At 49.4% G+C, this 230,686-nt stretch carries 188 protein-coding genes, 3 tRNA genes and 10 pseudogenes (2 of these 201 cut by a window edge); 101 read left to right on the top strand and 100 right to left on the bottom strand.

Annotated elements, in window-relative coordinates:
- Positions 1-9 (bottom strand): annotated as a pseudogene (locus tag J5A66_RS04305) (toprim domain-containing protein); it reaches 934 nt to the left of the window's first position.
- Between the two features lie 694 nt (positions 10-703).
- Between J5A66_RS04305 and J5A66_RS04310 the strand changes: the two are divergent.
- The 7 genes and pseudogenes from J5A66_RS04310 to J5A66_RS04335 all read left to right on the top strand — a co-directional run bounded on the left by J5A66_RS04310 (position 704) and on the right by J5A66_RS04335 (position 3,694).
- Positions 704-976 carry a helix-turn-helix domain-containing protein gene (locus J5A66_RS04310; protein WP_211791251.1) on the top strand — a complete coding sequence of 91 codons (273 nt, stop codon included), beginning with the start codon at positions 704-706 and terminating at the stop codon, positions 974-976.
- 8 nt (positions 977-984) lie between these two features.
- Positions 985-1,265: pseudogene (locus tag J5A66_RS04315) on the top strand (helix-turn-helix domain-containing protein).
- Positions 1,266-1,355: 90 nt separating this feature from the next.
- Positions 1,356-1,775: a VOC family protein gene (locus J5A66_RS04320; RefSeq protein WP_211791252.1), complete on the top strand. Its 420-nt coding sequence runs from the start codon at positions 1,356-1,358 to the stop codon at positions 1,773-1,775.
- Between the two features lie 13 nt (positions 1,776-1,788).
- Positions 1,789-2,058 (top strand): annotated as a pseudogene (locus J5A66_RS04325) (helix-hairpin-helix domain-containing protein).
- A 121-nt stretch (positions 2,059-2,179) separates the two neighbouring features.
- Positions 2,180-2,773 carry a type 1 glutamine amidotransferase family protein gene (locus J5A66_RS04330; protein ID WP_371742875.1) on the top strand — a complete coding sequence of 198 codons (594 nt, stop codon included), beginning with the start codon at positions 2,180-2,182 and terminating at the stop codon, positions 2,771-2,773.
- A 20-nt stretch (positions 2,774-2,793) separates the two neighbouring features.
- Positions 2,794-3,195 carry a polyketide cyclase gene (locus J5A66_RS10255; RefSeq protein WP_371742871.1) on the top strand — a complete coding sequence of 134 codons (402 nt, stop codon included), beginning with the start codon at positions 2,794-2,796 and terminating at the stop codon, positions 3,193-3,195.
- Between the two features lie 31 nt (positions 3,196-3,226).
- A complete protein-coding gene (locus J5A66_RS04335; RefSeq protein ID WP_211791254.1) occupies positions 3,227-3,694 on the top strand; it encodes a hypothetical protein in 468 nt (155 codons plus the stop codon).
- A 51-nt stretch (positions 3,695-3,745) separates the two neighbouring features.
- Here J5A66_RS04335 and J5A66_RS04340 read toward each other — a convergent pair whose 3' ends face one another.
- Positions 3,746-4,924: a site-specific integrase gene (locus J5A66_RS04340; RefSeq protein WP_211791255.1), complete on the bottom strand. Its 1,179-nt coding sequence runs from the start codon at positions 4,922-4,924 to the stop codon at positions 3,746-3,748.
- Between the two features lie 4 nt (positions 4,925-4,928).
- On the bottom strand, positions 4,929-6,158 hold the full coding sequence (locus tag J5A66_RS04345) for a site-specific integrase (RefSeq protein WP_211791256.1): 1,230 nt from the start codon (positions 6,156-6,158) through the stop codon (positions 4,929-4,931).
- Positions 6,159-6,479: 321 nt separating this feature from the next.
- Between J5A66_RS04345 and J5A66_RS04350 the strand changes: the two are divergent.
- Together J5A66_RS04350 and J5A66_RS10165 are read left to right on the top strand one after the other, a co-directional pair.
- Positions 6,480-6,626: pseudogene (locus J5A66_RS04350) on the top strand (Arm DNA-binding domain-containing protein); the annotation flags it as partial.
- Complete coding sequence (locus J5A66_RS10165) at positions 6,625-6,972, top strand: hypothetical protein (RefSeq protein ID WP_371742876.1); 348 nt, start codon at positions 6,625-6,627, stop codon at positions 6,970-6,972. The pseudogene J5A66_RS04350 and the gene J5A66_RS10165, both read left to right, overlap by 2 nt.
- Positions 6,973-6,998: 26 nt before the next feature.
- Here J5A66_RS10165 and J5A66_RS04355 read toward each other — a convergent pair whose 3' ends face one another.
- Positions 6,999-7,427, bottom strand: coding sequence for a nuclear transport factor 2 family protein (locus J5A66_RS04355; RefSeq protein ID WP_249110028.1), 429 nt, complete (start codon positions 7,425-7,427; stop codon positions 6,999-7,001).
- Positions 7,428-7,686: 259 nt separating this feature from the next.
- Positions 7,687-8,646: pseudogene (gene mobV / locus J5A66_RS04360) on the bottom strand (MobV family relaxase); the annotation flags it as partial.
- Positions 8,647-8,686: 40 nt separating this feature from the next.
- Between mobV and J5A66_RS04365 the strand changes: the two are divergent.
- Both J5A66_RS04365 and J5A66_RS04370 read left to right on the top strand, forming a co-directional pair.
- On the top strand, positions 8,687-8,887 hold the full coding sequence (locus tag J5A66_RS04365; RefSeq protein WP_211791257.1) for a MarR family winged helix-turn-helix transcriptional regulator: 201 nt from the start codon (positions 8,687-8,689) through the stop codon (positions 8,885-8,887).
- Positions 8,888-8,910: 23 nt separating this feature from the next.
- Complete coding sequence (locus tag J5A66_RS04370) at positions 8,911-9,357, top strand: bacterioferritin (protein ID WP_211791258.1); 447 nt, start codon at positions 8,911-8,913, stop codon at positions 9,355-9,357.
- An 82-nt stretch (positions 9,358-9,439) separates the two neighbouring features.
- Here the strand turns inward: J5A66_RS04370 and J5A66_RS04375 are convergent, their stop codons facing one another.
- Both J5A66_RS04375 and J5A66_RS04380 read right to left on the bottom strand, forming a co-directional pair.
- Positions 9,440-10,606: a site-specific integrase gene (locus J5A66_RS04375; protein ID WP_211791259.1), complete on the bottom strand. Its 1,167-nt coding sequence runs from the start codon at positions 10,604-10,606 to the stop codon at positions 9,440-9,442.
- A gap of 4 nt (positions 10,607-10,610) precedes the next feature.
- Positions 10,611-11,840, bottom strand: a pseudogene (locus J5A66_RS04380) (tyrosine-type recombinase/integrase).
- Between the two features lie 451 nt (positions 11,841-12,291).
- Here J5A66_RS04380 and J5A66_RS10225 point away from each other — a divergent pair.
- From J5A66_RS10225 to J5A66_RS04400, 4 genes and pseudogenes are all read left to right on the top strand, one after another.
- A pseudogene (locus tag J5A66_RS10225) lies at positions 12,292-12,605 on the top strand (winged helix-turn-helix transcriptional regulator).
- A 13-nt stretch (positions 12,606-12,618) separates the two neighbouring features.
- Positions 12,619-16,392 carry a hypothetical protein gene (locus J5A66_RS04390; protein ID WP_211791260.1) on the top strand — a complete coding sequence of 1,258 codons (3,774 nt, stop codon included), beginning with the start codon at positions 12,619-12,621 and terminating at the stop codon, positions 16,390-16,392.
- A 663-nt stretch (positions 16,393-17,055) separates the two neighbouring features.
- The gene (locus tag J5A66_RS04395) at positions 17,056-17,265 is read left to right on the top strand and encodes a hypothetical protein (RefSeq protein WP_211791261.1); all 210 of its coding nucleotides are present in this window, start codon (positions 17,056-17,058) and stop codon (positions 17,263-17,265) included.
- Between the two features lie 12 nt (positions 17,266-17,277).
- Complete coding sequence (locus tag J5A66_RS04400; protein WP_211791262.1) at positions 17,278-17,496, top strand: hypothetical protein; 219 nt, start codon at positions 17,278-17,280, stop codon at positions 17,494-17,496.
- Positions 17,497-17,630: 134 nt separating this feature from the next.
- On the opposite strand, the pseudogene J5A66_RS04405 reads toward J5A66_RS04400, so the two are convergent.
- The 3 genes and pseudogenes from J5A66_RS04405 to J5A66_RS10170 all read right to left on the bottom strand — a co-directional run.
- A pseudogene (locus J5A66_RS04405) lies at positions 17,631-18,283 on the bottom strand (ATP-binding protein).
- A 7-nt stretch (positions 18,284-18,290) separates the two neighbouring features.
- Entirely contained in the window at positions 18,291-19,589 is a 1,299-nt protein-coding gene (gene istA, locus J5A66_RS04410; RefSeq protein WP_249110031.1) for an IS21 family transposase, read from the bottom strand.
- Between the two features lie 176 nt (positions 19,590-19,765).
- A pseudogene (locus J5A66_RS10170) lies at positions 19,766-19,912 on the bottom strand (DUF1896 family protein); the annotation flags it as partial.
- A gap of 218 nt (positions 19,913-20,130) precedes the next feature.
- On the opposite strand from J5A66_RS10170, the gene J5A66_RS10175 reads away from it, so the two are divergent.
- From J5A66_RS10175 to J5A66_RS04430, 3 genes are all read left to right on the top strand, one after another.
- A complete protein-coding gene (locus J5A66_RS10175; protein WP_249110032.1) occupies positions 20,131-20,334 on the top strand; it encodes a hypothetical protein in 204 nt (67 codons plus the stop codon).
- An 8-nt stretch (positions 20,335-20,342) separates the two neighbouring features.
- Positions 20,343-21,176, top strand: a complete 834-nt coding sequence (locus J5A66_RS04425) for an IS3 family transposase (RefSeq protein WP_211791265.1) — start codon at positions 20,343-20,345, stop codon at positions 21,174-21,176.
- Between the two features lie 502 nt (positions 21,177-21,678).
- Positions 21,679-22,383 carry a hypothetical protein gene (locus J5A66_RS04430; RefSeq protein ID WP_211791266.1) on the top strand — a complete coding sequence of 235 codons (705 nt, stop codon included), beginning with the start codon at positions 21,679-21,681 and terminating at the stop codon, positions 22,381-22,383.
- 258 nt (positions 22,384-22,641) lie between these two features.
- On the opposite strand, the gene J5A66_RS04435 is transcribed toward J5A66_RS04430, so the two are convergent.
- The 6 genes from J5A66_RS04435 to J5A66_RS04460 form a co-directional block, all read right to left on the bottom strand.
- Positions 22,642-23,220, bottom strand: coding sequence for a hypothetical protein (locus J5A66_RS04435; RefSeq protein WP_371742877.1), 579 nt, complete (start codon positions 23,218-23,220; stop codon positions 22,642-22,644).
- Positions 23,221-23,324: 104 nt separating this feature from the next.
- Positions 23,325-24,251 carry a relaxase/mobilization nuclease domain-containing protein gene (locus J5A66_RS04440; protein WP_211791267.1) on the bottom strand — a complete coding sequence of 309 codons (927 nt, stop codon included), beginning with the start codon at positions 24,249-24,251 and terminating at the stop codon, positions 23,325-23,327.
- Complete coding sequence (gene mobC / locus J5A66_RS04445; protein ID WP_211791268.1) at positions 24,248-24,595, bottom strand: plasmid mobilization relaxosome protein MobC; 348 nt, start codon at positions 24,593-24,595, stop codon at positions 24,248-24,250. Before mobC ends, J5A66_RS04440 begins: the two co-directional genes overlap by 4 nt.
- A 102-nt stretch (positions 24,596-24,697) precedes the next feature.
- Complete coding sequence (locus J5A66_RS04450) at positions 24,698-25,588, bottom strand: CHC2 zinc finger domain-containing protein (RefSeq protein WP_211791269.1); 891 nt, start codon at positions 25,586-25,588, stop codon at positions 24,698-24,700.
- Positions 25,589-25,770: 182 nt separating this feature from the next.
- Positions 25,771-26,823, bottom strand: a complete 1,053-nt coding sequence (locus J5A66_RS04455) for an AAA family ATPase (protein ID WP_211791270.1) — start codon at positions 26,821-26,823, stop codon at positions 25,771-25,773.
- Positions 26,820-27,128: a DUF3853 family protein gene (locus tag J5A66_RS04460; protein WP_211791271.1), complete on the bottom strand. Its 309-nt coding sequence runs from the start codon at positions 27,126-27,128 to the stop codon at positions 26,820-26,822. Before J5A66_RS04460 ends, J5A66_RS04455 begins: the two co-directional genes overlap by 4 nt.
- 340 nt (positions 27,129-27,468) lie before the next feature.
- Between J5A66_RS04460 and J5A66_RS04465 the strand changes: the two genes are divergently transcribed.
- Together J5A66_RS04465 and J5A66_RS04470 are read left to right on the top strand one after the other, a co-directional pair.
- Positions 27,469-28,719, top strand: coding sequence for a DUF262 domain-containing protein (locus tag J5A66_RS04465; RefSeq protein WP_211791272.1), 1,251 nt, complete (start codon positions 27,469-27,471; stop codon positions 28,717-28,719).
- Entirely contained in the window at positions 28,709-29,473 is a 765-nt protein-coding gene (locus tag J5A66_RS04470; protein WP_211791273.1) for a hypothetical protein, read from the top strand. Before J5A66_RS04465 ends, J5A66_RS04470 begins: the two co-directional genes overlap by 11 nt.
- Before the next feature lie 139 nt (positions 29,474-29,612).
- Here the strand turns inward: J5A66_RS04470 and J5A66_RS04475 are convergent.
- Positions 29,613-29,697: transfer RNA gene (locus J5A66_RS04475), tRNA-Ser, on the bottom strand.
- Between the two features lie 605 nt (positions 29,698-30,302).
- Positions 30,303-30,452, bottom strand: coding sequence for a hypothetical protein (locus J5A66_RS04480; RefSeq protein ID WP_211791274.1), 150 nt, complete (start codon positions 30,450-30,452; stop codon positions 30,303-30,305).
- Between the two features lie 99 nt (positions 30,453-30,551).
- Between J5A66_RS04480 and J5A66_RS04485 the strand changes: the two genes are divergently transcribed.
- A complete protein-coding gene (locus J5A66_RS04485) occupies positions 30,552-30,743 on the top strand; it encodes a hypothetical protein (protein ID WP_211791275.1) in 192 nt (63 codons plus the stop codon).
- A 124-nt stretch (positions 30,744-30,867) separates the two neighbouring features.
- Here the strand turns inward: J5A66_RS04485 and J5A66_RS04490 are convergent, their stop codons facing one another.
- Positions 30,868-32,235, bottom strand: a complete 1,368-nt coding sequence (locus J5A66_RS04490) for a lipoprotein 17-related variable surface protein (RefSeq protein ID WP_211791276.1) — start codon at positions 32,233-32,235, stop codon at positions 30,868-30,870.
- Positions 32,236-32,533: 298 nt separating this feature from the next.
- Positions 32,534-32,621: transfer RNA gene (locus tag J5A66_RS04495), tRNA-Ser, on the bottom strand.
- Between the two features lie 275 nt (positions 32,622-32,896).
- Here J5A66_RS04495 and J5A66_RS04500 point away from each other — a divergent pair.
- On the top strand, positions 32,897-34,354 hold the full coding sequence (locus J5A66_RS04500; RefSeq protein WP_211791277.1) for a Do family serine endopeptidase: 1,458 nt from the start codon (positions 32,897-32,899) through the stop codon (positions 34,352-34,354).
- 197 nt (positions 34,355-34,551) lie between these two features.
- On the opposite strand, the gene J5A66_RS04505 is transcribed toward J5A66_RS04500, so the two are convergent.
- The 12 genes from J5A66_RS04505 to J5A66_RS04560 form a co-directional block, all read right to left on the bottom strand.
- Entirely contained in the window at positions 34,552-36,249 is a 1,698-nt protein-coding gene (locus tag J5A66_RS04505; protein WP_211791278.1) for a putative transporter, read from the bottom strand.
- 766 nt (positions 36,250-37,015) lie between these two features.
- Positions 37,016-38,485, bottom strand: coding sequence for an NADH-quinone oxidoreductase subunit N (locus J5A66_RS04510; RefSeq protein ID WP_211791279.1), 1,470 nt, complete (start codon positions 38,483-38,485; stop codon positions 37,016-37,018).
- Positions 38,486-38,497: 12 nt separating this feature from the next.
- Complete coding sequence (locus J5A66_RS04515; RefSeq protein ID WP_211791280.1) at positions 38,498-40,003, bottom strand: NuoM family protein; 1,506 nt, start codon at positions 40,001-40,003, stop codon at positions 38,498-38,500.
- A gap of 34 nt (positions 40,004-40,037) precedes the next feature.
- A complete protein-coding gene (locus J5A66_RS04520; protein ID WP_211791281.1) occupies positions 40,038-41,996 on the bottom strand; it encodes an NADH-quinone oxidoreductase subunit L in 1,959 nt (652 codons plus the stop codon).
- Between the two features lie 6 nt (positions 41,997-42,002).
- Positions 42,003-42,311 (bottom strand): NADH-quinone oxidoreductase subunit NuoK, encoded by a 309-nt coding sequence (gene nuoK / locus J5A66_RS04525; protein ID WP_009162889.1) that lies wholly within the window; start codon positions 42,309-42,311, stop codon positions 42,003-42,005.
- Positions 42,308-42,829, bottom strand: coding sequence for an NADH-quinone oxidoreductase subunit J (locus tag J5A66_RS04530; RefSeq protein ID WP_009235977.1), 522 nt, complete (start codon positions 42,827-42,829; stop codon positions 42,308-42,310). Before J5A66_RS04530 ends, nuoK begins: the two co-directional genes overlap by 4 nt.
- Positions 42,830-42,846: 17 nt before the next feature.
- Positions 42,847-43,377 carry an NADH-quinone oxidoreductase subunit I gene (locus J5A66_RS04535; protein ID WP_009230145.1) on the bottom strand — a complete coding sequence of 177 codons (531 nt, stop codon included), beginning with the start codon at positions 43,375-43,377 and terminating at the stop codon, positions 42,847-42,849.
- A gap of 10 nt (positions 43,378-43,387) precedes the next feature.
- Positions 43,388-44,476, bottom strand: a complete 1,089-nt coding sequence (gene nuoH, locus J5A66_RS04540; protein ID WP_211791282.1) for an NADH-quinone oxidoreductase subunit NuoH — start codon at positions 44,474-44,476, stop codon at positions 43,388-43,390.
- A gap of 2 nt (positions 44,477-44,478) precedes the next feature.
- Positions 44,479-46,047, bottom strand: a complete 1,569-nt coding sequence (locus J5A66_RS04545) for an NADH-quinone oxidoreductase subunit D (RefSeq protein ID WP_211791283.1) — start codon at positions 46,045-46,047, stop codon at positions 44,479-44,481.
- Between the two features lie 9 nt (positions 46,048-46,056).
- A complete protein-coding gene (locus J5A66_RS04550; RefSeq protein WP_009235973.1) occupies positions 46,057-46,680 on the bottom strand; it encodes an NADH-quinone oxidoreductase subunit B in 624 nt (207 codons plus the stop codon).
- Positions 46,671-47,021 carry an NADH-quinone oxidoreductase subunit A gene (locus J5A66_RS04555; protein WP_009230141.1) on the bottom strand — a complete coding sequence of 117 codons (351 nt, stop codon included), beginning with the start codon at positions 47,019-47,021 and terminating at the stop codon, positions 46,671-46,673. Before J5A66_RS04555 ends, J5A66_RS04550 begins: the two co-directional genes overlap by 10 nt.
- A gap of 215 nt (positions 47,022-47,236) precedes the next feature.
- The gene (locus J5A66_RS04560; RefSeq protein WP_211791284.1) at positions 47,237-49,117 is read right to left on the bottom strand and encodes a beta-galactosidase; all 1,881 of its coding nucleotides are present in this window, start codon (positions 49,115-49,117) and stop codon (positions 47,237-47,239) included.
- Between the two features lie 461 nt (positions 49,118-49,578).
- Between J5A66_RS04560 and proS the strand changes: the two genes are divergently transcribed.
- From proS to J5A66_RS04590, 6 genes are all read left to right on the top strand, one after another.
- Positions 49,579-51,060 carry a proline--tRNA ligase gene (proS, locus tag J5A66_RS04565; protein ID WP_211791285.1) on the top strand — a complete coding sequence of 494 codons (1,482 nt, stop codon included), beginning with the start codon at positions 49,579-49,581 and terminating at the stop codon, positions 51,058-51,060.
- A gap of 195 nt (positions 51,061-51,255) precedes the next feature.
- The gene (locus tag J5A66_RS04570) at positions 51,256-52,338 is read left to right on the top strand and encodes an SPOR domain-containing protein (protein WP_249110033.1); all 1,083 of its coding nucleotides are present in this window, start codon (positions 51,256-51,258) and stop codon (positions 52,336-52,338) included.
- Between the two features lie 32 nt (positions 52,339-52,370).
- On the top strand, positions 52,371-52,895 hold the full coding sequence (locus J5A66_RS04575; protein ID WP_211791286.1) for an FHA domain-containing protein: 525 nt from the start codon (positions 52,371-52,373) through the stop codon (positions 52,893-52,895).
- A gap of 459 nt (positions 52,896-53,354) precedes the next feature.
- Positions 53,355-54,935 (top strand): leucine-rich repeat domain-containing protein, encoded by a 1,581-nt coding sequence (locus J5A66_RS04580; RefSeq protein WP_211791287.1) that lies wholly within the window; start codon positions 53,355-53,357, stop codon positions 54,933-54,935.
- Between the two features lie 8 nt (positions 54,936-54,943).
- The gene (locus J5A66_RS04585) at positions 54,944-55,171 is read left to right on the top strand and encodes a hypothetical protein (RefSeq protein WP_249110034.1); all 228 of its coding nucleotides are present in this window, start codon (positions 54,944-54,946) and stop codon (positions 55,169-55,171) included.
- Positions 55,172-55,536: 365 nt separating this feature from the next.
- On the top strand, positions 55,537-55,989 hold the full coding sequence (locus J5A66_RS04590; protein ID WP_211791288.1) for an HU family DNA-binding protein: 453 nt from the start codon (positions 55,537-55,539) through the stop codon (positions 55,987-55,989).
- A 115-nt stretch (positions 55,990-56,104) separates the two neighbouring features.
- Here J5A66_RS04590 and J5A66_RS04595 read toward each other — a convergent pair whose 3' ends face one another.
- Both J5A66_RS04595 and J5A66_RS04600 read right to left on the bottom strand, forming a co-directional pair.
- Positions 56,105-56,596, bottom strand: a complete 492-nt coding sequence (locus J5A66_RS04595; RefSeq protein WP_211791289.1) for a pyridoxamine 5'-phosphate oxidase family protein — start codon at positions 56,594-56,596, stop codon at positions 56,105-56,107.
- Positions 56,597-56,685: 89 nt separating this feature from the next.
- A complete protein-coding gene (locus J5A66_RS04600) occupies positions 56,686-57,177 on the bottom strand; it encodes a 3'-5' exonuclease (RefSeq protein WP_211791290.1) in 492 nt (163 codons plus the stop codon).
- Between the two features lie 519 nt (positions 57,178-57,696).
- Here J5A66_RS04600 and J5A66_RS04605 point away from each other — a divergent pair.
- From J5A66_RS04605 to J5A66_RS04635, 7 genes are all read left to right on the top strand, one after another.
- A complete protein-coding gene (locus tag J5A66_RS04605) occupies positions 57,697-58,959 on the top strand; it encodes a nucleoside permease (protein WP_211791291.1) in 1,263 nt (420 codons plus the stop codon).
- A 2-nt stretch (positions 58,960-58,961) separates the two neighbouring features.
- Positions 58,962-59,681 (top strand): 16S rRNA (uracil(1498)-N(3))-methyltransferase, encoded by a 720-nt coding sequence (locus tag J5A66_RS04610; protein WP_211791292.1) that lies wholly within the window; start codon positions 58,962-58,964, stop codon positions 59,679-59,681.
- Between the two features lie 246 nt (positions 59,682-59,927).
- On the top strand, positions 59,928-61,100 hold the full coding sequence (locus tag J5A66_RS04615; RefSeq protein WP_211791293.1) for a DUF4836 family protein: 1,173 nt from the start codon (positions 59,928-59,930) through the stop codon (positions 61,098-61,100).
- Positions 61,101-61,102: 2 nt separating this feature from the next.
- Positions 61,103-61,747 carry an ATP-binding cassette domain-containing protein gene (locus tag J5A66_RS04620; protein WP_211791294.1) on the top strand — a complete coding sequence of 215 codons (645 nt, stop codon included), beginning with the start codon at positions 61,103-61,105 and terminating at the stop codon, positions 61,745-61,747.
- Complete coding sequence (locus tag J5A66_RS04625; RefSeq protein WP_211791295.1) at positions 61,744-62,940, top strand: ABC transporter permease; 1,197 nt, start codon at positions 61,744-61,746, stop codon at positions 62,938-62,940. Before J5A66_RS04620 ends, J5A66_RS04625 begins: the two co-directional genes overlap by 4 nt.
- A gap of 356 nt (positions 62,941-63,296) precedes the next feature.
- Positions 63,297-65,045 (top strand): single-stranded-DNA-specific exonuclease RecJ, encoded by a 1,749-nt coding sequence (gene recJ / locus J5A66_RS04630; RefSeq protein ID WP_211791296.1) that lies wholly within the window; start codon positions 63,297-63,299, stop codon positions 65,043-65,045.
- Positions 65,046-65,071: 26 nt separating this feature from the next.
- A complete protein-coding gene (locus tag J5A66_RS04635; RefSeq protein ID WP_211791297.1) occupies positions 65,072-66,976 on the top strand; it encodes an ATP-dependent DNA helicase RecQ in 1,905 nt (634 codons plus the stop codon).
- Between the two features lie 597 nt (positions 66,977-67,573).
- On the opposite strand, the gene J5A66_RS04640 is transcribed toward J5A66_RS04635, so the two are convergent.
- Together J5A66_RS04640 and tsaA are read right to left on the bottom strand one after the other, a co-directional pair.
- Positions 67,574-68,368 (bottom strand): GEVED domain-containing protein, encoded by a 795-nt coding sequence (locus tag J5A66_RS04640; protein WP_211791298.1) that lies wholly within the window; start codon positions 68,366-68,368, stop codon positions 67,574-67,576.
- Positions 68,369-68,542: 174 nt separating this feature from the next.
- Positions 68,543-69,220: a tRNA (N6-threonylcarbamoyladenosine(37)-N6)-methyltransferase TrmO gene (gene tsaA, locus J5A66_RS04645; RefSeq protein ID WP_211791299.1), complete on the bottom strand. Its 678-nt coding sequence runs from the start codon at positions 69,218-69,220 to the stop codon at positions 68,543-68,545.
- 247 nt (positions 69,221-69,467) lie between these two features.
- On the opposite strand from tsaA, the gene J5A66_RS04650 reads away from it, so the two are divergent.
- The 5 genes from J5A66_RS04650 (at position 69,468) to carB (ending at position 76,957) form a co-directional block, all read left to right on the top strand.
- Positions 69,468-70,262 carry a polysaccharide biosynthesis/export family protein gene (locus J5A66_RS04650; protein ID WP_211791300.1) on the top strand — a complete coding sequence of 265 codons (795 nt, stop codon included), beginning with the start codon at positions 69,468-69,470 and terminating at the stop codon, positions 70,260-70,262.
- A 106-nt stretch (positions 70,263-70,368) separates the two neighbouring features.
- A complete protein-coding gene (locus J5A66_RS04655) occupies positions 70,369-72,252 on the top strand; it encodes an amidophosphoribosyltransferase (protein WP_211791301.1) in 1,884 nt (627 codons plus the stop codon).
- A 100-nt stretch (positions 72,253-72,352) separates the two neighbouring features.
- Positions 72,353-72,496, top strand: a complete 144-nt coding sequence (locus tag J5A66_RS04660) for a hypothetical protein (RefSeq protein ID WP_211791302.1) — start codon at positions 72,353-72,355, stop codon at positions 72,494-72,496.
- A 136-nt stretch (positions 72,497-72,632) separates the two neighbouring features.
- Positions 72,633-73,712, top strand: a complete 1,080-nt coding sequence (gene carA / locus J5A66_RS04665) for a glutamine-hydrolyzing carbamoyl-phosphate synthase small subunit (protein WP_211791303.1) — start codon at positions 72,633-72,635, stop codon at positions 73,710-73,712.
- 14 nt (positions 73,713-73,726) lie between these two features.
- Complete coding sequence (gene carB / locus J5A66_RS04670; protein ID WP_211791304.1) at positions 73,727-76,957, top strand: carbamoyl-phosphate synthase (glutamine-hydrolyzing) large subunit; 3,231 nt, start codon at positions 73,727-73,729, stop codon at positions 76,955-76,957.
- Between the two features lie 756 nt (positions 76,958-77,713).
- On the opposite strand, the gene J5A66_RS04675 is transcribed toward carB, so the two are convergent.
- The 3 genes from J5A66_RS04675 to J5A66_RS04685 all read right to left on the bottom strand — a co-directional run bounded on the left by J5A66_RS04675 (position 77,714) and on the right by J5A66_RS04685 (position 80,953).
- On the bottom strand, positions 77,714-77,884 hold the full coding sequence (locus J5A66_RS04675; RefSeq protein WP_211791305.1) for a hypothetical protein: 171 nt from the start codon (positions 77,882-77,884) through the stop codon (positions 77,714-77,716).
- Positions 77,885-78,285: 401 nt separating this feature from the next.
- Positions 78,286-79,752, bottom strand: coding sequence for a glycoside hydrolase family 125 protein (locus tag J5A66_RS04680; protein ID WP_211791306.1), 1,467 nt, complete (start codon positions 79,750-79,752; stop codon positions 78,286-78,288).
- 226 nt (positions 79,753-79,978) lie between these two features.
- On the bottom strand, positions 79,979-80,953 hold the full coding sequence (locus J5A66_RS04685) for an ROK family protein (RefSeq protein WP_211791307.1): 975 nt from the start codon (positions 80,951-80,953) through the stop codon (positions 79,979-79,981).
- A gap of 218 nt (positions 80,954-81,171) precedes the next feature.
- Between J5A66_RS04685 and J5A66_RS04690 the strand changes: the two genes are divergently transcribed.
- From J5A66_RS04690 to J5A66_RS04730, 9 genes are all read left to right on the top strand, one after another.
- Complete coding sequence (locus J5A66_RS04690; RefSeq protein ID WP_211791308.1) at positions 81,172-81,840, top strand: LysE family translocator; 669 nt, start codon at positions 81,172-81,174, stop codon at positions 81,838-81,840.
- Positions 81,841-81,914: 74 nt separating this feature from the next.
- Entirely contained in the window at positions 81,915-82,463 is a 549-nt protein-coding gene (locus tag J5A66_RS04695) for a DUF4924 family protein (protein ID WP_211791309.1), read from the top strand.
- 95 nt (positions 82,464-82,558) lie between these two features.
- Positions 82,559-83,407, top strand: a complete 849-nt coding sequence (gene rfbD, locus J5A66_RS04700) for a dTDP-4-dehydrorhamnose reductase (RefSeq protein ID WP_211791310.1) — start codon at positions 82,559-82,561, stop codon at positions 83,405-83,407.
- 87 nt (positions 83,408-83,494) lie between these two features.
- Positions 83,495-85,060, top strand: coding sequence for a peptide chain release factor 3 (locus J5A66_RS04705; protein WP_211791432.1), 1,566 nt, complete (start codon positions 83,495-83,497; stop codon positions 85,058-85,060).
- 104 nt (positions 85,061-85,164) lie between these two features.
- Positions 85,165-87,186 carry a transketolase gene (locus J5A66_RS04710; protein WP_211791311.1) on the top strand — a complete coding sequence of 674 codons (2,022 nt, stop codon included), beginning with the start codon at positions 85,165-85,167 and terminating at the stop codon, positions 87,184-87,186.
- Positions 87,187-87,222: 36 nt separating this feature from the next.
- Positions 87,223-87,663: a ribose 5-phosphate isomerase B gene (gene rpiB / locus J5A66_RS04715; protein ID WP_211791312.1), complete on the top strand. Its 441-nt coding sequence runs from the start codon at positions 87,223-87,225 to the stop codon at positions 87,661-87,663.
- A 552-nt stretch (positions 87,664-88,215) separates the two neighbouring features.
- The gene (locus tag J5A66_RS04720) at positions 88,216-88,455 is read left to right on the top strand and encodes a hypothetical protein (protein ID WP_211791516.1); all 240 of its coding nucleotides are present in this window, start codon (positions 88,216-88,218) and stop codon (positions 88,453-88,455) included.
- 18 nt (positions 88,456-88,473) lie between these two features.
- Positions 88,474-90,228 carry a hypothetical protein gene (locus J5A66_RS04725; protein ID WP_211791313.1) on the top strand — a complete coding sequence of 585 codons (1,755 nt, stop codon included), beginning with the start codon at positions 88,474-88,476 and terminating at the stop codon, positions 90,226-90,228.
- A 358-nt stretch (positions 90,229-90,586) separates the two neighbouring features.
- Positions 90,587-91,702 carry a DUF6261 family protein gene (locus J5A66_RS04730; RefSeq protein WP_211791314.1) on the top strand — a complete coding sequence of 372 codons (1,116 nt, stop codon included), beginning with the start codon at positions 90,587-90,589 and terminating at the stop codon, positions 91,700-91,702.
- Positions 91,703-91,882: 180 nt separating this feature from the next.
- Here J5A66_RS04730 and J5A66_RS04735 read toward each other — a convergent pair whose 3' ends face one another.
- The 4 genes from J5A66_RS04735 to J5A66_RS04750 are packed head-to-tail and all read right to left on the bottom strand — an operon-like array spanning position 91,883 to position 94,987.
- Positions 91,883-93,790, bottom strand: coding sequence for a YgiQ family radical SAM protein (locus J5A66_RS04735; protein WP_211791315.1), 1,908 nt, complete (start codon positions 93,788-93,790; stop codon positions 91,883-91,885).
- Between the two features lie 27 nt (positions 93,791-93,817).
- Positions 93,818-94,129 (bottom strand): hypothetical protein, encoded by a 312-nt coding sequence (locus tag J5A66_RS04740; RefSeq protein ID WP_211791316.1) that lies wholly within the window; start codon positions 94,127-94,129, stop codon positions 93,818-93,820.
- An 18-nt stretch (positions 94,130-94,147) separates the two neighbouring features.
- Positions 94,148-94,702: a 1-acyl-sn-glycerol-3-phosphate acyltransferase gene (locus J5A66_RS04745; RefSeq protein WP_211791317.1), complete on the bottom strand. Its 555-nt coding sequence runs from the start codon at positions 94,700-94,702 to the stop codon at positions 94,148-94,150.
- Between the two features lie 15 nt (positions 94,703-94,717).
- Positions 94,718-94,987: a hypothetical protein gene (locus J5A66_RS04750; protein WP_211791318.1), complete on the bottom strand. Its 270-nt coding sequence runs from the start codon at positions 94,985-94,987 to the stop codon at positions 94,718-94,720.
- A 312-nt stretch (positions 94,988-95,299) separates the two neighbouring features.
- Between J5A66_RS04750 and J5A66_RS04755 the strand changes: the two genes are divergently transcribed.
- Both J5A66_RS04755 and J5A66_RS04760 read left to right on the top strand, forming a co-directional pair.
- Entirely contained in the window at positions 95,300-96,940 is a 1,641-nt protein-coding gene (locus J5A66_RS04755; protein WP_211791319.1) for a diphosphate--fructose-6-phosphate 1-phosphotransferase, read from the top strand.
- Positions 96,941-97,085: 145 nt separating this feature from the next.
- Entirely contained in the window at positions 97,086-97,973 is an 888-nt protein-coding gene (locus tag J5A66_RS04760; protein ID WP_211791320.1) for a glycoside hydrolase family 25 protein, read from the top strand.
- A gap of 895 nt (positions 97,974-98,868) precedes the next feature.
- On the opposite strand, the gene ccsA is transcribed toward J5A66_RS04760, so the two are convergent.
- The 4 genes from ccsA to J5A66_RS04780 form a co-directional block, all read right to left on the bottom strand.
- Positions 98,869-101,097 (bottom strand): cytochrome c biogenesis protein CcsA, encoded by a 2,229-nt coding sequence (ccsA, locus tag J5A66_RS04765; RefSeq protein ID WP_211791321.1) that lies wholly within the window; start codon positions 101,095-101,097, stop codon positions 98,869-98,871.
- A 57-nt stretch (positions 101,098-101,154) separates the two neighbouring features.
- Positions 101,155-102,864 carry a di-heme oxidoredictase family protein gene (locus J5A66_RS04770; protein WP_211791322.1) on the bottom strand — a complete coding sequence of 570 codons (1,710 nt, stop codon included), beginning with the start codon at positions 102,862-102,864 and terminating at the stop codon, positions 101,155-101,157.
- Positions 102,865-102,962: 98 nt separating this feature from the next.
- The gene (locus tag J5A66_RS04775; RefSeq protein WP_211791323.1) at positions 102,963-104,264 is read right to left on the bottom strand and encodes an imelysin family protein; all 1,302 of its coding nucleotides are present in this window, start codon (positions 104,262-104,264) and stop codon (positions 102,963-102,965) included.
- A 57-nt stretch (positions 104,265-104,321) separates the two neighbouring features.
- On the bottom strand, positions 104,322-105,626 hold the full coding sequence (locus tag J5A66_RS04780) for a hypothetical protein (protein WP_211791324.1): 1,305 nt from the start codon (positions 105,624-105,626) through the stop codon (positions 104,322-104,324).
- A 639-nt stretch (positions 105,627-106,265) separates the two neighbouring features.
- Between J5A66_RS04780 and J5A66_RS04785 the strand changes: the two genes are divergently transcribed.
- Positions 106,266-107,222 (top strand): helix-turn-helix transcriptional regulator, encoded by a 957-nt coding sequence (locus J5A66_RS04785; RefSeq protein WP_211791325.1) that lies wholly within the window; start codon positions 106,266-106,268, stop codon positions 107,220-107,222.
- Between the two features lie 32 nt (positions 107,223-107,254).
- A complete protein-coding gene (locus tag J5A66_RS04790; RefSeq protein ID WP_211791326.1) occupies positions 107,255-107,848 on the top strand; it encodes a response regulator transcription factor in 594 nt (197 codons plus the stop codon).
- Between the two features lie 163 nt (positions 107,849-108,011).
- On the opposite strand, the gene J5A66_RS04795 is transcribed toward J5A66_RS04790, so the two are convergent.
- From J5A66_RS04795 to kdsA, 3 genes are read right to left on the bottom strand one after another with little or no spacing between them, the layout of a single operon-like run.
- On the bottom strand, positions 108,012-109,289 hold the full coding sequence (locus J5A66_RS04795) for a phosphatidylserine/phosphatidylglycerophosphate/cardiolipin synthase family protein (protein WP_211791327.1): 1,278 nt from the start codon (positions 109,287-109,289) through the stop codon (positions 108,012-108,014).
- A gap of 12 nt (positions 109,290-109,301) precedes the next feature.
- The gene (locus J5A66_RS04800) at positions 109,302-110,273 is read right to left on the bottom strand and encodes an SIS domain-containing protein (protein WP_211791328.1); all 972 of its coding nucleotides are present in this window, start codon (positions 110,271-110,273) and stop codon (positions 109,302-109,304) included.
- A gap of 22 nt (positions 110,274-110,295) precedes the next feature.
- Positions 110,296-111,066 (bottom strand): 3-deoxy-8-phosphooctulonate synthase, encoded by a 771-nt coding sequence (kdsA, locus tag J5A66_RS04805; protein ID WP_211791329.1) that lies wholly within the window; start codon positions 111,064-111,066, stop codon positions 110,296-110,298.
- A 309-nt stretch (positions 111,067-111,375) separates the two neighbouring features.
- Between kdsA and J5A66_RS04810 the strand changes: the two genes are divergently transcribed.
- From J5A66_RS04810 to J5A66_RS04825, 4 genes are all read left to right on the top strand, one after another.
- On the top strand, positions 111,376-112,359 hold the full coding sequence (locus J5A66_RS04810) for a Gfo/Idh/MocA family protein (protein ID WP_211791330.1): 984 nt from the start codon (positions 111,376-111,378) through the stop codon (positions 112,357-112,359).
- 5 nt (positions 112,360-112,364) lie between these two features.
- Positions 112,365-113,513: a DUF4421 domain-containing protein gene (locus J5A66_RS04815; RefSeq protein WP_211791331.1), complete on the top strand. Its 1,149-nt coding sequence runs from the start codon at positions 112,365-112,367 to the stop codon at positions 113,511-113,513.
- Positions 113,514-113,588: 75 nt separating this feature from the next.
- Positions 113,589-114,452 carry an N-acetylmuramoyl-L-alanine amidase-like domain-containing protein gene (locus J5A66_RS04820; protein ID WP_211791433.1) on the top strand — a complete coding sequence of 288 codons (864 nt, stop codon included), beginning with the start codon at positions 113,589-113,591 and terminating at the stop codon, positions 114,450-114,452.
- Positions 114,453-114,758 (top strand): hypothetical protein, encoded by a 306-nt coding sequence (locus J5A66_RS04825; protein WP_211791332.1) that lies wholly within the window; start codon positions 114,453-114,455, stop codon positions 114,756-114,758.
- An 18-nt stretch (positions 114,759-114,776) separates the two neighbouring features.
- Here the strand turns inward: J5A66_RS04825 and J5A66_RS04830 are convergent, their stop codons facing one another.
- From J5A66_RS04830 to J5A66_RS04850, 5 genes are all read right to left on the bottom strand, one after another.
- Complete coding sequence (locus J5A66_RS04830; protein ID WP_249110046.1) at positions 114,777-117,350, bottom strand: DUF5686 and carboxypeptidase-like regulatory domain-containing protein; 2,574 nt, start codon at positions 117,348-117,350, stop codon at positions 114,777-114,779.
- Between the two features lie 396 nt (positions 117,351-117,746).
- Entirely contained in the window at positions 117,747-118,529 is a 783-nt protein-coding gene (locus J5A66_RS04835) for an HAD family hydrolase (protein ID WP_211791334.1), read from the bottom strand.
- Between the two features lie 120 nt (positions 118,530-118,649).
- Positions 118,650-119,588 (bottom strand): CDP-alcohol phosphatidyltransferase family protein, encoded by a 939-nt coding sequence (locus tag J5A66_RS04840; protein ID WP_211791335.1) that lies wholly within the window; start codon positions 119,586-119,588, stop codon positions 118,650-118,652.
- Positions 119,585-120,400, bottom strand: coding sequence for a hypothetical protein (locus tag J5A66_RS04845; RefSeq protein WP_211791336.1), 816 nt, complete (start codon positions 120,398-120,400; stop codon positions 119,585-119,587). The genes J5A66_RS04840 and J5A66_RS04845 overlap by 4 nt, the downstream gene beginning before the upstream one ends.
- On the bottom strand, positions 120,378-121,115 hold the full coding sequence (locus J5A66_RS04850; protein ID WP_211791337.1) for an NTP transferase domain-containing protein: 738 nt from the start codon (positions 121,113-121,115) through the stop codon (positions 120,378-120,380). The genes J5A66_RS04845 and J5A66_RS04850 overlap by 23 nt, the downstream gene beginning before the upstream one ends.
- Positions 121,116-121,864: 749 nt before the next feature.
- Between J5A66_RS04850 and J5A66_RS04855 the strand changes: the two genes are divergently transcribed.
- The 7 genes from J5A66_RS04855 (at position 121,865) to J5A66_RS04885 (ending at position 126,636) form a co-directional block, all read left to right on the top strand.
- Complete coding sequence (locus tag J5A66_RS04855; RefSeq protein ID WP_211791338.1) at positions 121,865-122,728, top strand: MotA/TolQ/ExbB proton channel family protein; 864 nt, start codon at positions 121,865-121,867, stop codon at positions 122,726-122,728.
- 7 nt (positions 122,729-122,735) lie between these two features.
- Positions 122,736-123,230, top strand: coding sequence for a hypothetical protein (locus tag J5A66_RS04860; protein WP_211791339.1), 495 nt, complete (start codon positions 122,736-122,738; stop codon positions 123,228-123,230).
- Positions 123,231-123,303: 73 nt separating this feature from the next.
- Positions 123,304-123,843 carry a biopolymer transporter ExbD gene (locus J5A66_RS04865; RefSeq protein WP_211791340.1) on the top strand — a complete coding sequence of 180 codons (540 nt, stop codon included), beginning with the start codon at positions 123,304-123,306 and terminating at the stop codon, positions 123,841-123,843.
- Entirely contained in the window at positions 123,824-124,324 is a 501-nt protein-coding gene (locus J5A66_RS04870; protein ID WP_211791434.1) for a biopolymer transporter ExbD, read from the top strand. Before J5A66_RS04865 ends, J5A66_RS04870 begins: the two co-directional genes overlap by 20 nt.
- A gap of 102 nt (positions 124,325-124,426) precedes the next feature.
- Positions 124,427-125,992 (top strand): acyl-CoA carboxylase subunit beta, encoded by a 1,566-nt coding sequence (locus J5A66_RS04875; protein ID WP_211791341.1) that lies wholly within the window; start codon positions 124,427-124,429, stop codon positions 125,990-125,992.
- Positions 125,993-126,040: 48 nt separating this feature from the next.
- Positions 126,041-126,208: a hypothetical protein gene (locus J5A66_RS04880; protein ID WP_211791342.1), complete on the top strand. Its 168-nt coding sequence runs from the start codon at positions 126,041-126,043 to the stop codon at positions 126,206-126,208.
- A complete protein-coding gene (locus J5A66_RS04885) occupies positions 126,205-126,636 on the top strand; it encodes a biotin/lipoyl-containing protein (protein ID WP_211791343.1) in 432 nt (143 codons plus the stop codon). The genes J5A66_RS04880 and J5A66_RS04885 overlap by 4 nt, the downstream gene beginning before the upstream one ends.
- Before the next feature lie 242 nt (positions 126,637-126,878).
- Here the strand turns inward: J5A66_RS04885 and J5A66_RS04890 are convergent, their stop codons facing one another.
- The 4 genes from J5A66_RS04890 to J5A66_RS04905 all read right to left on the bottom strand — a co-directional run bounded on the left by J5A66_RS04890 (position 126,879) and on the right by J5A66_RS04905 (position 132,892).
- The gene (locus J5A66_RS04890; protein WP_211791344.1) at positions 126,879-127,580 is read right to left on the bottom strand and encodes a DUF2461 domain-containing protein; all 702 of its coding nucleotides are present in this window, start codon (positions 127,578-127,580) and stop codon (positions 126,879-126,881) included.
- Positions 127,581-127,648: 68 nt separating this feature from the next.
- Positions 127,649-128,299 carry an endonuclease III gene (nth, locus tag J5A66_RS04895; RefSeq protein ID WP_211791345.1) on the bottom strand — a complete coding sequence of 217 codons (651 nt, stop codon included), beginning with the start codon at positions 128,297-128,299 and terminating at the stop codon, positions 127,649-127,651.
- An 11-nt stretch (positions 128,300-128,310) separates the two neighbouring features.
- On the bottom strand, positions 128,311-130,560 hold the full coding sequence (locus tag J5A66_RS04900; RefSeq protein WP_211791346.1) for a BamA/TamA family outer membrane protein: 2,250 nt from the start codon (positions 130,558-130,560) through the stop codon (positions 128,311-128,313).
- A 586-nt stretch (positions 130,561-131,146) separates the two neighbouring features.
- Positions 131,147-132,892, bottom strand: coding sequence for a phospho-sugar mutase (locus J5A66_RS04905; protein WP_211791347.1), 1,746 nt, complete (start codon positions 132,890-132,892; stop codon positions 131,147-131,149).
- Between the two features lie 244 nt (positions 132,893-133,136).
- On the opposite strand from J5A66_RS04905, the gene J5A66_RS04910 reads away from it, so the two are divergent.
- Positions 133,137-133,466 (top strand): DUF4491 family protein, encoded by a 330-nt coding sequence (locus J5A66_RS04910; RefSeq protein WP_211791348.1) that lies wholly within the window; start codon positions 133,137-133,139, stop codon positions 133,464-133,466.
- Positions 133,463-133,936, top strand: a complete 474-nt coding sequence (gene rlmH, locus J5A66_RS04915) for a 23S rRNA (pseudouridine(1915)-N(3))-methyltransferase RlmH (protein WP_211791349.1) — start codon at positions 133,463-133,465, stop codon at positions 133,934-133,936. Before J5A66_RS04910 ends, rlmH begins: the two co-directional genes overlap by 4 nt.
- Before the next feature lie 111 nt (positions 133,937-134,047).
- Here rlmH and J5A66_RS04920 read toward each other — a convergent pair.
- From J5A66_RS04920 to J5A66_RS04945, 6 genes are all read right to left on the bottom strand, one after another.
- Positions 134,048-134,121 (bottom strand) — tRNA-His (locus J5A66_RS04920).
- Between the two features lie 103 nt (positions 134,122-134,224).
- Positions 134,225-134,695, bottom strand: coding sequence for a hypothetical protein (locus J5A66_RS04925; protein WP_211791350.1), 471 nt, complete (start codon positions 134,693-134,695; stop codon positions 134,225-134,227).
- Between the two features lie 25 nt (positions 134,696-134,720).
- A complete protein-coding gene (ruvC, locus tag J5A66_RS04930) occupies positions 134,721-135,293 on the bottom strand; it encodes a crossover junction endodeoxyribonuclease RuvC (RefSeq protein WP_211791351.1) in 573 nt (190 codons plus the stop codon).
- Positions 135,294-135,390: 97 nt separating this feature from the next.
- Positions 135,391-136,035 (bottom strand): MBL fold metallo-hydrolase, encoded by a 645-nt coding sequence (locus tag J5A66_RS04935; RefSeq protein WP_211791352.1) that lies wholly within the window; start codon positions 136,033-136,035, stop codon positions 135,391-135,393.
- An 8-nt stretch (positions 136,036-136,043) separates the two neighbouring features.
- A complete protein-coding gene (gene rsmG, locus J5A66_RS04940; RefSeq protein ID WP_211791353.1) occupies positions 136,044-136,673 on the bottom strand; it encodes a 16S rRNA (guanine(527)-N(7))-methyltransferase RsmG in 630 nt (209 codons plus the stop codon).
- 13 nt (positions 136,674-136,686) lie between these two features.
- Positions 136,687-137,484 (bottom strand): RsiV family protein, encoded by a 798-nt coding sequence (locus J5A66_RS04945; protein ID WP_211791354.1) that lies wholly within the window; start codon positions 137,482-137,484, stop codon positions 136,687-136,689.
- 353 nt (positions 137,485-137,837) lie between these two features.
- Here J5A66_RS04945 and J5A66_RS04950 point away from each other — a divergent pair, with 353 nt between their 5' ends.
- From J5A66_RS04950 to cdd, 5 genes are all read left to right on the top strand, one after another.
- A complete protein-coding gene (locus J5A66_RS04950; RefSeq protein ID WP_211791355.1) occupies positions 137,838-138,491 on the top strand; it encodes an HAD family phosphatase in 654 nt (217 codons plus the stop codon).
- A gap of 62 nt (positions 138,492-138,553) precedes the next feature.
- On the top strand, positions 138,554-139,375 hold the full coding sequence (gene panB, locus J5A66_RS04955; RefSeq protein WP_211791356.1) for a 3-methyl-2-oxobutanoate hydroxymethyltransferase: 822 nt from the start codon (positions 138,554-138,556) through the stop codon (positions 139,373-139,375).
- Positions 139,376-139,383: 8 nt separating this feature from the next.
- Positions 139,384-140,559 carry an MFS transporter gene (locus J5A66_RS04960; RefSeq protein WP_211791357.1) on the top strand — a complete coding sequence of 392 codons (1,176 nt, stop codon included), beginning with the start codon at positions 139,384-139,386 and terminating at the stop codon, positions 140,557-140,559.
- Positions 140,560-140,660: 101 nt separating this feature from the next.
- Positions 140,661-142,082, top strand: coding sequence for a right-handed parallel beta-helix repeat-containing protein (locus J5A66_RS04965; protein WP_211791358.1), 1,422 nt, complete (start codon positions 140,661-140,663; stop codon positions 142,080-142,082).
- Positions 142,083-142,216: 134 nt separating this feature from the next.
- Positions 142,217-142,696, top strand: coding sequence for a cytidine deaminase (gene cdd, locus J5A66_RS04970; protein WP_211791359.1), 480 nt, complete (start codon positions 142,217-142,219; stop codon positions 142,694-142,696).
- Positions 142,697-142,768: 72 nt separating this feature from the next.
- On the opposite strand, the gene uvrA is transcribed toward cdd, so the two are convergent.
- From uvrA to J5A66_RS04995, 5 genes are all read right to left on the bottom strand, one after another.
- Positions 142,769-145,603 (bottom strand): excinuclease ABC subunit UvrA, encoded by a 2,835-nt coding sequence (gene uvrA, locus J5A66_RS04975; RefSeq protein WP_211791360.1) that lies wholly within the window; start codon positions 145,601-145,603, stop codon positions 142,769-142,771.
- Positions 145,604-145,642: 39 nt separating this feature from the next.
- Complete coding sequence (locus tag J5A66_RS04980; RefSeq protein ID WP_211791361.1) at positions 145,643-146,335, bottom strand: gliding motility-associated C-terminal domain-containing protein; 693 nt, start codon at positions 146,333-146,335, stop codon at positions 145,643-145,645.
- A gap of 561 nt (positions 146,336-146,896) precedes the next feature.
- Positions 146,897-148,552 carry a dipeptidase gene (locus tag J5A66_RS04985; RefSeq protein WP_211791362.1) on the bottom strand — a complete coding sequence of 552 codons (1,656 nt, stop codon included), beginning with the start codon at positions 148,550-148,552 and terminating at the stop codon, positions 146,897-146,899.
- A gap of 20 nt (positions 148,553-148,572) precedes the next feature.
- Positions 148,573-150,222, bottom strand: coding sequence for a M23 family metallopeptidase (locus tag J5A66_RS04990; protein ID WP_211791363.1), 1,650 nt, complete (start codon positions 150,220-150,222; stop codon positions 148,573-148,575).
- Positions 150,223-150,897: 675 nt separating this feature from the next.
- Positions 150,898-151,554 (bottom strand): hypothetical protein, encoded by a 657-nt coding sequence (locus tag J5A66_RS04995; RefSeq protein ID WP_211791364.1) that lies wholly within the window; start codon positions 151,552-151,554, stop codon positions 150,898-150,900.
- A gap of 311 nt (positions 151,555-151,865) precedes the next feature.
- Here J5A66_RS04995 and pflB point away from each other — a divergent pair, with 311 nt between their 5' ends.
- Positions 151,866-154,115 carry a formate C-acetyltransferase gene (gene pflB, locus J5A66_RS05000; protein WP_211791365.1) on the top strand — a complete coding sequence of 750 codons (2,250 nt, stop codon included), beginning with the start codon at positions 151,866-151,868 and terminating at the stop codon, positions 154,113-154,115.
- A gap of 73 nt (positions 154,116-154,188) precedes the next feature.
- Positions 154,189-154,935 (top strand): pyruvate formate-lyase-activating protein, encoded by a 747-nt coding sequence (gene pflA / locus J5A66_RS05005; RefSeq protein WP_211791366.1) that lies wholly within the window; start codon positions 154,189-154,191, stop codon positions 154,933-154,935.
- A 249-nt stretch (positions 154,936-155,184) separates the two neighbouring features.
- Here pflA and uvrB read toward each other — a convergent pair whose 3' ends face one another.
- Entirely contained in the window at positions 155,185-157,215 is a 2,031-nt protein-coding gene (gene uvrB, locus J5A66_RS05010) for an excinuclease ABC subunit UvrB (RefSeq protein ID WP_211791367.1), read from the bottom strand.
- Between the two features lie 108 nt (positions 157,216-157,323).
- Here uvrB and J5A66_RS05015 point away from each other — a divergent pair, with 108 nt between their 5' ends.
- From J5A66_RS05015 to J5A66_RS05025, 3 genes and pseudogenes are all read left to right on the top strand, one after another.
- Complete coding sequence (locus J5A66_RS05015; RefSeq protein WP_211791368.1) at positions 157,324-158,157, top strand: outer membrane protein assembly factor BamD; 834 nt, start codon at positions 157,324-157,326, stop codon at positions 158,155-158,157.
- A 21-nt stretch (positions 158,158-158,178) separates the two neighbouring features.
- A pseudogene (locus tag J5A66_RS05020) lies at positions 158,179-158,518 on the top strand (DNA-directed RNA polymerase subunit omega).
- The gene (locus J5A66_RS05025) at positions 158,518-158,973 is read left to right on the top strand and encodes a DUF4293 domain-containing protein (protein WP_211791369.1); all 456 of its coding nucleotides are present in this window, start codon (positions 158,518-158,520) and stop codon (positions 158,971-158,973) included. The pseudogene J5A66_RS05020 and the gene J5A66_RS05025 overlap by 1 nt, the downstream one beginning before the upstream one ends.
- Before the next feature lie 670 nt (positions 158,974-159,643).
- Here the strand turns inward: J5A66_RS05025 and rny are convergent.
- From rny to J5A66_RS05060, 7 genes are all read right to left on the bottom strand, one after another.
- Entirely contained in the window at positions 159,644-161,179 is a 1,536-nt protein-coding gene (gene rny / locus J5A66_RS05030; protein WP_211789594.1) for a ribonuclease Y, read from the bottom strand.
- Between the two features lie 7 nt (positions 161,180-161,186).
- Entirely contained in the window at positions 161,187-161,510 is a 324-nt protein-coding gene (locus J5A66_RS05035; protein WP_211789595.1) for a cell division protein ZapA, read from the bottom strand.
- On the bottom strand, positions 161,503-161,811 hold the full coding sequence (locus tag J5A66_RS05040; protein ID WP_211789596.1) for a hypothetical protein: 309 nt from the start codon (positions 161,809-161,811) through the stop codon (positions 161,503-161,505). The genes J5A66_RS05035 and J5A66_RS05040 overlap by 8 nt, the downstream gene beginning before the upstream one ends.
- 34 nt (positions 161,812-161,845) lie before the next feature.
- The gene (locus J5A66_RS05045) at positions 161,846-162,478 is read right to left on the bottom strand and encodes a hypothetical protein (protein ID WP_211791435.1); all 633 of its coding nucleotides are present in this window, start codon (positions 162,476-162,478) and stop codon (positions 161,846-161,848) included.
- A 193-nt stretch (positions 162,479-162,671) separates the two neighbouring features.
- Entirely contained in the window at positions 162,672-163,715 is a 1,044-nt protein-coding gene (locus J5A66_RS05050) for a glycosyltransferase family 2 protein (protein ID WP_211789597.1), read from the bottom strand.
- A 6-nt stretch (positions 163,716-163,721) separates the two neighbouring features.
- Positions 163,722-165,071 (bottom strand): tRNA (N(6)-L-threonylcarbamoyladenosine(37)-C(2))-methylthiotransferase MtaB, encoded by a 1,350-nt coding sequence (gene mtaB, locus J5A66_RS05055; protein WP_211789598.1) that lies wholly within the window; start codon positions 165,069-165,071, stop codon positions 163,722-163,724.
- Between the two features lie 86 nt (positions 165,072-165,157).
- A complete protein-coding gene (locus J5A66_RS05060; RefSeq protein ID WP_211789599.1) occupies positions 165,158-166,864 on the bottom strand; it encodes a glycoside hydrolase family 10 protein in 1,707 nt (568 codons plus the stop codon).
- Between the two features lie 163 nt (positions 166,865-167,027).
- On the opposite strand from J5A66_RS05060, the gene J5A66_RS05065 reads away from it, so the two are divergent.
- The gene (locus J5A66_RS05065) at positions 167,028-167,516 is read left to right on the top strand and encodes an outer membrane beta-barrel protein (RefSeq protein WP_211789600.1); all 489 of its coding nucleotides are present in this window, start codon (positions 167,028-167,030) and stop codon (positions 167,514-167,516) included.
- Between the two features lie 187 nt (positions 167,517-167,703).
- Here J5A66_RS05065 and truA read toward each other — a convergent pair whose 3' ends face one another.
- From truA to ppdK, 8 genes are all read right to left on the bottom strand, one after another.
- Positions 167,704-168,444, bottom strand: a complete 741-nt coding sequence (gene truA / locus J5A66_RS05070) for a tRNA pseudouridine(38-40) synthase TruA (RefSeq protein ID WP_211789601.1) — start codon at positions 168,442-168,444, stop codon at positions 167,704-167,706.
- A gap of 14 nt (positions 168,445-168,458) precedes the next feature.
- Positions 168,459-170,066, bottom strand: a complete 1,608-nt coding sequence (locus J5A66_RS05075) for a ComEC/Rec2 family competence protein (RefSeq protein ID WP_211789602.1) — start codon at positions 170,064-170,066, stop codon at positions 168,459-168,461.
- An 11-nt stretch (positions 170,067-170,077) separates the two neighbouring features.
- On the bottom strand, positions 170,078-171,418 hold the full coding sequence (locus J5A66_RS05080; protein ID WP_211789603.1) for a DUF3078 domain-containing protein: 1,341 nt from the start codon (positions 171,416-171,418) through the stop codon (positions 170,078-170,080).
- 76 nt (positions 171,419-171,494) lie between these two features.
- Positions 171,495-172,823 (bottom strand): folylpolyglutamate synthase/dihydrofolate synthase family protein, encoded by a 1,329-nt coding sequence (locus J5A66_RS05085; RefSeq protein ID WP_211789604.1) that lies wholly within the window; start codon positions 172,821-172,823, stop codon positions 171,495-171,497.
- Positions 172,824-173,278: 455 nt separating this feature from the next.
- Positions 173,279-174,457, bottom strand: a complete 1,179-nt coding sequence (gene dnaJ / locus J5A66_RS05090) for a molecular chaperone DnaJ (protein WP_211789605.1) — start codon at positions 174,455-174,457, stop codon at positions 173,279-173,281.
- 26 nt (positions 174,458-174,483) lie between these two features.
- Positions 174,484-175,047: a nucleotide exchange factor GrpE gene (locus J5A66_RS05095; protein WP_211789606.1), complete on the bottom strand. Its 564-nt coding sequence runs from the start codon at positions 175,045-175,047 to the stop codon at positions 174,484-174,486.
- Between the two features lie 57 nt (positions 175,048-175,104).
- Positions 175,105-176,721, bottom strand: a complete 1,617-nt coding sequence (locus tag J5A66_RS05100) for an ABC-F family ATP-binding cassette domain-containing protein (protein WP_211789607.1) — start codon at positions 176,719-176,721, stop codon at positions 175,105-175,107.
- 298 nt (positions 176,722-177,019) lie between these two features.
- Positions 177,020-179,746, bottom strand: a complete 2,727-nt coding sequence (gene ppdK / locus J5A66_RS05105) for a pyruvate, phosphate dikinase (protein ID WP_211789608.1) — start codon at positions 179,744-179,746, stop codon at positions 177,020-177,022.
- Positions 179,747-180,196: 450 nt separating this feature from the next.
- On the opposite strand from ppdK, the gene rlmD reads away from it, so the two are divergent.
- From rlmD to J5A66_RS05130, 5 genes are all read left to right on the top strand, one after another.
- The gene (rlmD, locus tag J5A66_RS05110; RefSeq protein WP_211789609.1) at positions 180,197-181,636 is read left to right on the top strand and encodes a 23S rRNA (uracil(1939)-C(5))-methyltransferase RlmD; all 1,440 of its coding nucleotides are present in this window, start codon (positions 180,197-180,199) and stop codon (positions 181,634-181,636) included.
- 27 nt (positions 181,637-181,663) lie between these two features.
- A complete protein-coding gene (locus J5A66_RS05115; protein WP_211789610.1) occupies positions 181,664-182,845 on the top strand; it encodes a porin in 1,182 nt (393 codons plus the stop codon).
- 72 nt (positions 182,846-182,917) lie between these two features.
- Positions 182,918-183,085: a hypothetical protein gene (locus J5A66_RS05120; protein ID WP_211789611.1), complete on the top strand. Its 168-nt coding sequence runs from the start codon at positions 182,918-182,920 to the stop codon at positions 183,083-183,085.
- Between the two features lie 22 nt (positions 183,086-183,107).
- Positions 183,108-183,998: an RluA family pseudouridine synthase gene (locus J5A66_RS05125; RefSeq protein ID WP_211791436.1), complete on the top strand. Its 891-nt coding sequence runs from the start codon at positions 183,108-183,110 to the stop codon at positions 183,996-183,998.
- Positions 183,999-184,000: 2 nt separating this feature from the next.
- Complete coding sequence (locus J5A66_RS05130) at positions 184,001-184,156, top strand: hypothetical protein (protein ID WP_211789612.1); 156 nt, start codon at positions 184,001-184,003, stop codon at positions 184,154-184,156.
- 163 nt (positions 184,157-184,319) lie between these two features.
- On the opposite strand, the gene J5A66_RS05135 is transcribed toward J5A66_RS05130, so the two are convergent.
- Entirely contained in the window at positions 184,320-185,153 is an 834-nt protein-coding gene (locus J5A66_RS05135) for a hypothetical protein (RefSeq protein ID WP_211789613.1), read from the bottom strand.
- A 659-nt stretch (positions 185,154-185,812) separates the two neighbouring features.
- On the opposite strand from J5A66_RS05135, the gene ftcD reads away from it, so the two are divergent.
- The 6 genes from ftcD (at position 185,813) to J5A66_RS05165 (ending at position 194,637) form a co-directional block, all read left to right on the top strand.
- Complete coding sequence (ftcD, locus tag J5A66_RS05140) at positions 185,813-187,516, top strand: glutamate formimidoyltransferase (RefSeq protein WP_211789614.1); 1,704 nt, start codon at positions 185,813-185,815, stop codon at positions 187,514-187,516.
- A 76-nt stretch (positions 187,517-187,592) separates the two neighbouring features.
- The gene (locus tag J5A66_RS05145) at positions 187,593-189,599 is read left to right on the top strand and encodes a urocanate hydratase (RefSeq protein WP_211789615.1); all 2,007 of its coding nucleotides are present in this window, start codon (positions 187,593-187,595) and stop codon (positions 189,597-189,599) included.
- Positions 189,600-189,620: 21 nt separating this feature from the next.
- Positions 189,621-191,096, top strand: a complete 1,476-nt coding sequence (gene hutH / locus J5A66_RS05150) for a histidine ammonia-lyase (protein ID WP_211789616.1) — start codon at positions 189,621-189,623, stop codon at positions 191,094-191,096.
- Between the two features lie 3 nt (positions 191,097-191,099).
- Entirely contained in the window at positions 191,100-192,350 is a 1,251-nt protein-coding gene (hutI, locus tag J5A66_RS05155; protein ID WP_211789617.1) for an imidazolonepropionase, read from the top strand.
- A 402-nt stretch (positions 192,351-192,752) separates the two neighbouring features.
- The gene (locus J5A66_RS05160) at positions 192,753-192,923 is read left to right on the top strand and encodes a fatty-acid--CoA ligase (RefSeq protein ID WP_211789618.1); all 171 of its coding nucleotides are present in this window, start codon (positions 192,753-192,755) and stop codon (positions 192,921-192,923) included.
- 217 nt (positions 192,924-193,140) lie between these two features.
- Positions 193,141-194,637, top strand: a complete 1,497-nt coding sequence (locus tag J5A66_RS05165; RefSeq protein WP_211789619.1) for a hypothetical protein — start codon at positions 193,141-193,143, stop codon at positions 194,635-194,637.
- A gap of 561 nt (positions 194,638-195,198) precedes the next feature.
- Here the strand turns inward: J5A66_RS05165 and J5A66_RS05170 are convergent.
- Complete coding sequence (locus J5A66_RS05170) at positions 195,199-195,810, bottom strand: DUF4230 domain-containing protein (RefSeq protein WP_211789620.1); 612 nt, start codon at positions 195,808-195,810, stop codon at positions 195,199-195,201.
- Positions 195,803-196,474: a DUF4230 domain-containing protein gene (locus J5A66_RS05175; RefSeq protein WP_371742846.1), complete on the bottom strand. Its 672-nt coding sequence runs from the start codon at positions 196,472-196,474 to the stop codon at positions 195,803-195,805. Before J5A66_RS05175 ends, J5A66_RS05170 begins: the two co-directional genes overlap by 8 nt.
- Positions 196,475-196,590: 116 nt before the next feature.
- Here J5A66_RS05175 and J5A66_RS05180 point away from each other — a divergent pair, with 116 nt between their 5' ends.
- Positions 196,591-197,169 (top strand): DUF4738 domain-containing protein, encoded by a 579-nt coding sequence (locus tag J5A66_RS05180; protein WP_211789622.1) that lies wholly within the window; start codon positions 196,591-196,593, stop codon positions 197,167-197,169.
- Positions 197,170-197,173: 4 nt separating this feature from the next.
- On the opposite strand, the gene J5A66_RS05185 is transcribed toward J5A66_RS05180, so the two are convergent.
- Both J5A66_RS05185 and J5A66_RS05190 read right to left on the bottom strand, forming a co-directional pair.
- Positions 197,174-197,680: an Lrp/AsnC family transcriptional regulator gene (locus J5A66_RS05185; protein WP_211789623.1), complete on the bottom strand. Its 507-nt coding sequence runs from the start codon at positions 197,678-197,680 to the stop codon at positions 197,174-197,176.
- A gap of 78 nt (positions 197,681-197,758) precedes the next feature.
- A complete protein-coding gene (locus J5A66_RS05190) occupies positions 197,759-198,949 on the bottom strand; it encodes a glycosyltransferase family 87 protein (protein WP_211789624.1) in 1,191 nt (396 codons plus the stop codon).
- A 91-nt stretch (positions 198,950-199,040) separates the two neighbouring features.
- Between J5A66_RS05190 and J5A66_RS05195 the strand changes: the two genes are divergently transcribed.
- The gene (locus J5A66_RS05195) at positions 199,041-199,841 is read left to right on the top strand and encodes a glycosyltransferase family 2 protein (RefSeq protein WP_211789625.1); all 801 of its coding nucleotides are present in this window, start codon (positions 199,041-199,043) and stop codon (positions 199,839-199,841) included.
- Between the two features lie 573 nt (positions 199,842-200,414).
- Here J5A66_RS05195 and glmM read toward each other — a convergent pair.
- The 3 genes from glmM to J5A66_RS05210 all read right to left on the bottom strand — a co-directional run bounded on the left by glmM (position 200,415) and on the right by J5A66_RS05210 (position 203,643).
- Positions 200,415-201,800: a phosphoglucosamine mutase gene (gene glmM / locus J5A66_RS05200; protein WP_211789626.1), complete on the bottom strand. Its 1,386-nt coding sequence runs from the start codon at positions 201,798-201,800 to the stop codon at positions 200,415-200,417.
- A 13-nt stretch (positions 201,801-201,813) separates the two neighbouring features.
- Positions 201,814-202,458, bottom strand: coding sequence for a DUF4827 domain-containing protein (locus J5A66_RS05205; protein ID WP_211789627.1), 645 nt, complete (start codon positions 202,456-202,458; stop codon positions 201,814-201,816).
- Positions 202,459-202,572: 114 nt separating this feature from the next.
- Positions 202,573-203,643 carry a bifunctional oligoribonuclease/PAP phosphatase NrnA gene (locus tag J5A66_RS05210; RefSeq protein ID WP_211789628.1) on the bottom strand — a complete coding sequence of 357 codons (1,071 nt, stop codon included), beginning with the start codon at positions 203,641-203,643 and terminating at the stop codon, positions 202,573-202,575.
- A gap of 882 nt (positions 203,644-204,525) precedes the next feature.
- On the opposite strand from J5A66_RS05210, the gene J5A66_RS05215 reads away from it, so the two are divergent.
- Positions 204,526-207,399, top strand: coding sequence for a PD-(D/E)XK nuclease family protein (locus J5A66_RS05215; RefSeq protein WP_211789629.1), 2,874 nt, complete (start codon positions 204,526-204,528; stop codon positions 207,397-207,399).
- Positions 207,400-207,551: 152 nt separating this feature from the next.
- On the opposite strand, the gene J5A66_RS05220 is transcribed toward J5A66_RS05215, so the two are convergent.
- Positions 207,552-208,631, bottom strand: coding sequence for a hypothetical protein (locus J5A66_RS05220; RefSeq protein ID WP_211789630.1), 1,080 nt, complete (start codon positions 208,629-208,631; stop codon positions 207,552-207,554).
- A 37-nt stretch (positions 208,632-208,668) separates the two neighbouring features.
- On the bottom strand, positions 208,669-209,991 hold the full coding sequence (locus tag J5A66_RS05225) for a hypothetical protein (RefSeq protein ID WP_249109906.1): 1,323 nt from the start codon (positions 209,989-209,991) through the stop codon (positions 208,669-208,671).
- A gap of 1,010 nt (positions 209,992-211,001) precedes the next feature.
- On the opposite strand from J5A66_RS05225, the gene J5A66_RS05230 reads away from it, so the two are divergent.
- The 5 genes from J5A66_RS05230 (at position 211,002) to J5A66_RS05250 (ending at position 219,020) form a co-directional block, all read left to right on the top strand.
- On the top strand, positions 211,002-213,860 hold the full coding sequence (locus J5A66_RS05230) for an ATP-binding protein (protein WP_249109909.1): 2,859 nt from the start codon (positions 211,002-211,004) through the stop codon (positions 213,858-213,860).
- 287 nt (positions 213,861-214,147) lie between these two features.
- Complete coding sequence (fabD, locus tag J5A66_RS05235; protein ID WP_211789632.1) at positions 214,148-215,032, top strand: ACP S-malonyltransferase; 885 nt, start codon at positions 214,148-214,150, stop codon at positions 215,030-215,032.
- Between the two features lie 40 nt (positions 215,033-215,072).
- Positions 215,073-217,211, top strand: a complete 2,139-nt coding sequence (locus J5A66_RS05240) for an alpha-amylase family glycosyl hydrolase (RefSeq protein WP_211789633.1) — start codon at positions 215,073-215,075, stop codon at positions 217,209-217,211.
- Positions 217,212-217,587: 376 nt separating this feature from the next.
- The gene (locus J5A66_RS05245; RefSeq protein WP_211789634.1) at positions 217,588-218,175 is read left to right on the top strand and encodes a 30S ribosomal protein S16; all 588 of its coding nucleotides are present in this window, start codon (positions 217,588-217,590) and stop codon (positions 218,173-218,175) included.
- Positions 218,176-218,381: 206 nt separating this feature from the next.
- Positions 218,382-219,020 (top strand): DNA-binding response regulator, encoded by a 639-nt coding sequence (locus tag J5A66_RS05250; protein ID WP_211789635.1) that lies wholly within the window; start codon positions 218,382-218,384, stop codon positions 219,018-219,020.
- Positions 219,021-219,485: 465 nt separating this feature from the next.
- Here J5A66_RS05250 and J5A66_RS05255 read toward each other — a convergent pair whose 3' ends face one another.
- Positions 219,486-221,696: a S9 family peptidase gene (locus J5A66_RS05255; protein WP_211789636.1), complete on the bottom strand. Its 2,211-nt coding sequence runs from the start codon at positions 221,694-221,696 to the stop codon at positions 219,486-219,488.
- 162 nt (positions 221,697-221,858) lie between these two features.
- Here J5A66_RS05255 and J5A66_RS05260 point away from each other — a divergent pair, with 162 nt between their 5' ends.
- Complete coding sequence (locus J5A66_RS05260; protein WP_211789637.1) at positions 221,859-222,770, top strand: TIGR01212 family radical SAM protein; 912 nt, start codon at positions 221,859-221,861, stop codon at positions 222,768-222,770.
- On the opposite strand, the gene J5A66_RS05265 is transcribed toward J5A66_RS05260, so the two are convergent.
- Positions 222,749-223,552, bottom strand: coding sequence for a gliding motility protein GldB (locus J5A66_RS05265; RefSeq protein WP_249109910.1), 804 nt, complete (start codon positions 223,550-223,552; stop codon positions 222,749-222,751). The genes J5A66_RS05260 and J5A66_RS05265 overlap by 22 nt on opposite strands.
- A gap of 457 nt (positions 223,553-224,009) precedes the next feature.
- Positions 224,010-224,873: a 50S ribosomal protein L11 methyltransferase gene (gene prmA, locus J5A66_RS05270; RefSeq protein ID WP_211789638.1), complete on the bottom strand. Its 864-nt coding sequence runs from the start codon at positions 224,871-224,873 to the stop codon at positions 224,010-224,012.
- A 199-nt stretch (positions 224,874-225,072) separates the two neighbouring features.
- Between prmA and J5A66_RS05275 the strand changes: the two genes are divergently transcribed.
- The 3 genes from J5A66_RS05275 to J5A66_RS05285 all read left to right on the top strand — a co-directional run bounded on the left by J5A66_RS05275 (position 225,073) and on the right by J5A66_RS05285 (position 229,318).
- A complete protein-coding gene (locus J5A66_RS05275; RefSeq protein WP_249109912.1) occupies positions 225,073-225,951 on the top strand; it encodes a heterogeneous nuclear ribonucleoprotein A2 in 879 nt (292 codons plus the stop codon).
- 102 nt (positions 225,952-226,053) lie between these two features.
- Positions 226,054-227,676: an OmpP1/FadL family transporter gene (locus J5A66_RS05280; protein WP_211789640.1), complete on the top strand. Its 1,623-nt coding sequence runs from the start codon at positions 226,054-226,056 to the stop codon at positions 227,674-227,676.
- Between the two features lie 130 nt (positions 227,677-227,806).
- Positions 227,807-229,318, top strand: coding sequence for a glycoside hydrolase family 10 protein (locus tag J5A66_RS05285; protein WP_211789641.1), 1,512 nt, complete (start codon positions 227,807-227,809; stop codon positions 229,316-229,318).
- A gap of 177 nt (positions 229,319-229,495) precedes the next feature.
- Here J5A66_RS05285 and J5A66_RS05290 read toward each other — a convergent pair whose 3' ends face one another.
- Complete coding sequence (locus J5A66_RS05290; RefSeq protein ID WP_211789642.1) at positions 229,496-229,933, bottom strand: hypothetical protein; 438 nt, start codon at positions 229,931-229,933, stop codon at positions 229,496-229,498.
- A 494-nt stretch (positions 229,934-230,427) separates the two neighbouring features.
- Here J5A66_RS05290 and J5A66_RS05295 point away from each other — a divergent pair, with 494 nt between their 5' ends.
- A protein-coding gene (locus tag J5A66_RS05295; RefSeq protein ID WP_211789643.1) for an ABC transporter ATP-binding protein crosses the window boundary here: on the top strand, positions 230,428-230,686 show its beginning. The gene runs 1,586 nt beyond the window's last position; the window shows 259 of its 1,845 coding nt (coding positions 1-259); the start codon lies at positions 230,428-230,430; its stop codon lies off the right edge, out of view.

Raw genomic sequence — 230,686 nt, forward strand, 5'->3', positions numbered from 1 at the left:
TGATTCCATAAATTGATTTGTTAATTCTTGAATGAATAAAATTTAGTTATAAACAGTGAAAGAGAAAAGGCTGTCAGTTCACGGAGGACGAGCCTTGTAATACTTGTCAGCAGGTAAAAAGCAAAAAGCCATTCTCTGCTTTTTTTCCTTTCACTGTATATATTCTTTCACAGTGAAAGAAGAAAGTATCTATGGCATTCCTGCTTAGCTCGTTTCCTTTCATTGTTTGTACTTCTTCTGTTTGCTTGATTTTGAACTTTCATCCGAAAACGGATGCTGAAACTAAGTTAGAGATCCGAACACATATTACCAAGGATTGCGAGGCTGTTGCTTCGGGGTACAGAAAAATGCTCCGAAAATGGGTGGAATAAACAGGAGAAATCGGAACGAAAATGCTCAAAAGAAGAGAACAGAGAGGAGAATGGTTTTACAAGCGACTTCGTCGAATTGCTAATGCCTGCATCATTCTTCACCAGAAACAAAGGAGGAGAGTATTTTTTATCGGTGAGGGAGCCATTTCATACCATATCAAAGCCACAAGTACGCACTTGGTTTAAAGTTTTTGAAATGAAAGAATTACGCTTGTACTTTTGCCTGCGAGTTCCTGCTGTTTCCCTTGATTTCATCAGGTGTTGGGACAAGGATTTCGCCTGCGTACATTTGCACCGAACGAAGTAAAAATGACAATTAAAACGATATTGATATGAGATTTACCGCCATCGACACCTCTGCTTGGGAGGAACTGGAAAAGAGCATCGAAGAGCTGGCTCTTTGTATGAGAGAATATTTCGGCACGAAGCCCGAAATCCCCGACCTGTTGCACAACGGGGATGTGTGCCGAATATTGAACATCAGCAAACGGACACTCCAGCACTATCGGGACACGTCCGTATTGCCCTTTATCCAAATCGGGCATAAGTGCTATTACAAACGTGAGGATGTGAGAGCACTCTTTGAAAAGTCCAACCATCAATAACTACGATTATGGAATACGAGACCATTAACAAAGAAACACCCGAAATGAAACAACTCATTTCGGGTATTCAAGAAGTAAGCAAACGTATTCGGGAAGTTGCCCAAACGCACCGTCCGCTCTTCGGGGGAGAAATCTATCTCACAGGGCGAGAGGTTTGCGAACACCTTTTCATCAGCCCCCGCACCTTGCAGGATTATCGAGACAAGGGTATTATTCCCTACACCCAAATTGCAGGGAAAATCCTCTATCCGACATCAACCGACTATTGCAAGAGAATTATCGGAGATAAAGTATTCGTAAGAAGCATTTTTTTGCTGTTTCCTTGTCTTTCTTCTTATGATTGAGTAACTTTGTAGCAAATTCCATAGTGTATAGACTTATGAAACAGAAACTCACTTTAATCACATTGGGAGTAAAAGACTTTCAAAAGGCATTGGCTTTCTACGAGGGCTTAGGCTGGAAGAAATCGCAACAAAGTCAGGAAGCCTACGCATTGTTTCCTTTGGGTGGCATAGTTTTAGGATTATATCCACTGCAAGAATTGGAAAAAGACACTACGCTAAATTATCTGCAGACATCCTTTTCGGGCATGACAATCAGCTATAACGCCATATCGGAGGAAGAGGTCGATACCGTGATGCAGGAAGCCGAACGGCTTGGAGCAACCATTGTGAAGCCTGCACAGAAAGTTTTTTGGGGCGGTTACAGCGGTTATTTCAAAGATTTGGATGGCTATGTGTTCGAAGTAGCCTACAATCCTTTTTGGAAGATTGACAACGAAGGTAACCTCGTCATGTAATTCGTCAGATGCAATGACCAAAGAACAGACGATTAAGGAGCTGACAGTGATACATGGAATAGGCAAATCACTTGCCACCGACTTGTGGAATATTGGTATAACCTCCATTGACGACTTGAAAGGCAAAGACCCCGAAGTCCTCTTTACCTTATCCAACGACTATGCCGGAGTGGTGTAAGATCGTTGTGTATTGTATGCTTTCAGATGTGCGGTTTATTTCGCGCAGACACCACCGGAGCATCGGGAAAAGGAAAAACTGAATTGGTGGTTTTGGAAGGACTAATACATTACTTGAATTAAAACATGTGTAAGAGGCGTTTCTTTTCTGTTTTACTACCATATCAATAGATTGAAAATCATCGCTAAAGTAACGGCAGAGGGAAAACAAAATAAATGAACTGATGATGAAACAGAAAGTTTTATTTATCATATTGAATGAATACACAGATTGGGAAGGGGCATTTCTCTCCACGGCTCTTCATGTGGGCGTGATACCGGGTGGTAAAATAAAGTACGAAGTGCATACCGTTGCTCCGACATCGGACGCAGTCCGTTCTATCGGTGGTTTTAAGACCTTACCCGACTATTCTTTTGAGAATATGCCGAAAGATTATGCAGCCTTGGTACTTATCGGTGGCAACCGTTGGAACTCGCCTGAAGCAGAACTTGTCGTACCATTGGTACAAAAGGCTTTGGATAAAGGTAAAATCATCGGGGCGATATGTAACGGTGCTTCTTTCTTGTGTTCACACGGTTTTCTGAATAACGTAAAACATACAGGCAACGGTCTCGACCAACTCAAGCACTGGGGTGGTACAGGCTACACTAACGCAGAAAACTATGTGGAAGCACAGGCTGTAAGTGATAAGAATATCGTTACGGCAAATGGTGTAGGACATTTGGAATTCACTCGTGAGATGCTTCTATTGCTGGAAGCCAACAGTCCCGAACAGATTGACCAGTGGTATGATTTCTACAAAAACGGATTTGTGAGATAAAGTTATTTTTCTGAAATTTTATGGTCGTAATGTCAAACATAAAAGCCACGTTTCCGTGCAATTTACAGAGCGTTTGGCAAGTCGTAACATCGCTAACAGACTATTCGTGGAGAAGTGATGTTGAAAAGATAGAGGTCATATCAGACACGCAATTTGTAGAAATAACGAAGAGTGGATATAAAACAACGTTCACGGTAACAAGACAAGAACCTTGTTGTCGATGGGAGTTTGACATGGAGAATGACAAAATGAAAGGACATTGGGTCGGTGTTTTCAGTGGCAATGAAAAGAATGCTACAATTGACTTTACAGAACGCATTGAGCCTAAGAAATGGTTTATGATTCCGTTTGTGAAGATTTATTTGAAATATCAGCAAGCCAAGTATGTCAGAGATTTAAGGAGGAAATTAAAATGCGTGTAATACCAGTATTTTATACCAAAATAGAAAAGCTATGCCACAAATATCTAAAGGAGGAAAGTTTATCTTCGGCATCTCTCATATTCGGGAAGATTTGACAATTCAGATACCGAAGCAAGCTATCCATGAATATGCTCTTGCTGATGTTGAAAACATCATTCTGATTACAGGAAGCAAAGCGACGGGAGGCTTCTGTATAACGACCTATCCACTTCTTTCTTCTTCAAAACTGTGTCATATATTGACAGATTGCCCCCAACTAAGGGAACAGACACTACCAATGGGCAAACTGATAACCTATAAAGGGAGAGGTTATACTTGGTTACCAATAGGAAAAGAAGGAGTTATCAGCCTCCCCCCTAATCTGATGAGAGAATTAAGTTTACAAGTTCATTCTAAATTATTGGCTATCCGAAGTAGCAATATCGTATTCACAATGGGAGCAAAAGGACCATTGTGGGAAAAAGTACACGCCTTCAATGATGACATCACACAATATTAGTTATAGTAAGAACTTACTCCACAAAACGGAGCAAGTCCTTTTTGTTTAGCCTTATCCTCTCTTTTGTTGTATCAGCCTGTCCATATCCCTTGAAATCTTACTATCGGTGATTTGAGCGTAGATTTGTGTACTCGCAATGGAGGCATGCCCCATCATCTTGGCAATACTCTCAATCGGTATGCCTGCCTCCAATGTCAGCGCACCGAAAGAATGGCGACCGACATGAAAGGAAAGGGACTGTCGAATACCACAAGCCAGACCAATAGCCTTGAGGTGCATGCCTATCTGTATTCTACTCATCGAGGTTGCAAAGATGGGGCTATCCTCTTTCTTGTCTTTCAGTGGGTAAAGCGAGAGTATTTGCTCGGCTATCGGATGCAGGGGCGTGATGCTTTCCACGCCTGTCTTCTTTCTGTTCTGACGGATATAGCGTATTCCTGCATTGTTCGTCTGAATATCACAGTACCGCAACTTGCTAACATCAGCAAAAGCCAGACCTGTGAATACGGAGAAAAGAAACATCCTCCGCACAAATTCCGCCTGTCCATTTTGCAAGGGCATAGCCAACAGACGGGCAACCTCCATCTTACTCAAACAGCGAATTTTTCGCTCCACTCGCTCATACTTGGCATCCTCAAAAGGATTATACCGAATGGTTTGCTGGCTCACAGCCCTATACATCAACCGACTTAACCAAAAGAGATTTTGTTTCGTTGAGGACAAGGCATAACCTTTTCTTTTGAAGTGGATGCGATAATCATCGAAAAACTCCATAGTAAGAGTTGTCAGAGGAATATCCGCTACGCCTTTACTTTCCACAAAACTTTCCAACTGCCTGTGATAGCTACGGCAGCTTTGGTAAGTACCTGAAGCCCTTGTGGATTGAACGATTGACAGTTCCTCTCGGCTAAGGGCAAGCAATGTGGTAGGACTTGCTCCGACACCTTGCAAGTGGTTTTTAAGCAACTCGGCACTCACCGCACCAAATTGCAGAAGCAACGTATTATAGCCCTGTTCAATCTTCTCTCTAAACAATTGTAAGCGTTGATTTAGTTTCTTGTTATTCGACGCTTGTCGCTTCACACTCCAATCTTGGGGAGAGATACTTTCTCCTGTGGACATTACCACTTTTGAACCGTCTATCGTAATACGGCAAAGGATAGTCGTAGTGCCATCTGTTCTCAGTTTGCTACGATTGATGTAGAATAGGATATTGAATGTGCTACGCATAATATTAAAGGCTAAGGGTTAAATCTGCGGTGAAAGAAAGAAAACGACCAAACTCCTCGAATACTTTCTTCGGTGTTACATGGGCATAACGCTCGGTGGTCTCAATCTTGCTATGACCAAGCATTTTACTCACTGTTTCAATCGGCACTCCATTCTCCAAGGTTATCAATGTTGCAAAGGTGTGCCGTCCTATATGTGCGGTCAAGGGAATGGCAATCCCTGCTCTCAGTTGTAGGGCTTTCAGGAGGAAACGGTAGGTTTCGTAACTGATAGTCGGCAAAAGCGTGTCCCGTTCATCCGAATGGTATGTATCAAGCAGAGCAACGGCTTGGGGCAGAAGTTTTACCCGACAAAGGGTATTAGTCTTTTGTCTTCTGAATTTAAGCCACATAGCCCCTGCATCATCCTGCACAAGATGTTCCTTGCGCAGATTCATCATGTCGCAAAAGGCTGTACCTGTGTAGCAGGTGAACAGGAAAAGGTTACGGGCAAGTGTCAGTTCTGTTTCATCCTCCTCTAATCGAATTTGCCTTATCTTGTCCAAAGAAGCCCTGTCCAAAGCTCTGGGCTGTTTATTTTCTCCTCTGTCTATCTTGACAAGGTCAAAGAGAGGACGGTCTATGATACCCTCACGAAAAGCCAAACGGCATACTTTCTTGACCGCCAAAGCCATCTTGCGGTAATAACTCTGTGAATGACCATGTTTCCCCACGCTATATTGATGCAAGCCGTCCAAGAAATCCTCGGTTAGTTGCCCAAAGGTGATGTCGCCGGTATGGTATCGCTCTTGTATAAAGACTTGCAGATGCTTTCGGAGCATGTAATACATCGAGTGCCAACGTGCCGTAATCTCCACACCAACCAATTGCTTCTCGTCTTCCACCATTTGGTCGTAGCGTTGCAAGAACGTAGTGCGGTTCTGCATTGAACCCTGAAACTGTTCCTTGATGTCTTTTGCAGAGAACTCTATACCTCTATCGCAAAGCGTTTGGTACACTCGTTGTACAGAGAGGAGCAGCTGTTCCAACTTTGCATTGGTTGCCACTGCTTCACGGCTCTTGCCATTCAATCGGCTCTCTCGCACATTCCACAACTTTGGGGGACACGAAAGCTTACTGCTGAATTGAGCCATCGTGCGATTGTAGGTTATCCGTCCCATAATCGGAGCCTGCCCCAACTTGTCCAAACCGCTCTTTTTGAGGTAGAGCAAAACCTTCATTTTTCCTTTTTGCATACGCTTCTGTTTTTGTGGGCAAAGTTACCCGTTTTTGAAGCGTTTTCGGTTATGCAAAATGTTGTGAGTCAGTGCATAAACACCATATCAGTAGAAATCCTTACTATTGTGCTAACTGCTTCCTGTTACCTGTCTACGTCCTTTCACATTTGACTAACGATTTGGTAACGTATCTTTTGCACAAATCCGCATTTTCTGCACTTTCATCCTCAAAGCAATTCACGGCATAAATCCGTGTTTCTCACACATTCTCAATCACTTACCATCAATCTACATAAATCAACCTTTTTCTTGCATTTGCCCGAATGTAATAAACGAATTATGCGTAGCACATTTTCTTTACTACTCTATATCAATCGCAACAAGGTACGTGTGGATGGTACAACTTCCGTACTTTGCCAAATCTCCATCGACGGGAAAAGTACGACGATAACCACGGGAATCTCCTGCAATCCCAAACAGTGGAATCATAACCATCAGCGAGAATGGGAATATACACATTCCTACGACTACCATTTGGATGTCTGTTTGCGAGATTGCCGATTTATTCGGCGTATTCTCCGGTAAGGTAAATAGTCATATCAAGTCTATCTTCAAAGAGGGTTTGCTCAGAGAAGATGAGGTTATGCAAACCCTATCTTTTAAGGGCGGTGCTGTGGATTTATGCAATATTGAAATGATAACGATGCTGTCGTTTCGCTTTGTCTCTCCTGAAGCCCAACTCTTCTGCAGGTGGACTATTAGGAAACTTACCCAGAAGAAATCTTCCATTCCGTTGCTTGTATGCTATAATAAAGGCGGATGGTATAACTGAATATGAGAACAGGCAGTAAGATGCATTTATTTTACTGCCTGTTTTAGTGGATTTGATAAATAATCATCCTTGTGCCAATGCCGTCCAAAACGGTCTTCTTCGTCAATTCGCTCGGAGAACAGCCAGACTTCCTTTATCAAACCATTCTCAAATCGGAAAAGGCCTACCCCCTTCATCTCCATTGAATGTCCGCTTGCCGACACAGCAAATCTAATCGCAGCCACGACCAAATCTCCGTTTTCCGTCACATAATCCACTTGGTCGATAGCGAATGTTCCATTGCTCAACTGAGCCATCCTTCCCAAGTGGGCGAAAATATTCTGCTTGCCTCTGTAAACGCCTGACAATGAACCCTTTCCCGGCTGATACCATACCAAATCATCGGAGAGCAATGCCCCCCACCGTTTCAAAATCACCCTGTGCCAAAGCGGTGTAAAATTGATGCACTTTTTCAATCAAAAGTTCTGTACGGAGTTAATTGTCTGAGATACAATGCGATTTAGCATTGTGTGGCTTGTATAGGTAATGATTTAGAAATGAGCGGAGTGCTTTGAGGTATATTGTTTTGAATAGCCAAAGAACGCTCACTTTTACTATTTGCAAAGATACACATTTGCGAGGAAAAGTAAGCGTTCTTTCGTGATTTTCTTCTCGAAAAGTTTTGTTGGGATAGAAATACACCGATAAAAGAAAAAAGAGCTTCTCGGTTTTCATTTACAACCGCTGCGAGCGATTACGATTGATAAGCTGTTTCCATTTCTGTTCGCACCAATCGGTAATGGGAAGCCCGTTGATGGTAAGGAGTGGTCGCTTCTTTTCATCTTTGGTAATACGGATTTCGGTATCCTTTTCCGTGAACTCTCTCCTGTACAGCCCCGAATAGGCTTTTGCCGTACCTCGCTGGGGAGCTTCCGTGCGATACATTTCTGCAATTCTATCGTCAGAGAAATCCATCTTTTGGAGCATCAGACGGATATTCAAGAGTTGATAGAAACCATTGAAGAAACGTTTTATCCAATTCCGCTCTTCCTCGTAAACCTGCATGGTCTCTTTCAGTTCGGCAATGGCTTTGTCTCTTCCTTTGACTGTGTCCTGCAAGAGAACGATCTCCTTTCGGATTTCATTCTTCTCCTTTTCCGAAAGATACCGCTGTCGTTCGGCTTCCTGTTCCAAGTCTGCGATACGTTTTTCTGCCTTGTCGAGTTCAGAGTTGCCAAAGATAGAATAAAACGTACCTTTCATTCGGAGTTTGCCTGCCTGCTTCTCCAACTCTTTTATCTTGGTAGTGAGTTCTGCTTCTTGCGCCTCTTTCTCTTTCGTGGATTTTAGGACTTCCTTGTAATACTCCATCGTGGTGCGGTGCTTGGCTTCCGAACCGTGTACGCTTCGCTCCAATCCGAACCGTTGCATTCGCTTGGCATAATCCGTCTGATACTGCTCCAGCTTCTTGGGCGTGAGCACATCATCTGCACAAAGTCGTACCTTATTCTTCTTTGTCTTGTACTTCCGCTTGCCGTTCTTGGCTTCCTCTTTGGCTTTCCGTCTTTCACCCGTAACAATCGGGACGATGGTGGCATGAATATGGGGAGTGTCCTCATCTGCGTGCAGTGTGGCTGCGACCACATTGTCTGCCCCGAAAGTGGTACGAAGCCAGTCTATCGATTCAGCACACCATTATTTGGATAGCGGCACACTCACGCCATTGTTCAAACGAATGGAAATCAAAGGACTGATAGTTCGTAAACGTTGTACGATGGACGAACGAACCGTAAAAATTAGTCTTACCGACAAAGGAAAGCAGCTGAGAGAGAATGCCGTAAAAATACCGCCTCAACTGGCAAAAGATGTATCCTTAACCAACGAAGAGGTAGATACTTTAAAGAAACTAATTTACAAATTGATAAACAAAGAATAATAACATTTAAAAAGAACAATGAAATGAAACATCAAAAAACAATTGAAGGATTACAGCTATTTACAACAGGATTGACCAATGGAGCTTTCGCTCACTTTGTGCAAGGTAAATATTTTGAATCGATGGGTTTTACAAAACTCGGCGAGAAATATAAAGAACACTACACTGAAGAAATGGGCTGGGTAGAGAAGTTTATAGAGCGTATCAACGACCTCGGAGACGAAGTGAAAATCGAAGACCAAAAGGGACGAGAAATTGTAAAAGACCCTATCGAATACGTTAAAGCAGATCTCAAAATCCAGGAGCAAGGGGTGGAGCTTTTGTACAACTGCATGGCAGAGCTAAAAGACGATCCCACAACTTACGAAATCCTAAAAGCCTATCTCGCTGACGAAGAGGAAGACCTCTATTGGAGTCAAGAGCAGATAGAGATGATTGGCCGCCAAAATTGGCTGGTTAAACAAATGTAATTAATTCCAATGCTTAACAATTAAAAAGGAGTTTGCTTCATCCGTGTGGAGCAAACTCCTTTTCTATTTAATTCCGCAGACTTCATAGTTGCATCAACCTGTCCATATCCGAGGAAATCTTTTGGTCGGTAATTTGAGCATAGATTTGTGTGCTGGCAATAGATGAATGCCCCATCATCTTGGCGATGCTCTCTATCGGCATTCCTACTTCCAAGGTTAGTGTTCCGAACGAATGTTGGGCAAGATGGAATGAAAGGGACTGGCGGATACCGCAAGCCAAGCCGATGGCTTTAAGGTGTGCCCAAACCTGCCTCTTGCTCTGTGTCGTGGGAAAGATGGGAGCCTCTTGATTGTTTTCTTTTGGAGGATAAGCCGTTAGTATCTGCTCTGCTATCGGATGCAGGGGTATCAGGGCTTCCACGTCCGTTTTCTGTCGCTTCCTGCGTATGTAGCGTTTTCCCTCGCTGTTCGTTTCTATCTGACCATAGGAGAGCAAGCGGACATCAGAATACGCCAAGCCTGTGAATATTGAGAAAATGAATATCCGTCGGCTAAACTCCGCTTCCTCGTTCTGCAGCGGAAGGGCGAGCAACTGCGAAACCTCCATTCTGTTGAGGAAGCGAGGTTTGCACAAGACCCTTTCATATTTCGCCCCCTCAAAAGGATTGCTGCGAATGGTCTGCTGACTTACTGCACGAGACATCAGCCGACTGAGCCAATAGATGAACTTGTTTGTAGAAAGCGGTGCGTACCCCCTCTTGATGAGAAAATGTCGGTAGGCATCAAAGAAGTCCATCGTCAAGGTCGCTATGGATATATCCTTCTTGCCCAGAGACCTGACGAACTCCCTAAGATGAATATCACAACTCCGATAACTGTTGTAGGTATTCGTCCGCTTGCCCTCCTGCCGTCCGAGTTCCTCCTTACTTAGTGTAAGCAATGTCGTTGGATGGCTTCCAATGCCCTGTAAATGGATTTTGAGCAATTCTGCACTGACCGCCCTATATTGGAAGAGAAGCGTATTGTAGCCTTGTGTTATCCGTTCTCGAAAGAGTTGCAGGCGTTGATTTGTCTTCTTGTCGCTTGTCTCGCCAAGTTTGACACTCCATAAGGAGGGAACGATACTCTCACCTGTGGTCATTACCACGTTTGAGCCGTCAATGGTGATACGACAGAGGATAGCCGTTGTGCCGTCTGCTTTCGTCTTGCTTCTGTTGATATAGAATAGTATTTTGAACGTACTGCGCATGGTCTTAAAGTATAAGTGTTAAATCTTTGGTGAAAGAAATGAAACGCTCAAACTCATCGAAGAGTTTCGTTGGGGTAACGTGGGCGTATCGCTCGGTGGTCTCTATCCGCCTATGCCCCAGCATACGGCTGACGGTTTCTATCGGCACTCCATTCTCAAGTGTTATCAGTGTTGCGAATGTGTGTTGCCCTACGTGTGCAGTGATGGGAATTGTTATTCTTGCCCGATGTTGCAGCCCTTTCAGAAGATAGCGGTAAGTGGTATAAGGGATGTTTGGGAAAAGAGTCTCTCGCTCTTCCGAGTTGTACTTTTCAATAATACGTTCTGCTTCGGGTCGTAATTTAACCCGACTTAAAGAGTCGGTCTTCTGTCTCTGAAACTTCAACCAACTTTTGCCCTCATCATCAAGAAAAGATGTTCCTTATTGAGACACATCATATCACAATAGGACACCCCTGTAGAGCACGAGAAGAGGAAGAGATTGCGTGCAGTCTCCAAATCCTTTTCATATTCATTCAACTTCAGACTCTGCAATTTTACCAATGAAACCTTGTCTAATGCCTGTGGTATCTTTGCATCGCCTTTCTCGATTTTCACGAAGTTCAATATGGGGTATTCCGTTATTCCCTCATGGAAAGGCCATCTTGCAGGTCTTCTTGACCAATTGGGCTAACCTGCAAAAATAAGCCTGCGAATAGCCCAGCTTGCTTTTCGCATAATGTTGGAAGTTGTCCAAGAAATCATCCTCAATTTGCGTAAAGGTCAGATCCTTGACTTTATAATGGTCGAGAATAAAACGGCTTAATTGCTTTCTTGTGTTGTGATAGATTGCAAACGATTGTCTCTTGATGTCTATCCCGATACGTTTTTCCGCCTCTTCCACCATTCTGTCGTATTGTTGCAATAGGGTAACACGTCCTTGCATACAGCCTTGGAATGCTTCCTTGATATCTGTGGCTGTAAATTCCACACCTCGTTCACAGAGAACTTGATACGCTTCCTGTACTGAGAGTAGAAGCCGTTCCAATTTAGCATTGGTTTCCACAGCTTCTTGGCTTTTTCCGTTCAGCCGACTTTCACGCACGTTCCACAACTTGGGATTACACGACAGCTTACTGCTGAATTGTGCCATCGTGCGGTCGTAAGTAATACGCCTCATTATCGGAGCCTGCCCCACCTTGTTCAATCCGCCCTTTTTGAGGTAGAGCAACACCTTCATTTTGTCTTTTTTCATACGCTTCTTTTTTATGGGCAAAGTTACCTGATTTTGAAGCGTTTTTAACTACGCAAAACATTGTAATTCAGCGCATAAATGCCAATCTATGAGGAATTATGATCACTGTGGTAATCGTTTTCCGTTACCTCATATCGATAACATATATCGAACTAACGATTTGGTAACGCATCTTCTGCACAAATCCACATTTTCTGCACTTTTCACCTCTAAGCAAACTACTGCATAAAATCGTATTTCTCACACATTATCAAACACTTAACACTCATCTGCATCTTTCAGGACTTTTCGCATATAATCTCCGAATTTCTTTTCCATAAATCCATGTTTTTATTGTTGAGATCACCGCAAAATTATACCTTTGCACTACTATCTGCAAGTACCAACAATATTGTAGGATACATACTATATTGTTAGATTTATTGATTATCAAGAATAAAAAAAGTTTGTCATGGAGCGAAAAATATCAGATAACGAATGTCCTGTGCGAAAGTCGATGCAGATTTTTGCCGGTAAATGGACGCTGCTCATCATTTTTCAAATCAACCGCAGGATAATCCGTTATGGAGAACTCAAACGTGCCATTCCCGGCATCAGTGAGAAGATGCTTATTGACGAGTTGAAATTCCTTTGTAACAAGGGACTGATAAAAAGAAATAATACCCCGAGGTCCCTCCCAGAGTGGAATACTCTCTTACACCGTTGGGGGAGAAAGTACTGCCGATTATAGATGAAATTGCCAAATTTGGAGTAGAAAACTTATAAATTTTGTGGATGTATGAATTTAGTTACGAGAAATCATCTTGAAAGATGGGCTGAAACGGCACAATCAAAATCGACTTTGCCATATCTTATCTCGAGATTAGTAAGAGCATCAACCCCCGTAAGTACAAAGATTAGTATTCCTTGGGGAAGTGCGACTTATATTGGAGGATGGGACGGTATTGTAAATTGTGAAATAGAAACGGCTTATGTACCCCAAGGAATTTCTTTGTGGGAGTTTGGCACTTCTTCTGATTGTACAACAAAAGCTAACCGCGATTATGATAAAAGAAAAAATAATCCAATCGGGTTTGAGCCAAGCAATTCTACATTCATATTTATCACACCAAGACTTTGGAACAGAAAAGACGAGTGGATCAGAGAAAAAAAAGCGGAAAATCATTGGAAAAATGTAATCGCATATGACTCCATAGACTTAGAGCAATGGTTAGATCGGATTCTCTCGGTTTCGCTTTGGCTTGCTTCACAGGATGGAATTGGAGCATATCCATTTGAAGGCATAATAACTGCTGACGAATTTTGGGAAGAGTGGTCAATTGGTCCAAAAGGCTTGAGGCTTTTCCCCGAAATTATAATAGCAGGGAGAGAACACGAAAAAAAGATTTTACAGTCAGTGTTACTAGATGAACCCAAAATTGTAGCCATAAAAGCATCCACAAAAAATGAAGCAATTGCTTTCATTATTGCTGCAGCGCAAACATTTCAAGATGAAGAAGGAGGTCAATTCTTTTCAAAAACATTAGTAGTAAATACTGAGGAGAATTTTCGTGGAATAGTTAGAAATAACATAAATTCCACGTTGAATATCATTCCAAGATTTGATGAAACACAACCTTTTAATATGGCCGTATCGAGAGGTAATCACGTATTAGTCCCTCTCGGTGCTAGTGATGATATTAATTTAGATAATACAATTACTTTATCAACAATCGATAGACATGGTCAAGTCGATGCATTAATAAAGAGTGGTATATTAAGAGAAGATGCAGAAAGGCTATCTAGAGAATCAGCACGAAATATCACAATACTTAAAAAGCTACTTAAATTTCCGCAGTATAAAGCAAAATGGTGCGATAAAGAAAATATCCGAGATATAATACCTGCGCTTTTATTGGGTAGATGGGACGAAAACTTCAAGGGAGATATTGAATTAATTGAAAAGCTTTCTGGACAGAGTTATGCAGACTATTCAGCTGTGCTAAATAAATGGAGGGATTTTGAAGAGTCTCCAATTATTCAAATCGGTAGAACTTGGCGATTAACCTCGCCTTTGGATTCATGGACAAACTTAGCCTCTCAACTTACAAGGAATGATTTTCAAAACCTTCAAGAATGTTTTTCGATAGCATTTAGAACTGGAAATCCATTCATTGAACCAGAAGGCAGGGTCCTTACATATTTCAATAATAGAAGAAAATACTCTGATTGGTCAAGAGAAGGATTGGTACAATCTTTAATTTTAGCAGGGCAAATCAGAGGCGAATTACTTAACATAGACAATCCTCAGGATTGGGTTGATAATAATATTTTTGATTTACTCAATAACGCAAGTGGTGAAGTATGGATTTCTATTGACAAAGAATTACCCCTCATAGCAGAAGCGTCTCCAGAAATCTTCCTTAAATCTGTAAAAAAATCCTTAGAGAAACAGGAGCCTGAAGTAATGGATATGTTCAAAGAGGAAGATGGGGTCTTCTCTAAAACAAGTCATCATACAGGTTTATTGTGGGCTCTTGAAAGTTTGGCTTGGTTACCTGAATATTTAAGAGATGTGAGTTTGATATTATTAAAACTCTCTGGATTTGATCCAGGGGGCAATTTGTCAAACAGACCAATAAATAGCATTACTGAAATATTCAAACCGTGGCATTATCAAACTCTTGCACCGTTTGAGTACAGAATGGAGGTTCTAAAACATATTACTGAAAAGGAAAAAGCATTGGGGTGGTCTCTTTTAATTAGAATGCTTCCCAGTTTCCACGATGTTGCATTTCCAACTCATAAAATGCGTTGGAGAATGTTTGACAAGAACACTAATCTGTCTTACACTTACAAAGAAATATGGGATACACATTCTGCAATAATAGAAATGCTCATAACTATTTTCGATAATGATGAAGATAAATTCTCTCAATTAATAAAAGAAACACCTCGCCTTTCTCACGCTGATAGAAAAAGAGTTTTGGACTGGGCAGATGAAGTTTGTCCAAACATCAAGCACGAAAAATTTTTAGTATGGGAAACAATTAGAGGGATTTTAAATCATCATAGGTCATTTCCTGATGCAGATTGGGCTCTACCAGAAACCGAGTTAGTACGCTTTGAAAGATTATACAACAAACTTCAGCCAGCTGATATCATCCAAAAATACCTCTGGCTTTTCAATGAACAAGGGCCACAGCTACCAGAAGGCCTTCGATACAACTCCGAAAATTACGAACAGCAACAAAAGAAAGTAGACGATGTAAGGAGAGCTGCGGTAGAAGAGTGGCTAAAGAAACTTAATCTAGAAACTGTTATAGGATTAAGAAATAAGGTGCAAGACCGTAGAACTTTTGGAAGGATATTAGCCCAAGTAGTCACAACAAAAGGAGACATTCTACTTGTTTGTCAATGCTTAGGCGATACCCCAGAACAGATGCCCTTTGTTCACGGATTTATCTATGAAAAGTTCGTCGCTAATGACTTCAATTGGATAAATGCATTATTTGGAGAATTACAAGGAGAAGTGTTTGACAAAAAATCACTTTCTAATGTGCTAATCCCACTAACACAAAATCAACAATTATGGGACTTCGTTGCTTCATTAGATAGAGAAATACAAGATGAATATTGGCAAAACATCCAACCACATTTTCCTCACCTTACCAATGATGAAAAAGTATATGGTATTAAAATGCTCTTGAGGTATAAACGGTTTTTCTCAGCAATAGCAAATGCTTGGCTTTTCCCAAATGTAATTCCAAGCGAGTTATTAGTCGAGATGTTAAAAAGAATCGTGACGGAAGAAGCAAATGAGAACTCTCATCTCGCAGGCTGTGAAGTAGAACGGATTTTTGAAGAACTTGATCAGCGAACAGACATTGATAGGCCTACTCTATTGGATTTGGAATGGTTATACCTCCCAACTTTATCACGTAACGTAAGAAGTCCTAAAATTCTGGAAGAAGAATTAGCAAATAATCCGGATTTTTTTATCGATGTCTTAAAACTGCTTTATAAGTCTAAGGATGAAAAATTATTAGAAGAAGAACGAGAAAACCTCTATAGTGGGGATATTCAAAATGGAGCAGAAAGAGCCTACCATTTGCTTCACACTTGGAAAAGAATTCCTGGAATGAGAGATGATAATTCTATCGATGAAAACGAACTGAATGATTGGATTCAAGAAGCAAGACTTTTGGCAGAATCTATAGGGAGATTGGAGGTTGCTGATGAAGAAATAGGCCAAGTTTTAGCTCGGTATCCTGAAGATTGTCTATCATGGCCTGAAGAAAAAATATTCCGGATAATTGAAGAAATAAACACCGATGATTTGAAAAGAGGTTATTATTTAGGACTGGTTAATAAGCGTAGTTTTTCAACAAGAGGAGCATTTGATGGAGGGGATATCGAACGAGAAAAAGCTGTGTATTTCCAAAAATTGGAAAATGATTTTAGATTTCAATATCCCAATGTCGCTGAAATTTTCAAAGATATCAAAAAGAACTACCTAGCTGAGGCAAAAAGAATGGATGAAGAAGCTGAAAGATCTAGATTAGAATACTAGTAAATTTTCACAGTACAGAAATGATGACAAAGCACCTAAGCTTTCTGATAAAATCTATCATTTAGGTCTAAGTAATTGGCTATCAACAGCCGAATGAGTTATGAAATGCAGTAGGTAATGATTTAGTGACCTATCTTCTGCAATGATATACAACGCTTTGCATAACTCGAATAACCTATTGCAAAGGTAATGCTATCTACGGAGAAAGAAGAAAATTTCTCCGTTTTTCTTTTCTGATGGCTCTCTATTCAGACAGCTGATTCTATTTTTTGTCTTATTGCTCATTGTTGTGGCAGTCTTACTTGTGAAGACTGCCCTTCATTTTTTTCACTCTGTCCTCTACGGTGTTCCACTCCACATTCTACTCTATAAATTCGCTCGGGATCGGTCTTCGTTCTCTTCGGCAAAAGTAGTTCCGGCGTCTGACGGGCAAAAAGATCAAGCGGCAAGCCGTTAGGACAACAATCTCCACACTTCATTCTTCAGGTAGTATTCTTGCCCTAAACCTTGTTGTCCTTGCCCCCTACCTTTTTATCGCCTTGAAACGAAAACGACCGACCCGACGGAAATACGCAAAAAAAATGTCGGAAACGAGAGGACAGAGAAAAAGAAAAATGGAAACTCAACTCCCTCACCTCAAGAATCCGCATAAAATCAGACAAGATGAAATTGAGATACAAAACCCTGATTTGGGGAACACTTGCCCTCATCGGCTTATCCCTATTTGGTGGAAGTCTTTGGCTTTGGCTTGCAGGACTATGGCTGGGGAAATACATTGTTCGGCTACTCTTTGCCATCACACTGGCAATTGTGGTCTACATATTGACCTACCTACTCATCATCGGGGGAATATTTTGGTTACTCATTTCTTAAACAGACAGATATATGAAAAGAAGAAGCAGGACAATTGCACAGCAATGCAGATACTATGAGGTGGACAACATCTTCGAGTATATGGTATCGGTTTACCTCAACGGAAATATCTTCGCCTTTGGGGAACTATATAAGGAACTCAATCGGAAGGACAGAAAGGAGTTTATACTCTATCTCTTTTCAGAAGTTGAACCTATTCGTATCCAAGAAATCGTCTTAGCAACAATCTAAAAACATAAGACAATGAAAGGTGGAAAGGTCACTCTACTTTGACCCCTTTGGTCAAACAGGATTTGCTCCTGTTGGTCACAATATGATTGCCCCTTGTAAAGTCCTGGTGCAGGGGTCAATTTTATTTTACCCTTTTAGATACTCTGGCTTTTCTTAGCCCTTAACTTACGCATGCTGTCGTCATATAATTCTATGGTATGCGCCGTATGAATGATTCGGTCAAGGATGGCGTCGGCTATTGTCGGATCACCAACCATGTCATACCAGTTGGACGATGGGTACTGCGAGGTTATGATAGTGGATTTCCTTTCATGCCCGTCCTCAATAATTTCGAGCAGGATGGGACGTTCCTTGGCATCAAGAGGTACAAATGAAGAGGTCGTTAAGGATGAGTAACTGGCAACGCTCCATCTTCTTGAGCTCAGTTTCAAGTGTACCTTTGACTTTGGCAACCTTGAGTGCGCCAAGCAGTTTGGGTGCATTGGTATAGAAAGTGCGGAATCCTCTTTTACATGCCTCGTGGCCAAGGGCACATGATAGATAGCTTTTCCCCGTACCTGAAGAGCCGGTCCCATTCACGTGCAAGGAGCATGGAAAGGAAGGTGTCCGCGGTCATGGACTGTGGAGTGGTGCCGGCAAGAGGATGGGTCAAAATGAACCGAACCCCAAAAGTCGGATAAAAAACTTTCGGGGTTTTTCGTCTTTCCGAGAGTTGGGAAATGCAGCCAATGGCATTTTTTATTCTTCCCAATATTGGGAAAGCCGTTTTTTGCCGATTTTCATTCATCGTACCCCTACGAAAGCTTCTTTTTGCCGATTTTTATCAATTGTACCCCGTATCTGAGTGATTTTTCGCGAAAATGTATGCTCCGACAGGATCTGAACGCTTTTGGAGGATATTGCATGACACGCTCCACTTCCCGGAGATAATTCAATACGATATTGTCTATTTCCGAGGCACGTCGGAAGAGCTCCTCAAGATCCTTGTCATAAGGGCCATAGTGCCCCGGCAGGTTGTGCTCCTTTTTCCATGAATAGGTGTAGGGTATGTCACAGCGGTCGTGGATGGCGACAAGGTTCATGCCACAGTAGATTTCCATGGTGTCGGCATCGTAGAGGATCGTCATGCCTTTCCCCACATGTTCCTTGGGAACACTGTAATGGTGCTTGAACAGCGATACGTAGGAGTTCCTGCCGACAGTCATCAGCTTTTTCTCTTTCATGACGTAGCGTTTCAGTGGAAGCGGGCGGAGGTAGCCCTTCTCACCGCGCAGGAACATCTCCTTGCGTGACGCCTCCCGGCTGGCCATCACCTTTTCATTGAAATCGTTCTGGGAAACATGGATGGCGGCATTGAGATCGTCCAGACGGGAGAAAGTCATTTCCTCTATGTCCAGGTAAACGGAATGGTAGAGAAGCTTCACTGCGTTTTCAACAAGGGCCTTGTCCTTGGGGTGGCGTACACGGGCGGGATAGACCGAACAGCCGTAATGCTGGGCAAAAGCGGCGAAATCGTCATTGATGACGGGCTCGTTGCGGTCGCTTCGTGTGACGGCCGCCTTCAGATTGTCGGGGACTATTGCCGCCGGAGCCCCTTCGAAATACAGCATGGCATTCTCGCATCCCTTGATCAGGTCTTCCTTGCGCTGCGACCATACGGCCTCACAGTAGGCGTAATGACTGAACGGAAGGATGGCAACAAAGACTTCGGCCTTCTTCGTCTCGCCTGTCATCTCATCGACAACTTCAAGCCTGTCACCGGCAAAATCAACATACATCTGGTCTGCGGCATAGTGCTCGACATGGCCCACGACCTTGATGTGGAACTTGTACTGGCGGACTGCCCGCTTGAAGGAAGACAGCTGAAGACCGTCAGGATACTCGGAATGATACTCCTTGAAAAGTTTCCTGACACTCATCCCTTTGCGTGTCAGGCGGGATACATATCCGGGAAGCAAAGCCTCCAATTCAATCCTTTTGGAAGAAGGCTCCCGACGTCGGGATTCATGGGAAGTATGGAACGTGGATGCCGTTTCCTTCATTCCCATCTCTGCCGCATAACATCTTAAAATGTTCTTGATTCTTTTATTCATTTGCATAGATTTTATTATTACCCCTTACACCAGGACTCGGGTCCTCAAATCTACACAAAAAACTCTAACGATACTTGTACTAAGTGATTAATATTATTTTGGCCAAAAGGAGGCAATCATATTATGGCCAAGGTGAGCAATCCTGTTTGGCCAAAGGGGGCAAAGTAGAGTGGCTTTTCCAAGACAGACACAATCGTGTCATACTTGGGAAAGTGCAAACCTTGATATAAGACCTCGCTTGCCATTACCTCTACCTTTGGATGAGAAAATCCTTGTGCTATAGCATCGCAGTAAGTTGTCAATGCTTTGTCTGCGCGAGCAGTTGTAGTGTACTGAATAAGTTGACACCTTTTCAATCAGAAAGGATTAAATTTTTATGTCTCAGTACACTGCATCAGAGAAAATTCTGTTATTACATCAGTATGTAAGAAGTGGTTTAACCTTGCATGAGTTCTCTTCTCGTCATGGTATCCCCTTAAGCACTTTCCATCGTATTTATACCGAATATGGCTCACCTGACGTCTCGTCAGTAGCATATCTTATGAAAAAAGAAGATATCCCCGTTCAGCTCGAAGAACTCCAAGCGCAGCTATTACGCGAGCGCAAGGCTCATGCAAAAGAAATCAAACGTCTTGAGAAAGAATTGGCCGTTGAAAAACATTATGGTTTGGCCAACAAGACGATGATCGACCTTGCCGAGAAGAAATACAACATCCGTATACGAAAAAACTCCGCTGCCAAGTAATCAAGACCTTGTCGCAGGGAGAAGAAAGACAGGCTCTGGTAAGTCATCCTGTCAGTTTACTCTGCGGTTATCTTGGCATAAGTAGACAAGGGTATTACCGTCATGTGGATCGTTCTTTGGAGTTAGATGTCCTGCGTAGCAGCATCGTGTTCTATGCGCAGGAGCTCCGCACCTCTTTACCCAAGGCCGGCATACGCATCCTTTACGAGCTATGCCGTCGCAAGTATGCAGATAAGTTTACCATCGGTCGCGACCAATGCTATGAGCTTTTCCGCTCCAACGGACTATGCCTTCGCCGTCGCAAACGCCCAAGGACGACCAACTCCAATCACCACTACCACATCTATGAAGACCTTCTCAACACAACGCCCAAGCTACATCCGACTCGTTTCGGCGAGCTCTGCGTTACGGATATCACCTACGTAGCAACCTCTTCAGGCTGGGCTTATCTCTCCTTAGTAACCGATGCTGCTTCACGCCTGATCGTGGGCTGGTGTCTGCATCCAACCCTTGAGAGACAAGGTCCGATGAACGCTCTCTCTATGGGCATCGACTTCTACAGAAAGTATAATGTCGAACTCTTGCAGTTCATACACCATTCTGACCGCGGCGTGCAATACTGCTGCAACGCCTATGTCAACAAACTCAAATCTCTTGGTATACAAATCAGTATGACACAAACCGGAGATCCATTGCACAACGCTCTGCCCGAGAGAATAAACAATACGCTCAAGAACGGCTGGCTCTTTAGTACAGAAGATAAAAGTCTGCAACAGGTCAGGCGCCTTACAAAGAAGGCCATCGACCTATACAACACGTTTAGACCGCATCAGAGTCTATAGATGAGAACGCCAATGGAAGAAGTCGAAAGGTTGACGGCATAACTTCCTTGGCACACATTATTAATGTCAAACAATAAAAGAAGGAGGCAGAAACAACCACAACTAGAAAATAAAAGAGTAATTTTGCAATTAGAAGACAACTGTCAACTAATTATGTAGTTAAGAAAAAAACGGCGACAAGCGTACCTGAACTTAGCGAATAAGCTTGTCAAAGAAGAATTAAATTAAGAACCAAAGTTGTCAACTAATTATAGGATATTGCAGGCAACAACGCCTATCTGCAATACCTATTGCCTATATAGGGCTATTCCCAGATAGGGACAAGTTCAAATTCAAAGATAAAGAATATTTATCTACAGCCAATGAAAATGACGATTTAGATGATGATGAAGATAGAATGCTAATTGATTGACAATTCAACTGTTTCACTATAGAAGGGCAGGACAAGGAGAGTATTCTCAATAAAATAAACCGTAGTAAATACGACCCTGTTGACTATGAATTGGACGAAAACTTTTGGAAGGACACCTATATAGGTTTCTCTCTTATAATCCCAATCAGTGATAAAAAACCAGAGCAACAAAAGCTATATTCCTCTGTCTTTCGTAATATAAATATTAAAGGAAAATCACTCTCACAGTTAGAGAGTCGTAAATCTCTATATTTCTTAAAAGAGGATTTTGATAAATGGTTTTCTCCTCAATTTGCAAACAGTATAACTATCAATAATGCCCCTATTGACTTTGTACGATACCTATCATTGTTATCGCAATACAGGAAGAATAATGAAGATGCAGGAAGAATTGCGCAGAACTATAAGACTAAAATGGAGAAGTACTACGAGTCTTATATCCTTGCAGAAGTCAACAAGGAGGGTAATTCTTTGTTTAACCTTCTGTTAAATTCAAACCCTCAAGATAATTTTCAAATACTTGAAAATTATTTACAAGCAGAAAGTTTCCCCCAAAAAATCAACTCAATCATAGATGCCGATATTTATTTGTTTGGGTTAATATATTACACAATTGCTAAAGACAAAACTATATCTATAACCGAACATATTTTCTCTGAAATACAAGAAAAGGCACAAGAATTCAAAAAAGATTACAAGCACACTAAATCGCCGTCTGCCCTTAAATACCTTCGCAGCCGCATCCAAGCCTCTATTGATATATACGGACCTAAAAAAATCAAGTATGAAACATAAAGATTTCATTCTTACACCTCTCGCCTCTCTTATAGAGAAAACATTGCTCCCTATGGACTTATACAAGGGGTAGGTTTGTAATTACATCATGAAGGAATACATCTTACAGACTCTTTTCATGAAGTTAACTGGATGCATGGAGCAAAAAGCAAAGTGTATCTAGTCTCTCTGTAGATATATCATTCTCCTTTTTCGCAGACAAAAGATTTTAATAAAAGTTATATACAAGAGGAATTAAACTTAGAACTCTCCAATATTTTACTTAGGAAGAAAGTGTATTTTTAATTCTTCTTGTTCTTCTTTGATACGCTTCTGTTGCAATAACAACTCGGCTTGTCTTTGCAAGGCTTGTTCATAATCAATGACCTTCTTCTTCAACAGGTGAATAGCTTTGGGATTGCGATGTGTGATAAATATGCTGTCAAGATGTGCGAAGTCTGAAGCGGTAGCTTTGCCCTGCATACGCAGATAGCGATAACGTAAGTCGTAATCGGAGGCTGTTTGCAGTTTGTTGGCTCCCATACCGAAGAACCAGCAACTCACCATGACCAGCCCACAAACCAATAAGAGTAGCATACGCTCGGCTAATTGCACGCTTGCAAATAGCGAGTAGTTCTTATATTCTACAGGCTTTTGTTGCTTGCTGATGAGCTGGTGCAAGGCTTCAAACTTTGGGGCGAGTTTCTTACTCGACTCAGATAGTGCCTCCAAAACAAAAAGTTGATGTTCTTTGATTTTGGCTTGAGTTTCTTTCGAGAGATGGATTTGCACGGTTTCTTGCGTTTTAAAGCTATCCCCCTTTGGATTAGATAGCTGTTCAGCAATAGTAGTGCGCAGTTCTGCTTATACCATACTGATGACTTTGCACTCTTGTTTGAGTTCTTCGAGCATATCGAGAACAGGTGCTATTTCGTTATTCATACTGTATAAATTTGATGTGATTAAATTCTACGTTTGCGATTAGCTTTATTGCGGAGTTTCTTTTGAAATCGAAGTTCATCAACATCTACGCCATTACTTGATGTAGGCATAGAAAACACTTCACTAATTGCTTCGGATAGGTCGGTAATGAAATAGCTTTCATCTACAGAATGTACCATAGGCTCGTTTTGTTGATGAATTTGCTCTTGTTTGTGAGTATTTCGTTCTAACGCTGCATTGAGGCGCGAGAAAGAACAGGAGCGGTCTATCTTTGAGCCGCTGAAACTGCATCCGTCTTTTTCAAAGATGATCCCCTGAACAACATCGGTATTACCTTTTGTTTTGAAACGAGTGGTAATACCATGTCGCTCTAACCCTGTAACAAAATTTTTCAAAGTCTGAGATTGAGGAAATATAGACTTAATGGTATCGAATATCTCGTATCGTAATTTATCCTCACCTCTCAATCGTGAGCGGTTTACCTCTTGCTTTCCTTTGCCAATGGTTAGATCATAACGCTCAGTCAGTTCTCTACAAGTCTTCGGTGAACGATACTTTTCATTGCGGTCGCTGATAGTCTTGCCATTATTGCCGATACGGTTGATACAAATATGTAAGTGAGGATGCTGGCGGTCGCTGTGCCTTACGATAAGGCTCTGTGTGTCGCCATAGCCCATTTCATGAAGATATTCGTTGGCAATCTTCACCATTGTTGCCTCTGTCAGTCGTTCTGAATCATGTGCTGAGAATGAGAGTATGGTATGACAAACTGGTTTATGTACATTCGGACGCATAGAGGCTTGCAAGTTGAAATCGTGTGCAATGTCATTTGGTAAGGAACAGCGTACACCAATGGCTTGTAAAACCTTGACTTTACCTTCGCGTTTGCTGAGCATATAATTGACAACTCCACTGAAGTTTGTTCCTTTAATAATCTTGGCTATCATGGTTTCAATCGTTTCATGAGTTCGTGAATAAGTTGTTTCAGCGCATTCAATTCTTCATTGAGTGTAGAGATGCCGAAAGCATTGAGTCGATGGGTAATTTGGTTAAGATTGTTAGCCATGCCAGAAACTGTACGGATGAGTTGCATTTCCTCTGGCTTGATTCGACTCTTTACTTCTGCATTTGTAATGAGTAGCCGTAAAAACTCTGTTCGTGAAATAGAGGCTTCACGTGCTTTTCCCAACAAGGTGTAGTACTCCATTGTATTAAGCCGAAGAAGCACTTGATATTTCCGTTTCTCTGATAATGTCTTGGTGGGTCGTCCACTTTTATTCTTTTGTTCCATTTTTTATTTTTTTGATGAGACCAACGGGATTTTCACCTCCCATAGGTGGGAGCAAGTAGGTTTTGAGATACTCGAAACACAAACTTGCTTCTCTGATAAACACTATCTTCTGATACCACGCTTCGTGGTTGGTAACGAAGGTTGACTTTCTTGCACTTTAGATTGAGCAACGAGCCATTCGTTGAGATCTTTGTGAGTTCGATAGCGAACAGAACCATCTATGATAGATGGGCAAAACTGTTTCAAAACTTCAAACGTTTTTCGTCCTGCATCATCATTGTCCAGAAAACTCTCAACTTGCTTGTAGCCTTTTATCTTCTCTTGAATACGTGGTAAAAGAGCCAGAGAATTGAGAACAATAGCATCACAAGTTGAGGATGGATTTAGTGTTTGCCACGAGAGAAAATCCATGAAGCCCTCAAAGATTTGCAAATGGTCTGTACCCTTACTGACAGTTGTAATGGCTTTCGGAGCTATACAACCTTTAAAATAAGGACTACGGATTTCCCATCCGCCAGCATCGTTTGCAAATCCTATGGCATAGTATGTCCGATTAGTATTATTGTAATGAACTTCAGAGCAGAAACTATTAGCGATACTGATAGGTATTCCACGCTCTGCAATGTAATGTATCAAATAAGGATTGGTAAGTGATTGCACAGATATGATTTCTAATTTGTGCTTAGAGGTATTTCTTTCACCGCCAAAAGAAAAATCTTGATACAGTATTTGTTTTGAACCGGTTAGAAGCTCAATGGCTTTGTTCATGGTACAATGCTGTAAAGCAAGCACAAGGTCAATAATATCTCCATGTCCACCAGTTCCAAAGTCATACCATTGGTTACGCTCTGTATTTACTTTGAATGATGGTGTACTTTCGTTGCGTAGCGGAGAGCAGTACCAAAAGTGAATACCTTGTACTCGTGCAGGTGAATAACCCTGTTGCTGCAAATAATCTGTGATAGAGATTTGCTTGATATTTTGTATTTCCATTGTGATTTTGTTTTGATGTTTGAAATGAATAACTCTCTGCCTTTTTCTTTTGGAGGCTGAAGGTCTTAGGATTGGTCGGATGGTCGTACACTATAGGCACACCGTTACGTCCGACCAAGTTTGTTTCTCTTTGGTCGGATTGGTTCAGGGATATATAGCCTGTGTCCGACCGACCAAAGGTTTTATTGTAGAGAATTATGGCTGAGCCGATATTTTCCTCGTTCTTCCTTAACCACTATGCCTTTGTTGAGCAAGAATTGCAAAAGCTCCTTGAGTTTTGTTTGCCCATAGGATAGCCCCACAATCTTAGCATAAGCCTCTTTGAGAGCTACGATAAGTTTACTATATGGCAAAATCTCGCTTGTTGAGAATACTTGTTCCAACGCTTTTCGATGTTCGCTAGTACTTAACTCTTGATAGGAGAAGCGATGTTGCTTTCGCTCATTGTCCGAATATGAGAGGTCTATTTGGGGAATACAAATCTCATCTTCAGCCTCTTGGAGCCTAAAGGCAAACTTTTCAAAAGGCTTGGAGCGGATGATGGAGGGTGCAACAATACTACGTTCAGGCATGGTGTTATCCTTTGTAATTTGCAGGAAAGTCTCTGCCTTGTTGTTGAGTTCTGTACCGATATGCCCTCGTGCGTTATCGTCGCCCTTATTGAGGTGAAGCACAGTTTGTATATGGATATTCTGTTCACTTGTCCACTGCATTAGATCACCTACCAACTTGGTTGCTTCCGTTGAGTTGTTGATGTCGAGCATCAAATCACGAATACCATCAATGACTACCAAGCCCACGTTGGGCGTATTGTAGATGGCATAGCGAATGATTTCTCTGCGTTCATTAGGGTCAGCAATGGCTCTGAGGTGACTGAATTTTAAATTCTGCGGTTCCTTGTCTATCGGTAGTTTTGCCAATTTCAAAATACGTTGCATCACAAGTTGACAATGATAAGGGCTTTGTTCTGTGTCAAAGTAAAGAATATTGCGTTTACTTTCAGGAAATGATGCTTTGTATTCCAGCACCTGTCCATTGATAAGAGCTGCTGCAACGATGGCACTCACGTTGAAAGTCTTCTTGGCTTTCGCCTTACCTGTCGATACACTGAAGTTACCCAGTGTGCCAATGATGGCTTCACCTGCTTGCAGCACAACTGGAGGAAGCGCAAACTCATCCGTTACATGAATGAGCGACTTTTGCCAAATGTTTTCATAATCAGTTGTATTCATCATCGTCCTCCTGTCTTTCGTCCTGCCAGTTCGAGAGCAAAGTCAGCATCAACAATAATCTTGCGCCCTACTTGTGTAATGGCACGATTGATTTTACCACTCTGCTTGATACGGTTAGCGGTAGGCAGGCTACACCCAAAGAGGCGTGCAATGCCAGCCAAACCATACACATATCGCTTTTCTTCTTTGGAGGAAGAAGTCTTTGTTGATTCCCTGCTTGTAGATATATTACTGTGTTGTGCAAGGAAGAGTAATTCCTCGCCCGTCATCTGCCACACAGGCTTGCCCAATAATTCGTTTATTGTCATAATTCAATTGTTTTGAAATGAATAACTCGCCCTTGCGCATAGGGTATTTAGTCAGCTCTGACGATACAAAAGTATCAGCAAATTTGCAGTCTGTGAAAGGGTAAGGAGGTTGCAGGAAATACAGGGAAAAGACAGGAAATCATAACCCCTCATCTCACCACCCTCAACGCGCAATTTCGTACAAAAAGAGGCTCGCAGAGCATCACTGTCCCCGAGCCTCTCACCATATTTCGCCCTCTCCGAGTCCCAAATCTTCGTTTTCTGTATTAAATAGGGAAATCCCTTCGCCTCTCTGCTAATAACTTTGTATCTTTGTAAAACCATATTAAATTGTATTTTTATGATAGGAAATCGAACTTACTATGGAGAGTATTCTCTTGAACGCTGGATAGAGTTGGTAGTCAAGGGAAATATAGTTCTACCCGAGTATCAAAGACATTTTGTCTGGGATCAGAAAGACCTTAAGCGTCTAATTAAATCACTCCATGAAGGACAGTTTGTTCAGCCTGTAACTATAGGGTTGTATAACAAGGGCAACAAGGAGAAAATCAATTTACTCTTAGATGGACAACAGCGTCTCTCTTCCATCTTATTAGCCTATCTAGGCTATTTCCCTAAAAAAGAAATGTTCGAAACACCAAATCAGGAGATCGCAATAGAGGATGATAGTGCTTTCGATGAAGCAGGTGATAATCAGAATACGGAGATAAAGTCTATAAAATGGACTATAAGGGAATTATACGATAAAGAGAAATCGCTAGAAGAGCTTCGAGCAGAGTTATCATCAAATTCTCGTTATGAGAAACTTGATTTGGGATTACAATTAGAAGAAGATTTTTGGAAGGAAACATTCATCGGGTTTTCTTTTATCGTCCCTGATATGGCTGAAGTGTCTGATGTGCAGACGTTTTATACCCATTTATTTCGTAATATGAACTACTATGGGAGAAAGTTATCTGCTTCAGAGAGCCGTAAATCTCTATATTATCAAGATTCTAGACTCACCAATTATTTCGAAGGGAAAACAGAACAAGGAGACGATGTGTTGTGTGATCTCAAAGTAAAACAAGATTTTAAACCTAGGCAAATCGATTTTATTCGCTATCTATCCATGCTATCTCAAAAGAAGGTAGGGAAGACGGTTATGATGGGCTACTCTGCCTACAATAGCCGTGAAAACTACTATGCAGACTATGTTGCTTATCTTTTAGGGTTAGAGCAAGAAGAACGCGAAGACAAGTTTGACGGTTTTGATTTCTCTGCTATCTTCCCTGACTATGTTATCAGAGATCGATATAACAAGTTAAGGGAAGGAGTAGAACAAATCAAACAGTATATTCATCAGGATTATGATGGGGCATTCAAATCTTGGATTGATGCAGATTTATGGCTATTGGGGTTAATTTATTATGTCGTGTTTGAGGGGAAGGATTTATCTCTGGAAGGAAACAAAGGTGAGGATCTAAGGCAAGCAATAAGCGAAGAGATAGATTCTAAAAATGAAGCCTACCAAAAAAGAAGTAATGCTCTAGGACACATAAGAGAGCGTATTAACAAGTCCATTGAAATATATAATGATTATGTATCATAATATTCATTCCGACTTTATACTAGCACCTATCCTAGAAGTTTTTGCTGATGGAGTAAACGCCTGCAAGGGAGTTGGAGACGGTATAGAAACACAGCCTTTGAGTGAATATGTTCTATCTTCCCTTTTCCTCAAAGCAACAGGAGCACAAGAGCAAAAACTCAAATGTATTTGTTGGGAGATTGCAACTCATGATTATGATTTCCGCTACCAATTTGTGCGAGGAGATTTTCAATTAGGTGAATATTCAGATTATAAATCAAAGAATAAGATTTGTTCTTATTTGCAAGAGCAAATAACGAAGCTAAAGAAAGAAGAGCCATATACGATAGCCGAAGATACAAGAAAAGCCATAATTGCTCAGGCTATTTCAGATATAGAGACTCTCTTTGAGAATACAAATATTTCGATCTGGGGGGCAAGAAATTTCGCTATGTATAAGGACTGCGTTAAAAATAGATTAGAACTTGCTCAAATCCTAGCAAGTTATCCTAAGAAAAAATATTATTTGAGCCTTTTTGAAAGTACTCTTCAAAAAGATTATGATGAGATAGTATACAGACATCGTAACCGTTTAGCCCATAATACAACATCATATCAGCGACACCTCCCTACATTGGAAACATTAGCTGCGAAAGAATCTGGAAGGTATAATTATTTCTATCGATATACTCTGTTGGTTTTGATAGATCTTATCCTTATCTCTCTATACAGAGAGTATAGAGAGAGTTTGAAGTCCTATTCTGTACATCCATAGAGTAATGATATTAAAGATTGGGTAGAAGCCACTCCATCCAAGACTTGTAGTCTTGGATGGAGATTTTTATTACTCGCAAGCTTTTTGGGTGTAATAAAGGGTGTAAATCACGTAATTCGTTGATTTACACCCTTATCTGCGGAGAGAGAGGGATTCGAACCCCCGGTACCTCTCGGTACGGCAGTTTTCAAGACTGCTGTAATCGACCACTCTACCATCTCTCCTTACCATGAATCTTATACAAGATTTGTATCCTAAATCGGTGCAAAGGTAAGACTTTTTTCTTCCATAACCAAATTTATATGGTTTTTTAATGGGAATAAGGAAATTTCTAGATGGGCTCTTTGTCTTCACACCTTATTTCCTTTAGTTCTTGCATCGAACTTTCTTAGCTTTCGACATACATTTTTTAGTTTTTCTATGTCATTTGTGCGAGTTATCTTGTAAAAAACAGACATATTTTTATTGTTACTTTAAGGCGATATAAATACTTTGCCAATAGCATTTAAACTCCATGTTCGGATACGATAAAGAATAACACAATGGAGGGTGATCTTTCCACAAGGTCGCCTTTTAATAACCAAATAAAAATATTAGTCTTTTGCCGAGATAATTGTACTAATTCCATGATTACTTATAGGTATTACCAAAAAAAATGCTTGTAAAAGCTTACGATTGTACCGCGTTGTTCGGGGCGTCGTATCTCGAATGAGGGTAAATATCATCGTTGTTGTTCCTCATTAAGTTGACATTTTTATCGGAATCTTGAATTGTTTCTCGGCTAGATCGGTCACTATTTCTAAGGCTTCTACGTGGATTTTGCTGCGTTCTACAGTTTTTTGAGTTGGTGATTCTCGTGCTGTAGACGAAGATTTTCTTCGCGGAGTTGGTCTTCTGTACTGGGCATGGTGTGCTCTTCTAAGTGGGGATGGAGGTTGGCTAAGTCTGAAATACCATAGTGCGCAAACCATAAATTCAAACTCGAGGTCGTTATGCCATGAAGCGCGCTAAAGGTAGACTTGTTCTTTCCACTACAAAATACGCTTTTAAAAGCGACAAACGTTCTAAGTTACTAAAATTGCAGACGAAACCCGCCATCGCGGAGAAAGACTTTTCGCCTGCAAAGAATATCGTGGGCAGTCGCCTGAACTTTCAACCCGAAACAAACTGGACGGCTGCCGATCGCACCTGTAAAAAACCGTTTATCCAAGGTGTGGAGGTGAAGATGATTGCAGAGAAGGAGGATGCGAAGAAGAGACCAAAGCAGTAGAAAGATAAGAATTAAAAAAATGAAAGGGTGAAAAGATGCCGACGCCACACGGGGCAGGTATGCTTTTCACCCTTCCTGTTTGCTGTTTTTATAGAATGCCGCTCGGACGTAGTGGGAATGTCTTTCAGGGTTGTAGTAAATGCACCGTTAGTGGCAACTCTACGCCCTGTACAGACGTTTCGTTGACGGCATTGAGTTTCAACTTCATTTTAAGGAAGTAGCCCTGCTTTTGTGCTTCAATCACTTCGAACCTCGGGCTTTCGAAATACAGGTCGAGCACAGAGCCGTCTCCCGATGTGGGCTTCCAAACGGTAACGATCGAGCTTCCGCTTCCCGTGCTTACTTTCTGCGGCAACAAGTCGATGAGCTTTCCGTCTCGCCGTATGCCCATCTGCACCTTTTCTATCCATGCCTGCACGGGAACAGTGCTCATCTGTGAAAGTTTGTCGCCGTCGGGCGCGTTTCTGAACACTTTTCCCAGATGTTTGCCCACCTCGGTACTGCCTGCCAGCTGCAAATCTTTGTTTAAGTCGGCAAGAGACTTGAAGCCGTCTATAATCACTCCGAATTCTGCCAGTTCGGTTTCTCTGCCATCATTTGTCGTGAGTTTGATGGTGATGAGCATCGAGTTGTCGTTGTCGTCTCTTACTTTATGAACGACGCGGGGGACAAAACGTGTGCGGTCGTATTTCAATAGCCCTGCGTAGAAGACATCAACATTTTCGTATACGCCGCGCATATAGAGTGAGCGGACGGCATCACGATTGAGAGATACCTGTTTTTGGTAATATATGTTTTTATCGAACAACAACGAAGGTGCTCCGTTAGCACCACTGCCCATGTTGCCTTTGATGCCGTTGTAGGTAAGAATGAATGAGAGTGTTCCCTCGTGGCGGTTCGACGGTGTGTATTTGATGTCGCTGACGACAGTCTTGGCAATATCTTCGGGGGTAAAGGTGTAATGATGTTTCCCGTCGGGCGTAGAAGATGTGAAGTTGATGAAATGAGAGAGGTATTCGGTAGTGAATTTGTCGGTATTGCCGAGTCGATAGAGCGTGTCGAAGTCGAAATCTTTCTGATAGTCCATATCGCTTTTCCACGTTGCTACCACCCGTTTAGCCATAGCACCATCGGCAGGCTTGGGGGCAAAGCCTTCGAAAGTTACCGTTTGTTTGAAGGGTTTTCCAGAGATACTGCCTTTGATAGTTACGGTGAGCGTTCCCGTCTGTTCGTTGCGGTTTGTTTCATCGACGGCCGTTACAGTGAGTGTTTTACCGTCGATGGTCTTTTCGCCGCTCGTAGCTTTAAGTTTTTGTAATGCCTGATAGACAGTGAGACTTTTGTTTAGTTCGAAGTATTTGAAGAGTTGCTCTTTTTTCACCTCTTGTGTCTCAGTCTGCTCGGAGGGCTGTTTCCCACCGGTAGCGGGTTCCTCGCTACTGCATGCCGCCAGTGTTGCACACAGGGTAATCATCAATAATGCTTTTTTCATTTTCTCATTTTTTGTTTGTTAATTACTGAATACATTTTTCTCTTCGCCTTTTGCAAAAAAACGACAGACAACTTTTGTAAAGAACGTACTTTTGTCTTGTCGCGTGCAAAATTAACGATTCCTGTTGACATTTCTTGCACTGATGATGGATATATTGCTGCAGGTATGATTAAGAAAAAATGTTGGAAGCTGACTAACTGCTCCCAATATTGACATCTGATAAGATTGGGGTACAAAGAAGTTTTCGGGTATAATAAAAGGCGTAAATCATAAACTTGACGATTTACACCCTTGTTTGCGGAGAGAGGGGGATTCGAACCCCCGAAACGCTTTAGGCGTTTACAAGCTTTCCAGGCGTGCCTCTTCAACCACTCGAGCACCTCTCCTTTTGAAATTCTGCATGCAAAAGTAATATCTTTTTTTGAGTTATGCAAGAAGGGGAGGAAACAAAAACATTTTTATCAGTCGAGAAACAGAGGATGAACTGTGTGTATTTGTAAAAAACAATCGGGGCCTTTTTAATGGGCGTTAAGAGGGTAAATGCTTCTGTTAAATAGGGATAAAGAAAGGATTTGCCGGGAGCGTATTACATTTTTTGCCTCTAATTTTGCAGCCTGAATGCTAAGATTGGCAACGTATAACATTAATCATAAAGAAAGCAATGAAAAAGTATTCGCAGTATTTTGTTGGCGGACTATGCGCACTGGCTGTGGCGTTTTCTGCCGGAACTTTTATGAAGGTGAATGCGGCGACTGTGCCGGCTCAGCCTGTGGATTTGACGTATGCCGCTGAGAAGGCTCTCCCGGCGGTGGTTCATATTCGGTATGTACAGAACTCGAAAGTGAAGACGGTGGATGTGCAGAGCGATCCGTTCGGCGACTTCTTTGCCGATCCGTTTGGGTTCTTTGGCAATCCCGGTCAGGGAAATGGAGGAACACAGAAACGACAAGTGCAAACGCCGAAGCGCGAGGCTACCGGGTCGGGGGTGATTATCTCGGCTGACGGATATATCGTGACCAATAACCATGTGGTGGAGGGAGCCGATCAGCTCACGGTGACGCTGAATGATAACCGTGAATTTTCGGCACGCATCGTGGGCACGGATAAGAATACTGACCTGGCCCTCATCAAAATCGACGGACGAAATCTACCTACGCTACCCATTGGCGATTCGGATAAACTGAAGGTCGGCGAGTGGGTGCTGGCTGTGGGTAATCCGTTCAATTTCACGTCGACGGTTACGGCGGGCATCGTCAGTGCCAAGGCGCGCTCACTGGGAGCGAATGGTGTAGAATCGTTCATTCAGACCGATGCTGCCATCAATCAAGGTAACTCGGGCGGTGCGCTGGTCAACACGTCGGGCGAGCTGGTAGGCATCAACGCCATGCTTTACTCGCAGACGGGCTCGTACAGTGGTTATGGCTTTGCTATTCCTACAACGATTATGAACAAGGTGGTGGCCGACATCAAGCAGTATGGTAATGTACAGCGAGCCTTCTTGGGCATTCAGGGGCAGGACGTGAGGATATATCTCGATCAGCAGAAAGATCAAGGAAAGGAACTCGACTTGGGTACCAACGAAGGTATTTATGTGGCGAAGGTAGACGACGACGGAGCCGGAGCTGCTGCCGGACTGAAGGCGGGTGACGTCATCACGGCTCTCGATGGTAAGCGACTTAAGAAGATGGCTGAATTGCAGGAGCATATCGCCTCGAAACGACCGGGCGATAAGATGTCGATTACCTATCTCCACAACAAGAAGCAGAACACCAGTACCGTAACGCTCAAAAATGCACAGGGCAACACGCAGGTGGTGAAGACGGCCGACCTCGACATCCTCGGTGCGAACTTCAAGGAAGTTTCCGCTGCACAGAAGAATCAGCTCGGCATTACGCACGGCCTGGAGGTGATCAAGGTGAATGCAGGTGCGCTCAAAGAGGCAGGCATCGCAAAGGGATTCATCATTCAGAAGGCCAACGACCAGCCCATCAAGACGCTCGACGAGCTGCAAAAGGCTGTTAAGGAGGCTTCTACCAGCAAAGATCCCGTGCTCTATATCCAGGGTGTTTATCCTACGGGAAAGAAGGCCTATTTTGCTGTGGTACTGAGCGGTAATTGAGGAAGGAGGAGTAGGGGAGTAAAGGGAGTACATCTCTCATCTGTATTTCCTTTTATGACGCCCTCCTCCCACGACTGATATACTTCTAAAGAAATCATCGATTTTTATAGCTTCGGTCAACCCGAACTATAAAAATCGATGATTTCTTTGTTTGGTACTCCCTGCTCAAGAGTATTCCGTTTCTTACAGAAAGAGGATTATCCGCAGAAGAAGAGGACGATGAGCTGTGCCGTGAAGATGCGGAGGAACATGCTTAGGGGATAGACTGTGGAATAGCCGATGCCGGGAGCCTCGCGCGAGCAGATCTGGTTGGCATAGGCCAGGGCGGGAGGATCGGTACAGGTTCCGGCAAGCATTCCCATGATGGTGAAATAATTGAACTTGTAGACCATGCGGGCGATCGTACCGATGATGAGAATGGGAATCACGGTGATGAGGAAACCGGTGTAGACGTATTTGATGCCATCGCCCTGCACGACGGTGTCCCAGAATCCGGATCCGGCCTTGATACCTACGCTGGCCAGGAAGAGAGCCAAGCCGATTTCGCGCAGCATGAGATTGGCCGAGGTCGTGGTGTAGGTGACGAGTTTGAAGCGATAGCCGAACCTACCGATGAGGATGGCGATGACGAGCGGACCACCAGCGATACCCAGTTTCAGAGCCGCCGGGATGCCGTGAATGGTGACGGGGATGCTACCGAAAAGAATGCCGAGGATGATACCGATGAAGATGGTGGCGATGTTGGGAGCATCGAGTCGCTTCATGGAGTTGCCCAGGAGGTCGGCCACGCGGTTCACGCGGTCTTCGGGTCCAACGACCACCACGCGGTCGCCGATTTGGAAGCGGTGGTTTCTACTGGCAAAGAATTCCATTCCCTGGCGTGTGATGCGTGTGATGTTCACGCCGTAGACGCTGGAGAAATGCATCTCGCCGAGCAGCTTACCGTTGATCGAGGGACGCGTCACGATGATGCGTTTCGACACCATCGGCTGGGCCTCGTCTTCGTAGGTCCATTCGTCTTTCAATTCCTCACCGATAAAGGCCTGTACGGCTTCAGCGTCGCCTTCGGCGCAGACAACGAGCACTTCGTCGCCCAGGGAGAAGACGGTGTCGGTCTGCGGAATGGTCATCTTCCCCTCGTGCAGCAGTCGGGTGCAAACCATGTCACGGTTGAGGAACTCGGAAATCTGCCCCAGTGTTCGCCCGGCCAAATACGAGTTGTTCACTCGTAGGTGCATGATGTAGGGCTTGGCGTGTGGATTGTCTTCCTCTTCCACGGCCAGTTGATGTTCTTCTTCCTGCAAATCCACCCTGCAAATATATCGCACGGCAATCGTGGCTCCGATGATGCCCAGTACGCCTAAGGGATAGGCGCAGGCATAACCCGAGGCAATCTGCGGTAGTCCGTCGGGGAAGGAGCTCGACAGACTCGTCAGGGCCTCGTTGGCCGCACCTAGTCCGGGCGTGTTGGTAATGGCCCCATAGAGCGTGCCCACCATCATCGGCAGGTTGTTGGCATTGCTCGTGTCGAAGAAGATGAAATAGCAGGCAAACATCACCAGGATGTTGAGCAGAATCATCGACGTGGAGAGCAGATTGAGCTTGATGCCGCCCTTGCGGAAGCTTTCGAAGAAGCCCGGCCCCACTTGTAAGCCGATGCAGAATACAAAGAGAATCAGCCCAAAATCCTGCATGAAGGTGAGGATGTTCGTGGGGGCTGTGAAGTGGATGTGGCCGGCCAGGATGCCGACAAACAAAACGAAGGTGACACCCAGCGAGATGCCACCAATCTTGACTTTGCCGAGCAACACACCGCCGGCAATGACGATGGCGTAAAGCAGTGCGATGTGCGCCACCGAATCGTCTGTGCTAAATAGATTGATTAACCAGTCCATAAGATATTTAGTAATTCGGTGCAAAAATAGCCATTTTTTTGCAGATAAACTGGGAAACGGGCTCGAAATGTACGTGCTCTGTCTGCGTTCGCAATGCTTTCCGATCTCTTTCGGTGGATTCTTGTTTTGTGCGTGATGGCTTCCCGATGCGCAGGAGATGACCTCCCGTCTGTCGGGAGATGACTTCTTGATGGGTGGGTGATGATCTCCCGATATGTGGGAGATGACTTCCCGATATGTGGGTGATGATCTGCGGTGAGGTCGCTGAGCTGTTCTGTCGCACTTTTTGGGATCTCCGTAGCCTTACTGTAGGGTACAGTGACGTCATTTTTGTCTCCGCGGCCTTACTGTAGGGTACAGTGACACCATTTTTGTCTCCGCGGCCTTACTGTAGGGTACGGTAGCCTCATTTTTGTCTCAGTTGGCGGTTTTGTAGGGTACAGTGACGTCATTTTTGTCTCCGCGGCCTTACTGTAGGGTACAGTAGCCCCATTTTTGTCTCAGTTGGCGGTTTTGTAGGGTACAGTGACGTCATTTTTGTCTCCGCGGCCTTACTGTAGGGTACAGTAGCCTCATTTTTGTCTCAATTGGCAGTTTTGTAGGGTACAGCGCAGGAGTTTTTCAGCAATGCCCGGAAGAGGATATTTCCGCAAGTACAGAACGGAACTAAAGAAAATACGCGGGACTTCTGTATGTGCAGAAGTCCCGCGTATAGGGGGAGAAGTCCTACGTTCCGCTATACAGCGGAGAACTTGGAAAGGGAGGTTTACAAGGCGGCAAAAATCCAATCGTACACGTAGCTGCACACACCGAAGAGTGCAACGCCTAAGGTGCAGATGGCCAACGCCAAGCGCGTGTTGCAGTCGCTTTTGAAGGCTGGCAACGGGTTTTCGCTCTTGTTGATGTACATCGCCTTAACGATGAGCAAGTAATAGTAAAGGCTGATAACGGTGTTAATCAAGGCGATGAACACAATGGCGTAAGCCCAAGCACTGCCTTGTTCTAAGGCGGCCATGAAGACGAAGAACTTGCTAAACATACCTGCGAAAGGCGGAATGCCACCAAGCGAGAAGAGAGCTAGCGTCATGAGGAAGGCCAACTTGGGGTTGGTGGAATAAAGTCCGTTGTAGGCATCCATATCGGTTACACCGTTGTTGCGCTCTTCGATGGCACTGATGATGGTGAACACGCTCATGTTGGCCACCACATACACCAATATATAATAGGTGAGAGCGGTTACGCCCATGCCCGAGTCGCCCATCACTGCCAGCATGATATATCCTGCTTGCGAAATTGAACTGAACGCCATGAAACGTTTAAGTTCGGTTTGGCGTATGGCGAAAAAGTTGGCAATGGTGATGCTCAACACAATGACAATGCCGAGAAGATATTGCCATTGGTCTATCAGCGAACCGAAAACGCGCATCAAGATGGTGCAGAGCGTGAAGGCTGCGGCACCCTTGGACACGACGGAGAGGTAGCCTGTGATGGTTGTTGGCGCACCTTGATAGGTGTCGGCTGTCCAGAAATGGAAGGGCACAAGCGAAATCTTAAAGCCCAATCCGCTGAAGAAGAACACCATTCCCATAACCGTCATGGGTGTGGCAGATAGGTTTTGAGCCACTTCGTTGAAGTAAAGCGAACCTGCATCGGCATAGACAAAGGTGAGACCATAGAGCATCACACCGCTAGAGAAGGTTGCGGTGAGGATGAACTTGGCACCAGCTTCGGCCGAATGGTGGCGATATTTGTCGAACGCCACCAAGCAAGCCATGGGCACAGAGGCCATTTCGAGCCCTAAGAAGAAGAGCAAGAAGTGGTCGGCACTTACCATCATGTTCATTCCAAGCAGTGTGGAGATGATGAGCATATAGAACTCGCCTTCCTTAAAAGTGCTGTCGGGACGCGATAGCCACGTGCGTGCCTGTATGAAAACGATGAGCGTTCCGAAGGCAAGGATGGTTTTCAACACGCCAGTCATGGGCGTGGTGGCATACATTCCGCCAAAGGCTGTGGCCGGTTCGGTGGGACAACAGTTCAGAAGAATATGTATCAGCATGAATGCGCACACCAAAGGATTGAACCAAGGACGTGGCGAAGGTGCCGTCTTTTCGTTGGTTATCACGATGGGGGCCTTATGAGCTGTGGCGAAATCAATGATAAAGACAATCACCAACATGGCCATCAAGGTAACCTCGGGCATCATGTGGAAAAACTGACTATAATCTAAATTCATTGTAGGAAGCGTTTAAAGTGATGCTATTGCGGTTACGTTGTTGATATGGTCGATAATCGGGCCCAGCGTGTCGCTGATGATGTTGCTTGCCCAAAGCGGTGCAAGGCCAAGGCCTGCAACGCAGAAGATGAGGCAGCCAACGGCGAAACGTTCGTCCCAAGTGGCATCGGTGAGTTGCTCGTAATGGGGGTCGGCAACCTTGCCAAAGAGTATCTTACCCACAACACGCAGGATGTAGACCGCCGTGATAACGATTGCCGTACAGGCGATGATGGTGGCCGTGCGGTGGAATACGTCGTTGTTTTGGAACGAACCAACAAAGATGGTCATTTCGGCAACGAAGCCCGAGAAGCCTGGCAAACCTAAGTTGGCCAAACCAGCAATGACATAACCCACACTAAGGAAGGGCATAATCTTCATCAATCCGCCCAACTGACGGATGTCGCGGGTGTGTGTACGGCCATAGATCATACCGATAAGGGCAAAGAAAAGGGCCGTCATCAATCCGTGTGAGAGCATCTGCAAGATAGCTCCTGTGCACGAAGTCTGCGTCATCATGAGCAAAGCGAAGAGCACCAAGCCACAGTGCGACACCGAAGAGTAGGCATTAATGTACTTCAAGTCGGTTTGTACGCAGGCCGAGAAGGCACCATATACCACCGAAATGGTGGTGAGGATGATGAAAATCCACGATAACTGATGAGCTGCTTCGGGCAAAAGCACAATGGCAATGCGGAAACATCCATAGCCTCCAAGCTTCATCAGTACGCCCGCATGAAGCATAGACACGGCCGTAGGAGCCGATGCGTGACCGTCGGGCGACCATGTGTGGAAGGGGAAGAGCGCGCCAAGCACACCGAATCCGATGAATACGAAGGGGAAAAGCACCTTTTGTACGCTCTCGGGAATGTTGTGTAGGGCTTGCAATTCGAGAATGTTCATCGTGGTTGCACCACTGAAGAAATAGATGCCGATGATGCCGATGATGAGCAAAGCCGAACCTCCCATAAGCATGAGGGTTAGCTTCATGGCCGAATATTCTTTCTTTCCGCTACCCCAAACGCCAATAAGCAAGTACATGGGGATAAGTGCCACCTCGTAAAACATGAACATGGTGAAGAGGTCTATCGAGATGAAGAAACCATAAACACCAATGCTAAGCAGGGTGAACCATAAGAAATACTCTTTGGTTAGTGGCTTTAGCTGCCACGAGGCGAATGTTCCGGTGAATACGATGATGCTCGAAAGGAGGAGCATCACCACCGAAATACCGTCGACGCCCACGGCGTAGGCTATGTTAAGGGGCTTGAACCAATCCACGGTGTATTGAAACAGCATGGCATCGGTGTTGCCTGCATCGCGCATTTGAAGGAAAGCGATGGTGAGCCAAACCGAAAGTGCCAGCAAGCACGATGAGCCGACAACCATCACACCGCGCACTTGATTGAGGTTGCGAGAGAGCCAAAGGCCCAGCAACATCAGCACGGGGATAACTACGAATAATGTTAGTATACTCATTTTTGTTTTTCTTTTATCTGGTTGTTACCTCATATTACAACATATATAGCAAAACCAAGGTAAGGGCAACGGCTCCGGAGAGGAACCAAATGGCGTAATGACGCACGTCGCCGCTTTGCCAAGGGCGTATGCTTTCGCCTGCTTCGTTGGAACTCCAAGCCAAGAAGTCGAACGTACCGTCGATAACATGGCGGTCGAACCATGCGATGGGCTTGGATATAAGACGGAAGATGATGCGATGGGTAACGTATTGCCAAATCTCGTCCATATAGAAACGCTTGTAAGCTGCACGATGAAGTGTGGGGAACGTCTTGGCCAACTTGTCGGCAAAAGGCGTTTCGGCCTTCTTGTACATCAGCGTTGCCGCCACGATTGCGATAACGGCCAAGCCCACGCTAGTGCCTGCAACGGCCCAATTGATGTGGGTATGGAATCCTATGCCGTTGGCTGAAACGAGTTCGCCGAAAGGCAAGAAACCGCAAGTTACCGTGATTATAGACAGGAATATCAAGGGGAAAGTCATCGTGAGCGGTGCCTCGTGTGGCTTGTGCGCTCCTTCGTTGATGTGCGTTTCGTAGTAGCTCTTGCCCCAGAATATCACGTAATAGAGTCGGAACATATAGAAGGCCGTCATCATGGCGATGCCGCTCATCACTGCGCCCATAAGCGGACTGAAGTTGTAGCAAGCCACAAGGATCTCGTCTTTTGAGAAGAAGCCTGAGAAAGGTGGTATGCCAGCGATGGCGAGGCATGAAATGAGGAACGTCCAGTGAGTGATGGGCATGTATTTGCGTAGTCCACCCATGTATTCTTTCTCGTTCGAGTGCACAGCATGTATGATACAGCCTGCGCCTAGGAAGAGGCAAGCCTTGAACATAGCGTGTGTGAAGAGGTGGAACATACCAGCCATGTAGCCCAGACCTTGTACATCGGCATATTCTTCGGTCATTGCCACGGCGCCTGTTGCAGGATCGGGCAGGCAAACGCCAAGTGCCACGAGCATGAAACCTATCTGCGAGATGGTAGAGAAGGCCAAAACACGCTTGATGTCACTTTGTACGCAAGCCACAGCAGCGGCATAGAAGGCCGTGAAGGCTGCGATGTAGGCAATCCAATGCAATTGTTCGGGAGCGAACTGAACGAAGATGGGGAACAGGCTAGCCACAAGGAACACACCAGCAACAACCATCGTGGCTGCGTGGATAAGTGCCGATACGGGCGTAGGACCTTCCATTGCGTCGGGCAACCAAATGTGCAAGGGGAACATGGCACTCTTACCAGCACCGCCGATGAACATGAAGAACAGGGCGATGGGCATCATTACAGCTGCACCAGCCACTTGCTCGTGGAGCGAAGGCATGGCATTGAGGTCGTAGTTGAACGTTCCGACGTAGAAGCTGTAAATCAAAATGCCGATAAGGAAGAATAAGTCGGCAAATCGGGTTACGATGAACGCCTTCTTCGATGCGGCAACGGCAGCCCCTTCGGGATAGTAGAATCCGATAAGAAGATAGGACGATACGCCCACAAGCTCCCAAAATAGGTACATCTGGAAAATGTTCGTGGCCACAACCAGGCCTAACATCGACATGGTGAAGAGCGAAAGGAAGGCGTAATAACGTTGAAAACCCTTTTCGCCGTGCATGTAACCGAACGAATAGATGTGTACCATGAGGCTCACGGTGGTGATAACCACCAGCATCATCACCGAGATGGGGGTGAGGCGGAAGCCCAAGTTGAACGTCAGCAGTTCGGAAAACTTCAACCATGAGAAGTTAAACGCCGTAACGTGAGGGTAAAGTCCGTCGGCTCCACGGCCTTGTCCGATGAAGTATTCGTATGCCGTATAGATGGAAAGGCAAAAGATTGTGCCCAGAACCACCGTTCCGATGGAACCTGCCACCTTGTGCGGCATCTTCATGCCTAATAGTCCTAGCACGAGGAACGATAGCGCAGGCAGAAGAAGTATCAAAAATACAAAATTGTATTCCATTGTCGTTTATAGTTTCATGTTTTCAATACTGTTCACCTGATCACTGTGGAACCTGCGGTAAACGTTAAGGATGATAGCGATGGCCACTGCCGTTTCGGCGGCGTTGATGCCGATGGAGAACAAGGAAAAGAAGAAACCTTCGAGTTCGCCAGGGTAAAGTATGCGGTTGAATACGGCAAAGTTGATGTCAACCGAGTTGAGCACCAGCTCGATGGAGATGAGCATCGCGATGAGGTTACGCCGCGTTACAAATCCGAAAAAGCCAATGAAGAAGAGCAAAGTGCTCAGTCCCAATAACAATTCTACGGGTATCATTTCTTATCCTCCTTTCTTGCAATCATTATTCCGCCGATGATACATGCCAAGAGAAATACGGAAATGAACTCGAAAGGCAGCACGTACTGATACTTGCCTGCACCGACGAGCTTCTCTCCGATAACCGACATGGGCACTTCGGCATCGACCATGCTGGCCGACATGTCTATAAATTGGTTCTTAAGCAACACCAATGCCACGGTAACCAGTCCGATAAGGGCTACCAATGCACCAGCAACAACGGTCTTTCCGCGTTGTCTTTCTTGCAAGCCTTGCAAGGTGCGCTTGGACACTAGCTGGATGGCGAAGATGTAAAGCATCGTCAATCCGCCGGCGTAGATGGCAATTTGTGCCGTGCCTAAGAAGGTATAGTCTAACAGGAAGTAAACACCTGCGACGCCAAAGAGCACGAACAGCAGGAAAGTAGCCGCCCGCATAATTCTCTTTGTGAATACGCATACGATGGCCGAGCCGATAATTACCACGGCCAAGATGCAAAACATGATGATATTTGCCATAAAGATGTCTACTCCTATTATTTTGTTTTAGTGTTGAAAGTTCCGATTTCACTTTCCGCACCGCCGTCAATGATGTTGGGCAAGGAGCTTTGGTAGTGTTCCTTGTCTAGCTCGATGACAAGCTTGTCGCGGTTGAATACGGAGTTCTCGAAGTCGTTGGTGAACTCGATGGCGTCGAAGTTGCAGGCGTTTGTGCACAGTTCGCAGAACATGCAGTCGCCCAAGTCGTAGTCGTACTTCACCAATTGGCGTTTCTTCTTGCCCTCCTCGTTGGTCACCATTTCAGAAACGATGCGAATGGTTCCATTGGGACATGCTTTTTCGCACATCAGGCAGGCCACACATTTCACCACATCGTTCTCGTCGCGCTTCATAACGAGCCTTCCGCGCGAACGCTTTGCCACGTGCAAAGTGGTCTTTCTGTTTTCGGGGTATTGTTCGGTTACCTTCGGCGTAAAGTACTCGCGCAGCGTGACACGTAGGCCAGTGGCGAGCGACTTGATGCCATCTCGTATACCGCCAAAATATGATTTCTTGTTATCTTCCATGTCTTTTTCGTTATTTAATGTACCAACCAAAGGCCACGACAATTGTCATGATCACGAGGTTGAGCAAGGACAGGGGCATCAGGTATTTCCATTCCAACTTCAATATCTGGTCGATGCGAAGGCGGGGGAACGTCCAACGTATCCACATGAGCACCCAAACAAGGGCGAATGCCTTGCCTAAGAACCAAACGATGCCTGGAATATAGTCCATCACCTTATCAAAAGCTTCAACACCGATGTGTATCGGCATCCATCCTCCAAGGAAAACCATCGAGGCAACACCTGCTACAATGAAGAGGTTTAGATACTCGGCCAAGTAGAAGAAACCGAAACCCATACCCGAATATTCGGTGTGATAACCTGCGGTAAGTTCGCTTTCGGCTTCAGCCAAGTCGAATGGGCCACGGTTTGCTTCTGCATTTCCGGTGATAAGGAATACCAAAAAGGCGATGATGGCAGGGATATGACCTTGGAAAACAAGCCAGCCGAAGGGGCCGCTTTGTGCTTCCACGATACCGCTAACCTGCATCGTACCCGTGAGAATCACGGCCGTGATGAGGCAAAGGCCCAACGACATCTCGTAAGAAATCATCTGCACCGCACCACGCATGGCCGAAATAACGCTGTATTTGTTGTTCGAACTCCATCCGGCGATGAAGATTCCAATAACGCCGATACTCGAAATGGCCGTCATCAGGAAGATGCCGACGTTGAAATCCAAGATTGTTGCGCCTTTGTTCCACGGCATGAACGAGAAAGCACCTACCGAACCAATCAGCACCAGAATGGGAGCGATGGAGTAGAGCAGCTTGTCGGCCTTGTCGACAGCGAAGATTTCTTTGATAAGCATCTTCAAAACGTCGGCGATAACTTGGAAAATACCCCACGGACCAACACGCATCGGGCCTAGACGGCATTGGAAAGCCGCACACACCTTGCGTTCCATGAAGATAAGTAGGATAGCTAATATGGCGTAGGCAGCCAGTATGAATACACCCACGAGCACACATTCGATGAGTATGGCCCAAAAGCTGCTCAGTCCGCAAGTATCTCGCAGCAGACTGTCAAACCACGTCGTAACGATTGAAAAGTCAAACATAATTATCTGTCAATATCGGGTATAACATAATCTAACGATGCGCCGACGGCGATAAGGTCGGCTATCTTCTCGCCACGTAGCATGGTGTCTAAGGCCGAAACCAAAGGAAGACCCATCGGGCGGAACTTCAAACGATAGGGGCTCTTGTCGCCTTTGCTGTCGAGGAACACGCCAATCTCACCGCGCGAGCCTTCACACGAGAAGTACCATTGGCCTTCGGGCACCTTGATGATGGGCTTTTGCTTGATGTAGAAGTCGCCTTCGGGAATGTTGTCGATAAGCGTTTCCAAGATGTGAACGCTCTGTTCCATCTCCTTCATGCGCACCATATAGCGGTCGTAGCTGTCTCCGTTGTTGTAGGTAATCTCTTTAAAGTCTACCTTATCATACACGCCGTAGCTGTGGTGTTTGCGAACGTCGTTCTGCCAACCTGTTGCACGACCCGTTCCGCCCGTACAACCGTAGCTGATAGCATCCTCACGAGATAGCATTCCCACGCCTTTGAAACGGTTTTCCATGATAACATTGCCAGTGAATACATCTTGATATTCTTTGAACATCGGCTTCATGTAGGCGCAAAGTTTCTTTACGTTCTGCACAAAGTTGGGGTCGATGTCGGCTTGACAACCACCAATGCGGTAATAGTTCATGATGAGTCGGCCACCAGTGGTTTCTTCCATCACGTTGATAACCTGCTCGCGGTCGCGCATGCCATAGATAAATGCTGTCAATGCGCCAACGTCTTGCGCACAGCAGCTGTAAAACAGCAGGTGCGAGTTAAGGCGTTGCAGCTCGTCCATGATGGTACGGATATATTTAATGCGGTCGGTAAGCTCCACGCCCATAGCCTCTTCAATCACGCCCACCAATGCATGGCGGTTCATGGTTGCGCTAAGATAGTCTAGACGATCGGCAAATGCCAGTGTCTGAGGATAGACATAGCTTTCCGAAATCTTCTCCACGCCACGATGAATGTAGCCCAAGTGTGGGTAAATCTTCCTAATCACCTCGCCGTCTAGTATCGTTTGCAGGCGCAACACGCCGTGTGTGGCCGGGTGCTGCGGTCCGATGTTCACCACGTAGTCGTCTTCTCCAAACAGCTTATGGCGAGTTTCCACCAAATTCCCGTCTTTATCTAGGCTATATTGCAAGGTATAGTCGGGCTCGGGGTCGTCGTACATGTTTGGCCTGTTCTTCTCGGGGTCCATGTCGTAGTCTTTTCGCAGGGGGTAGCCCGTGAAATCGCTACGCAGATAGAGCCTTCGCATGTCGGGATGTCCGATGAACTTGATGCCGAAGAAGTCGTAAACCTCGCGCTCCAGCAGGTCGGCGGCCTTCCAAAGGCCAGTCACCGAGGGCAAGAAGGGGTTCTCGCGGTCGGCGGCAACGACTTTAACCGAGATGCGTTCGTAGGTTTGAGTGTTCTCCAGAATATAGATACACCCGAAACCTTCCTCTCCAAAATCTTCACCAACGATGGTGACGAGGAAGTCGAAATGTTTTTCATTTCTTAATTTTGCCATCTCGTTGGCAAAATCGTTCGCGTTGAATTCAATGTTATTTAGTTTCATAATAGCGTCTCATTCCTTGTCTTTATCGAAATCCTTTGGAACATCCATGATAACCATGGGCTTCTTTTCCTTGCGGTTTGCTCCGCCAAAGAATTTCTCAACCTTCACTTTACGTTGCAGCTGCATCATTCCGTAGAGAATGGCCTCTGGTCTTGGAGGACACCCAGGAATGAAAACGTCTACGGGAACAATCTCTTCAATGCCGCGTACCACGTGGTAGCTCGACTTGAAAGGTCCACCGCTGATGGCGCATCCGCCAACGGCGATAACGTATTTCGGGTCGGCCATCTCGTCGTATAGGCGTTTCATAACGGGCGCCATCTTGTTGGTGATGGTTCCTGCGCACATGATGAGGTCTGCCTGACGTGGCGAGTTGCGTGTTACTTCAAAGCCAAAGCGGGCGAAGTCGTAGCGGGCGCATCCCACCGACATGAACTCGATACCGCAACAGCTCGTTGCGAAGGTAAGCGACCACAGCGAATTGCTGCGTCCCCAGTTGATGGCTTGGTCTAGCGAGCCAACAACAACGTTCACGCCACCTTCGTGTAGTTCGTTCATGATTTGTTCGAGCGTGTCGTTGTCTTTAAATTCCGCGTAGGGAATACTCTTGATATGGGGTTGTTTCACTTCCATTCCAATGCTCCTTTCCGCCAAGCATAGGCCAGGCCAAATACAAGTACCACCAAAAAGAAACCAATGCTCGCCAGAGCCAAAGCTCCAAACTGCTTGACAACTACTGCCCAGGGATAGAGGAATACGGTCTCTACGTCGAACATGAGGAAAAGGATGGCGAAGAGATAGTAACCGATGTGCACGGGAATCCACGAGGAACCGCGCGTCGGGATACCACTCTCGAAGGGCTCACCTTTCACCGCATTGTACGACCGAGGCCCTATTGCCTTGGCTATGGCAAATGCCGCCACAACCAAAAGGACAGCCGTTATCAGGACGGTAATAAATAAAATAAAAGACATATAACGTTATGATATATAATGATTGTATTCAGCTAAATATGGTGCAAAGGTAATAATAAATATGAAAACGTTGATCTGTTTACTTTAAAAAGTGTAATCTCCACATAGCAAAATAGTTGAAAGACAGCCAAAAACTGTCTTTCCGACCCCATTGCGATGCTTCATTCTTATTTCTTATGACGCTTGCTTTCCCTTCGTTTCTTACCCTTATTTTCTCATTTCAGTTTGTTGAGCACCGGTGTAGTGAGGCTTGAGAGCGATGTTTTCTTCTCATCGTTCTGCTGTTCGAACACGACAATCCGGTTGAGTCCTTTCCTTAGAAAACAGCCTGGCAGGTAGAGCGTTTGTTGTGGACCCACCTTCCAATAGCGACCCAAGTTGATGCCGTTGACAAAGACGATGCCTTTACCCCAATGTTCCATGTCGAGAAAGGTGTCGCCGAGAGTGGAAAGCTGGAACGTACCGCTGTAAAGAACGGGCAGACCGGCGGTATAACTGGCAGGCTGAGCATCCAAATCGGGCATCTCGTCCATGGGTAGACGATACATTGTCCAGTTCCCCGTGAGTTCGTTTCCATTAATGGAGACAGGACTGGTGATGCCTTTCAAGTTTTGTGTGATGCGAGCTCCGTAGTTGATGCGTCCTAAATTCTCGACGAGAAGGTCGAGGACGCCGTTGAAAGGAACGTTGATTTCGAGACTATCGGTGGAGGTGAGGCGATTGAGTTCGCCCACTTTCTCTCCGTTGACGTAGACCAAGGCATAATCGGCCAGACCGGGAACGCGGAGCATTCCGCTGATTGGTTGATTGAAATGACGGCGATAGAGCACGTAGCCATGTCCCTGTCCGAGATCTTCGAAAGTGAGTGGCGTGTCGTTTTCCACAGGCGTAGAGGAACCCATCAGGCGGAAGAGGTCGACCGTCTTATCGAGTTTGATGTCGGGAATGGCAATTACCGGGATGCGTGCAGGGACAGGAGGAATGGGAGCAGACACATGTCGAGAGATGAGTGCACGCAAAGCGTCATATTTGGGCGTGCTCCATCCGGCTTCGCTGATGGGTGCATCGTAGTCGTAAGAGGTGAGATCGGGCTGAATGTTAGTGGCATTGCTGTAGTTGGCCCCTGAGGTGAAACCGAAATTGGTTCCGCCATGCACCATATAATAATTGAAGCTCACACCGTTTTCGAGATATTTCTGTGTCTGCTTCACCACCGTTTCCGTACTCACTTTGGGGAAAGGCTCGGCCCAATGCGAGAGCCAACCGGGGTAGAACTCAGCTACCATGTAGGGGCCTTTGCCCTCGTGATATTCGTTGACCACCTTTTTGAGTTGAGCCACATCGCTTTCGCCATTGGCCGTGGGTAAAGCCCCCTCTATCGTTCCGCCTTGGAAGAGCCAACTGCCATCCGATGTAAACATCGGAACGTCGAAACCGGCATCTAACAGTTGCTGACGTATCTTGGCACTATAGGTGCGATGGGTTTCCAGCGGAATGTCTTTGCGCTGGGCTACATAAGAACCGAATTCGTTTTCGGCCTGTACCATGACGATAGGACCGCCGTGAGTGATTTGCAAGTCGCGCAATTGCGAGGCCAGTTGGCCGATGTACACCCGGCAGGAGTCGAGAAAGGGCTGATTGTCGGTGCGAATCACAAGGCCTTTTGTCTTTTGCAACCACCAGGGATAGCCGCCAAATTCCCACTCGGCACAGCAGTAGGGACCGGGCCGGAGGATAACCATCAGTCCCTCACGGGCTGCCGTTTGAACGAATTGGCGCAGGTTTCGGTTGCCCGTTTTCCAATCCCACACCCCGGGCGATGTCTCGTGATGATTCCAAAACACATAAGTTGCCACCGCGTTCAGTCCCATGGCTTTCATCATCTGCATGCGATGCTGCCAGTAAGGTGCAGGAACGCGGGCGTAATGCAACTCGCCCGAGTAAATCTGTGTGGGTTTTCCGTCGTAAAGGAAGCTTCCGTCTGCGATGGCAAACGTGTGTTGTGCGGTTGGCATTCGCTTTTTTGCTTGGGCGGCCCAGTTGGTTCCGGCCCAAAACAGCACGCCAGTGAGGCATAGTAATCTTAGAGGTCTCATTCTATTTGGGTTTGTATCAGTTCTTCTGTAAGGGGCGATAGGAGAGGGTAGCATGGCAGATGGTTGAAAGAAAGGGCAGATGACATTCGGCTGCAAAAGTAATAAAAGAGGGATGGAGAGGAAGAGGAGAGAATCCTGATTTAGTGTAATTTAACGAGTATGTCGGTATCTCCGTTTACATCTATCTATCAGGAACTTTGCAAAAGCTAAGAAAACGCCTTGCAAAAGCTAAGAAAATGAAGTGCGAAAGCTAAGAAAATGCAATGCAAAAGCTAAGAGATGAGGTCGTAAGGAGGGAAGTAGCAAGGAGTGAGAGGAGAAAGAGAGGGAAGAGTCTCGCCCCGATAGACGTGCCGATGCAGCACGCATGCCGGCACAGAACCTGAAATATGGAGCGCAGATTTTGCCCTTTAAGCATTTTAGATTACCTTTGCAAGCCGAATTAACAAACGAAAAAGACAATGGCAAAAGAACTGAAAGACCTAACGAAGCGTGCTGACAATTACAGTCAGTGGTTCAACGATTTGGTGGTAAAGGCCGATTTGGCAGAGCAATCTGCCGTGAGGGGCTGTATGGTCATCAAGCCCTACGGGTATGCGATATGGGAGAAGATGCAACGTCAGCTCGACTCGATGTTCAAAGAGACGGGTGTGCAGAATGCTTACTTCCCGCTACTGATTCCGAAATCGTTCCTCTCGCGCGAGGCCGAGCATGTGAAGGGATTTGCCAAAGAGTGCGCCGTGGTGACGCACTACCGCCTCAAGGCCGACGAAGAGGGCAATGGCGTGGTGGTAGATCCATCGGCACGCCTGGAAGAAGAACTCATTATCCGCCCTACTTCGGAAACGATTATCTGGAATACCTATAAGAACTGGATTCAGTCGTGGCGCGATCTGCCACTGATGTGCAACCAATGGTGCAACGTGATGCGATGGGAGATGCGCACACGACCGTTCCTGCGCACCTCGGAATTTCTGTGGCAGGAGGGCCATACGGCTCATGCCACCCGTGAAGAGGCCGAAGAGGAAGCCCGGAAGATGCTGCACGTCTATGCCGACTTTGCTGAACAGTGGATGGCTGTGCCTGTGGTGCGCGGCGTGAAGAGCGAAACCGAACGCTTTGCAGGTGCGCTCGACACTTATACCATCGAGGCGATGATGCAAGACGGAAAGGCTCTGCAAAGCGGAACAAGCCACTTCCTGGGGCAGAACTTCGCCAAATCGTTCGATGTGACGTTCCTCAACAAGGAGAATAAGCCCGAATACGTTTGGGCTACAAGCTGGGGCGTGAGCACCCGACTCATCGGTGCGCTCATCATGACCCACTCTGACGACAACGGTTTGGTGCTTCCGCCGAGGTTGGCGCCTATTCAGGTGGTGATGATTCCTATCGGTCGGGGCGACGAACAGATGCAGGCCATCAATGACAAGCTGCAACCGGTGATGGAACAGTTGAAGAAGGCGGGCGTAACGGTGAAATACGACGACTCGGATAACAAACGTCCGGGCTTCAAATATGCCGACTACGAACTCAAAGGCGTGCCCGTGCGCATCGTAATGGGCGGACGCGACTTGGAAAACAATACCGTCGAAATCATGCGACGCGACACATTGGAAAAGGAAACGGTGACGTTCGACGGACTCTTCGAGCGTATCGTCGCTCTGCTCGACGACATTCAGGAGAACATCTTCCGCAAAGCACTGACGTATCGCGATGAACACATCTATGAATGCGATAACTACGAGGAGTTCAAAGAGCGTATCAAAAACGGCGGATTCTTTCTCTGCCACTGGGATGGCACAGAGGAGACCGAGGCAAAAATCAAAGAAGAGACGCAGGCTACGATTCGTTGCGTTCCGTTTGGCGTGGAACAGACCGCGGGTGTCGACATGGTGAGCGGCAAACCGGCCAAACATCGCGTCATCATTGCCCGCAGCTATTAAGCGAGAGGCAACTCCAATAGATTTCAAGCGCACCTGCATCCATCGTCTGGATGCAGGTGCGCTGTCGTTTTCGAGCAAGAGAGGAGAAAGCAGAACGTGAGAGGTTATATATATAATAAGGTGTAATCGCATCCTGTTTTTAGGACTTCCCTTTGAGCAAATATTTCCTATAATTTGGCATAAGGGCCGTTTGAGTTGTCCCGAAAAAATGCTACCTTTGCACTCGTGATTGAACTACACAGACATATAGAGATTTTATTGTTAGACAACGACTGTGTCATCATCCCCGACTTCGGCGGGTTAATGGCTCATCACGTAGAGTCTGCATACGATGACAGGGATGGTGCGTTCCTGCCACCGCTAAGAACGCTGGGGTTCAATCGCCAACTGCGCCTCAACGACTCGCTGCTGGCGCAATCTTATGTCGAAGCCTACGACATTAGTTATCCCGAAGCTGTTGCGCGAATTGCCGAAGAGGTGGAAGAACTCAAACAACATTTGAAGAACGAGGGCCGGTATGAACTCAACGATTTGGGCGTTCTCTTCTATGGCGATGACGATAACTATACTTTCGAACCCTGCGAGGCTGGCATTCTTACACCCGAGCTATATGGTCTCAACTCGTTGGAAATGCGACCGTATATCCAGTGCGAGACCACGGAATCGGAAGAAATGCCCGCTCTGCAAAAGTCTCTTCGCCCTGCCGGAAAGGAAATGGCCGAGGTGCAGGACACACCCTCGACAGAGGTCGCAGAGGCTCAAACGAAAGAACATCTGGTGATTCCCGTCAGTTGGCTTCGCAACGCGGTGGCCGCCTGCATTGCCGTTTTGGTGCTCTTTCTCTTCCCATCGGTGGTGACCGACGGTGGAAACGGAAACATGAGACAAAGCATGGTAGACACCGGATTGCTGATGCACGTTCTGCCGAAGGAGATGGTGCTGGGCCATGAAAGCGTGTCCAACATCCGAATCGATCACAAAGCAAAGGTTCGTCCCCAAGGAAAAACTGTCGCAACAAAGGCCGTGGTGCAGGCAACGGATAGCAGTAGATCTTTCTTCTGTTTGGTGCTGGCCAGCAAAATTACGCGACGAAACGCACAACTCTTCGCTCAATCGCTCCAAGACAAAGGTCATCGCGAGGCGGAAGTGTTGCTCCGAGGTAAGAGCGTCAAAGTGATTTACGGGCATTATGCCACCAAGCACGAGGCCGACAGTGCTTTTCTTCGTCTACGTTCAGACGAAGACTTGAAAGACTGTTGGGTGATGCACGTTCGTTAATCTCGTCTGTTCCCTTTAAGACCCATTGGCTTATGAAGCGCGTGAGATGCCCGAAGTGCAATCATTACATCACTTTTGATGAAACCCGATACGAAGAAGGGCAGTCGCTCTTTTTCCAATGTCCCGACTGTGGCAAGGAGTTTGGCATTCGCATCGGCGTCTCCAAACTGCACAACAGGCGCAAAGAAGAAAACCCCGAGGCAGAATGCGCCGCCGACAATTGCGGCACACTGACCGTCATCGAGAACGTATTCCACTACAAACAGGTGCTGCCCCTGCGCATGGGGCGTAATGTCATCGGGCGTTACATGAAAAATAGCGGTGTCAACTGCCCCATCGAGACCAACGATCCCAGTATCGACATCACTCATTGCACCATCGAGGTGAGCCGCGATAAGAACGGACGGCTTAAATATGTCTTAAGCGACGGGCCCAGTTATACCGGTACTTTTGTAGATAACGAGATTCTTGGCCATCGCGAACGTCGCCTGCTCAATGACGGTTCCCTCTTCACCATCGGTGCCACGAGCATCATTCTAAGAGTGCGGCAGGAATAAATTCGCATCCCTTTGCTTGCCTATTTCCAAAAGAAGTATTACCTTTGCCGCCGTGAAACAAAGTCGTGTGACATATCAGCAGCAGCCCTTGCAGAGAAAAATGAATTTCTCTGCAAATTTATTCCTCAATTATTTGGTAGTTCCAAATAATTTGCTAACACACACACACACACACACACACACACACACACACACACACACACACACACACACACACACACACACAATATGTGCACCTATTAGTGGTGTAACACTTTTTTGCTTTTTCCTACGCGCGCGTGAAGCGAGCGCAACCATAGCCTGCAAAGGGATTCTCTGCGAATCTCCTTGCAGGCTTTTTGGTGTGGCTGCCCCTCACCGTGTTTCTCAAAAATATCGAGAGCAAAGCCTCGATTCCCTCTGATAGCAAACATTAAAAAATAGAGTTTTATAAAGTTTCATTTAAAATCAAGACAAGTTATGACGAAAAAGATTTTCCTCCTTTTATTTCTTTGCATCCTGTTTGCCAACCAGGCCTGGACGCAATCCGGAACTTATACCGCCAATGGCGTGACGTGGAAGTACAAATTAGAAGGTTCGCCAAAGACAGCAACTATTACAGGTGAGGTGTTAGGGAAAACAGTCTTTTCGAGTGCACTTAATATTCCCAATGATATTGTGCATGGCGGAACTCATTACACGGTAACAAAAATAAATGACAATGCCTTTTCCAATTATGGGGAGGCAACTACACTTAGTATTCCCACATCGGTTACAACTATTGGTAAAAACGCATTTTCTCAATGTAAAAAAATGACCGGTACACTGTATTTACCTAATGTTACCACCATTGGTAATTACGCATTTATAAACTGCATGGGCTTAACCGGCAAACTGGAATTGCCAAAAGCGATGTCCATAGGGGAACAGGCATTTTCTAACTGCAAGGGGCTTACTATGATGTCACTACCCAAGATAACCATGATTGGTGACTGGGCCTTTAGCGGATGCACAGGCTTAGAAGGAGTATTAGAATTACCGAAAACGCTTACAAGCCTCGGCGAGTATGCTTTCGCGAATACAACCGGCACAAACTTGAAAGCAATAAAGTTTGAGAATGGAACAAACTTGATTAATATTGAAAAAAACAGTCTTTCAGGTACTTATTTAGCGTATGTCGACATGGTAGGAGTAAACTTTCCACCAGGTTTTATTGCGAGTTATAATAATTTGGGAACCTCTGTTTCCACTATGGTATATCTACCATCCACAGCATCAATCAATCCTGACGATATAAACATTGTGAGAGGAAATCTTTGTAATAAGTTTAGGGTATATGATGGCTCAGGTAACCACAATGACGGGTGCGAGTACCCCATACAATACCCTTTCACTGCAGCCACTGCCACTTATGACAGGGGGTTTTATAATGCAATTTGCCAAACGCTCTATTTACCCTATCCCGCTACGCTTCCCGATGGTATGCGCGCTTATACCTTACAAGCAAAAACCGTACATGGAGGGATTACTCACTTCCGTTTTGTTTCTATAGGCGACGGCGGAACACAACTCCAGGCCAATAAGCCCTATTTGATAAGGATTACTGATGGATCTACAAGCAAACAATTTGGAATGGACGTGAACGTGCAAGTGCCCGTAACGCCGAGTATCGCCTCTACCGAAGTGCAAGATGTGAATGGGCAAGGATTCTATTTCGGCGGGACAACCGAGAATATCGATAATGCCACGGCAGCGGGTATGAAAGCGTATAATCTGATTAACAATGAGTGGCGACCCATCCGCACCGACAATCCTAACGGCTATATCCATTCGTTCCGTGCCTATATGCGCACCACCGGGGCTGCACCTGCAAAAGGATTTGCTATTGTGCTGGACGATGAAGACTCTACAACGGGTATCGACACAGCCGTGGAAAACGAAGTGGAGCAAGGCGACAGCCCCATTTATACACTTGATGGCAAACTGATGGGCACGGACATCGATGCGCTGCCCAGCGGCGAAATATATGTGAAGAATGGCAAGAAGTTTTATAAATTCTAACCCTAAGAATGATGAGAGTAAAAGAAATCTATAGCACACCGCGGATAAAAGTGATCCCGATGCAGCCGGAAAACCTGTTAGAAACTATTTCGCTGCCCGTCAACAATGGGTCGTCCAGTGGCGGTGGCGATGCTAAAGGCGGCTATTTTGAAGAGGAATTCGAGGACGAAGACTCGGCATTTGGTATGAGTCGACCGGCCTCGATGACGAATTATTCGCCATGGGCAGAAGAGTGAAACATCCGTGTGGGGCGATAGCAATATCGACCCACAAAAAACGGGAGATGGCTTCTTGATTTTCAAAAGATGGTCTTTTGAGGGTCAAAACATGGCTTATTGAAAGTCAAAACACGGTCTTTTGACCGTCAAAAGACCGTGTTTTGAAAACCCATTTGTAGCACATTGAATATCAACGGATTAGAAAGACGATGTTGAAAGACTGTTTCTCGTCGAAAAGAAGAGCGCCAAGGGCCGAGGCACGGTGCGTTTCTCGAACGGCAAAAAAGGCTTTTCGATGGGGCAGAACTTAAAGAGCGGCTTTCGTTCCGATCGATATATTAGAGTTTATCAATCCATTTATCAACCCTTAAATTTTAAAGATTATGTCCATATTCTTAGTATTGTATCAAGACAATCGCAAGAACAGTAAGTTTAAAGGCCAATGGTATGCCCGGGCCAAAACCGTGGGAACGAAAGACTTGAACGACATTGCAGAAATTGTTCAGCGCAACTCGGGCTCGAAAAAGAGCGACGTGCTGGCCGTGCTTACCGAGACGGCCGAGGTGGTGAGCGATCTGTTGTCGGATGGCTATCGGGTGAAACTCGACGGACTGGGCGCGCTGAAAGTGGCGGTAAGTACGTTGCCGGCTGCTACGGAGAAAGACTTTGATGTGGCGAAAAATGTGAAGAACACCCGCATCCTGTTTCAACCCGAAACGGAGAAAGCTGGGTCGCATGGTGCTCGCAACCGCGTGTTGGCCAACAAACTGGAGTTTAAGAAAGTGGCCTCGATGGTAGAAAAGAAAGAGAAGAAAAAGAAAGGCGGAACACCATAACCGCTGTTTTCTGCCGAGAAAAGCAAAGGGGGGGAGAAAAGAAGCACGAAGCGTCTTTTCTCCCCCCTTCTTTTGAAGGCATGAAAGCGAGAGACTGAAGAGGGAAGGCTGGGGGTTAAGGACTTGGTAGACGTTTTTGTTTGCCCGAGAAAGCGGTGAAGTCGACGCGGATGATTTCGGTGCGGTGGAACGACTTTCGGGCGTATTGGTCGCCGAGAGCTTTGAAGTTGGGCGAGAGTTTGTCGATGAGCAGGTGCAGGGCGTTCATGCGTTCCTCCTCGGGGAGTGAAGTGTGGGCCTTACCAAAGAAAAGAACGCTCTCATACTCGGTGGTGAATTTGCCGGGCAACAGGTTCACCCGGCCCACGATGCAGAACGTTACGTTGGGGCAATGGGCGATGGCCCGCAGCTTTTTTCCCTCGGGAGCACAGTGGATATAGATGCTGTCGCGCCCATTCCAAACGTGGTTCACGGGGATGGCATAGGGCATTCCGTCTTCGTCAATCATCGAGAGAATGCCGTATTCGGCGGTTTGCAGAAGTTGGATGGCGCGCTCTTCGTCCAGGAGACGGTCGCGCCGACGGATGGTTTCGTTGATATATTTCATTGTGTTGGAAGATTGTTGTAAAGAAGGTTGATATTCAAGTTGTTCGCCATAGATAGGCTCTTCTTAGGATTTTTTACAAAGCCGTTCGATTATAATATCTCCAATGCAATGGCGGCGCAGGCTTCTGCGTCGGCCAGCGCGTGGTGATGGTGGGCCAACTGATAGCCGCAAGCGGCGGCAACGGTGTGAAGTTGATGATTAGGCAGATGGGGGAGAGCACGACGGGCGGCGGCGAGGGTGTCGAAGAAGGGGTAAGCAGGGTCATCCATCTGATAGACACGGAACGCGGCGCGCAGACAACTCTCGTCGAACCGACTGTTGTGCGCCACGAGCGGCAGACCCTTGATGAGGGGTTCTATCTGTCGCCATACCTCGCAGAACACGGGTGCGGAGGCTGTATCGGCCTGTGTGAGTCCGTGAATCTGGGTGCAGCGGTAGGTATAATAATTGGGTTCGGGCAGAATAAGCGAGTAGAACGTGTCGGCAACGAGGCCGTTCCGAACGACGACCAGTCCTACGGAGCAGATGCTGCTGCGCTCGTAGTTGGCGGTTTCGAAATCAATGGCTGCAAAGTCTTTCATTTTTTGAAGTAGATAGGGATGGCTGTTGTTTTGTATTTCGACGGGAAAGTTGTGGATCGGAAAGTGCGGAGCGAGTGGACTTGTATGGAGTTCTGACGGTAGAGGTTGGGGACGAGGATGATGCAAAGATACGGCTCTCTTTTCAAAACCTTAGCTTTTGCATCCTAAAAACTAAGAAAATGCATGCCAAAAGCTAAGCAAACGCAGAGCAAAAGCTAAGAGAATGAGTAGTAAGGAGAAAAGGAGTAAGAAGCGAAGTGGCGAACTCTTGATGTTCAGGCAGATAGAGAGATGCTTCCAAGAGGTTTTCCTTTGGTGGAGAGACGCAGGGAGAGCGATTTTTCGACAGAGGCATTTGGGAGGCGCAGAGAGGATTTTCTCTCCCACGTTTGGGGACAGGAAGAGACGGCGAAACGAGGAGTAGGCAGGCCGTTCCGCCTTGTGGTCGGTAGAAAAAGCCGACCACCTTGATTCGGGTTTCGATTATAATAAGTAACTTTGTGGCAAATAATTAAAATCATGAATCTGAAAATACGCTTATCGTTGATGAACTTCCTCGAATTCGCCGTTTGGGGAGCCTATCTCACTTCTATGGGAACCTATCTCGTAAAAATGGGGATGGCCGACCAGATCGGTTGGTTTTACGCCATGCAGGGGGTTGTTTCTATCTTTATGCCGGCCCTTATGGGCATTGTTGCCGACCGTTGGATTCCTGCGCAACGTTTGCTTGGATTGTGCCATTTGGTGGCGGCCGGTTTCATGTTTGCCACGGCCTACTATGGATTTCGGGCGATGGGAGCAGGTGGAACGGAAGCTATTGCCGACGCGCAACGGATTTTTCCGCTCTACAGTTTGAGCGTAGCCTTCTACATGCCCACGTTGGCGTTGAGCAATTCGGTGGCTTACACCGCGCTCTCGCAGGCAGGAATGGACACGGTGAAGGATTTTCCGCCTATTCGCGTCTTCGGAACGATTGGCTTTATCTGCATGATGTGGTTGGTCGACTTGATGGGATTCCAACCCAACGAAAAGCAGTTTGTCGTCTCGGGTGTGTGCAGCGTGTTGTTGTTTCTCTATACTTTTACGCTTCCCGCCTGTCCAACGGCGCAGGCAGACAGTCGGAGAAGTCTGAGCGAACAGTTGGGTTTACGGGCCTTTTCACTCCTCAAAGAGCGGAAGATGGCTATCTTCTTCTTCTTCTCGATGCTGCTGGGCGTGAGTCTGCAAATCACCAACGGCTTTGCCAATCCCTTTATCACGAGCTTTGAAAACATCCCCGAATATGCCGATACCTTCGGCGTTCAACACGCCAATATTTTGATTTCGCTTTCGCAAATCAGCGAGACGTGTTGTATTCTGCTCATCCCTTTCTTCATGAAACGCTATGGCATCAAGAACGTGATGCTCATTGCGATGTTCGCTTGGGTGTTGCGTTTCGGACTGTTCGGTCTGGGTAATCCCGGCAACGGCGTATGGCTCTTTGTGCTGTCGATGTTGGTCTATGGCGTGGCGTTCGACTTTTTCAATATCTCCGGTTCGCTTTTCGTCGACCGTTCCACCGACGTGCAGATGCGCTCCAGCGCGCAAGGGCTCTTCATGCTGATGACCAACGGTGTGGGTGCAACCCTTGGAACGCTCGGCGCACAGGCCGTGGTGAACCGCTATAGCTCTGGGGGAACAACCGACTGGCAGACTTGTTGGTACATCTTTGCCGGATATGCCCTGGTGGTGGGCGTGGCCTTCGCCCTGATTTTCAGGCCCAAGAGAGACGAGGTGAGATAGAAATGAAAGAGATTCGCTTTTTCTATGCCCCCGAACCGCTTTCGGGAGAGTTGCCCGCCGACGAGGCCGTGCATGCCGCCAGAGTGTTGCGACTGGAGAGTGGCGACGAAATCCATCTCATCGACGGACGGGGTAGCTTCTATCGGGCTTGCCTCACGCTTGTGTCGAAAGGCAGATGCCGGTATGAAATCGAAGAACAGCGGCCGCAACAGAAGTCTTGGAACGGACATATCCACCTGGCAATGGCTCCTACGAAGATGGCCGATCGCGTGGAATGGATGGTGGAAAAAGCTACCGAAATAGGTGTAGACGAGTTCTCTTTTCTCGACTGCGCTTTCTCCGAACGCCATCAACTCAAAACCGACCGCATCGAACGTATCGTCATCTCGGCCATGAAACAAAGTAGAAAAGCCTGGAAGCCACAGGTGAACGGCATGGAGAGCTTTTCCCAATTCCTTCGCCGTGCACATGTCGGTAGCCGGTTCATCGCCCATTGCTACGACGAAGTGGCGCGGCAAGATCTCTTCACCCGGCTCGCCCGCGCTGACGAAGGGACAGACGTGACGCTGCTCATCGGTCCCGAGGGAGACTTCTCACGATCCGAGGTCAACGAGGCTATCGAATGCGGATTCGAGTCCGTTACGTTGGGTTCGAGTCGACTTCGCACCGAAACGGCTGCCCTCTCCGCCGTGATGATGGCACAACTGGCACGGAGAAAATAAGCTTCGCTCTGGCGCGAAACGCAGAAAATAAGAACAATAGGCCTTCGCGCCGGCGCGAAACGTAGAATAGGAAGAAAACAAGCTTTCGCTTCTGCGCGAAGAACAAAATAGGAAAAGAACAGGCTTTCGCTCTGGCGCGAAACGTAGAAAACAAGAAAAATGAGTCTTCGCGCCGGTGCGAAGCATAGAAGAGAAAGAAGATAGGCCTTCGCGCCGGCGCGAAGAACAAACGCGAAAGAAAAAAGAATGATCAAAAAGATTGTAGGCATATTTGTATGGATAGCTTTGGTTTTGTCTTCATGCTCCAAGACCGATTACGTCGATGCTATTCCTAAAAACAGTCACACGCTCATCGCCATCGATGCCACCCGGCAAGACGGACTGGATCTGAAGCCGTTGCTTCAGGATTGGCTTCGAACGAAAGATGTAGCACAGTGTGGCATCGACTTTTCCAGTAAGATTTATCTTTTTGTTACGAACGACGGGAATATGGGTCTCTGTGCTCGGGTGAGCGATGCAGATCGACTGCGGCAAACGCTCGACTCGCTCGTGCAACGGGGCTTCTGCACCAAGAGCAGAACGCGGCGCGAGGCAGAGTTTTACGTCGTTGGAAGTCTTTGGGCCGTAGGATTCAGCAGCGAAGCAGTGCTCGTGGCAGGGCCGGTTCCTGCTCTTTCACAGTCTGATCTGCAACGACGAATGGCCGGTTGGCTCGAGACCGGCGATGGGCGAAGTATCAAGGATATGCCACTCTTCGGTCAACTCGATACCATCAACGCTCCCATAGCTTTGGCAGCTCGGCTCAGTGCCCTTCCCCCCAGCATCGCACAACCCTATCGGCTCGGTCTTCCTGAGAGCCTTGATCCCTCGCAACTGCTGCTCACCGCTACGCTGCGCACTCGTGGCGATGTGCTTAGCGTGGAGAGTCGGCTCTGCGGCACAGACGAAAACGCAGCCAAAGTCCTGCAATCGGTTCCCTCGCTCTATCGTCCCATTGGCAAAGAAGCCCCTGCAAGGATGCCGAACCAGGCATTGATGGGTCTCTTCGTCAACGTTCGCGGAGCTGCTTTACATTCTGCCCTGCGCCGCCACCGCGAACTCTCCGCCTTGATGATGGGCTTAGATGCCACCACCGGCATCGACAGCCTTCTTATGCGCACGGATGGAGATTTGCTTTTCCTCCTGCCCGCGTGGCAGAAAAAGGGAGTGAATCTCTCGGTGAAGGCGATAACGAAGTCGACGCCTTCTGTAGTCGACCCGCTTCCGGAAGCGGTGCAGACTGAGATTCGGGGTAAACGACTTGCCGTCGTCGTTCGTCTCCCGAACATTCCTGCCGATCCGGGTAGCGCATTCGGCTTCTTCCATTTCCTCAAACCCGTCTTGGGGCACACACAGACCATCGTTTACAGTATCCGATAAAAATGAACAAGATACACCTTCATCATGTCCTGCCACAGGTATTTGCGTCGGTAGCCCATCTGAATTCCGAACTCTGGCAACGCGATGTGGTCTTTGAGAAAGGCCGTCTCTATCTCCTCGAGGCTGAGAGCGGAAAGGGAAAGAGCACTTTTTGCAGTTATCTCATGGGCTATCGCAACGACTATGCCGGTAGCATTCGATTCGATGAGACCGACATCCGCCAATTCCGAATGAAAGATTGGACGACGATTCGCACCTTGCATGTGGCGCATTTGTTTCAAGAACTGCGCCTCTTTCCCGAGCTCACCGCCATGGAGAACGTAGAAATCAAGAACCGACTCACGCGCCGGAAGTCGCGTCGGGAGATTCTCCTTTGGTTCGAGCAGCTCGGTATCGCTGACAAAGCAGAGACGCTCGTCTCTCGGATGTCTTACGGTCAGCAGCAACGCGTAGCCTTGTTGCGCGCCTTGGTGCAGCCCTTCGACTTCCTCATCGCCGACGAACCCATTAGTCATCTCGACGATCACAACGCCCGCCTCATGGCCCACCTTCTGCTGACCGAAGTTCGTACCCAGGGAGCTGGCCTCATTGCTACGAGCATCGGTAAACATTTGCCCTTGCCTTACGAAAAAACGCTGAAACTATGAAATTGCTTTGGAAGCTGCTTCGTCAGCACATCAGTCTGCCTCAGTTGACAGGCTTTTTCTTCGCCAATCTTTTCGGCACGGCTATCGTGCTGTTGGGTTGGCAGTTTTATTGCGATGTCGTACCCGTATTCACCTCGGCCGACAGCTTTATGAAGGCTGATTATCTTGTGGTGAGCAAGAAAATAGGCCTCGCTGGTGCGTCGGCCTCTCCCTCCTCGGGATTCGCGATTGAGGAGGAGGATAGCCTCTGTGCACAACCCTTCGTAGGTAGGATGGGCCATTTTACCTCTGCTGCCTACCAGACCGAGGCCTCGATGTGGGTCAATGGCACAAGGATTCTCAACTCCGAACTCTTCTTCGAGAGTCTACCCGATGACTTCGTCGACGCTTCTCCCTCTGTTTGGCACTACACGCCTGGCAGTAGCGAGGTGCCCGTCATTCTGCCTCGCAGCTATATAACAATGTACAACTTCGGTTTTGCCCAGAGCCACTCGCTGCCTAAAATTAGCGAAGGTCTCGTTTCGCTCATTGATTTCCGCATCTTCATCCGCGGCGACAAAGAAACGGGGCAGTTCCGCGGTCGCGTTATCGGTTTCTCTTCTAAGCTCAATACTATCCTTGTGCCGCAGGCGTTCATGGATTGGAGCAACCGCCGCTTCTCCACCGGTGCACCGACGGAACCGCTCCGCCTCATCTTCGAGCCTCGCAATCCGGCCGACGAGCGAATCTCGGCCTATCTCGACACTCACGGTTATGACCTGGAAGATCCCAATCTCGATGCCGAAAAGACGTCTCATTTTCTCAGGCTCATCGTTTCGATGGTCATGACGGTGGGCGGCATCATCTCCGTTCTCAGCTTCTACGTCCTGCTACTCAGCATTTATCTGTTGGTAGAGAAGAACGCTTCGAAGCTCAAGACGCTTTTGCTGCTGGGCTACAGTCCTGCTCGTGTGGCTTTGCCTTATCAACTACTATCGGTCGGACTCAATCTAACTGTTCTGCTGCTTAGTCTTCTGATTCTGCTCCTTGTCCGCACTCGCTACATTCATCTCCTCGAGACACTCTTTCCCGACCTTCCGCAAGGCTCTGCCGCTCCTGCGATTCTCGTGGGATTAGCTCTTTTTCTGCTGGTCACGGTAATGAATGCGACGATTATTCGGCGAAAGATTGTGAGAAGCAGAGGCATTTTTTAGAAGTGAAAGATGTGAAGGAGTGAAAGGAATGAAGATTTTTAGGAATGAAGACTGATGTCTTGTTTATTTTAATTGTTCACAAAATTCGAGCGATTTCCTACCCCTGCACAGTGTGAGGATTAACGATCCGCTGAATTTTGCACTCCGTCGTTCTGCATACGTCTTCGACAGAAAACCCTCGACATTGTGATAGCTTGTAGATGTTATATGGAAAAGGAGGAAACGGAAGGTGAGGGATCAATTTTAGGCTTCTGTGTGTCGGTTTTTCATAAGATATTCGTAATTTTACACGCCAAAGAAACCTTGTTAAGAAGGAGGGAGACCTCTCCGCAGGGTGAAGAATTAAAAAGAAAATCATGCACTTTAAATGGAAATACGAACTGCCTACACTGGCTGAAGAACAGGCTGGCGAAGAACTGAGCGAGAAACTCAATATGAGTGCTGTGCTGGGGAGAGTGCTCATTCGCAGAGGCATCACTACAGAGAGTGCGGCTAAACGGTTCTTCCGTCCACAGCTCAACGATATTCTCAACCCTTTCTTGATGAAAGATATGGATGTGGCTGTGGATAGGCTTAATGATGCTATGGGACGCAAGGAGCGCATCCTGATCTATGGAGATTACGACGTGGACGGATGCACAGCGGTAGCGTTGGTTTATCGATTTCTGCAACAATTCTATTCGAATATTGAGTATTACATCCCCAATCGCTACGAAGAAGGGTACGGGGTGAGCAAGAAGGGCATCGACTATGCACACCAGGCAGGGGTGAAGCTGATTATTATTCTCGACTGTGGTATCAAGGCTGTGGAGGAAATAGGATATGCCAAATCGTTAGGCATCGATTTTATTATCTGCGATCATCATGTGCCAGACGAGGTAATGCCGCCCGCCGTGGCCGTGCTTAACCCGAAAAGAGCCGATGATAGCTATCCGTTTAAGCATCTCTGCGGTTGCGGCGTGGGCTTCAAGTTGATGCAGGCGTTTGCCAAAAATAATGGAATTCCTTTTTCGAGGCTTATTCCGCTGCTCGACCTCTGCGCCGTGAGCATTGCGGCGGACATCGTTCCGGTAGTAGAAGAAAACCGCATCTTGGCTTATCACGGACTCAAACAGCTGAACCAAAACCCGAGCATCGGACTGAAGGCGATTATCGACATCTGTGGACTGGCTGAGCGGGACCTGTCGATGAGCGACATTGTCTTTAAAATTGGGCCGCGGATCAACGCTTCGGGTAGGATGGAAAATGGTAAGAAGAGTGTAGACTTGCTCGTGGAGAAGGACTATAATGTGGCACTGCAAAATGCCAAACACATTGATGAGTATAACGAGCAACGAAAGGATATCGACAAACAGATGACCGAGGAAGCGAATTCGATTGTAGCCCGGCTCGAGAGTCAGAAGCACCGCTCGAGTATTGTGCTCTATGATGAGAATTGGAAGAAGGGCGTTATCGGTATCGTTGCTTCCCGACTAACGGAGATTTATTTTCGACCGACGGTGGTGATCACCCGCGACGGCGAGTTTGCCACAGGGTCGGCACGCAGTGTAATGGGCTTTGACATCTATGCCGCCATTAAAAGTTGTCGCGATTTGCTGATCAACTTCGGCGGACATACCTATGCTGCAGGACTTACGATGAGATGGAGTGACATTCCGGTGTTTCTCGAACGATTCCACAACTATGTAGATAGCCATATCATGCCCGAACAGACCGAAGCGACGTTGCATATCGACGAGCTACTCGATTTCAAGGACATCACCAAGAAACTGCATCATGATTTGAAGAAATTCGCGCCTTTCGGGCCCGGCAATCAAAAGCCCCGATTCTGTACGACGGGCGTTTACGATTACGGAACGAGCAAGGTGGTGGGACGCGAGCAGGAGCATATCAAACTCGAGTTGATCGACTCGAAATCAAGCAACGTGGTCAACGGCATCGCTTTCGGACAGAGTGCATCGGCGCGTTACATCAAGTCGAAGCGCAGTTTTGATATCGCTTATACGATAGAGGATAATGTTTTCCGGCACAACGCAATACAATTGCAGATAGAAGACATCCGGCTCACGGAGGCAGAAGATGCCGAGGCGTGCTGGAGACTGTAGTTTGTCGGAAGGAGAATCAAAAAGACATGGCGATCGATCGATTCAAAGAAAAATTGCGTGAATACTGGGGCTATCCCGATTTCCGCGGTATTCAGCGAAACATTATCGAAAGCATTGCGCAGGGGCGAGACACGTTAGGACTGATGCCGACAGGCGGAGGAAAATCTATTACGTTTCAAGTTCCGGCACTGGTGATGAGCGGCGTGTGTATCGTTATCACGCCGCTCATTGCGTTGATGAAAGATCAGGTGGATCATTTGCGACAGAAAGGCATTCGGGCCGCAGCCATCTACTCGGGTATGTCGCGGAGCGAGATCGTTGCAACGCTTGAAAACTGCATCTTCGGCGGCGTGAAACTGCTTTATGTTTCGCCCGAACGGCTCGCTTCCGATTTCTTTAAAATCAAACTCCGACACATGAAAGTGAGTTTCATCACGGTGGATGAAGCTCACTGCATCAGTCAGTGGGGTTACGATTTCCGTCCTTCTTATCTTGCCATCGCCGAGATACGCAAACTCAAACCCGAAGTGGCCGTGCTCGCTCTCACAGCAACAGCCACGCCGAGGGTGATAGGCGATATCCAGAGGAAATTGCAATTCCGTGTGGAGAATGTGTTTCGGATGGATTTCGGACGCAAGAATTTGGCTTACATCGTGCGTCAAACGTCTAACAAGAGCGCACAACTGCGGCGAATCTTAAATGCCGTTAGCGGGTCGGCTATTGTCTATGTGCGCAGCAGACGGCGGACGAAGGAAATCTCCGACTATCTCAACTCCATCCACATTCCTGCCACTTTCTATCACGCCGGATTAGAACCGACCGTGAAAAATCTTCGACAAAACATGTGGCAGCAGAATGAAGTGCGCGTCATGGTGGCCACGAATGCCTTCGGAATGGGAATCGACAAACCTGATGTCCGCGTGGTGGTGCATGTAGATAGTCCCGATTCGATTGAGGCCTACTTCCAGGAAGCCGGCAGAGCAGGCCGAGATGGACAGAAGGCTTATGCCGTATTGTTGTGGGAAGAAGTTGATAAGAGCAAGCTCAACAAGCGAGTGGCCCATCATTTTCCCGACAAAGAATATATTAAAGGTGTGTATGAAGATCTGGCCTACTACTATCAAATCGGTGTGGCCAGTGGTGCCGGTCACTCGTTTCTCTTCGACATCGAAAAGTTTTGCCACACCTTTAAGCACTTTCCCATACAGGTGAACGCCGCTTTGCACCTTTTAGACCGTTCGGGCTATCTGCATTATCATACCGACCCGGACGGAAAAGCCCGATTGAAGTTCCTCTTAGAGCGAGACGAACTCTACCGACTCGAGAATAGACCGGCCCAAGAAGATGCCGTCATCACAAGTCTTCTGCGTTGTTACTGCGGCATGTTCAGCGATTATGTCTACATCGAAGAAGCCCTCGTAGCCCAGGAGGCTGGTCTGAACACGCATCAGGTGTACGTCGTACTGAAGAATCTTGCCCAGCAGCACATCATCCGATTCATCCCCCAGCGCAAAACACCCATCATTACCTATCTGCGCAACCGAGTGGACGGAGAGCGGGTGGTCATCCCCAAAGAGGTTTACGAAGATCGGAAAGAACAATTATCTCAGCGCATCGCCAGTATGCTGGCCTATATTTCCGAGGGAACGATATGCCGCAGTAGGCAATTGCTGCGCTATCTGGGTGAAGAATGCGAGGAAGACTGCGGACAGTGCGATGTGTGTTTGGCTCGTTCGAGCGAGAAAACTACTGACGCGACCGCCACGCATGCCCAAGAACTGATTCTTCGATTGCTGGCCGACGGACAACATCACTCCCTTGAAGAGCTCTATACCCTGCCACTTCGGAAAGACGACTTGACTGATGCCCTGGAATATCTTCTGAACGAGGACGAACTGATGATCGAGGGAAATTCTATTTTCAAAGCTTAGGAGGTGCTTCCACCGATCATTTATTCTAACCATTCAACCGAATGGTCTGCTTTCATAATTTATTTTTCCGCCGTGGAGCTTCATTTGATGCTTTCATAAATTATTTTTCCGCCGCGGAGTCTCATTTGATGCTTTCATAAAATATTTTTCCACCGCGGAGCTTCATTTGATGCTTTCATAAATTATTTTTCCACCGCGGAGCTTCATTTGATGCTTTCATAAAATATTTTTCCACCGCGGAGTCTCATTTGATGCTTTCATAAAATATTTTTCCACCGCGGAGAGCCCACGCGTGTCTCCATACTTTATTTTTGCAAAAGCTAAGCTTTCGCACCGTAAAAGCTAAGAGAATGGAGAGCGTTTTCTTAGCTTTTGCAGTTCGATCTCTTAGCTTTTGCAATGATGTCTCTTCGTTCCTGCAAATCCGGCTCTTCGACTTTGAAAAGTCGCCTTTTCACTTTTGTAAATTCAACGATGAAAAGAAAAAATCCCGATGCCTTCTTGCGGCACCGGGATTGGTCTCAATCTACATGATTGCCTTGCTGCCATCACAACAGCGATGCAATGCGAAACATCTCTTAAATTCAGGACAACATATTATGGGTTCACAATTTTCTTACCGTTGACAATGTAGATGCCTTTGGGCAAGTCTTTGACAGGCGTGTTGAGCCGAACGCCACTCAGGGTGTACACCTCGTCCGTTTGTGCTGCCGTGTCGGAAGTTTTCACGTGGTCGATAGCATTTACTACGGTCACTTCGACGCCGAAGTCGTGCATCGAACCGGCATAACCCACCGAATTGCACATGTCGAGCGCAGGAGCATGTCCGCCTGCATAACCGTCGCCATCGCACAGGATGCGCATCCTACTCTTGCCGGCCTTTGCGTCGGCAGGTACGTTCACGGTGAATTGATGCTGCACCACGCCCCGATGACCTAAGCTCGACTGTTGCGCTCTGCGCCAATTGGTATCGGCATAGGTCGAGGCGTAGATGGGGTTCCAAGATGAAGTGGCCTCGGTGATGGCTGTACCCGGCGTGGAGAAAGCACGTTGAATGTCTTCGAAACTGCCATCGCCATCCCAGTCGAAACCTATCTGAATGTCCCACGTCCAAATGCCCGAACGCACGTCGAGAAGAAGTTTCTCGCCCGGTGCGGTCTTAAAAGACTGTTCGTCCTGCAACCAGTTGTAAGCATTTTTGCAGGGTCCATCGGTGTAAGAAAGCAGCGTTGTTCCGCCCGACGTTACCACTAAGCTATAGAAAGACTGGCTTGCGGCATGTGCAAAATTGGCCGGATTGGTCTTCGAGGGTTGACAATAAGTTTGTGCCTGTACCTGTGCCACTGACGAAATAAGGAGAGCAACTCCTCCGAAAAGTGTAGAAATTTTCATCGCTTTTTGAATTAAGATGATTGATAAAGTTAGTAAAATTCGCAACACAAAGGTATAAAGATATTCCAACGTGGACAAAATAAAAGCTGAAAATCTTTGTTTTCAGGCCGATTTCCAGACGGAAACACGCTCGGTTGAGGCCGTTATCTTGCGTGTGCGGTAGAAATTAGGCCTTCAGCCCACGATTTCTGTGACGGTGAGCACGCCGTCTTGTGAAACGCTGAAACGGATGTCTACCCCTTGAAAAGGCATGCCGTAGATCTTTGTCGGACTGCTTTGATAATGTGGACGAGGGTCTAATTCCAGCACGCCTCGCAGCACTTCCTGCTCCTCTGCTGTGAAGTAGGGAGACATATCTGCCTCGAAACGTACCTCGAGCCGACGAATCGCATGACGATCCACAAATCCGCATCGCACTCCTACATGACTGTCGGCATAGGATAGATAAGGTTTGATGTCGAAGATGGGCGTCCCATTCATCAAATCGGCCCCCAGGACGTGAATCACTGGTCCCTGCATGCTCTGCCACTCGATGCGTTCAATCCGAACGGAAGACAAGCCTAAACCATTCGGTCGGAAAGGCGAACGCGAAGCAAACACGCCCACTCGCTCGTTTCCGCCTAACAATGGCGGGCGAACCACCAGGCTATTGGTCGGCTGCACGTTGGCCGAGAACGCCCAAATGAGCCAAATGAAATCGAAACCCTCCAGTCCGCGTAGCGCATCTCTGCTGCGATAGGCAGGTTCGAAGACAATTTTTCCGCGCAAATCTTCTACTAATCCGCTTTGTTTAGGAATGCCGAACTTAGAAGAAAAGGGCGAATGAAAATGGGCAATGGGTTGAATTTGCATCGTTATCTTGATTGATTGCCGCAAAGATAACACATTCTGCCCGGGAGAACAACGGCTTATTGCCATTTGTTGCCTTGTAAAGGTGGCCGGAATAAAACGGATAAAGATTTGTGGAATCAAAAAATAAGCAGTACTTTTGCAAGTGCAAGCCGCGACTGGAGAACCCTGAGCAAAGCTTGAAATCCTTGGCATACGTTACTTTTCAATAGATTGAAAATATCCAGATTACGTTTTAGATAAAGAAAAGATGAAGAAGATACTGATTCCTTTTATCTTGTTGGCAGCCGTGTTGCTCACGGGAAGCTGCGGAGGAAGTAAGAGAGTGGTGTATTTCCAGAACATCGATACCCTGAGTTTGGCTGCATCTAAAGGGCAGCATGACACCAAAATCATGCCCAAAGATCAGCTCTCCATTACTGTCGTTACAACCGACCCAGCAGCTTCGGCTCCCTTTAACCTCACCGTAAACGGGACTGTGGGCACACGAGGACAACTCAATTCGGCATCCAATTTGCAAGACTATGCTGTGGATAACGACGGAAATATCGAGTTCCCCATCGTAGGCAAACTGCATGTAGCCGGTCTGACGAAAAAGCAATGCCAAGACCTGATTAAAGAAAAAATCTCCTCTTATCTCTCAGCCACCGAAAAACCGATCGTCACGGTGCGGATGTCGAGCTTCCATGTAACGGTGTTGGGCGAAGTGAACAGTTCTTCTGTCATCCCCGTCACCACAGAGAAGATGAGCATCATCGAGGCTATTGCACAGGCTGGCGACCTCACCTTATACGGTAAACGCGACAACGTGATGCTCATCAGAGAGGATGCCGACGGGCACAAGTCGGTACATCGACTCAACTTGAAGGATGCTAACCTCATTAATTCGCCCTACTATTATTTGCAGCAGAACGACATCGTCTACGTCGAACCCATCGCAGCCAAGGCCAATAGTGCTCAGGTATCGGTCTCGACAAGCATTTGGGTGGGCTTGGCAAGTTCGATATTGTCGCTGGCTTCTTTGATTGTGGGATTAACGAGATAAACGTGTTGAGGGATGTTTTGCAGCATCCCTCAACTTGTACTCATACTGCTTGCAGCACCTATATAAGTATTTTTCAACCGGTAGAACTCGATACGAAAACATTAGAATGGAACCCTTGAAGCATGAGTGCGGTGTGGCGATGATCAGATTGCTCAAGCCGCTGGAATACTATCAACAGAAATACGGCACGTGGATGTACGGGCTCAACAAACTCTATCTGATGATGGAGAAGCAGCACAACCGCGGACAGGAAGCTGCGGGCATGGCTTGCGTGAAGCTCGAGACGCAGCCTGGACACGAATACATGTTTCGCGAACGGGCCGAGGGTAGCAATGCCATCACCGAAATCTTCGCACGAGTGCAGCGGGAGTTTGCCAAGGTGGGAGCGGAAGAGCTCGCCGATGCCGACTTTGCTCAACACACGCTGCCCTTTGCCGGGCGACTCTACATGGGACATCTACGCTATTCTACCACAGGAAAGAGCGGACTCTCTTATGTGCATCCTTTCTTGCGCCGCAACAACTGGCGGGCGAAGAACCTCAGTCTGTGTGGCAACTTCAATATGACCAACATCGAGGAGATTTTTCATCGACTCACGCAGCAGGGACAGAGTCCGCGCATCTACAGCGACAGCTACATCATGCTCGAATTGATGGGCCACCGATTGGACCGCGAGGTGGAACGCAACTTTGTAGCGGCGCAGGCGCAAGGGTTGACCGACACCGACATCACGCGATATATCGAAGACCACGTCGACGTGGCCAACGTATTGAAGACTACGATGACCCACTTTGACGGCGGCTACGTGGTGTGCGGCATCACCGGTAGCGGCGAATTCTTCTCCATGCGCGACCCCTGGGGCATTCGTCCGGCTTTCTATTATCGCAATGATGAGGTGGTTGCTTTGGCCAGCGAACGACCCGTACTGCAAACGACCTTCGCCATCGAGCGCGACGAGGTGAAGGAACTCGAGCCTGGAACTGCCCTCATCGTCCGGCGTAATGGCGACTGTCGCATCGAACGCATCATCGAACAGCGGGGCGACAGCTCGTGTTCGTTCGAACGGATCTACTTCAGTCGTGGGTCGGATGCCGACATCTACCGCGAGCGAAAAAAACTGGGTGAGCAGCTTACTGACACCATCCTCCGCGCTGTCGACTACGACACGCGCCACACCGTTCTGTCTTTCATTCCCAATACGGCCGAGGTGGCGTTCTACGGGATGGTCGACGGGTTCAAACGATACATCCGCCGGCAGCAAACTCACCGCATCCAGGAGCTGGGCCACTCGCCCTCGGCAGAAGAGATCGCCGACATTCTCCGGGAAGACGTCCGACTGGAGAAAGTGGCCTGGAAAGACATCAAGCTACGCACCTTCATCGCCGAGGGCAACTCACGCAACGACCTCGCCTCGCATGTCTACGACATCACCTACGAAAGCATCCGCCCCGGCGAAGACAACCTTGTGGTGATCGACGACAGCATCGTGCGCGGCACCACCCTCCAACGTAGCATCCTCCGCATACTCAATCGCCTGCACCCCCGCCGAATCATCATTGTAAGCAGCGCGCCCCAAATCCGCTACCCCGACTATTACGGCATCGACATGCCCCGACTGGAAGAGTTCTGCGTGTTCCGGGCCACCGTCGCGCTGCTCAAAGAGCGTGGCTTGCACACCCTTATCGACGATATATATAAAGAATGTGTAGCTGAACTGAAGAAGTCGGCCGCTGAGATGCAAAACTGTGTGCGAGCCCTCTACAAACCTTTCACCGTGGAGGAAATCAACGAGAAGATTGTCGAGATGCTCCGTCCGCAAGGCGTTGCCACGCCCATCGAACTGGTCTACCAGTCTATCGAAGGACTGCATCGCGCCATTTCCCATCACAAAGGCGACTGGTATTTCACGGGCAACTATCCCACGCCCGGCGGAACCCGTCTCTGCAACCAAGCCTTCGTCAATTACGTCGAGCGCGAACGACAAAAATGAGTAGGGCGAGTTTCCCGTCATCGTTTTTGAATGAAAATGGGAAAATGGGGCTTCCCAAACTTGGGAATCGAAAAAATACGACAATCAAGCTTTCCCAAACATGGGAAACCTGAAAAAAGTAGAAAACAACCTTTCCCAAACTTGGGAATCGAAAAAATACGACAATCAAGCTTTCCCAAACATGGGAAACCTGAAAAAAGTAGAAAACAACCTTTCCCAAACTTGGGAATCGAAAAAAATATAACAATCAGGCTTTCCCAAACATGGGAAACCCCGAAAAAGTAGAAAATAACCTTTCCCAAACTTGGGAATCGAAAAAAATATGACAATCAAGTCTTCCCAAATATGGGAAGCTCCAATCTCCTCAAAATCCTCAAAGAATGAGAAACGTAACATTAGTTCTGCAAGACGGTACCAAATTCCACGGCAAGTCGTTTGGTTACGATGCGCCTGTGGCAGGCGAAGTGGTTTTTAACACGGCCATGATGGGCTACCCTGAGAGTCTTACCGACCCTTCTTATGCCGGTCAGCTAGTAACGCTTACCTTTCCCTTGGTTGGCAACTACGGCGTTCCACCCTTCACCTTTGGCCCCGAAGGGCTACCCACGTTCATGGAGAGCGACCATATACACGCCTCGGCCATCATTGTGAGCGATTATAGCGAGCAATATAGCCACTGGAACGCTAACGAAAGCTTGGCCGAATGGCTTAAACGCGAACATGTATCTGGCATAACGGGCATCGATACACGCGAGCTTACCAAGGTTTTGCGCGAACATGGCGTGATGATGGGCCAAATAATCTTCGACGACGAACCTGAAAATATACCCCAAGCGCAGTACGAAGGCGTGAACTTTGTAGACCGTGTTAGCTGCAAAGAGATAATTGGCTATAACGAAGGGGCAGGAAAACGCGTTGTGTTGGTAGACTGCGGAGTGAAGGCAAACATCATTCGCAACCTCATCGAACGTGGTCTTGAAGTAGTGCGCGTGCCTTGGAATTACGACTATACTGGAATGGAATTCGACGGACTTTTCCTTGGAAACGGCCCTGGCGACCCCGATTTGTGCCAAGATGCAGTAAACATACTGCGCCAACAAATGAGCAAGAGCCGCAAACCCATCTGCGGAATTTGCATGGGCAACCAGCTTATGGCCAAGGCAGGCGGTGCTAACATCTATAAATTAAAGTACGGACACCGCTCGCACAACCAACCTGTGCGTATGGTGGGCACAGATAAATGCTACATTACGAGCCAAAACCACGGTTATGCCGTTGATGCTTCTACGCTTGATAAGGATTGGAGTGAGTTGTTCGTAAACATGAACGACGGCAGTAACGAAGGCGTGCGCCACAACACCAACCCATGGTTCACTTCCCAATTCCACCCTGAAGCCTGCTCAGGACCGGTCGATACGCTGTTTATGTTCGACCTTTTCGTGGAAAAACTCACCCTATAAAACCCCTTAGAAATATGAAAGACGAAAGCATAAAGAAAGTGTTGCTGCTGGGTTCCGGCGCATTGAAGATTGGCGAAGCGGGTGAATTCGACTACTCTGGCTCGCAAGCGCTCAAAGCCCTACGTGAAGAGGGCGTACAAACGGTGCTTATCAACCCCAACATCGCCACGGTGCAAACCTCTGAAGGCGTAGCCGACCAGATATATTTCCTACCCGTTCAGCCTTATTTCGTTGAAAGGGTTATCGAGAAAGAACGCCCCGACGGCATTCTCTTGGCCTTCGGTGGACAAACGGCACTTAACTGCGGTGTGGAACTTTACCAAAGTGGTGTGCTCGAAAAGTATGGCGTGAAAGTGCTGGGTACGCCCGTGCAAGCCATCATGGACACTGAAGACCGTGAGCTGTTTGTTGAAAAGCTGAATGAGATTAACGTCAAGACGATCAAGAGCGAGGCATGTTCCACCATCGAACAGGCACGTCGCGCTGCTGCTAATCTTGGCTATCCTGTTATCTTGCGCGCTGCTTACGCATTGGGCGGACTGGGCAGTGGCTTTTGCGACAATGAGGAAGAACTGAACAAATTGGCTGAGAAAGCATTCTCGTTCTCCTCACAAGTGCTGGTAGAGAAAAGTCTCAAGGGATGGAAAGAGATTGAATACGAAGTGGTACGCGACCGATACGACAATTGCATTACTGTCTGCAACATGGAGAATTTCGACCCGCTTGGTATCCATACGGGTGAAAGTATCGTTGTTGCTCCATCGCAAACGCTTAGCAATAGCGAATATCACAAGCTACGTGCACTCTCCATTAAGATTATCCGTCACATCGGAATCGTTGGCGAATGCAACGTTCAATATGCCTTCGACCCTAAGAGCGAAGACTATCGTGTTATCGAAGTGAACGCTCGCCTTAGTCGTTCATCAGCCCTTGCTTCAAAGGCCACAGGCTATCCGCTGGCTTTCGTTGCAGCCAAGTTGGGCATGGGCTACGGCCTTTTTGAGCTGAAGAACTCGGTTACAAAGACCACCAGCGCTTTTTTCGAGCCCGCACTCGACTACGTTGTCTGCAAGATACCACGCTGGGACTTGAGTAAGTTTCGCGGCGTAGACAAGGAATTAGGCTCGTCGATGAAGTCGGTTGGCGAGGTAATGGCCATCGGCCGAAACTTTGAAGAGGCCATTCAGAAGGGATTGCGCATGATTGGCCAAGGCATGCACGGCTTCGTTGAGAACAAGGAATTGAAGATTGACGACATTGATGCTGCCCTTCGCGAACCCACCGACAAGCGTGTGTTCATCATCTCAAAGGCCATGCACAAGGGATATACCATCGACCAAATACATGAGCTCACGAAGATTGACAAGTGGTTCTTGGAAAAACTGAAGCACATCATCGACATCGACGAGACCTTGCAACGATGCACCAGTGTGAACGTATTGGATAAGGAATTGTTGCGAACGGCAAAGGTGTATGGCTTTACCGACTTCCAAATTGCCCGCGCAGTGGGTCTTGAAAAGGAGATGGGCAACATGCACAAGGCTTCTTTGGTGGTGCGTAACTTGCGAAAGTCGTATGGCATTCTGCCTGTTGTGAAGCAGATTGATACGCTTGCAGCAGAATATCCCGCGCAAACCAACTACCTTTACCTCACCTATTCGGGTGTAGCGAGCGACATTCGCTTCGACAACGACCGTCGTTCTATCGTTGTTCTCGGCTCTGGTGCTTATCGTATCGGTTCTTCTGTAGAGTTCGACTGGTGCGGTGTGCAGGCCCTTAACACCATCCGACGCGAGGGTTATCGGTCGGTTATGATTAACTATAACCCCGAAACGGTGTCTACCGACTACGACATGTGCGACCGTCTGTACTTTGACGAGTTGACATTCGAACGCGTGATGGACGTTATCGACCTTGAAACGCCCAACGGTGTGATTGTGTCTACAGGTGGACAGATACCCAATAACCTGGCAATGAAGCTCGACGAGCAACACGTGCCTATACTTGGAACATCGGCAACAGACATTGATAACGCCGAAGACCGCGCCAAGTTCTCGTCTATGCTCACCCGAAACGGCATCAACCAACCCGAGTGGAGCGCGTTGACGTCAATGGATAAGATTAACGAATTCATCGATCGCGTGGGCTTCCCCGTGCTGGTTCGCCCCTCTTACGTGCTGTCGGGTGCGGCTATGAATGTTTGTTCAAACCGCGAAGAACTTGAACGCTTCCTGCAATTGGCCGCCAATGTCAGCGAAGACCACCCCGTAGTGGTGAGCCGATTCATCGAGCACGCTAAAGAAATAGAGATGGATGCCGTGGCCAAAGACGGTGAAATACTAGCCTACGCCATCAGCGAGCATATCGAGTTTGCTGGTGTTCACTCTGGCGACGCCACCATTCAGTTCCCCCCACAAAAGGTTTACATAGAAACGGTGCGCCGAATAAAGCGCGTTAGCCGACAGATTGCTAAGGAATTGCATATCTCGGGACCGTTTAACATCCAGTTTATGGCACGCGACAACGACCTGCTGGTTATCGAATGCAACTTGCGCGCCTCACGTTCGTTCCCCTTTGTAAGCAAAGTGCTTAAGCTGAACCTCATCGATTTGGCCACACGCGTTATGCTTGGCCTACCCGTTGAGAAGCCTAACAAAAACCTTTTCGACCTCGATTACGTGGGCATAAAGGCCTCGCAGTTCTCATTTAACCGTCTACAAAAGGCCGACCCCGTGTTGGGCGTCGACATGGCATCCACTGGCGAGGTGGGTTGTTTGGGCGACGACACCAATTCTGCCCTGCTTACAAGTATGCTTTCGGTGGGTCATCGCATCCCAAAGAAAACCGTTTTGCTCTCAACTGGCGGTGGAAAGCAAAAGGCCGAGATGCTAGATGCGGCCAAACGACTGGTGAACAACGGTTACGAATTGTATGCCACTAGCGGCACATCGCACTTCCTAACAGAGAACGGCATTGCCAACACCACCGTGTATTGGCCTACCGACGAGGGAATGGAACCCAAAGTGCTCGACGTGTTGCGTGAAAAGAAGATCGACATGGTGGTGAACATCCCCAAAGACCTCACTCCACGCGAACTTACCAACGGCTACAGCATACGCCGTGCAGCTATCGACCTCAATATCCCGCTTATCACCAACACGCGTTTGGCCAGTGCTTTCATCACTGCCTTTACCACCATGCGTGTCGAAGACATCGAGATTAAGGCGTGGTCGGAGTATAAATAGTCTCCTTCCTCGGCCTGTTCTTATTGCTAAATAAGTCTGTCAGTCTGTAGGGTAGGAGAGCGTTGGATTGAAGACTGTAGATCATATAGACTGAGTTGTCAGATGATCTACAGTCTTTTTTGTGTCCATCCAAACCTCTTTCTACCCTGTTCTTCTTACAGGATGGAATCGTTATGGCCAGAATGCTCTTGTTTCTTTTATAAAATGCATTCTCGATAGAGGATAAAAAGATGCGAATTCGGGATAAGTTAACAACTCTATATGGTTGTTACTCATTCCGAATTCGTATTCAATAAGATGTGGAAGCGAGAGGTTGCTTCCTGAGAAAGTCTTAATACCTCACATCTCCCCAAGGTTTTTCTTCCAAGGAAGTAAATTCTTCTTCATCTTCTTCTTCAAAGAAGCCAGGTTTAGCTGGTTTCGCTTTCTAACCCTGTCCTACCAACAGATCAATCCCAATGAGGTTGTTGATGAATTGAACGAACATACTCCTTACTCCTTCCCTCCTTACTACTCCTTTCTCATCTCTTAGCTCTTGCCCTGCGAAAGCTAAGAAAATGGAGTGCAAAAGTTAAGGAAATGCGATGCAAAAGCTAAGAGATGGCGCGGTGTATTTGTAAATTCTTGGGTATCAGCGTTTTAATCTTCTGCTTAAAAAGGAGTTTGTTGAGGGAAGGAATGGAAGTGATAGGCACAAAAAAGCCGTTGAAGTTAGAACTTCAACGGCTGTTCTCTCATTTTTCCTTTCGGCTCAAATTACATGTGAGCTGCGCTATCAGCAGCGGCGGTGTCTGCTGCTGCAGTGTCTACTGCTGCAGTATCAACAGCTGCGGTGTCAGCACCTGCACCCTGAGCGGTTTTGTTGTCCTTGCAAGATGCGAAAGAGATTGCTGCGATAGCTACGAAAGCCAAAACTAATTTTTTCATTTTCTTTGCTTTTTAAATCTGTAAAACGATCTTTGTTTATTAAAACACTGCAAAGGTAAGGGTTTTTCTCATATGCCGTTCTCTTTTTTATGGCTTTTTTTATCTTTACTTGTAACTTTTCTGTAACTATCTGTTAGTCAGTTATTTATGTATGGTAAATAAATGTTAAATATAGAATTCCTGTTTCATTGCTGCCTCTGTATCTATCATTTAACGGACTTTTTGAGAAGGCTTTCTTATCATGTTTCTACTATTTTTCTATTGAGAATTGGCCATAGAGAATGGCCAGTTGAGCTAATGGGGTACCAACAAAAGAGAACCTATAACGCAGATTGTGCGTATAGGTTCTCTTTTTGAATACAGTTACTCTTTGCCATGAATGCACAATGGCCAATTCTTCCTTATTTGTCTACATGGATGCTGTTGAGCAGGGGAGCCTTTCCGTCGTCTATGAGCTTGAGAATTAGTTCGCCGAAGAGCGTATTGGGCCAAGCAAACCAGGCACGAGTGTAGTTGGCGGCATCGTCTTTGTTGAACGATTCGTGCATAACGCCGGTGTTGCCGTCGGTCTGCATGAGCATGCGAATGCAACTTTCAATCTCTTTGTCGTTGGTGGCGGTGAAGGCTTTCATCATGATGCTCATCTGCCAAGGATAATTGGCACCGATGTGCGGACCACCAATGCCTTCGCCTGCCTTACCTCGGAAAAACCAAGGATTGTCTTCGCTCCAAACAAAACGGCGGGTATTTTGATAGATAGGGTCGTTCAGGGGGACATCGCCCATATATCCCAAGGCCAGCAGACTGGGCACGTTGGCATCGTCCATCAGTGTTCTTCCGCCGTATCCGTCTACCTCGAAAGCGTATATCTTTCCATATTTGGGATGGTCTGCCACGGCATATCGCTTCAAGGCCTCTGCCACTTCGTCGGCCAAGACCGAACATTGCTGGCTCAGAACCTCGTCGTTGTTCACTTTTGAGAGAATTTCTGCGGCTTTACGAAGCGATGATACGGCCATGAAGTTGGAGGGAATGAGGAACAACATCGTTGTGGCATCGTCTGAAGGACGAAAGGCGGAGGCGATGAGTCCCACCGGTCGTACGGGCGAACCATATCCGTCGCCGCCCAGAGTTTCGGTTTGCCGTGTTGTTTCGCGTTCAAAGCGATAGTTTCCAGGGCCCTCTTTGCGTTGTTGCTCTTTGAAAGTGGTGAGAATTTTTTGGATGGCGTTCAGCCACAGTTGACCAAAGATGGAGCCGTCGCCTGTGGCTAGCCAATATTGATAGGCCAAACGGATGGGGTAGCAGAGCGAGTCGATTTCGTATTTACGCTCGAATACCTCAGGTTGCATGTCGGTTTTGTCGGTGTGATGTCCTTCTCCCGTCGGTCCGTCGTTAAAAGCGTTGGCGTATGGGTCGATATTGATTTGTCGCAACTGTCGCAAAATCACTCCGCGGAGCATCGATTTGAGTTTTGGATCTTTGGAGGCCAGGCGCACGTAGGGAAATACTTGTGCTCCTGAGTCTCGAAGCCACATGGCAGGAATATCTCCCGTGTAGACGAAAGTGTCGTCTTCGCCATTCGTTTTTCTATAATGTACGGTGGTTTCTAAGGTGTTGGGAAAGCAGTTTTCGAACATCCAGGCCAGGTAATGGTTGTTTTTCAATAGTTTTTTAACTTCCTCAATTTTTTTATCTACGGCTTCCGAGCGGAACAATCGGTCTTTCACCTCCGGTCGTTTGGAGACATACAGGCGGGTGTTGTCGGCAATGGCTTTGATGTATTGCTCTCCGTAGAGCTTGTTTTCTTGTGCTTGTAATAGCGTGGGTAGCAGGAAAATAACTGCTGTGAAAAAGTTTTTTCTCATTTGTAAATAGGTTTTATTTGAGTTGATGTGTTGTTGTTGGGTAGCATTTGGGGGAAACTTCTGGTGCGAAGTAAAGGGTAGAGGGCACGAAAAAGATTTTTCTATTGTGATTTAAAGCAAGCAAAACATTTGTCGTCTACCCGTTCGCATTGCAGACGAAAGTAAAAAACGCCATGAGAAAACGAGCTTCTCATGGCGTTTTTCTATCTTTTTGAGGGGTTCTGAATTATAGTTCCCAACCTACAGCACTGGCTCCAAGCACTGCTGCCGACGACCCTTCCAAGGCACTGAGCAGGAACTTGGCCTTGTTTTGATAAATCTTCAAGACGTTTTCTTCATAGGCTTTCTTGAGTGGTTCCATGAGGAGTTTACCCGCTTTGGTGAGTCCACCGAAAAAGATAAAGGCCTCGGGAGAAGAGAATGCGGCAAAATTTGCACATGCTTCGCCTAACATGCGCCCAGTGAATTCGTAGACATCAAGGGCTAGTTTATCGCCCTTCTCTGCAGCCATCGATACTTCGAAGGAGGTAATGTCTTCGGGCTTCATCTCGCGTAGAACAGAAGGGGTAGTGGTTTTCTCGAGAAACTCGCGTGCCGAACGTGCCACACCCGTGGCCGAACAGTAGGTTTCGAGGCAACCGTGTCTGCCACAACCGCAGCTGCGACCGTTTTTATCGACGATGACATGGCCTAATTCGCCGGCAAATCCGTCGCTTCCATATACCACTTGTCCGTTGACAACGATACCCGAACCGACGCCGGTCCCGAGCGTAATAACCATAAAATTCTTCATGCCGCGTGCCACACCGTAAGCCATTTCGCCGATGGCGGCTGCGTTAGCATCGTTTGTCAGGGCGACGGGAATGCCCAAACCCTCTTCGAACATCTTGGCCAAGGGAATGACACTATCGTGTCCCCAGGCGAGGTTGGGCGCAAATTCGATGGTTCCGGTGTAGTAGTTCCCATTAGGAGCACCGATACCCATGGCCTTGATTGTTCCGATACCGCCCACTTGATCGATGATGATGTGCAGGGCATCGAGCGATGCTTTGACATAGTCTTCCACATTATCGTATGCTTGGGTCTTGATGGCGGTGGTGGCTTTGATCTCACCTCTGATGTCTACAATCCCGAAGATGGAATTTGTTCCGCCCAGGTCTAAACCAATTACGTATGGTTTCAGTTCTGTTTGTCCGTTCATTTTAATATATGATTTCGTTAGTAATAATCGCTGCTATCTGTCGATGTCGAGGCGGATTGGGGCAAATATCTCTTCAGAAAGCTGATGTTTGGCTTTTAAAATGTCCTCAAACTGCCGTAAACAAGCGTCGACAAAGGTACTGAAAATATGGAATAACCCAAACTTAATAAGTTGAAAATTTGCTCAATCCGCAGATTTTTCGCAATTTTGCAAACGTTATGCCATTTCCTTTTCATATAGATATCGTAGATTTGGTATTCAAGGGAATACTCATTGGACTTATCGCTTCGGCTCCAATGGGACCTGTCGGTGTGCTCTGTGTTCAGCGCACTTTGAACAAAGGTAGGTGGTATGGATTCATTACCGGATTGGGGGCTGCCGTCAGTGATATGATCTATGCACTGGTGACGGGCTATGGTATGAGTTTTATCATGGATCTCATCACGGCTCCGAAGACGCTGTTCGCACTGAAAATACTAGGCAGTGTGATGCTGATGCTTTTCGGGATCTATTGTTTTAAGTCGAACCCCACGAAGAAAGTGCACTTCAGCGGAAAGGGAAAAGGCACGTTGGTGCATAATGGGGTGACGGCTTTCCTGGTGACGTTTTCCAATCCTTTGATTATCTTTCTCTTTATGGCGACGTTTGCACAGTTTGCCTTTGTCATTCCCAATAAGCCCTGGCTGATGGCTGGCGGATACCTCGGTATTGTATTGGGAGCGTTACTGTGGTGGTTTGGATTGACGTGGTTGATCGATAAAATTCGTGGAAAGTTTGACAACGGAGGCATTATCCTTATTAATAAAGTGATAGGCAGTGTCGTGATCATCTTCTCGGTGATATTCCTTCTCGGTACGGTTTTCAATCTCTACACCTTCGAATACTGACAGAGAGAAACGGTCTCGGCGGCGGTTTCTCTTACCGTTTTATTGCGGAGGCAGACCACAAAACATTAAAAGATATGTATATCGCTCAAGAACTCAGAAAGAAAAGTATTGCCGAATACCTCTTATATATGTGGCAGGTGGAAGATCTTGTCAGGGCTTACGACTGCTCGCTGCAACGCATTAAGAAAGAGTATGTTTCGCGGTTCGACTACACCGACGAACAGAAAGAGGAACTAACCGACTGGTATGGTAATCTCGTCCGGATGATCAACAGCGAGGGATGCCGAGAGAAAGGGCATCTGCAAATCAATCGAATTCTGGTGCAAGATCTTACCGAACTGCACAACCGATTGTTGCAAAGTTCGACATTCCCTTTCTACAATGCCGAATATTATAAGGTTCTGCCTTTCATTGTGGAACTACGGAACAAAGGCCGTAAGGAGATAAGCGAGATAGAAACTTGCCTGGATGCGCTCTATGGTGTGATGTTGCTTCGGCTGAAGGGGCAGCCGGTTACTCCCGATACGACGCATGCCATCAAAGAAATCACCACGTTTGTTGGAATGCTCTCTGACTATTATCTCAAAGATAAAACCGAGGGATTGAACTTTGAGGACGATTGAAGTAGTGAACCGCCGATGTCTTGATCGTCGGATTCTCTTCATGCAAGTCGCATCAATAACCCATCTTTCCATCCATCTACAAAAATATACGTACAATGAATATCTTGATAACAGGTTGCAACGGACAGCTGGGCAATGAAATGCAGCGGTTGCAGACTGAAAATACGCAACACCGTTGGTTCAATACCGACGTTTCCGAGCTTGACATCACCCGTCAATCGGATGTCGAACAATTTGTGTCTACCCATGAAATAGACGGCATTGTGAACTGTGCCGCCTACACTGCTGTAGACCAAGCCGAAAGCAATCCTCAGCTCTGCACCGCCCTCAACGCTGAAGCCCCTGCCTATTTGGCCGCAGCCGTGGCCAAAAGAAATGGATGGATGGTGCAGATTTCGACAGACTATGTCTTCGATGGAACTCACCACATACCCTATATAGAGACCGACACGCCCTGTCCCAATAGCGTTTACGGCGATACGAAGCTGGCCGGTGAATTGGCTGTACAGCGGTTTTGCTCTCGTTCAGCCATTGTTCGCACGGCCTGGCTCTATAGTCGGTTTGGCAATAACTTCGTAAAAACGATGTTGCGCTTGGGACGTGAGCGGAAGGAACTGGGTGTGATTTTCGATCAAATCGGTACGCCCACTTACGCCCGCGACCTTGCCCGCGCTATCTTCACAATGATAGAAGCTGGCATCCGTGCAGGCGTCTATCACTTTTCGAATGAAGGTGTGGCCAGTTGGTTCGACTTTGCCAAAAGTATTCACCGCCTTGCGGGTATCAATACCTGCCGTGTCAGTCCGTTGCACACGGCCGAATATCCTACTCCCGCCCGGCGTCCGGCCTACAGCGTGCTCGATAAAACGAAGATTAAAACCACCTACGGTATTAAGATACCTCATTGGGAAGAATCCTTGTGCGAGTGTCTCGCCGAGATGTAATCCCTCTGAAAAGAGTTGATATCCGGATGACAAAATGCGAAGTGTTTTTGCTATTGACATTGTCAACGGGTATAAAATAACAAAATGATGAACGAAATAGAAAGAAGACGCACCTTTGCCATCATTTCGCACCCCGATGCGGGAAAGACAACACTCACCGAGAAATTCTTGCTCTTTGGCGGACAGATTCAGGTGGCAGGAGCTGTGAAAAGCAATAAAATAAGGAAGACAGCCACGTCTGACTGGATGGATATCGAGAAACAACGCGGTATCTCAGTCTCTACCTCGGTGATGGAGTTCGATTATGAAGGCTACAAAGTCAATATTCTCGATACACCGGGACACCAGGATTTTGCTGAAGATACCTACCGCACACTTACAGCCGTAGACTCGGCCATCATTGTGGTGGACGGAGCGAAAGGTGTCGAGACGCAAACTCGGAAACTTATGGAGGTGTGTCGAATGAGAAATACGCCCGTGATCATCTTTATCAATAAGATGGACCGCGAGGGGCGCGACCCTTTCGATCTACTCGATGAACTTGAGGAGGAGCTACAAATTAAGGTTCGCCCCCTCTCGTGGCCCATTAACCAAGGATCCCGATTCAAGGGTGTGTTCAATATATATGAAGATCGGCTCGATCTTTTCACACCCGATAAGCAACGAGTGACGGAGAAGGTGGAGGTGCGTGTAGACAGTGCTGCACTATCCCATTATATTGGCGAGGCTGATGCTGCCAAATTGCGCGAAGATCTGGAACTCGTGGAAGGTGTTTATCCCGAGTTTGATGTTGAAACCTATCGCACGGCCCAGGTGGCTCCCGTGTTCTTTGGTAGCGCGCTGAACAACTTTGGCGTTCAGGAATTGCTGAATTGTTTCGTAAAGATCGCCCCCAGTCCACGTCCCACTCAGGCTGAAGAACGACTTGTAATGCCCGAGGAAACGAAGTTCACGGGGTTCATCTTCAAAATTACCGCCAATATCGATCCCAATCACCGCTCTTGCATCGCTTTCTGTAAGGTGTGTTCCGGGCGATTCGAACGCAATCAACCCTACCTGCACGTGCGACAGGGGAAGACGTTACGCTTCAGCAGTCCGACACAATTCATGGCCCAGCGGAAAAGTACCATCGACGAGGCTTATCCTGGCGACATCATTGGTCTGCCCGACAACGGCACTTTTAAAATCGGCGACACACTCACCGATGGTGAACAACTTCACTTCCGCGGACTGCCTTCCTTCTCACCCGAGATGTTTAAATACATCGAAAACGACGATCCGATGAAGTCCAAACAACTCAACAAAGGCATTGAGCAACTTATGGATGAAGGTGTGGCACAACTTTTCGTCAATCAGTTCAACGGTCGGAAAATCATCGGTACTGTAGGACAACTTCAGTTTGAAGTCATCGAATACCGCTTGCAAAACGAGTATAACGCCAAATGTCGCTGGGAGCCCGTACACCTCCACAAAGCCTGCTGGATAGAATCGGACAATCAACAGGAACTCGACAACTTCAAAAAACGCAAATATCAGTATATGGCGAAAGATCGTGAAGGACGAGATGTCTTCTTGGCCGACTCAGGTTATGTTCTAAGCATGGCTCAGCAGGACTTCGAACACATCCGATTCCATTTCACCAGCGAATTTTGAACGATTCCAATCAATAAAATGAGCAATGCCCAGTTGGCTTGAGCATTGCCATGACGAGAAAAGAATCCATAGATACATCCCTCAACAACTAAAAACCAAGCACAATGAACGACAAAAAACTGATGAACCTGGCTGCGGATAATATTCGAATCCTCGCGGCATCGATGGTAGAAAAAGCAAAATCGGGACATCCCGGCGGAGCCATGGGAGGAGCCGACTTTATCAATGTGCTCTTCTCCGAATTTCTGATTTATGATCCCGAAAACCCCACTTGGGAAGGACGCGATCGCTTTTTTCTCGATCCGGGACATATGTCGCCCATGCTCTATTCGGCCTTAGCATTGCAAGGACGGTTTACGCTCGACGAACTGAAAGACTTCCGTCAGTGGGGTTCGCCCACGCCCGGCCATCCCGAACGAGATATAACCCGCGGCATCGAAAATACCTCGGGTCCCTTAGGGCAAGGCCATGCCTATGGTGCAGGAGCTGCGATAGCTGAGAAATATCTCGAAACGAAACTCGGTCGCACGATGATGCAGCACACCATATATATATATATATCCGACGGCGGCGTGCAAGAAGAAATATCCCAGGGAGTGGGTCGACTGGCCGGAGCTCTTGGGCTCGACAACATCATCATGTTCTACGATTCCAACGACATACAACTCTCTACCGAGTGTGGCGTAGTGACAGCCGAAGACACCGCTGCCAAATATGAGGCGTGGGGTTGGAAAGTACTCACCATCGATGGTAACGATGCCGACGAGATTCGTCAAGCCCTGCATCAGGCACAGCAAGAGCAGCAACGCCCAACACTCATTATCGGCAACACCGTGATGGGAAAGGGTGCACTTCGGGCCGACGGTTCGAGCTTCGAACATCACATCGGCACGCACGGAGCACCGCTCGGTGGTGAAGCCTATGTGAAGACCATTCTCCATATCGGCGGAAATCCCGACAACCCCTTTGTCATCTTCCCCGAGGTGGAGCAACTCTACGCCCGACGTAGAGAAGAACTCAAAGAAATCGTTGCCCATCGGCATGCCGCCGAGCAGGCCTGGGCCAGTGAGAATCCCGATCGGGCGGCACAGATGCGAGAATGGTTCAGCGGAAAAGCCCCGCAGGTGGATTGGAGTGCGCTGACCCAGAAGGCCGATGCCGCCACGCGTGTAGGGTCTGCGGCATGTTTGGGTGTGCTGGCCGAGCAGGTAGAGAACATGATTTGTTCTTCGGCCGACCTCTCCAACAGCGACCGAACCGACGGATTTCTCAACAAAACCCATGACATCCGCCGGTCCGACTTCTCCGGAGCCTTCCTCCAAGCCGGTGTCAGCGAGCTCACCATGGCCTGCATGTGCATCGGCATGTACCTGCATGGCGGTATCATTCCGGCCTGCGGCACCTTCTTCGTTTTCTCCGACTACATGAAGCCCGCCATTCGCATGGCCGCCCTGATGCGGGTACCGATTAAGTTTGTTTGGTCGCACGACGCCTTCCGCGTAGGTGAAGATGGACCAACGCATCAGCCTGTAGAACAAGAAGCGCAAATCCGACTGATGGAGAAATTGCAGAACCATCAGGGCGAAGACTCCGTGCGTGTGTTCCGTCCTGCCGATGTCAACGAGACCACTGTATGTTGGCAGATGGCGATGGAGAACATGAGCACCCCGACGGCCTTGATTCTCTCGCGGCAGAACGTGAAGAACCTGCACCCCGAGACCGACTACACCCAGGCGCGCCGTGGAGCCTATATCGTGGCCGGCAGCGACGAACGCTTCGACGTCATCCTCTTGGCTTCGGGTTCAGAAGTGGCAACCCTCGAGGCCGGAGCCGAACTCCTGCGTAAAGACCACCTGCGTGTGCGCATCGTCAGTGTGCCCTCCGAAGGCCTCTTCCGTCGGCAGAGTAAAGAATATCAGGAGCAGATTCTCCCGCGGGGAGCGAAAATCTTCGGGCTCACCGCCGGACTGCCTGTCACCCTCGAGAGCCTCGTGGGCAGCAACGGGCGTGTATTCGGATTGGAACATTTCGGCCACTCGGCCCCCTTCAAAGTGCTCGACGAGAAATTCGGGTTCACCGCCGAAAACGTTTATGCGCAGGTAAAAGCCTTCCTGGCAGAAGACTAATCGATAAATCGTTTCACCCTTTTATCAATCACAAGTATGGAAGTAAAAACCATCGGAATTGCTTGCGATCACGCAGGATTTCCCCTCAAACAGTACGTTCTGCAATATCTTGAAGAGCGTGGCTACGCCTATAAAGATTACGGCACCTACAGCGATCAGAGTTGCGACTATCCCGACTTTGCCCACGCCTTGGCCCAGGGCATCGAGAGTGACGAAGTGTATCCCGGCATCGGCATTTGCGGTAGCGGAGAAGGCATTGCCATGACGCTGAACAAACACCAGGGCGTGCGCGCCGGACTGGCTTGGAATCGGGAGATAGCCCACCTCATCCGCCAGCACAACGACGCCAACGTGCTCGTCATGCCCGGCCGATTTGTAGACAACAACACCGCCCGCGGCATTCTCGACGAGTTTTTCAAAACCACCTTCGAAGGTGGGCGCCACCAGAACCGGGTGAACAAAATCCCTGTGAAATAAGCCCCGCCTTTGCCGCAGGACTTTCAAAAAGAAGGAGAGAGGAGAGGTTCCCACAACCGCGGGGGCCGTCTCCTCTCTTTTGATGTCTCCTCTCTTTTGATGTCGCCTGCCGGTATGCCTGCTGGTGAACCTTCGAAACGGGCCTTTCGGGCTTTGTGCCTGAAAAGTTTGTTTATTCCGCTGAAAACCCTTACCTTTGCCCCCGTGAAACAAAATGTGTTGACATATCGGCAGAACGGAGAGCAGAAAAGGGCGAACTTTTCTGCATCTTTTAACGCCCGTTGTTTGGTAGTGTCGGATATTTTCGCTACCTTACACACACACACACACACACACACACACACACACACACACACACACACACACACACAATGTTCGCACCTATTGTAGTGTAAGACTTTTTAGCTTTCTCTTACGCGCGCGCGAAGCGAGCGCAACCCCCATTAGCAAAGGGCTCTTCGGAGTGGCCTTTGCTTCTTTTTTCGTGCCTATGAGCCAAGGGGCGGAAAGAGAAACAACGCCGATTTTTCACCTTTTAAATATTAGAGAATTATGAACAGACAAGAACAACAACGGGCTGCAAGCCAATGGGCAGCCCAATGGCAAGCGGGTGGCCTGCCCTACATCCCGCCGCAGTGCAACGTGATTCCTCTTGAAACGGAAGATGTGCTCGGCATTACCAGCGTTCGCCATCGTGCCGAGAATTCCACCGAAGAAGAATGGGAAGAGGATGAAGAGATTAGAAGTTCCTATGATGATAATTACAACTCTTATATGCGTCTTGATTGGTAATATAAAAAAGAAAACGAGATGAAAAAGATATTTCAACCCCTGTGTTTTGTCCTATTGGGCATAGCTCTTTCGGCATGTAGCCACGACGACGAGCCAACACCGAGCAATGCGCCCTTGATCAGCTTAGGCAGCGACGCTACCTTTACGCTGACCGAAGAGAAGTTTGAAACCTCGAAGCCCGCCTCGCGGGCCATGGCGGCCCAGACACAACCGCAAGAAGTGGACCTGGGCGACGGCCTTCGCACCACCATCACCATTGAAGAAGACAGCGAGCCCGAAACGCGCGCCAACCCCATCAGCCAAGGCCGCTATTCTATCTATGCACTCGACGGCAGCGGCAACCGTATCACCGGCACCGACAAAACGCTCACGGGCGAGGTGAACGCCAGCGGCACGTTTGTGGCCGATACCGGTTCGAAACTCGAGTTGCCCGCCGGCACCTACACCTTTGTGTGCATCAGCGAGGGTGTAGTTGATAATGGCAACTCTCTCGTTGTTGTCAATAGCACGAAGAGCCCCATGCTGGGCAAAACCACCAAGACCGTTAGCAGTGCCGACCGCCACGTATCGTTCACGATGAAGCATTTGGCCGCCCGTGTACGGTTTAAATACATTGCTTATACCGAGTCGACCAACAATGTGAAAGTTGCTCTTAGTGGCACTCCTCTTGCTCCAAAAACAACGGAGTATGATGTTAAAGGCACAAAGGTTTCCTCAACAACAGGAGCATCTATAACGAATCAGCTTCCCCTTTCTTCCACACCCGCAGGGAAAGACAACAAATGGGTAAAAGCCAATTCGTTTTACACCGACTATTTTTACGTTCAGGAGGGTACCAATAGTGAATACATCAATGGCAATGGGACTGGCGAGATTTATACCGGAATAGATGCCAGCAAGTTTGCTTTTTATTTTACCTCGATCACTTTTGCGCCCAACAAGTCGTACACCATCGTGCTCAAACAAGTGCCGTTGCTTTATCTTTTTCAGGATGGTTCTAATGGCATCTTGGCCGAAAAAGGTTCGCGCACGCCTATCGGTCTTGTCACCGTCGAGAAGACCAACACCCGCGAGGGCACTGCCGCTGCCTTAACGACCAGCCATGCAGACCCTGCCATCGTTGCACAAAACGGCCACAAATGGGAAGACTTAGTGGCAGCCGGAGTGGCAGATGGGAAACGCAATACGGTTGTGCATGCCAACGCAAACGGATATATGACCAATCCACGGTCACCATCTTCTCTTGACGAGACAAACGGATACGACCTAACTTGGTCTGCCGCCCCCACCGTCACCACCGACGGAAAAGTGCGTGCCACCGAGGCTACCCAATATCCCGCCTTTTATTGGGCTGGGCATTTTCATCCTGGTGTATCTACAAGCAACATCGGCAAATGGTATATCCCGGCTTTCGGTGAAATTTTCAATCTATATATGAGACTCTTTACCGATGGAGGTGGAGGAATGTCTGTGGACGAATGGGGACGGTCCGGTTCTCCTAGTAATCACGATTGGACAGTGAGCTGGCAACCAGCCAACTCCGTTATAAAAATGCTTGATGCCCTTCAAGGCCTGCCAGAAAACGTCTATCTCTGGACATCTTCTACAGCAGCAGAAAAACCCGCTTACTCCACCATGGACGATTATTCTCCCATCGCCGTAGAATTTAGCCGAACGCCGTTCTCCGGATCCCTAAATGGAGAGAGGTTTGGAGCCAAAGCATTAAAAAAAGATGCGCCCAATGTATATGTGTGGCCTTGGGTACACTTCTAAGGGCTACTGAACTGTTCAGAACGGCCGCGGAGACCAAAGTGGGGCTACTGAACTGTTCAAAACGGCCGCGGAGACCAAAATGGGGCTACTGAACTGTTCAGAACGGCCGCGGAGACCAAAATGGGGCTACTGAACTGTTCAGAACGGCCGCGGAGACCAAAATGGTGCTACTGAACTGTTCAGAACGGCCGCGGAGGCCAAAATGGTGCTACTGAACTGTTCAAAACGGCCGCGGAGACCAAAATGGGGCTACTGAACTGTTCAGCGACACTTGAAAAGCAAAAAAAGGTCTGTCTGCCGTCGTGCAGACAGACTATTTATATCAAAAACCTATTACTAACTAAAAAACATTTAAGCTATGACAAAAAAATCATTACCCCGATCAATTCGGGTAGATGTGGGCTACATGGCCCGGTTTTCTAACGTTGTTCACATGCAGTACCACCGTCGGCTCTACGACCAGGTGGTGGCGGTAGACAAAGAGAAGCTCAAACTGACGGACGCCGTACTGGCAGAATGGCGCGAGGCCATCGACCAGGAGGTGGAACTCAACAAAGAGGCCACGCAATCGGTGCACACCGCTCGGCTGGTGAAACTCGATGCCGAGCGCGACCGGCTGCTGACGAACTTCTTCGGCGTGATTCGCATCCAGAAACTCTCGCCCGTGGCTGCTGTGCAAGAGGCTGCCCAGCGCGCGGAAGTGATTTTCAAGCCCTACGCCGGCATCCAGAACGAGGCCCTCGAGGCCGAAAGCGGACACATCGCCGGGATGTTTGAAGATGCCAAGAAATGCACCGCCGACCTCACCACACTGGGGCTCACGGCCGTGCTCTCGCAGCTGCGCACGGTGAACGCCGAGTTTGAACAGCTGGGAGCCACTCGCCGGCATGAGGCCGTCGAGGCCAAACGGCCCAGCGCCACGGCCATTCGCCCCAAAACGGACGAGGCGCTCGAGTTCGTCGTTCAGCACATTCAGGGCAGCTACCTCTTCTCTACCGTCGAGGCCGATCGGCTGCTGATCTACTCGCTGGCCGCGGAGATGAATAAAATTACGGCCGACTTTAAAGCCAGTCATAAGTCCAGCGATGCCCAAAAGAAAAAACATCCCGGCGACGGCAAAAAACCGGGTGGCAATCCTGGCGGAGGTAATCCCGGCGGCGGTAAAAAGCCCGATGACGGCGGAAAAAATCCTGGCGGCAATCCTGGTGGTGGCGGAAAGACGCCCGATCCTGGCAAAGATCCCGGAAAGGATCCCGAGAAGGAAAAAGAACTGGACGAAATAGAAAAGATGCTCACTCCGCTCATCCCCGCCTTTGAGAAAGAGATTGGGGATCGTCCCGGCTCTCTCTCCTTCGCCCGCGAAGTGGTGGGCACGGGCAAAGATCGCCGCTTTAAGTTCTACAACAGTCGCACAAAGGTGTGGACCTGGGCCACACTCCGCGCCGACGGAACGCTCGCGCCGTGGGGGGGCTAGCTAAACAGTTGACGAGTTAACAAGTTGACAAGTTAACGAGTAGATTTGCTTTTTGATTGACGAGTTGGCAGGAGGGTAACTTCCTCGTCAACTGCATGAAAAAAAGAGAACCGATACGACGCGTGTATCGGTTCTCTTTTTTGTTGATTCTCTATGGACCTCGTTCTCAATGGTCGATTCTCAATTGGATTTCTTTTTGCGCTTCCCCTTTGTCGGGGGAGAGGGACTGGGGGCTTTTCTTTTGACGGAGAACGAGGGGGTGGCGTTTGGGTAGAGTTCTTTGATGAGCTCGGGGCGGCCGATTCGGCGTAGCTCGCGTTCGATGGAGGGACGCTCTTCGGGTTTGTACCAGAAGAAGAATTGGCGTTGGGCGTTTTTGTCGCGAGGCGATTTGGCACTGAACACGGGCTGGAGGGTGTAGGGGTCGTAGCCGGTGTACCAGGCTTCGGTGCTCACGGTCATGGGCGTGGGGGTGAAGTCTTGTATCTGTTCGAGGTGGAAGTCGAGCCGCTTGGTGTGCACGGCCAGTTGGGCCATGTCTTCTTCGCGACAGCCGGGGTGGCTGCTCATGAAGTAGGGGATGATTTGCTGGCGCAGATTTTCGGACTGGTTGATGCGGTCGAAGATGCGCTTGAAGGCTTCGAACTGACTGAAGCTGGGCTTGCGCATCTGACGGAGCACTTCGTCGCTGGTGTGCTCGGGGGCCACCTTGAGACGACCGCTGACGTGATGGCGTATCAGTTCGCGGGTGTATTCCTGGGCGGCCTGATTGGTGCGTTCGTCTCGACTTTTGTGCAGGAGGAGGTCGTAGCGCACGCCGCTGCCGATGAAACTTTTCTTGATGCCGGGCAAGGCGTCGACGGAACGGTAGATGTCGAGCAGGGAGGAGTGATCGGTGTTGAGATTGGGGCAGATGTCAGGGTTGATGCACGAGGGGCGTTTGCATACTTCGCAGGCGCGCTTGTTGCGGCCGGCCATGCCGTACATGTTGGCCGAGGGGCCGCCAAGGTCGGAGAGATAGCCCTTGAAGTTGGGCATCTGGATGACTTGTTTCACCTCGCGCAGGATGCTTTCTTTCGACCGACATACGACGAATTTGCCTTGATGGGCCGAGATGGTGCAGAAGGAACAGCCGCCGAAACAGCCTTGGTGCAGGTTGACCGAGAATTTGATCATCTCGTAGGCCGGGATGCGCTTGTCTTTGTATTTGGGATGGGGCAGGCGGGTGTAGGGCAGGTCGAAGGTGGCGTCGAGCTCGGCGGTGGTGAGCACGGGGTAGGGGGGATTGACGACGACGTATCGGCGGTCTACGGCTTGGAGCAGTCGTTGGGCGTGCACTTTGTTGGCTTCTTCTTCGATGTGGCGGAAGTTGTCGGCTTGGGCTTTTTTGTTGCGCAGGCATTCTTCGTGGCTGTGGAGAAGGATGTCTTGCTGGCCGATTCCGCCGGGCACGTTGTCTTGGTCGACGAGGAAGACGGTTTGCGGAATGTCGTGGATGCTGTCGATGGATCGGCCGGCAGCAATGGCGGTGCAGAGTTGCAGAATGGATTTCTCACCCATGCCGTAGAGGATGATGTCGGCCCCGGAGTCGCAGAGGATGCAGCGGCGCACGCGGTCTTGCCAGTAGTCGTAGTGGGTGAGGCGGCGCATGGAGGCTTCGATTCCGCCGAGGACGACGGGCACGTCGGGGAAGAGGCTTTTGAGAATCTGGGTGTAGACGACGGAGGGATAGTCGGGGCGGCAGTCGTGTCGGCCGTCGGGACTGTAGGCGTCTTCCGACCGAAGTCGCTTGTTAGCGGTGTATTTGTTGACCATCGAGTCCATGCAGCCAGGGGAGACGCCGAAGAAGAGCCGTGGGCGGCCCAGCTTTTTGAAGTCGCGGAAGTCGCCGTGCCAGTCGGGTTGCGGCACGATGGCCACCTTATAGCCCGCAGCCTCGAGACATCGCCCGATGACGGCCGCTCCGAACGAGGGATGGTCTACGTAGGCATCGCCCGAGAAGAGAATGACGTCTAATTGTTCCCATCCTCTCAGTTGGCATTCTTTCTTGGTGGTGGGCAGAAAATCGGATAGTCTGTAGTCTTTCAAAGCCTTCTTTTTAGCTGATTCCTTTTCTTACTTGTCTTCTTCTTGCGTCTTCGTTTTCCAGTCGATCAGAAGTAGGGCCAGCTGATGGAGCCCGTATGCTTTCATGTTGCTGTTGTAGATGACGTCGAGACAAAGGTCGAGCAGATTTTTGTCTTTACCGCCGTCCGACTCGAGCAGTGAGCGGATGTTGCACTTGAGTTTGTCTAAGACGTCTTCGTCTATGATGCCGTTGCTGTCGATGAGGTTTTTCAGTAGGGCGTATTTCTCAATTGTCTCGAGATGGTTTTCGCTCACCTCGATGCTCCTTGTTCCGGAGCTGTTGGCTTGAATCTTATACATGTTTTTGTTTGTTTGTGATTAAACTTCCCCGGTGGTGAACAGGTGGGGATTTTTCCCGGTGAAGGATTTGAAGTAGCGTTTGATTTCCCGGAGATCGTCTTCCACGTTTCCGGTGGGGACGATTTGTCGGGTGCATTCAATCCGTTTGCTTTGATAATCCAATCCGTAGAGCAGAATGGGGATTTCGGCCTTCTGGGCAATAAAATAGAAGCCCTTTTTCCAGTCGGGATTGAGCGAACGGGTTCCCTCGGGTGTCACGCAGAGATGAAACTCGGAGGCTTTGCGGGCTTGGTCGGCCAAGAGGTCGGTCATGCTCGTTTGTCGGCTACGCCATACGGGAATGCCGCCGAGGCTTCTGAAGATCGGGCCTAATGGCCAGAAGAACCATTCTTTTTTCATGAGAAAATGACTTGTTATCCCTTCGGCTCTCGAAAAAAGCAACCCGATGAGAAAGTCCCAGTTGCTTGTGTGTGGTGCCAGACAGATGATGTATTTCGGGGGATGTTCCACGGTGATGTTTTTCGTCCATCCCATCTGTTTATAGAGCATCCATCTGCAAAATCGTCTCAACATTCTTCTTGTCTCTCTTTACTGGATGTGTGCAATATGGTCGATCACTTCAGAGACGGCAGTGTTGAACTCTTTTATCAGATGCCTGTAGTAGCGTTTGGCATCGATGCCCGGTTCGGGATGCGAGATTCTGCGAATAAAATCGCTCTGAATAGTGATGATGGATGCCAATAGGGCTTTGATGTTCTCTTGATTGGAAAGATTGGAATAGAGAGACACCGATACGCCTTCTGCAAAGAGGTCGGAACAGACGTGGTTCAAATTTCTCTTCAACTGTCTTTTATTCATAATACCTTTTTTTGATGGGCCTTCGAGCCCGTTTAACATAGAGTCTTGACGTGGAGGAAGACTGCCCGGAGCGAGTCATCCCACTTCAAAGATAGGCAAAATAATGATACGACCCATCATTTGGCGTAAAAAAGTTTCAAAAGCCTCATTTCCTTCGCCCGATTCGGGTGGGGGAGAAGTCGATTGTCTCATACACTTTATCGCCCTTTTCTTTCAGAATCTGCCTTAAAAGTGGTACTTTTGCAGCAGAAAAAACGCTTGTCAACAACAGGATATATTTTTATCAGAACATACAAAACAATTTAGAACGAAATGGAAAAAAGTGCATTGCAGAAAGCGAGAGCTTCCTACCAACCCAAACTTCCGAAAGCACTTCAAGGTGCAGTTAAGGCCAGTGAAGGTGCCCCCACACAGAGTGTAGACAATCAAGAAGAAATCAAAAAACTCTTCCCCCATACATACGGCATGCCGCTTGTGGAATTTGTTCCGGGCAACGAAACCCCGACTAAAGCCATCAACGTGGGCATCATTCTGAGCGGCGGACAGGCTCCCGGCGGACATAACGTCATCTCCGGACTCTTCGACCAGGTGAAACGGCTCAACCCCGACAACCGTTTGTACGGATTCCTCATGGGGCCCGGCGGACTCGTGGATCACAACTATATCGAAATTACGGCCGACTTCCTCGACGACTATCGCAACACCGGTGGATTCGACATGATCGGTAGCGGACGCACCAAGCTCGAGACGACCGAGCAGTTTGAAAAAGGGCTCGAAATTATTCGCCAACTCGATATCCGGGCCATCGTCATCATCGGCGGCGACGACTCCAATACCAACGCTTGCGTCTTGGCCGAATATTATGCCGCCAAGAACTACGGTGTGCAAGTGATCGGTTGTCCCAAGACCATCGACGGCGACCTCAAGAACGACCAAATCGAAACCTCCTTCGGCTTCGATACGGCCACGAAAACCTACAGCGAGCTCATCGGCAACATCGAACGCGACTGTAATTCGGCCCGCAAATACTGGCACTTCGTTAAACTCATGGGCCGTTCTGCCTCGCACATCGCTCTGGAATGCGCTCTGCAAACACAACCCAATATCTGCATCATCTCGGAAGAAGTTCAGGCTAAAGATCAAACCCTCAACGACATCGTCGAAAACATCGCATCGGCCGTAGCCCATCGTGCAAAAGAGGGACAGAACTTCGGCGTGGTGCTCATTCCCGAGGGTCTCATCGAATTCGTGCCCGCCATTGGCCGGCTCATTCAAGAACTCAACGACCTCCTGGCTGCTCACGGAGCCGACTATAAAGACCTGGACAAGGATGCGCAGCGCAGCTACATCATGGAGCACCTGAGTTCGGAAAACCGTGCTACCTTCGAAACGCTGCCCGAAAGCGTAGCCCGACAACTCTCGCTCGACCGCGACCCGCACGGCAACGTTCAGGTTTCGCTCATCGAGACCGAGAAGCTCATCTCCGAGATGGTCGACGCCAAGCTCGCCGCATGGGCTGCAGAGGGACGATTCGACGGAAAGTTTGCCGCTCAGCACCACTTCTTCGGTTACGAAGGTCGTTGCGCCGCCCCCTCTAACTTCGACGCCGACTACTGCTACGCCCTCGGAACCAGTGCCGCTCTGCTCATCGCCAGCGGCAAAACCGGTTACATGGCCATCGTGAAGAATACCACCGCCAGCACCGACAACTGGAAAGCCGGCGGCGTGCCCATCACGATGATGATGAATATGGAACGGCGCAACGGCGAGATGAAACCCGTTATCCGAAAGGCGTTGGTAGAACTCGATGGCAAACCCTTCAAAACCTTTGCCGCTCATCGCGACGAATGGGCCAAGAACACCTGCTATATCTATCCCGGTCCGATACAGTACTGGGGCCCGAGTGAAGTATGCGATCAGCCCACTCGCACCCTCGCACTCGAACAAGAATAATCCCTCGTAAAAGAAAATCTGTGAGACACCGCCCGCGTCTCCTTCGGCGTAGGAAAAAGGCGGTTGCTCACAGATTTTTTTTGATGTCCTGCCGGTAAAGATCCTGTTCTGCCGAACGACCCATTCCGACTCCGACGAAAGAGATATGACAAAGAACCAAGCCAGAACCCCAAGACGACCCTCCCGAGCCAGAGTAAAAAGCCGCCGCTCGAGTCGTCACACCCACTATTACGACTTCCTCCTGCCCCGATTTCTGCGCACCCCGCGTCGTTGGGCCTGGTGGTTAGGCGGCATCGGTGTGACGGGGCTCTATCTGTGGGTGTTCTATTCCTTTTTTGTGGGTCCCACCGGCTTTCGTTGGCGCGCGCTCTACGGCGATGCCAACTATCCCGACGGATACACCATTCACGGCATCGACATCTCGCACTATCAGGGCGACATCGACTGGGACAAGCTCCGCGAAGCCTCCATCGATGGCTATCCCCTGCGTTTTATCATCGTCAAATCTACCGAAGGAGCCTCGGCCTTAGACGATAATTTCAACGACAACTTCTACCAGGCCCGCGAATACGGATTCATCCGCGGAGCCTATCACTTTTGGAGCAACCGGTCGTCGGCCCGAAAGCAAGCCCAGTTCTTTCTGCGGCAGGTGCATCTGGAAAAAGGCGACCTGCCCCCTGTGCTCGACATCGAACACATGCCCAAAAATCGGTCGGTAGAAGATTTTCAACGTGACGTTCTCACCTGGCTTCACATCGTGGAGGATAAATACCACGTCAAGCCCATCATCTACACCTATTATAAATTCAAGGAGAAATACCTCAGTGCGCCTGTTTTCGATGATTATCCCTATTGGATAGCCCATTATTACGTCGAAAAGGTGGAATACAAAGGCAAGTGGCGATTCTGGCAACACACTGATGCCGGTAGGCTCGATGGCATCAAGGGTTATGTCGATTTGAATATTTACAACGGATCGTTCTACGAACTGAAAAAACTTACCATCGGTTCCGAGCGCGCCTTTGACGATTGAATCGCTCTGCGGCAGAATTTCATCATTTTTTTATTTTCGTGGTGTCACTGTAGGGTACAGTAACGCCATTTTGGTCTCCGCGATGGTTTTGTAGGGTACAGTAACGCCATTTTGGTCTCCGCGATGGTTTTGTAGGGTACAATAACGCCATTTTGGTCTCCGCGATGGTTTTGTAGGGTACAGTAACGCCATTTTAGCCTCCGCGATGGTTTTGTAGGGTACAGTAGCATCATTTTGGTCTCCGCGATGGTTTTGTAGGGTACAGTAGCCTCATTTTTGTCTCCGCGGTGTTTTTGAGCCGCTCAGTAGCCTCATTTTTGTCTCCGCGATGGTTTTGAGCGGCTCAGTAGCATCATTTTTGTCTCCGCGATGGTTTTGAGTCGCTCAGTAGCATCATTTTTGTCTCCGCGGCAGTTTTGAGCCGCTCAGTAGCACCATTTTTGTCTCCGCGATGGTTTTGAGCCGCTCAGTAGCATCATTTTTGTCTCCGCGGCGTTTTTGAGCGGCTCAGTAGCACCATTTTTGTCTCCGCGGCCGTTTTGAGCGGCTCAGTAGCCTCATTTTTGTCTCCGCGGCGTTTTTGAGCGGCTCAGTAACGCCATTTTTGTCTCCGCAGCGGTTTTGAGCGACTCAGCGGCATCAAAGAACATTCCGTAGTTTGTTTTTCGTGTGAGGAAATAAAAAAAGCGACGGTCTTCACAGACAATCGCTTCAGAGCTTCAATAGGTATTAGTTCTCTTCTAAGGTAAAAAGATTGTTTTCAGGATAACGCTTGCAAAGATAACCTTTTTTTGTTGTTCTCCAAACTTTTTATGGTGCTTTTTTCCGAATTCAAAATTGTGTGGGAACACACACCGTTTTTATTCTTCTCGATGGCCTGTCGAACGGTTGTATATTAGGCATAACTGTGCATTCCGCCGAGAAAATAGTTCACCCCAAAATAGGTCATCAACACCGTGAGAAAGGCCACGACCATGTAGAGATGATAGACCAAGGGGCGATGCAATCGGGGGAGGGAATGGGTGTGTACGGCCACCGAATAGACCATCAGCGTGATGAGGGCCCACACTTCTTTGGGGTCCCAACTCCAGTATTGTCCCCAACTGATATTGGCCCAAACGGCTCCCACGAAGATGCCCAGAGCCAGCGTGGCAAGGGCGGGATAGAGGAAGAGACGCGAGAGAACGTGCAGGGCTTGGAGCTGTGTGTGCAGAGCGGGTGCCGACTTGCTGAACTGATGGAGCAGTAGGGCTGTGAGTCCGCAGATAAAAGTGAGGGAGAGGAGGGCATAGCTCATCATGATGATGCTGACGTGGATGCTGAGCAGCGGACTGTTGAGCACGGGCATGAGGTGGCTGATGGCCGGATCCATTCGGCTGATGTGGCTCACCAGAAGGAAGAAGCCGCTCAACAGAAATCCGAACAGAAGCACAATGGGAACTCTTCGATGCAGACCGAGGGCGAGTAGCTGGACAAACCAGGCCACGGAGAGCATCGTTTCATAGCCGTTGGAGAGAGGGATGCTGCCCGAGACAATCCATCTCAGTCCTAAGACAAGACTCAACACAACCCACGACAGGGCCATGAATGCACCACCTGCGCGGTTGATCCATCGGGATGGGTCGGATGGGATGGCGGAGGGGTGCCGACTGAGTCGATAGATGAGGCGGAGGAGCAGGAGAAGGGCGAGCGTGAGGTTGAAGATGAAAAGGAGAGTGACGAAGGGGAGGCTGTTGTAAAGACGCTCGGCGCGAGTCTGGATAGGCGAGGGTAACGACTCTCGTCCGTTGACGATTTGATATTTTCGCAGTCCGAGAACGAGATCGTCGAAGTGGTCCAGGTCGTTGCGTTGCACGTCGCGGTTGAGGATGCTGAAGAGTTGTCGGATGTAGAGCTGATGGAGCGAATCGACCGAGGCGGGTAATTTCTCCGTGGGGGCATACCATTTCAGTCGGCCGTCTGCCTGTCGATGAGGAAAGACTTTGAGTAGCGTTCCGCGACGCAATTCGAGAATGAGGCGGATGCGGTCGTCGAGATCGGCCGCTTGTTGATGAAAGCCGTCCTGCGCCCCGCCATAGAACTCTTCGACAGGTGTGGCGAGACGATAGCTGCCCATCGAGAAGAAATCGTTTGTCGAGGCGCGGTTGCTCAGGTGGAGCGCCTCGCGCAGTTCGCCGCGTTTGACGCGGATGAGAGGTTCGTTACCCCAGTTGTTGCCCCAAAAGATGAAACCCAGTAGCACTTGTTCGGGTGTATAGCCCTTGTAGGAGGAACTTCCGCAGAGCTTTCGAGTGAAATCGATGGCGAGCGTTTGTAGCGGACAGATGCGATGATTGTAGTTGACGTAGATCCGGCCGAACCGTTCGGCTTGCTCTTTGGGTAGAGTGGGGGCGGCCGCGATTCCCGTTGTCGGGATAAGGAGCAGAACGAAAAGAAGGGCCGAACCGAGGCTTCTGCTTCTGAGCAGGCGGCGGAATGTGCCGCGTGGGTCGAAAAGCACGGCGGCGAAGGCGATAAAGAGCATCAGATAGCCCGCATAGGTGACAGGGATGCCATACGGGTCGGCATTCACAGCGAAGGTACATCCGTGGCGGTCGGCGTCGAAAGAACTCTGATAAAGACGCACGCCGTGGAAGGTGAGGATGCGGTTCATCGACACGCGTCCCGTTTTCTGCTGATCGTTAGCCTGGAGGGTGAGATCCGATTCGTAGTCGGCGGCCGCCTCTGTACCCTCGTGAAAGGCCACGCGAAACCGATTGAGTCGCACACTGAAGGGCAACCAGCCCTTCTCCCCGTTCTGTTTGTGGAGGAAAGTGCGGGTGGTTTGTCCCTCTCTCAGATGAAGAGATCCGGTGTAGGCTGTGAGACGCGTGAGAGCGGCTCCGATCAGGATAACGAGTAGCGAGAGATGGAGCAACCCTACATTCCATCGCCGCATCTTGCTGCGCAGGATAAACGTTGCACCTCCTGCGGCCAGCAGAGCCCAAAGCAGTGCAAACCAAAGGCTGCCGTAGATAGTTTCAGACACATAGGCCGTGCCACAGTATTTCTCGATAATGGTGGCGGCGGCCATCACCAGTATGAGCAGCAAATAAGTGGCGATGAGCAGGATTTTGAGTTTCATCTTATTTAGAAACGAAAGAGAATTCAGGAGGAAAGGAAATCGACCCGATTAGGAAAATCAAATGGCGCGGAGGAATTTGACGAGAGCGTCGCGATCGGCCTTTTTGAGGTGATAGAATCGTTCGGCCGAGCGGTAGGCATCACCCTCCTTGCTGTAGGCATGCCACATGATGGCTTCGATTTCGTTGCGTGCGCGGCAGTCGTGCATTCGGTCTTCTGCTCCGGTATTCTTGACGGATAGTCCACGTCCCCAAAGCGGTGTCGTGCGGCACCAGGAACCGTGGATGTCGTTTTTCATCCGCAGGCGGTGCTGTACGAGGTCGGTGTAGGGATAGATGGTTTGGAAGGGATAGCGGGGCAGACTGAGGTTATGGTCTACGATGGCCTTCGGGGCCCAGTAGTCGTCGCTGCCGGTCTGCCATTTGGGGCGATGGCAGTGAGCACAACCAATGGCCATGAACACTTGTTTACCACGTTGAACGACGGGATTGTGCAGGTCGCGGGCACGAGCCACAGCCAGTCCGCGATGCCACACCATGTATTGCCAGAAGTTGTTGTCGGTCATCTCGGGTTTGAAGTTGTGGTAGGCGTTGTTGAACTGATGGGTTTTCGGGTCGAGCAGCGTTCTGACGGCCTGAGCAATACCCGTCTCCGTTCCGTCGGCATAATAGGGCGAAGCAGGGTTTTTCTTAATGGCGTCAATCACGCTGGCCGTTCGCGACATCGCTTCAGCCCAGGCTGTGGTGGTGTAGAGATAGGGACGGTCGGAGCGACTCACATTAGTGATATTCCACATGGCATTCGCTCCGGGGCCATCTTGGAGCGAAGCACGGGTCATGGCATAGGTAAATCGCTTGACACGCATCGTTCCATCGGCCAGCCGATACCAGGCTCCGTTGGAGCGTCCTAAGTTAGGATCGCCCGCCCAGTCGTTCTTCGCCTTGTCCCACATGCCGGGATTGAGGTCAAGGAAGCGGGCTTCGTGCTGGTATTGCTTCTTGATAGAATCCTGCGGAATAGCATCGAGAAGTCCCGTTCCATAGAGTCCGATCGTAGACTCGAGGCGGAAAGCCAGATTGGAGGGTTTGGGATAAGTGTTGAAGGCGGAGATATCGATGTTTACTTCGGGGTAGATGAGTTCATAAGGCTCGCCGTCGGGGAAGGTAAGAGGCAGTCCGCTCTCCATGGCCGTTACCTTTTTCCACTCGATACTGATGCCCGACTCGTCTACCGGCGGAAGAAATGGCGACGTGGCTTGGGTCTGTGGCATACCCGTCACCTCGGAAATGTAGGGCCCGTCGTTGCTGTTGGCCCCACCCGTGGGATGATAAATGACGAGGAGATAGCCATTGCCGCGATGCCGCGCACGGTAGTTGTCTACCCGTTTGCCATGTCCGTAGCCCGGATGACAATCGATGCAGGTAGACCGAACATAAGCCGGACCGAGGCCGCGGAGGATGGGTGTGGGGCTGAACTCCGTAAAGTAATGCTCAAACATATATTCGCCCTTGTTGAAAGCGTTGTCCAAATCGGCCTTCTCGATGGCTGGTGTGTTGTCCTGATAACAAGTGCTGCCGGTGTTTTGGGTCGTTCCTAACTCGCCGCCGGGATACCATTCGTCGGCCGAGAAGTTGCCGACGGCCTGTCCCACGTATTTATAATCGTCTTGGTCGAGCACCTCGATGTCGTCGTCTTTCGAACACGAAACCGACAGCATGGCAAGAGCCATACCGCCAAAGAGTAGACTTCTAACATTGATACTTTTCATTCTTGTTCTTTTTTGATGAGTCACACACTTCTTCATACGTCAAAGTTGTGCCGATGATTTTTGCAATCATGGCACAACTTTGTAGAGAGAAAATAAAATCAGTTCTTAGTAATCTGACTGGCTGCAGTGTTGAGCATTTCGTCCAGTTCGCCGATTTTGTCCATCGCTGTCTTTACAACCGGAGCTCCGGGATTTTTAACGAAAGGCGTACCACTGTTCTGACAAGCTTTCAAAGCGGCGAGTGCAGCTGTGAGTTTGGCCTGAAGATCCGTGGCTAAGGTCTTGTTATGGATGTTGAGATAAGCCATAATCGAGTTGCTCTCATAGGTGCTCTTGTTGATATTGCCGTAGAGCGCATTCTGAATGCTCATGATATTGCCGTAGAAGTCGGTGAACGAATTGTAGCTATAAGGCGACTCGATGTAGTTGGGGTCGTCGTCCGGTTTAGCCGTTCCCGTTGCCGAGCGATAAGCCTGGCCCATTTTCTGGTCGGCCACTTCCGAACAAATCTTCGAACAGCCCGACACCAGAATATCTTCCACCACGTTTCTCCACGTCTTATAGGTACTCTTGGCATCTCCCTGACCGGCAGCCAGCATGTTCTGTCCGTAATATTGACCATTGACCTTTTGCTTTGTACCGAAAGCTTCGGGGTCTACCTTCTCACATTCAGCCACGCGAGCCTTGTGAGCGGCCGGAGCTTTGTCGCCCAACCAAGCCACTTCCAGTTGGTAACAGCGGTCGCGCAGATAGGCTGCTGTGGCCATAGCGAAGGCCATCTCTTGCTCACCGGTGATGTGTTTGCCGGCAAACTCGGCATCATCTTCCAGTTCTGTCTTGCTAAAGTACTTAGCCAGGCGGTTGCTACCATTGCGGAAGAAGATAAACTCCAGTCCGTGGAAGCCGCGATTCTCTTTTGCCAGGTCTGAAATGGCCTTGATGTATTCGGCACCGGTGGTGTTCGAGATAGCCGCCATCTTGGTAGCATTGGTCAAGTCTTCCGCCAATGCCTTCACTTCGAGAGGCCATGAGTCGATGCTCGGGTCAATTTCATAGTCGCTGGCAGCCCCGTAGAGCCAAGCTTCGCTCTCTTCCCAGTGGCTGCGTGCCGTTTTGTAAGAAGTACAAATGGCATCAACCTCGCCCTGTGTGACAGCCGTTCCGGCGTTTACCTTGGTCTTCAAAACCGCAATCAAGTTGTAGAGCTTCTCGGCTTCGTTGGCCAAGTTGCTATAGGTTTTGGTCACAACATCGTTCACATAGGTGGTGCTAAGGGCCTGTAAATGACGTTCTTTCGTCGTCTCTACCGGCGTTTCGTCGTCCTCGCTGCACGAAACGAATCCGGCAGACAAGGTTCCTACCATGGCCAAAGCCAAGGCATAGTTGAAAAATCTGTTCATCTGCTCTTTCTAATTATATGATTGTTGAATATAAAATTTTTGTCGAATCCCCTTTGTTTACAAGAAGAAACCCTCATAGGCGATGCCGAGATGGATGCCCGGCTCGTTGTTATAGCCGCTCTTGAAGAAACGTTTGGAATAATTGGCTTTGATAACAATCTGCGGAAGAGGATAATAATTCACACCCACAGACATACATTGCCGTGCGGTATAGTTGTAAGTGGGCTGACTCTTCTCTTTGACATACGAGTCGTAGGCCTCGTATCTGCCGAAGAGATAAAACTTCTGTCGACTTGCGCGCAACCGGGCAAACTGTGAGAAGAGGTCGTAGCCCGCCTCCACGCCCACGGCATAAGCATTCTTGCCCACGTAGCTACGGTTGTAAGGAGAGTTTTTGTGCATGTTGATTTTGGCATTGTTCAGCTTGGTCGTACCCGAGATATAACCCAGGTCGGCCTGTCCGCGTACAATCCAATTATGCCGGTTATAGGTAAAGTCGAACGATCCGATGTAGACCATCGCCCTCGTCTTATCATAGATTTTGCCCTTTCCTTCCATCTCGTTGGGCGAAGTGTTGTGCATGGCTTGTCCGGTATAGCCGCTCAGTCCTAAGCGCAGCCCAGGCAGACTGTAGTTGTCGATGCGCAGGGCAAACCCATATTTGTTGGCCGGCTTGTATTCGAAAGGCGACCCGCTGCCCGAGTGCACCCATCCGTCGCGACTGAAAAGCAGGGCATTCAGTCCGGCAACGATTTGCAATTCGTATCTGAAAGCCTTGTAACGTCCCCAAAAACTGATGCCCGTGTCGTGCCACGTGCTGGGCAGGATGGTGTTTTCACCCTCTGGCCGATAAACGGTGAAGAAGTTAAGAGGCTCGTGGTGCGCATTGTTCAGGCCCACGGGCACTACAAAATGGCCCAGTTTGATGTTGGCCCATGGGGCAAACGTTTTCTGAATCCAGAACTGTTCCAGTTCCACCTCTCCGCCTTTCTCTATCTCTTTCTCATATTCTCCGCCCTCATCGCCTTCCATTTCCACGGCACTTCCCGTCCCGGTGTGCTCAAATTCTATTTCTGTGCCCAGCTTCCAGCCTTTCCCGAAGTCGTAGCCCAGATAGATGACGGCATGCGGGATGTCGAAACGCCCGTTGCTGGGGTCGTTTTTATACAGGTTGGGCTTTTTATAACGATATTGATTATCACTGTAGAAGTGGCGCGAATAGGCCACCTCACCGTATCCGCCTAAGCTCAGGCGATTTCCTTTTGCATGATTCATCACGCTGTCTGCCGCATTCACCTGCGCCGAAGCAGGCAACGAGCCACTCAATGCCCCTATTAGAAGGCATACAATCGACTTGTTCATAGATTTTTCTTCACGCTGTTTTGACTTTATCTATCGATAGTTGAAAGAGGAAGTGTGGATTTCTGGTTACGTTCTTGCCTTCAATGTCCGGTGTGAATTGTTAAGAATTGAATTGGGGATAACCAAATCCTTGACGATCAAGAGTTGCAATCATCACCACACTTCCCTATTTTTCGCCTGCAAAATTATGGGCTTTTGTTGGAGTAAACAATACTTAAAAGTGGGTAATTATGCTTTCATTACATATAGGTATGATGTGTTTTCGCAGGCAAGCGTCTGTTTTTCTGATGACGTTTTTACGTAATTGAAAATCAAGACGTTACACGCGGATTTTCAAAAGCTAAGAAAACGCTGTGCAAAAGCTAAGAAAACGCGGGCCGAAAGCTAAGAGAATGAATGACAAAAGCTAAGAGAATGGAAAACCGTTGTGCAGAGAGCGTGAGGAAATGGTCGGCGGATAATGCTGCCGTTGAAGCTCCCCCTATATATAAAAGGTAGGATGAGGTTTGTTCCTTTTTCGTTTTTCTGATGCCGTTTCTCCCGAAAATACCTAATACTAATTATTGCCCAGTTCGCTTTTTTTTTATTACTTTGCATGCTGATTACAGACTTCTATAACTACAAATAGGTAATGAAGGTATGAAAAATCATAAAATGTATGAACCTGATGACAAGATGATTCTGCTCATTAGGGACAATTATAGCATACTTCAGACGCTGAGTGCTTTCGGCATCAGCTTGGGTTTCGGCGACAAAACGGTGAGAGATGTGTGCCAAGACCAAAATGTGGACACCTATACCTTCTTGGCTGTGGTGAATTTTGCTATCAATGGCTATCGAGATTATGACGATGCCGACCGCCTTTCCATCCCTACACTCATCAAATATCTCAAGGCCAGTCATGCCTATTTTCTTGATTTTCAACTGCCTTTCATGCGAAAAGCATTGGTGGCCGCACTCGACGAGAATGATAATTTGGCCCGGCTCATCCTGAAACTCTATGATGAGTATGCCCATAGCATACGGTCGCATATGCAATATGAAGAGAAAATGGTGTTCCCCTACGTCGACTCGCTGCTTAATAACAAGGCGCAGGGCAATTACGACATCGAAACTTTCTCGAAACATCATGGACAAACGGATGTGAAATTGCGTGAATTGAAAAACATCATTATTAAATATCTGCCATCGGATGGTCTGCATAACAATCAGCTCACCTCCGTGCTCTACGATATTTACAACAATGAGGAGTGGCTGTTGCACCACGGACAGGTGGAGGATGAGATTTTTGTACCGGCGATTAGACGTCTTGAAGCTAAGTCGAAACAGAACGATGTGTCGGTGAAAATATCAAATATGATTAGCCAGAGCTCGGACAATGTCGATAATCTCAGCGATCGGGAGAAGGAAGTGATCATCAGTCTGGTGCAGGGAATGACCAATAAGGAAATTGCCGACCATCTTTGTATCTCGATCAACACGGTTATCACCCATCGACGCAACATCGCCCGAAAGCTGCAAATCCACTCGCCGGCGGGGCTTACCATCTATGCGATCGTCAATAATCTTGTAGATATTTCTGCCGTTAACCTGTAGAAATGCCACCAATGGAGGAACAGAACAAAAGAATGGGCGAACGTCCACGCATCGCCATCATAGATAGCAATACGCTTTCATCGCTCGGACTGAAAGGCATCTTGCAGAATGTCATGCCCATTGTGCAGGTGGAAATCTTCCATTCGTTCGCCGATCTGGAGGAAAACTCCCCGGATGTGTTTTTCCATTATTTTGTGGCTACGAGCATTGTGTTGCAAAATCGCAGTTTCTTCGTAGAACGAAAGAACAAAACAATCGTGCTGACAGCCTCGACAGAGCCGGTTAGTCAGATGTCGGGCTTCAACAGTTTGTGTATTAATGTTCCTGAAAAAGAGCTGGTTCGGTCGCTTCTTCAACTCGAACAATATGCTCATGCACACGGCAGAAACCTTCCGCCCATGCCGCGGGCGTTGGAAATGAAGATTCTTTCTGACAGAGAAATAGAGGTGCTCGCCCTCATCGTGCAGGGCTATATCAACAAAGAGATTGCCGATCGGCTCAACATCGGGCTCACAACGGTGATTACACACCGCAAAAATATAATGGATAAGTTGGGCATGCGCAGCGTATCGGCACTCACCATCTATGCTGTGATGCATGGATATGTGGACATCAATAAGATTTAAGAAAGGAAAAAGGAGGGCAGACGGCTGTTGAGCGTCTGCCCTCCTTTGATCAATGGAAAACACGAATTTCAGTTTGTCTCGAACCTGCGTAGGCCGATTGGCGATGGAAAACGAACCGGAGAAAAGCGATTGTGGCTCAACGAGCGTGGCTACACGGGCCGGTTTACAGCCAGGGAGTTAAGAGATGGGCAAACCATCCCACAAATTTTTGCCATCGATTGCGAAACTTGTTCCAGCTTTGTGGCGTGAGTTGAAAGCAGTCGGCCTTGTCTTTGTCGAAGAGACGGGAGAGCTGTTGGGTGGTTTCCGGATCAATGATGAGAGCGTTTTCTTCGTAGTCGAACCGCAGGCTGCGGGCGTTGAGGTTGGCACTGCCCACAGTACAGAACCGACCATCTACGGTAATGATTTTGGTGTGATGAAATCCCGGTTCGTACATCCAAACGGTTACACCCTGCTTCATGAGCCGGTGTACATTGTAGAACACGCAATCGGGGGTCAGAGGGATGTCGCTGTGAGTGGAAACCATGATTTCTACCTTCACACCTCGCCGCACTGCATTGCGCAAAGCCTTCTTCAAACGGCGGTTCAGGGTGAGGTAAGGATTGATGAGCTTGATGCTATCCCGACTGTCTTCGATGGCTTTTGCATAAAAGTTGCGGATAATTTTGTTGCTGATATGTGGTTCGCGATTGATGATGCCCACCATTTTTCGCCCTGCCGACGTGCAGGTGTCGGGCTTGAGATGGGTAAACCGACCGGTATGAAATCCACCTTCATAGAACTCGGGACCATGAATGTGTTGATGAGTTACCTTGTTCCATATTCTGAGAAAGATGCGTTGAAGGGTGTTCACCTCGTCGCCCTCTATCCTACAGTGCATGTCTCGCCAACTGCCTACGACCTCTGTGCCTTTTATATAATAGTCGGCCACGTTCATTCCCCCGGTATAAGCGATGTTACCATCGATGACAACGATTTTCCGATGGTCGCGATGAAACACGTGATTAATCCAGGGAAAACGAACAGGATCGAACTCATAGATTTCGATTCCGCGCTCGCGTAATTCACGAAGATGCTTCTTTTTGAGAGGACGATTGTTGGAATCGTTGCCGAATCCGTCGAACAAGGCCCGAACCTTTACACCTTGTTGCACCTTCTCTTCTAAAAGGCGGAAGAGGAGATGAGCAATGGAGTCGTTGCGAAAATTAAAGTATTCTAAGTGAACGCTGTGTTGTGCTTGGCGGATAGCGGTGAAGAGGTCGTCGAATTTCTCCTGACCGCTTGTTAGAAGTACCACCGAATTGTTGTGCGAAAACCTCACACCTTCTGTCCGCATCTGGGCTACGATGAGCGAATCGGCCGTCTGTGCCGGGCAAAAGATGCTTGTCAGAAGAGCTATCGTTAGGAAAATGACTCTCAATCCTTTTCTTATCTTCATTTTTTCTCTTTACTAAAGCATGCAGCTGTAATGGTCTACCACGCCGAGTAGCTTTTTTTGTTCGTCGGCCACGAGGACGGTGTGGATTTTATATTGCTGCATGATGGCCTCGATATCGGTAATTTTTGTGGTGGGAAGCACCGTCTTGGGGTGTGTGGTCATAATGTCGGCCACGGTTTTATTGAAAAATTCTGCTTGCCATTTTTCCATGGCTCGGCGAATGTCTCCATCGGTGATGAGACCTGCTATTTGTCCTTTTTCGAGAGCAACGCCCAGGCCCAGTTTTCCTTTGCTTACGTGAATGATGGCTTCGCCCAGGTGCATGTTCCCGGGAAGGATGGGCAGATCGTTGGTGCGCATGACGTCTTGGGCGGTGGTGAGAAGACGTTTGCCGAGTTCACCTCCGGGATGAAACTGAGCGAAGTCTTTGGGTTTGAAGTTTCTCACCTGCATGAGGGCAACGGCCAAGGCATCTCCCATGGCCAGTGCGGCAGTGGTACTGCTCGTGGGTGCGAGGTTGAGGGGGCAGGCTTCTTTGGCTACTTTTACAGTGATGTGTGCGTTGCTATATTTCGCCAGGAGCGATTGTGGGTTGCGGCTCATGCCGATGATGGGAACATTGCGGCGCAGGATAGCGGGGATGAAGCGGAGGAGTTCGTCGGTTTGTCCGGAGTTGCTCAAGGCGAGGATGACATCGTTGGAGGTCATCACGCCGAGATCGCCGTGGTAGACGTCGAGTGGGTTGATGAAGAAGGCTGGTGTGCCGGTGCTGGAGAGGGTGGCAGCGATTTTAGCTCCGATGTTTCCGCTTTTGCCTACACCGGTAACGATGATCTTTCCGGTGCAGTGAAACATCATTTCGACGGCTTGATCGAAGTGTTGGTCGAGTTGTGGGATGAGGTCGAGCAGGGCTTGGGCCTCGTCTCGGAGGCATTGTGCAGCGTAGGCTCTGACATTTTTGATTCTGTCGGTTGACTGGTTCATTTTTGCTGTTGTTGAGGGGAGATTAGAGGAGTTGGGTGAGGAGAGCCTCAAGTTGATCGAGGTAGAGCATGTTGGGTCCATCGCTTAGGGCTTGGTCGGGTTGCGGATGCACTTCGAAGAAGAATCCGGTGGCACCGAACGCTTTGGCGGCGAGTGCCATCGAGGGAATGAATCGTCGGTCGCCGCCGGTGTGTCCATTTCCCGATCCGGGTCGTTGAACACTATGTGTGCAGTCCATGATGACGGTGGAAACGATGTCGTGCATGTCGGGAATGTTTCTGAAGTCTACCACGAGATTGTTATACCCGAAGCAATTGCCTCGTTCGGTGAGCCATATGTCGTGTGCCCCGGCGTCTCGAGCCTTTTCTACGGGGTATCGCATGTCGTGTGCGCTGAGGAATTGTGCCTTTTTGATGTTGACCGTTTTCCCGGTTTGTGCGGCGGCGACGAGCAGATCGGTTTGCCGACACAGAAAGGCGGGTATTTGGATGACGTCCACCACTTGGGCGACTTCTCTTGCTTGCCAGGCTTCGTGGATGTCGGTGAGCAGGCGTAGACCGAATCGTTCTTTGACGTTGGCCAGCATCTGGAGCCCAGTCTCGAGGCCTGGTCCTCGAAAGGAGCTGATCGAAGTGCGGTTGGCTTTGTCGAAGGAGGCTTTGAAAAGGATGTCAATGCCCAGGCGGGTATTGATCTGAACGAGTTGTTGGGCTACGGTGTCGAGCAGTTCTTGCGATTCGATGACGCAGGGTCCGGCTACGAATACGGGCTTTTTGTTGTCTGTTTGTTCCATGTTGTGTTATTGTTCTGGAGGCGAGGGCCGTCTCAATGGATGGTACAAAGGTACGAATTATTTTTTTAGGAGTAAGGAGATTTCTTTTAAGGAGGAGTGAAGGAATAAAAGGAGTTAAGACATTTCCTTCAATTCTTTCATCCCTAAAAGACACATTTGTCTTTACTCTTTTTACTCCTCTCACTCTTTCACTCCTCAAAGAAGCATTTGTCTTTGTTCCCTTTTATTCCTCTCACTCCTTCACTCCTAAGAAGCCTCCTTCCCCAAAAAAATCGTACTTTTGCAGATGAAAAAGAAAAAGATAGGAAGATGAAAGAAATTAATTGGGGATTTATTGGCTGTGGCGAGGTGACAGAGAAAAAGTCGGGCCCGGCTTTTAACGAAGTGGCGGGATCGCACGTGGAAGCTGTGATGAGCCGAACGGAGGAGAAAGCCCGATCGTATGCCGAACGACACCGAATTAGGAAATGGTATACCGACCCGAACGAACTCGTGGGTGACCCCGAGGTCAACGCCGTCTATATCGCTACGCCGCCCTCCAGTCATGCTACTTTCGCTTTGATGGCCATGAGGGCTGGAAAACCCGTCTATATTGAAAAGCCGCTGGCTGCGAGCTACGAAGACTGTGTGCGCATTAATCGCGTGAGCGAACAGACGGGGGTACCCTGTTTCGTGGCCTACTATCGAAGATACCTGCCCTACTTCCGCCGCGTAAAAGAGATTGTGGACAGCGGTGTGCTCGGGCGTATCGCTAACGTGCAGATCCGTTTCTCCGTTCCCCCGCGCGACCTCGATCGTGCTTTGGGCAATGCTCTGCCCTGGCGATTGCAACCCGATGTGGCCGGTGGTGGCTATTTCTACGATCTGGCTCCTCATCAGCTCGACCTCATTCAAAATCTCTTCGGCGTTATCACCCGCGCACACGGTTATTGTGCCAATCGAGCACAACTCTATAAGGTGGAGGATACGGTGAGTGCGGTCTTCGAGTTCGACAGCGGCGTGGTGGGTAGTGGCAGTTGGTGTTTCATCGGGCATCAGAGTGCCAAGGAAGATCGCATCGAAGTGATTGGTGACGGCGGTCGACTCTCTTTCTCTGTTTATACCTACGACCCCATCCAGCTCGTCACTACCGAGGGAGCTACGAGCATCGCCATCGACAATCCGCCCTATGTCCAACTGCCCATTATCCGCTCTGTGATAGAAGATTTGCAGGGCATCGGTAGGTGCGACTGTACCTCGGTGAGTGCTACACCGGTGAACTGGGTGATGGACCGGATTCTCAATAAATTCTGATGCGGATGAGGAACTCAACGTGGAAGACGTCTCGATGGCGGGGCTGCCTGGCCCTTCTCCTATGGCTTGCTTCGGCAGTTGCGGCTGCAGGCAATGTGCCGATACCTTTGACGGGAGATAGCGCGACGTCGGTTATCTCTACCGGCAAGAAAAAGCCTTTCCTCAAACGGGTAGGGGGAGCACTCTACGAGTTTGTTAAAGACTTCAGTCGAGTGGATACGCACTACGTCGAACCACAGAAATACAACTTCACCGTGATGCTTCAAAACACTAACACCTACGAGCTCTACCGACTCAACACCAACGACGGCTTTTCGGTTACTTTTGCTCCCGAGCCTACTGTTAAGCTCGGACCTTACGTGGGTTGGCGATGGGTGTTCCTGGGCTACACCGTCGGACTGAGACGACTCTCTGGCAATAACAAGGAAGAGTTCGACCTGAGCTTCTACAGTTCGCAAATCGGGGTTGATTTCTTCTACCGCAGCACCGGTAACAACTATAAAATCAAAAGCATTTCGTTCAACGAGAAAGTAGACCCCGCACCCATCCTCGGAGCCCCTTTCAACGGATTCGAAGCCAGCATTCGGGGGTTCAACCTCTACTACATTTTCAACCACCGTCGGTTTTCCTATCCCGCCGCTTTCAGTCAGAGCACCATCCAGCGGCGCAGCGTGGGCAGTATGCTGATCGGCATGGGTTATACTCGCCACCGGTTGAGCATTGACATCGGTCAGCTTGACGGACTTCTCGCCAATCGACTCAGACTGACCAACACCCACCTCATTCCGGCCGACAGTGCCTCTTTCGGAAGGGTGAATTATACCGACATCTCCCTCTCGGCCGGCTATGGCTACAACTGGGCCTTTGCCCGCAACTGGCTGTTGGCAGGGTCGCTCTCGCTCGGACTGGGCTACAAACGAACCACCGGCGACGTTGAGAACGAGAAAACCTCTTTCCGCGAATTCCTCTTCAACAGTATGGCCGTCGACGGTGTGGGCCGGTTTGCCCTCGTCTGGAACAACTCACGCTGGTATGCCGGAGCCAGTGCCATTCTTCACGCCTACAACTATCGGAAAAGCCGATTCTCGACCAACAATATGTTTGGCAACCTCAACTTCTACGTGGGGTATAATTTTGGGAAACGCAGCCGATGAGGCTTTCTCCCTACAACCGTAAAAACAGAAATGATGAAACAAAGAATCTCCATCCCATTGTTTGTTAGGAAGAGAATGTTCCGGATGTTGCTCCCGACGCTCCTCTTTGCTACTCTTACCGGTCGAGCCGCCACGCCGCAATATGTAAAACGAGACAGTGCTCAGGTGGTGAAATGGCTCGTCGAGGTCCAAGGCGACGCCCACCTCAGATCTTCGTCAGCCTCAGGCCGACTTATGCTCCACTTCGCCCGCAAATTTCTGGGCATTCCTTATGTGGGCGGCACGCTGGAGCGGAACAGCACCGAGCAGCTTGTCGTGAACCTGCAAGAGTTGGACTGTACCACGTTCGTCGAAACCGTTCTGGCCCTGACGCTATGCGCTCGTAATGGAAAAACAACTTTCGCCGACTTCTGCCGTTTCTTGCAGTTCGTTCGCTACCGCAACGGTGAGGTAGCCTATCCCGCCCGCCTACATTATTTCTCGGAGTGGATTGCCGACAACACGGCGATGGGCTACGTGGGCGAAGTGAAATGGAAACAGAAACCTTTTACGGCGCTGCAAACACTGCGAATCGACTACATGAGCCGTCATCCCGAGCTGTATCCCATGTTGCGGGCTCATCCCGCCTGGGTGCAGCCTATCCGGGCGATGGAGGAGCGGCTCTCGGGCTTACAAGTGCGTTACATTCCCAAACACGAAATCGGCAACACGCCCGTCTGTCGACAAGCGATTGCGGATGGCGACATTCTGGCCATCGTCACCTCGCGGGCAGGGCTCGACACCAGTCACATCGGTATCGCCGTTTGGAAAGCCGACGGGCTGCATCTGCTTCATGCCTCCTCGCTACGGCATCGGGTGGTGGAAGACCGTCCCACTCTGCGCGCTTATATGAACCGTCAGCCATCGCAGCTCGGCATCCGAGTGGTACGCGTGAAATAATTGAGAGAAGCAGTCGGCCCCTGCCGAAAATTTGAAAATGAGAAAAACAAAGCTTCCGACTACTCGGAAAGCTCAAAAATGAGAAAAACAGAGCTTCCGACTACTCGGAAGGCTCAAAAATGGAAAAAACAGAGCTTCCAACTACTTGGAAAGCTTGAAAATGAGAAAAACAGAGCTTCCAACTACTTGGAAGGCTCAAAAATGAGAAAAACAGAGCTTCCAACTACTTGGAAAGCTCAAAAATGGGAAAAACAAAGCTTCCAACTACTTGGAAGGCTTGAAAGTCCCCCCCGACCCTCTAACTGAGAGGGTCGGGGGCTTCTGTTAGAACGTCATTCGAAACATAATGCGGACGCCGTGCTTGTGGGCCGTCGGAAGATGGTTATAGTTGATGCGGTGCACATATTCCACATGAAAAACCTTGAAAATGTTGTGCACGCCGGCCACTGCCTCGAGGTAAGGGCGGCGGGGATTCATCACATAGGTACCTTCGGGGAAATACATCAGCAGCGTACTGCCGGCATTCTCTGCCAGGGTGGGATTGTTCTTCGAGGTGAGCGTTCCCCACAGACCTTTCACGCCGATGAATTCGCGCCACTTCAGTTTTCGAAGCAGCGGGACGCGGTTGAAAATCTTCCCGTTCATATCCCAGCTCAGGTCGAAACTGGCGTAACGGTCGTTGAGGAATTCCATGTTGTTCATCAAGCTGAACGTACCCTTCTGTTTGATGTACGAGAGATTGGCGGCAGGCATGATGAGCAACAGAAAGGGAACGCGGTTCCATTGGGCACCGGCATTGAGACGGACATCGATTTTCCCCCAACTGCTCATCCAAAAACGTTTGTAGAGTCCCACCTCGGTGAGATTATAGCGATAGTCGCCGCCGAGAAAACCTTTGATGCCGAGCGTGTGCGAGAGGGTGAAGACGGGGGCATCGAGATTGATGGGCAAACGTCGCTGCTTGGTGTTGATATAGGTGCGACCGGGGGCGAGTTCCACCTCAAGATGCACCTCGGTGGTGCGAATCTTCCCGTTGTGGAGCAGACAGCCGACGTCGGTTCCAGGCGCAATGAAAGGCGCAACGGGATAGCTCAGCGGCTCGAAGAAGAGGGCTCCGGCGGCTTCATTCTCCTCGGTTTTCAGGCTCAAGATGGTTTTGAGCCCCCAGTCTTCCTCGCGTTCGAAGGTGAGCTGCTGCCGATTGTAAAACATCATCTTGTCTACCTTGGTCCACTTCAGAGCGGTGAAGACGTTATCTTTGTCGGTGCGCATAAACTTGTCGGAGGGCGACATCACGTCGTAGGTGGACGAGAAGGAGAGCGTGCGGCGAGGAAACTCGCGCGGTAGATATTCTTTCTTGTTGAACGAGTAGATGGCTTCGGCCCGATAATAATTCTTCTTGCTACCCCAGCCGCGGGCGATGTAGCCGGAGGCAAACCAGTGTTTGTTGAGATGGGCGGTGGTTTGTGCACTGAGGCGGGTGCGTAGTCCGTCGATGAAGTTTTGGGTGATCATCGTGTTGATGGGCCCGATGTCCACCCGGCTGGGATGCTCTTTGGAGCCGGTCTCGACGAAATTCTCGATCAGTGCCTTCGCTCCGAAGAGGATATACTTAAAACCTTTGATCTGTTGGATGCGGCGCACGAATTCATCCATCGACGATTCGCTCTTGGTGAGTTCCACCGCTCGGTATCGTTTCCAAAAATCTTCGTTGCGCATCAAGGCGTCGGCCTCGTGTCGTTCTTTGGCCCGACCTTTGAAGAGGCGGGCGGGCAGAGGCTCGAAAGTGTAATCGTCGAGGCGTGTGGTACGGATGACGATGCACTTCGAAAAGAGTTTGTTCACTTTCAGTTCCACTACCATGTCGTCTGTGCTCAGAGCCCATTCGCCGTTAGGCAGACGAGTGTAGGCTTGTTGTACCTGAAGGTTCTCTATGAAGTTGACATTACTGCGGGTGGGGATGGTGAGATGGCAGCGTTTGACGTGTAGAGAGGAATCGGCCAGAATGTAGAGTTCGCCGCGGAAACCGAAGTCTTGCTGATTATTGGGCAGAAATTGGAGGTGATAGCACAGATCGCGGTCTACGAGAACGGTGTCTTCGATGTAATAGCGATAGAAGCTGATGGCTCCATTGCCTATCGGACTGGTGATGGTATGTTGCAGCAGTCGCACCTGGTCGTCGTAGATGTCGATGTCGGTAAAGACGTCTTTGAGCAACGTGTTGAGCATATCGCCCGTCTCGATAAGCTGGTTGATACCCGTACTGCTTTGTCCGGTGATGATATTTTTCTCGCTTCGCGGATTTTTTCGATAGAGATGTTGTGTCACCGTTTCGTCTACCGACACGGGCAAGATGAGTTTGTCGTTGTAGGGGCAGACTTCCACGTGGTCGAGCATCCACCGTCGCTTACCGATGAAGCCGCTGTCGAGTTGTGCCGGTGTGAGGTCGTTGAGGGCGAGGGTCAGTTTTTGATACTTGGTGTATTGGTAAAAGTCATGATTGTCGAGCCGAGTGCGTTTCTTGGCGGCGATGACGCGCTTCATGAGTTCTACGGCCGGGTTGTTTTTGCGGGAATACCGACTACGTTTTTCCCGCACCACCACCTCGGCAATCTGTCGTGTGTCGGGTCTGAGCCGAATATTGAGCACGGAGGGTGTACCCGATTTCACGGCAATGGTTTTGGGTTGATAACCCACGGCACTGATGGTGAGTGTCCATCCCTCGCGTCGTGGGATGCGGAAGTACCCCTGTGTGTTGCCCGAGACGGCTATGCCATGGCCTTTGTAGGCAATACTGGGCAGCGAGAGAGTGTCGCCGGTGATGGCGTTGGTCACCACGCCCGTTATCACCGCCTGTGGTGGAGCGGTAGAGAAGTCTTGTGCTGCGACGGGCAGCATGAGTATGGAGATCAGTGTTGTGAGGAGGAATCTAATCATTCTTTTGTTACCTGTTGTCAATCTGTGAAATTCGGTTGTTTTTTACTCGCTTTCGAACGGTTTGAACCGTCTGCTGAAATATTTTATGGCGTGAGAAATGCTCCGAGGAGGGGAAATATTTTATTTTCTCGCTGCTGAACTCTCCGTGACGGAAAAATATTTTATTTTTTCTCCATTGGGCTCTCCGCGACGATAAAATAATCTATTTTCAAGCCGCAGAACCTTTCGTAGCGGGAAAATAATTTATTTTTTCACCGCTGGGCTCTCCGTGATGGAAAAATATTTTATGTCGGCGTAACTGGCGTTTGATGCCCTCCGATGATTGATCGGGAAGGTTTTACCGGAGGGTTATGAGCCTTAGAGCGGAGGCTTTCTTAAAGGAGAAGTCGGGATCGAGGCTGACATGAGGGGTAGAAGCTGATCCAAACGGTCGATGATGACATGGGGTAGTGTCGAGTCGACCGTCTCTTCTGTCCATCCCTCGCCCTTGAACCAGACTGTGCGGCAGCCCACTTCCCGAGCCGGAAGAATGTCTTTCTCGAAACTGTCGCCCACCACCAGCACTTCATCGGCTTTGAATCCCAAGGCCTCGACGCCTAAGGAAAAGATGCGCGGGTCGGGTTTTCGAACACCGACCACGGCCGACTCGATAACGTTCTGGAAAAGATGGTCGAGCCCCATCTCGCTCAACACCCGAGTCAAATTACCGTAGAAGTTGCTCACCAGCACCAGTGGGCGGTCTTGTCCGAGCCTTTCCAGGATGCGACGACTCTGCGTCGTGGTTTCCTTTACCTTTTTATAGAGACGGTCGAGCACGGCTCGGTGTTTTCTCTCCAGCTCTTCATCATCGGGAAGCCAGGCCCCTATGCGGCGCAATTCTTCCATCTGCAATTGCAGTTTGAGGGCAAGCGTCTGCCGAAAACTAAAGTCGGGCTTGATGAGGGGCGTGCGTCCCAGCGTGCGTTCGGCATGAATGTAGGCCTGTCGAAACGAATCCTCGTTCGCCGGTATATTTTCGTCGCGATAGGCTTGCTCCATCACTCGAGCCCAATGTCGTCCGGAGGTATCGAGCGTTCCGCCGTAGTCGAAGATCAGACCACGGATGTCGGCCAAGCTATTTTCTTTTGTTATGGGTTGCATTCTTTCTTCTTTTTTATTCCTTCTCTCTTTGAACACTCTCTATTTTCTATATTAAAAAACGAATGTTTTCACACCTTCACTTCTTCTCACTCCCTCACTCCCTTTCATTCCTTTGCTCTTTCACTCTATTTCCTCCCTTAACTCCTTGCAGAGTTCCTCGTGTCGGCGGTGCATGTGGATATAAACGACGCTCAGAACAGTGATTTCGAATAGCGGATAAACCCACGGACAGTTGGCCAAACACGTGATGTAGAGACAGATGGCACGGACGTTGAAGGTGAGGATATTGGTGTATTTCATCAGCGGTCTACTGCCTCGGAGAAACCTCTCACGCAATTCCCGAGATATATTCTCGGGCGAGGAAAAACGCGATTTCAGTTCGGCGAAGAAGCGTTGGAACTGCGGTGTGCGCCGCTCCTGACTGCAACAGTAGTTGGCGTAGTTGTAGTAGAACAGCTTTTTGAACCACTCTCCGCGGCGCGGCAACGACTCATAAATGGCTCGTTGCTGCCGGTAGCTGTCCAGTTCGCTCCCCTCCCGACCCTTGAGAAAGAAGAGGTGAATCTGTCGGTAATAGTCGGCCAGCGAACTTTGAGGAGCGTGGCACAAGAAACCAGCCACACCCGAGAGCACCCAAATCCACATTCCCCATCTCATGTCGGTGTAAGGCATCGGCGTGTTCTGCATCCGCAGACAAATGCCCGTATAGATACAGACAAACCAAACGTCGCCCGAGAATCCGTCGAGCACCCGCCCTAAGAGCGTCCGCTTGCCCGAGAGGCGAGCCATTTGTCCGTCGGTAGAGTCGCAAAAGTTGGCCAACATCAACAGCAACACTCCCAAAAGGTTATGCCAAAGGTCGGCAAAGTGGAATAGATAACCTGCCCCCGCGCCCAAGAAAATAGAAAGCACGGTGATGGCGTTGGGATGTACGCCCAGCCGATTCCAAAAAAGGGCGAAGAGCAGACCGATAGGGCGTGTGAAATACACGTCGATGGTCTCCTCGGTATCGCTCGATTTTATCGAGTCGTGCAGCAAATTCTTAAAACTCCTTTTCATCTCAGATGGATTGTTTTCTTTTTCGCTATTCTCTCGCGCACTAAGTTTTCGATGGCCTCGGCGGCCTCTTGGCGACAGCGGGAAAAGCTGGGCCAGTCGTTAAAGTCGATAATCGAGAAACGTCCCGTCTCCTCCACGATGGCATCTCCGCCGAAAACCTCTATCGGTAGGAGTCGCGACAGCGTAGTGGCTGCCGTCTGTAAGGCCTCGATGTCGAAGGGATAGTGGTGTGCAGAACCATTTCTGCGTTCGTCGCCGAACTTCGAACGTCCATCGTCGGCAGGATAGTAATAGCGGAAAAAGCCACCCTCCACGCCGTAAAACTTCACCACATCGCCCCGCACATGGGCCGTCGCCACAACATCGGCTATCCCTCTGCGTCGGAAATGCTCGATGCACGCCTCCCGTTCGGCTTTGTCGGCGCAAAACACTACGTCGTCTTTGCTCTGCGCTGCAGCATCTCCGCGTTTCACCCAGTAGCCGTTCGGCCCTTCGATGGGTGCTGTGGGGAGATGCTCACGCCGCATCAGTCTCTCCAACTCGCTGCGCGAACAAGCCAAGACACCCGCCGTGGCATTGACAACCACCGCCCCTTGCCGCTCTTTCTCTCTCAAAATAGCCAACGTCTGCGGCCTTCGAGCCATCGAAAGATAAATCTCGGCCGTGTGTGCAGCCGTCAAATCCCGTTCGTCTACGAGCCGACTGCTGTCTGCCCCTAACCGTTCGAGCACAGAAAGCAAGATGTTGCGGTCGGCCTCCACCGAATTCGGTGAGAAAACATCATCGCGTCTAACGGCCCAAACACTGTTCATGGAGAAAATTCTCTGCCTTTTGAATATCGCCGGCATGGTCGATGTCGAGCACCTTCGTTAGCGGATAAGCCCGCAGGCAGCATCCATCGGCCACCAAAGCCCGCTGAAAATTGCGCATGCGGCTCTCACCCCGCGCGATGCACGAGCGTAAAGTGCCGAGTGCAATGGGTGTCAGTCCATAAATGCCCCCCGAGATATAGCGGCAGTCGGAGCGACTTTCATCATAAAATCCCGTGATGTTCAACGCCTCGTCCGTAGCCACATAGAGGGGCTTTTCATCATCGATGAAGCTGGTGACGCCCATGAGTCCGTCTCCTCCCTTGTTCACCACTCGAAGGAATACCGACACGTATTGGGTAAACTCTTTTTCATTGAAAATCGTGTCGACGGTGGTGAGTATGAAAGGCGAACCTTCTAAGTGGCTGCTCAGTTCGAAAAAACTGTGCATTGAGCTGGGTGTGCTCTTCACCACCACCTTCAACGGTATCTGAATTCCGTCCAAACCTTTGCGTCGGATGTCATCCAGATGCTCGGAAACAAGCCTTGTACGATCGTTGCAAATCACGAGAATCTCTTCCGCTTTGTTCTCCATGAAGATTCGCAGCAATCTGTTGACAAGACATTCTCCGCCAATCTTCACCAGCGGTTTGGGCTGTTCGACGCCCTCTTGCGCCAAACGCGAACCCTCTCCCGCCGCTATGATTGCATATTTCATCGATAATTTTCTTCTGTCTTTTCGTTGTTGAGAGGGCTTTTAGGCTCTTTTCAACGGTGATTTCTTGACAAAGGTAGAGATTACTTGCGACAACAGAAAACTTTTAAGCTATTTTTATGTGTGTCAGGCTCTTTACATGCAATTTGCAAAAGCTAAGAAAATGCACGCTAAAAGCTAAGAAAACGCGATGCAAAAGCTAAGAAAACGCAAGGCAAAAGCTAAGAGATGGAGGAGTAAGGAGAGAAGTAGTAAGAAGTAAGGAGGGAAGTAGTAAGGAGGAAAGGGGGGAGTAGTAAGGAGTAAGAAGGGAAGTAGTAAGGAGAAAAAGGCGGAAGTAGTAAGGAGAAAAGGGGGGAGGTAGTAAGAAGTAAGGGGAGGGGAAGAGCGTGTGAGTTCAGATCATCAACAACCTCTATGCGGTTGTTGATCATGACCTATTTGAAGTTGATCTCAAGCGGAAGTAAGAAATGAGAAATTCATGTCTAAAAAACTTTGAAATAAAGGCTTTCCGAGTAGATTTCTTTCTACCAGGTTCGGAATGGCGGTAGAGAGGTGTCGGGAAGACCTTTGCTTTTCTTTGTTCGTTTGTTGCAGGGGTGTTTCTTGAGAATGAGGTGGAATTTGTAGAGTTGCAGTTTGTGTGTTCTGTCTAAAATATGTACCTTTGGCGCGCATTACGGGGGCCATTCTCCGATGCACCGAGCCCACTTCTCTGGGGCAAAAAGATAACCCATCATTCTGAACAGACAATGAAACATGCTTTTTATAAAACGCTGATGCTTGCCGTGTTGCTGCTCTTCTCGATATGGATGGCGGTGGCACAAACGGGAGCGAGTGGCAACGACAGCACTGCAAGCGTCGATAAACGAACAGCTACCACAGAGACGAGTGCCGGAAAAGACTCGGCCGGCAGTGAAACGCTGCTTACCCAGGCCGCGACAGATGCGCCTCTGGCCGACGGAGAGGCTGAGGAGGAGATGGGATGGCACCAGTCTCTGAAAACGAAATTTATCGAAGGCAACGCCGGTTTTATGTCGCTTGTGGCCCTGGCACTGGTGTTGGGACTGGCATTCTGCATCGAGCGCATCATCTATCTCAGTCTGTCTGAAATCAACGCCAAGCGTTTTATGGCCGATTTGGATCGGAAAATCGAAGCCGGTGACATCGAAGCTGCTAAAGATTTGTGCCGTGATACGCGCGGACCGGTGGCTTCTATCTGTTATCAGGGCTTGCTGCGCATTAACGAACGTATCGACAATATCGAGCGTTCGGTGATTTCTTACGGTTCGGTTCAGGCCGCCAATCTCGAGAAAGGTTGTTCGTGGATAACGCTTTTCATCGCTATGGCTCCGTCGTTGGGCTTTCTCGGGACGGTGATCGGTATGGTGATGGCGTTCGACCAGATAGAACAGGCCGGCGACATCAGTGCCCCTGTAGTAGCATCGGGCATGAAAGTGGCCCTCATCACCACCATTTTCGGCATTATTGTAGCCCTGATTCTTCAGATTTTCTACAACTATATCCTCTCGAAAATCGAGCATTTGGTGGCACAGATGGAGGAATCGTCTATCTCGCTTCTTGATTCGATTATGCGGCATCAATCTTCAAAATAACCCCTCTATGCAACGCTTCCGTTGGACAACCGAACGCATTTCGCAGCGCATCTTCTATGTCTTGGTGGGGCTTATCCTCGCACTTTTTGCGCTGTTCTACCTCGTGGGCTACGATCTTCCTTATCTTTTCAACCCCGATCTCAACGCTCCGCTCTTCACGGGGAGCATCGTTGGACTGATGATGGCACTGCTGGCAGTGACCGTGGGCTTTTGTTGCTGGGGGGTAACACGGAGTGTGCGGATGCGAGGAAAAGGTGGCCGGCGGGTGAACAACATCCCGGTGAAACGGATTTCGTATGCCGTGGCAGGTTCTTTGGTGGGGATGTTGGGGCTGACTTTCCTGTTGGGGTCGTCCAAGGAGATGGTGGTCAACGGTCAGCCTTATGCTGACTGGCTTTGGTTGAAAGCATCGGATATGTTCATCGCTACGGCTACGCTGCTGCTTGTCGTAGCCATTGCGACGGTGTTGTTCGGTGCTACGCGCTATTATCGAAAGCGATAACCCATTGAAGGGTAAAACCGCTGTGAGTAGAGAGAACCAGACAGACCGTGCTATATATAAAAAGGTGTAGTTTATGTTTCGCAGAAGAAAACGCATCGTTCCTCAATTAAACGCGACATCGACAGCAGACATCTCGTTTATGTTGTTGATATTTTTCCTCGTCACCACTTCGATGGATCTTGACAAGGGACTTACACGCAGGTTGCCGCCGGCGGAGAAGCCTCAACAGGAGGAGAGTCGCGTGAACAAAAACTCGTTGCTCGTGCTGACGATAACGGCCGACAATCGGCTGCTCGTCGATGAAGAACTCTGCCTGCCGAGCGATTTGAGGGGGCGAATTGAGGACTTTGTGCTGCGCCAAGGCCGGAATCATATGATTCAAATACAAGCCCATCCCGAGGCTACTTACGATGCTTATTTTCATGTTCAGAATGCTATTGCTGCGGCTTATGGCCGTCTGCGCAACCGATTGGCCATGAAGATGTATAATCGTCGCTATGCTGTCTGCTCGCCGGAAGAGAAAGAAAACATCGCAAAAAAATGCCCGCAGCGTGTGTCGGAAGACTATCGCATGGACGAGAAAGGAGGAACCCATGCCCATCCGACGGAATAAACCGCGACAGATGCCGACATTGAATACTTCGTCGTTGCCCGATTTAATTTTCACGGTGCTGTTTTTCTTCATGATTGTCACCCACATGCGTAAGGTAACAGTGAAGGTGCGCTATCGCGTTCCGCAGGGGACAGAACTCGGTAGGCTTGCTAAGAAGTTGACCTTGTTCTCTCTCTACATCGGAAAGCCTATCGGTAGCAAACCCACCGACGGGGATGCACCCACGCTGATTCAGTTGAACGACAAGCTGATGTCGGTCTCTCAGGTCACCGACTACCTGGTGGCCGAACGTAGTAGAATGTCGCCCGAGGAGGCACAACAACTAACAGTGGCCATCAAAGCTGATAAAGACACGAAGATGAAAACCATCACCGAGGTAAAACAAGCCCTGCGGCGAGCTGGAGTTCCGCATATCAGTTATTCGGCGGTGAAAGGACGTAGTCGAGAGGCGGCAAGTAAGGAGAGAGGGAGCAAGAGGTAAGGATGTCGGCGGGGTGTAATTCTTCGTTCTTTATGAGACATTCACACGCTTTTTGCCTATCTTTGCACGGAATTTTGAAATAAGAATCAATCGAAATAACTTATGAGCAAACAAGTAGAGAAAATCAAAGAGCTGGTCGCTAAGCGCGGACAGGCTCGGCTCGGTGGTGGCGAAAAGGCTATCGAAAAACAGCACGCACGTGGTAAATATACTGCTCGTGAACGCATAGAGATGCTGGTAGATGAGGGTAGCTTTGAAGAATACGACATGTTTAAGCTACATCGCTGCCACAACTTCGGCATGGAGAAGAAACAATATTTGGGCGACGGCGTTGTTGCAGGTTCGGCAACCATCGACGGTCGCCTTGTTTATGTCTATGCACAGGACTTTACGGTGAATGGCGGCTCGCTGTCTGAAACGATGTCTCAGAAGATTTGCAAAATCATGGATATGGCAATGACGATGGGTGCACCCGTTATCTGCATGAACGACTCGGGCGGTGCTCGCATTCAAGAGGGCATTTGTGCGCTGGCAGGTTATGGAGAGATCTTCGAACGCAATATTCTTGCCAGTGGTGTGGTGCCGCAGATCTCGGCCATTCTCGGTCCGTGTGCCGGCGGTGCGGTCTATTCGCCCGCACTAACCGACTTCACTTTGATGATGGAAAACACGTCGTATATGTTCCTTACTGGTCCGAAGGTGGTGAAATCGGTGACGGGCGAAGATGTCGACTCCGAGAATCTCGGTGGCGCATCGGTGCATGCAACGAAAAGCGGTGTGACTCATTTCACGGCCAAAACCGAAGAGGAGGCTATGGAGATGATTAAGAAACTGTTAAGCTACATCCCCTCGAACAACACCGAAGAGGTTCCGCGTGTGGAGTGTTCCGATCCGATCAATCGTATGGAAGACAGCTTGAATGAGATTCTTCCCGACGATCCCAACAAAGCTTATGATATGTATCGGGTGATCGGAGCTGTGGTAGACAACGGCGACTTCTTCGAGGTGCAACCCAAGTTTGCCAAGAACATCATCACGGGTTTTGCCCGCTTCAACGGTCAGAGTGTAGGAATCGTGGCCAACCAGCCCTCGGCCTACGCCGGTGTTCTTGATGTCAACGCCTCGCGCAAGGGAGCTCGCTTTGTGCGTTTCTGCGATGCGTTCAACATCCCTATCGTGAGTCTGGTAGACGTTCCCGGGTTCTTGCCTGGAACAGGTCAGGAGTATAACGCCGTCATTCTGCACGGTGCGCAGTTGCTTTACGCTTATGGCGAGGCTACGGTACCCAAGATCACGATCAATTTGCGCAAGAGTTACGGTGGAAGTCACATTGTGATGGGCTGTAAACAGCTACGTTCCGATCTGAACTTTGCCTGGCCCACGGCCGAAATTGCCGTTATGGGGGCATCGGGAGCTGTGGCTGTGCTCTGTGCCAAAGAAGCAAAGGCTAAGAAAGATGCGGGCGAAGACGTTCGGGCGTTCCTTGCCGAGAAGGAAGAAGAATATACCGAGATGTTTGCCAATCCGTATCAGGCAGCGCAGTATGGTTATATCGACGATGTAATTGAGCCGCGCAACACGCGTTTCCGCATTTGTCGCGGTTTGGCTCAGTTGGCCACTAAACGGCAGAGTCTGCCCGCCAAGAAACATGGATGCATGCCGATGTAAGTGAGAATTGATAAGTGACAACTGACAATTGAAAATTGACAATTGATAATGAAGGCAAAAGATAAGAACATCTATGCGGCAATTGCCCTGGCTCTACACGAGTTTAAAGGCAATAACGTGCACGATAAGGAACCGGGCTTGATTACCATTCAGCGACGTGAAAGCCTGTGGAATGCAAAATTCATTTCAATGACCCAAAAACCATCAACAAGATGAAAGAATATAAATATACGATCGACGGTAAGGAATACAAAGTGACCATTGGCGATGTTGAAGAGAACGTTGCCCACGTGACCGTCAATGGCGAGAGCTTCGAGGTTGAAATGGAGCCAGAAGCTGAACCCGAGAAGAAGAAAGTGGTGCTGGGTGCACCCACTGCTCAGACCGAATCGGCAGCAGAAGAAGGTGCCTCGACAGCGAATGTGAACACGGCGAACGCCATCAAGGCTCCGTTGCCCGGCGTGATTACCGAGGTGAAGGTAGCCGTCGGCGATGAAGTTTCGGCAGGTGACACGCTCGTGGTGCTCGAAGCCATGAAGATGGCCAATAACATCGAGGCCGAGAAGGCCGGTAAAGTGACTGCCATCTGCGTAAAACAAGGCGAGAGCGTGATGGAAGACACACCGCTCGTGGTGGTGGAATAATTCCTCCTCGGTAGCCCTTGCACAGATCTCGTGCAAAGGTTTTACCCAGAAAGAATAAAAGGACAGATGCTTTAGACATCTGTCCTTTTACTCTTTTCTTGAGGGGGAGATATGTTGGAGGGAACCATTTCCGAGAAGAATACGATTGTTCTGAGATAAAGAATGGCCAGAATAGTCCAACCATGAACTTCCCGTCCTACGGGATTGCTAAAATAGACTCCGCTTCTTGGGGAGAGGACGAATTATTCGTAATCGTCGACTACGTTATTGATGAAATCCATCATCGGTTTGCCGGTTTGATAGATTTTCATAAGCGGTGCTATCCAATCGTCGCCCTCGAAGAAAGAATCGGGTAGCTTCGTCCAAGCGCAATAGTCTTTGAGGCGAAGATATTGAATGAATTCATAGTCGCGCGGGAATCCGCCTGGGGCCGTTTTGAGCGAGGAGAGTCCGAATCCGCGTTCAGATTGTTCCCATGTTCCTTCGCCTGCTCGACCGAAGAGTTTTACAAAGTCAGGGTTCTCCACCCGTCGTCGCCACTCGTCGATGTTGCCCATAATTTCGTTGCGGCACGAGGTGAGGATGTTGGTGGGCAACCAATATCCGCCCACGGCTACGAGGCAATGTCCGTTTTCGAGGTGTAGATAATAACCACCGCGCAGAGCCTTTTTGCCTTTGGCACAGATGTAGGCACCGAGGTGGTTTTTATAGGGCGACTTATCGGCGGAGAATCGGGTGTCGCGGTTGAAGCGGTAGACGCAATCTTTGACTTGTAGGTGGGAGATCTCGGGGTCGAATTTGCCGATGGCGGCAAGTACTTTCTGGACGCCTTGCTCGAAACTTTCCCGACATGCCAGATATTCGTCCTTGTGTTGTTGATACCATTCGCGGTTGTTATGCGCCGAGAGATCGGCCAAATAGCGTAGGATTCTTTTTGCCTGCATAGAGTTATTTCTTTTAGTGAATCTTTCTTTTGTTTGATTGTGTCGATCTTGGATGGACGGGTGTAGATCTATTCTAGTTTGGAGCCTTTCATTCGTTTAGGACAGAAGGAGCTGAAAGGGCACTCATCGCACTTCGGGGTACGACTTTGACAGACGTATCGTCCGTGGAGCAGGAGCCAGTGATGAGCGCGATTGACGTCGTCCTGGGGGATATGTCGCAGCAGTTCCTGTTCAACTTTCAGAGGAGTATCGGCTTTTGGTGGAACGAGACCCAGGCGGTGGCTCACGCGGTAGACGTGTGTGTCTACTGCCATTGTTGGCTTTCCGAACCAGACAGCTTGCAGTACGTTGGCAGTTTTTCGGCCCACGCCCGGCAGACGGGTGAGTTCTTCGGTGGTGGAGGGCACCTCGCCGTGGAAATCGCTCACGAGCATGCGGGCCATCTCGACCAGATGTTGGGCCTTGGCGTTGGGATAGCTCACGGTTCGGATGTATTCGAATACATCGTCGACCCCGGCTTCGGCCATGGCCTGGGGCGTGGGGTAGCGACGGAAGAGGGCAGGGGTGATTTGGTTGATGCGCTTATCGGTGCACTGCGCGCTGAGGAGCGTGGCGACGAGCAACTGGAAGGCTGAAGCAAACTCGAGTTCGGTGGTGACGACGGGAGCCTGTCGGCGGAAATGTTCAAGGATGGCAGTGTATCTTTCTTCTCGTGTCATAGTGGGGGGAATTAGAAGGGTAGACCTACGGCGAAGTGGAAGGCGAAGTCGCGTTTGAGGTTGGGGTGAGCGATGGGGTAGTGTTCGCGCGAGGTGGTGTGGGCTGGGTTAATGGCTTTCATGCCCAGGTCGAATCGAAGGACGAAGTAGTCGAAGTTGAGCCGCAGTCCCAGTCCGTAGGCAGCGGCGAGTTGTCGGTAGAATCGGTCGAAACGGAATTGTCCGCCGGGTTGTTCGGCATAGTTTCGCAACGTCCAGATGTTGCCGGCATCGATGAAGAGGGCTCCGTGGAGTTTCCAGCCTAGGAATGTGCGATATTCGAGGTTGAGGTCGAGCTTCATATCGCCGGTTTGGTTAATGAAGTCGATTCGTCCGTCGGTACCTTTGAATGAGCCGGGGCCGAGTTCTCTGACGCGCCAACCTCGCACAGAGTTGGCTCCGCCTGAGAAGTATCGTTTCTCGAAGGGCAGGATCGTGCTGTTGCCATAGGGATAGGCCACGCCCAGACCGAAGTGCAGGGCGAGCGAGTTGCGGGTATCGAAGTGGAAGAGCCGGGTGAAGTCGGCATCCACCTTGGCGTATTGTGCGTAGGCGATGTTGAGGAGCGAGTATTTACCGCTGGCATTTTGCTGCATGCTGAGTAGGCGGGAGAGGGAGGCGAGAAGATTGCCGGCCGTCTCGAAGTTAAGTTTCAGCGCATTGAGTCCGTCGTTGAATGTCAGTCCGAAGCCCATTTTAAGGATAAAAAGGTCTTCGTAGTTGTATCTTAGGATGGCGTTTCGGTTACCGGCGGTGTCGATATAGTCGTGTTTAAATGTGCTACTGATCCAGGGCATGTAGACGTAGTTGATGTCGAAGAGGTCGTATCGGTAGGCGATGTGGTGTGCAGGTTCGTTCCATCGGTATCGCCAGGCGGTGGAGAAGACGCGGCGGTGGAACTCGGGGCGGTTTTGTAGGTTCCAGTTCACGGAGAGTTCTGAGGTAGCCAGACTGCGTCGACGGAAGGTGCGCGAGAGTAAGGGAGCCACGAAGCTTGGAAAGCTCAGTTTGGTTTCAACGTTGTATTCCTGATAGTCTTTGTTCTGATAGCCTTCGAGTCCGGTGATAGCTTCGTAGGCGGCGCGCAGTTGGATGCTCAGGAGCTCGCTGCCGCGGAAGAGGTTACGGTTTTCGTAGGTCACGGATGCGGCTGCCCCCAAGTCGCCGGCGGTGTTGGTGCCTTCGGGTTGGAAGGAGAGGGTGGAGGGTTTGTTGGTGCTGATATTGATGTCGCAGTCGAGTAGGGTCGTGTCGGGCAGGAGGGTGAATCGGATATTGGTATAGCGCACGGCTTGCATACGGGCGAAGTTGTTGTAGGTGCGTTGCAGGTCGGTGGCGGAGAAGGGTTGCCCTTCGCGGATGGCGGTGCTTCGTTGCAAGAGACGGGGCCGGAGGTGGATTCGATTGCTGTCGTTCGTCGAGAACCGCACTTGCCGAATGTTGTAGCGGGGGTGGGCCGTTTCGGGCGAATTGCCGTCGGCTCGGTAGCGAAGGAGATGAAGAACGAGGTCTACTTCGTTGTTGCCGTGGGTGGAATCGGCTCCGTAGACGATGAAGTCTTTGTGGAATCGGTAGTAGCCGCTGTCCGTCAGTAGTCGTGTGATACGTTTGCGTTCCTCCTCAAGGCGGGCAACGCTGAAGGGTTGGCCGGGTTGGAGGGATTGAGAAGCGGGGCGGTCGAGGCGGAGCAGACGGGCGATGGCCTCGTCCTGGATGTCGTAGCGAAGGGAGCGAATGGTGTAGGGTTCTCCGGGATGGAGGATGTAGCGCGCCGTGAGCCGTTTGCCCCTTGTGTGGGTAGAGAGTTCTACCCGGGCGTTGATGAACCCTTGATTTTGGAGGGCCGATTGCAGGTTGGCGCAGGAGAGTTGGGCCTGTAGACTGTCGTAGATCACGGGCTTCTCGCCGATGCGTTGCAATGTTCGGTTAAGCCATCGGGTGGTGTCGCGTCCCGAGAGAGCGTAGATGCCTACGGGAATTTTGAAGGCAGAGAACCATTTCGAGTTGGCTCTTTGGCGGATGTAGGCCTCGAGCGAGGAGGGATTGATGCGTTTGGTGTCTGACTTCAGTTCCACTTTTGCTAAGAGGTGCCCATCTTCGGGCACGAATTTTTCCAGACTGCATGCGTGGATGAACACTGCAACAGCCGTCCAACAGAGAAGGGCAACCCATCGGTTGTCGGTGGTAAGGATGTGGGGGATCAGTTTTCCTGAAATCTTCATTGCAGCGCAAAGGTACTCTTTTTTTGCTGAACGTCTCTCTCTGCGTTCTTCATTTTTAGCGATCTTTACTGATGCTTCTGCAGCGTGCAGAACGACCGCTGGGTGTCAGGGAAGCTTTCTGAAATGTTCAGAACGGCCGCTGGGTGTCAGGGAAGCTTTCTGAAATGTTCAGAACGGCCGCTGGGTGCCAGGGAAGCTTTCTGAAATGTTCAGAACGGCCGCTGGGTGCCAGGGAAGCCTTCTGAAATGTTCAGAACGGCCGCTGGGTGTCAGGGAAGCTTTCTGAAATGTTCAGAACGGCCGCTGGGTGCCAGGGAAGCTTTCTGAAATGTTCAGAACGGCCGCTGGGTGTCAGGGAAGCTTTCTGAAATGTTCAGAACGGCCGCTGGGTGCCAGGGAGGCTTTCTGAAATGTTCAGAACGATCGTGGAGATCCGTGGATGATTTTCCGCAGCGGGGAAACCTCCTCGTCAACTCAACAGACCCCTCACCCCCTAACTTCGGAGGCTCGGCTTCATTGATGGAACGAAAACATCCCGACCAACCTCTGTGGCTCGTCGGGATGTTGTGATGTGAAGGGATGGGGCTTAGAGTCCAAAAGACTGCTTGATGGCCTCGATTTTCTCGTCGGCCTCGCGCATACAACGTTCGTAGCAGCCGGCGCATTTCATTTCGCCTTTCACTTCAATGTAGAACTTGATCTTGGGCTCTGTACCCGATGGGCGTACCGACACTTTCGTTCCGTCTTCACAGAACCATTGTAACACGTCGCTCGTCTCGGGCATATCGATGATCGACTCTTTGCCGTTGCCGTCGATCTGAATCAATCTTTTGTAGTCTTTGAATGCGACTACTCTCGAACCGGCAATCTCGAAAGGCGGATTCTTCCGGAAACGCTGCATCATGGCCTTGATCTCGTCGGCTCCGCTCTTGCCGGGTTTCACCACGTTGATGGTGAATTCTCTCGAAAATCCATACTCGAGATAGATGTCCATGAGCAGAGTGTAGAGCGTCTTACCCTGATCTTTGGCGTAGGCGCAGATCTCGGCCAGCAGCGAGCAGGCCGAGACGGCATCTTTGTCGCGCACGAAGTCTTGCGCCATAAAGCCGTAGCTCTCTTCGCCGCCGCCGATGAATTTCTGTTTCCCTTCCGACTTGCGAATTTCATTGGCTATCCATTTGAAACCCGTGTAGCAGTCGCGCATCTCGATGTGATTTCTGTCGGCGATTTTTTTGATCACCTCCGTGGTGACGATGGTCTTGACAATAAAATCGTTGGGCTGCATCTGACCTGTCCGGATGCGGTTGGTGATGATGTAGTAGAGGAAGAGCAGGCAGGTTTGGTTACCGTTGATGAGCACCCATTCGCCCCGGTCGTTCTTGCAGGCCATGCCCACACGATCGGCATCGGGGTCGGAAGCCATCACGATGTCGGCATCGATGGCCTTGGCATCGCGCAGAGCCAGGGTGAGAGCCTCTCCGTTTTCGGGGTTCGGACTGACCACCGTGGGGAAGTCGCCGCTGCGTTCCATCTGTTCCTTCACGCAGTGCACATTCTCAAATCCCCATAGCTTCAGTGAACGCGGAATCAGCATCATACCCGTTCCATGCAGCGGCGTGTAGACGATTTTGAGGTCTTTCTGCCGTTCGATGACGGCAGGGTCGATGCTCACCGTCTTCACCTTGTCGAGGTAAATCTTGTCGATTTCTTCGCCGATGAGTTGAATCAGTGCCGGATTGCCCTCGAATTGTACGTCGGAAACCTTCACCCGGTTCACCTCATCGATAATTCCCCTATCGTGTGGAGCCAATACCTGCGCACCGTCTTCCCAGTAAGCCTTGTAGCCGTTGTATTCTTTGGGATTGTGACTGGCCGTAATGTTCACGCCGCTCTGACAACCGAAGTGGCGAATGGCAAACGAACACTCCGGCGTGGGGCGCATATCGTCGAAGAGATACACCTTGATACCGTTGGCCGAGAAGATGTTGGCCACGGTCTCGGCAAACAACCGACTATTGTTGCGGCAGTCGTGACAAACGACCACCGAGAGGGCTGTCTCCTGCGGAAAGGCTTTCTTCAGATAGTTGGCTAGTCCTTGCGTAGCCATGCCCACGGTGTAGATATTCATTCGGTTGCTGCCCACGCCCATGATACCGCGAAGTCCGCCCGTACCGAACTCCAAATCCTTGTAAAAAGCTTCGATCAGCGGACCTTTGTCGTCGCTGCTCATCATTTCTTTCACGGCAGTCCGGGTTTGTTCGTCAAACTCCGGAGTCAGCCAATGCTCGGCTTTTGCCTCGCACTGTGCAATCAGTTCAGTGTTATTTTCCATAATTTGTTATTGTTGAAAATGAATGTCTTACTTGAGTCTTTTCAGTTTCGATAGCCCTCTTCCGAGGCCTTTTGTCTCGGAGTCTCAGCTTCGCAAAATTAATAAAATAAATCAGCAATCGTTCTCTCCGCCTCCTTAATTTCAGAAAAAAGCCCGTAGACGAGGTCTTCCGTTTGACTTTCCGGTTTTTTTTCGCTACATTTGCAACTTAATTTTATTCGATTCATTTAACAACTCATCTGCAATGGAATTGTATTTTACAGGTATCATCATCGCCGTAAGCACCTTCTTGATTATCGGGATTTTTCATCCCATCGTTATTAAAGTGGAATATTATTGGGGAACTCGTCCCTGGTGGGGATTCCTTTTATTAGGACTCGTGTGCATCGCAACAGCCGTTTGCATTGCCAACGTTATCGTCTCGTCTGTCTTGGGCGTGGTGGGAGCATCATTTCTTTGGTCGATCGGCGAACTCATTGAACAGAAAAAGCGAGTGGAACGTGGCTGGTTCCCTATGAATCCCAAGCGAAAGGCAGCCTACCAAACCAAAGACGAAGAACAAAAAACAGTATGAAGGTAGAACTGATACTCGTGGGAAAGACCACGAGTAAGATTTTTTCAGAGGGCATCGACCTTTATTCTGCACGCATCAACCATTATATGCCGTTTGCCGTAACGGTGATTCCCGAACTGAAAAACACGAAAAGTCTAAGCGAAAGTCAGCAAAAGGCAGCCGAGGGCGAACTGTTGCTGAAGCGATGGCAGGCAGACGATTGGGTGGTTCTGCTCGACGAGGATGGAAAAGAACTGCGCAGCCTTGAGTTTGCCTCATGGATGGAGCGCAAGAGGCAGGTATTGCGTCGGTTAGTTTTTGTGATCGGCGGTCCTTACGGTTTCTCTTCTGCGGTTGAACAGCGGGCTAACGAGAAGCTGAGCCTTTCCAAAATGACTTTCTCTCATCAGATGGTACGACTCATTTTCACGGAGCAGCTGTATCGGGCGTGCACCATTCTCAAAGGCGAACCTTACCATCACGAGGGCTAAGGATCGAAAAAGGCGAATCCCTTTTTCCTTTTGCTCTTCACTCTTTCCTCCTTTTTTCTTTTATAAATATAACAAAAGCGGATGCGCCTATTGACGCATCCGCTTTTGTTGGGTGGCTAGTCGGGTTCGAACCGACGACATTCAGAACCACAATCTGACGCTCTAACCAACTGAACTATAGCCACCGTTTAGAAGTTCATTATCTGAATTCGCTTGCAAAGGTATTGTTTTTGCCCGATACCTGCAAATTTTCAGATGTCTTTTTGTGTGAAAGTCTATTTTATCGACCTACTTCTTGCTGCGAATCTCGGCCAAAGCCTTCACCCAATCGGTGTCCAAGGAGAACTGTGTAAGATAGTTGGGATTGTCATAATAGCTCAAAACCAACTCTTTATCCATGTCGTTAAAACGGCTGTTATTGATGGATGCCTCCCGAAAGCGGGTCATCACCTTTTCTTTATCGGCCTTTTTCCGAGCTTCTGTCAGCCGGCGCATGAAAAGATTCACAAAGTCGTACATGGCATAAGCCTGCACATCCAGCACCCGAACGCTACTGTCGGGCATCTGTTCTTTGGTTTTCATCGCCATATAATTTAGTTCGTCCACCTTGAACGTGGCCACTTTTCTTGCATCTAAGCTCTTGTTCTTGTCGGCGGCAACCTTCCTCGAGAGGCGCAAAATTTCTTGATATACTTCCTGGGCGGGTGCCGTGAGTGAAAGACCACACAGCATCAGAGCCGTTAAAAAAATCTTTTTCATTATCTGTCTTGTTGATTCCTGTTGTCTATTTTGCTGCTATGCGATTCTGATTCCTACTGACGAAGTCTTTCCAACCGCGATATTTGGTGTCGGTTTCGGGTCTTCCCATCTGCAAGAAGTGGCAATAGGCGGCCCCGAGTGCGTCGGTGGCATCCATGAATCTGGGCATCTCCTCTTCGTTCAGGTGTAATAGGCGTTTCAGCATACCGGCCACCTGCTCTTTGGAAGCCTGTCCCTGTCCAGTGATGGCCATCTTTATTTTCAGCGGAGCATACTCGTGTATGGGAATATCTCGGTGAATAGCCGCGGCAATAGCCACGCCTTGAGCTCGCCCCAGCTTCAACATTGACTGCACGTTTTTGCCGAAAAAGGGGGCTTCTATGGCCAGTTCGTCGGGCAGATAAGCATCGATGATGCCTGTCACCCGTTCGAAGATATGACCCAGTCGCAGGTAAGCGTCGCCCACTTTTCGCAAATCGATAATGCCCATGGCCACCATCGATGCCTTTTTTCCCACCACTTTGATGACACCATAGCCCATTACGTTGGTTCCGGGGTCGATGCCGAGAATGATTTTCTCTGTTTCTGTTTGCGCCATCTGATGGTTTTCTCTTTTTATTTAGGAGTTAAGGAGTGAGAGGAGTGAAAGGAGTTAAGACGATCGCCTTGTTCTTTTTCTCCTCGGCATTTCGTCTTTATCGCTCCATATAAGGGTTATGGGCCAGTTCCTCGCCGATGGTTGTGGCCTCTCCATGTCCAGGAAACACCTGTGTTTGGTCGGGCAGTTGCGAGAGAAACCGGATGCTTTGAATCATTTTGAACATGCTTCCGCCCTCTAAGTCCACCCTTCCGATGGAGCCTTTGAAGAGCGTATCGCCCGAGAAAGCCACGTTTTCTTCTTGGCAATAGAACACACAGCTCCCCTCGGTATGGCCCGGCGTGGGGATGATGGTGAACCGATGGTGTCCGAACGAGATAACATCGGTCTCGTCGAAATAGCGTTCCACGGGCGGGAGGTTGTCGTTCAGCTTCATGTGCAACAAAAATTCGGCCTGTTCGGGCAGTTTTTCCATTAGATAACGGTCTGCTGCCGAGACCTCGGGTTTCAGTCCGAAGGCCTCGAAAAGAGCTCCATTGCCCATGTTATGGTCGATGTGCGCGTGTGTGGCTACCAAGTGTTTGGGTACCAATTGGTGAAGGTCGATATAGTTGACAATCGCCTCGCGTTCTTCCTTATAAAAGGCACCGCAGTCGATGATGATGCATTCTCGGCTGTCGTCTGCCACCACGTAGCAGTTTTCTTGCAGCATGTTGCACACAAATTTCTGAATCTGTAGCATCGTTTTTTTTATTTTGTTGTGATGGGAACATAAACCACCTGTTTCTCTCTGAACCAGTTTTCATCGAACCAGTTGTTCACTTTCGTCACGTCGGCCACCTTGCGAAACATCCTCATTTCGTGTTGCAGGTCGCCGCCTTTGAGGCAAATCACCCCGTTGGGAAGTGAGTTTTGCTGATGTGAAGAGATGTTTTTGCGCACAATTTTCAACAGATCGGGCAGCGGCATCACGGCTCTGCTCACCACGAAGTGGTATTTGCCCCGCTCCTCTTCGCCCGAGAGTTGTTGGGCCGTAACATTTTCTAAGCCCAAAGCCTGTGCCACCTCTTGCGCCACTCTGATTTTCTTTGCCGTGCGGTCTATCAGTTTGAACCGGCATTGGGGAAACAGAATGGCTAAGGGGATGCCCGGAAAGCCGCCGCCTGTGCCGAAATCGAGAATCTCGGTTGTGTCTCTGAATTGGATATACTTGGCAATGGCCAACGAGTGCAACACGTGATGCAGGTAGAGATGGTCGATATCTTTGCGCGAGACGACGTTAATTTTTTCGTTCCAATCCCGGTATAACTCATCTAACTGCTTGATTTGCTGGCGTTGAAGGTCGGTTAAATTCGGAAAATATTTCAGTATTTCTTCCATCGGTATTACCTCTTTATTTTAAGATGCCTTTCAGTTCGCTGCGACTGATGCCCACAACAATCTCGCCCACGGCATGAGGTGCAATCTCATCCTGACAGAACACGAAAGAGATTTCATCTTCATCGAGCGCAAAATTCTCGGGCACGTAGACATCGCCATCGGTGAAAACAGACTGTTTGGCCAGATCTTCCAGGCTCTTGGCCTTGAACCGCTCTTGAATCTTTTGCAGCAAAATCTCTTTCAACGTGGGCTCGTAGCCCGGCACGAAGACATCGGACAGGCGCAGAAGGTTGCCCGTGCGCGTGTCGATATTTCTTATCAGCGTCTGCGAAATGCCATGTGCACCGCCCGCATAGGTATAGATTCGGGCGGTATAAACAACGATGTTGTCGATCCCGTTGCGTGTGTCGGTCTGCACGTTGTATGCATACTCATAGGCCGAGGCATGTTCCCGGTCTCGCCGATACAGACTGCCGTAATCTTGATGATAGTCTGTTAGCAATCGACGGACAAAAGAATCTACCGCCGCTCTCATCTCCATCGGTTTGCGGGTAAGCGAAAAATAGTCGGGCGCGAGCAGTCCCGAGCGTAAGAGAGCTTGATTAATTATCTGTGCATTTTGGCCTTTGGCATATTGGATGTTCAGTTTCACGGTGCATTTGGGCGAGTTGCTGTCGGTCGTTAGAGCCGCCATCGTGTCTACGACCACACTGTCGAAAGTCAATCCGTCGGTCTTTGCCGTTCTCGTCGACCTGTTGCCGCAGGCGTAGAAAGTAAGAAATAGGATGGAAGCAAGAAGAAATCCTCTCATGTGTGTACTGTCTAATCTGGTGCAAAGTTACGAATAAAACGGTAAGAAGATAGATATTCTGTGTTAATCTCTGTCATCTGTCAGTAAAAAGGAGTAATTTTGCAACGACCGCAGAAGGTAGCAGGGCGGGATGCCGGTAAGGCTTGGAGAGATCAAACCCAAGCGTAGAAATACGCCTTTCTAACCAGCTGCTGTTCAATAGCTTATAAAGCAATTTGCAAAAGCTAAGAAAATGATTTGCAAAAGCTAAGAAAACGCAATGCTATCTCTTAGCTTTTGCCACTCAAAAGCTAAGAGATGGGCATCCGAAAGCTAAGAGATGAAAAAGAAACACCTTAAGAAGAAAAGAAGATATGGAAGAGAAAACAATCAAAAAGCGTGTCGCGCTCTTCGATTTAGACGGGGTGGTGTTTGCTACTGAAAACCTTTACAGTGTGTTTTGGGAGGATGTCTTTTCTCGGCTTCTTCCCGGACGGAGGGGCTTGGAGCAGACCATCAAAGGGCAAACGCTGACTTGGATCTACGAGAAATATTTTCCCGAAAGGCCCGATCTGCAAAGGGAGATTACCCTGGGGTTGAACCATTTTGAACAAGAAATGCCTTATTTCTACGTCAAAGGCTTTCTCGACTTCGTGCAGCAGCTGCGCCGCAACGGTGTGAAAACGGCGGTGGTGACCAGCAGTAACCTTCGGAAAATGAGACAGGTGTATAGAGAACATCCCGATTTCGAGAGCTTGTTCGATCGCATTATCACCTCCGAAGATTTTGAACACAGCAAGCCCGATCCCTCTTGCTATCTTCTCGGAGCCTCATGTTTCGACGCCCAGCCCGAAGAATGTGTCGCTTTTGAAGACAGTATCAATGGGATGAAGGCCGTTTTGGCAGCAGGCATTCCATTGGTGGGCCTCTCTACTACGCTCGCCCCGGAGGTGATAGCAGCGTATACAAAGGTGATCATCCCCAATTTCGAGGGACAGACGTTCGAAAGCCTTGTAAAGGCCCTGTAAAGGTGGCGGGTATTTGCGGGAGTTGATAAAAAATAGTAATTTTGCGAGCAAATCAACGCATCATGGCAGGTTATTTAACAACCGATAAAAAGAAAATCACTTCCACACAATTCATCGCGATGAAGCGGGCAGGCGAGAAAATCTCGATGCTCACGGCCTACGATTACACCACGGCAGGCATTATCGACCGTGCCGGGATTGACGGCATTCTCGTGGGCGACTCGGCTTCTAACGTCATGGCAGGCCATGCCGACACGTTGCCCATCACACTCGATGAGATGATTTATCATGCTCGCAGTGTGGCGAAAGCTGTGAAACACGCCCTCGTTGTTTGCGATATGCCTTTCGGAAGCTATCAAATCTCGCGCGAAGAGGGCATCCGTAATGCTGTGCGCGTGATGAAAGAGACGGGCGTAGACGCACTGAAAATAGAAGGTGGAGCAGAGATGGCCGATACGATCAAGGGTATTGTCGATGCAGGAATCCCTGTTATGGGGCATCTGGGGCTCACGCCGCAGAGTATCAACAAGCTGGGCGGTTATGGTTTAAGGGCTAAAGACGAGGCCGAAGCCGAGAGACTACTCGCCGACGCAAGGAAATTGGAGGCTGCGGGCTGCTTCGGCATCACGCTCGAAAAGGTGCCGGCTGCGCTCGCAGCAAAGGTGACCAAGACTGTTGGCTGTGCCACTATCGGCATCGGAGCGGGCAACGAAACCGACGGACAGATTCTGGTATATGCCGATATGTTGGGAATGACGCAGGCTTTTCGTCCTAAATTCTTGCGGGTGTATGCCGATTTAAGTGCTGTGATGACCGATGCCGTGGGTCATTATATTAATGATGTGAAGACGAAAGATTTTCCCAGTGCAACGGAATCTTATTAAATAAAGGTATGGATACACAGAACACCCCCGTGCATATTCGCCTTTGGCATGCCGATTTTTGGCTGTTGGCCATCATCAATCTGCTCATCACGATGTCGGTAGACATGCTCATACCCGTGCTTCCGGTGTGGATGCTTAGTTCGGCAGGCATGAATACGGTCGAAACGGGCATAATGATGGGAGCGTATGGCCTGGGATTGTTCGTACTGGGAGGCTTTTGCAACTTTTGGGTGCAACGTTATCGCCGCAATAGAGTTTGTCTTTGGGCGATGTTCTTTGTCTTTCTATCGCTTGTCGGAACATGGGGCGTGCAGAAATATCTCTCCTTTTCGGGGTTGCAATTCCCGCTTTTACTGTTTTGTCGGGTGGTATTGGGAGCGGCATTCGGATTGATGCAGATGATTCTTTCGAGCACATTGATTATCGATAAGAGCGAATCGTTCCAGCGCACAGAGGCCAATCATGCCGCGACATGGTTTGGTAGGTTTGCATTGTCTTTGGGGCCGATGCTGGCTGTGGTCGTTTCGCGTACGTCTGTCGATGCCATTTGGGTGGCAGCGGGTATCGCAGCGGTGGCCTTTGCTTTGCTCTCAAGCATCAACTTTCCTTTTAAAACGCCTGAAGACGATGTGAAAATCATCAGCACCGACCGCTTTTTCCTCTCTTCGGCCAAATGGCTTTTCCTGAATTTGTTTGTCATCAATGTGGCGGTAGGACTGCTGTTATCGGTCGAGTTCACGGCGATGTTTTATGCCATGATGATGGTGGGCTTCTGCATCGCTCTGTTGGCAGAGCGCTATGCCTTTGTCAATGCCGACTTGAAGAGCGAGGTGGTGTCGGGATTGATTCTCATCGGGGCTGCTCTTTTGATGATGCTCACCCGTAAACAAATGGTGGTGACGTATCTGTCGCCTGTCTTCACGGGCTTGGGAATCGGACTGATTGGGGCGCGCTTTCTGCTTTTCTTTATCAAACTTAGTAAGCATTGCCAACGTGGAACGGCTGTGAGCACCTATATGTTGGCCTGGGAAAGCGGTTTGGCGGCGGGCCTTTTCGTAGGCTATGCGCTGCTTTCGGGACACGAACACCAGGTGTTGTGCGTGGCTTTGGGCGTTGTGGTGCTGGCATTGGCGTTGTATGTGGGTTTCGTCCACTCATGGTATATGCGGAATAAGAATCGTTAGGGTTTTGCAAGATCTATCTGAGACGAAACCGGAGAAGAGGAACGAAGGGAGCTTGTCTGACAGATGACACAATATCCCGCAGCTATTCCCGTTTATCAAGCATGAAAATAAAAACATTCTTTGCTCTTTTTGCGATGCTCTGCACGCTGTTTTCGTGCAGCGACGATGAATTTTCGACTTCAAAGGGCTTATATCTGCAATTCTCTACCGACACGTTGAAGATGGATACGGTCTTCTCAAACGTGCCGACTTCTACTCGAACATTTTGGGTGCACAATCCGTTTGGCGATGGAATAAGAATCAAAAATGTGCGATTGGCGGGCGGAAATCAAAACGGATTTCGGGTGAATGTGGATGGAACGCCGCTCAATGGGACGGCGGGCTACCAGGCTGCCGACTTCGAATTGCGACGGCGGGATAGTCTGCGTGTGTTTGTGGAACTTACGTCTCCCGTCAACGGAACAACCGACCCGAAACTCCTGGAAGACCTTTTGGTGTTTACCCTCGAGAATGGCCGACAACAGCAAGTGGTGCTTCGGGCTTATGCGTGGGATGCTGTGTCGCTTCGCAATTTGCGCATCAAAAACGATACGACCCTTTCTACTCGCCGCCCTGTCGTCATCTATGGCGGTATCAAGGTAGACAGTCTGGCTACGCTGACGATTGCAGCCGGTACGACGCTTTATTTTCATGCCGGCGCGGGGATAGAAGTCGACGGTAGGTTGCTCATCGAGGGAACGGCCAACGCCAATGTCGTGCTTCGTGGTGACCGTCTCGACCGAATGTTTCCCTATTTGCCTTACGATCGTGTGAGCGGACAATGGAAGGGCATTCTACTTCGTTCCTCGTCGTATGGCAATCGGTTTCGCTTTGCCGACATCCATAGCTGTTTCGACGGAGTGGTGGCCGATTCGTCAGATGTCTCACAGCTCAAACTCACGATGGAGTCTTCTACCATTCATAATTGCCAGGGCTACGGACTGTCGGCCACCAACAGTCAGGTGTTTTTGCAAAACTGCCAGTTCTCCAACACGCAGGCTCACTGTGTGCACATCGACGGCGGAAGGGTGCAGATGAAACACTGTACGCTGGCACAGTTTTATCCCTTTAATGCCCATCGCGGAGCGGCCCTATGGCTCAGTGCGGCCAGATTTGCGCTTACGCAATTCTCGTGTCTCAACACGCTTGTGACGGGTTATGGCGAGGATGTCTTGCAGGGCGAGAAAGGCGATGGGGGACTGACGTTCGACTGTCTTTTCGATCATTGCATCCTGCGAACGCCAAAGACGGAGTCGGAGGGTAGCGTTGTGTTTCACGAAGTGGTCTTCGAGGATGTGGCCGATACCACGTCCTATGGCCGAAAGCACTTTGTACGGGTGGACGAGGGGAAACAACAATATGACTTCCGCCTCTCAAAGCAGAGCAAAGCCATCGATTGTGCCGACCCTGCACATGCTCTTCCCACTGATAGAAACGGTCGGCCGCGCGATGCTAAGCCCGATGTGGGGGCGTATGAGTTTTAGTTGACGAGTCGATTAGGTGAACAAGTTGATGAGTTTTTCCAGGGTCCCTTAAGTTCGAGGGATGGGAGTATGTGAAGTAGTTGAGTTCATCAGTTGACAAGTTGACGAATTGAACCTAAATAAAATCAGCAACGATGAAAGAAATAGAACTTCTTATAAGAATCAAGCAGTATGCCTTTGAAGAGCTTTCGGCCGACGACCGCGAGCTGGTAGATTCCGCCCGGAGAGCCACGCACAACGCCTACGCTCGCTATTCTCATTTCTATGTTGGGGCGGCTCTACGTCTGCAAAACGGCGATATCGTGATAGGAGCCAATCAGGAGAATGCAGCCTTTCCGTCGGGACTTTGCGCCGAACGTTCGGCTATCTTTGCAGCTCAATCGCAGCAACCCCAGCAGGCGATCACCGCTTTGGCCATTTCGGCCCGCAATGATCGGGGATTTCTGCAACGTCCCATCACGCCTTGCGGAGCTTGTCGGCAGGTGGTGCTCGAGATGGAAGACCGCTACCAACGCCCGGTTCGCCTTTTGCTCGACGGAACTTCCTCAGTCTACGAAATCAAGAGCATCAAAGATCTTCTCCCTCTTTCTTTCGTAGACGAAAACATGCGTTAAGGTTTTGTTTTGATGATCTACCCATCTACCGGGGGTAGAAGCCTTTTGGGTGCTGTTGCACTCGAATGGGGATTACGTATTTTGAGTGGCTGCGAGTTCTGCGGCAAGGAAGCGAGGGGTGAATCCTTTCTGGCTGCGGGCCACCTCTTCGGGGGTGCCGGTGGAGAGGACATATCCGCCGCCGCGACCGCCCTCGGGTCCCATGTCGATGATGTGATCGGCGAGTTTGATGACGTCGAGATTGTGCTCGATGATGATGACGGTGTTGCCGCGGTCTACCAGTCGTTGCAATACGTCCATCAGGATGCGGATATCTTCGAAATGCAGACCGGTGGTAGGTTCGTCGAGGATATAGAGCGTCTTGCCTGTGTCGCGCTTGCTGAGTTCGGTGGCGAGTTTTACGCGCTGGCTCTCGCCGCCGGAGAGAGTGGTGGAGGGCTGACCGAGCTTGATGTAACCCAATCCGACATCCTGAAGGGTTTTGATCTTCTGGAGGATGCCGGGCACGTTCTCGAAAAACTCCACAGCTTGATTGATGGTCATGTCGAGCACGTCGGCAATACTTTTTCCTTTATAGCGCACCTCGAGCGTCTCGCGGTTGTATCGTTTGCCGTGGCACACTTCGCAGGGCACGAGTACGTCGGGAAGAACGTTCATCTCGATGGTTCTGTAGCCGTTGCCCGAACATTCTTCGCATCGCCCGCCCTTAACGTTGAAAGAGAATCGGCCGGGTTTGTAGCCGCGTATCTGAGCCTCGGGTAGGTGAACGAAGAGGTTGCGGATGTCGTTGAACACGCCGGTGTAGGTGGCTGGATTGGAGCGCGGCGTGCGACCCAGGGGCGACTGATCTACGTCGACCACCTTGTCTACGTTTTCGATACCCTCCACCGAGGCGTAGGGCATCGGTCTCTTGAGCGATCGGTAGAAGTGTTGCGAGAGGATGGGTTGCAGCGTTTCGTTGATAAGGGTAGATTTGCCTGAGCCGCTCACACCCGTGATGACAATGAGCTTGCCCAGCGGAAATTCTACATCTACGTTTTTCAAGTTGTTGCCGCTGCCTCCGACTATCCGGATACTCTTGCCGTTGCCTTCGCGCCGGGTTGTGGGCACTTTGATTTGCATTGCTCCGTTGAGATAATCGGCCGTGATGGTCTGCTGGCGGAGCATCTCGGCGGGCGTGCCTTGAAAAACAACTTCTCCACCCTTTCTGCCGGCTCGCGGACCAATGTCGACGATGTAATCGGCTGCCAGCATCATGTCTTTGTCGTGTTCGACGACGATGACGGTGTTGCCCAGGTTACGTAATTCTTTGAGTGAGGCGATAAGCCGCTCGTTGTCGCGTTGATGGAGCCCGATGCTGGGTTCATCAAGGATGTAGAGAACGTTGACCAACTGCGAACCGATTTGTGTAGCCAGACGGATGCGCTGACTCTCGCCGCCCGAGAGCGATGCCGAGGAACGGTTGAGCGTGAGATAGTCGAGCCCCACCTCGAGGAGAAAGTCTACGCGAGTGCGGATCTCTTTCAGAATTTCGGTAGCGATTTTGCGACCTTTGCTGTCGAGATGTTCTTCCACGCTGTCGAGCCATTGCCGTAGGTCGGCAAGGTCCATGTCGGCAAGTTGAGCGATGTTTTTGTCCCACACTTTGAAGGCGAGCGACTCGCGGCGGAGCTTCTGCCCATGGCATTCGGGGCAGGGGCAGGTACCGAGAAACTGGTCGGCCCATTTGCGGCTACTGGCCGAGTCGTCGTTCTCAATAACGTTGCGCAGGTATTTGATGAGTCCGTCGTAAGAGCTGAAGAAGTCGCTTGAGGTATGGATGAGATCTTTCGAAATTTTCACGCGCTCCATCGAGCCGTATAGCACTTCGTCCATCGCCTCGGAGGGAATAGCTTTCAGGGGTGTTTTCAGATCGCAATCGTACTTGTGGAGCAGCGCATCGATTTGCCAGAAAATCATCTGACTCTTATACTTGCCCAGCGGTGCGATGCCTCCCTCGTGAATATTCTTCGTGTTGTCGGGCACCACTTTCTTCAGGTCGATTTCGCTGACATAGCCCAATCCCTTGCACTTGGGGCAGGCCCCCTCTGGCGAGTTGAACGAGAAATTGTTAGGAGCCGGTTCGGGATAAGAGATACCCGTTGTGGGGCACATCAAACGTTTGGAAAAGTTTTTCAGTTCGTCGGTATCCTGGTCGTATATCATCATCGCACCGTCGCCCTGCTTCATGGCCGTTTGAATGGTTTTTCTAAGTCGTTCGTCGTCTTTTCCCTGCACCTTGAGTTTGTCGATCACCACCTCGATATTATGATTCTTGTAGCGATCTACCTTCATGCCGCGGGTGATTTCTTTGATTTCGCCGTCTACGCGCATGTAGAGGTAGCCCTTGCGGCGCATACTCTCGAAGAGTTCGCGATAGTGGCCTTTGCGTTGATGAACCAGAGGTGCGAGGATATAGATGCGGCGGTCGGCATAGCGAGAGAGAATCATCTCGATGACTTCCTCCTCGGTGTATTTCACCATCTTTTCGCCCGTGGCATAGCTGTAGGCCGTACCGGCGCGGGCGTAGAGCAGTCGCAGATAGTCGTATATCTCGGTGGTGGTTCCCACGGTGGAGCGTGGGTTTTTGTTGGTCGTTTTTTGTTCGATGCTGATAACGGGGCTCAGTCCGGTAATTTTGTCTACGTCGGGGCGTTCCATATGTCCCAGGAAGTTGCGGGCGTAGGCAGAGAAGGTTTCTATGTATCGCCGTTGTCCTTCGGCGAAGAGGGTGTCGAAAGCCAGCGACGATTTGCCCGAACCCGACAGTCCTGTGATCACCGTCATACTGTTGCGTGGAATCTCCACGTCTATATTTTTAAGATTGTGAACGCGTGCGCCCCAAACATTGATTTTTTCGTCTTGCATTGTTGTTGTCCTGTAATGAGGGTCTGCTGCGGGGCAGACTTATTCGATATAGTTTCTGAGCAGATTGACGTCTTTCTTGATGTTGAACACCCGTCCGTCGGCTCCTCGGGCGTTGACGATGACGAAGTAGACGCCGTCTTTCACGTCCTGCCCCTTGAATCGGCCGTCCCATCCGCCGGCGGGGTCGGTCCACTCGTAGAGTTTCTGTCCCCAGCGGTTGAAGATGCAGGCCTTGAATGCCACGAGCGACCGATAACCATTTTTAGCCCTGTAGACATCGTTCACGCCGTCGCCGTTGGGAGTGAAGATGTTGGGCATTTCCAGTTTGCTCTCCGAGATGGTGATGCGGATGGGGTCGGCCGTGGTCCAGTAGTCGTCGGTATATCGAATGGTGTCGGTGCCTTGCACGAAGGTGGCGTAGAGTTCGACGAGGTGGGTGCCGGCTGTGAGGAAGGTGTATTCCGTGTCTTTTTCGTATCTGACGAGATAAGCCCCTTTGCGTTTGTTGTCGGTATAGAATCGCCATTCGTAGTGTGCCTCCCAGCCGTCGGCATGAGTGACGTTGGCTTCGAAGCGGGTGCGCAGCGGAGCCGAGCCCGAGTAATTATTGTTTTGCTCCTCGCCGCTTTCGGTGATGAAAGTAGCCGTGGGACTAATGGCGGGTGGGGTGCCGGCCTGAACGCGAAGGGCGAGCAGGGGAAGGCAAACCAGCAGAAAGATCGTTTGTTTCATATACTATCTCTATGTTCAGATGATTGTGGATTGCAAAATTACGCAATAAAGTTGGATTTCGGTTCGCTTCCTTTATTCGGATCCTTCGATACCGGTGGATTGTCGGAGCAGAAGTATGGTGTGAGACTCTCTTCATCGAGGATGTACTACATGCTTTGCCAATGAGAGTGTATTAAAATTTTGATACGCCCTTTTCTCTTATATCATTCACTCAACCTTAATTCCTTCCACAAATGGCGGCCTTTTGTGCATGAAAATGTTTTTTGATACCGAAACTGCGGCATTTTGTGCACGAAAATCTTTTTTGTATCCCAAACTTTTAAAGTTTGCGTATTCTATATCAATCGCATGAGGGATGGGGAAGGAGATGCCAAAAGAAAAAGAGAATGTACCATAAAAGAAATGATGGTACACCCTCTATGACGAAAGTGGGGTCAACGATATAGCAAGAGTGGCGGCAGAAGGCTCATCGAATGCCATTCTGCCGCCATCATCCTGCCATCCTGCCGTGAGGACTCTCGCCGCAGATGGGCGAGGAGGAAAGCGAGAGATTGCTACGCTTTAGTGCGATGCGTTTTTGCTTGGGAGGGCGTATCGCTCTCCGGTTTCTTTTACGAGTTTACGGGCAAAGGGTTCGGGGAATCCGGGGCGTTCTACCTTGGCACCAAGTCCTTCGCTATTGCGCAAGAAAGTGCGTCCGCGGGTGGGCTTCACGGCCATGTCGTTATACTTGACGATGAGGAAGGTGGCCAGTTCTTTCCAGGCCGTGAGCATTTGTTGGGCCTGACGGTTGCTGTAGGCGTTGAGATATTTCACGGCCTCGGTGGGATCGGTGTTGTAGAGCTCTTGGGCGTGGAATTCGACGTCGGCCTGCTGGGCCTGGTAACTGTTGTCGAGACTGTCGCGCACCTCACGAAGGGTGGGGAAGAGCTGACTATAGCGCGGATAAACCATATTGCTCACCCAGTTGCACACCCAGTAGGCGTTCCGGTCGGAAAAGGTCACGGCGTCGGCCCCTGGCGTGTTGTAGCAGTCGGGCTGAATGGTGTTGCCGCAGTAGATCGGGGTGTAGGGCACCATGTTGCCGTCGTCGTTGCCGAACCAGAGGATGCCGCCAATCTCGCGGGGCAGCCACGAACGTAACTGGGCCACGTAGCTGAAGGCCGTTTGCTGGGTGGAGACGGGTCGCTCGTTAAAATATTTCCGTCCGTCGACGGTGAAGCTTAACGGCGTGGGGCGATAGGGCATCTGCCAGATTCCGCCGCCGATGCTGGTGGTGTCGAGGGCGAGCGGAGTGTCTTCGTAGTGGTCGCGCATGGCGGCCTGAACATCTTGCAGACTCACTTTGCGGTTGGGCACAATCCACAGCGGCATGCTCTCGGCATCGGTCTCCTTGCCCATCACCCAGGGCAGATAACGGTCGAAGTTGTCGGCAAAGCGGTTGAAGAAACTCCAGACGCGAGCATCGCAGTAACGTCTTCCGCCGAAGTCGGGTGCGGCATACACGTCGCGCCATGAGAAGTCTTTATCCTTGCCGCTGTACCAACCCTTGGAACGGGCAAAGCTTACTACGTCTTTGGCATACATCACGTCGCCTTTCTTGTAGTGCATGAAGGTGGTGATGCGGCTCTGATTGGCATGTGCACAGATGGCATCGTCGGGGATGCGCACAGCTACCCAAACGGCTCCCTTGCTGCCCGGACCTTTGCCCATCATCTCCATCACCCAGGCCTCGTTGGGGTCGCAGATGGTAAAGGTTTCGCCGCTCGAATAATAGCCGTAGGTGTTCACCAAGGTGGTCATCACGTGGATGGCTTCGCGGGCCGACCTGCTGCGTTGCAGAGCGATGTAGATGAGCGAACCGTAGTCGAGGATGCCCGTCGAGTCGATCATCTCCTCGCGTCCGCCATAAGTGGTTTCGCCGATGCACACCTGGTATTCGTTGATGTTACCGATGACGTTATAGGTCTCGGCGGCCTCGGGAATTGCGCCCAGGTATTTGTGGCTGTCCCAATCCCGCACTTGCCGCATTTCGCCCTTGGCGTGGCGGGCGGCGGGGAAGTGGCACAGACCGATGAACATACCATAGTCGTCGGCGTTGTAGGTGCAGAACACCGACCCGTCTGTACTGGCCTTCTTGCCAACAATGAAGTTGGTGCAGGCATGGGCGGCGAAGGCCGAGAGGGCGAGTGCCGCCGTGAGGAAGAATTTCTTCATAAGTTTGTAAGTTGAGGTGATTAATAAAGTATTTGGGTTTCAAATGTGCGAGTGTTGCCGCAGCGATCGGTGGCTGTGAAGCGCAGGTGGCGCAGCTTTCCGGTGGGTTGTAGCGGAGTGTCTTTCAGACGACAGACGACCCACGGACTTTTCGGCACGTCTTCGAACAGTACAAATTCGCCGTCGAGACTCCCCTTATATTCTGCCAGTCCGCTCTTGGTGTCTTCCAAACCCAGGCGGATGGTGCCGCTTGCCGCCCAATGACTTTGCCCGATGGGCGAAATCACGGGCGGACGATCGTCGTAATCCACTTCGTAGGTCAGATGCAGGTCGCGCACGCGGGCTGTGAGCCAACCGTCTTGATAGGTGCCGCCGATGTATCGGTCGACCGATCCGTGCGCCACGATATAGAGCTTCTCGGGACGAGCCACCTGTCGGTCTACTCGCAGACGGATGCCGGCGGGATGGAACAGTCGAAGAGGGCTCGTCGCGAAGGTGTAAGAATGAGAGAGTCTGCTGTCGGTGGGTAGGATGTGTGGGGCGAGTTCCACGTCTTCGGCCACCGATCCCTGCCGCACCCACAACTGTGCGCCGGGTAGCAGAAATGCGGAGGGCCGATTCCAGCACACGGTGCGCAGGATGCTCTTCGGGCGTGGGAGCGGAATCTTTGTCGGTCGCGCCGTCACGATGAAAGAGTATTGCGAGGTGTTGCCTTTGAAGTCGGTTAGGAGATATTCCAGTCGATAGTTGCGTTCTTCCTTGAAATCAACATAGCCTGCTTCGGCGTTGGTGGTGAAGAAGGGCAGGGTGAGGCCCGGCGGAACGAACGACCGCAGATACCATACGCCCATCCGCCGGAAATGTTCTTCGTCTCCCCAGGCATTCACCTGCACGGTCTGTCCGTTGGGGATGCGTTCCACCGTACTGCTGAAGATGCTATGCCCGTCTACGCGGAGTTCTGTTCTCTTGACGCCGTATCGGTTGTAGGTGGCTTCCATATAGTCGTTGGCCCAGAGGGCGAATCCCACCTTTCCCCAGGCCATGAGAGGGCGTTGCAGATGGTGCGAGCTGAAGCCGACCGACTGCTTCGCGCTGCCTCCGTTGAACACACCCTCGCCGGCTTTGGGATAAGCCATAAAGCCGTGGGCCATGGGCGGGAGTCGGTCTTCCACCTCGCGGGCGATGAAGCGGAGCGGGTCGAGCTGGTCGCCCGTTCGCGTCTCGTGCACCTCGAGATGCAGATGCGGAGCCTGCGAGGCTCCCGTATTTCCGCTGATGGCGATGAGTTGTCCGCGTGCCACAGGTAGGTCGGTGGGAGCGAACTGCATCTCGCCCACTCCCCTTTGGTGTGCGTATTGCCACCGCCTCACTCGGGCTTTGATGGCGGGTGTGAAGGCTTTCAGATGACAGTAAACGCTGGTGTAGCCTTCGGGATGATGCACGTAGACGGCGTTGCCGAAGCCGCCTACGCCCACCGATATGCGCGAGATGTATCCGTCGCCGATGGCAAAGATGGGCCATCCCTCCCTACCGCCCGTCTTCACGTCGATGCCGCCGTGAAAGTGGTTGGGGCGCGGTTCGCCGAAGTTGCCGGCCAAGGCGATCGGCTGATTCACGGGCGAGCCGAAGGTCACTTTTGCTGCCAATAATAAACTGTATAAGATGCTCATGTTGCTTTCTCTCTGTCGGAACGATTTTTTTTCTTTCCAACAGTGCTGCAAAGATAATCAATTGTTTTTTAGTTGACAAGTTGAGGAGTTGACAGATGCTACTGTACCCTACAAAACCGCCACGGAGAGGAAAATGGTGCTACTGTACCCTACAAAATCGCCACGGAGAGGAAAATGGTGCTATTGTACCCTACAAAATCGCCACGGAGAAGAAAATGGTGCTATTGTACCCTACAAAATCGCCACGGAGAGGAAAATGGTGCTACTGTACCCTACAAAATCGCCACGGAGACCAAATTGATGCTACTGTACCCTACAGTAACGCCATCTGAGACAAAAATGATGCTACTGAGCGACTCAAAACCGTCGCGGAGACGAAAATGGTGTTACTGAGTGGCTCAAAACCGCCGCGGAGACAAAAATGATGATACTGAGCGACTCAAAACCGTCGCGGAGACAAAAATGATGTTACTGAGCGACTCAAAACCGTCGCGGAGACAAAAATGATGCTACTGAGCGGCTCAAAACCGTCGCGGAGACAAAAATGGTGCTACTGAGCGGATCAAAACCGCCATCAGAGGCCAAAATGGTGAAATTCCGCCGTGAGAAACAGCAGTGGAGGTTCCTCCAAGTAGGGGAAACCTCCGCTATGAAAAAATCCTCAATTCTCAATCTTCAATTCTCAATTAAGATGGTGGCTTTTCCTTTTCGGGCCTCGAAATACGGATATTCGTCGCGCAGAGAGATGTCGTCGTAGATGAAGTCGGCCACAACGGTATCTTTCCCGTCGGGCAGAATCAATCCCATCTTTCCATCCTTCTGTGCGATGATGGGCATCAGACAGAGGTCGTCTACGTAGGTGTAACAACGGCGCAGGAAGTCGTAGCGCGGAGAGACGAGCACCCGCCCGTCGTAATCGTTGATACCGAATTTGCCGTTCACCTCCACCACCTCGTGGTATCTGAGATATTTCGACTTGATGCGGTTGAGGTAGTACACCATCTTGCGGCGGTTGTTCACCAGTGTGAGCAGATAGTCGAACGTGTCGCAATAGTTGGCCATTGCCCGCGTGAGCACGATTTTAAAGTCGAGTCCGCTTGTCACCTTCCGGTTCAGGTCGATATATCGGGCGATGGCTCTTTCCTTTTCGGGAATGGTGAGGGTAGAGAGTTGCGCCTCAAATTTGAGCATGATGTCTTTCGTTCCCGACATACCTTTTATATATCGGTGTATCTGTCTGCTCATCTCGTCGCAGACAAACTTGTCGATGCGTTCTTCTTCAATCGGGTCGACGTAGGTAGCTTCAAAGTTTTCCAATGTGATTTGTTCCATGATGTGCCTCCTTTTCTCACAAAGGTATGATCTTTTATTGAAATCGGGCAAATGGTTAAGCATTTTTTGCACAACCGAGGGAGAGCCCATCAGCGGGCAGAGACATTTTCTGCACTCATGAGAAATAATGACAGAAACGAGAGAACGTGCGCAGATGGAGAACTGTGTGCACACACAAAATACTAAGTTGTAAGTATTGCCCGACCCTGCACAATGCCGTAATTTTGCAGCGCAAAACGGAGGAGACTCCGATTGCTATGAATAAACGTGTGTGTCACAGCACATGATGTTGAACTAATAAAAATAAATGAATGAGACAAGAATGGAGAGGCTTCACCGGCGACAAATGGCAGGATGAAGTCAACATGCGTGAATTTATTCAGAACAATTATACCGCTTACGATGGCGACGATAGTTTTCTGGCTGCTCCGACAGCAGCAACCGACCAACTCTGGGGTATGCTTCAGATGCTGCAAAAGGAAGAACGCGCCAAAGGCGGTGTGCTCGATATGGAAACCGAAGTGGTATCGGGAATGACGGCCTACGGACCTGGATACATCGGCGAGGGAACAAAAGAACTTGAACGGGTGGTGGGTTTGCAGACCGACCAACCGCTCAAACGTGCTTTTATGCCTTACGGCGGTATTCATATGGCCGAGCAGGCCTGCACAACGTACGGTTATCAGCCGTCGGAAAAGCTGCACGAGATCTTTACCAAGTATTGCAAAACGCACAACGATGGCGTGTTCGATGCTTATACCGACGAAATGAAACTGGTGCGCCACAACCATATTCTCACCGGACTGCCCGACACTTATGGTCGCGGACGCATTGTGGGCGACTATCGCCGCGTGGCACTTTACGGCATCGACTTCCTCATTGACGAGAAAGAAAAAGATAAACGCAACTGCGGGTGCGGCGTGATGACCGAAGACGTCATCCGCCTGCGTGAGGAAATCTCCATGCAGATCAAGGCTCTGAAAGAGATGAAAGCGATGGCAGAAATCTACGGATACGACATCTCCCAACCTGCCAACAACGCCCGCGAGGCAGTGCAGTGGCTATACTTCGGCTATTTGGCAGCCATCAAAACACAAAATGGAGCTGCCATGTCTGTTGGGCGCATCTCGACTTTCCTCGATATTTATATTCAGCGCGACTTCAACGAGGGAACGCTAACCGAAGCAGAAGCACAAGAGCTCATTGACCACCTTGTGATGAAATTCCGCATGGTGAAGTTCGCCCGCATACCCGCCTACAACCAACTCTTCTCCGGCGATCCCGTGTGGGCTACGCTCGAAGTGGCAGGAATGGGACAGGACGGCCGGTCGATGGTAACGAAAAACGATTTCCGCTTCCTGCATACGCTCGAAAACATGGGACCCTCGCCCGAGCCCAACCTCACCGTTCTCTACTCCTCGCGTCTGCCCGAAGGTTTTAAGTACTACGCCTCCAAAATCTCGGTGAAAACCAGCTCTATCCAATACGAGAACGACGACGTGATGCGACCCGTTTGGGGCGACGACTACTCGATTTGTTGTTGTGTGTCGGCCACGCAAACCGGCAAGGAGATGCAGTTTTTCGGAGCCCGCGCCAACCTGGCCAAATGTCTTACCTATGCCATTAGTGGCGGTGTGGATGCCAAGACCCGCGAGCAGTGCGGACCGGCTTTGCGACCCATTCAAGGTGATGTTGTGACTTACGAAGAATTTATGCCCCGTTTCATGGATATGATGGAATGGCTCGTGGGCGTTTACGTCAACACGCTGAACCTGATCCACTACATGCACGACAAATACTTCTATGAGGCAGCCGAACTGGCTCTCATCGACACCGACGTGCGCCGAACCTTCGCTACGGGCATCGCAGGCTTCAGTCATGTGGTCGACTCGATTAGTGCCATCAAGTATGCCAAAGTGAACATTATTCGCGACGACACCGGTTTTCCCCTCGAATTTAAAACCGAGGGCGACTTCCCCCGTTACGGCAACGACGACGATCGCGCCGACGACATCGCCGTATGGCTCTTGAAGACCTTTATGAACATGATTCGCAAGCATCACACCTACCGCCACTCGGAACCCACGACGAGCATCTTGACGATTACTTCGAATGTGGTTTATGGCAAATACACCAGTAACATGCCCGATGGACGGCCTGCCGGAGCTCCCCTTGCGCCGGGTGCCAATCCCTCGTATGGGGCAGAGAAAAACGGACTGCTGGCCTCGCTCAATTCCGTGGCTAAGTTGCCCTACGAGTATGCGCTCGATGGTATTTCGAACACGCAGACCATCGCCCCGAGCACCCTCGGACATACCGAGGAAGAACGCGTAAACACGCTCGTAGGCGTGATGGACGGCTACTTCGACAAGGGCGCCCATCATCTCAATGTCAATGTCTTCGGCGTCGAAAAACTGATCAACTGCATGGAACACCCCGAGAAGGAGGAATACGCCAACTTCACCATTCGCGTCAGCGGATATGCCGTGAAGTTTATCGACCTCACCCGCGAGCAACAGCTCGACGTCATTGCCCGTCAGGCGCACGGAAAATTGGCATAGAAACGACTTCGAAATACTTATTGACGACCGGCGGCAACACCCGTTCCGCCGGTCGTTTTTATCTTTAAGAACGATGACTCCTAAAGCACGCATACACTCCATCGAATCCTTCGGCTCGGTAGACGGTCCCGGCATCCGCTTTATCATCTTTTTGAAAGGCTGCCAGATGCGTTGCCGCTACTGCCACAATCCCGATACGTGGGACGAACACACCGACGACCTCCGCTCGGCCGACGAACTTCTGGACCAGGCTCTTCGCTACCGGTCTTATTGGGGTCGGACGGGTGGCATTACCGTCAGTGGTGGTGAGGCTCTTTTGCAGATCGACTTCCTGCTCGACTTCTTCCGTAAAGCCAAGGCACAGGGCATCCACACCTGTCTCGACACGGCTGCGCAGCCTTTTACACGGGACGAACCTTTCTTCTCAAAGTTTGAGGAGCTGATGCACTACACCGACCTCATTTTGCTTGACATCAAGCACATCGACTCCCGGGCTCACCAACGGCTTACTGGTTGGAGCAACGAAAACATTCTCGACTGCGCTCGTTATCTCTCCGAGATCAACCTGCCTGTGTGGATTCGGCATGTGCTGGTGCCTGGTCTGACGGACGACGACGAGTGTCTCTTCCACCTACGCGATTTTCTTAAAACGCTCCGCAACATCCGCCGCATTGAAGTGCTGCCCTATCATTCGATGGGGCTTTACAAATGGGACAAATTGGGTATCCCTTACACCCTGCGCGGAGTGGATTCGCCCACATCCGAACGTGTGAAAAATGCCGAGCGAATCCTGGGCGAGGCCCTGCCGCCTTCCGAATAGGAGGGCATGAGACTAAGGATTAACCTTCTGTAACAGGAATGTTAAACCTTGGTCGCCCGAAGTGCGCTTCTCGGCAAAACTTTCTGCGCATCTCGTTGAAATGAGATGCGCATCTCATTTCAACTTTCTGCGCATCTATTTTTTGCCTCTGCGGAGAGTTGATTATCAAAGAGTTACGAGGACGATTTTTTGCTCCTTTTTACTGCCGCGTTTTAACAATTCGGAAAGGCGGATGACAGGAATGGCGAATTAAGATTTCAGCTGGAGTTGCTCTTGCAGTTTTTCGATTTCGTCGCGATATTGGGCCGCCTGAATAAAATCGAGCTCACGGGTGGCCTGTTTCATCAGCTCGGTGGTGTTGGCGATGCTTTGCTCGAGTTGCTGGCGGGTCATGCGTTTCACAATTGGGTCGGCAGCGAAGACGGTTGGACTGGTATCAATACTGGGTGCAAGCATTTTTTCATACCTTCTCTCTTCCCGTTCCTCGGGCGAAGCGAAGGAATCTCTCACAGCTTTGGTGATTTGTTGGGGACGGAGGTGGTGCTTCTCGTTGTATTGCATTTGGATGCTGCGTCGTCGGGCGGTCTCGTCGAGGGTGAGTTGCATGCTGGGTGTGACGACATCGGCATACATGATGACCTTTCCGTGGATGTTCCGGGCGGCGCGACCTACGATTTGGGTGAGCGAGCGATGGCTGCGTAGAAAGCCCTCCTTGTCGGCATCGAGGATGGCCACGAGCGATACTTCTGGCAGGTCGAGACCCTCGCGCAGAAGATTGACCCCAACGAGAACATCGTACTCGCCGGTGCGCAGATCATTCATGATGCGCACACGGTCGAGCGTGGGCACATCGCTGTGGATGTAGTTGGTTTTGATGCCGTGGCCGAGCAGATAGTCGGTCAGCTCTTCAGCCATCCGCTTGGTGAGCGTTGTGACGAGCACGCGTTCGTCTTCCTTGATGCGCTCGACAATCTCGGAGAGCAAATCGTCAATTTGATTTTCGCTCGGACGCACCACAATCTCGGGATCGAGCAGACCCGTGGGGCGGATGATCTGTTCGACCACTACTCCTTCGGCCTCCTCCAGTTCGTAATCGGCGGGTGTGGCCGAGACGTAAATCACTTGGTGGAGCAGACTGTGGAACTCCTCGAAACGCAACGGACGGTTATCGAAGGCGGCCGGCAGACGGAAACCAAACTCTACGAGGTTTTGCTTCCTGGCGCGGTCTCCACCAAACATGGCCGAGATCTGCGGCAGACTGACGTGGCTTTCGTCAATGATGGTGAGGAAGTCTTGGGGGAAGAAGTCGAGCAGGCAGTAGGGCCGGTCGCCTGCCTCTCGGCCGTCGAAATAGCGGGAGTAATTCTCAATGCCCGAGCAGTGCCCCATTTCCTTGATCATCTCTAAGTCGTACTCGGTTCGCTCCTTGATGCGTTGGGCTCGGACAGGATCACCCATATTTTTGAAGAAGAGAATCTGCTTCATCAAATCGTCCTGGATGAGACGGATGGCTCTGGTGGTCTGCTCCTTCGTCGTAACGAAAATATTGGCAGGGTAAATTTTGTATTCCTCGAAAGAGTTGATTCGGTGGAAGGTGTTAGGATCGATTTCCTCGATGGAGTCGATCTCCTCGTCCCACCAGGTGAGGCGCAACCAGTGGTCGCTGTAGGCCATGGCTACGTCCACGGTGTCGCCTTTGACGCGGAAATGGCCGCGTTGCAGATCGATGTCGTTGCGTACATAAAGCGAGTTGACCAACTGCCGTAGAAACTCGTTCCGTTCTATGCGCTGTCCCCTCTTCACCGAAATAATACTGTTTTCCATCGCCGTCGGGCCGCCCATACCGTAAATACACGACACCGACGAAACCACCACCACATCGCTCCTCCCCGACAGCAAAGCCGACACCGCCGAAAGCCGCAACCTATCAATCTCTTCGTTGATGGCCAGATCTTTCTCGATGTACACATCCGTGGAAGGAAGATAGGCTTCGGGCTGATAATAATCGTAATACGAAACATAATATTCCACCGCATTCTCGGGGAAAAAGCTCTTCATCTCCTCGTACAACTGCGCTGCAAGCGTTTTGTTGTGACTCAGAATCAGCGTCGGCCGATTGCGCTGGGCAATCACATTGGCCATCGTAAAGGTCTTGCCCGAACCGGTCACTCCCAACAACACCTGCGAGCGGTCGCCTCTCTCTAATCCCTCTATTAATTGCCGAATGGCTTCGGGCTGGTCGCCCGTGGGCTTGAACGTCGATGTCAGTTTGAATTTCATAGCCGCAAAATTACGAAATATCTCCCGCCTTTTTGCTAAAAATAGTATTTCCGCTTTGAAAATAAGTCAATTATGTGTACTTTTGCAACCTGAAAAAACGGAACGAAAATGAAGCAACAACTTCTTCTTATCTCTGCCATCTTACTATTGTTCTCGGCCTGTGCACATGAATTCAATCAAGTGTACAAAACCGATAATATCCCCTACAAATACGAATACGCCAAAGAATGTTTCGCTAAAGGCAAATACACACGCGCGGTAACCCTTTTGCAAGAACTCATCACCTTGGAAAAAGGAACCGAAAATGCGCAGGAGAGCCTCTATATGCTGGCCATGGCCGAATATGGTAGCAAGGACTATGAAACGGCGGCGCAGTATTTCAAGAAATATTGTCAGGCCTATCCCAAAGGCCATTATGCAGAGACGGCACAATACTACGTGGGGCAGAGCCTCTTTATGAGTACGCCCGAACCGAGGCTCGACCAGTCGAGAACCGTTTCGGCCATTGCCGATTTCCAAACTTTTCTCGATCTCTACCCCGATTCGCATCTCAAGCCCGCAGCGCAACAGCGTTTGTTCGATCTACAAGACAAACTTGTAGAGAAAGAACTCTACTCGGCTCAACTCTATTACGACTTGGGCACCTACTTTGGTAATTGCAACAGCGGTGAAAACAACTACGAGGCCTGCATCATCACTTCGCAAAACGCTCTGAAAGATTATCCCTACAGCAAGCTCCGCGAAAACTTTGCCCTGCTGCTTATGAAGAGCAAATACGAATTGGCCCAGCAAAGCGTCGAAGCCAAACGCCTGGAACGTTTCCAAGACGCCGAAGATGAATGCTATGGTTTTATCAACGAATATCCCGACTCAAAAGACCGCAACCTGGCCGAGAAATACATCGCCAAGTGCAAGGAAATGACGAAAACGAAGTCGAATTAATCAATCAGAATATATTTATTTATGGATTACAAAAAGTCAAAGGCTCCGGTAAATACCGTCACAAGAGACATTATGGACTTGTGCGACGAAACCAACAACATTTACGAGAGCGTTGCGATCATGGCCAAACGCGCCAATCAAATCAGTGTAGAAATCAAACAGGATTTGAACAAGAAACTGGCCGAATTTGCCTCCTATAACGAACGATACGTTGGAAGAAGTTTTTGAGAATCGTGAGCAGATAGAGATTTCTCGTTACTACGAAAAACTTCCCAAGCCCACGTTGCTGGCCACACAAGAGTTTGCCGATGGAAATATCTATTGGAGAGACCCCTCGAAAGACGGACAAAATCAAGACTGATGTGGCAGCGTAGACAAACCCTGTTTCTTCTCCTGGCAATCGTGTTCGCCATCGTTTGCCTATGTTTACCCGTCGGTCATTTCGAACCGCAGGGAATGGGTCTTCATGCCCCGCTCTACAATCTGTGGCTGCGGAATGCCGAGGGAGGTGTGAGCCTGATGGGCAGTCTGCTCTTCGCCCTTTTGCTGCTGACATGCTCCATCGGTGTGTGGGCCATTCTTCGCTTTCACAACCGCCCTTTGCAGGCACGCCTCTGCGTGATGGGCATGTTGCTTCTGGCGATTTGGTATGCGTCCTTTTTCTTTTACGCCTACCACGTCGGATATCGGGATTACACTTTCCGACCAGCTGTAGCAGCTTGTCTTCCCTTTGTCAGTATGGTGTTTTATGGGATGGCTCGCCATTCCATTTTGGCAGACGAGAAACTGGTGCGCGCGGCCGATCGAATTCGATAATTCGTTGTCATCGTGTCGACCTGCGGCATGAGGTCTTTTCGTAGAAGGGAGAAGACTCGGGTAAGTAACCGTTTCATTCAAAATTTCACTCAAATAGCTGTGGGGTTCTTTCTTCACAGCTATTTTTATTCCTCTTTCAAGTCTTTCTTTGTCTACTGAACAGTTCAGTAGCCCCATTTTTGTCTCCGCGGCGGTTCTGAACAGTTCAGTAGCCCTATTTTTGTCTCCGCGGCGGTTCTGAACAGTTCAGTAGCCCCATTTTTGTCTCCGCGGTCGTTTTGAACAGTTCAGTAGCACCATTTTGGCCTCCGCGGCCGTTCTGAACAGTTCAGTAGCGTCATTTTTGTCTCCGCGGCGTTACTGTAGGGTACAGTAGCACTATTTGGGTCTCCGCGATGGTTTTGTAGGGTACAGTAGCACCAATTTTGTCTCCGCGGTGATTTTGTAGGGTACAGTAGCAGCATTTTTGTCTCCGCGGTGATTTTGTAGGGTACAGTAGTACCAATTTTGTCTCCGCGGTGGTTTGGTAAGGTACAGTAGCATCAATTTTGTCTCCGCGGTGGTTTTGTAGGGTACAGCGACAGGTCTCCTCTCTGGTTGGGTGTCAACAAAAAATGAGTGCAAGCCTAAAAGGCTGCACTCATTTCGTTTCATACTTCGCGTAACGCGATTACTTTGCAAAAGCTACGGAGCGTGTTTCGCGGATAACGGTAATCTTCACCTGACCCGGATAAGTCATCTCGTTTTGAATCTTCGTGGCGATTTCACCGCTCAATTTTTCGCTTTCGTTATCATCGATCTTGTCGGCTCCGACGATGACGCGCAGCTCGCGACCCGCCTGAATGGCATAGGTTTTTGTTACGCCGGGATAGCTCATGGCGATGGCTTCCAAATCGTTGAGTCGCTTGATGTAAGCCTCTACAATTTCGCGGCGAGCACCGGGGCGAGCTCCCGAGATGGCATCGCACACCTGCACGATGGGGGCCAGGAGCGTGTTCATTTCTATCTCGTCGTGGTGGGCTCCGATGGCATTGCAGATGTCGGGTTTCTCCTTATACTTTTCGGCAATTTTGGCTCCGTAGAGAGCGTGGGGAAGTTCGCTCTCCTCGTCGGGCACTTTTCCGATGTCGTGCAGCAGTCCGGCTCGTTTGGCCTTCTTGGGGTTCAGTCCCAGCTCGGAAGCCATCACGGCGCAGAGATTGGCTGTTTCGCGGGCGTGTTGCAGCAGATTCTGACCGTAGGAAGAGCGGTATTTCATTTTTCCCACGATGCGGATGAGTTCGGGATGCAATCCGTGGATGCCCAGGTCGATGGCGGTGCGTTTTCCGGTTTCGATAATCTCGTTGTCGAGTTGTTTTTTCACTTTGGCCACCACTTCTTCGATGCGTGCGGGGTGGATGCGTCCGTCGGCCACCAATTGGTGCAGAGCCAGGCGGCAAATCTCGCGGCGAACGGGGTCGAAGGCTGAGATGACGATGGCCTCGGGCGTGTCGTCTACGACGATTTCTACCCCTGTGGCAGCTTCTAAGGCTCGGATGTTTCGCCCTTCACGACCGATGATGCGACCTTTCACCTCGTCGTTGTCGATGTGGAAGACGCTCACCGAGTTTTCGATGGCCGTTTCCGTGGCAACGCGCTGGATGGTTTGGATGACAATCTTTTTGGCTTGCTGATTGGCGTTGAGCTTGGCTTCGTCTACGATTTCGTTGATGTAGCTGGCGGCGTCTGTTCGGGCTTCGTCTTTGAGACTTTCGATGAGTCGTTCTTTGGCTTCTTCGGCACTCAGTCCGGAGAGTTCTTCCAGTTTGGTGCGTTCCTGCGACTGCATTTTCTCGAGTTCCTCTTGTTTGATGCAGAGGAGTTTCTTCTCGTTGTCGATGCGTTGCTGGTTTTGTTCCACTTCTTGTTTGCGCCGTCCGAGTTCTTCCTGGCGTTGATTGAGGGAGATTTCGCGTTGTTTGAGTTTGTTTTCGCTTTGCTGAATACGCTGGTTGCGGGCTTGAACTTCTTTTTCCAGTTCGCTTTTCTTGTTGAGAAATTTTTCTTTCACTTCCAACAGTTTTTTCTCTTTGAGCACTTCGGCTTCTTTGTTGGCCGTGTCTAACATTTGATTATATTTCCCTTTGATGATGTATCGGAAAATGAGGTAGCCGATGGCACAGCCCAAAGCGAGGGCTATAGCGGCGATGATGATGTATTCTATCATATAGTGTTTATTTTGTTTGTAATGTTTTTGTCTCTTCGTTGAGTGCGCTTTCAATTTCTTCTGTCAGCGTCTGCAATGTTTCGATGTAGGGCTTTGTATCGTTTCGTCCGGCTGTTTGTTCATACCGCATGGCGATGTCGAGCATGACCATGAGTTGAATGTCTTTTTCGCTTTTGATGCCTTTGAATTTTTCGGAATAGAAATTCATCAAGTCGGTGACGAGTTTGGCGGATTTGCGATAACTTTCTTCGTCTTCTCGTTTTGTGTGAACGGTGAAGAGAGTGTTGTAGACGTTCAGCTTGATGGTGAGCAAGGAGGAGTTGTCAGCCATTTTCAAGATTTTTTTCGCTCAGCAGGGTGATGCATTTGTTGACGTCTCGGATGAGTTTGGCAAGTCGTTTGCGTGCGGAATCCATGTCTTGGTTGGTGATTTCGAGCATCTTTGCCATTTTGAGATTTTCGTATTTTCTATGGGCTCCTTGGAGTTGTTCTTCCAGTTCTTTGATGCGATCATTGTGTTCGTCTACTTTTGCCTGAAGCTTTTCGTTTTCCTTTTTTGTTTCTTTGTGTTCAAGGATGAGCTGGCGCAGACGTGTGGTGAAGAGGGTCAATGTCGTTTCGTTTGCATCCATAGAATATGACCGATGGGACTGCTGGTGGGACGTATTATTTTTGGGTAGTTTCGGATGTGTTGGGTTTGGGTTCTTTTTTGGCCAGCATAACGACTTGGAAGACGAAGTCGGTGATCCATTTTTCGCTGAATCCCAGTCGTTTGTTATACTGCCGAATGGAGACAACGGTTTTGAGAACGCCGGCGTCGGAGAAGTCGTTCTTCGTGAAAATGTCTGCCACGGTTTTCTGGGTCATGTTGTAGATGGCTTTTTTGAAGAAAGAGGGCAGGCGGAGTTTGAATTTCATGAGGTTACCCATGAGCATCATGATGTCTTGCGTGAAGTGTTGGAACTGTACGAGATAGACTTGCACGTCTTGCAGTTGATGACAATTGCGGCGAATGCTCTGGTCGATTTCTTTAAAGAAGCAGTCGTCGGTTTTATACAGTTCTTTGAGCATTTTGCGGCAGTGTGTTTTTTCGCCCACGCCCAGTTTGTTGTTTTGTGTGGGCACTCGGAGGGTGGTTTTAAACATGCGCAGATCGGGCAGCATGGCCAAATTGGTGATGCCGAGTTGTGCAGCCAAGGAGGCTTGGAAGTAGACTCGGATGAGGGTCATATAGTCTTCCATGCCGCCTGTTTTCGAGGGGGCTGTTTGTCTTTTAAATATGGTGGAGAAGATTCCCATAATGAATTGATGTTTCAAAAGTGGTGGATATTTTTCTGTGCGTGCCGGAACCAAGTGGGTTGTCCGGATGCGATTTTCCTTTTGCAAAAGTAATACAAACGGGGGGAATTACAAAATTTCGGGCTGAGTTTCGGTCTTGAGTAGGCGGTTCTGTCATTGACAGAAGCATCACAGAGTCTTTGCGACCGTTCTGTCAAGTGCAGAAGGTGGAAAGGGGGTGGGGGAGGTCGGAAAAATGTTTCCGCCCTTTGACGTAATATTGCCAGAGGATGGAGAACGGAGAGTTGGGGTTGCTGCACGAAGAAACTTTGTTGCCCTGAATGCGACGGCGGTCGGCCTCGAAGTCTTTTTGCCAACGACGGAAGTCGCGACGGGCGCGGAGGATGGCTTTGCAGTCGTCCCAGCGTCGATTGAGGAGCAGGGCTTGGAGGGCGGCTACATGGTCGAGCAGTCGGCGGATGCGCATGACGTGCGACAGTTCGCGCTGGTTGAGATTTTTGTAGAGCATAGTGAGGTTGTTGCGGAAGTTGAGATAGGTTTTCCGCGCATTGCCTTTGGGTAGGGTTCCTCCGCCGAGATGATAGACCTGACTGTCGGGTTGACAGTAGATCTTTCGTCCCATTAGTCGGAGTCGCCAACAGAGATCGATTTCTTCGCTGTGGGCAAAGAAGCGGGCATCAAGCGCGCCGGCCGCCCAATAGTCTTTGGAACGAATGAAGAGGCAGGCTCCGCTGGCCCAATGCACTTCTTGGGGGGTGTCGTATTGTCCGTTGTCACGTTCGAGACGGTCGAAGATTCTTCCGCGACAGAAGGGGTAGCCGTATCGATCAATGAATCCACCGCAGGCTCCGGCATATTCAAAAGAGTCGCGATGGTGAAGAGAGAGGAGTTTGGGCTGGCAGGCGGCGATGGTAGGATAGGTGTCCATGAGCTCGATGAGCGGCGTGAGCCATTGATGAGTCACTTCGACATCCGAGTTGAGCAGCACGAAGTATTCGGCCTCAACCTGTGCCAGGGCGCGGTTGTAGCCCTCGGCGAAGCCCCAGTTTCGGTCGAGGGCGATGGTGCGACAGTGGGGGAAATGTTGTGCCAGGAAGGAGAGCGAGTCGTCGGTCGAGGCATTGTCGGCTACGATGATGTCGGCCTCATTGCGCGAGTGGCGCATCACCGAAGGGAGGAATCGTTCGAGCATCTCTCGTCCGTTCCAGTTAAGTATCACAATGGCTACTTTCGTCATGGGGCATTAAGATTGAGGGGTGACGGCACAGAGAAGTGCGTTTTTCTTGGAATTGAATCCGTTTAGAGCGACGCGCAGGAGTTGGTTGTCGTATTCTTCTCGGGCTATTCGGGCGGGCAGTTCCACGCGGATGTAGTTTCGGGTGAATCCGTGCATGGCTTTTCCGCGGGCAGATTTCTCGAAGAGCACTTCGGCCTCTTGCCCGATGTGGCGTGCGTAGAAAGCTTCGAGCTTGCGGTCGGAGAGTTCGATCAGGCGTTTGCTGCGGCGACGCTTTTCGGTGTCGTCCACAACGTAGGGGATGCGCAGAGCAGCTGTTCCCGGTCGCTCGCTGTAGGGAAAGACGTGCAGCTGGGTGATGTCGAGGTTCTCCAGAAATTCGTAACAAGCTTCGAAGTGTTCGGGCGTCTCTCCGCGCGAACCCACCATCACGTCTACACCGATGAAGGCTTCGGGGAGCAATTCTTTGATTCGTTGAACCTTATGGGTGAAGAGCGCGGTGTCGTATTTCCGTTGCATGAGTTTGAGCACTTCGTCGCTTCCGCTCTGCAACGGAATGTGGAAGTGGGGCATGAAGGCGCGACTACGGGCGCAATAGTCGATGAGTTCGTCGGTGAGCAGATTGGGTTCGATGCTGCTGATGCGGAACCGTTGGATGCTTTCCACGCCGTCAAGGGCTTTGACGAGGTGGATGAATCGTTCGTCACCATCGCCGCGAAACTCTCCGATGTTGACGCCTGTCAGCACAATCTCTCGCCCGCCGTCGGCTGCAGCCTGCTCGGCTTGCCTCACTAAGGAGGCGATGGAGGGATTGCGGGAGAATCCGCGGGCAAAGGGAATGGTGCAGTAGGTGCAAAAATAATCGCAACCATCTTGCACTTTCAGGAAATATCGCGTGCGATTGCCCCGACTACAGCTTGGCGCAAAGGTGGTGATGTCTTTCGTCTTTACCGAGAAATGACGGTGCAGGGCATCGCTTCCCCGACTGTCCATCCAGGCATCGTTGAGATATTGTATCAGATGGGCTTTCTCGTTGCTGCCCAGTACAAGGTCTACACCATCGATGGCACTCACCTTTTCCGACTCCAACTGCGCGTAACAACCTGTCACGACGACAAAGGCTCCGGGGTTTTCGCGCACCATTCGGTGGATGATCTGTCGGCATTTATGGTCGGCCACCTCCGTCACCGAGCAAGTATTGATGAGGCAGATATCGGCCGGTTCGCCCTCGTTGGCTGTGCGCACGCCCATGTCTTGAAGCATCTGCCCAAAGGTAGAGGTTTCCGAGAAATTGAGTTTGCACCCTAAAGTATAGTATGCAGCTGTTTTGCCTTGAAAAGCTGAACTGTCAATCATATTTTTATTCGTTGGTTGGAGGAATGAAACAGTGGACCTTCTTTCAGTTTGTCTCAGTGGGTTTCCCGCTCAATCTGTTTCTCCGGTTATCTTTTAATCATGAAAAATCCCAATCGGTGATGAATGCCTCTGCGGTTGAGCGACTTCAATACGTAGAAGCCATTGGGCAGACGACTCACGTCGAACCGGTTTCCCGTGTGCTGTTGAATGGAGATGACGCGCCCGTCGGGCTTCGCAATCATCAAGACATCGGCATCGGCAAGCCTGTAAAGAGAAGGAATCTCTAACCATCTGCCATCGCAGGGCAGCAGTTGCACCTTCGCCACCCACTGTTGTGGCTGCGCGCTTTGTTTAGGGCGACTTTCATTTCCATAGCGATCGATGGCCGTGACAGCGTAATACCGCTCCCGACTCTTTGTTCGTAATTGCAGCGATGTGTCCATTCGTCTCGTGGTGATGAGATTCCGGGCATCGTCGACATCTACCGGAAATTTGTCGCTGCCGTAGACGTTATATAATAGATAAGGTGCGTCGCTGCGATCTTCTGCTCCTTGCCAACGTAGGGTGGTCGTTCCGTTTACCGTCTCAACCCACAACTGTGCAGGAGCTGTGGGCCTACCGTCATAGGCCCACGTCATGGCGGGGATGAGAGCCGGATACGGAGTGAATTCTTTTTGTGCAAAGGAGCGGATACCCTTGACATCGTCGGTGAAAAACTTACTTCGAAAGTAGGCATGCCCCATGCCATACTGTCGCAACACGTGCAGTTGGTGAGTGATGGTAGACAAGGGCCAATTCTTTTCAGCCGGCGACAGGAAATAGATGCCCAACCCCGGCACAATCATTCGTCCGTAACTCTGTTCAGCCCAGTCGATAGCAAAAGGGTAAAACTGGTTCCCCTGGAAATACATCATCGGGAAGAGTGCGTCCATGAGTCCCTCTCGCAACCACCCTTGAGCGTCCTGGCACACCTTGGTGTAGGCGTTCCAGCCGTTGCTTCGGAAGCGAGTCAGGTCGTCGAACTTGCCGATGGGCGAGCAACTCATCTTCACCCACGGTTTCAGAGCCTTCACCTTGCGTTGAATCTCCGCCACAATGTTTGTGATGTACCGACGTCCCACATCGCCCGCCACCTTCTTTTTCCACGTTTCGGGATAGCGGATATAGTCGAGATGAATGCCGTCTATGTCGTAACGACGGGTGATTTCCTCGCAGAGGTCTGCCAGATGGCGTGCCGTCTGCTGGTTTTCGGGATCCATATATCCATCTTCGTCAATCTTTTTGAGTAGTCCGGGGAGTCGGTTTCGCAAGTGTCGGCATCCGGTACCATTCCATTTCCCCACGGGGATGGTTACCACCCAGGCATGAATCTCCATGCCGCGGCGGTGGCATTCGTCTATGGCAAACTGCAACGCATCGTATCCGGGGTCCTTTCCCGGTACTCCCGAGAGGCATCCGTCCCAGGGTTCCAACTGCGAAGGATAAATCACCGTCCCGCGAATGCGAGTCTGTAGCAGCACGGTATTGATGCCGGCGTGTTGCAGTTGGTCTAAGATGGTGGTCAGTTCATTTTGCTGTTTCTTAGCCGAAGCTGCACTTTGTGCATAGTTATGCGGCCAGTCCAGTCCGCCAATGGTGGTGAGCCACACGGCTCTCACCTCGTGTTTGGGTGCAGAAAATTCTTTTCCCGTCGTCTGGAAGAACGAAAAAACCTGCGCATAACCTGTTGTTATCGTGAATACAACTGCTATCAGCAGTCCCAACTGCCGCAGTTGTCTTGTATGAAAACCCATCGAAAAAAGTTTCTTCTTTAATTTCTATAATCTCTGCAAAGTTAAGTATATTTTTCTCATTTGTAGCGTATGATTACGTACTTTTGCATTTGGCAGATAAGATGTCAGTACCTTACGGAGTTCTGCCGGATAAGGATCGTTTTTAAATTAAATCAATCAAGTAATGAGAAAGAAATTATTTTTGCTCGCCGCCGCTTTGTTTCTGACATTGACGGCGAGTGCTCAGTTTGAAGAAGAGAAGGTTTATGTGGGCGGATCGCTCACGGGATTGGACCTCAATTACAACGGAAACAACGGTTTCAGTTTTGGTGTCCAGGCACGTGGCGGATATTTTTTGGAAGACAATTGGCTGGTATTGGGACAAGTTGCCTTTGAACATTCGGGCCATAAGACGGTTCCCGATTATATCTCGGTCGGTGCCGGACTGCGTTATTACATCGTTCAGAATGGTCTTTTTCTTGGAGCTAATTGCAATTTTGTGCATGCCTACCACAACTATAACGACCTGATGCCGGGCCTGGAGATAGGTTATGCGTTCTTCATCAGCAAGACTGTGACAATAGAACCCTCCGTCTATTACAATCAGTCTTTTAAAAACCATGCTGATTTCTCTACCGTTGGTTTGAAATTGGGCGTAGGTATCTACATCTGATGCGACCCTCTTCGACTGTAGGAGTGTGTCCTGTCTTTTAGGCTTTTATATCTCTTTGAAAGTCAGTACGTTTTCAATACGGTTTGCAAAAGCTTAGCTTTTGCCGTTCCATCTCTTAGCTTTTACAACCTATTTTCTTAGCTTTTAGAGCGCAAAAGCTAAGAGATGGAAATACTTCTCACACAATTTAATATTCTATTTCTTCAAGAAAGAGGGCGTGACCGGGAACCGATTCGCCTGCGCAACTACGAGACTTTGAGGCCAGTACAGCAGCAAATTCTTCCCGGGTGAGTTTTCCCGAGCCCACATCGAGTAGCGTACCTACCACAGCACGCACCATGTTGCGTAGAAAACGATTGGCACTGATGCGGAAATACCATCGGGTAGGGGTGAGCTGAATCCAACGGGCCTCGCGTACTTGGCAAAGGGTGGTCTTGGCATCCGAATGACTTTTGCAGAAAGCTCCGAAGTCTGCCGTTTCGGTAAGAAGGCTGGCAGCACGGTTCATCTCGTGAAAGTCGGGCGCATGGTGCAGTGCATAGGAATAGAAACGAACGAAGGGGTCGCGGTCGAGATGGATATAATAATGATAGGTTCGCCATTTCGCACTGAAACGGGCATGCATATCGGCGGCTACGGGTTGCAGACGTGTGACGGTGATGTCGCGGGGCAACACTCGATTGAGCTTATAAAGCCACTCAGAGAGGTTGGCGGGTGATGCGCTGTTGAGGTCGAAATGCGCTACCATCACTCGGGCATGCACGCCCGCGTCGGTGCGTCCGGCGGCAGTCACCTCGATGGACTGACGAAGAATCAGGGAGAGTGCTCGTTGCAATTCGGCTTGTACGGAGTGCCCGTTGGGCTGAATCTGCCAACCGTGATAGGCCGTTCCGTCGTAAGAAAAGTAAATGAAGTATCGCTGTGTCATTGTTTGAAAAGGACTTATGTGTTGGATAGTTTTCTTAGATTGCGGATCGACCGAAGCATTTGATGGCTGCGATAAATGAGGATGTATAGACTCCCCATGAGGAGATAGACCAGGAAGGTTTGCGTGGCGTTGAAAGATGGATATTCGAGAGAGGCATAGGGTAGGGAGGAAAGGTAGGTGGCAGAATGGTTCATCGCTGTTGTCAGGAGATCGGAGAGGGAGAGAAGAACGTCGCCGAGTTGCGCTATGGACAGACTCTGCAAGAGAATCACGAGCAGGGATGTGTAGAGCAACGCGGTGGCCAGGGGAATGAAGAGGAGATTGGCAAAGAGAAAGTAGGTGGAGAATCTGCCGAAATAGTGCATGACCAGCGGGGCTGTGCCCATTTGTGCTGCAAGCGATACGCAAATGAAATTCCAGAGAGCGGTGACAATGCCGGGCCATTCGTTCCGCCGGGCAAAGGCTTGGAGCGGTGGATGAAACACAAAGATGGCGAGAACGGCGGCGAAGGAGAGTTGGAAGCTGATGTCCCACAACAGCATCGGGTTTCCGATGAGCATCATAAGGGCGGCAAGGGATAGGGCATTGACCGACATTTTGTCGCGCTGAAGTAATGAAACGGCGGAGTAGATGGTGAGCATCACGGCCGAACGAACGGCTCCGGGTGGCATTCCCACTAAGAAGACGTAGCCCCAGATGGAGGCCGTGAGAATACTCTGAACCCCTAAGGCTGTCCAACTGTTGGAGTCAACTCGGCGGAAAAGAAATGAGAAGATAAGCGAGAGAACGGTATAGATGATGCCTAAATGCAGACCTGACAAGGCCAGGATGTGCGAAACTCCGGCAATGCTGTAGGCTTCTCGTTGGGCATGAGAGAGCTTGGATTTCTCGCCGAGTACCATCGCCTCAAGCAGGGCGCGGTTTTCGCTGCTCATCTTCCTATTCCAGGTCTGGGCAATCAATCGTTTTCTGTAATTGGAGAGATATAGATGCAGTCGCTCCCAAACGGGGATTCGCGCCTCTTGGTTGGGGGTGAGTTGTGTCGATTGCCAGGCCCGAGCATGAAGAAAGGTGGTGGCCTTGAGTCGATGGGCGGCCATCCAGCGGTCTAACCGAAAGCGCATGGAGGGGGAACGATGGAAGCGACGACTGAGGACGGACTGCCCCACGATGGTGGAACCCTGTGCCAGTGTGCGCCACCTGCCCGTTAGTGTATCGCGGAGGATGGAGGCACGGATGGCAAAAGGCTCGCAACGTTGATCGGCATTCGTCTCCAACACCAGCAGTCTGCATTGCAGCACTTTGCCGTGAAGGCTGGGTTCATCGGTTACGATGGCGGTGTATCTGAGCGGTTCGTCCAGGGGACAATTGTTGAGATCGGCCCTCTGGCATGTGACGAGCCAACCACCCATCATTCCTGTCGCCATCAGTATCGCCGTACTGGCTGTCAGTGGGCGATTTCTTGTCAGCATAAAAAGGATTAGAGAGAGAACGAACAACACTAGCCATGCTGTCGAAGGGATGAAAGAAGAAAAGGCGTCGCCCGCTATGATTCCCAAGACGAGCATCAAAGCGATGCGCATCAGTGGGAATAGCTGGATGACGCCATTGGGACGAAACATGTCGCGTGGACTTAAAATCCGTAGGAGAATCCGATGGAGGCAAACTCTCTGAGTTGCCAATAGCCATGATGTCCGTCGCGTGCCGTTCCGTCGTCGAAGCGCGGATAAAGGAAAAGCTTCGAGCTGATGTATTTGTTGAATCGGAAAGTAAAGGTGTTTTCCCATTCCACTTCGGCTCGGCGGTAGGTGGTGTAGCCGTAGAGTCGGGTTTGCCAGCTGACAGACTCGGACATCTTCCAAAGCAAGTCGAAGGTGAACTCCGAACCGAAGTCGTGCAGGGTGTGGCGGTCGGGTTTCAGTCCGTAACGAGAGGCCACTGACAAACGGTCTACATATCTGAAGTTGTAGGCCAATGGGGCAAGATGTATCGAGCCGGTGAGCCGACCTTTCAGTCCATTGACGTTATAATCCATACCAAGAGAGAGGTTGGTGTTCAGCGGCGACATAAAATCGGAGAACACTTGCCGGCTGTTGTTGCTGTAACCGCGCAGGAATTGCGTATAGGCTACCAACTGCATGGTGTAGTACCATCGTTTGGAAGCTTGCAAACCCAATTTCCCCGTATAGCGTATGAGGTCTTCCGAGGTTTTGAGATTGTGCAGAGAGTCGCTTTTCGAGGTGACGAAGCCCAACTTCAGTTCCAGTTTATTGTCCCACTTCACCTTCTGTTTGTTGTTGTAATTGAGTTGCAGCGTGACGGCTCCCACCATCGAATAGTTGCTTTCGCCGCCTTTGTACCAATTGCCTGAAACGTAGTTTTGCAGAAATTGCAGATAGTAGTCTCCCTTGAACGACCAAAAGTTGGGCTTCACTACCACTACGTCTACGGCAATATTGCCGGGGTCGGTGGGTTTTTCGACCACCTTTTGATTCAATCCCAGGTCTGATTTGATCACAACGGGATGGGCATTCACCTTAGGAACGGCGCGTTGCAACTGGTCGTCGGAGTTCTGCACGAGGTCGGGTCGGCGTAGATAGAGATTCAAAATGGCATCATCGGTCAGGGAACCTGCCACGAGATCGGCTCCCGTCCACAGTTTGTCGGCAGGGGCGAGGCGCAATTTCTGATCGATAAGATCTCGGTAGAAGGTGAGCGGTGCAAACAGTTTGTAACTCTGATAAGAGAGCGTAGACGAGTGGGCCGCAAAGCTTTGGGCTTGGCTGGTGGACCGATAAATTCTGTCGTAACACACCAGCAATGAGTCTTCATAGCCCTGCAAAAGAGCGTTTTTAGTTTCAGTCTTCTCCACCCGGGCTGCATTGCGCAAACTTTGCGCACTCAGTTTGCTCGGAACGAGGATAAGGAGGAATAGGAAGGGAAAGAGGGCCAGAAGGCTAATGCGATGTTTCATTTCTCTGTATCTTTTGCGTGCAAAATTAGATAAAAAACGGGAATTAAGTTTTGAATCGGTATTCTTTTCGACCTGTTCAACGTGAAGCCGATGACGATTTTGCCAGTTGGTCATCTTTCGAAGTGAGCGATGTGAGCAGATCGGCTACCACATAGCTGCTGCCGCCAACGAAGACGAAGTCCTCGGGATTAGCATCGGATAGAGCCGCGCGATAGGCCGAGGGCACATCGGCGTAGCTTTCTCCGACGAGTCCTCGTTGGATAGCCTTTTCTTTCACTGTCCCACTAGGGATAGCCCGGTGGGTTTCGGCCTGTGTGAAATAGTAGCGGGCCTCTTGGGGGAGCAGGGCCAGCACGGAATCGAGGTCTTTATCGTCTACCATCCCGAAGACGATGCGCAATTGCCGACAGACTTGCGCCTTGAGCTGTCTACTGAGATATTCCCATCCGCCTACGTTATGTCCCGTGTCGCAAATCACCGTCGGACGGTTTTGAAGGCGTTGCCATCGACCCATGAGTCCCGTATTTTCGCAAACTCTACTGAATCCTCTTCGTACTGCCTCCTCGTCGCAGCGGATGCCGAGTCGCCGCAGTTCGTTCACGGAGTAAAGGATTGTATTGGCATTGCGCAGTTGATAGCTTCCGCCCAACCAGAGAGGCAGACTTCCGTAGCTCCGGGTAGTGAGCCACGTTTGTCCATCTGTTCCGCAGATCTGGCCTGTCACCTCTTCTTCTTCCTGGGCAAAGTGGATGTCGGCCTCATTCCGTTGGGCTGTTTCCAAGAACACTGGGCGAGTTTCGGGTGTGGTTTCGCCAATTACCACGGGGATGTGCGGCTTGATGATACCCGCTTTTTCGCGTGCAATCTGTTCGAGTGTGTCGCCTAGAAATCCGGTGTGGTCGAGACTGATATTGGTGATCACCGAGAGTAGGGGGGAGAGGATGTTGGTGCAGTCGAGTCGTCCGCCCAGACCCACTTCCACCACAGCGATGTCTACCCGTCTATGGGCGAAATATTGAAAGGCCATGGCGGTGGTGAGTTCGAAAAAGGAGGGGTGGAGGGGGACGAAGAATGGGCGTTCCCGGCGGACGAAGTCAACGACGTATTCCTTCGAGATGGGCAGGCCATCTACACGGATGCGTTCGCGGAAGTCTACCAAATGGGGCGATGTATAAAGCCCTACACGATAGCCGCTCTCCTGTAAAATCGAGGCCAGTGTGTGGGCTGTCGATCCTTTGCCGTTGGTACCGGCAATGTGCACTGAGCGGAATTGCTGATGGGGATGCCCCAGGTGGCGGTCTAAAGCCAAGGAATTGTCCAGACCCTCTTTATAAGCAGAAGCACCCACATGTTCGAAAACCGGGGTGCTGTTGAATAAATAGGTCAGGGTTTCTTCGTAGTTCATTTCTTTTCTTTGTGAATCTGAATGTCTGGGCTACTCGTTTCGATTCTCTTTCGAGCTTTCGCTCCGCGCGAAACTTCATTTTCTTTCATTTTTGAGCTTTCCAAGTAGTTGGAAACCTCATTTTTCTCATTTTTGAGCTTTCCAAGTAGTTGGAAACCTCATTTTTCTCATTTTTGAGCTTTCCAAGTAGTTGGAAACCTCATTTTTCTCATTTTTGAGCTTTCCAAGTAGTTGGAAGCCTCATTTTTCTCATTTTTGAGCTTTCCAAGTAGTTGGAAGCCTCGTTTTTCTCATTTTTGAGCTTTCCAAGTAGTTGGAAGCCTCGTTTTTCTCATTTTTGAGCTTTCCGAGTAGTTGGAAGCCTCGTTTTTCTCATTTTTGAGCTTTCCAAGTAGTTGGAAGCTTCGTTTTTTCCATTTTTGAGTCGTCCGAGACCTCGGAAAGCTTATTCTACCCTAACTAAAGTAATTTTTGAACCGCTGGAAGATGGTGCGCTTCGTGTCGTTGTCTCCCTTGAAGTTGGTGCTCTGCGAGAGTCTTTCGAGCATGGCGCGCTCTTCGCTCGTGAGGGTTTTGGGGACGTAGACGCTGAGGTTGACAATCAAATCGCCCATACCCCTGCCGTAACCTTCGACGGCGGGTAGACCCTTTCCGCGCAGACGAAGCGTTTTGCCCGGTTGTGTGCCCGGTTCGATTTTCACTCTTACCCGTCCGCCGTCGATGAGGGGGATTTCGACGCTGCCACCGAGTGCGGCGGTAGAGAAGTCGAGCAATTCGTTGTAGACAAGATCGTTGCCGTCGCGAACGAAGGTGTTATTGGGTTCCTCTTCAATGTACACTTGGATGTCGCCTGTGATGCCGTTGCGCTTGCCTGCGTTGCCTTTGCCAGGCACATTCACCACCATCCCTTCGGCCACGCCGGCGGGAATTTTGATTTCTACTACCTCTTCGCCTTTCACGACGCCATCACCGTGGCAGACATGACAGGGATTCTTGATGACTGTGCCCTCGCCGTGGCAGGTGGGACACTCGGTTTGTGTCTGCATCATGCCAATCATCGTCCGCACGGTCTTCACGACAAATCCCTGTCCGTGACAAGTGGGGCAGGTGTCAGAACCGCTTCCTGCTTCGGCTCCGCTACCGTGGCAATGGGTACAGACAACGTCTTTCTTCACCTTGAACTTCTTGGTGGTTCCGGTGGCCACCTCTTGCAGCGAGAGTTTGATCCGCAGTCGTAGGTCGGCTCCGCGGTATTGTGGGTGAGAACCGCCGGCGGAGGAGAAACCTCCGAATCCTGAAAAGCCGCCCCGAGAGGAGAAACCGCTGTGACCTCCGAAGATGTCGCCAAACATGGAGAAGATGTCGTCCATGTTCATTCCGCCGCCTGAGGAGGAGAAGCCGCCTGCACCGGAGAGTCCGTCGAAGCCGAATTGGTCGTATTGTTGCCTCTTGGCGGGGTCGTGCAGCACATCATAAGCCTCGGCAGCTTCTTTGAATTTCTCTTCGGCCGCTTTGTCATCGGGGTTTTTATCGGGGTGGTATTTGATGGCCAATTTTCGATAGGCCTTTTTGATTTCGTCTTCCGAGGCGTTTTTCGCAACGCCCAGTACTTCATAATAATCTCTTTTCGCCATTCTTCTATCCTTTCAATCCGATTTGATTACTGACCCACGGCCACTTTGGCGTGGCGGATGACCTTGTCGTTGAGCGTGTAGCCCGTTTGCATGCAGTCGATGATTTTGCCTTTCTTCTCGTCGCCCATACCGGGAACCATGGCTACGGCTTCGTGGAAGTCTACGTCAAAGTCTCGGTCGTCAGTCTCGATTTTCCTTACACCCTGCGCCTCAAGGGTGCTGATGAGTTTCTTGTAAATCAGTTCCCACCCCTCTTCCACAGCGTCCAGACTCTCGAGTTTGGGGGCATTGAGGATGGCGCGCTCCATGTCGTCGATGATGGGTAGGATGGAGGTGAAGGCTTTCTCGCCACCGTTGAGAATAAGGTCGGTCTTCTCTTTCAAGGTGCGCCGTTTGTAATTCTCAAACTCGGCCACAGTGCGCAGATATTTGTCTTTGAGCTCTTCCAGTTCTCTCTCTGCCGATGGCTGCTCTTCCTCCTGGGGGTCTGAGATCTCGGCATCGGGATTTGTTTCGCCCTCTACAGGCTGTTGAGCGTCAAGAGTCTCGTCTGTCTTCAAGTCTTTTTCTTCTTCGTTTATCGCGTTCATTACAAATCTTTTTTAATGTTTCTGCTTTCTCTCTTTGCAAACACCTTGCCAAAAAAATCAGACGTTGTACATACTGGCTTTTTGCTCTTTGATGGCAGGATCGTAGATATAGTCGTCATAGTTCATGAGCTTATCGATAGTGCCCGATGGGGTAAGCTCGATGATACGATCGGCCACCGATTGAATGAATTGATGGTCATGACTGGCAAAGAGAATGTTGCCCTTATAACAGATGAGGTTGTTGTTAAAGGCTTGGATACTTTCCAAGTCGAGGTGATTGGTGGGTGTGTCGAGAATTAAACAGTTGGCGTTTTTGAGTTGCATGCGTGCAATCATGCAGCGCATTTTCTCGCCTCCCGAGAGCACGTTCACCTCTTTGAGTACGTCTTCGCCCGAGAAAAGCATGCGACCGAGGTAGCTTTTCATTACCACCTCGTTGCCCGGACCAAACTGACTCAACCAGTCTACGAGATTCAATTTACTGTCGAAGAACGCCGTGTTGTCCAGCGGCAGATAGGCTGTAGTGATGGTTACGCCCCATTTATAAGTTCCAGCTTCGGCTTCACGATTGCCGTTGATGATTTCGAAGAGGGCTGTCATCGCCTTGGGGTTATGACTGAGGAAGACCACTTTCTGCCCTTTCTCAATGTTGAACGATACATTGTCGAAGAGCACGTTGCCGTCGTTGTCGCTCGCTTTCAGGCCTTCCACCTCTAAAATTTGGTTGCCCGGTTCGCGATCCATTTGGAAAATGATACCTGGATATTTGCGACTCGACGGACGAATTTCCTCCACATTAAGTTTCTCGAGCATCTTTTTCCTCGATGTCGTCTGCCTACTTTTGGCCACATTGGCCGAGAAACGGCGGATAAATTCTTCCAATTCCTTTCGTTTCTCTTCGGCTTTCTGCTTTTGGTTCTGTGCCTGACGCAGAGCCAACTGCGAACTCTCATACCAGAAAGAGTAGTTGCCCGAGAAGATGGTCACCTTTCCAAAGTCGATGTCCACGGTCTGTGTGCTCACAGCATCGAGGAAGTGGCGGTCGTGACTCACTACGAGCACCGTCTGCTCCACGTTTCCTAAGTATTCTTCGAGCCAGGTAACCGTGTCCAGATCAAGGTCGTTGGTAGGTTCATCCAGCAGTAGATTGTCGGGATTGCCGAAGAGAGCCTTCGCCAACATTACGCGCACCTTTTCGTTATTCGACAGATCGCTCATCTGCTTATGGTGCAAAGCGTCCGCTACACCCAGATTGCTTAACATCTGAGCCGCATCGCTTTCTGCCTCCCAGCCGTTCATTTCGGCAAACTTTTCTTCGAGCACCGCTGCGCGATTGCCGTCCTCTTCGGTCATCTCATCTTTGGCATACAGAGCCTCGCGCTCTTTCATGTTATTCCATAACTTCTGATGTCCCATGAGAACGGTATCGATCACGCGGAACTCATCGAACTTAAAGTGATCCTGATCAAGCACCGACAGACGTTCGCCCGGTCCCAGCTCAACGGTACCTTTGTTGGGTTCCAACTCGCCGCTGATGGCTTTCAGCAGAGTCGATTTTCCTGCTCCATTGGCTCCGATGATGCCGTAGATATTGCCTGAAGTGAACTTCATGTTCACATCTTTATAGAGAACCCTCTTACCGAATTGAATTGCAAGATTTGTAACTGTTATCATCCTTTTTCCTTGTAATATGTATTAAAATAATGTGTGCAAAGGTAGTGCTTTTCGTTCGATTGTGCAAATCGGTGCTTTTGAAAGCAAGGAAATGCCCCGTTCCTCGTATTCTACTAACTGTAGTACACAAAAATGCGTTTTCTTCAGAAGAAATCTTCTTGCAAATGTAATGATTGATGCCTGTATAATCACTCTGCACGGAGAGTGATTCCAAATGAACTCACTTTTCCAAGAACAAGTTAAGCGGAACATCCCGTAAGCACGTGATGTCCCGCTTTATTCATTATGGTTTAGAAAATTAAAGACTTTCTTCCACTGCTGCCTGTGCCGCTGCCAACCGAGCGATAGGAACTCGGAAAGGAGAACAGCTGACATAATTTAAACCGACCCGATGACAGAACTTCACCGATTCGGGTTCGCCACCGTGTTCGCCACAGATACCGCAGATGAGGTCAGGACGTGTAGAACGACCTTTCTTCACACCCATATCGATGAGCTGGCCAACGCCTTTCTGATCGAGCACTTGGAACGGATCGACGCTTAGGATCTTCTTCTCCAAATACACAGGAAGGAAGCCTGCAATGTCGTCGCGACTGTAGCCGAAGGTCATCTGTGTGAGGTCGTTTGTTCCGAAACTGAAGTATTCGGCCTTCTCGGCAATGTTGTCTGCAACGAGTGCTGCACGCGGCACTTCGATCATGGTACCCACGCGGAAGTGCACTTCAACGCCCTCTTCGGCAAACAAACGTTTGGCCGTTTCTCGAATCACCTTTTCCTGTTCATCGAATTCGTGTACTACACCGATGAGCGGAACCATGATTTCAGGATGCGGATCAAACCCTTCTTTCTTCAATTGTATGGCTGCACCCAGGATGGCACGCGTCTGCATAGCCGTGATTTCGGGATAGGTATTGCCCAAACGGCATCCGCGATGGCCCAACATGGGATTGTGTTCGCTCAGCGAATTGACGCGACGTTGAATCTCTTGCACCGAGATACCCATCTCGTCGGCCATGGCTTGCTGACCTTCGAGGTCGTGAGGGACAAACTCGTGCAAAGGCGGGTCGAGCAAACGGATGTTTACCGGATAGCCATTCATTGATTTAAGGATGCCGTAGAAGTCTTGTCGCTGGTAAGGCAACAATTTTTCGAGAGCCTTTTCGCGGCCGTCTTGGCTGTCTGCGAGAATCATTTCGCGCATCGCCTTAATTTTCTCGTTCTCGAAGAACATGTGTTCCGTACGACAAAGTCCGATACCCACAGCCCCAAAGTTGTGTGCTACGTCGGCATCGTGTGGCGTATCGGCATTGGTACGCACCACCAAACGAGTGTATTTGTTACAGAGCTCCATGAGAGCGGCCAAATCTCCGGTTACTTTTGCAGGCTGGGTTCTCACCTCTCCGAGATAGACTTCACCCGTACTGCCGTTGAGCGAGATGTAATCGCCTTCCTTAATCAGGGTTCCGTCGATTTCGAGAGTACGCTCTTTGTAGTTGATATTGATGGCACCAGCACCCGAAACACAGCATTTGCCCATGCCACGTGCCACAACGGCAGCGTGCGAGGTCATTCCTCCGCGTGCGGTAAGAATGCCTTCGGCGGCCGACATACCTGCAAGGTCTTCCGGTGAGGTCTCGATACGAACCATAATCACTTGGTGTCCCTCTTCGTGCCAGCGAGCGGCATCGTCGGCAAAGAACACCACTTGTCCGCAGGCAGCCCCCGGCGAGGCGGGCAAACCTCGTGTCAGAACCTTTGCTTGCTTTTGAGCTGCTTTGTCAAAGACGGGATGCAAGAGTTCGTCCAGTTTGTTGGGCTCGCAGCGTTTCAAAGCCGTCTTCTCGTCAATCTCGCCTTCGCGCAACAGATCCATAGCAATCTTCACCATGGCCGTACCTGTGCGCTTGCCGTTTCGCGTTTGCAGGAACCACAGTTTGCCGTCCTGTACGGTGAACTCCATGTCCTGCATATCGTGATAATGCCGTTCCAGTTTCTCTTGAATTTCGTTCAGCTGTGCGAAAATCTCAGGCATATTCTCTTCCATTGAAGGATATTGACTGGCGCGCACCTCCTCTTCGATGCACTGTTGCTCGGCCCAACGCAGCGAACCCTCTTTGGTGATTTGCTGGGGCGTGCGTATTCCGGCCACCACGTCTTCGCCTTGTGCGTTGACAAGGTATTCGCCGTTGAAGAGATTTTCACCTGTTGCGGCATCACGACTGAAGCAAACACCCGTTGCCGAGGTGTTACCCATATTGCCAAACACCATTGCCTGCACGTTGACGGCCGTTCCCCATTCGGCGGGAATACCCTCCATCTTGCGGTAAAGGATAGCGCGCTCGTTCATCCAACTGTCGAACACGGCGCAGATGGCTCCCCAAAGTTGCTCCATGGGGTCGGTGGGGAAGTCTTTTCCCGTTTGTTTCTTGATGGCCGACTTGAATAAAGAGACGAGTTTTCGGAGTTCGTCGACACTCATTTCGTTGTCGAGTTTGATGCCGCGTTCGGCCTTCACCTGCTGGATGATTGCTTCAAAGGGGTCGATATCCTCTTTGTTGGTGGGTTTCATGCCCAGCACCACGTCGCCATACATCTGCACAAAGCGGCGATAACTGTCGTAGGCGAACCGTTCGTTGCCCGATTTGGCAGCCAAACCTTCCACAACAGCGTCGTTCAGACCTAAGTTGAGGATAGTGTCCATCATGCCTGGCATCGAAGCGCGGGCACCCGAACGCACCGAGACCAGCAAGGGATTGGTCAGGTCGCCGAACTTACTGTTCATCAGTTTTTCGATGTGTTGCACCGCCTTTTCAACTTCTCCTTTCAGCAAGGCCACCACTTTGTCTTTGCCTTTTTCGAAATACTCGTTGCAGACATCTGTCGTAATGGTGAATCCTGGAGGAACGGGCACCCCGATCAAATTCATCTCTGCCAAATTGGCTCCTTTCCCGCCGAGCAGATTTTTCATGTCTGCTTTCCCTTCGGCAACGCCATTGCCGAAGGTGTAAACTCTTTTTTCTGTCATTGTTAGTGATATTATGCTTTAATCTTTTTGTCTTATGCAAATATAATCTTTTTTCGTTGAATGTGCAAACTTTTATTCTATAATTTGCAATCTCTACATTACATTTGGCCTCGTTGCCGTAAACAGCACTTCTTTTTTCTTGAAATCTTAAAGATAAATTCATATCTTTGTACACAGATTGCAGCCTGATGTCTATGCGTTGGAGTAGGGAGAAGTCCTTGCCTCTGTACAAATGGTTTTGCAAAGATAGGGAAGGGGTTTTGCCATCTCTTAGCTTTTGCAGGCCAAAAGCTTAGCTTTTAGAGGGCCATCTCTTAGCTTTTGATGTGCAAAAGCTTAGCTTTCGCAAAGGGGTTTTATAAGCACTTGGACATCAAGGAGTTGAAACCCTGTTGGGAGAGGCGAAATGCCGATTCTTTGGAAACGGGCTGTTACACCTTATTTATATATATGGCAAGAAAGAGAAAAGAACTACCGATACTCGAAAATGTAACGATTACCGACGTTGCAGCCGAGGGAAAATCGCTGGCAAGGGTGAACGATTTAGTGGTTTTCGTGCCTTTTGCTGTGCCGGGAGATGTTGTTGACCTACGGATAAGGAAGAAAAAACACAGTTATTGCGAGGCCGAGGTGGTGCGTTTTATCAAATACAGCAAGGTGCGTACTGAGCCGATGTGTCAGCATTTCGGCGTTTGCGGCGGTTGCAAATGGCAGAATCTGCCTTATGAGGAGCAATTGCGGGCCAAGCAGCAGCAGGTGTTCGACCAACTTTCACGCATCTCGCATGTGGCACTGCCTGAGTGTCTGCCCATCCTTGGTTCCGAACTCACCAGCGAATATCGCAACAAGCTGGAGTTCGGCTGTTCCAATAAGCGATGGCTCACCCAAGAACAGGTGGCCTCGGGCGAGACCTTCGATAACATGAATGCCATCGGATTTCACATCACAGGAGCCTTCGACAAGATTCTTCCCATCGAGAAATGCTGGCTCATGGACGACCTTCACAACCAGATTCGCAACGAAATCAGGGACTATGCATTCGCTCAGGATCTCTCGTTTTTCGATCTGCGACAGCAGAAAGGCTTGTTGCGTGATGTCATGATTCGCAATAGCGACACGGGTGAATGGATGGTTCTCGTTCAGTTTCACTTCGAGACGGAGAGCGATCCGCAAACGGCTCATGCCCTGTTGGCACATGTGGGCGAGCGGTTTCCACAAATCACGTCGTTGCTTTGGGTGGACAATCAGAAGTGCAACGACACTTTCGGCGATTTGCCCGTGCATGTTTTCAAAGGCAATGACCATATTTTCGAGGTGATGGAAGGGTTGAAATTCAAGGTGGGACCGAAGAGTTTCTATCAAACCAACACACGTCAGGCTTATCATCTCTATGATGTGGCTCGTCGTTTTGCGGGATTGTCGGGTTCGGAAACAGTCTACGACCTCTACACCGGCACTGGAACGATCGCCAATTTTGTGGCCCGTTCGGCTCGGAAAGTGGTGGGGGTGGAGTATGTTCCCGAGGCCATTGAAGACGCAAAGGTGAACAGTGAGCTCAATGGCATTCACAATACGAGTTTCTATGCGGGGGATATGAAGGATATTCTTACCGAAGAATTCATTGCCGAAAACGGTCATCCTGACGTGGTGATTACCGATCCGCCACGTGCTGGCATGCATGCCGATGTGATAGAAACCATTCTTCGGGCGGCTCCTGGTCGCATTGTCTACGTCAGTTGCAACCCCGCCACACAAGCAAGAGACCTTATTGCGCTCGATAAAGGTTATCGGGTGACGGCCATTCAGCCCGTAGACATGTTCCCGCATACGCCGCATGTGGAGAATGTTGTGCTGTTGGAGAGAAGGAATGGCTTGGGGGAATACTCCTAAAAGAAAACAACAATTAACAAAATACACATGAAACAAAAACTTTTATGGACTCTGTTGCTGGTAGGTTTCACGCTGCAAGCAGAGGCACAGACCGGAAAAAATCCGACAGAAGAAAAAAAACTGACGTTGGTAAGTGATTTGAAGCTGAGCGGTTTTATACTATCGCAGTATCAATATAGCGGGCAACACGGCGCACACAGCAACAGTTTCAACATCCGTATGGCACGTCTCTCGCTCGAAGGACGCATCCTTCGCGACTTCTTTTGGAAGACGCAGGTTCAGTTCAACGGCAATACGGCCACCCTGGGGCAGTCGCCGCGGGTGGTAGATCTTTTTGCCGAGTGGCAGAAATACAAGACGCTGCGTGTGAAGTTCGGTCAGTTCAAACGGCCGTTCACCTTTGAGAATCCGTTGCATCCCATCGATCAGGGGTTTATGTCGGTGTCGCAGAGTGTGACAAAGCTATCGGGTTTTGCCGACCGAACAGGCGAACATGCCAGTAATGGACGCGACCTCGGTCTTCAGGTGCAGGGTGATGTGTTGCCCAACAGCCAGGGACGGGCTTTGCTCCACTATCAGGTGGGCGTCTATAACGGGCAAGGTATCAACGTGAAAGATGTCGACCAACGCAAAGATGTCATAGGCGGTGTGTGGGTGATGCCCATCAAAGGTCTGCGATTGGGTGTCTTCGGGTGGCGCGGTTCCTACTCGCGTACGGGTTCCTATACCATCGTTCATCCCACGACCCATCAGCCGGTGCTCGACGGAAGCGGCAATCCGCAAACCGCAAAAGGCACGCAGACGGTGGAAAAGAAGCGATATGCTATCAGCGGAGAATATGTTGCAAACGGTTGGACCTTTCGAAGTGAATACATTAGCAGTAAGGGCTATGGCTTTAAAACCACTTATAACACCAAGGCCGACCTGCAAGATGCTAATATCAACTATGCACTGGGCGACCGAGCCAATGGCTATTACGCCCTGGTAATCATGCCGATGATGAAGAAACAGATGCATCTCAAAGCGCGACTTGACCGCTATTGCGCGGATGGAAGTAGCGTAACGGCGAAGACGATGTATGAGTTGGGAGCCGACTACGAGCTTACACGCAACCTGAAATTCAGTGCCGAGTATGTTTTGGTGCACGATAAAATGCTCGAACATCAAAACTACCAGATGCTCGACTTCCAAATCGGACTACGTTTCTAAAAGCTCCTAACTGGCGAAACAGTATTTGGAGAATAAGAAAATCAATCTTATCGACCCATCGGAAAATAGAGAATGAAACAGAAAAGATATCGACACGAGAGTGAAGAGGGCAGAATGAAACGACGCAATCTCAATGCACGCCACCGAAGAAAGGCGATGGCAAAGGTGTTGTTTGCCGTTCTCAGTGCTGTGGCCACGCTCATTGTAGCGTTTGTGATATGGATCTATACGGCGGAATAAAACGAAACGGTTGAAAATGAGTATGACATATAACAAGCGAAGTGAAGAAAACGACCGCCGGTTTGTCGTAACCGAACACAGCACCTTGCTCAAATGGCTCATCGAGAATGTGGAAGGAAACAGTCGTTCCCGGCTAAAGGCCATTTTACAAGGCAGAGGCGTCCGTGTGGATGGCAAGTGTGTGACACAGTTCGACTATCCTTTGGAACCAGGAATGCAGCTGGAGGTGAGCAAATCGAAGAGAAACGAAGTGTTCAAAAGTCGATACTTCCGTATCATTTACGAAGATCGTTACCTCATTGTTGTCGACAAGAACGAAGGTGTTCTTTCCATGGCGGCAGGGCATTCGTCGCTGAATTTGAAAGCATTGCTCGACGATTACTTTGTCAAGACACATCAACGGTGTCGTGCTCATGTAGTTCATAGGTTGGATAGAGACACAAGCGGACTGATGGTTTATGCCAAAGACATGGAGACCGAGCAAGTGTTGGAATACAACTGGCACGAGATTGTTTACGATAGGCGTTATATTGCCGTGGTATCAGGGGAAGTGATAGACGATGCAGGCACAATAACCAGTTGGTTAAGAGAGAATAACGGTTATCTCATTTATTCCTCTCCGGTAGATAATGGCGGCAAATATGCTGTTACACATTTCAGTGTTCTCGACCGCACCACCACCCATTCGCTGGTAGAATTTCAGTTGGAAACAGGCCGAAAAAATCAAATCCGTGTACATTCTTCCGACATCGGGCATCCCGTTTGCGGCGATGTGAAATACGGAAACGGTGATAACCCCATTGACCGACTTTGTCTTCACGCCTACATCCTATGCTTTTTCCATCCCGTGACGAATGCCAGAATGGAGTTTTCAACACCTATACCGCCAAATTTTAAACGAATATTCAAATAAAGATGACAAACTTTTCTTATTTCCTTTTTGTGCTGATCGCCATTATTGTGGGCGTTATCGTGGTCAAAAAGATTACCGGTTGCATGATACGTTTAGTGATTGTCAGTATCCTTGTGGGACTGCTTGCCTATATATATTATCGATTTTTCTCGGCGTAGGATCGTCGTTGCCCATTTGTAAGGACGGTCAATGGAGGTCGATCAATTGCATTTGGTCACCCGCTCGTAGAAATACGGAGATAGAAGCCATATAAAAACGAAATGGAAAAGATTGAAAATCAATCTTTTCCATTTCGTTTTTATATCCTTTTATAATAAGGATTTAGAAATTATCCTCCTCCTCATCACCCAAACTTTCGGCCTCCATATTGAGCTCGTCATTGTCTGTTTCGAAAGTAGTTCGATAGCTCTCCTCCGTCAGTTTGTCCTCATCGAAAGAGTCGTCGTCCTCATCTTCATCCTTATAATCTTCTTCTATAAGGATGGAATTATCCTCTTCATCCTCCTCTTCATCTTCCGACAACTCCTCCGATGCATCCGTTAACAGTTTTTCCTCTTCGTTTTTGGCATATGTTTTCTCCGTCTCGGGTTTTTCTTTCACAAAGATCGCCTCCACCCAGGTGCCTTTTTCGATTTCAAGCACTTCAAAACCTTCTTCTACTTTCTTGTCATACATCCCCCCCTTCTTATGAAGTCGGTCTTTAGGGAGAATGGTCGTGCTCACCTCGAAGCCGCTTTCGATGATGTCTTTAACGCTTTGCGAAAGCGATTCCCAGCCACCGCCGAAGTTGCGGTTCAGTACTTCGATGATTTTAGCGGCCGAAAGGTGACGGATATTTTCAGAGGTCAAATCAGTCACCCTCATAATCGGATGTTTCTTAATGGCCAATTTTACCTTGGTATTGTCTTCCATTCTGATGCTTCCGGTTTTGAATCCGCGTTCTTCATATTTCTTAACGACTTCAGGTTTGTCGATTTTTATTTCCTCTACATCAAATGCACTCTTAATCACATCCATGTAATGTCGGGCGTTGTCTTTCAAGTCGGCATCTTTTTCTGCGGCCTCCCACATCCTGAATACATCGTTTTCTTGAATGCCCCAGACATTGCTTTTGCTCAGTGTTTTAAGTGTCAAAGTCTTTTTTCCTTTTTTCATATATGATGATTTATCGTTGCTTGTTGGTATCTCTTTGGTGAAAAGAGTAATTAGAATTGATGTGTAGTTATTATCCGTTATAGATGTTGTTCACTATTCATCTGCTTGTGTGTTGTTTGCTGCAAAATTAAATACTTTCATTAAATCTACAAATTTTTGGCTTGAAAATATTTCTACAGCTCTCTTCTCTTTCTGTTCGGGCATTGGAGTGGAATTGTCAGAGGTTTTCTAGCTTGAGTTTTGATGGTCAAATATTCTTCTTTTTTCACCCATCTCATTGTGTTGAAAAGTGATCACGCAACAGAGGCGTTTCCATTCTCTTAGCTTTTGAGTTGCGAAAGCTAAGAGATGGCATTACGTTTTCTTAGCTTTCGCACGCTAAAAGCTAAGAGATTGAAAGGTGGTTTGTATATATTTGATTTTCAGATAGATAGGAATTCAGATCTCTACGCCTCTCATCAGTTGGTTGATGGTCGAAAAGATCGACGCTCGTCTTTCAACCCGTTTTGAAGAGAAGTAAAACGTACGAAATTTATTTTTCTTGAATGATTTTGTTGAAAAGACCACTTTGTATAGAACAAATTTCATATATTTGCGAAAAAATAGAAAGCCATGCTCTGATGAGACATGTGCAACTAACCTCTAAACAACCTGTTGACATGAACAAAGAAAAACAATTGGTGGAGTGTGTGCCCAATTTTAGCGAAGGGCGCAACATGAAAGTGATCAACCAAATAACCGACGTGGTGAAACAAACAAAGGGCGTGAAGCTGCTCGATGTAGACCCGGGAGAGGCCACTAATCGAACGGTGGTTACCTTTGTCGGTCCTCCCGACGCAGTGGTCGAGGCCGCTTTCAAAGCTGTAAAAAAGGCAGGCGAACTCATAGACATGCGTCTACACCATGGCGCACACCCGCGTATGGGAGCCACCGACGTGCTTCCGCTGATTCCTGTGGCGGGCATTACTCTCGAAGAGTGTGCCGAATTGGCCCGGAAACTGGCAAAACGCATTGCCGACGAACTGGAAATTCCTTGTTATTGTTACGAGGCTGCTGCCTTGATAGCCGAAAGACGCAACCTGGCCGTGTGTCGAGAAGGCGAGTATGAGGCCTTGACCGAGAAGCTGTCGACACCGGGCAAGCAACCCGACTTTGGTGCACGCCCCATTGATGAACGGGCCATGCGTACGGGATGTACGGCTGTTGGCGCTAGAAATTTCCTGATTGCCACCAATTTTAATCTCAATACCACTTCCACACGGCGGGCCAATGCCATTGCATTCGACGTACGCGAGAAGGGTCGCCCCTTGCGAGAGGGCAATCCGATAACGGGAAAAGTGAAGAAAGATGCTCATGGAAATCCGATGACTCTTCCAGGAACACTGAAAGCAACAAAGGCTATTGGCTGGTTTATAGACGAATATGGGATTGCTCAGGTATCGATGAACATCACCGATATAGACGTTACTCCGTTGCATGTGGCTTTCGATGAGGTGTGTCGTTGTGCTCAAAATCGCGGCATACGGGTGACAGGAACGGAGATTGTAGGGCTGATTCCGAAACGCACACTCATTGAGGCAGGTAAATATTTTCTTGAAAAACAACAACGCTCTGTCGGCATTCCCGAGGAAGACATCATTCGTATAGCCGTGAAATCGATGGGTCTCGACGACTTAAAACCTTTCCATCCTCGGGAAAAGGTGATAGAATTTCTTTGTGAACAAGAGGAGAAAAAACAGCTCGTCGATCTCACCGTAGACGAATTTGCCAAAGAAACCTCGCGCGAATCTCCTGCTCCCGGTGGTGGAACCATTGCCGCTTATATGGGCGTTTTGGGGGCAGCACTGGGTACAATGGTGGCCAATCTGTCGAGTCATAAACCCGGTTGGGACGACCGTTGGGCTGAGTTTGGAACTTGGGCTGCAAGAGGACAGGAGCTGATGACTTCGCTGCTGCACCTTGTAGACGAAGATACTGAGGCCTTCAACCGGGTGATGGCTGCATTCGGACTGCCCAAAAAGACCGAGGAAGACAAGGCCGCACGTACTCAAGCCATACAGGCTGCTACGCTTGATGCCGCACAAGTGCCGCTAAAAACGATGAAAGAAGCTGCTAAGGTGTTTGAAATCTGCAAGGCAATGGCCATAGAGGGCAATCCTAACAGCATCTCCGATGCGGGTGTTGGAGCATTGGCTGCACGGGCTGCGGTGTTAGGTGCCGGGATGAATGTGAAGATCAATGCGGCCTCTTTGGCAGACAAGACGATGGCTTCCGCACTGATGGCCGAGGCAGATGATTTGATTGCACAGGCCAATACGGCCGAGACGGAGATTTATACTTTGGTTTCCAAGGCTATTGGTTGAGACTCTTTTGCCGGTTCTCTTTATTTAAAAGGGCGTAAAATGCCCTGAATCAATCTATTATAAACCTATTACGACAATGACTTTACAAGAATTTCAAGCCGATATTCGTGCCGGTATACCTCGCGTTTTGCCACAAAAGCAGGTGTATGACTCCACGATCAATCATGCACCTAAACGCAAAGATATTCTTTCTGAGGAAGAAAAAATGTTGGCTTTACGCAATGCCTTGCGTTATTTTCCTGAGGAAATGCACGCCGAATTGCTGCCCGAGTTTGTGCAGGAGCTGAAGGCCTATGGTCGCATCTATATGTATCGGCTACGTCCGCATTATGAAATGCATGCCCGCCCCATTGACGAATATCCGCATCGAAGCCGACAAGCAGCAGCCATCATGATGATGATTCAGAACAATTTGGACCCAGCTGTGGCACAACATCCACACGAATTGATTACCTATGGAGGGAATGGAGCTGTGTTTCAGAACTGGGCTCAGTATCGATTGGCAATGAGGTATCTGAGCGAAATGACCGATGAGCAGACGCTTGTGATGTATAGTGGGCATCCGCTGGGCTTATTTCCGTCGCACAAAGAGGCACCGCGCGTGGTGGTAACCAATGGAATGGTGATTCCGAACTACTCTCAACCCGACGACTGGGAACGCTTCAATGCACTCGGTGTGAGCCAATATGGACAGATGACGGCAGGCAGTTATATGTATATCGGTCCGCAAGGCATCGTGCACGGAACGACTATCACCGTGTTGAATGCCGCACGGCGGGTGTTAGATTCCGATAAAAGCAAGATGCCGCTCTTTGTCTCGTCGGGGCTTGGAGGTATGTCGGGCGCGCAGCCAAAGGCTGGAAACATCGCCGGAGTGGTGAGTGTAGTGGCCGAAATCAATCCTCTTGCGGCACAAAAACGCTACGAACAGGGATGGGTAGATGAGCTGTACGACAATCTTGACGAACTGATGGTGGCTGTGAAAAAGGCCGTTGACGAGCATCGTGTCGTTTCGATGGCCTATGTCGGCAATGTAGTTGACTTGTGGGAACGGTTGGCTAATGAAAACATACAAGTGGATTTGGGAAGCGATCAGACGTCGTTGCACAATCCCTTTGCTGGTGGCTATTATCCCGTAGGTCTGACATTGGAAGAGGCTAACCAACTGATGGCAGAACAACCGGAGAGGTTCCGCGAGCACGTTTTCGAGTCGTTGCGCCGACAAGTGGCTGCCATCAATCGACTGACGGCAAGAGGAATGTACTTCTTTGATTATGGCAATGCCTTTCTTCTTATGGCCAGCAGAGCCGGAGCAGACATCATGAAGGATGAAAAACACTTTCGCTACCCCTCGTATGTGCAAGACATCATGGGACCGATGTTCTTCGATTATGGGTTCGGACCTTTCCGTTGGGCCTGCACTTCCTGTGACCCGAAAGACTTGGAGTTGACCGATGCTCTGGCTGCCGATGTGCTGGCCGATATGCTCAAGACGGCTCCTGAAGATATTCAAGGGCAATTGGCTGATAATCTGCACTGGATTCGCGAGGCCGGACGCAACAAATTGGTGGTGGGTTCGCAAGCACGCATTCTCTATGCCGATGCAGAAGGGCGCATACGTATCGCACTGGCTTTCAATAAAGCCTTGCGAGAGGGGCGCATCAGTGCACCCATCGTCTTGGGAAGAGACCATCATGACGTGTCTGGGACAGATTCTCCGTTCCGCGAAACCAGCAATATCTACGATGGTTCGCAGTTTTGTGCCGATATGGCGGTGCAGAATGTGATCGGCGATTCGTTTCGCGGTGCCACATGGGTGAGCCTCCACAACGGTGGCGGAGTGGGCTGGGGAGAAGTTGTCAATGGCGGTTTCGGGATGGTTCTCGATGGTAGCGAAGCCTGCGACAATCGCATCCGACAAATGCTTTTCTGGGATGTCAACAACGGAATCACACGCCGTTCGTGGGCCAGAAATAAGGGGGCGATGGATGCTATCAGGCGTGAAATGCAGCGAACGCCCGACTTTCAAGTTACCCTTCCTTACCTTGTAGACGACGAACTCATTAAGCAGTTTCAATTCTAACCCTTTTATCTGATTTCAATCATGACACATTTGATCTCATCTGCCCATCTCACCATTGAGAAAGTGGGCGAAATCATCTACCAACACGATTCTATCGAATTGAGCGACGATGCTCGTCGTCGCATCATTCGCAGCCGGGAATACCTCGATAACCGCATTGAAAAGGAAGAAAATCCTATTTATGGCGTTACAACCGGTTTTGGGTCGCTCTGCAATGTCTCGGTGAGCAAAGACCAACTCTCACAATTGCAGGTGAATCTCATTAAGTCGCATGCCTGCGGAGTGGGCGATCGGCTGCCCAACGACATTGTCAAAATGATGATGATGCTCAAGATACAATCGCTGAGCTACGGTTATTCGGGGTGCAAACTCGACACGGTGCAACGGCTCGTCGATATGTTCAATTCCGACATTTGTCCTGTTGTTTACGAGCAAGGCTCATTGGGTGCGTCGGGAGATCTTGTTCCCTTGGCGCATCTGAGTCTGCCTTTGGTGGGACTTGGCGAAGTGGAGATGAACGGAGAATTGTTGAGTGGCGAGGAAATGAATCGCCGAATGAACTGGAAACCTATCGAACTGGCCAGCAAGGAGGGCTTGGCTTTGCTCAACGGAACGCAGAATATGAGTGCACAGGCGGTGTGGGCACTGCTCCATGCGCAACGTCTGAGTGAGTGGGCCGACTTGATTGCGGCGATGTCTCTCGATGCTTTTGACGGCCGAATCGAACCTTTTACACATGCCGTGCATGCCGTTCGTCCGCACGAAGGACAGATAGAAACCGCTGCCCGCATACGAAAGGCATTGCAGGGAAGTGCGTTGATAGGAAGACCCAAGAAGCATGTGCAAGACCCTTACTCGTTTCGTTGTGTGCCACAGGTGCATGGGGCAGTGAAAGACACCATCAGATACGTACGTCAGGTGGTGGACATCGAAATCAATTCGGCCACCGACAACCCCACCGTATGCCCCGATGAAGACTTGATTATCTCGGCTGGCAATTTCCATGGAGAGCCCATCGCACTGCCAATGGATTATCTCTCGATTGCTCTGAGCGAACTCTCGAACATCAGCGAACGCCGCATTTATCGATTGGTTTCGGGTCTGCGAGATCTACCCAGCTTTCTTGTGGCCAAGCCGGGACTTAACAGTGGATTTATGATCGCCCAATATACGGCTGCTTCGGTGGTGAGTCTGAACAAGTCGTATGCCGTGCCATCGTCTACCGATAATATCCCCTCCTGCCAAGATCAGGAAGACCTTGTGAGCATGGGAGCTAACGCCGCCATCAAATTGCGCAAGGTCGTGGCCAACACCGAACGAGTGCTGGCCATCGAACTCTTTAACGCTGCGCAGGCACTCGACTTCCGTCGGCCGCTTGTCTCTTCGCCCGAAATCATGCAGATACACGCCGAATATCGCCAAGTGGTTCCGTTTATAGACACCGACGTGGTGATGTATCCGCACATTGAAGCCTCTATTCAGTTCCTCAATAGATAAGGTATGGCACAGACCTTGATTGAAAATATTGCTCTCCTTGGTGGCGTTGATCGCAAAAAACTTCTGCGCCTACAGGGCGAAGAGATGGCTCGCTTCGAGACTATCAAGAATGCTTATCTGCTGATAGAGGAGGGAAGAATTGCGGATTTCGGGTCGATGACCGACTTGCCGCCTCTGAATGACACCGTCTGTCGCATCGATGCGCAGGGCGGAATGGTGCTCCCCTCGTTCTGCGACTCGCATACGCATCTTGTGAACGCTGGTAGTAGGGAGCAGGAGTTTGTAGATAAAATCAACGGACTCTCTTATGCTGAGATTGCAAAACGGGGTGGCGGCATTCTCAACAGTGCCGACCGACTGCACGAAATGACCGAGGACGAACTCTACCAACTCTCGATGCGCCGCGTCGACGAGGTGATGCTCAAAGGTACGGGCTGTTTGGAAATCAAGAGTGGATATGGCCTTAACACGGAAGACGAACTGAAGATGCTGCGAGTGATTCGGCGTATCAAGGAGACATCGCCCCTCAAAGTGGTGGCCACTTTCCTGGGAGCACATGCCGTAGGGCGTGCTTATGCCGGGAGACAGAGTGCCTATGTCGATCTGGTGGTGAACGAAATGATACCCGCTGTGGCCTCCGAGGGCTTGGCCGACTTTATCGACGTCTTTTGCGATGAAGGCTTTTTCACGCCCCAGGAGACGGCGCAGATTCTTAAAGCAGGGGCCAAGCACGGAATGCGCGGCAAGATTCATGGGCAGGAACTGGCCCCAAGTGGGGGAGTGGAAGTGGCCGTGCAGCACGGAGCTCTCTCGGTAGACCATTTGGAAAGCATGACCTCAGAGGATATCCGTCTGTTACACGGTTCTCAAACCATGCCGACTGCTCTGCCGGGAACATCGTTCTTCCTGAACATGCCCTTTGCTCCGGCACGCCAAATGATCGCTTCGGGCTTAGGACTTGCCATTGCTAGCGACTACAATCCAGGGTCGACTCCCTCGGGCGACATGAAATTTGTCCTATCGTTGGCCTGCATCAAGATGCGTCTTCAGCCGTCCGAGGCTTTGAATGCCGCCACCATCAACGGAGCCTACGCCATGGGGCTAAGTCGTGACTATGGGTCGATGGCCGTGGGAAAAGTGGCCAACTTCTTCATCACCCATCCCCTCCCGTCGCTCTCTTTCATTCCTTACGCCTACACCACGCCCATCATTCGCGCAGTATTCTTAAATGGCGTGTTGCAAGCTTCAGTTTAGGTTCTGATGAGTAAGTCTCTTCCCTTTTATCATTCCTTTCTGATACATTTGTTTATCTCGAAAGATTGTGTTACCTTTGCCGCCGTGAAACAAAATGTGTTGACATATCGGCAGAAGCAAGAGGGGCAGAAAAGGGCGAACTTTTCTGCATCTTTTAACGCCCATTGTTTGGTAGTCTCCCAGAAAATGACTACCTTAAACACACACACATACACACACACACACACAATGTTCGCACCTATTGTAGTGTAAGATTTTTTAGCTTCTTCCTACGCGCGCGCGAAATGTGGTGCAACCATAGCCTGCAAAGGGATTCCCAGCGAATCTCTTTGCAGGCTTTTCCGTATGTTTTTTTCTGTATGAAATTCTAAATGACGTTTTATTTATAAAATGAAAATAACAATGAACAAAGAATTATTCAAACAAGAGAGATTACCCTACACTACACCCAAAAGTGTGGTGATGAGGTTAGAGAGTGAGCAGTTTTTCTGCAAGACATCAATCACACCGAAAACTCCGGAAACGGAAGAGGAAGATTGGGATGAACAGGAATTAGATGGTCCGGGTTATTAAAAAAACAAGTAGAAGTATGAAAACATTTCAAACAACAATTATTTCAAAAGTAATTACACTTTGCTCTGCTTGCGCACTGTTAGCATCGTGCACAAGTGAGAACGATATAACTAAAAACAGCAGAACGATTGACATTGGTGAGAATTTTGAAATAGTCATCAAAACAGAAGCCTTTAATAGTGATGTGCCGAAAACCAAGAGTCGAGTTGTCTCACAGATGCCAGAGCCTCGAATGGTAACTTTGCGCAATGGCATGGAGGCTGAGTTATCTGTAGAGCGTGATGCTCCGGAGGAAAACGACCCCAAGACACGTGCCCCGATTTCAGATGGCCATTACACCATCTATGCTATAGACAAAGCTACGGGAAATATGGTTACCGGAGCCGATTCAGAACTGAAAGGAACTTTCACTAATGGTAGTTTCACGCGTGATGCCGGTTCGAAGTTGTTTCTTGCTCCAGGCACTTACATCTTTGTGTGTCGCAACGATGCTGTAACACTATTCGGTAACAAACTCTACATCAACAATGGAGATAAAGGTATGATAGGAACCACCGAGCAGACAGTTGGTGCGGGTAAATTGCGGATCGCCTTCACGATGAGACATAAAACAGCCCGTCTGCGATTCAGAATCGTGGCCTACGCCAATGCTTCTGCCAATGCCTATTTTTCCTTTTATACCATTGGTGGCCTTCCCATGCCTAACAGTAGCAGTTATAATTTAGATGGGACGGGAGAAACCATCTCAGATGCAGCGTTGCCGATGGGTAGCAATTTCGGATATTGGAATCTCCCTGCTACCTCAATGACGAATAATAAAAAATATCCCTTGGCAAACGATTTCCTTACCGAGTATTTTTACTATCTGCCCAACAATGTTTTCAAATATATGTACTACCAAGGCTCTGGCACTGTAGGAGCCTTCAATCTAAGTGATGCAAGCACACTTTTTGCGCCTGCGGCTCTTGGTATTTCCACGATGAAGGCAAACGAGTCTTACACGATCAATATCAAACTCAAATACAAGTTGCTCTATCTCTTCGACGACGGAACGGTGGGCACCTTAGCCGAGAAAGGTACGCGTACACCCGTGGCCGTATCTTTAAGAGAGAAAACTTTGACGAAAGACGGGTTGGCTGTCGCACTGACAGATGCGACTTCAGGAATGGGAACAAATTACGACCTTAGTGGGTCAAGATTTTCTAAAAGTCTGAACGTCTCCTCTACCGTTCCTGCTCTGATAGCAACAGAAAATGGATATGACGAGACCTGGAATCCTGCCACCAATCGCAGCGGTAGCACAACAGCAAAGGGAGACGATCCCAATCTCGCCGCCTTCTATCTGGCTGGGCACTATCAGCCTGTATCACCGCTGAAAGGCCGTATCAAAGATTTTAAATGGCATCTGCCTGCATATGGCGAGTGGGGCTACGTCTACTCTGTGCTTGGAGGTGGAAAGGTATCGGATGTCATCAAATTTTTTATGTACAACTGGCCCGATGGAGTGGCAGCCAATACCGCTTTCACCCAGGCGGGCGGCACAGCCTTGCTGGGAAGATATTGGTCAAGTTCGGAGTATAGTACAGTGCCTGTCACCCCAACCACACCGATTTCATCTGGAGTTTTTCTTGTAAATAGTCCGCCAACAAGCGTGATTTGGAGTTGGGACGCTCACAATTATCCCTCTCATGTACGTCCATTCATCAATTATTAAGAATTCCGTATAGCAACGAGATCCTTGAAAATGAGAAAAACAAGTCGTCGTACCCCTACGAAAGCTCGAAAATGAGAAAAGCGAGGCTTCGTAGGGGTACGAAACCCCAAAAACGAGAAAAACAACGTTTCGTACCCCTACGAAACACAGAAAATGAGAAAAACAACCCGTCGTAGGGGTACGAAACGCAAAAACGCCTCAAAAAGCGGTCTTCGTACCCCTACGACAACTTTTATTCATCATTTAAACCCAAAAACCTATGAAAGTAAAAGAAATGAACCTCAGTAGGCTCGGGTAAAGTGCCCCATAGGGGGAGGAGTGAAAGGGAGTGAAGGAGTGAAAGGGAGTGAAGACATTTGCTTGTTAGTTGACGAGTAGATTTGCTTTTTGATTGACGAGTTGGCAGGAAGGTTACTTCCTTGTCAACTCGTCAACTTGTTCACTCGTCAACTGCATGAAAAAAAAGAGAACTGATACGACAGTGTATCGGTTCCCTTTTTCGTTGATCTTCTATGGGGGCGACTTGAACAGCCTCTCACTTAGGGGAGCGCCCATCAATCGTCAATGCCCCATTTGAATTTTGACGTGTTTGAATCCCATTGAACGGAAGAGGTGAGAGAATTGGGTGCGGGCGTTCTCTTGGGCTGCGGCGAGATTCTCTTTCGTCAGCGCGCGTGCCTTCATCTGGAGGTAGGCCCGGTGGTAGAGTCGTTCGCGGTCGGCATCGCTCCAGGAGCCTTGCTCGAGAAATGAGCGTGTGCGGGCTTCGTCGATGAAGTCGTTGTCGAGCAGAGCGATGCCCGGGAGTCGCGCCAGGAGCGTATCGCCATGCATCTCGAGCCAGTGGGGTTGAGCCTGGCGCAGGTCGATGCCCAGACGTAGGGTGCCGTAGTAGATGCGCACGAGCTGATCGTCGCCGAAAAAACCGTAACGGGTGGTGTCGACAAGTTCTTCGTCGTCGATGGCGAGAAATTGCCATTGACCGATGCTCTTGATTTGGCGAATCTGAAGAGGGGTGATGTCGATTCGGGTGTTCTCTTCCAGATGGAGAGAGGTGCTGTGGGTGCAGCGTCGGATGCTTACCAAAATGACGATCGAGGCCACAAGAATGGCTGCGAGATAGAGCCATAGTTGTGGGGGAAGGAGGCGGAGAAACCAGGGCAGTTTATTCATCGGTGGAGGTCTTTTCGTCGTTGGGGAGGTGGAGTAGGGTGGGGAGATCGGATGGGGTGAAACGTTTGCGGAAAGAGACGGTGATGTCTTCTTCTCGGTAGCCCATCTGGAGAATCATCGGGATGATGACCTTGGCGGCGTTGGCGCGAGCTTGTTCGAGCAGATTCATCTGCGGAATGGAGCGGAGGATGGCTTGCCGGCCCTGACGTTCGTAGGAGGCGAGTTCTTCGTCGCTGAAGTCTGTTCGCGCCAGGGAGACGTATCGCTTGATTTGCCGATGAGAAATGCGGGTGGCGGTGAGTCCGATCTTAGGGTCGGGTAGCGTGATTTCTATTCGCTTGCCTCGCCGGGTAACATTGTCTTCCGAAAAATGAGAGAAGTCGACGTAGGCTTTCAGCGTGGCGTCGATGGGGATGGCGATCTTGCGTTTGCTCAAGGGGAGGGTGAGGTCGATGTTCTGTCCTAAGAGCGAACCTTTGAGACGTTTGGCGTCGTCGTGGGTGATGATTTTGTGGACGCGCACTTCTGTGGTATACAGCTTGGCGCATTTCTGTATCTGCATCACCATGGATGGGAGTGTATCGGCGGATGCCATCTCCCGATTTGTTTTCCTGTCTGAACAAGACGATAAAGCGATCGCCGTGGCCAGGAGGAGGTGAATCATCTGTTTGTGCATTTGTAAAAGTGTTTGGACGACTGCAAAGGTAGTGATTTGGAGATGGATGTTCTGCCTTTTCACAGATTCTTGTTACCTTTGCGCAACGAAAAAACGAAGTAGAAATGAAATACTCTCTCTTATTGATGGCTTTTTCTGCGGCGACTCTGTCTTTGATGGGCTGCGGCGGGAAAAAGGAGAATGCCGATATTATCACCCGTAAACCCACAGTGGCGATGGTGCAGAAAACAAAGACGATGGGGGATTACCGGCAGAGTCGAAAGGTGGAATGGCTCGGGGCTACTTATACGGTGGAAACGGACTTCCGGGCTGATAAGTCGTTGCCGCAGGTTGCCGACGGCGTTCAGAAATACTATGACAATCGGGTGACGGTGCGGATCCTGCGGGCCGATGGCTCTGAGTTTTTTAATCGAACGTTTTCCAAAACCGATTTCTCTTCTTATCTCGACAATGAAGTGGGGAAGAAAGGGGCGTTGCTCGGTGTCGTGTTCGACCGGGCTGAGGGCGGCTACCTTTACTTTGCTGCCAGTGTGGGTTCGCCCGATAAGTCAAGCGATGAGTATGTTCCGTTGGTGGTACGACTCTCGCGATTCGGCGAAGTGTCGGTTCATAAGGATGCCACGCTCGATACGGGTAGCGATACAGCTCCGACAACAGAAGCCGAGGAAGAAGACGGCGTGTAGGTGTTTAAGAGAGAGATGACGAGAGCTCGTCGTCGCTCATCATGATAGGGAGATGATCTACGGAGATCTGCCGGTCGATGAGCGCGTTGAATGATATGAGCGACTCGCTACCCGAGAGTCCCAGCGGTTGGAGCTTGTCGTGAATGATGGTCATGAGATGGTGGTTGTTGATGGCGTACATTTTGATGAAGAGATCATAGTCGCCCGTCGTAACATGGCATTCCACCACTTCGGGAATTTGCTTCAGAGCCTCGGCCACGCGGTCGGAGTCGTTGGGATCTTTGAGATGCAATCCCACAAAGGCACAGGTGTCGTAGCCGATGCTCTCGGGGTCGATCACAAACTGCGAACCTTTGATGATGCCGAGGTGAGTGAGTTTCTGAATGCGTTGATGAATGGCTGCTCCGCTCACTTTGCACAGGCGGGCTACTTCCAAAAAAGGTATGCGCGCATCTTCGGCAATGAGCTGCAATATCTTTTTGTCTAATGAATCTAAGCTATGATGTGACATAAAATTATATTTTGCTTGCAAAGGTAAGCAAAATATTTGATTTTCAATAAGGAATCAGTCAGATTGACGGGAGAAGAACTATCGGATAGGACGAGAGTCGGGCGATGCATAGTCCTTTCGCAGCATTTCCCAGCAGAGTTTCAACCACACCAGTAGGCACGGCAGAGCTTTCAGGGCGTATTGCTGGATGACTTCGCGTTTGAATTCGCGTGGGTAGAGGTCGGACGAACCCATACTCGACAGCAGAAAGACGAAAACCATCAGACCTACATCCCAACGGTTGCGTTTCCAGGGTGCAGCAACATACCAAATGCTGGCTCCGCATAGTGCGATGATGTAGGAACTGGACTCGCTGCCCGTACTGAAAAGCACAACAAAAAGCAGTACCGAGGCCAAGAGCGTCTGTCGGAAGGCGGCGTGGCGATATTGCCCGAGGCGCAGATAGGGAAGAAAGAAGACCGTCAGAGCGGGCAGAATCAGCCACAGGTCGGAATAGATCGTGTTGCCGGTGATGCGTCGCACCATGCCCAGGGCTGAAATGTTCTGTGCAATCGAGTGGATATTTTCCACGTTCTTTCCGCCCAGGCAGGCCACCCATTCACCATACTGCCCCACGACATACTGCGGACTGCTGATGAGCATCGGCGCGGCGAACAACACCGCTGCCCAAAAGACGAGCGAAAGGGTGAAACGAACTTTGTGCCGCGAGAAAAGAAAGAAAGCCAACCCCACGATGCCATAGAGTTTCACCAGCGTACCCACGACGATGAGGCAGGCTGCCCAAAAATCGCGTTCCCGTTCTACGAGGAAAAACGTGGCGATGATGATGGCAGCAATTGCGATATTGAACTGCTGCATGAAAAGCGACGTGAGCAGCGTTTCCGAACAAAACCAGAAGACGAAGAGCTTTCCGCCGTCTGTCAGTCCCGAGCATCTGATGGCAAAATAGAGCGTGAGCGAGAGGGCCACGAGCCAAAAAAACATTCCCAGTCCAACGGGCATCACTGCAAAGGGCGCGATGACGAGCGAGAAGAGCGGACCGTAATGATTCACGTCGAAATATTCGGCTGGATAGGCCTCGTAGAGCGGCAGACCTTGAATGGTGTGCCAAAAGACGCCGCGGAAAATCAGAAAATTGTTATCCGATCGGTGCAGTTTGAGCATTCCCACCAGCGAAAGCAATAGCCACAGGGCGAGAATCGTTCGGCGGTCGTGAAAAAAAGGTTTTGCAAGCAGCCTCTGGCAGCGTTGAATCATTCGTTGAGTCATTCTGGTTGGATTTGTGATGGATATGGCTGCAAAATTACGGAATAATCCGGAAATATGGACGCTATAGATTTTTATTCGTACCTTTGTCCGCATGAACAACTCTCCCCAAATCTCTGTCGTCATCAATACCTATAATGCCGAACGTCACTTAGAAGCGGTGCTCCGGTCGGTAAAGGATTTCGACGAAATTTTGGTGTGCGACATGCAGAGCACCGACCGCACCGTAGACATCGCTCGGCAACATGGTTGCCGCATCGTGACGTTTGAGAAGAAACACTATACCATCGTGGAACCCGCCCGGCAGTTTGCCATCGACCAGGCCCGATACCCCTGGGTGTTGGTGCTCGATGCCGACGAACTCGTGTCGCCGGCCCTCAAAGACTATCTCTACGCCTACATCCGTCGGCCTCATTGTGCCGCCGGACTGGCTATTCCACGGAAAAACTATTTCATGGGTCGATTCCTCCACGCCGCCTATCCCGACTACATCCTGCGCTTCTTCCGAAAAGACGTCACGCAATGGCCCGCCATCATTCATGCCTCCCCCATTGTGAAGGGCGAGGTGTTGCGTCTGCCTCGCCATCGCAAAGAGCTGGCTTTCGAGCATCTGGCCAACGATTCGGTGGCGACGCTCTGCCGGAAAACCAATATCTACTCGGACAACGAGATTGAAAAACGCCGTCACAAACACTATGGTCTCACGGCTTTGGTGGGTCGTCCTTTGTTTCGTTTCTTCCGTTCGTATATCCTCAAGGGCGGCTTTCGGGATGGAACGCCCGGACTGATTCATGCCCTTTGGGAGGCGATCTATCAGTTTGCCATCGTGTCGAAATGTATCGAAGCGCGCCGGCATCTTTCTCACCGCGAGGAATCGGCTGGGAGGGAAAAATGATGCTACTGTACCCTACGGTGACGCCGCGGAGAGGAAAATGGTGTTACTGTACCCTACAAAACCACCATCTGAGACCAAAATGATGCTACTGTACCCTACAATGACGCCGCGGAGAGGAAAATGGCGTTATTGTACCCTACAAAACCAACATCTGAGACCAAAATGGTGCTACTGTACCCTACAGTAGGGCCACGGAGACCGAAATGGTGTGATTGTACCCTACAGTGACGTCGCGGAAAGGAAAATGATGCTACTGAGCGGCTCAAAACCATCGCGGAGAGAAAAATGGTGCTACTGAGCGACTCAAAACCGCCGCGGAGAGAAAAATGATGCTACTGAGCGACTCAAAACCGTCGCGGAGAGAAAAATGGTGCTACTGAGCGACTCAAAACCGTCGCGGAGAGGAAAATGATGCTACTGAGCGGCTCAAAACCGCCGCGGAGAGAAAAATGATGCTACTGAGCGACTCAGTAAGAAAAGCAATGAGCTTGGCAACCCGTGCCAAGCTCATTGCTTTGTTATCTCTAAAAGAGTCTCTTGGATGGAGAGCCTTGGAGACGTTTCGTCAAGATGCTACTGCAATTTCTCCACCTGCTGCATCATCTCCTTGCCCAGCGCATCGGCCTCTTCCATGGTGGAAGCCTCGCTGTAGATGCGGATGATGGGCTCGGTGTTGCTCTTGCGCAGATGTACCCAACTGTTGGGGAAATCGATTTTCACGCCGTCGACATCATTCACCTGTTCGTTCCGATAAATTTCTTTGATCTCCCGCAGAATGGCGTCTACATCGGTAGAGGGAGTGAGTTCGATGCGGTTTTTGGCGATGAAGTAGTTAGGATAAGTGGCGCGCAGCTCGCTCGCCTTGCAGCCCTTGTGAGCCAAATTGCTCAAGAAGAGGGCGATGCCCACAAGCGCATCCCGGCCGTAGTGGCTCTCGGGGTAGATGACGCCGCCGTTGCCTTCGCCGCCGATGACGGCTTGAGAGGCCTTCATCTGCGTGGTGACGTTCACTTCGCCCACGGCCGAAGCCGTGTACTGACCGCCATGCTGCAGGGTGACGTCACGCAGGGCACGAGTGGAACTGAGGTTCGAAACGGTGTTGCCCGGAGTCTGCGACAGCACGTAGTCGGCCACGCTCACCAAGGTATATTCTTCGCCGAACATCGCACCCGTCTCGCAGATTAGAGCCAGACGGTCTACGTCGGGGTCGACCACGATGCCCAAGTCGTAGTCTCCTCCGGCTTTCATCTCGTTCATGATGCCCGAGAGATTCTTCTCCAGCGGTTCGGGATTATGGGCGAAATCGCCGGTAGGCTCGCCGTAGAGCATTTTATATTTCACGCCGAGTTGCGTCAGAAGCTTGGGTAGAATCACACCACCCACGCTATTCACCGCGTCGACCGCCACCTTGAAGCCGGCCTTGCGGATGGCCTCGACGTCGACCAATTTCAGGGCGAGAACGCTGTCGATATGCCGTTGGTCGAAAGAATCGTCTTCGGTATATTTGCCCAATGCATCGACATCAGCAAAGAGGAAGTCTTCTCTTTCGGCCGACTCCAACACCTGAGCGCCATCCTGCGCCGTGAGGAATTCACCCTTGTTGTTAAGCAACTTCAGCGCATTCCACTGGCGGGGATTATGACTGGCCGTGATGATGATGCCGCCATCGGCTCCGGTCATCGTCACGGCCAGTTCGGTGGTCGGTGTCGTAGCCAGTCCGATGTTCACCACGTCGAAACCCATGCCCATGAGCGTGCCGCATACGACGTTCTTCACCATCTCGCCCGAGATGCGAGCGTCGCGACCTACAACGATTTTGTTGCTGCCGCCGGGCGTATGTTTGCGAATGAAAGAGGCGTAGGCCGACGTGAATTTCACAATGTCGAGCGGGTTGAGCGTATCGCCCGCTGTTCCGCCGATAGTTCCGCGGATGCCGGAAATCGATTTAATCAGTGTCATGATGGGATAGTTCTTATCTTCTTTGGTAAGTGATTTCGTAGAGATAGGGCGTGACGCTGGAGCTGGCGGCTCCGTGGCCGCGGTCGTGTGGAACGATCAGGCGGACGTGTGCCAGCGTGTCTTTCTCCGTAGCCGGCCGTCCCACTTTGATATACCTCAGCGGCGTGAGCCAACCCGAGGGAACCGATGTGCCGCTCGTGCGCTGATAGGCCCGGTACATCAGACCGGAGGTACCCGAAAACGTAGCCGTAAAGGTGCCCGACGTGTTCGTCACCGACATCTTGTCCACCCATCCCGAAAATCGCGGATCGAAGCTCGAGAGCTGGAGCGTATCTTTCAGTAGATTCCACTCCGAGAAGCGGCACAGCACGTCGGCTTTCTCGCCTTTCTCAATCTTTTTGCCGCAGCCTTTGTTGATGATTTGCATATACACGCCCGAACTTTCGAAGAGCACGAATTCTCTCTCGGTCGTGTCGGTCTTTTCGCCGTTGGCCAGGAATTGAGCTTCGCTGATGACCTTGATTTGATGTTTGGCGATATAGGCATTGATCGCACTGCGCTCTTGCTTCACCTGATCGGCATACGACTGCGAATCGTTACACGAGGCGACGGCCAGAAGACCTGTAGAGAGGAGGAGGGCATGGAATAGTTTTTTCATTCGTCGATACATTTATTTTATGACTTGAATAGAAGCCGGCAGGTTCTTTGACGGCTTGCGCGAGCTGTGCAAAGTTAGCAAAAAGATTGATTACGGGCCATTGTGCGAGGGCAATTATACATTTTTTTCGATTGATTCTGCCGCAGGCTTCTTCAATCTGTCGGCGAAGGCGAGGATCGCGTCGCGCACCACCGTCTCGGCCTCGTCGATGGTGCAGAAGAGCTTTCCACCGCTGGCATTGCGATGTCCGCCGCCGTTGAAAAAGCGTTCGGCCATCTCGTTGCAAGGGAAATCGTCCACCGAACGCAAACTCACTAAGATGAGCCTATCCTTATCCGTATCCTCACGCAACGAGATGACGAGCCGTTGTCCGCGGATGCGCAACGGTTCGTTCACCAGTCCCTCGGCGTCGCCTTTGTTGAAGTGGAACCGCCGCATGTCCTGCCGAGTGATGCAGAAGTAGGAGGCATTGAAGTCGGCGATGACGTTCAGCTTCTGACTCATGATGTAGCCTCGGAAACGGATGGCCCACGAGCTATAATTATGGTAGACGTTACGGTAAATCTTATCCTTATCGAAACCCTTCGTGAGCAGATGTCCGATGATGGTATAGATTTCGGGCCGCGTAGAATTGTAGGTGAATCCGCCCGTGTCGGTCATCATCCCGCAATAAATCGCGATGGCAGCCTGCCGGGTCATTGCCTCAAACCCGCCCAGTTGCCATACGATTCTGAAAATCATCTCGCTCGTGCTGCTCATTTGCGGCATCGAGACGGCGAGCTCAGCAGCCAACGTAGGATTGAGATGGTGATCGATCATCACACGCCGAGCCGGCGAAGCCTCGAGTGGCGTTTGCATCTCGTCCACCCTGCCGGCGGCATTGAAGTCAAGGCAGAACACCAGGTCGGCCTTGGCAAAAGCCTCTTCGGCTCTCTCCCGTTGTTTGTCATAGCGCAGGAGTCGTTCTGTGCCCGGCAACCATTTCAGGAAGTCGGGAAAGGCGTCGGGAATCACGGTCTGCACCTCTTTGCCCCGGCTCTTGAGAAAGTCTGCCCAGGCCAGCGACGAACCGATAGCGTCTCCGTCGGGCGATTTATGGCAGCAGACAACGATGTGCTGTGCAGTTTCGATCAATTGGCATAGCGTATTTTGCGCGGTATCCGAAAGTATTTCTAATTGTTGCATAGTGGTTGCAAAGATACAAAAAATCTGTAGATTGCCTATCGTTTTTTCGACACGAAAAGTAAGAAAATAATTTTTACAATCTTGCGAGATGCGGAATTCTGTTTTCTCGAATATTTGTCATTCTTTTGATAAGATGAATGTCTAAGTCGTCAATTTGATTAAGGCTTTTTAGGAAATAAACGTCTCCGACCTGGTCGGCGGAAGCCTTGCAGTCTGCGATCTCTCTCCGACCTGGTCGGAGGCATTCATACGTTAATGGAATTTCTCTCCGACCGGGTCGGAAGCATCCTTGCTGTGTTAATGGATGTTTCCGACGCGGTCGGAGACGTTCAAACAGCCAAAAAATGCGTCGCCGACCACGTCGGAGACATTTTGCAGCCTGCATGAATGACGCCGACCACGTCGGAGGCACACTTGCAATCTGCACGATTATCTCCGACTGCGTCGGAAGTACACTTGCAGTCTGCACGATTTCCACCGACCACGTCGGAGACATACAAATAGGGAAAAAGATGATCTCCAACTGTGTCGAAGTCCTTCATTCATTTCAAGAGAAAGGCTCTAACGTTAGAAAAGTCTTTCATCCATTCGGGTGGAAAGGTTCCAACGGCGACTCGAATATCCACGAGGGAAGAAAGATGGCTAATGATGTAAAAAATAGCTGTGATAGAAAGAAGTTCTCCTACTTCTTTTGTTTGTTAAGAATCTTATGCCTATCTTTGAAGGGAGAAACCGGAAAAGTAGCTTTCGAGCAACCTACAGGTTGGTGGGCGACAGAACAATCTGCTTTCCCACTGAAGTGGGTCACTGTGCAAAATCATCTCAATTGGTCTGCTCGTCTACTGGCCAATCCGGCACCTCTTTATTCGTCAATCCAACAACATGAATCTATCCTTTTTAGAAGCTGTTGCCACCGATTTGCTGGCCAATCATGGCAACAACCTGGCACGCCTCGTGGTGGTGTTTCCCAACAAACGCGCCTCGCTCTTTCTCAACGAGCATCTGGCCCGCAAGAGTCAGGGCCCGCTGTGGAGTCCTACCTACAAGACCATCCGGCAGCTTTTTTGCGAGAATAGTAGCAGAGCTGTGGCCGATGACATCAAGCTCGTGGCCGACCTTCATCGGGTCTACTGTCAATGCACGGGATCTACCGAGACGCTCGACCGCTTTTATGGATGGGGACAGCTGATGCTGTCCGATTTTGATGATGTGGATAAAAACAGGGCCTCTGCCGACGAGGTGTTCCGCAACGTGACCCATCTGCACGAACTCGACGACACGTCTTATCTCACCGATGAACAGCGGCAGGTGTTGCAGCGATTTTTTAGCCATTTCTCACCCGAGAACGATACCGAACTCAAGCGTCGTTTTCTTTGTCTATGGCAACATCTTGGCGAAATCTATCATCGGTACAATGCGTTTTTGCAGACGCAGGGGCTGGCCTATGAGGGGGCTCTTTACCGCGAGGTGGCTGAAGGCGAACTCGATGGGCTTGATGCCGACGGCTATATCTTTGTGGGCTTCAATCTGCTGCAAGGCGTGGAACGGCTCCTCTTTCAACGACTGGCACAGGAGGGGAGGGCTTGGTTCTACTGGGACTTCGACCGACATTATATACAAAACACCGCCTGTGAGGCTGGACATTACATCCGACAACATCTCGAGGTTTTCCCTAATGAGCTGGATACGCACGATGATGCTCTCTACAACAATCTGCGAGGCGAGAAGCACATCCGTTTCATCTCTGCCTCTACCGAGACGCTTCAGGCTCGTTACGTGGGCGAATGGCTCAAAACCGATGGCTACATCCAGGCTGGAAGACGCACGGCTGTGGTGCTTTGCGACGAGGATTTGCTGCAAACGGTGGTCTATAGTCTGCCACCCGAGGTGGAGAATGTCAACATCACGACGGGTTTCCCCCTGGCACAGTCGCCCGTGCATGCCTTCGTCGTCGCGCTTATCGCCTTGCAAACTGCCGGACGTGTGGACGGGACCGATCAGTATCGCCTTCACTACATCCATCCGGTTCTGCGCCATCCCTACGCCCGACTCGTGAGCGAGGAGAGCTCTGCCTTGCTCGCCCGACTGGAGGAGAATCATATCTATTATCCCGAACGTGATGAACTGATCTGCGACGAGCAGCTCTCGCTGCTCTTCCAAGATGTCGAGCAGGGCGCAGACGGGAGGAATGGCTTTCATGTCCGATTGCTTCAATGGCTTCTGGAGGTGCTGCGGCTCGTGGGGCACGGAGCGCAGCAGGGCGATGATCCGCTGCTCAAAGAGGCGGTGTTCAGAATGTATACGTTGCTGAACCGACTGACTGACTTGGTGGCTGGGGGCGATCTGGACGTAGACCTCAGTACGCTCCAACGACTTCTCATGCAATTGGTTCAGAGCTCTTCTATTCCTTTCCACGGCGAACCGGTGGTGGGCGTTCAGATAATGGGCGTGCTGGAAACGCGTAATCTTGATTTCGACAACCTTCTCATCCTCTCCTGCAACGAGGGGAATATGCCGCGCGGCGTGAACGATGCTTCGTTCATTCCCTATGCTCTCCGTAAGGCGCATGGCCTTACTACCGTAGATCATAAGGTGGCGATCTATTCCTATTATTTTCACCGCCTCTTGCAACGTGCCCGTAACATTACCATTCTCTACAACCATTCTACCGAAGACGGACATACGGGCGAAATGAGCCGGTTCATGCTTCAATGGATGGTGGAGAGCGGACACCATATCGAGCGACTGGCTTTGCAGGCGGGGCAGACTCCGAGTAGGATGCAGCCGCAGGCCGTGGAGAAAAATGCCAATGTGATGAGCGCGCTCTTGCATCTGCAACAACTCTCGCCCACGGCTCTGAATCGATACCTGCGCTGTCCGGTTCAATTCTTCTACAACACGGTGGCCGGCATCAAAGAAGCTGATGCCGAGACGGAGGAGATAGACAATCGTACGTTCGGCAACATCTTTCACCGCTGTTCGCAATGGATCTATGAGGAATTAATGGATGCTTCGCAGCTGGTGACAGCTGAAGGCATCGCACGACTCTTGGAGGATCAATGGACCCTGCAACGCATCGTGGACAGAGCTTTCAATGAGGAGCTGTTCAAGGTGGCCGATCACCGCACACGCCCTCCTTATAACGGGTTGCAACTGATCAATCGTAGCGTGATCATCAGTTATCTGCATCAGTTGCTGGAAATCGATCGGCGGCTCGCTCCCTTTAAAATTCTGGGTCTGGAACGCCGTGTGGAAGCTTCTATCGAGGTGCAAGCCGGCCACCAACGGCATCGGATGGTAATAGGCGGAGTGGTAGACCGGATCGACGAGGTGCAGCACGAGGGAGGCTGCGCGATTCGTGTGGTAGACTATAAAACGGGACGGGTGCCTACGCAGCGCGTTGGTGATTTGGAGGCGATATTCTCTACACAAAATATTTCGGCTCGACATACTGATTATTATTTGCAGGCTTTTCTCTATTCGACCATCGTTCGCTCATCGCCTGAATGGAATATCAACCGTCTGCCTGTCAGTCCCGCCCTGCTTTTCATTCAACACGCCTCGCGCGACGACTACGATCCCGTGCTTTCGCTCGGTAAAGAACGAGTGGAGGATGTCGAAGTCTATCGAAGCGAATTCTGGGAACGTCTGCATACTCTGCTCAACGAGATTTTCAATCCCCGCATACCTTTCACTCCCACTCCCGACCGTCGCCGTTGCGAACATTGCTCCTATCGACCATTGTGCGAACGATAACCGGACTTCTTATTCGTCAATGCTTCGTTATTCCGAACTGACATTCCTTCTACCCTAAGTGCCACAAAAAAAGGATGCCCCATCAGCATGACTGCTAAAGGGGCATCTCTTTTTTAGTGTTTATATGCCGCGTGTGCGGACGTTATGATCGATTAAGGCAGCTTGTTCTTAATCTCGTCGAGCTTGTTGATGAGATTAGTTACGGCTGTCTGAGCATCGGTTCTTCCGCTCTGCACCTCGTTCTTCAAGTTGGTGAGCTCAGTAGCAAGAGCATCTATAGCCGTCTTGATTGTACCTTGTGTCGTTCCGTTGGCTGCGAGTGTTGTTTGCATCGTTGTGATAGCGGTCTCGATAGCACCGAGCTTAGCGGTATAGTCGGGCAGGTTGTTGATAGCCGTTTCCAAAGCAGCGAACTTAGCGGTGTAGTCGGGCAGATTGTTGATAGCCGTTTCCAGAGCAGCGAGCTTAGCGGTGTAGTCGGGCAGGTTGTTGATAGCCGTTTCCAAAGCAGCGAGCTTAGCGGTATAGTCGGGCAGAGACTGAATAGCCAACGTTAAGGCATCAAGTTTGTTGGCCGTCGACAGAGTATGTGCTTCAATTGCCGTCTTGAGAGCGTCAATTTTAGTTGCAGTTGAGAGGGTCTGCGCTTCCATGGCGAGTTTCAATGCATCAAGCTTAGTTGCAGTTGAAAGAGCCTGAGCTTCAATGGCTGTCTTGAGCGCGTCGAGTTTATTTTCAGCCGAGAGAGTCTGAGCTTCAATTGCGGTCTTAAGAGCATCAATTTTAGTTGCAGTTGAGAGGGTCTGCGCCTCCATCGCGAGTTTCAATGCTTCCAGCTTAGTTGCAGTTGAAAGAGCCTGAGCTTCAATGGCCATCTTGAGAGCATCAAGTTTGTTTTCAGACGAAAGAGTCTGAGCTTTGATAGCAGCTTCAATCAAGGCCAACTTCGTTTCTGCCGAAGAGGTTTGTGCGGTGATCGCATCAGTAATGGCTTTGAGCTTTTCTTCCTGAGAAACCTTCATCTCGTCAATTGCGGTGGTGAGTTTACCTACGGCTTCGGTCATCTTCACGGTTCCATTGTTGATGGCTTTTACCACTTCGGTGAAGTCGTTGTTAATGGTTACGTTCACTTTGTAGTCGATTGCGGGTGCGTCTTCCTGACATGCGGTGAAAGATGTGGCTGCAGCGGTCAGCATGGTGATGGCAAGCAGCAAGTTGTTCATACGTTTCATATTATTTTTAATTATAAAGTTATTGTTCATTTGTTGTTTATTCTACGGTGATGGTTACGATGCGTCCCTTAGCGTTGGGGATTCCGTTTTGTTCGCCGATGGCAACGCTGGGTTTGAGATCTTTAGTGGAGAAGCCTTCTGCCTTGAGTACCTTCATGACACTCTCCAATCGACGTGCACTAAGGTGCTGATTGTAGTCGGAGGAACCAGGTGTGCTTGCTTCTGCCACGATAGATAGTTTCTTACCTTGAACACTCCGCGCAAAAGCAATTAGTCGGTTGAGCTCAACTTGACTGATGTCTGCACGGTCGTGTGCAAAGGGTACGACGTGTGCGATCTTGTCCTCTATCTTCTTTTTGCTGGCATTGCAGTCGTCGAGCTGGCGCTGCAAGTCGGCAGCCTCTTGCTGCACACGAGCACGGTCGGCCTCTGCTTGTGCAGCGCGTGCCTGCTCGCTTTCAACTTGTTGTTGCAGATCGTTGATGCGACCATTGAGTTCTTCTATTCGTCCGGAATAATAGGTCTTGAGTACTTGAGCCTTACTTGTGACGAAGTTGTAGCGTACCGTAGCCAAAGCAAAGATAAGATTCTTAGGAGCCACATCCTTGGGATTGAACAGCCAATCCATTTCGCCTTTTACACCTAAGGTAAATCGACGGCTAACATCAGCCTCGATGTTCAGTGAGGCAGGAATGTAGAACTTGCGGTAGGAAACGTGATCGTTAGCTGTCTTTACTGTACCAGAGATGATCACTGTCCCTGTATTGTTGATCACTCCACTACCCAGCGGTGTGGTAATGCCGCCCTGCGTCTTGGTGGCTCCGAACCACATGCCATAATCGTTTCCGCGCCCCATCGTGTAGCCGATACCTGTACCTAAGTACATATTGAACCACTGTGCCTTACGTTTGGGCCAGAATTCCATAAGATTGAAACCTGCACCGAGTTTGATGTTGTGATAGTTCATCAGATAGTTGCCATACACTTTGGCAGGCATAACTGCAGAAGAAATGGTTGAAAAACGCTGCTCGCGACGATAACGCGAATAGAGATACTCTACGCCGACACGCACCCAGGGACGGATGTTGAAGTCGATCCCGCCTCCTACAGCCGGTGCGAAGTTGTAGCTACGCTTGGCATCCAAGCGAGAATACTCCACGCCGGTGGTCCATGATACACCACCCTCTGCATAGATGCTCCACGTTCGGGTGCGCAGCTCCTTGTTGTAGTCTTGGCGGTTTTGCATTGCCGTATCCGTTTCCGTCTGCGCATGTGCGGCGACGGTAATCGTTGCGGTAAGCAAGACGCTAAGACCCACTCTTGCTATCCTACCGCTTAGCGGGCGTGATAGCAGAATCATTCGTCTTTTGTCTATCATATAATTAGAAACCTCTCTATAACCCCTTTTATGGGGAACGCCGTATCAGAGGCATGGGCGTTTGGGTTAAACTTGGATTTCGATTCTCTTTTTAATGTTTTGTCTGTTTCTGTTAGACTCTTTACTCTTGTTAGATTTAGTCTGTGGAGAGGAGTAGGGTCGCAACCAGTGTGATTTAAGAGAGATTGAATGAAAAAGTTATTTTTTCGTTCAGCTGATTGCGTACCCTTTATCTCCATGTGTCAACATAGTAGTTGATGTATAAGGTCGAAAAAACGCGTAAAGAATGTTTGTTTTGGAGGTGGCCTTTTAGATCTTGAATTACCCTGTGCATCCATACGTCTATCTACCTCTATCTCCACAAGGTCTTGAATGGTGGAGAGTAGTTCGGTCCTTTCGTCGCAGAATTGCAGGTTGGCATTTTGTTGTGGCTTCACCTGTTTTCTTTTATTTTTATTGCTATTCATTGTCGGTTTTGTTTTCTGCTGCAAAATTAGAATACGAATGCGATAAGAGTTATTGCAAAATCTTTCAAAAGTGTGGTAAAATCTTTCATTTTTTTTCCTGAAACGTCTTGCGAAATTTGACGACAATCCTTCTAAAACGCCTTTGTATAGGGGAATTGAGAACTGACAGTTATATACAATTTAGAGAATGCTATGAATTGATAAAATTTGGGTTCCTGCATCTACAGAAATATAGAATGGACGAGAAATAGAGCTTCTGTACTTACAAAAAAGAGAAACGAAAAACGGAAAAGTTTTGTTTTCTCGGACTATATGAAAGATCATGGAGGGCGAATAGAACGTGAGAACAGTAATAAGGCGAGAAGAAATTTGGTAATATTCTGAATTTCCCTTACTTTTGCCTAAAATTTAGAGAGCGGATTCTATCACACGATCCTCATTATTCAAACTAAAAACAATATTCTATCAATAGACATTATGGGCAACACGACCTTACCTTCTTGTCCTAAACGGACGAAATATCTGATGATTCTTTGGGCAACTCTCCTGTTGGCCACGTTCCTCTTGGGCGCATGTAAAGGCAGACAGCACAAGATTTCTTTCGAAGAACGGCGTGCCGTAGATAGTATTGTGTATGGTGTGCACGATGTTGACTCGCTTGCTTTACTGCAAAAGCAGTTGGAGGTTGATGGCAATCGTCTAGGTAGCATTGTGGCTTTGCGAGAATGGGGAAAGGCTTTGCGTGAGGAAAGTCGATTTGAGGAGGCTTTGAAAGTGCATGGCGAAGCATTGCGGAAAGCCGAGGCTTTAGGCGATACGCTGGAACTAGTGCAGGCACTGAATTATATCGGAACAAACTATCGCCGATTGGGGATTCTGGATGCGGCGCAGGAACATCATTATCGGGCACTGAAATTATGTGAGCAGAGTCGGGATACGTCGTTCACGTGGAAGAAGAACTATGTAAAATCGCTCAATGGATTGGGTAATATCTATATGACTCTGGGCAACTATGCGCGGGCTGACAGCGTGTTGCGGATTGCGCTTGCCGGCGAGCGTGATTTGAATAGCAATGTGGGGCAGGCGATAGACTATGCCAATATTGCCTCGGTGATGAAGGCACGCGGGCAGATCGATTCAGCTTGGGTGTATTATCGTCGTTCGATGGAATTCAATGAGAAGGCGGAGAACCGAGTAGGCATATCTCTTTGTCATACTTATTTCGGATCGCTTTACGAGCAAGCCTGGAAGTACGACAAGGCCTATGAAGAATATCGTGTAGCTTACGAGTTGATGAAGGACTCGAAAGACGAGTGGCATGCGCTCGAACCGTTGTTGGCACTAGCCAAGATAGACTATGCCATGGGGAACGACACGCGTTCATTAGAAGAGTTGAATCGGGCCGAAGCTACAGCTAGGAGAATCAAATCGAAGGAACATTTGGCCGAGATCCATCATCTTTATTACCAGATTTATGAGCGGCGCGGTGACTATCGCAATGCATTGGAAAATCATATCAAGTCGGCCCGACTGCAAGACAGTGTGGTGGACATGGAGAAGATGAACCGCATACAGAACGTGAGTCTCAACATCGAACGGCATCAACAGGCCGAGCGGATAGCGCAAACCCAGCGTGAATTAGAGAGCGAGCGCACCAAGAAGGCCGGTATCTTATACTTCAGTTTGCTGTTGACCTTAGGGTTGACTCTTTTTACAGGAACGCTCATCTATTCGGGGCGTCTGCGCAGGCGTAACCATTTACTTTTGAAAAGGATGAACAACCTGCGTGAGCTTTTTTTTACTAACATTACCCATGAGTTTCGCACACCGCTCACGCTCATTCTCGGACTAAGCAAAGACATCTTGCAGGAACCAGCAATCAGCGATGAGGTACGCCGGAAGTCGGAAAAAATCCAACGGCAGAGTAACAGTCTCTTCTTGCTCATTAATCAGTTGTTGGACATTGCGAAGATGAAATCTGAGGTGAGTCTCCCCGACTGGCGCAGTGGAGACATTGTCGTGCAGATTAGCATGATCATTGAGAGCTACCGCGACTATGCCCGCAGTCAGAACATAGTCCTACAATTTTTCTCGAAAGGAAGCGTGGAAATGGATTTCGTGCCCGATTACATCAACAAAGTAATGAACAACTTGTTGTCGAATGCCTTCAAGTTCACGCCCGAATACAAGCAAGTGAACGTCAGCGTGTGGTGCGAGGGCGACTGGTTCTACCTTGACGTCGCAGATACGGGAAAAGGTATTGCCTCGAAGCATCTCGATCATCTTTTTGAGCCCTTTTATCAAGGCGACAACGAATCGTCAAACATAGGTACGGGAGTGGGATTGTCTTTAGTGAAGCAGATTCTCGACTCTATCGGCGGTCGTATTAGTGTAGAGAGTCAACTTGGCGTAGGCACCTCCTTCCATCTCTCCCTGCCCATACGTCACGATAACTGCCAACCTGTGTCCGATGGTGCTGAAAATATTCCGCTGATCGCAACGCCGATGTATCCGGAGACTCAGTTGCGCGATAGCGACATCAAAGACGACGACACGCCGCGTATCCTTGTTATTGAGGACAATACCGACGTGGCGGCCTTCATCGGCGAGCATCTCGAACACCGTTATGCCATGCTTTATGCTACCGATGGCGAAAAAGGATGGAAGAAAGCGATCGAGGTGGTACCCGATCTCATCATCACCGATCTTATGATGCCTCGTCTCAGTGGACTTGAACTGTGCCGTCGCATCCGACAAAATGAGGTGACCAGTCATATTCCCATCATTGTCATCACGGCCAAAATCTCCGAGGCCGACCGCATCCGTGGGATTCAGGCCGGAGCCGATGTCTATCTGAACAAGCCTTTCAACAGTAGCGAACTTGATGTGCGGATAGAAAAACTCTTACAGCAGCGCAAACTGTTGCGGGAGAAGTTTGCCAAAGAAGAAAGATCTCCAAAAGAAGAAAAGAGCGTGAAGGAGAAGCCCGAGAACGAGATTCAACTCTCCGATGTGGATCGTGCTTTCTTGGCGAAGGTCACCGATTGCATTTACAAACGGCTTAACAGTGGTCAGGACATCGACGTCAATCTCCTGGCCTCGACACTCTGTATGAGCTACAGTCAGTTCTACCGCAAAATCTCGGCTCTTACCGGTGGCACACCCCTGGCTTATTTGCAGCGCATAAAGATACGTCGTGCCTGTCATCTCCTCAAAACCTCTCCGCATCTCACTTTCCGGGATGTAGCCGACCGTTGTGGCTTTTACGACTATTCCAACTTCGTGCGTTCCTTCAAAAATGTTTTAGGCATCACGCCCAAGAAATTCGTGGAGGAGGGAACTGAATTTGAACTCAAGGAGAGAAATGGAGTAAAAAATGAATGAAGAAATTAGGGAGAGGGAGTGAAGACAAATGCTTTTTTAATGGCTAATGAGGCTAAACAAAAAAGAGAACTGATGCGTGATGTGCATATCAGTTCTCTTTTTGTTTGTTTGACTCCGTTGCAGGAGTACGATTGCATGCCGGAGTTCATTTGGTTCAAACCGCCATGGCTGTTTGCATCTCGGGACTTCATTTTAATTCTCATTTCTTAGTCGTCGTCTTGCGTTTCAACATTTTTGCTTAATTTTGTAGCGCAAAAAACAATTATCACATATAAAAAAGGAAAGATATGAAAGCATACGTATTCCCCGGACAAGGGGCACAGTTTGTAGGTATGGGAAAAGATCTGTATGAGAATTATCCCCTGGCAAAAGAACTTTTCGATAAAGCCAACGACATTTTGGGCTATAGCATCACGAACATCATGTTCGACGGAACCGACGAACAGCTCCGGGAAACTAAAATCACCCAGCCTGCCGTCTTCCTACATAGCGTCATCTCGGCCTTGTGTCTGGGTCAGGCGTTCAAACCCGATATGGTGGCAGGACATTCACTGGGCGAGTTTTCCGCCTTAGTGGCAGCCGGTGCGCTGAGTTTTGAAGACGGTCTACGTCTGGTCTATGCCCGTGCGATGGCTATGCAGAAGGCCTGCGAACAGGCCCCGGGCACGATGGCCGCCATCGTGGGTCTAGAGGATGCCGTGGTGGAAGAAGTCTGCCAGAAAGTGAGCCAATCCGGATGCGTGGTGGTAGCTGCCAACTACAATTGCCCCGGTCAGCTCGTCATCTCGGGTAGCGAAGAAGCCATTGACCAGGCCTGTCAGCAGTTGAAAGCTGCAGGAGCTAAACGAGCCCTTCCGCTAAAAGTGGGTGGTGCGTTCCACTCTCCGCTCATGCAGCCGGCCAAAGACGAATTGCAAGCTGCCATCGAAGCCACCACATTTGCTACTCCCCGATGCGCCATCTATCAAAACGTAGACGGAAAGGCACACACCCAGGCCGAGGAAATCAAGGCAAACCTCATTGCACAACTTACTAGTTCGGTTCGCTGGACGTCGTGTGTGCAGAACATGATTGCCGACGGTGCTGACGACTTCACCGAGTGCGGTCCAGGAAAGGCTCTACAAGGTATGATTGGGCGAATCGACAAAAACGTGGTCGCACATGGCATCTAAGAGAGAAAAGGAATAAGGAGGTAAAAGAGTAAGTAAGAAGATGATTATTTACCAAGTTCTACCCCGCATTTTCGGCAATCGCAACTCCACCTGCAAAGAGGGAGGAACGATTGCCGAAAACGGTTGCGGCAAGTTCAACGACTTCGACGAGACAGTACTTCAACGAATCCGCCAACTCGGCATCACCCACGTGTGGTATACCGGCATCATCCGACATGCCACCCAAACCGATTATACCCGTTTTGGCATCCCCCGCCAGCATAGTGCCATCGTAAAGGGTAGGGCAGGGTCGCCCTATGCCATCACCGACTATTACGATGTCGATCCCGACCTCGCCGTCAATGTCGACCGTCGGATGCAGGAATGGCAGGAACTTATCGATCGAACCCATCAAGCCGGGATGAAGGTGATCATCGACTTCGTGCCCAATCACGTGGCGCGTGAATATCATTCCATCAAAAGACCCAAAGGTGTGGCCGACCTTGGCGAAAACGACGACACTCGTCTGCACTTCTCTACAGCCAACAACTTCTATTATTGCTGGGGCGAATCCTTCCAGCCCTCCGTCTGCCTCACCGGCGAAGACGGACGTACCTACCACGAACAGCCCGCTAAAGCTACGGGTAACGACCGCTTCTACAGTCACCCCGGCGTGAACGACTGGTACGAGACTGTCAAGCTCAACTACGGTATCGATTATTGCGACGCCGGCGGACGTAGTACTCACTTTTATCCCAGGCCTGACACTTGGGAGAAAATGACCCGCATACTGCTCTTCTGGGCCGGAATGGGTATCGACGGTTTCCGTTGCGACATGGTAGAAATGGTTCCGCCAGAATTCTGGACCTACGTCGTGCGGATACTCAAGGAACAGTACTCTGAACTCGTCTTCATCGGCGAGGTTTATAATCCCGCACAATACCGCAACTACCTTCAGGCCGGTTTCGACTACCTTTACGACAAGGTGGGCATGTACGACACCCTACGCAGCATTCTTTGTAGCGAGAGCTCCGCCACGAGTATCACCCACCGTTGGCAGTCGCTCGACGACATCAATCACCAGATGCTCTACTTCCTCGAGAACCACGATGAGCAGCGCATTGCCAGCGATTTCTTCTGCGGCGATGCCTTCAAAGCCATTCCTGCCCTGCTTGTCTCAGCCCTCATGCAGTCCAATCCGCTACTCATTTATGCCGGACAGGAATTGGGAGAACGCGGTATGGACTGCGAAGGATTCAGCGGCAGAGACGGTCGCACCACCATCTTCGACTATTGGATGCTGGACACACTCCGCCGCGGCTACTTTGCTCCCGACGCCCTCACCGCCCCCGAGCTTCAACTCCGTTCCCTCTATCGCGCCATCTTGCACATCGCCCAGGGCGAGAAAGCCATCACGCAGGGACAGTTCTTCGACCTGATGTACGCCAATCCACAATCCATCGTCTTCAATTCCCACCGTCACTTCGCCTTCCTGCGCAAACATGAAGATGAAGTGTTGCTCGTCGTGGCTAACTTCTCTGCCGAGGCCTCTTCCCTCGAAATAAATATCCCTGCACACGCCTTCAACTTCCTGCAAATACCCGAACGAAACGTTGCTGCGGTAGATCTGCTCACAGGCGAGACCACCGTCTTTGTACTCACCCGCGACGGTAGGCTGCCTCTTTCAGTCGCCCCACATCATGGTAGAATATATAAGTTCAGTACAAAGATGAAAGAAATCGACCGTCCCCTATGCACGCACAATAAAAACGAATTTCCGCCCGCACACACGGCCGAACATCTCCTCAATCAGGTGATGATAAGAATGTTTGGCTGTGAGCGGTCCACCGATGCACATATCGAGCGTAAGAAGAGCAAAATCAGCTATACCCTCGAACGCAAACCCACACGGCAGGAAGAAAGAGAGGTGGAACGGCGGATGAATGAACTGATTGAAGAGGACTTGCCTGTGACCTACGAGCTGGTTGATCGATACAACCTGCCCGAAGGTATCGACCTCTCCCGTCTGCCCGACGACTATTCCAGCGTTATCCGTCTCGTTCGCATCGGGCACTTCGACCTCTGTCCCTGCGTTGGCAAGCACGTCCGCTCAACGGGTCAGATAGGTCGATTCGTCGTCCTGGGCACCACTTGGGATGAAACGGCTCGCTCTTTCCGCATCCGTTTTAAAATTGTTTAGAGTGTCAGAGTGGCTCCCAACTTTGGGAAAGCTTCAAAAAGATAAAAACAAGCCTTCCCAACTTTGGGAAAGCCTAAAAATGAGGGAAACAAGACATCCCAACTCTGGGAAAGCTCCAAAAGAGGAGAAACAAGCCTTCCCAACTTTGGGAAAGCTTAAAAATGGGAGAAACAAAGGTTCCCAATCTTGGGATGCCTCCAGAACGAGGAAAAGCTCTCGCCTGCGGCAAAGACTTGGAATATCGTTAATAATTTTTAATAAAAAGAGCCCCCAAAGAGCTACTCATCCCGTATCGACAAAAAATGAGTACTTTTGCACCCGCTGCCACGAGATGACAGCATAAAATTCAAACCTCAAATTAAAATTTAATTGCAAAATGGCAACAAAAATCAGATTACAGCGCGGCGGTCGTAAAGGATATGCTTTCTACGGCATCGTCATCGCCGACGCAAGAGCACCACGTGATGGTAAATTTACTGAGAAGATTGGTACGTACAACCCCAACACCAATCCGGCTACTGTAGATTTGAATTTCGAGCGAGCACTCTACTGGGTGGAATGCGGAGCGCAACCCACTGACACCGTACGCAACATTCTTCAGCACGAAGGTGTCTATTTGATGAAACATCTTCGCGGAGGTGTGAAGAAAGGTGCTTTTGACGACGCAACGGCCGTGAAGAAGTTCCAAGAATGGAAAGCCGACCGTCAAAAAGGTACCGATGCCGTGCGTGAGAACGAGGCAAAAGCCAAGAAAGATCTCGCTGCTAAAAGACTGGAAGAGGAAAAGAGCATCAATGCCGCCATCGCAAAGAAGAACGCAGAGAAGAAAGCTGCCGAGGCCGCAGCAAAGGCTGAAGCCGAAGCTGAAAAGGCTGCCGAGGCTGCTGCAGAAAACACAGAGGCCGCTGCTGAGACCGAGGCTCCCGCAACGGAAGCTCCAGCAGAAGCTCCCGCAGAGGCTTAAAAGCCTTAGGGTTTTCCTTATGATACAAGGGATGTGTCCGTTTCGACTGGGCACATCCTTTTTTCATGCATTCATCTTTTGCGGTCTCATCTTTGAGGAGAATTTGTTTTCGAGGCATCCAGCTTTTAGGGGTAACAGAGGATTCTTTCTAAGTCCAAAACCGTACCTTTGCAGACAACACAAATGCAGATAAAGACGGATTCATCATGGAGAAAATCATTTTGGCAGACAACCAAGCCATTACGCAAGCAGGATTGATATATATCGGTCGTGAGTGGTCGGATGTAGAGTGGAAACAAACCGCCGACAAGACCAGCTTGATAGAGGCTTTGCAGAGTGAACCCCAATCGGTAGTCATTCTCGACTACACCCTGTTCGACCTCAATGATGTTGACGAACTTCTTATTCTCGCTCAGAGATTCCCACAAGTGCAGTGGCTGCTTTTCAGCGACGACCTCAGTGCCGATTTTCTAAAAAGACTTCTGGGCAGCAGTCATCGTTTTGGTGTTCTGCTCAAAGATGCCTCTCTGACAGAGATTCGCGAAGCCATCCGCTGTCTGCTTGTGCATGAGCGTTACATCGGTCGGCGAATTGCCGAACTGCTCCTCTCGCCTATCTCGCCCGTCGAGTTCGTTCCGCTCACCAAGACCGAAGTCGAAATTCTCAAAGACATTGCCCTGGGGATGACGACAAAAGAGATTGCCGAGAAGCGTTTTTCCAGCTTTCACACGGTCAACACGCACCGGAAAAATATCTTTCGAAAGCTTACCGTCAACAATGTGCACGAGGCCACGAAGTATGCTTTACGTGCCGGACTCGTCGATTCGGCCGAGTATTATATCTAATTCTTTCTTGCGCTATGAGGAAAAACTCCTCATGTTTGTGCAATCGGTTGCTTCTTCTTCTGAGTAGTTTTTTACGTCAAGCAACGAGATTGACGATCCTCTTGTCGTACCTTTGCAACACCAAAAGAGGAAAAAGAGAGCATACATAAAGAGAGACAAGCGGTAGAAGCTCGCTTGGCAAAAAGATATATTCAAGGTAATACTTTACAAGGTTCTTTATGTAAGTAGAGATTCCGGCTGCAGTTTTTGCAGTCGGAATCGTTTTTTTGAGGAATAGAATCAAGTTTCGTACCTCTACGAAAGCTCAAAAATGAGAAAAACAAAGCTTCCGACTACTCTACTCGGAAAGCTTAAAATGAGAAAAACAAAGCTTCCGACTACTTGGAAAGTTCCTACATCAAGAAAAACGAAGATACACCGCATTCGGCATATCCTCGTTTAGATCTATATTGATAGAAGAAGAGATTATTTTTCTTGCAGTTCGTGTTGAAAGAAGCGAGTAATCTGCTGCAAGAGATGATGGCGCGTGTTGCCACCATAGATGCTATGGTTGCGGTTGGTGTAAAAGAGTTGACGGAAATCTTTGTCAGCCTGCACGAGCGATTCGCTGTATTCAAAGGCATTCTGAGGATGAACGTTATCGTCTGCCAGTCCGTGGCAGAGAAGTAGAGCACCCTGTAAACGGTCGGCGCGCGAGATGGGATTATCGTCATAACCATGGGCGTTCTCGTTGGGGGTGCGCATGTAACGCTCGGTGTAAATCGTGTCGTAGAAGCGGAACGATGTAGGTGGAGCCACTGCTACACCGGCGCGGAAGACGCCATCGCCCGTACTCATACTCATCAGGGTATTGAATCCGCCGAAACTCCACCCCCAAATGCCGATGCGGCGAGCGTCAACATAGGGCAGCGAAGCAAAATAACGGGCGGCAGAGACTTGATCTTTCGATTCGAGCTGACCCAATCGCAGATAGACCGACTTCTCGAATTCGGCTCCGCGTGCCCCGGTTCCGCGTCCGTCTACACAAGCCACAATAAAACCTTCTTGTGCCAAATAGCGATCGAAGAGAGCCCCTTGGCCCATTGAACCTATCGCCCAAGAATTGACCACCTGCTGACTGCCCGGTCCGCTGTACTGAAAGAGGATGACGGGATATTTCTTCGATGGGTCGAACTGTGCGGGCTTCACCATCCATCCATCGAGTTTCACACCATCGGGTGTGGTGAAAGAGAAGAATTCGGGCGAGGGTAAGGCATGCTCCTCGTATTTCTTTTGCAGGCGAGCGTTGTCAAGTAACGTGGCAAGCGTTCGGCCTCTACTGTCGCGCAGGGTGAAGACGTAGGGCGTTCGGCAGTCGCTCCAGGTATTGATAAAGTATTTCAAGTCGGCCGAAAAGAGAGCTTTATTCCATCCCGTCTGGGTGGTGAGCAACTCGGTTTTTCCGGTTTTGCGGGAGACGAACACCTGTCGGTCGCGCGGAGTGGGAGCCGCGGCTTGGTAGAAGACATCACCCGTTTGCTCATCATATCCGTAAACTTGCGTTATATCGCAGTTGCCCTCGCCGATGGTCCGGAGCAATCGGCCAGTGAGGTCGTAGAGATAGAGTCGCATAAAGCCATCGCGGTCGCTCGGAACGAGAATAGCGTTGCGATAGATGGTCACACCTTCCACCACCTCGTCCTTGATATATCGGTCAGCTTTCTCTTTTACTAAGAGCTGTGCTACGGTGCTGCGCGGATTGACGGTGTAGATTCCCAACTCGTCTTGATGGCGATTCATCGTGTAAACCACGATTTTATCAGCATCGGCGGTAGACTTGATACGCGGGATATAGCCCTCTGCGGGGAGGGGGACATTCAGTTTTCGCGTCTGGCGCGATTTGATGTCGAAGCTCCACACCGATGGTATTGCATTCTCCTGGCCTGCCTTCGGATATTTGTACGAGTAGGAACCGGGATAGAGTGCGTTGGCTTCCAGTTCGGGTTTCTGTCCCCGAAACATTTGCAGCGAGTAGGTTTTCACGCGCGATTCGTCGTAACGCACCCAACAGAGCATCGTTCCGTCGGCATTGAAAACCAAAGCACTGTTAAAGGCAAACTCCTCTTCGTTTACCCAGTCGGGCAGTCCATTGATGATCTCATTGGGTCGTCCGTCTTTCGTCACCTGGCTTTCGGCATTGTCGTAAAGCAGTTTGACGAGAAAGATATTATTGTCTCGCACGAAAGCCACCTGCCGTCCGTCGGCCGACCAGGTAGGAACTTGCTGCGGACCGCCGTCCGACAGAGGCTGCAACTTGCGTGAAGCAATTGTATAGATGTAATACACCGCTTTGTAAGAACGGCGATAAATCTTCTCTGTCTTTGTGCGGATGAGCATTCGTGTACCATCGGGCGAGAGGATATACCCATCGAACGAGGCAATTTTTTCGCCCTGTGTGTTGTCCACGTCGAACATCACGTCCACCTCTTTTCCCGTTTTGAACGAGTAACGAACGATGCGTTTGCCATCGTCGCTGATTCGTGCGTAGAGTTCTGTACCCTCAATGGGAGTGATACCGCTGAGGTACGAGGGGGAGAAACTGCCGTCAGTCACTCCCTTTAGGTCCAATCTATCTGCCGCCATCGCCGTCAACGATGACAGGCACAAAGCCCAACAAAACCATAATAGCTTTCTCATTTCTAACGTTTTTAGTCATATTGCAGGCAAAGGTAAGTAAAAATCCGTACTTTTGCAACCCGATCTTAGGGCCTCGAATCAAAGATTCCACGCGCCAAAGCTTAACGTCTGCGATAGAGATTCTTAGAAATTCTGCCCACATCATCCCCAAAAATCCTACAAATGAAATACCCCTACAACGACTTCGGAAGTTGGATGCGACAACAGTTTCCTTACAAAGTGCAGAAGATTTCCATCGATGCGGGCTTCACTTGCCCTACAAGAGACGGCGCAACGGGCATCGGCGGCTGCACCTATTGCAACAATCGGAGCTTCAATCCAGCCTATTGTGGCCACGAACGCACGATAACCGAACAACTCGAAGCCGGCAAACGCTTTTTTGCTCGTAAATATCCCGAGATGAAATTCTTGGCTTATTTTCAGGCTTATACCAATACCTATGCCTCTATCGACCGGCTCAAGGCCATGTACGAAGAAGCATTGGCCGTTGAAGATGTCGTCGGACTCGTCATCGGCACTCGTCCCGACTGCATGCCAACCTCGCTGCTCGATTATCTCGAACAGCTTCGTCGCCACACATTCCTCATCGTGGAATACGGTGTGGAGAGTGCCAATAACGCCACGTTGGAAAGAGTTTGTCGCGGACATACGTTTGAATGCAGTCGTGAAACCATCGAGCGCACCCACGCACGGGGTATTCTCACCGGTGCACATATCATCATCGGGCTTCCCGGAGAAGACGCAGCCGAGAGTCTCCGGCAAGCTCCCATCCTCTCGTCTCTACCCATCGACATCCTCAAAATTCATCAAATGCAAATCATTCGGGGCACTCTTTTGGCCAAAGAATACCAAAAGGCTCCCTTTCACCTATATACCGCTGAGGAGTATATCGATATTATTTGCCGATATATTCAGCATCTTCGCAAAGACATTGTTTTGGAACGGTTTGTCAGTCAGTCGCCCGACGGAATGCTCATTGCCCCCAAATGGGGACTGAAAAACTATGAATTCACTCATCTTCTTGTGCAAAAAATGCAGCACGAGAAGATCGTTCAAGGAAGCATGGCGCGATAATTGTCGCTCTCAATCAATTCTTTTACCGACACTTTGGGGTGCGAACACATGTATTTTGTTACATATATCATATAAGGTGAGTCAAAAAACGTTCGTCCCATCGCCTTGTTCACCACCCACATCAGTTTGGCCATGTGCAGGTCTCGCTCTGTTTGCGAGCGCGTCTCATAGCGGTTCAGCGGATAGCGACTCAGCAAATAAAAGCTTAATGCATCCGGAACAATAAACTCACGACCCATCGATTTCATCTGTTCCTTTGTATAATACTTTTTATACAAAGGATAATCTTCCCCCATATACTTATCCAGCGATATGCCGATGGTGCTATCGCCCACGATAATGCTCTGATCCAACGAGCCTATTTGCGCGTAAACCCTGGGCACAGGCAAGCCTGGCAGCCACGTTCTCAGTTGATGGAACGCCTTACACAGCTCCTCATCCTGTTCTTTCAGGCTCATATATTTCACTCCGATGTCTGCAATTAGTTGCTGTAGGGTAGAATCTTGAAAGTAATGGAAGAACTTTTTATGTATTTCAAAGTCTTCTACAGACCCCAACTGTAGAACTTTCTCTATCAGTGTTCTTGTTTCGATGGGATAATCGGTGTTCATCTGTTGCAGGGCCGAATAGTCTCCGGTGCTGAGATAACGGCTTTCCAGGCGGTCATAACGTTCCACTCTCACGCAGTCGTCATGGTCGCCGTCGGCGTTTCGCCACACTTTCAGTTCGCAACTCACGAACAACAGTGTCAGAAGCCCTATAAAAACAGATTTTACACTCACGCTGATGATGATCTATTCTCTTAGTCGCTGCGAAATTAATAAAAGTTTTCTTATTAAACAAGACTTATTGCTAAAAAACGCAAATATAAATATTAGGAATCGGTTTCATTACTATTTTTTGTTAACCTTTTGACAGACTCAGTGCTGACAGTAAGGCAATAGGATGAGAGAACTCATGCTGATCGATGCAACCATACTACCGGTTGTGCTCCCTTTTCTTGGAATTTCAAAAGGCATTTTTATTTTTGTAATGATGCTTTGCAACCGATTGAATATCAATAAGTTGCAATCTATCAGTGCGAAAGCTTAGCTTTTGCACCGCGTTTTCTTATCTTTTGCACAGCATTTCCTAAGCTTTTGCATGCCATTTGCTAAGCTTTTGGAGATCCACCTCTTGAAATGGACTTTGACTTCTACCTTTTTTGACTGATAAAAATGTTGTAGAGGCAAAAACGTCTTATTGCAAAACCAAACATGCCCAACGGTCTTGCTCGCTGCGATGCACCTCTGTCAGTTGCCATTTCTCGGCCTCTTCCAACAGCAAAGGCAGATCTTCTTCATAAAAACCGCTTAGGATAAGCCGTGCACCAGGGCGCATGGCTGCTTTGAAATGCGACATATCGGCGAGCAGAATGTTACGATTGATATTGGCTAAGACCAAATCGAAACGTGTAGTTAACGTGGAGAGAATCGTTGCATCACCTTGATAAACAGAGAGATTTTCAACTTTATTCAACTCGGCATTATGTCGAGTATTCTCCACACTCCATTCGTCGATGTCGTAAGCCATGACGTTTCTTGCTCCCATTTTGGCGGCAACGATGCCTAAGATTCCGGTTCCGCAACCGCAGTCGAGCACAGCCTTTCCGTTGATATCAAGACGAAGGAGTTGCGAAATTACCAATTGGGTGGTTTGATGTGTCCCCGTTCCAAAGGCTTGCCGCGTCTCTATGCCTATCTTCAAAGAGAGGTCGGCAGGCAGCTGCTCTTTGTGCGTGTGGCGTGCGTCGTAAACCACGCATTCATTTTGAATAACGATAGGGGCAAATCCTGCTTCTTCCCACAGGGCATTCCAGTTTTTGTTTTCGGCCGAGGAAAGGGTATATGAAATTGAAACGTGGGGTAGGGGAAAGTGACTCAATTGCTCGTCGAGCAGGTTTTGGCAGAAAAGATGCGGCTGAACATAGCCCACCACCTGTCCGTTTGTTTCTTCAAAGGCCTCGAAGCCGGCTTCTCCGGCAAGATCGATCAGCAGATCGGATGCCGTCTGTCGGTCTTCCTCCCTGCAAGAGAGGGTAAATATAGCTTTATAATAGTCCATTTGATGCTTGTTAAATGTAGCGGCAAAATTATATAAAATAGGGAAAAACCTATCCCTACTTAGGGAAAATCCTTACATTTGCATACGGTTCGACTGTAAATTTGCAACACAACAATTGACATTTAGGAAGAAAGGAGTATTGATTATGAAAAAAACAGGTCTTCTCTCAATTCTTATTGGGATTCTGCCATTTACGGCTATGGCACAGAATGATGACGTCTATTTTACGCCAAAGAAGGCAAATCGGACAAACATAGCAGATGAAGAGGATCATCATCGCAGGGATGAGATTTATTATTCGGGTTCGAACAGAAATGTAGACGAATATAATCGTAGAGGAAAAATGGGCAGTTCGTACCAAAAAATAGGGCGAGACTCGCTTGGAAATGTCGTCTTGGAGGAAGACGGAAGTTACATCTACCCCGACTCTTCGTATGTAGGCGAAGTGGGAAAGAAGCATAGACGAAGATCTTTCGATGATGACGATGAGTTTTATTACTCTCGCAGAGTGAGTCGTTTTTACGATCCTTGGTTCTTCGGATATTACGGTTATGTTCCTTATTACTATTCGCGTTGGGACTGGGATTTCTATGATCCCTGGTACGGAGGCTATGCTTCGTATTGGCATGGCTATTATTCGCCTTGGTATAGGGGCTGGTACGACCCTTATTACGGCTACGGATGGCGTAGTCCTTATTATGATTATCCTTACTATGGTTATACTTATGGATATGCGGCACCTGTCGTTCGTCGCACCTATCGACCAACAAGCGTAGCCTCGCAAACGGGCGATTATCGACGGTTCGACCGTGCAGCTGCCGGTTCAAGGGCCGTGCGGAGCACAAGAAGCAACCGGTCGGTGCGCGATTCCTATCCCTATCCCGACGATAATCGATTTGGCGGATACCGTTCCAATAGCAATCAGCCCACACGCAGCTACACACCCGACTTCGGAAACGGAGGTGGCTTCGGACAAAGTGCAGGCGGTTCGCGGGCCGTTGGCGGTGGCGGCGGATTCTCTGGAGGAGGTAATGCCGGCGGTGGCGGTGGCGATTTCAAATTCGGAGGTCGCAGATAATCTCCTCTATTCAAAGCAGCAAGAATGCTTTTAGGCGATTCCTGCTGAAGAAAAAATAGTATATCGATGAAGAATCAACAGGAATATTAAAAATTGGAAGTTATGAAATATCAGTATTATATCATGGCCTTGGCCTTGGTTGCCAGTTCGGCGATGGCACAAGAAACCTACGAAAACGCACCATTGGCACAGGAGAACCTCAACGGAACGGCTCGTTATGTGGGCATGGGCGGTGCTATGGATGCACTCGGAGCAGACCTTTCTACGATTGGAACCAACCCGGCAGGCATTGGTTTGTTCAGAGGTTCGACCGTGAGCACTTCTTTCGGAGTGGTCTCTCAGGCAGATGTGAAAGGCTTTAGTCTTGGAAATAAAACCCATGCCAGCTTCGACCAGATAGGCTTTGTCTATTCGATGCGCAGTGATGGAAGGTCTTTCTTGAACGTGGCGTTCAACTATCACAAGGGAAGAGACTTTCATCAGATTCTCAATGCAGCCGATCGATTCTCGCCTTATACCGTGGGGGGAAAGTCAACTTACCTCTCCTCGCAAAATAAATCGGTTTATCAAAAGGTAGTAAACGGTGTCTTTACCAAGACCAGCGACCAGACTTACAGCTATCTTGACGACCTTTATATGCGGAAAGTAGTGGAGTCTACCGATGGATCGGGTAATAAAGTGAACGTCTATTATCCTGCATCCGACTATATCTTCAATCGTTACAACTCGGGATATATCGGTCATTACGACTTCAACGTTAGCGGAAATATTAATGATAGGGTTTATTTGGGACTCACCTTCGGGTTGAAAGATGTGCATTATCGCAGTTATAGCGAGTACACCGAGCACATGGTGACCAACGTTGATGGACTTAACTCGCTGGGTCTTGTCAGCGAAAAGACCATCACCGGAACAGGATTCGACCTCAAAGCGGGCGTTATCTTCCGTCCGGTAGAGAGTTCTCCCTTCCGATTGGGGCTGTCAATCGCTACGCCTACTTGGTATGACCTGAGTACAAAAGGCTCTATTCTGTTGAGTTATCAGATGGATCCATCGTCACATTACAACAGCGGATCAGCCAAAAATACGCTGAAAGATTACGATTTCAAGTTTAACACGCCGTGGAAATTTGAGTTGAGCGTGGGTCATACGATAGGGAAGACCTTGGCTTTAGGTGCTTCATACGAATATGCCGACTACAGTAGCAATGACATTCGCATCAATGATGGCTACGATTATGATGGTTGGTCGTTCTATGAAGTGAGCAGTCGGGATGCGCAAATGAAGAAAAATATCGAGAGTGTGTTAAAAGGCGTTTCTACATTCAAGGCAGGTGTAGAACTGAAACCTCTGCCCGAATTGGCTCTACGCGTAGGCTACAACTATGTTTCTCCTATGTATCAGCAGGCAGGAATGAAGAATATAGTTGATGGTTCTTATATTGCTTCGCCCGGACATGCCCTTACTACATCTACCGATTACACCAATTGGGATGCCACAGACAGGTTTACCGGCGGATTGGGTTATAAGTTAGGTAGGGTGAACTTAGACTTAGCTTATCAGTATAGCCAAACAAAGGGAACCTTTCATCCCTTCAACACCTTGACAACGGGCAACATTACAACGCCGGGAGATACCGCATTGGAGGGCGATAACATCGAAAATCCGGTAAAGGTACACAACAAACGCCATCAGATTTTGTTCACTGTGGGCTATCGATTCTAAGAGAACAAGGTGCGTTTGTTTAGCAAAACGGGACTGCAAGAGAGACTTGCAGTCCCGTTTTTATTGATATTTTAGTATCTTTGCAAAATAAATGGAATGCTATAGATGGCAGATAATAAATAATATAGGTATGAAAAGACATTTGATGTTGGCGGTTTTGATGGCCGTTTTCTTTGTTTTCGGTTTTGAAAAGGCAGAGGCTGGAAGTAAATTCGGGAAACGTGAGTTTCGAGGAGCATGGATTCAAACGGTGAACGGACAATTTACGGGGATGACCACTGCGGGAATGCAACAGACTTTGGGGTCGCAGCTCGACGAATTGAAAAGAGATGGCGTGAATGCGATTATCTTTCAGGTGCGCCCAGAGTGCGATGCATTATACGAAAGCAAGTTGGAACCCTGGAGTAGGTTCCTTACCGGAGTGCAAGGTCAGCAGCCCTCGCCTTACTGGGACCCGCTGAATTGGATGGTGAATGAGTGTCATCGTCGTGGAATGGAGCTGCATGCCTGGATCAATCCCTACCGAGCAAAGACCGCAGGGACCACCGCTTTGGCAACCAATCATGTGGCTTTGCAACATCCCGAACGTGTTTTTGCTTACAATGGTCAGTTTATTCTCAATCCCGGACTACCCGAAAATCGTGATTATATTTGCAAAGTGGTAGACGACATCGTGAGCCGATATGATGTAGATGGCATTCATATCGACGACTATTTCTATCCTTATCCCGTGGCAGGACAGACCATACAGGACGATAAAGAGTTTGCGCGGTATAGCAATGGCATCAAAAACAAGAACGATTGGCGAAGAGACAACGTGAATGTGTTTGTGAAACAGTTGGGCGAAACCATCAAAAAACGTAAGCCATGGGTGAAGTTCGGCGTGTCGCCATTCGGTATTTATCGCAATCAAAAGAGCGATGCCAACATCGGAAGTGCAACCAGCGGATTGCAAGATTACGACGATTTATATGCTGATGTGTTGCTTTGGGTGAACAACGGATGGGTAGACTATTGCGTGCCGCAGCTTTATTGGGAAATCGGACACAAGACTGCCGACTACAAAACCCTGGCTCTGTGGTGGAATAAGTTTGCGGCCAATCGTCCGCTTTTCATCGGCGAGAGCGTAGAACGCACGGTAAAGACACCCGATATGACAAATCCCGCTGTTCATCAGATGGGAGCAAAGTTTACCTTACGCAGTCAGTTGTCCAACGTTAAGGGTGCCGTGCTGTGGTATGCCAAAGCCGTTGCCGACAATATGGGTAGCTATGGCTCGGCGTTAAGAGACTATTATTGGAAGTATCCGGCCTTGCAACCCCTCATGCCTTTCATCGATGACAAAGCACCTAAGAAGCCAAAGCATCTCGCTCCCGTGTGGACGAGCGACGGATATCTCCTCTTTTGGGAAGAACCCAAGGGAAAAGAGTGGGGAGACTCTGTGCAGAAGTATGTGGTTTATCGCTTTGTAAAGGGTGAGAATATAAACATCGACGATGCCTCGAAGATCGTTGCCATCACAAACAACACGTGGTTGAAGTTGCCCTACGATGAAGGCAAGGTGCAATACACCTATGTGGTCACGGCACTCGACCGCCTGAACAATGAAAGCAAGAAAGCCAAGAAGAAGGTGAAGCTCTGATAGCGAAAGCCGAAACAAGAAAGGGGCTAAGGAGTTCAGACACGCGTAAAAACTGTGTGTACGAGATTTGTCACTGCGAATGAGCAGAAATGCTTGTCGCAAAAGTGAGACTCGAGATGACAGCAGACTACGAAGTGTCGACTTTTTAGCTCTTTTCTATTTTTGGGAAGTTGAGTTTTAAGAAAGAATTTCTTTCATCCATGCATCCAGATCTTTATCCAGATTTTGCATCAAGTCTCCTCCAATAATAATGGTGTCGTCGTCGGAGAGATAGAGTTCGGCCACATGGTCCTTATCGTCATTTTCCAAAACAAAGCTATAAGGCTTTAAAATGCCCATTCCATCCACCATCTCGGATAGCTTACGCAATGAGTTTTGCAGGATGTGGGCTACGCTTGTATAGAAGTTTTCATCTTTACTGTCAATCCATTGTTCCACCACACAGCGTGTGATTTCTTGCTCATCGTCGTCGAAAGCAAGCATCTCTCCTGTGTCTTGCGACACTCTGATATGAATATCCGTGAGCACCGACACCTCATCCCCTTTGGGATATTTCTGGGCAATCTTGTTAATGACCCTTTCAACTTGAAGAATGGTTTGTTCTGTAGCTTTCATTATGCAAATCCTCCTGTATGTTTTTGCAAAGATAATAAAAATATAGAAAGGGCGATATCTTGACGTAAAAGAATGCCATATCTTAGCTTTTGGCATGTGTTTTCTTAGCTTTTACAGTGTCATCTCTTAGCTTTTGCACGTCAAAAGCTAAGCTTTTGAAAGGAAATTTGTAATGCTTTGATTTTCATTGCTTTACGGAGAGAACTTCATTCTTTGAAAAATTCTCACGTTTCTACAGTCTAACACCATCATCCCTTCTCAAAAAAAGAGCATATTTTGCAGTAGAAGAGGCCCCGTTTTGTGGAGTGGGGCAGAAAGAGAGTGAAGATGCTGGGCATCGAAAGGAGGAGTGCAACTGAAGCCCCGACCCTTTCTCATATCAGGATTCTCCGTATAAAATAGGTTTATTATTTTGTAGGTGCGCCCGATTTGCATTACCTTTGCAAAAACAACTCAAAAGTTAAAGATAGAATAGAGGTTTTTTCGCACCCCATATGAAGGAATTTTTGAAAGTATTGCGCCGTTTTGTGCCACCCTATAAAAAATATTTGGCGTTGTCGGTGCTATTCAACATGCTCTCGGCCATATTGAATATCTTTTCGTTTGCAACGCTTATCCCCATTCTCAACATTCTTTTTCAAACGCATGGAAAAGAGAAAGCCGCTGTGTTTGTTCCGTGGAGCAGCATCGGTTCGGTGGAGAATCTGACAGACGTGGTGGTAAACAACGCCAACTTCTATGTGCATAAACTGA

The organism is Prevotella sp. oral taxon 475 (assembly GCF_018127805.1).
In the GTDB taxonomy this organism is placed as follows: domain Bacteria; phylum Bacteroidota; class Bacteroidia; order Bacteroidales; family Bacteroidaceae; genus Prevotella.

Coding starts and splice junctions, on each gene's coding strand:
- J5A66_RS04840 (WP_211791335.1), bottom strand. CDS start 119,588: ATGAAAAGGAGTTTTAAGAATTTGCTGCACGACTCGATAAAATCGAGC.
- J5A66_RS04550 (WP_009235973.1), bottom strand. CDS start 46,680: ATGGAAGTGAAACAACCCCATATCAAGAGTATTCCCTACGCGGAATTT.
- J5A66_RS05080 (WP_211789603.1), bottom strand. CDS start 171,418: ATGAAACATCGCATTAGCCTTCTGGCCCTCTTTCCCTTCCTATTCCTC.
- J5A66_RS05285 (WP_211789641.1), top strand. CDS start 227,807: ATGAAAAGACATTTGATGTTGGCGGTTTTGATGGCCGTTTTCTTTGTT.
- J5A66_RS04500 (WP_211791277.1), top strand. CDS start 32,897: ATGAAAAAGTATTCGCAGTATTTTGTTGGCGGACTATGCGCACTGGCT.
- J5A66_RS10175 (WP_249110032.1), top strand. CDS start 20,131: ATGAAAAAAGAAGATATCCCCGTTCAGCTCGAAGAACTCCAAGCGCAG.
- J5A66_RS04530 (WP_009235977.1), bottom strand. CDS start 42,829: ATGGCAAATATCATCATGTTTTGCATCTTGGCCGTGGTAATTATCGGC.
- J5A66_RS05230 (WP_249109909.1), top strand. CDS start 211,002: ATGATTCTTTGGGCAACTCTCCTGTTGGCCACGTTCCTCTTGGGCGCA.
- J5A66_RS04655 (WP_211791301.1), top strand. CDS start 70,369: ATGGAACCCTTGAAGCATGAGTGCGGTGTGGCGATGATCAGATTGCTC.
- J5A66_RS04925 (WP_211791350.1), bottom strand. CDS start 134,695: ATGAAAAAGATTTTTTTAACGGCTCTGATGCTGTGTGGTCTTTCACTC.
- J5A66_RS05165 (WP_211789619.1), top strand. CDS start 193,141: ATGCCAGAGCCTCGAATGGTAACTTTGCGCAATGGCATGGAGGCTGAG.
- J5A66_RS05240 (WP_211789633.1), top strand. CDS start 215,073: ATGATTATTTACCAAGTTCTACCCCGCATTTTCGGCAATCGCAACTCC.
- J5A66_RS05115 (WP_211789610.1), top strand. CDS start 181,664: ATGAAACAAAAACTTTTATGGACTCTGTTGCTGGTAGGTTTCACGCTG.
- J5A66_RS04650 (WP_211791300.1), top strand. CDS start 69,468: ATGAAGAAGATACTGATTCCTTTTATCTTGTTGGCAGCCGTGTTGCTC.
- J5A66_RS04860 (WP_211791339.1), top strand. CDS start 122,736: ATGCAACGCTTCCGTTGGACAACCGAACGCATTTCGCAGCGCATCTTC.
- J5A66_RS04660 (WP_211791302.1), top strand. CDS start 72,353: ATGGGAAACCTGAAAAAAGTAGAAAACAACCTTTCCCAAACTTGGGAA.
- cdd (WP_211791359.1), top strand. CDS start 142,217: ATGAAAGAAATAGAACTTCTTATAAGAATCAAGCAGTATGCCTTTGAA.
- J5A66_RS04960 (WP_211791357.1), top strand. CDS start 139,384: ATGGATACACAGAACACCCCCGTGCATATTCGCCTTTGGCATGCCGAT.
- J5A66_RS05060 (WP_211789599.1), bottom strand. CDS start 166,864: ATGGGTTTTCATACAAGACAACTGCGGCAGTTGGGACTGCTGATAGCA.
- J5A66_RS05035 (WP_211789595.1), bottom strand. CDS start 161,510: ATGGCTGACAACTCCTCCTTGCTCACCATCAAGCTGAACGTCTACAAC.
- mobC (WP_211791268.1), bottom strand. CDS start 24,595: ATGGAACAAAAGAATAAAAGTGGACGACCCACCAAGACATTATCAGAG.
- J5A66_RS05125 (WP_211791436.1), top strand. CDS start 183,108: ATGACATATAACAAGCGAAGTGAAGAAAACGACCGCCGGTTTGTCGTA.
- J5A66_RS04935 (WP_211791352.1), bottom strand. CDS start 136,035: ATGCTACAGATTCAGAAATTTGTGTGCAACATGCTGCAAGAAAACTGC.
- ppdK (WP_211789608.1), bottom strand. CDS start 179,746: ATGACAGAAAAAAGAGTTTACACCTTCGGCAATGGCGTTGCCGAAGGG.
- J5A66_RS05040 (WP_211789596.1), bottom strand. CDS start 161,811: ATGGATGCAAACGAAACGACATTGACCCTCTTCACCACACGTCTGCGC.
- J5A66_RS04620 (WP_211791294.1), top strand. CDS start 61,103: ATGAACAAGATACACCTTCATCATGTCCTGCCACAGGTATTTGCGTCG.
- J5A66_RS05260 (WP_211789637.1), top strand. CDS start 221,859: ATGAAATACCCCTACAACGACTTCGGAAGTTGGATGCGACAACAGTTT.
- J5A66_RS04950 (WP_211791355.1), top strand. CDS start 137,838: ATGGAAGAGAAAACAATCAAAAAGCGTGTCGCGCTCTTCGATTTAGAC.
- J5A66_RS04875 (WP_211791341.1), top strand. CDS start 124,427: ATGAGCAAACAAGTAGAGAAAATCAAAGAGCTGGTCGCTAAGCGCGGA.
- J5A66_RS05045 (WP_211791435.1), bottom strand. CDS start 162,478: ATGGGAATCTTCTCCACCATATTTAAAAGACAAACAGCCCCCTCGAAA.
- J5A66_RS04590 (WP_211791288.1), top strand. CDS start 55,537: ATGTCCATATTCTTAGTATTGTATCAAGACAATCGCAAGAACAGTAAG.
- J5A66_RS04880 (WP_211791342.1), top strand. CDS start 126,041: ATGAAGGCAAAAGATAAGAACATCTATGCGGCAATTGCCCTGGCTCTA.
- rsmG (WP_211791353.1), bottom strand. CDS start 136,673: ATGGAAGAAATACTGAAATATTTTCCGAATTTAACCGACCTTCAACGC.
- J5A66_RS04470 (WP_211791273.1), top strand. CDS start 28,709: ATGTATCATAATATTCATTCCGACTTTATACTAGCACCTATCCTAGAA.
- J5A66_RS04345 (WP_211791256.1), bottom strand. CDS start 6,158: ATGCAAAAAGGAAAAATGAAGGTTTTGCTCTACCTCAAAAAGAGCGGT.
- J5A66_RS05215 (WP_211789629.1), top strand. CDS start 204,526: ATGAATCTATCCTTTTTAGAAGCTGTTGCCACCGATTTGCTGGCCAAT.
- pflA (WP_211791366.1), top strand. CDS start 154,189: ATGACTCCTAAAGCACGCATACACTCCATCGAATCCTTCGGCTCGGTA.
- J5A66_RS04580 (WP_211791287.1), top strand. CDS start 53,355: ATGACGAAAAAGATTTTCCTCCTTTTATTTCTTTGCATCCTGTTTGCC.
- J5A66_RS04390 (WP_211791260.1), top strand. CDS start 12,619: ATGAATTTAGTTACGAGAAATCATCTTGAAAGATGGGCTGAAACGGCA.
- J5A66_RS04845 (WP_211791336.1), bottom strand. CDS start 120,400: ATGAACAGTGTTTGGGCCGTTAGACGCGATGATGTTTTCTCACCGAAT.
- nuoH (WP_211791282.1), bottom strand. CDS start 44,476: ATGTTTGACTTTTCAATCGTTACGACGTGGTTTGACAGTCTGCTGCGA.
- J5A66_RS05025 (WP_211791369.1), top strand. CDS start 158,518: ATGTGGCAGCGTAGACAAACCCTGTTTCTTCTCCTGGCAATCGTGTTC.
- J5A66_RS05130 (WP_211789612.1), top strand. CDS start 184,001: ATGACAAACTTTTCTTATTTCCTTTTTGTGCTGATCGCCATTATTGTG.
- J5A66_RS04505 (WP_211791278.1), bottom strand. CDS start 36,249: ATGGACTGGTTAATCAATCTATTTAGCACAGACGATTCGGTGGCGCAC.
- J5A66_RS04535 (WP_009230145.1), bottom strand. CDS start 43,377: ATGGAAGATAACAAGAAATCATATTTTGGCGGTATACGAGATGGCATC.
- J5A66_RS04680 (WP_211791306.1), bottom strand. CDS start 79,752: ATGAGAAAAAACTTTTTCACAGCAGTTATTTTCCTGCTACCCACGCTA.
- J5A66_RS04855 (WP_211791338.1), top strand. CDS start 121,865: ATGAAACATGCTTTTTATAAAACGCTGATGCTTGCCGTGTTGCTGCTC.
- istA (WP_249110031.1), bottom strand. CDS start 19,589: ATGAATAAAAGAATCAAGAACATTTTAAGATGTTATGCGGCAGAGATG.
- J5A66_RS04810 (WP_211791330.1), top strand. CDS start 111,376: ATGAAAGAAATTAATTGGGGATTTATTGGCTGTGGCGAGGTGACAGAG.
- hutI (WP_211789617.1), top strand. CDS start 191,100: ATGGCACAGACCTTGATTGAAAATATTGCTCTCCTTGGTGGCGTTGAT.
- J5A66_RS04465 (WP_211791272.1), top strand. CDS start 27,469: ATGATAGGAAATCGAACTTACTATGGAGAGTATTCTCTTGAACGCTGG.
- J5A66_RS05050 (WP_211789597.1), bottom strand. CDS start 163,715: ATGACGAAAGTAGCCATTGTGATACTTAACTGGAACGGACGAGAGATG.
- J5A66_RS04625 (WP_211791295.1), top strand. CDS start 61,744: ATGAAATTGCTTTGGAAGCTGCTTCGTCAGCACATCAGTCTGCCTCAG.
- J5A66_RS04870 (WP_211791434.1), top strand. CDS start 123,824: ATGCCCATCCGACGGAATAAACCGCGACAGATGCCGACATTGAATACT.
- J5A66_RS10255 (WP_371742871.1), top strand. CDS start 2,794: ATGGTCGTAATGTCAAACATAAAAGCCACGTTTCCGTGCAATTTACAG.
- rlmH (WP_211791349.1), top strand. CDS start 133,463: ATGAAGGTAGAACTGATACTCGTGGGAAAGACCACGAGTAAGATTTTT.
- J5A66_RS05280 (WP_211789640.1), top strand. CDS start 226,054: ATGAAATATCAGTATTATATCATGGCCTTGGCCTTGGTTGCCAGTTCG.
- J5A66_RS05075 (WP_211789602.1), bottom strand. CDS start 170,066: ATGTTTCGTCCCAATGGCGTCATCCAGCTATTCCCACTGATGCGCATC.
- pflB (WP_211791365.1), top strand. CDS start 151,866: ATGAGACAAGAATGGAGAGGCTTCACCGGCGACAAATGGCAGGATGAA.
- J5A66_RS05120 (WP_211789611.1), top strand. CDS start 182,918: ATGAAACAGAAAAGATATCGACACGAGAGTGAAGAGGGCAGAATGAAA.
- J5A66_RS05210 (WP_211789628.1), bottom strand. CDS start 203,643: ATGCAACAATTAGAAATACTTTCGGATACCGCGCAAAATACGCTATGC.
- kdsA (WP_211791329.1), bottom strand. CDS start 111,066: ATGGAACAAACAGACAACAAAAAGCCCGTATTCGTAGCCGGACCCTGC.
- recJ (WP_211791296.1), top strand. CDS start 63,297: ATGCACTTTAAATGGAAATACGAACTGCCTACACTGGCTGAAGAACAG.
- J5A66_RS04310 (WP_211791251.1), top strand. CDS start 704: ATGAGATTTACCGCCATCGACACCTCTGCTTGGGAGGAACTGGAAAAG.
- J5A66_RS05290 (WP_211789642.1), bottom strand. CDS start 229,933: ATGAAAGCTACAGAACAAACCATTCTTCAAGTTGAAAGGGTCATTAAC.
- J5A66_RS04730 (WP_211791314.1), top strand. CDS start 90,587: ATGACAAAAAAATCATTACCCCGATCAATTCGGGTAGATGTGGGCTAC.
- J5A66_RS05250 (WP_211789635.1), top strand. CDS start 218,382: ATGGAGAAAATCATTTTGGCAGACAACCAAGCCATTACGCAAGCAGGA.
- J5A66_RS05180 (WP_211789622.1), top strand. CDS start 196,591: ATGAAATACTCTCTCTTATTGATGGCTTTTTCTGCGGCGACTCTGTCT.
- truA (WP_211789601.1), bottom strand. CDS start 168,444: ATGACACAGCGATACTTCATTTACTTTTCTTACGACGGAACGGCCTAT.
- prmA (WP_211789638.1), bottom strand. CDS start 224,873: ATGGACTATTATAAAGCTATATTTACCCTCTCTTGCAGGGAGGAAGAC.
- J5A66_RS04945 (WP_211791354.1), bottom strand. CDS start 137,484: ATGAGAGGATTTCTTCTTGCTTCCATCCTATTTCTTACTTTCTACGCC.
- J5A66_RS04865 (WP_211791340.1), top strand. CDS start 123,304: ATGTTTCGCAGAAGAAAACGCATCGTTCCTCAATTAAACGCGACATCG.
- J5A66_RS05100 (WP_211789607.1), bottom strand. CDS start 176,721: ATGATAACAGTTACAAATCTTGCAATTCAATTCGGTAAGAGGGTTCTC.
- J5A66_RS05255 (WP_211789636.1), bottom strand. CDS start 221,696: ATGAGAAAGCTATTATGGTTTTGTTGGGCTTTGTGCCTGTCATCGTTG.
- J5A66_RS04595 (WP_211791289.1), bottom strand. CDS start 56,596: ATGAAATATATCAACGAAACCATCCGTCGGCGCGACCGTCTCCTGGAC.
- J5A66_RS04965 (WP_211791358.1), top strand. CDS start 140,661: ATGAAAATAAAAACATTCTTTGCTCTTTTTGCGATGCTCTGCACGCTG.
- J5A66_RS05175 (WP_371742846.1), bottom strand. CDS start 196,474: ATGATTCACCTCCTCCTGGCCACGGCGATCGCTTTATCGTCTTGTTCA.
- J5A66_RS04890 (WP_211791344.1), bottom strand. CDS start 127,580: ATGCAGGCAAAAAGAATCCTACGCTATTTGGCCGATCTCTCGGCGCAT.
- J5A66_RS04510 (WP_211791279.1), bottom strand. CDS start 38,485: ATGAATTTAGATTATAGTCAGTTTTTCCACATGATGCCCGAGGTTACC.
- J5A66_RS04330 (WP_371742875.1), top strand. CDS start 2,180: ATGAAACAGAAAGTTTTATTTATCATATTGAATGAATACACAGATTGG.
- J5A66_RS04555 (WP_009230141.1), bottom strand. CDS start 47,021: ATGTCTTTTATTTTATTTATTACCGTCCTGATAACGGCTGTCCTTTTG.
- J5A66_RS04640 (WP_211791298.1), bottom strand. CDS start 68,368: ATGAAAATTTCTACACTTTTCGGAGGAGTTGCTCTCCTTATTTCGTCA.
- J5A66_RS04575 (WP_211791286.1), top strand. CDS start 52,371: ATGAAGCGCGTGAGATGCCCGAAGTGCAATCATTACATCACTTTTGAT.
- J5A66_RS04900 (WP_211791346.1), bottom strand. CDS start 130,560: ATGAAGATTTCAGGAAAACTGATCCCCCACATCCTTACCACCGACAAC.
- uvrA (WP_211791360.1), bottom strand. CDS start 145,603: ATGCAAGACGAAAAAATCAATGTTTGGGGCGCACGCGTTCACAATCTT.
- J5A66_RS04830 (WP_249110046.1), bottom strand. CDS start 117,350: ATGCTGCCCGTCGCAGCACAAGACTTCTCTACCGCTCCACCACAGGCG.
- mtaB (WP_211789598.1), bottom strand. CDS start 165,071: ATGATTGACAGTTCAGCTTTTCAAGGCAAAACAGCTGCATACTATACT.
- J5A66_RS05065 (WP_211789600.1), top strand. CDS start 167,028: ATGAGAAAGAAATTATTTTTGCTCGCCGCCGCTTTGTTTCTGACATTG.
- J5A66_RS04615 (WP_211791293.1), top strand. CDS start 59,928: ATGATCAAAAAGATTGTAGGCATATTTGTATGGATAGCTTTGGTTTTG.
- J5A66_RS04990 (WP_211791363.1), bottom strand. CDS start 150,222: ATGAGCATCTTATACAGTTTATTATTGGCAGCAAAAGTGACCTTCGGC.
- J5A66_RS04790 (WP_211791326.1), top strand. CDS start 107,255: ATGGGCGAACGTCCACGCATCGCCATCATAGATAGCAATACGCTTTCA.
- fabD (WP_211789632.1), top strand. CDS start 214,148: ATGAAAGCATACGTATTCCCCGGACAAGGGGCACAGTTTGTAGGTATG.
- J5A66_RS04995 (WP_211791364.1), bottom strand. CDS start 151,554: ATGGAACAAATCACATTGGAAAACTTTGAAGCTACCTACGTCGACCCG.
- J5A66_RS04905 (WP_211791347.1), bottom strand. CDS start 132,892: ATGGAAAATAACACTGAACTGATTGCACAGTGCGAGGCAAAAGCCGAG.
- J5A66_RS04800 (WP_211791328.1), bottom strand. CDS start 110,273: ATGAACCAGTCAACCGACAGAATCAAAAATGTCAGAGCCTACGCTGCA.
- J5A66_RS04585 (WP_249110034.1), top strand. CDS start 54,944: ATGATGAGAGTAAAAGAAATCTATAGCACACCGCGGATAAAAGTGATC.
- proS (WP_211791285.1), top strand. CDS start 49,579: ATGGCAAAAGAACTGAAAGACCTAACGAAGCGTGCTGACAATTACAGT.
- J5A66_RS04455 (WP_211791270.1), bottom strand. CDS start 26,823: ATGATGAATACAACTGATTATGAAAACATTTGGCAAAAGTCGCTCATT.
- J5A66_RS04690 (WP_211791308.1), top strand. CDS start 81,172: ATGCCATTTCCTTTTCATATAGATATCGTAGATTTGGTATTCAAGGGA.
- J5A66_RS04365 (WP_211791257.1), top strand. CDS start 8,687: ATGGAAATCAAAGGACTGATAGTTCGTAAACGTTGTACGATGGACGAA.
- J5A66_RS04490 (WP_211791276.1), bottom strand. CDS start 32,235: ATGAAAAAAGCATTATTGATGATTACCCTGTGTGCAACACTGGCGGCA.
- J5A66_RS04850 (WP_211791337.1), bottom strand. CDS start 121,115: ATGAAATATGCAATCATAGCGGCGGGAGAGGGTTCGCGTTTGGCGCAA.
- J5A66_RS04720 (WP_211791516.1), top strand. CDS start 88,216: ATGAACAGACAAGAACAACAACGGGCTGCAAGCCAATGGGCAGCCCAA.
- rlmD (WP_211789609.1), top strand. CDS start 180,197: ATGGCAAGAAAGAGAAAAGAACTACCGATACTCGAAAATGTAACGATT.
- rfbD (WP_211791310.1), top strand. CDS start 82,559: ATGAATATCTTGATAACAGGTTGCAACGGACAGCTGGGCAATGAAATG.
- J5A66_RS04705 (WP_211791432.1), top strand. CDS start 83,495: ATGAACGAAATAGAAAGAAGACGCACCTTTGCCATCATTTCGCACCCC.
- J5A66_RS05195 (WP_211789625.1), top strand. CDS start 199,041: ATGAACAACTCTCCCCAAATCTCTGTCGTCATCAATACCTATAATGCC.
- J5A66_RS04835 (WP_211791334.1), bottom strand. CDS start 118,529: ATGCAACCCATAACAAAAGAAAATAGCTTGGCCGACATCCGTGGTCTG.
- J5A66_RS04685 (WP_211791307.1), bottom strand. CDS start 80,953: ATGAACGGACAAACAGAACTGAAACCATACGTAATTGGTTTAGACCTG.
- J5A66_RS05160 (WP_211789618.1), top strand. CDS start 192,753: ATGAACAAAGAATTATTCAAACAAGAGAGATTACCCTACACTACACCC.
- J5A66_RS04755 (WP_211791319.1), top strand. CDS start 95,300: ATGGAAAAAAGTGCATTGCAGAAAGCGAGAGCTTCCTACCAACCCAAA.
- rpiB (WP_211791312.1), top strand. CDS start 87,223: ATGGAAGTAAAAACCATCGGAATTGCTTGCGATCACGCAGGATTTCCC.
- J5A66_RS04335 (WP_211791254.1), top strand. CDS start 3,227: ATGCCACAAATATCTAAAGGAGGAAAGTTTATCTTCGGCATCTCTCAT.
- carA (WP_211791303.1), top strand. CDS start 72,633: ATGAGAAACGTAACATTAGTTCTGCAAGACGGTACCAAATTCCACGGC.
- J5A66_RS04725 (WP_211791313.1), top strand. CDS start 88,474: ATGAAAAAGATATTTCAACCCCTGTGTTTTGTCCTATTGGGCATAGCT.
- J5A66_RS05085 (WP_211789604.1), bottom strand. CDS start 172,823: ATGAACTACGAAGAAACCCTGACCTATTTATTCAACAGCACCCCGGTT.
- hutH (WP_211789616.1), top strand. CDS start 189,621: ATGACACATTTGATCTCATCTGCCCATCTCACCATTGAGAAAGTGGGC.
- nth (WP_211791345.1), bottom strand. CDS start 128,299: ATGACACGAGAAGAAAGATACACTGCCATCCTTGAACATTTCCGCCGA.
- J5A66_RS04695 (WP_211791309.1), top strand. CDS start 81,915: ATGTATATCGCTCAAGAACTCAGAAAGAAAAGTATTGCCGAATACCTC.
- J5A66_RS04980 (WP_211791361.1), bottom strand. CDS start 146,335: ATGAAACAAACGATCTTTCTGCTGGTTTGCCTTCCCCTGCTCGCCCTT.
- J5A66_RS05095 (WP_211789606.1), bottom strand. CDS start 175,047: ATGAACGCGATAAACGAAGAAGAAAAAGACTTGAAGACAGACGAGACT.
- J5A66_RS05205 (WP_211789627.1), bottom strand. CDS start 202,458: ATGAAAAAACTATTCCATGCCCTCCTCCTCTCTACAGGTCTTCTGGCC.
- J5A66_RS05015 (WP_211791368.1), top strand. CDS start 157,324: ATGAAGCAACAACTTCTTCTTATCTCTGCCATCTTACTATTGTTCTCG.
- J5A66_RS04515 (WP_211791280.1), bottom strand. CDS start 40,003: ATGAGTATACTAACATTATTCGTAGTTATCCCCGTGCTGATGTTGCTG.
- J5A66_RS04460 (WP_211791271.1), bottom strand. CDS start 27,128: ATGACAATAAACGAATTATTGGGCAAGCCTGTGTGGCAGATGACGGGC.
- J5A66_RS04795 (WP_211791327.1), bottom strand. CDS start 109,289: ATGAAGATAAGAAAAGGATTGAGAGTCATTTTCCTAACGATAGCTCTT.
- J5A66_RS04375 (WP_211791259.1), bottom strand. CDS start 10,606: ATGCGCAGTACGTTCAAAATACTATTCTATATCAACAGAAGCAAGACG.
- J5A66_RS04605 (WP_211791291.1), top strand. CDS start 57,697: ATGAATCTGAAAATACGCTTATCGTTGATGAACTTCCTCGAATTCGCC.
- uvrB (WP_211791367.1), bottom strand. CDS start 157,215: ATGAAATTCAAACTGACATCGACGTTCAAGCCCACGGGCGACCAGCCC.
- J5A66_RS05225 (WP_249109906.1), bottom strand. CDS start 209,991: ATGATTCTGCTATCACGCCCGCTAAGCGGTAGGATAGCAAGAGTGGGT.
- J5A66_RS04760 (WP_211791320.1), top strand. CDS start 97,086: ATGACAAAGAACCAAGCCAGAACCCCAAGACGACCCTCCCGAGCCAGA.
- J5A66_RS05220 (WP_211789630.1), bottom strand. CDS start 208,631: ATGAAACGTATGAACAACTTGCTGCTTGCCATCACCATGCTGACCGCT.
- J5A66_RS04400 (WP_211791262.1), top strand. CDS start 17,278: ATGAAAAGAAGAAGCAGGACAATTGCACAGCAATGCAGATACTATGAG.
- J5A66_RS04395 (WP_211791261.1), top strand. CDS start 17,056: ATGAAATTGAGATACAAAACCCTGATTTGGGGAACACTTGCCCTCATC.
- panB (WP_211791356.1), top strand. CDS start 138,554: ATGGCAGGTTATTTAACAACCGATAAAAAGAAAATCACTTCCACACAA.
- J5A66_RS04320 (WP_211791252.1), top strand. CDS start 1,356: ATGAAACAGAAACTCACTTTAATCACATTGGGAGTAAAAGACTTTCAA.
- ftcD (WP_211789614.1), top strand. CDS start 185,813: ATGAACAAAGAAAAACAATTGGTGGAGTGTGTGCCCAATTTTAGCGAA.
- J5A66_RS04775 (WP_211791323.1), bottom strand. CDS start 104,264: ATGAACAGATTTTTCAACTATGCCTTGGCTTTGGCCATGGTAGGAACC.
- J5A66_RS04740 (WP_211791316.1), bottom strand. CDS start 94,129: ATGTATAAGATTCAAGCCAACAGCTCCGGAACAAGGAGCATCGAGGTG.
- J5A66_RS04600 (WP_211791290.1), bottom strand. CDS start 57,177: ATGAAAGACTTTGCAGCCATTGATTTCGAAACCGCCAACTACGAGCGC.
- dnaJ (WP_211789605.1), bottom strand. CDS start 174,457: ATGGCGAAAAGAGATTATTATGAAGTACTGGGCGTTGCGAAAAACGCC.
- carB (WP_211791304.1), top strand. CDS start 73,727: ATGAAAGACGAAAGCATAAAGAAAGTGTTGCTGCTGGGTTCCGGCGCA.
- J5A66_RS04610 (WP_211791292.1), top strand. CDS start 58,962: ATGAAAGAGATTCGCTTTTTCTATGCCCCCGAACCGCTTTCGGGAGAG.
- J5A66_RS05145 (WP_211789615.1), top strand. CDS start 187,593: ATGACTTTACAAGAATTTCAAGCCGATATTCGTGCCGGTATACCTCGC.
- J5A66_RS04745 (WP_211791317.1), bottom strand. CDS start 94,702: ATGTTGAGACGATTTTGCAGATGGATGCTCTATAAACAGATGGGATGG.
- ccsA (WP_211791321.1), bottom strand. CDS start 101,097: ATGAAACTCAAAATCCTGCTCATCGCCACTTATTTGCTGCTCATACTG.
- J5A66_RS04635 (WP_211791297.1), top strand. CDS start 65,072: ATGGCGATCGATCGATTCAAAGAAAAATTGCGTGAATACTGGGGCTAT.
- J5A66_RS04440 (WP_211791267.1), bottom strand. CDS start 24,251: ATGATAGCCAAGATTATTAAAGGAACAAACTTCAGTGGAGTTGTCAAT.
- J5A66_RS04560 (WP_211791284.1), bottom strand. CDS start 49,117: ATGAGACCTCTAAGATTACTATGCCTCACTGGCGTGCTGTTTTGGGCC.
- J5A66_RS04675 (WP_211791305.1), bottom strand. CDS start 77,884: ATGAAAAAATTAGTTTTGGCTTTCGTAGCTATCGCAGCAATCTCTTTC.
- J5A66_RS05275 (WP_249109912.1), top strand. CDS start 225,073: ATGGCACAGAATGATGACGTCTATTTTACGCCAAAGAAGGCAAATCGG.
- J5A66_RS04770 (WP_211791322.1), bottom strand. CDS start 102,864: ATGAAAAGTATCAATGTTAGAAGTCTACTCTTTGGCGGTATGGCTCTT.
- J5A66_RS04820 (WP_211791433.1), top strand. CDS start 113,589: ATGTTCCGGATGTTGCTCCCGACGCTCCTCTTTGCTACTCTTACCGGT.
- J5A66_RS05190 (WP_211789624.1), bottom strand. CDS start 198,949: ATGACTCAACGAATGATTCAACGCTGCCAGAGGCTGCTTGCAAAACCT.
- J5A66_RS05245 (WP_211789634.1), top strand. CDS start 217,588: ATGGCAACAAAAATCAGATTACAGCGCGGCGGTCGTAAAGGATATGCT.
- ruvC (WP_211791351.1), bottom strand. CDS start 135,293: ATGGCGCAAACAGAAACAGAGAAAATCATTCTCGGCATCGACCCCGGA.
- rny (WP_211789594.1), bottom strand. CDS start 161,179: ATGATAGAATACATCATCATCGCCGCTATAGCCCTCGCTTTGGGCTGT.
- tsaA (WP_211791299.1), bottom strand. CDS start 69,220: ATGCAAATTCAACCCATTGCCCATTTTCATTCGCCCTTTTCTTCTAAG.
- J5A66_RS04710 (WP_211791311.1), top strand. CDS start 85,165: ATGAACGACAAAAAACTGATGAACCTGGCTGCGGATAATATTCGAATC.
- J5A66_RS05170 (WP_211789620.1), bottom strand. CDS start 195,810: ATGAATAAACTGCCCTGGTTTCTCCGCCTCCTTCCCCCACAACTATGG.
- J5A66_RS04370 (WP_211791258.1), top strand. CDS start 8,911: ATGAAACATCAAAAAACAATTGAAGGATTACAGCTATTTACAACAGGA.
- J5A66_RS04750 (WP_211791318.1), bottom strand. CDS start 94,987: ATGAATAAAAGACAGTTGAAGAGAAATTTGAACCACGTCTGTTCCGAC.
- glmM (WP_211789626.1), bottom strand. CDS start 201,800: ATGACACTGATTAAATCGATTTCCGGCATCCGCGGAACTATCGGCGGA.
- J5A66_RS04520 (WP_211791281.1), bottom strand. CDS start 41,996: ATGGAATACAATTTTGTATTTTTGATACTTCTTCTGCCTGCGCTATCG.
- J5A66_RS04340 (WP_211791255.1), bottom strand. CDS start 4,924: ATGCGTAGCACATTCAATATCCTATTCTACATCAATCGTAGCAAACTG.
- J5A66_RS04780 (WP_211791324.1), bottom strand. CDS start 105,626: ATGAACAAGTCGATTGTATGCCTTCTAATAGGGGCATTGAGTGGCTCG.
- J5A66_RS04985 (WP_211791362.1), bottom strand. CDS start 148,552: ATGAAGAAATTCTTCCTCACGGCGGCACTCGCCCTCTCGGCCTTCGCC.
- J5A66_RS05185 (WP_211789623.1), bottom strand. CDS start 197,680: ATGTCACATCATAGCTTAGATTCATTAGACAAAAAGATATTGCAGCTC.
- J5A66_RS04815 (WP_211791331.1), top strand. CDS start 112,365: ATGAGGAACTCAACGTGGAAGACGTCTCGATGGCGGGGCTGCCTGGCC.
- J5A66_RS04450 (WP_211791269.1), bottom strand. CDS start 25,588: ATGGAAATACAAAATATCAAGCAAATCTCTATCACAGATTATTTGCAG.
- J5A66_RS04785 (WP_211791325.1), top strand. CDS start 106,266: ATGAAAAATCATAAAATGTATGAACCTGATGACAAGATGATTCTGCTC.
- nuoK (WP_009162889.1), bottom strand. CDS start 42,311: ATGATACCCGTAGAATTGTTATTGGGACTGAGCACTTTGCTCTTCTTC.
- J5A66_RS05135 (WP_211789613.1), bottom strand. CDS start 185,153: ATGAAAAAAGGAAAAAAGACTTTGACACTTAAAACACTGAGCAAAAGC.
- J5A66_RS04910 (WP_211791348.1), top strand. CDS start 133,137: ATGGAATTGTATTTTACAGGTATCATCATCGCCGTAAGCACCTTCTTG.
- J5A66_RS04545 (WP_211791283.1), bottom strand. CDS start 46,047: ATGAAACTAAATAACATTGAATTCAACGCGAACGATTTTGCCAACGAG.
- J5A66_RS04885 (WP_211791343.1), top strand. CDS start 126,205: ATGAAAGAATATAAATATACGATCGACGGTAAGGAATACAAAGTGACC.